The sequence below is a fragment of the Pseudonocardia hierapolitana genome (genome assembly GCF_007994075.1).
Lineage (GTDB): Bacteria > Actinomycetota > Actinomycetes > Mycobacteriales > Pseudonocardiaceae > Pseudonocardia > Pseudonocardia hierapolitana.
In genome coordinates this window covers 7388609-7618770 of the sequence record NZ_VIWU01000001.1, presented here as the reverse complement: position 1 = coordinate 7618770, position 230162 = coordinate 7388609, and the positions used below count along the sequence as shown (strand labels likewise).

The window sequence follows — 230162 nt, the reverse complement described above, 5'->3', positions numbered from 1 at the left end:
CACGTGCTCGTGGAACAGCCTCCCGTAGCCCGTGGCCGGACCGGGGGCGGGCGGTGGGAGCGCCTCGCGGCGCCGCGCCAGCTCCGCCTCGTCGACGAGGAGGTCGAGGCGACCCTCGCGCACGGAGAGCCGGACCCGGTCGCCGTTGCGCACCAGCGCGAGCGGGCCGCCCACCGCTGCTTCGGGCGTGACGTGCAGGACGATCGTGCCGTAGGCGGTGCCGCTCATCCGGGCGTCGGAGATGCGCACCATGTCCTTCACCCCGGCGCGGGCGAGCTTGCCCGGGATCGGCAAGTAGCCCGCCTCGGGCATGCCTGCGCCGCGGGGGCCGGCGTTCTGCAGCACGAGCACGTCGTCGGGGGCGACGTCGAGGTCGGGGTCGTCGATCCGGGCGGCGAGGTCCTCGAGCGAGGTGAACACGACCGCGCGGCCGGTGGTCTCGAAGAGGGCCGGGTCGGCCGCCGAGCGCTTGATCAGCGCACCCTGCGGCGCGAGGGACCCGGTCAGCCAGACGAGCCCACCGACGGGCCGCGCCGGGTCGGCGAGCGGGCGGACGACCGCGCGGTCCACCCAGCGGGGGCCGTCCCCGAGCACGTCGCCGAGCGTCTTCCCGGTGACGGTCGGCGCGGACAGGTCGAGCAGGTCCCGCAGCTCGTGCAGCACGGCGGCGAGGCCGCCGCTCGCGTGGAGGTCCTCCACGTAGTGGTCACCGGTGGGCTTGAGCTCGACGAGGACCGGCGTGGTGTCGCTCAGTGCGTTCAGCTCGTCCGGGTCGATCCGCAGGCCGAGGCGCCCGGCCGCCGCGGTCAGGTGGATCAGGGCGTTCGTCGAGCCGCCGATCGCGAGCAGCACGCGCAGCGCGTTGCGCACCGAAGCCGGCGTGACCACCTGGTCAGGGGTGCGCCCGGCGCGGGCGATCTCGACGGCGGCGGCGCCCGTGGCCTCGCCGACGCGCAGCCGGTCGGCGTGCACCGCCGGGGCGGTGGCGCTGCCGGGCAGGGCCATCCCCAACGCCTCGACGACGCAGGCCATCGTGCTCGCGGTGCCCATCACCGCGCAGGTGCCTGCGGTGGTGGCGAGGTTGCGCTCCACCTCGGCGATCTCGACGTCGTCGACCTCGCCCGCGCGGTAGCGGGCCCAGAACCGGCGGCAGTCGGTGCAGGCGCCCAGCCGCTCGCCGTGGTAGCGGCCGGTCGACATCGGGCCCGTGACCAGCTGGATCGCCGGGCGGCCTGCCGAGAACGCGCCCATGAGCTGTGCGGGCACGGTCTTGTCGCAGCCGCCGACCAGCACGACGGCGTCCATCGGCTGCGCCCGCACCATCTCCTCGACGTCCATCGCCATGAGGTTGCGGAACACCATCGAGGTGGGGGTCAGGAAGCTCTCGCCCAGCGACACGGTCGGGAACTGCATCGGCAGCCCGCCCCCCGCGAGCACCCCGCGCTCGACGGAGGCCACCAGCTCCGGCATCGCCCGGTGGCAGGGGTTGAAGTCGCTCGGCGACGTCGCGATCCCGATCACGGGACGTTCGAGCGACTCCGGGGAGCGCCCGCTCGCGTGCAGGAAGCTGCGGCGCAGGAACCGCGAGAACGCGACGTCGCCGTAGTTGGCGAAGCCCCGGTCGAGGCCGTTCACGAACCGACCCGGTCGGGCAGCGCGTACGGCGTGTGCCGCAGGTGCTCGCGCAGCACGCCGAGCAGGGCCTCCGGGGCGATGGCGGCCGGCGGGCGGACCGCGGGCGTGGCGATCAGCCCGCGGTGCACGAAGCTGTGCTTGCGCAGGGAGAGCGCGATGCCCGCCTGGAACTCGAAGTTGACGAGCGGCAGGTAGTCGCGCCACACCTCGCGCGCGGCGGTGAACCCGCCGTCGCGGAACGCGTTCACGCACGCGATCAGGCCCTCGGGCACCGAGAACCCGGTCATGGCCCCTGCGGAGCCGACGGCGAGCTCGTCGAGCAGCCCGGTGCCGCCCAGCCCGCCGAAGACCGGCACGTCCAACCCGGCCACCAGCGTGGCGACGGCAGGCGGGCTCGGTGACGACTCCGACTTCACGGCCACCGCGGCCGGGATCCGCCGGACGGCCGCGACCAGGTCGTCGGTGGCGATCGACACCCCGCTCACCACGGGGTAGTCCTGCACGACGATCCCCTGCCCGGTGCGCTCGGCGACCGCGTTGAGCTGGGCGACCACGGCGTCCGGGTCGGGTGAGCCGACCTGCACCATCAGCCCGGCAGGCGGCCGGTCCAGCACGTCGAGCACGTTCGCGGCCTCGGCGCAGGCCGCCTCGGCGTCGAGCGCGGACAGCCCGATCACCATCGGGAGGTCCGCGGCCGCCGCCGCGACCGTGCCGACGACGGCGCGCCGCTCCTCCGGCGTGAGCCGCATCGCCTCGCCGAACACGCCGAGGGCCGTGAGCCCGGTGGCCCCGATGCGGACGTAGTGCTCGACCTGCCGCGTCAGGGACTCGGTGTCCACGCTCTCGCCATCCGCCGTCAGCGGCGTCGCGAGGACCCCCCACACCCCGGGTGCGAGCTTCTCGATCGTCACGGTTTCCCCCTCGTCGTCACGGCCGTGGCCACGGTGTAGGCGTCCAGGCTCTCTGTACCCCCCTCGCGGCCGTAACCGGACAGGTGCACCCCGCCGAACGGGGATGCCGCGGCCGCGAGGGCGGTCTCGTTCACCCCGATCATGCCGACGTCGAGCCCGGCGATCACGGTGTCGGCCCGGGCGAGGTCGGAGGTGAACACGTAGGCGGCGAGCCCGTAGGGCACGTCGCCGGCGCGGGCGAGGCCCTCGTCGAGGTCGGTGAACCGCAGCACCGGCAGGATCGGGCCGAACGGCTCCTCCGAGAGCAGCGCGGCGCCGGGCGGGACGTCGGTGAGAACGGTCGGAGGGTAGAACCAGCCGGGTCCGTCGGGGGTCCGCCCGCCGCACCGCACGGTGGCGCCGTCGGCCGCCGCCTTGTCGACGAGCTCGGCCACCGCGGCCCGCCTGCGCGCGTTGGCGAGGGGCCCGACGTCGGTGTCCGGCTCCGTCCCCGGGCCGACCTTCAGCCCGGCCACCCGGTCCAGGACGGCCGCGACGAACCGGTCGTGCACGCCGTCCTGCACGAAGATCCGGCTCGGCGAGACGCAGACCTGCCCGGCGTTGCGGAACTTCGCCCGCACCACCGTGGCCGCGGCCCGTTCCACGGCGGCGTCGTCGAGGTCGTCGAGCACCAGTACGGGTGCGTGGCCGCCGAGCTCGAGGGTGAGCGGCTGCAGGTGCGTGGCCGACAGTCGCACCAGCTCCTGCCCCACCGGCACCGACCCCGTCAGCGTGATCTTCGCGATGGTGGGGGACGCGATGAGGTGGGTGCTCACCCGCGGCGGGTCACCGGTGACCAGGTTGACCACGCCGTCCGGCACGCCCGCGTCCTGCAGCGCCGCGACGAGCGCCATGGCGGTGCGAGGCGCCTCCACGGCCGGGCACAGCACGATGCTGCACCCGTACGCGACGGCGGGCGCGAGCTTGCGGGCCGGCAGCGAGGCCGGGAAGTTCCAGGCCGTGAACGCCGCGACGGGCCCGACCGGGCGGCGCTCCACCCAGGACCGCCGTCCGGGCTCGGTGGCGAGCACCCGCCCGTAGGAGCGCACGGCCTCGCCTGCGAACCAGTCGAAGTACTCGCCCGCCTGCCGCACCTCCGCCCGCGCCTCCGCGAGCGGCTTGCCCTGCTCCTGGGTCATGACGGCCGCGACGTCCTCCGCCCGCTCGGCCAGCAGGGCCGCCGCCCGCCGCAGGACGGCGGCGCGCTCGGCGGGGGCGGACCGCCGCCAGGTCGCGAACCCGGCGGCCGCGGCGGCGAGCACGTCGTCGAGGTCCTGGTCGGACGCGTTCGGCACCCGGGCGACCACCTCCCCCGTTGCGGGGTCGTGGACCTCGATCGTGCGGCCATCGGAGGCGTCGCGCCACGCGCCACCGATGAACAGCTGCTCCCGCACTCCGGTCACGCCTGCGTCCCGGGCACGAGCACGAGCAGGCTCACCGCCGGCAGCGGCAGCTCGACCGTCAGGGACAGGCCCTGTCCGTCCTCGGCGGTGACGGTCGTGTCGTCGGCGTAGCGCTCCAGGCCCTGCCGGTCGGCGATCGTGGCCAGCTGCTCCGGCGTCGGTTCCTGCGGGGCGCCGAGGTCCTGCCACACGGTGTGGCTGTTGCTGTGGCCCGCGTCGATCCGCCAGTGCCGAAGCGTCCACTCGCCCGCGGCGAGGCCGTCGACCCGGAGGTCGACCACCGTCGGCTCGTCGTCCGCCGCGTACTGGTCGTCGGCGTGCCGCCAGACGAGCACGGCCACGCTCCCGTCGGCGGAGCCGGCCGAGGCCAGCACGTCCACCTCCTCGGCCAGCCCCGCGCCCAGGGCGGAGAGGTCGTCGACCGCGACGGCGGCGTCGGAGCTCGCCGCGATCCTGCGGTCGCCCAGGTGCGCGAGGGCGCGGTAGGCGTTCATCAGCGGCTTCTCGATGCCCGACGCCGTGACGAAGCTCCGGGTGCCCTCGAAGTAGCGCTCCCCCTCCATGGAGAAGCTCCACGTCGTCGCCTCGGCCACCTGCGCGGTGCGCCGCTCGTTCAGATCCAGGACCTTCTTCATGAGCTTGACCTGGAACACCGGGTAGTACTCGGTGTTGCGGTAGGCGAAGTTCGGGTTGTCGTACACGCCCCAGTGCGCGGGCACCGACGCGTCGCACTCGTCGACGATCGCAGGCAGGCCGGTGTACTGCGGGAACTCCTCGATCACGGCGAGCGCCCTGTCGATCTCCCGCAGCATCTTCGTCGTCGACGGCGACTGCTGCTCCCGTGCCGGGGCGCCGATCGGGCCGTAGGTGCGCCACGGGGTGAAGTGCGCCCCCTTGGTGTGGAACGAGACGAAGTCCAGGGGCAGGTCCCGGTCCGCGCACGCGGCGAGGAAGCCGCGCAGGAACGCGGCGCCCTGATCGCCGCCGGTCACGGCCGGCCCGCCCACCCGCGCCTGCGGCAGGACGCTGCGCACCGCGGCCGCGGTCACCGCGTACAGCTCGTGGAACTCCTCCGGAGTGCCGCGCCAGTAGGAGATGTCCGGCTCGTTCCACAGCTCCCACAGCCAGTGCGACACCTCGTCGGCGCCGTAGCGGTCGCGGCAGTGCTCCGCGAGCGCGGCGACGAGGCCGCCCCACTTCGCGTAGTCCTTCGGCGGGTAGGACCACCAACCCGCCTCGTACTCGCTGTACAGGGTGGGGCTGGGGGTGAACGCGAAGTCCGCCTTCGCCCGGTCCTCCGGCACCAGCGCCCGCGGGGTGAAGGCCAGCTCGACGAGCGGGTGGTGCCCGGCGCCGACGATCGTGTCGTAGGTCTGGTCGGCGATCGTGAAGTCGTAGAACGGGTTGCCGTCGGCGTCTTCGTGGTAGACGTTGCCCGCGCCCCAGTGCGGCAGCCCGAGCCCGGTGCCGCTGTTGAAGATGTAGTGCGGGCGTACGTGGTAGGCGGTCTCGGCGAACGCGCCGATCGTGTTCAGCGTCTGCTTGCCCTGCCGGGTGTAGGTCCAGTTGATCTCGTCGTAGCCGAGGCTCGCCCACGGCCGCGGCAGCGCGCCCCGGTCGTCGCTCGCGTCGACCCGCACCACGGCCCGACGCACGTGCGGGGCGTCCGGGTCGGACGGGGCGTACCGCAGCGCCTGCACCGCGCTCGGGGAGCTGTTCTGGTCGGCCTGAGGAGCTGTCGTCGGTTCCGTGGTCATCTCAACCTCTCGGTACGGGTTCAGGCGTAGACGTAGTCGGTGCCGGGCTGCCAGTCCGGGAACGCCCAGTCGTCCGCGGAGACCTGGGCGCCTTCGGCCGCGGCCTTCTGCAGCGCGGTGTCCCGGTCGGCGGTGTAGGCGTCGCTGAGCTGGCGCAAGGCGGCGCGCAGGTCGGGGATGTTGCCCCCGAGGTATCCCTGCACGATGTCGCCGAGGTCGGGGCTGATGGGCGCCTGCATGGCCTGGGCGGCGGCGACCTGCGGGTTGCGCACCACGGGCTCGGGCATGCGCTTCACCTGCTCCTTGAAGAAGCCGATCACGCGCCGGTACGGCTCGGTGACGTCCGCGGTCTCGACGACGTCGATGTCCATCGGCGGCTGGTCCATGCCGGCGGCGAGGCCGGCCTGGTACTCGGGCGTGGTGAAGGAGCTGACGAGCGCCGTCGCGCGCTGGGCGTCCTTGGTGTTGCCCGCCACGAAGATCTGCGCGGCCGGGGCCCCGCGGTAGACGACGGGCTGCGCACCGGGCTCGGGGGTCAGGATCGGCCCGACCTCCATGGTGGGCACGAAGTCCGGGTTGACGGCCTTCACCCCGCCTGCGCACCACGGCCCGTCCGGGAAGAAGCCGGCCGTTCCTGCCGCCCACCGCGTGCGCGCGTTGGCAACGGTGAAGTTGATCGCGCCGGGGATGATGAGGCCGGTGTCGTTCAGCTCCTTCCAGAACTCGATGGCCGTCACGTAGGCGTCGTGGTGGAAGGCGAACTCGCCGGTGGCGAACACGAGCCCCTCGAAACCGGGGAAGCCTGCGGCGCACGCCATGTCGTTGATCTGCTCGCCCATGCGCGCCTTTCCGCCCAGCGCCAGCATCATCGGCGCCTCGCCCCGCGCGGCGATCCGGCGGCAGGCGTCGCGGTACGCGTCGTAGCTGGTGGGCGGGTTGGCCGGGTCGATCCCGGCCGCGGCGACGATGTCGCGGTTGAACCAGGTGGCGGCGGCGTACTGGCGGAAGGCGAACAGCGGCAGGCCGTACACCTTGCCGTCGATGTTCGTGATCCCCTCGGTCAGCGCGTCCTGCGGCAGGCGCGACTTCACCTCGTCGGAGAGGGCCAGCTCGTGGACCCACCCCTCCCGTACCAGGGCGGCGAGCGGGATGTTGAGGATGTTCGTGTAGACGTCCGGCAGCTGCTTGCTCTGGTTGGCCAGCTGCAGCGCCTCGATCGCACGGGTCACGTCGTTGTAGGTGTACTCGACGCCGACGCCCATGGCCTGCGACTGGCGCTCCGCCCAGTCCTTGTGGAAGTTCTGCAGCGCGCTGTAGTGGTCCCACCACCGCAGCCCGCTGCCGCCGGACGAGCCGCCCGAGCCACCCCCGCACGCGGCGAGCAGGGTCGTCACGGCAAGGGCGCCACCGGCGCCGAGGAACGATCGGCGGCTGATTCGGGACATCTCACTTCTCCTCTTCGAGACGTGAAGGCGTGGTTCAACGTGGTCAGGATTTGACGGCACCGGCGATGCCTTCGACGAAGTAGCGCTGCAGGAACAGGAAGAGCACCACGATGGGGACGATCGAGATGACACCCGCCGCGGCCATTCCCGACCAGTCGGTGGCGTTCTCCCCCACGAACGCCTGCATCCCCACGCTCAGCGTCCGTAGTTCCGGGCGGCTGAACGAGAAGACCAGGGGCAGGAAGAAGGCGTTCCAGGTGGCCAGGAACGTGAGCAGGGCGACCGTGGCCGTGACCGGCATCGACAACGGCAGCATGATGGTCCAGAACACCCTGAAGAAACCGGCGCCGTCCATGATCGCCGCTTCCTCGAGCTCCTTCGGGAGCTGCCGGAAATAGCCTGCGTAGATCAGGATGAAGGACACGTTCGCCGCGCCACCGAGAGCGAGGACCATCCCCGTGAGCGAGTTGAGGACGCCCAGCTCCATCGACAGCTTGACGATCGGGATGATCGTGTAGCCGGTCGGCACGAACAGCGTGGCGACGAGGATCCCGATGACGATCCGCGATCCGGGGAACCGGTAGCGGCCCAGCACGTACCCGCACAGCGCGCAGCGGACGACGACGATCACGACCGTCGCCAGCGTGACGATCACCGTGTTCAGCATGTACCGGCCGAAGCCTGCGTCGTCCCAGGCCCTGGCGTAGTTCTCCCAGACGAACTCCTCGGGCCACAGGCTCACGCCACCGCTGAAGATCTCGGTCGAACTCTTCAGCGAGGCCGACACCATCCACACGAAGGGGTAGATCCACAGCAGCCCGAGGAGCACCAGCAGCAGCACCGCCCCCCACCACGGGAGGCGCCGGAACGCCTCCCACGGGCTGCGGCCGCGACGGGTCACGGGGTGCGCCTTCGCGGTGGTCGTCGTGGTCGTCGTGGTCATCGTGTCGACTCCCTCAGGCGCCGCGCGGCGTAGACCGCCCACAGTTGGAAGAACCCGAACACCATCACGAAGAGGCCGAACAGCACGGCGGCCGCCGACGCGAAGCCCAGCTGGGGAATCGACGCGGCGAATGCCCACCGGTAGATGTAGATCTCGATGACCTCGGTGCCGAAGAACGGTCCACCGCCGGTCATCGACTGCATCAGGTCGAATGCGCGGAACGTGTCCTCGATCGTCAGCACGGTGATGATGAGCAGGAATGGCATCAGCAGGGGCAGCGTGATGTGCCGGAACGTCTGCACCGCCGACGCCCCGTCGATCTTCGCGGCCTCGTAGAGATCCCGAGGGATCGTCTGCAGTGCGGCGAGCCAGTAGATCATCGTGATCCCGAAGAACTTCCAGACGTAGACCGCCGAGACGGTCAGGAGGGCGAGCCCCGACTCACCGAGGAAGTTGATCCCCTTCGACTGCCCGAGCGTCTGCAGGGCGGCGTTGATGGGGCCGCTCGCGGGGTCGAAGATGAACTGCATGACGACACCGACGATCGCCGTCGTCGTCACCACCGGGAGGAAGTAGACCGTCCGGAACAGCGCGGCGAACGGCAGCTTCGGCGAGTTGAGCACGATCGCCAGCAGGAGGCTGAGGATGATCCGGGCCGGCGCCACGAGCAGCGTGAAGACCACGGTGACCCACACCGAGTTCCAGAATCCCGGGTCGGCCAGCACGGCCTCGTAGTTGCTGAAGCCCACGAAGCGCTGCTCGGACTCGAACCCGTTCCACTCCACGAGCGAGTACCAGTAGCTCGCGACGATGGGGTAGATCGTGTAGAGGCCGTACAGGACCACCGTGGGCATGAGGAACGCCCAGATCCAGACGTTCCGGCGGCGTAGATGGGCCCCTCGGACGGGGGCAGGCATCATTGGCTCCGCCGTCGACGTCGCGACGGGAGGGTCCGCCAGAGTCGGTTTCGCCATCGGTGGTCTCCAGGTTGTGAGCGCTCACAAGCTGCGCGGGCTTCCGCGTCGTGGCGTGCGGGGGAGGTCAGTCGAGCGGGACGGGGTGGTTCGTCCCGACGTCGACCGGCGGCAGGAGGGCATCGATGCGGGTGATCATCGCGGCCTCCTCGTCGAGTGACTGCCGATGCCGTAGCCTGGTCGGAGCATCGTCAAAAGTCAATTGTTAACAATCTACGGGGTTTCGATCGCAAGGGGGACACTGTGCCTGGGCCACTCGACCAGCTCACCATCGAGACCCAACCCAGCCCTCCGCTGTCGGCCACCGTGGTGCCCGCGATCCGGCAGATGATCACGACCGGCGTGCTCCCGCAGGGCGCGCACCTGCGGGAGGCCGAGCTCGCCACCGCCCTCGGCATGAGCCGCGGACCGGTGCGGGAGGCGCTGGTCGAGCTCGCGCGGGAGGGTCTCGTGGTGCTGCGCCGCCACCGCGGCGCGCAGGTCATCACGCTCACCACCGAGGACGCCGAGGAGGTCTACACGCTCCGGCGCGCGCTCGAGCGACTCGCGGTCGAACGGGCCTGCGGGCGGCTCACCGGCAACGACCTCGCCGAGCTGGACACCATCCTGGACCGGATGCAGGAGCTCGACGCCGGCTACTCCCCCGACGTCGCCGTCGAGCTCGACCTCGCGTTCCACGACGTGCTCGTGCGCGCTGCGGGCCACTCCCGGCTGGAGCGCTCGTGGCAGCAGATCCGCAGCCAGGTCGCGATGTTCCTGCACGACCGCCACCTCGCGCGGCGTGACTTCCACGAGATCGCCCACCCCGAGCACCGCGCCGTGCGCGACATCGTCGCCGCGGGCGATCCCGCCCCCGCGGTGGAAGCGATCGAGAAGCACCTGGTGGGCGCCTACGACCGCCTGGTCGCCGCGCGCAGCGAGGCCTCCTGAGCCGCGTCAGGCACGCCGGGCGGGCTGGAAGAGCTCGACGAGGTTGCCCGCGGGGTCGGCGAGCAGGACCTGGCGCCCGCCCGGCCCACTGACCAGGTCACTGCGGAAGGGCAGGCCGGCGTCGCGGAGCCGGGCGATCTCGGCGTCCAGGTCGTCGACGACGAGGTGGATCCGGTTGCGCCCCGCGGAGCGGGCGTCCTCCGGGGTGGCACGGGCGCCCGAGCTGGTGGGCCCGGACAGCAGCACCCGCAGCGGGCCGCGCACCACGTCGGCGAACGCGGGAGCGGCGCTCATGTTCACCGTGAAGCCGAGGTGGGTGGTGTAGAAGTCGACGGCGGCCTGCACGTCGTCGACGAGGTATCGGACACTGGCGTACTGGTCGGATGCGGTCACGGCCGGTTCTCCTCGCGGTTGGTGGCGGCACGGTCGGTTGCGGTGAGGACCGGCAACAGGTGCCGGACGCGCGTGTCGATCTCGGCCGCGGTGCGGCGGAACGCGGCGCGGTCGACCGGCTCGGGGATGCTCCAGTGCACCCGTCGGGTGCGGTGGCCGAAGTCGGGGCAGACCTCGCGGGCCTTGTCGCACAAGGTGATCACGCGGTCGAAGGTCGAGCCGGTCACGGCGTCCAGGTGCCGGGGACGGTGGCCGGAGACGTCGAGGCCGAACTGCTCGCGCAGCACCTCGACGGTGTGGGGGTGCAGCTCCGGCCGGGGCCGGCTCCCGGCGCTGGTGACGGTCGCGGCGCCGCCGGTGTGGCGGCGCAGTAGGGCTTCGGCGATCGGCGAGCGGGCGCTGTTGCCCGTGCACACGAACAGCACCGCCACCCGGGGAGTCGAGGCCGTGACCTCACGGCGGAACGCCGGATTCAGCGCCGGGTGCAGGGCCGTGCCGCTCTCGGCCAGCGCGCTGGCGCACCGGTCGAGATCGAGGTGGTAGTAGCTGTCGCGGCCGTCGAAGGTGCTGCGCGTGACGCGGACGAGCCCGCCGTCGCGCAGCAGCCTCAGGTGGTAGGAGACGAGGTTCTGCGGCTGGTCGACGAGCGTGACCAGCTCGCGCACCCGGTAGTCGCTCTGCGCGAGCTCGGAGAGGAGCCGCCAGCGCACCGGGTGGGCCGCCAGCCGTACGAAGGCCGGCGGGTCGGCGACGTCGCCCATGCGCCGGGACTATACATCAAATCAGCTTGATGCATCAACTCGGTTTGATGGATCGGCCCGGTCCAGGAGTGCGAGCCCGCACAGCACGGGGATGCTGGGGCCGAAGACCAGCGGGCCGACCGCGAGCGGGAGCGCGACGACCGGCGCCAGCAGCAGGGCCGCGAGGAGCACGAGGACGCGGCGCGGCGAGCCGAAGCCGAGCACGAGTGCGCGGGCCCGCCAGGTGGCGCCTGCGCCGGGGTCGTGCCCGGCGACCACGGCCAGCGCCAGGTGGTACACGGCGAACGCGGCGAGCCCGCCGGCCTGCACCGCGAGCAGGGGAACGGCGAGGGGTTCGGGCCGCCCGGCGAGGAACACGATCGCCGCGAGCATCGCCGCCGGCGCCGCGGTGGCCACGAGCGCGTGCCTCCACAGCGCCCGCCAGTACCCGGGGAATGCGGCGATGACGCCGGTGAACACGCGGGTGTCGCCGTCGCGGCGCCACCGGTCCAGCGCGGCCGCGACCGCCGCGAGCGCGGGCAACCACGTCACCACCCCGATCGCGAGCAGGCAGAACGCCCCGCCCGCGATCGCGGGATAGGCGATGAACTCGAGCCCGTGCAGCACGCCCCCGGCCCACCCCCGCGCCTCCCCGTTCCGACGAACGGCGCGTTCGTCGGATAGGTACCGACGAGCGCGCCGTTCGTCGGTACGGGCGGAGGGTTCCGCGCGGGGAGCTGGGGTCACACCCGCGTCTCCCGCGCTCCCGCCGTCAGGATCGCGCCGCCGTCGGCCGGGAAGCGGACCTGCTCGTCGCCGAAGTCGACCCCGTCGGGTACGGCCGTGGCGCGGGCCGGAGCCGGGTCCAGCGCCGCCGCCGGTTCGAGGGCCGTGAGGAACACGGCCTCGGCCCGGCGAGGCGTGGTGATCCGCAGCGTGCGCAGCGTCCTCGTGATGCGGAGGCTGGGGGTGCTGCCGGTGGGGTTGGCCTCGATCGCGGTGTCGGTCTGCTCCACGTGCACGTCGGGGGTGAGGGGCGTCAACCAGGCCATCCCCGAGCCCGAGCGGACCGCCCACCGGCCGTCGACGGGCTCCGCGGGCCAGTCGCTGTGCAGCAGGAACGTCCACTCCCGCGGCTGGTCGGCGGCGAGCCGGTCCAGCAGCACCAGCCGGCCGCGCGGGGTGACGACCAGCGTCCGATCCACCCGGCGCACGCCGAGCGCCTGGTCGAACATCGCCGCCGACTCGGCCACGGCGTGCACCCAGCCGTCGGCGAGGGCGACGTCCCGCAGCCGGGGCTGCGCCTCGAACGGCAGGTCCTTGTAGACGTGGTAGCGGCCCTCCCCCGCCCAGCCCCGCCCGTCGACGAGCACCAGGTTGTGCTCGGCCGCCCGCTTGGCATTGCTGTAGCCGCAGTCGACCGCGAGGAACGCGCCGTGGGCGGCGAGCACGAACCCGCCGGCGTCCGGGTGGTGGTGGCCTGCCGACAGCGTCTCCCATCCGCGCTCGCGGCGGAACCGCTCGGCGGTCTCCCAGGCCGTGTGCCCACCGCCCGGGGCGGCCTTGAAGCTGACGAACGCGGCGTCGTCGGCCCACGACGTGCGCGCGGTGACCTGGCCGAGGTCCGGGAAGTACGCCGCGGTCGGCTCGTCGCCCGGGTCGACCGGCGGGACGTCCGGGTCGTACCAGAGCAGCTCGTAGAACGCCTCCGGCATCACGCCCGGCTTGACCCCGGACGCGTAGGCCTCGCGCCAGAAGTGCCGCTCCGCGACCCGGTTCGCCAGCCACTGCGCCCGGCCGTCGCGGTACGCGCAGGCCAGCTTGTAGTAGAGCGCCACGCTGTGGCCGCTGCGGCGGTCGTGGCAGTCGCCGTGGTCGACGTTCTCCTCGAACCCGGGCGCGCACTGGTGCAGCCGCCACGTGAACGTGTTGGCGAGGAACGAGCCGCGCCGCCACCAGCCGACACCCTCGGTGCGCTCCAGCAGGTCGAGGTAGATCGCGAGCCACGGCACGCCGTAGCGCCAGTAGACGACGCCCTCGGAGTCGGACCCGTCGGCCGGCATGAGGTCGAGGACCTGGGCGAAGTTCTCCTTCGCGCGGGCGGTCCACTCCGGCCGGTCCAGGGCGTACCCGGCGGTGGCGAGGCCCGCATAGCAGATCCAGTTGTGGTTCTGCCAGAAGCTGGACGACCACCAGCTCCCCTCGGACGCATGCGCGAACTCGTACAGCCGCTCCCCCTGCAGCTCCAGCTTCGCGCGGAGGGCGGCGGCGCGGTCGGCCGGGAGATCGTCACGCAGCCAGGAGTAGGCGAGCGACAGCCCGTGCAGCAGCCAGCCCGCGTCGAGGTCGTGGTCGGGCATCTTGGCCTTGCCCCAGTGCGGGTAGGAGATGGCCGTGCCGATCCAGCGCCACGCCTCGTCGAGGTAGCCCCGCTGCCCGGTGAGCCGGTGGGCCAGGGCGAGGTTGGCCGCGGCGGGGCCGAAGTAGGTGATGCTCGCGGTCGGGTGCTCGGGCGGCGGAGTCTGCCCGCGGTACCAGTCGCACTGCTCGGCGAGCCGGCGCCACTGCGCGGCATGCGTGGTGGTGAGCGCCGCGCGCAGCTCGTCGACGCGGCCGGCGATCAGGAGGGGTTCCACGTTCCCACCCGGTAGGTCGATCTGAACGTGACGGCGGTGGCGTCCTCGGCCACCCAGTCGACGTTGGTGCGGGTGCGCTGGGGGTCGTCGGCCGGGCCGGGGCCGGGGCGCGCGACGAACCGCGCCGCCGCACCCGAGGCCGTGTGCGTGCCGCGCAGGCCGGGCTCCCAGCCGGTGTGGACCGTGCCGTCCGGGTCGGTGCGGACCGTGAGCGGCACGCCCGGGCGCAGGTGCGCGGCGATCCGCCGGGGCCGGTCGGCCGTGACGGTGAGCTCGTCGCGCAGCGTGCCGTCCGGCGCGAGCGCCAACCGGCGCACGGCGCTCACGCCGTCGTACGCGGTACCGCAGGCGACGGTCACCTCGTCCGACCCGACGCTCACCAGCTCCCCGGCGCACTCGGCCTGATCCAGGCCGTCGACGGAGAACGTGGGGTGCGCCGCCGTCGACGCGTAGTACAGGCGCCACTGCGCGTGCCCGTACGGGACCTGCCCGGGGTCGGGCTGCCATGGCACGCCGTCGCCGTAGAGGTAGAGCGAGAGCGTGTCGAGGTGGCCGTGCGAGCCGCCGTGCGGGCCGTAGTCGACGATCGCCTGGAGGCCGCCCCCGTGCAGGATCGCGTAGCCGGCGTCCCGGTACACCGTGACCACCCGCCGCGGCGCGGGCGTCGTGTTCAGCTCGGCGAGCTCGCGGTCCCACTCAGCGCGCCGGTACGGGCCGTCGTGCAGCGACGGCAGCAGCCCGCCCGGCGTGACCAGCACCCGCAGGACGTCGACCATCGTGTCGATCCGCCCCCGCACGGTGGCCGGCACCTTCACACCCGGCACCGCGGCGATCGCGTGCCGGTAGGCCCGCAGCACGAACGAGTGGTAGTAGGTGCTCGCCTCCCACTCCCATCCGTCGGCGTGGGTGGCGGCGAACACGTGCGCGAAGATCCCGTGCGGCCCGTCGAGCCACTCGGGTTTCCCGGTGCACGCCGCGCCCGCCGCGTCCAGCCACGCGGTGTAGTTGGAGCGGAAACGGCCCTCGGCCACCAGGGTGTCGCGGGCCACTCGGGCGGCCTCGGCCAGCCCGGCGGTGAGCTCCGGCACCGGGTCGCCGAGCAGCCGGGCGGCGCGCCCGATCGTCACGGCCCAGATCGCCTCGGTGAGCGCCTGCTGGAACAGGCGCCCGCGCAGCATCCAGCCCGCGGCGCCGTTGTGCGCCGCGGTGCCCAGCGCGGCGTAGCGGTCGGCGTACTCGCGCAGCAACGCGGTGGCGGCGGCCCGCTCGTCCGGTGATCCCCCGGCGGCCGCGAGGATCGCCCGCGCGCACGCCTGGTGGGCCAGCACGGTCCAGGCGCCGCGCACGTCGGCGGTGTCCACCCGGCAGCCGTGCGCGCACGGCGCCCCACCGGAGGGGAACTCACCGGTGAGCAGGCCGACGTGCTCCAGCTCCACCCCGTGCGCCGGGCAGACGTAGTGGTGCCACCACCCGCCCCGCTCAGCGGGGAGGACCGCCACCGGGCTCACCGGTACCCGACGCCCCCGTCGATGTCCACGGTGGTGCCGTTGATGAACGCGCCCGCGTCGGAGCAGAGCCAGACCACGGCGCCCGCGACGTCCTCGACGGTGCCTCCGCGTCCGACGCCGATGCCGCCGATCATCGCCTTCTGCGCCTCGGGCGGGGTGAAGGTGTCGTGGAAGGCGGTGCCGCCGATGAAGCCGGGGGCGAGGGCGTTGACGGTGATGCCGGCCGGGCCCAGCTCCTTGGCCAGGCCTTTCGTCAGCCCGACGACCCCCGCCTTCGACGCGGCGTAGACCGCCGCGCCGTTGCCGCCGCCGTTGTGCGCGGCGAGCGAGGCCATCGTCACGACGCGGCCCGCGGTGCCTGCCGCGCGCAGGTGCGGGATCGCCGCCCGCACGGTGCGGAACGTGGACCCGAGGTTGACCTCGACCACCTTGCTGAAGTGCTCGTCGGTCATCTCCGCCACCGGCGAGCGCCCGATCAGGTGGCCTGCGTTGGTGACGAGGATCTCCAGGCCACCGAGGAAACCCACGGCCTCGTCGACGAGGCGGTCGACCTCGGCCGTGACCGTGACGTCCGCGCCGATCGCGGTGGCCTTGCGCCCCAGCGCGCCGATCCGCTCGACGACCTCGGCCGCCTGTTCCGCCGACCGCCCGTAGTGCACGACGACGTCGGCACCCGCGGCCGCCAGCGCCTCGGCGATCCCCGCGCCGATGCCGTGGCCTGCGCCGGTGACCAGGGCGCGTCGGCCCGTCAGATCGAAGCTCACACGATCTCCTAACCTGCTTGCTACTTGATCCCTGCGGTCGCGAAGCCTTGCACGAAGTACCGCTGGGTGAACAGGAACAACACGATCATCGGGACGGTAGCGAGCACCGTGCCCGCCATCAGGTACTCCCACAGGGTCCGTTCGGTCTGTTGGAACGCAGCCAGCCCGACCTGGATCACCCGCAGCTCCTCGCTGCGGGTGACGATGAGCGGCCACACGAAGTTGTTCCAGCTGTTCTCGAACGTGATCAACGCCACCGTCGCGATCGCAGGCTTCATCAGCGGCGTCATCACGCGGGCGAAGATGCCGAACTCGCCGAGCCCGTCCAGGCGCGCCGCCTCCTCCAGCTCGCGCGGCAGCGACAGGTAGAACTGGCGGAACAGGAAGATCGCGAGCGGGGTGAGCGCGCCCGGCACGATCAGCGCCCACCAGGAGTCCAGCCAGCCGCTCCCACCGCGGCCGAGGAAGTCGTTGCCGCCGAAGAACGGCATGGTCTTCGCGAGCAGGTACTGCGGCACGATCTTGGTGAAGGTCGGGATCATCATCGCGGCCAGCACCAGCATCAGCAGCAGCGAGCGGCCCCGGAACGGCAGCCGGGCCAGGGCGTAGCCGGCCATCGCCGCGAGCACCACGTTGATCACGGTGTGGCCGACGGCGATGACGAGGCTGTTGCGGAAGTACGTGCCGAACGGCGCGAACTCCAGCGCGTCCGGGTAGTTCACCCACTGCCACACCGACGGCAGGATCGTGGGCGGGTAGGACATGACCTCCGCGTGCGACTTCAGCGAGGTCAGCACCATCCACACGAACGGCGCCACCATCAGCAGCGACAGCACGACCAGCACGGCGTGAAGGACGACCCGCCCGGGCCGGGGCGCACCCCCCACCCGCCCCGGCCCGGACGCCCCCGACGCAGGCGCGGGCTGGACCACAGCGCTCTCAAGCGACATCGTCCCTCCCGGTGAACCGCCTGCCGACGATCGTGAGCACGAGCAGGAAGGCGAAGAGCACCACGCTCTGCGCGCTCGCCGTGCTCATGTCGAAGCGCTGGAACGCCGACTTGTAGATCTCGTAGGTCATCACGGTGGTCGAGTTCGCCGGGCCACCCTCCGGGGTGAGCACGTAGAACTGCTCGAACACCTGGAACGAGTCGATCAGCGAGACCACGAGGACGAAGAAGGTGGCCGGCCCGAGCAGCGGCAGCGTGATCGCGAAGAAGCGGCGCACCGGTCCGGCGCCGTCGATCTCGGCGGCCTCGTAGAGGTCGTGCGGGATGCCCTGCAGCGCGGCGAGGTAGATGACCATCTTGAGGCCGATGCCCTTCCAGATGCTCATCAGGATCACCGAGCTCATCGCCCACGCCGGGTCGGAGGTCCACGCCGGGCCGCGCACGCCGAACCACGACAGCACCCAGTTGAACAGGCCGATGTTCGGCTCGAACATCCACATCCACACCAGCGCGATCGCGACGGTGGCGGTGATGTGCGGCATGAAGACCGCGGTGCGGTACCACGCCCGCGCCCGCAGCTTCGTGTTGAGCAGCACGGCGATGACCACGGCGATCGCCATCGCGACGGGCACCGTGAAGAACGTGTAGACGACCGTGTTGCCGATCGCCTTCCACCAGACCGGGTCGCGGAAGATCGCGACGAAGTTGTCGAGGCCGGCCCAGGCCATCGTGCCTGCGAGGATGTCGTAGCGGGTGAAGGCGAGCACGAACGTCGCCACCGTGGGGATGCCGATCCACCACGCGAGGTGCACCACGGCCGGGGCGAGCATGAGGTACGCCGCCCGGCGACGCTCGTGCCCGAGCGGCCGCTGCCGCCGCTGAGCCCCGGCCGCCGCGCGGGCGGCCGGGGGTGCCGTGGTCGGAACCGCCATGCTCAGCGACCCGCCAGCGCAGCCGTGGCCTCGGCCGCCAGGTCGTCGAGCGCCTGCTGCGGGCTCTTCTGGCCGAGCATGGCGCTCTCGATCGCCGGCTTGAACTTGTCGCGGATGTCGAGCCACTGCGGCACACCGCCCTCGGAGTGGGCCGCGTCGAAGTTCTGCATGGCGAACTGGATGGCCTTGTTCTGCTGCACGAACTCCGAGGACTCGAGCGACTTCAGGGCGGGGATGTTGCCGCGCTGCTGGTTCGCGGCGAGTGCGGGTCCGTCCGACGCCAGGAACCCGGCGAGCGCCTTCGCCGCCGCGGGGTGCTTGCTCTGCGCAGCAACGGTGGCGAGGGTGCCGCCCTGGAACATGGCGGGGCGCTCGTCCTGGATCACGAAGAACCCGAGCTTGTCCTGCGCGATCATGTCGGGCGCCTCCTCCTGGATCTGGGTCCAGAAGTGGTGGTGCCCGACCATCATCGCCGTCCGTCCCTGGGCCATCACGTTGCCGGTCGGCGAGTTGGGCACCGTCCAGCCGACGTCCTCACTGCGGTCCACCTGGATGACGTCGGTCATCGTCTGCAGCGCGTTGACCCCCGCCGGGGAGTTGAACGCCGGCGAACCATCCGGGGCGAAGAGCTCGCCGCCTGCAGCCCAGAGCATGGTGAGGAACGCCTGCCGCGGGTCGATGCCGAGCACGTCCAGCCCGGCGACCTGGAGCGTCCCGTCCGGGGCCCGCTGGGTGAGCCGCTTGCCGTACTCGCGCATCTCCGCGAAGTTCTTCGGCGGCTCGGTGATCCCGGCCTGCGCGAAGAGGTCCTTGCGGTAGATGCCGATCCGGGTGTCCATCATGATCGGCAGGGCGTAGACCTTGCCCTCGTGGACGCCCGCGTCGACCGCGCGTTCGAAGAACCGCGACCCGAGCGACGCCGGGTCCTGTCCGAGGTCGGCCAGTACGCCCTTCGACGCGAACGGCGGGATCCACCCGGCGCCCATCAGCATCACGTCGTAGGGCTGGCCGCTCGCGATCGACGTGGTGAGCTTCTCGTTGAGCTTGCCGTAGGAGGTGTAGTCCGGCTTCACCGTGACGTCGGGGTACTGCTGCTTGAACGCGGCGAGCTGCTCCTCCAGCACCGCGGCACCGTCGGCCCCTTCGAAGATCGGCGTCAGCAGGCTGATCTCGCCGCTCACGGCGCCGTCTCCCCCGCGGTCCGGCGCCGGCCCGCCGCACGCGGCGAGGGCCACGAGACCGGCCGCCACGGCCGCAACGGTCCGCAGGACGGACCGGTGTCGGATGGTCATCGATGAACTCCCCTCCACTGCAGTGTGGATCGGCCGCACGGGTGGCCTTTGCCACTGCAACGTTGCACCATTGCAACGATGCACCAAGCTAGGGGCGCCCTCATGCCCTGTCAACGATCGACATCGGCCAAGCTGTGAACGCCCGAGGAGGCGCGGTGAGTGTGACGATCCACCAGGTCGCCGCCGAGGCGGGGGTCTCGCCGAGCACGGTGTCGAACGTGCTCAACGGCCGCTCGGACCGGATGCTGCCGCAGACCCGCGAGCGCGTCGAGGAGGCTATCGCGCGGCTCGGTTACCGCCCCAACGGCCCGGCCCGGCAGCTGCGCACCGGCCGATCCCACGTGCTCGGGCTGGTGGTGCCGTCGGTGGCGAACCCGTTCTGGGGCACGTTCGCGCGCCACATCGAGGCCGCCGCGCTGCAGGCCGGCTACCGGGTGCTGCTGTGCAACAGCGAGCGCGACCAGGCCCGGGAGCGCGACTACCTCGAGGAGCTGTGGGCCGACGGCATCCGCGGCGTGGTGCTCTGCTCGTCGCTGCCGTCGCTGGAACACGTGCTTCCCCTCGTGGAACGCGGGCTCACGCTGGTCGCCTTCGACCGCACGGCCCAGGCGGGCGATCCCCCGTCGCTGGTGAACATCTCCGTGGACAACGCCGTCGGCGCCGAGCTCGCCACCCGGCACCTGCTGGAACTCGGCCACCGAAGGCTCGCCTTCGTCTCCGGCTCGCTGCGCAGCGTCAACCGGCGAGCCCGGTTCCGCGGGTTCGAGACGGCCCTCGAGGAGTTCGGCCTCGGCGCAGACGACGCGCTCGTCTGGTCCGGCGGCACCCAGGACCACTACGGGGACCACTTCGGCGACCTCGACTTCCCCGACCTCGGCCGCAGCGCCGCACGCGAGCTGCTCACCAGCGGCCGCCCGCCCACCGCGATCGTCGCGATCAACGACATGTGCGCGCTCGGCATCACCGCAGGTGCCCGCGACGCCGGTCTGCAGGTGGGCACGGACCTGTCCGTGGTCGGCTTCGACGACATCGTGCTCGCCGACCTCGCCACCCCACCGCTCACCACGATCCGCCAGCCGCTGCCCGCGATGGCCGACGCCGCATTCACCCACCTGCGCGCCGGCGTCGAAGGGGGCGGCGGCAGACCCAACGGCGGCTCCCTGCTCCTACGCCCGGAACTGGTCGTGCGCAGCTCCACCGGCCCGGTGCCGGGCTACACATAGCTGGTACTTCCAGCTGATCGTTGTGTCCGTGCATGAAGGGCTTCCCGCGTCCTCGCAGTTGCCACCTCATGATCGGCAAATCGGTGCGAGAACGGCGGGATCTCGCCGCGTTCGCACCGAACCGCTGATCACGGGCGTTCCGCGGAACGCGCCCACGGCACCAATCAGGTCTCGGGCAGTAGCCGTCCCCTAACCTTCCCCGGTGCAGGTCTCCCACGCCGCCGGGCGCACCGGGTTCCTCGACGGGCTGAAGGCGTTGCGTGCCACGGCCGACGGGCTCGACGACGACCAGCTGCTCGCCACCAGCCGCTGCCGGGGCTGGACGGTGGGCGACGTGCTCGTCCACGTCCACCTCGGCCTGCAGGAGATGCTGCTCGGCGTCGTCAGTCCCACCGACCGCGCCCCCGACACCGACGCCACGAGCTACTGGAGCAGCCCCACCGGGCCCCAGTCCGCGGCCAGCCCCGTCGGGCACGTGCGGTTCGTCCGGGCGATGGGCGCGGCCTACCGGTCACCCACCGGGATCGTGGCGCACCTGCGGCCCACCGCCGACGCGCTCGCCGCCGCGGTGGGCGCGCTGCCCGACGGCGTCGTCGCGATCCAGGGCCACACCATGCGCACCGGCGACTTCCTCGCGACATGGGCCCTCGAACTCGCCGTCCATCACCTGGACCTCGGGGCCGAGCTCACCCTCCCACCGCCCGCGCCCACGGCGCTCGGCCTGGCTCGCGCCACCGTCGAGGAGCTGGCGGGCGGACCGCTCCCCTGGGACGACGAGGCGACAGTGCTGATCGCCACCGGCCGCCTCGTGCCCGACGAGGAGCAGGCGGCGCAGGCCGGCCCGCTCGCGGCCCGGCTCCCCTTGCTGGGCTGATCTCCTCGCGCTCGTCGAAAGGTTCCGAACTGCAACATTTCTGACTGCGACATGACGCGCGCACAACTACCGTCAGACGATGTGCGGGGGCGTCTGATCCTTCGGTGCGTCGGGCTGTTGCTCGGCCTCTGCATGCTCGCCGGTGTGCTCGTCGCGGGCGTGTCCTACCCACTCGCCGCGGGCGCCGGGCTCGCCGCCAACCAGGCGAGCGACAGCCTCAGCGGGGTGTCCGCCGAGCTGATCGCCGGCTCGCTGCCGCAGACCACCACGATCACCGACAGCCGCGGCACCCCGATCGCCCACGTCTTCGCCCAGGACCGCGAGCTCGTCACCGTCGACGAGGTGGCGCCCGCGATGGTCGCCGCACTGATCGCGGTGGAGGACCGCCGGTTCTTCGAGCACGACGGCGTCGACTGGGCAGGCACCATGCGCGCCGTCCTCGCCAACACCGCATCGGGTGACATCGAGCAGGGCGCGTCCACCCTCACCCAGCAGTACGTCAAGAACTACACGCTCTACGTGCTCGCCAACAGCCCGACAGAACAGCTCAGGGCGGTGGAGCAGACGCCGGCGCGCAAGCTGCGCGAGGTGCAGATCGCGCTGCAGCTCGAGCAGCAGCTCACCAAGAACGAGATCCTCACCCGCTACCTGAACACCGTGTTCTGGGGCAACGGCGCATACGGCATCGCCGCCGCGGCGCGCACCTACTTCGGGGTCACCCCCGACCTGCTCACGATCCCACAGGCCGCTCTGCTCGCCGGGATGGTGCGCAGCACCAGCGGGTTCGACCCGGTGCGCCGCCCCGAGGCCGCGCGTGAGCGCCGCGACCTCGTCATCAAGCTCATGCTGGAGCAGGGCATGATCGACGACGAGCAGGCGCAGGCGGCGCTCGCGAGCCCGCTCGGGGTGTCGTCGCCGCTGCGTGCCCGGCCGAACGGCTGCATCGGCGCAGGCGACAACGGCTTCTTCTGCAGCTACGTCCTGCACTACCTGGCCGGCGCCGGCATCTCGCAGAACCAGCTCGCGCGCGGCGGCTACACGGTGCGCACCACCCTCGACCCGGACGCGATGGCCGCGATGACCGCCTCGCTGAAGACCCAGGTGCCGCCGGACTCGCCGGATGCTGCCAACGTCATGTCGATCGTGGAGCCCGGCACCGACAGGCACCGGGTGCAGGCGATGGGTTCCAGCCGGGTCTTCGGTCTCGACGCCGCCGCCCGCCAGACCAGCTACGGCCTGCCCTACGAGCCGGTGAACCTCGGTGCGGGCTCGGTCTACAAGATCTTCACCGCGGCCACCGCCCTGGAGAAGGGCCTGGGCATCAACACCCAGATCGAGGTGCCGCCCGGCGGGTACGCCTCGCCGATCTACCGCGACGGCGGCGGCCGCCCGATCCCCGTGCAGAACGCCGGCAGCTACCCGGGACGGCTCCCGCTCACCGACGCGCTGGCCCAGTCCCCCAACACCGCGTTCATCAGGTTGATGGAGTTCACCGGCGTCCCGCCCGTCGTCGACATGGCGGTGCGGCTGGGCATGCGCTCGCTCGCCACCACCCCGTTCGTCAACCCGGCCACCGGGCGCCCGACCGACCGCTCCATCGCCGAGGTCACCAAGGCGCAGCGCCAGGCATCGTTCACCCTCGGGGTCACCCCCACGAGCGTGCTGGAGCTGGCGAACGTCGGCGCGACGCTCGCGAGCGGCGGCACGTGGTGCCCGCCCACCCCGATCGAGTCGATCACCGACGCGGCCGGCAACCCGGTGCCCGTGCCGGAGGCACCGTGCGAGCAGGTCGTCGAACCGGGCCTCGCCAACACCCTGCTCACGGGGCTCTCCAAGGACGACAAGCCCGGTGGCACGGCGGCGGGCGCCGCGGGCCAGGTCGGCTGGAACCGGCCGTTGGCGGGCAAGACCGGCACCACCCAGGTGCACCAGTCCGCCGCGTTCCTCGGCGTGGTGCCCCAGATGTCCGGCGCCGTGATCACGTTCGACAACTCCGCCAACCCCAGGCCGCTGTGCGACGGCCCCGGCGCGCCGTTCGCCTGCCGCGTCGGCAACATCTTCGGCGGAAAGACACCGGCCCAGACCTGGTTCGGCACCATGACCCCCCTGCTCGCCGGGCGACCGGTCGAACCGCTGCCCCCCGCCGACCCGCGCTACGTCGAGGGCGGTGCGGCCACGCGCGTCCCCGATGTCATCGGCCGTCCCGAGACCGATGCCCGCGCCATGCTCGAGCGAGCGGGATTCCCGGTCACCACCGGCACCGTCGACAGCGCGGCACCGGCCGGCACCGTCATCGGGCAGTCCCCGCGCGGCACGGCGCTCCCCGAGGAGACGATCACGCTGCAGATCAGCACCGGCTGGGTCCCACCGCCACCCCCGCCGCCGGGTGCAGGCTGATCCGCCGCGCCGATCTCTTGCGGCCGAGCTCTTGCGGCCGATCTCCTACGACCGGGGGCGTAGGCGAGATGCCTCCGCGGAGCCGACGCCGCGGGCGCGCTCCCGGGCCAGCATCGAATGCATGACGACACCTTCCGAGCCCACCACCGGTATCCGCGCCTCCGACGCCGAGCGCGAGGCCGTCGCCACCCGCCTGCGCGAGGCCGCGAGCGCCGGGTTCCTCACCCTCTCCGAGGCCGACGAGCGCCAGGCCGCCGCCTACGCCGCCGTCACCCGCGACGAGCTCGACCCGCTCACCCTCGACCTGCCGACCGTGCAGGAGCCCGCCCCTGCGCCCGAGCCGCGCCGTGGCCCGCTCGCCGCCGGGGCCCGCAGGCGGCTCGCGGTGCACGCCGCGATCGTCGGCTTCCTCGCGGTGTTCCTCGTGACGCGGTGGGCGATGGACCCCGCACCGTGGTTCTGGCCGGTGTGGCCGATCTTCTGGCTCGGCCTCAGCCTGCTGGTGCACCGCCGCTTCGCCGTGCGCGCCGCGCCCCCGGCCGTCGCGGCCTGATGCGGTGCCGGCTGCCGGCGCCCGACCCCCGTGCTCCTACCCTGTGCGGAGATCGTCGGGGGGACCACGGACGTGCCATCGAACGTGCCATCGAGCAGCCAGGACCACACGCTCGCCGCGAGGGTGGCAGCCAGGGTGATCACGCGGAGCGGCGACGTGGCCGGCGCGGGTTTCCTCGTCGGGCCGGACCTGGTCGCCACCTGCGCCCACGTGGTCGCGAGCGTGGCGGGCGCCGACCCGTACGCCGCCGAGCCGCCGCCGGACCCCGTCCGGGTCGACTTCCCGATGTTGGGCGTCGCAGCCCGGGCGGTGGTGCACCGCTGGCTGCCGATCGCGGAGGACGGCACCGGCGACGTCGCCGTGCTGAAGCTGATCGACCCGTTGCCGCGCGGCGCGCGGATGCCGCCGCTGCGGCGCGTCGACCAGCTGTGGGACCAGCACTTCCGCGTGCTCGGGTTCCCCGAGGGCATGGCGGACGGGGTCTGGACGACCGGGCGGATTCGCGGCGCGCAGGGCACCCGCTGGTTCCAGCTGCAGACCACCGTCGGCGACCAGCCGATCGTCGAAGGGTTCAGCGGCGCGCCGGTGTGGCACGAGGAGACCGGCGCGGTCGTCGGGATGACGGTCGCGGCCGACCGCAGTGGCCGGACGACGACGGCCTACCTCATCCCCGTCGAGCAGGTGCTCGGCGCCGACCCGGAGCTGTTGCCCTGCCCCTATCGCGGTCTGGAGCCGTTCGGTGAGGAACACGCCGAGTTCTTCTTCGGCCGCGACGCGGACGTCACCGTGCTCGCCGACGCCCTCGCCGCGCACCCGCTGGTCGCGGTGGTCGGGCCGTCGGGGGTCGGGAAGTCCTCGCTGGTCGGGGCGGGCCTGGTCCCGCGGCTGCGGGCCGAGGGCGCGCGGATCGCGCAGCTGACCCCGATCCCGGGGCAGCCGGTGGAGCCTGCGCTGACCGCCGCGCTCACGCAGGTGCCCCCCGGTGAGAGCGGCGGCACGCCCGTCCTCGTCGTCGATCAGTTCGAGGAGCTCGCCGCCGCCCAGCCGGACGCGGCACGCGAGCTCCTCGAACGGGTCGGCGATCTCGTGACCGGGACCGAACCGATCAGAGCCGTGCTCACCCTGCGGTCGGCGACCCTCGACGAGGTGCTCGTGCCCGAGCTCGCGGGCATGCTCGGCGCCGGCACCGTGCTCGTTCCGCCGTTGCAGCGCACCCAGCTGCGCGAGGCCATCGTCGCCCCCGCCGAGCGCGCGCCCGGCCTGTCGTTCGAGGCCGGACTCGTGGACCGGATCCTCGACGACGCCGCCACCGAACCCGGCCACCTCCCGCTGGTGGAGTCGCTGCTCACCGAGCTGTGGTCCCGCCGCGACGGCGGCTACCTCACGCTCCGCGCGTACGAGGAGGCCGGAGGCGTCGCGGGTGTGATTGCCACCCACGCGGAAGCCGTGCTGGCCGGCTTCACCGACCCCGATGACGCCACCCGGCTGCGCCGCCTGCTCACCTCGCTCGCCAGTCCCGACCGCGACGGCCGGTTCACCCGTGCCTCGCTGCCGTGGGCCGACGTCGCCCCCGACCTGCGACCGCTCGTGCACCGGCTCGCCGCCGGGCGCCTCGTGGTGGTCGCCCGCTCGTCCACCGGCACCGAGCACGTCCAGCTCGCCCACCAGGCGCTCATCGCACACTGGCCGCGGCTGCGCGACTGGCTCACCGAGGACCGCGACTTCCTCGCGTGGCGCGCGCAGCTCGACCAGCAGCGGGAACGCTGGGAGGACACCTCCCGGGACGACGGGGCGCTGCTGCGCGGCACCGCGCTCTCGACGGCCCTCGACTGGTTGCCCGCGCGGTCCGACGACGTCCCGGAGGCCGGTCGCGAGTACGTCCGGCGCAGCCAGGCCCGGCAGCGGCGCGAGGTACGCCGTTGGCGGATCGTCACCGCGGTGCTCACCGTGCTCGTGCTGGCCGCGGGGACGCTCTCCGTCGTCGCCGTCACGCGCGGCAACCGGATCAACGACCAGCTCCGCCTCGCCAACGCGGAGCTGGTCGCCCAGACGGCGCTCAGGCAGGCCGGCGTCGACCCCGTCGCCGCCACCCGGCTCGCCCTGACCGCCTGGCACCTGGATCCGGCCAATGGCGCGGCCCGCACCGCGCTGGTCAACCAGTACCTCGCCATGAGATCGGTGGAGGCCATCTTCCCCGACGTGAGCGGCGACGGTCTGGACAGGATCGTCCTGCCCCCTGCCGGCGCCGACCGGGTGCTGGTGCGGGACGGCGAAGGTGTCGTGTTGATCGACGGCCTGGCCACCGGCCGGCCCGAGCGCTGGGACGTACCGATCCCCACCGGGTTCCGCGCCGCGGGCCTCATCGAGGAAGGCAGAACGCTCGTCGCGCTCGCCTCGAACGGCGACGTGCTGCGGTGGGACGTCGCGACGCGCAATGGGCCGGACCGGACACCCACCGGGATCACGCCACCCGGGCTCCGCGGCGTCGAGATGGATCCCGCCGCGACGAAGGTGGCGTGGACGCAGCAGGTGAGCCCGGGAGTGCATGCGCTGGAGCTGCGCGATGCCCGGACCGGCGCGGTCGTCCCGCACCGGATCGACCCGATCGCGGACCCCGGGGGCACCGGTGTCGAGCTCCCGGCCGATCCGAACCTGGTGGTCCTCCAGCTCGGCTTCGACTCGGCCGCGTTGGGCCCGTTGGTCGTCCGGGCGCTGGCCGACGGCGCCGAGCGGGCTTCCTTCCCGCCGGGCAGCGTGACCACCTCGTGGGCCGACCGGAACGTGGTGAGCTGCGAGCAGGACGGAACGCAGTCGGTCGCGGTGCTGCGTGCGCTGGCCGACGGCGCGGAGATCCGCCGGTTCGCCCTGCTGAGCACGTGCTCGGCCGAGTGGCCCTTGATGCTCACGTCCGACGGGAAACACCTGGTCGAGGTCACCGCGTCCACCGGTGAGGCCGGCAGCAGGACAGCGCGCCTCACCCGGCTCAGCGATGGGCAGACGTTCGGGCTCGCCCTCCCGCCGGACACCCGCAACACGCTCAACCCGCGCTTCGGCATCCCGATGGTCGTCGTCGGGAGCGACGCCTCGCCCGCTGTCCTGCTAGCGCACGGGGGGTCCGTCCTGCGACTGCGTGCCCAGCCCGTCCCCACCGACCCGAGCCTGACCCTGTGGCCCGTCGACGACGAGCGCTACCTGCTCGCGGTCGGAGGAGACCGGACGGTCCTGTTCGACCGGGACCTGCGCCGGCTCGCGGAGGTGAGCCACGAGCAGGCCGACCTCGCCGGCGAGACGTTCACCTCCGTCACCAGCGGCCTCGTCGTGCTGGCGTCGCAACAGCAGGGCTGGACGGTGACCGACTTCGGCCTGCCCTCCCTCGATCGGCGCTCGGTCCTCCCGCTCGAGGCGCAGACCTCCGGCCGCACACCCCAGGTCGTGGTGACGAAGGACCGGATCGTCGCGATGTCCCGGTACGTCGTGACCACGTGGGACCGTGCCACGGGAACCCAGCCGTACGAACCGACCCGGCTGCCCGAGGCGGGCTATCGCGAGTCCACCCAGTTCGCGGTCCGGCCGGGCCGTCCCGACGAGATCGTCCTGGCCAAGGGGCTGGGCGCCGAGATCTGGGATCTCCGGCAACGGCGGCGGGTCGCCGACATCCCGGTCACCGGCACGCTGCAGCCGATCGTTCCGGCGTTCTTCCCTTCCGGAGACCGGATGGCGGCCCTCACGCTCGGCTCGTACCTGGAGATCAGGGACCTCGCCGGTCTGCAGCCGGTCCGGCCCGCCTTCCCCGCACCCGGCACGTCATCGCTCGTCGGCGTCACCCAGGACGACTACGTCATGACGATGCGCGACGAAGGCGACTACCGGCTCGTCTTCTGGGACCCCGAGCGGGGCAGCGAGAGCGGCACCTTCGCCCTGGCCAAGCTGTACCGTCCGAACGACCTGACCGAAGACGGCCGCCAGCTACGGGTCTCCGCGTTCAACGGCGGAGTTCCGTTCACGATGCCGATCACCGCACAGCAGTGGGCCGAGCGGCTGTGCACGATCGCCGACCAACCGTTCACCGAGAAGGACCGCACGCTCCTACCGGCAGGGGTCGTGGTCGACCACCCCTGCGCGACGGACTGAGCCGAGCATCGATCAACCCCGCTCGCGCTCGTCGCCGGGCGGAGCGCTCGCGACCATCAGGCGCGCGCCCTCCGCGCCCCCGAGCAGGGCGAGGTGCGTTGCGTCGGCAGGCTCTGACCATGCCGTCCGGCGGGCGCGAACGGGCTCGCCCGCCACCACGGCGTCCCCCTCGATCACGAGGGCGAGCGCCCGGTGGGCCGCCGGAACGGGCAGGTCGAGCGCCGCGCCCGGAGCGAGCGTGACGAGCACGACCTGCGCCGGTGCGGCGGGCCGGGCGGGGCCTTCGACCCCGTCCACCGTGCCGGCGAGCACGTCGATCTCCGCCCCCGGCCGGGCGAGGCGCGGGCGGTCGGCGGCACGCAGCTGCTGGTGCCCCGGCAACGCCGACCGCGCCTCCGCGGGGAGGTCCAGCCACAGCTGCAGGATGTGGGCGGGCGTGCCGCGGGCGGCGACCTCCCGGTGCACGATGCCGCGGCCCGCTGTCATCCACTGGGCGTCACCCGCCTCCAGCACGCCCGCGCCACCCGCGTCGTCCTCGTGCTCGAGCACCCCGCCCAGCACCACCGTGACCGTCTCGATGCCGCGGTGCGGGTGCCACTCGAAGCCCGGCGCCGAGATCCGGTCCTCGGACAGCACGAGGAACGGCGACGTCCGGGCCACGTCGCCGGGCCGCACGTGCAGCCACCTGTCGTCGACCTCGGCATCCGGGCCGGCGTGCAGGGCCTCCGCGACCCGGACGACGGTGCGCACCTCAGCCGCCGAACAGCCGCCCGGCCTGCTGGCCGATCGTCAGCACGGCCAGGACGCCGAACAACAGCACCGACCACACCAGCGCCCCGACCCGGAACCCGCGGATGCGGATCGCCTCCGGAAGCAGCTTCTTGTTGATCACGATCAGCAGGCCGGAGTAGATGAACATCATCGTCCCGCCCACGCAGGCCGCGATCACCGCCAGGACGATGGGCTGGGAGAACCCGGCCGAGATCACGATGATCCCGAGCACCGCGAGCCCCCACACGAGCCCGGCGTAGAGCTTGCTCTCGTTGATGTCGGGGAAGTACATGGTCTTGAGCACGTCGGCGGCCAGCCGGCTGGTGTAGTCGACGATGCCCAGCGCCGCGGCGAACAGCGACACCGCGCCGACCACCCAGAAGAAGTAGCCGAACCACGTGCCGACCCGCTCCATGAGGACGTTGCCCTCGATCTTCAGGAACGAGATGTCGTTCTTCACGTCCGGGTGCCCGAACACGGTCGCGTAGGCCAGCAGCGACATGAACACGATCGAGACGAACGAGATCAGCACGAACGTCCACAGCTGCTCGCGGTTGGCGAACCGCCACCAGCCGCGCCAGTGGCTCAGGTTCTCGTCGGTGGGCGAGAACACGTACCCGACCCGGCCGCGGGCCTCCGGCTCCCCGGTCAGCGGCGACACGATTTTCGGCACGTAGTGCCCCATGCCGAAGCCCTTGTCCCGGATCCAGTTGCTCTGCACCAGGTTCTGGCCGCCCCCCGCGCCCGCGAACGCCAGCGCGCCCATCAGCGTGGCGAACCCGAGCTCGGCGGCCGGGAACTGCGCCTCGGTGATGATCTTCGGCACGTCCGCCCACGCCCCACCGATCGCGAACAGGGCCCCGATGACCACCAGCAGCACGACCGCGGCCACCTTGAGCATCTGGGCGCGTTCCAACGCGTTGTAGACGATCGGGGCCAGCGTGAGGATCGCACCGACCAGCACCAGCAGCACGATCGCGATGATCGACGGGTTGCCGCCGAAGATGTAGCTGAACAGCGTGCCCGAGCTGGTGACCCACGCCGGCCACAGGTTCGCGAGGTAGGCGAGGATCGCGAACACCAGGCCCCAGTGCCGCCACATCCTGCTGAACCCGGTGAGCGCGGTCTCGCCCGTGGCGAGGGTGTAGCGCTCGATCTCCATGTTCAGGAAGTACTGGGTGATCAGCCCGACCAGCGCGGCCCAGACGAAACCGAGCCCGATCTGGGACGTGATGTAGGGGAACAGGATGAACTCGCCGCTCGCCAGCCCGACGCCGGCGGCGATGATGCCGGGGCCGACGTAGCGCCACTGGTTCACCGGCGGAGCGGGCAGGTCGCGCACCTGCGGTGGAGGCAGGTACTTCGTGGGGAAGAGCTTCGACGGGTCTGCGGACACCGCGCCGTCGCGATCGCTGGACATCGGTACGTGCCTCTCCTATCAGGGGTCTTGCCGGTGCGTCGGGGGCGTCAGCGCTGCACGTCGTCCTCCGCACCGAGCAGGGTCAGTTCGTGCGGCCGGGGGGATGCCTCCCAGTCGCCGGGGACCGTCACGGCGAGCGCCCCGGTGACGGCCGCGGTGCGCAGGCCCTCGTCCGGGTCGCGGCCGGCGAGCCGGCACGCGAGGTAGCCGGCGACGAAGGCGTCGCCCGCACCCACGCTGTCGACGGCCTGCACCGGCACGGCGGGCACGTCGATCAGCTCGCCGTCGATCAGCGCGGTGGCCCCGTGTCTGCCGCGCTTGATCACCACCTCGCGCGGGCCCAGCTCGGCCAGTGCCGCGGCCAGCTTCTCGGGGCCGGTCCGGTCGTCGAGCTCGAGCGCGATGCGCGCCTCGTCGTCGCCCGCGAAGAGCATCTCCGCGCCGGCGGCGAGCTCGCGGAACACAGGCGCCGCGGTGGCGGCCGCCCAGAGCCTGGACCGGTAGTTGAGGTCGACCGACACCGGCACGCCCGCGGCACGCGCCCGGCGCAGCGCCTCCCGGACGGCCGCGGCGGGGCCCTCCCCCAGTGCCGGGGTGATCCCGGTCAGGTGCAACACTCCCGCGTCCTCGACGATCCCGGCCGGCACGTCCGCGGGCTGCAGGTGCGAGCCCGCGCTGCCGTGCCGGTAGTACGTCACGTTCTGCACCGAGCCGGTGCGCCGCTCCCGCAGCATCATGGCGGTCGGCGCGTCGTCACGGCGCACGACGGCACGCACCCGCTCGGCGAGCAGGTTCCGCTCGATCAGGTCGCCGATCGGATCGCGGCCCAGCCGGCCGATCCAGGTCGCCGCGACCCCGAGCCGGGACACGCCGATGGCGACGTTCGACTCCGCGCCGCCCATGGACAGCCGCATCCCCCTGGCCAGCGAGAGCGGGCCGACGTCGTCGGCGACGAGCAGGCCGAGCGTCTCGCCGAGGGTGACCAGGCCGGGGCCGCTCACGAGCGGGCCGGTCACGAGCGGGCCGCCTCGAGCGCGGCGATCGCCCGCTGCGCGAGGGCGGTCAGGTTACCGTCCGGCGCGAGCGCATCACCGATCAGCGGCCCGCCCATCCCGACGGCCACCGCCCCCGCGGACAGCCACCCGCCGATCGAGGCGATGTCGACGCCGCCGGTGGGCACCACCGGGATGTCCGGCAGCGGCGCCCGCACGTCCTTGAGGTAGCCGGGGCCGAGCTGCCCGGCGGGGAACAGCTTGACCGCGCTCGCACCGGCCTTCCAGGCGGCGTTGATCTCGGTGGGCGTGAACGCGCCGGGGTAGCTCGCGATGCCGTGGCGCAGCGCGGCGGTGATCACTTCGGGCTCCACCGACGGGGAGACGACGAAACGCGCGCCCGCGTCCACCGAGCGGTCGACGTCCGCGGCCGTCAGCACGGTGCCGACCCCGACCTCCACCTCGGCCGGGACGCGGGACGCGAGCCGCTCGACGACGTCGAGGGCACCCTTGGTCGTCAACGTCAGCTCGAGGCTCCGCACGCCGGCCTCGACGAGGACGTCGACCACGGCCTCGGCGCGGTCGGCGTTCTCGGCCCGCAGGATCGCGACGACGCGGGTGGTGGCGAGACCGGCACCCACCGGAACGCGGTTCAGATCGGGTGCGCTGGATTCGGTCACAGGCGGTGGTCCCCCTTCCTCGGGCGCCGGAAACGGGGATCCCGCGACGGCACCAGCGGCGTTTCGCGTAGTGGAATGAAGTTTCACTACGGCTCGCTGCATGATGGACGTCCGGCGGCGCGACGACAAGCTTCCCGGACGCGGCCGCGCGTGATCTCCGACTCGCCGCGAGCGCGCAGCGGCTGTCCGGACCGGTCGCCGGAAGCGTCCAGCCCCGTTCGCCCCGGCGTCATCCGGCCGTGCCGGCCCCGGCACCCGCGCGGCCCACCCTCGCTGCCGACCGTCACCCCCGGCGCGCCCCACCTTCCTCCACGACGAGCTGCCCGATGATCCCCACCCTCCGCCGCGCCGCCGTCGCCTGCGCGGCAGCGCTCGCACTCACCGCGTGCGGCGAGAGCGCCGTCGGCTCCCCCGCCTCGTCCGCGGGAGGGGACACGCTGGTGTTCGCCTCCATCCCGTCGGAGGAGTCGACGTCGCTGCAACAGAGCTATGCGCCCGTCCTCGCGATGCTCGAGCGCGAGACCGGCACGACGATCGAGTTCCAGAACGCCACCGACTACGCCGCGGTCATCGAGGGCATGCGGGCCGGGCAGATCGACATCGCCCTGCTCGGCCCGTTCCCCTACGTCCTCGCCAAGGGGCAGGACCCCGGCATCACGCCGGTCGCGGCGGTGGTGGACGCTCCCGGCGACCAGCCCGGCTACCAGTTGTACGGGATCGCAGGAGCGGACTCGGGGATCACCGACCTCGCCGGCTTCGCGGGCCGCTCCGTCTGCTTCGTGGACCCGAACTCCACCTCCGGCTAGCTGTGGGACGTCGACTGCGGCGTGCTCTCCGGCGGCGAGCGACAGCGCGTCAACCTCGCCGCCGCCACCGTGCGCCCGCCGCGGTTGCTGCTGCTCGACGAGCCCGTCTCCGCGCTCGACCCGGCCAACCGCGAGCGCGCACTGGAGCTGATCGCGTCGCTGTCCGGAGCGGGCGTGGCCGTGCTCGCCGTGTTCCACGACGCCGACGCGATGCACACCCTCGCCACGCGCGTCGTGGAGCTGCGCGACGGGCTGATCACCGCGGAGGGCACGCCCGCCCAGGTACTGGGAGCGGCGGCGTGAGCGCCCCGGCGCGCGAGCGCTGGTCGCTGACCCGGCCACCGGCCGACTACGTGCTCGGCCACGTGCGGGCCGTCCTCCCCGGACGGGTGCTCGACGACGCGCGGGTCGCCGTCCGCGACGGCCGCATCGCCGAGGTCGCCCCGCATCCTCGCGGAGCGGCGGCCGACGTGGACGGTGGCGGCGCGCTCTGCCTCCCCGGCCTCGTGGACGTCCACTCCGACGGGCTCGAACGCGAACGGTTGCCGCGACCGGGCGCCGAGGTGCCGTGGCGGTTCGCCCTGCTGTCGTTCGAGGGCAAGCTGCGCGCCGCCGGCATCACCACCGTGTTCCACGGGGCGGCCTTCGAGCAGGGCGAGGGCTCGCTCAAGGTGCGCTCGGTGGACGCCGCGCTGGAGATGTGCCGCCAGGTCGCGGAGCGGGGCGAAGGCCTCGTCGAGCACCGCATCCTGCACCGGCTCGACGTGCGGTCGGCAGGCGGCCTCGCCGCACTGCGCACCAGGCCGGCCGCACTCGGCGCGACCGCGGTCGTGTCCCACGAGGACCACACCCCTGGCCAGGGCCAGTACGCCGATCGCACCTACTACGAGCGCTACGTCCTGGGCACCCGGGACCTCACCGCCGAGCAGGCCCGCGCCCACGTCGACGTGTTCGTCGCCTCCCGCGAGGCGAACCGCGGTATCCGGGACGAGGCCCTGTCGTTCCTGGCCGGCCTGGCCGGTGCCGGGCGGGTCCGGCTGTTCGGGCACGGCCCGGCATCGGCCGCGGAGATCGCGGCCTTCGCCGACCGCGGCGAGGCCGTGGCCGAGTTCCCCACCACCGTCGAGGCAGCGGCCGCCGCCCGCGATCGGGGCATGCCGGTGGTCATGGGCGCCCCCAACGCGCTGCGCGGCGGCTCGCACTCCGGCAACGCCTCCGCCCGTGAGCTCGTCGCCCGTGGCCTCGTCACCGCGCTCGCGTCGGACTACCTGCCGTCCGGGCTGCTCGCCGCCCCGTTCCTCCTCGCGGCCGACGGCGTCACGACGCTGCCCGCAGCCGTCGGGTTGGTGACGGCGGGGCCCGCCGAGGCCGTCGGCCTCCCCGACCGCGGCTCCCTCGCGCCGGGCACCCGCGCCGACCTCGTGCTCGCCGAGGCGGGGCGGCCCTGGCCGGTGGTGCGGGCGGTGCTCCGGGCGGGAGCACCCTGAGGTCAGCTGCCGCGCTCCCACGAGCCCAGCACCATGAGCGTGCGGGTGCCCGTCACCGTGCCGGAGCGGCGCAGCGTGTCGATCACCAGCTGCAGGTGGGCGAGGTCGTGCACCCGCACCTGGACGAGCGCGTCCGGGTCGCCCGCGAGCGTGAAGACCGCCTGCACCTCCGGGATGGTCCCCACCGACCGCACGATCTCGCTCACCCTCGTGTTCCCGAGGAACCGCAGCTCGATGAACGCCTCCACGCCCGCGCCGAGCTTCGCGTGGTCGACCTGCACGGTGAACCCGGTGATGACGCCGATCTCGCGCAGCCGGTCGACCCGCCGCTTCACCGCCGCGACCGAGAGCCCCACCTGCACGGCCATCTCGGAGTAGGTGCGGCGGGCGTCGACGCGCAGCAGGTCGATCAGGAGCCGGTCGGTGTCGTCGACCGCGCTGTTGTCGGCCACCGGCCCCCTCCACGCAAAGAACTCGAGCTCGAGGCCGATCCAAGCACAACCTCTTTGCGTGTTCATGGGACGCGGCGGCGAAGGGCTTGCCCGGAGGAGTGTGAACCGGGTCTCCTCCTCGTACCCGCCCTGACGGAGGTCCGCCAATGTCGGCTGTCCCGATGCCGCCCACCACGGTCACGCTGGACGACAAGTACACCGCCCGCCACGGCCGGGTCCTGATCTCGGGGATCCAGGCGATCGTGCGGATGATCCTCGAGCAGCGCACCCTCGACGCCGCCCGCGGCCTGGACACCCGCGCGTTCGTCAGCGGGTACCAGGGCTCGCCGCTCGCCGGGCTCGACCAGGAGATGGTGCGGGCCCGGCCGTTCCTCGACGACGCGGGCGTGGTGTTCCGGCCCGGCCTCAACGAGGAGCTCGCCGCCACCGCCGTCGCAGGCACCCAGCTGCTGCGCCAGGCCCCCGGCCGGCGCCACGACGGGATCACCGGCTTCTGGTACGGCAAGAACCCCGGCCTCGACCGGGCCGCGGACGCCATCAGGCACGGCACGCTCGCCGGCACCTCCGCGCTCGGCGGCGCGGTCGCCCTCATCGGCGACGACCCCTCGTGCAAGTCCTCCACCGTGCCGAGCTCGTGCGAGCCGATGGCGCAGAGCCTGCTGCTGCCGCTGCTCGCACCCGGTTCGGTGGCGGAGATCGTCGAGCTCGGCCTGCACGCCGTCGCCATGTCCCGCGCGTCCGGGCTCTGGACCGGGCTGAAGATCGTGGCCGACGTCGCCGACGCCGCCGCCACCCTGGACGTCGGTGCGCTCGACCTCGGCGTGCCGGTGCCCGGCCGGGCCGAGGAGGCGCCCCGCGTCCTCGTCGGCGCCACCGCCCTCGACGCCGAGCACGACGCGCTCACCCGCCGCCTCGGCCTCGCCCGCTCCTACGCGCGGGCAGCCGGGCTCAACCGGGTCGCCTTCACCTCGCGCACCGCGCGGCTCGGGGTGCTCGCGTCCGGGACGTCGGCCGCGACCGTGCAGCGGGCCCTCGACGACCTCGGCCTCGACGAGGCCGCCATGGAGGCGCTCGGCCTGCGGATCATCACCCTCGCCATGCCGTTCCCCGTGGACGCCGAGGTCCTGGCCGAGCTCACCGACGGCCTCGACGAGGTGCTCGTCGTCGAGGACAAGGTCCCGTTCCTGGAGAACCACCTCAAGGCAGCGCTCCACGACAACGCAGCGCTCCACGACAACGCAGCGCTCCACGACGACGCAGCGCTCCACGGCCGCCCCCGCGTGCCGCGCGTCGTCGGCCGCCACGACCCCGAGGGGCGCCCGCTGCTGCCCGCCCGGTCCGCGCTCGGCGCCGAGGAGGTGGCCGCCGCGCTGGCCGCCCGCATCGGGCCCGACCGGCTCCCGCACACCGCCGCCGTCCACCTGCAGGCGACCACGCCGAAGCCACGGTCCCGGATCGCGCTCCCGCTGGCCGCCCGCACCCCGTTCTTCTGCTCGGGGTGCCCGCACAACACCTCCACCCGCACCAGCGACGACACGCTGGTCGGTGTCGGCATCGGCTGCCACGCGATGATCGCGCTCGACGGCGCGGGCCGCGGCCACCAGCTGGGCCTCACGCAGATGGGCGGTGAGGGCGCGCAGTGGCTCGGCCTCGCCCCGTTCACCGACGACCGGCACTTCGTGCAGAACCTCGGCGACGGCACGTTCCACCACTCCGGGTCGCTCGCCGTCCGCGCCGCTGTCGCGGCCGGCGTCACCATGACCTACAAGCTGCTCTACAACGACGCCGTCGCGATGACGGGCGGCCAGCGGGCCGAGGGCAGGCTCGACGTCCCGGCGCTCACCCGCTGGCTCGCCGTCGAGGGTGTCCGCCGCGTGGTCGTCACCACGGCCGACCCCGGCAGCTACCGCGGGGTGGCGCTCGACCCGATCGCCACCGTCGCGCACCGCGACGACTTCGCCGCCGCCGAGAAGGAGCTGTCCGGCATCGACGGCGTCACCGTCCTGATCCACGACGACCGCTGCGCCGCAGAGGAACGCCGCCTGCGCAAGCGCGGGAAGCTCCCCTCACCCACCGCCAAGGTCGTGATCAACGAGCGCGTGTGCGAGGGCTGCGGCGACTGCGGCCAGGTCTCCACCTGCCTGTCCGTGCAGCCGGTCGAGACCGAGTTCGGCCGCAAGACCCGCATCCACCAGGGCTCCTGCAACACCGACCTGTCCTGCCTCAAGGGCGACTGCCCGTCGTTCCTGTTGGTGGAGCCGCGGAGCACGGGCCCGCGGCCGATCCCGGAGCCGCCCGCCGGGCTGCCCGAGCCGGAGAGCAGGCTCACCGGGGACACCGCGCTGCTGCGCATGCCCGGGATCGGCGGGACCGGTGTCGTCACGGTGTCGCAGATCCTGCAGATGGCCGCGCACCTCGACGGGCGCTACGCCGCAGGCCTGGAACAGATCGGGCTCGCGCAGAAGGGCGGCCCGGTGGTGAGCGACGTCCGCATCGGCAAGCAGCCGGCGCGCGGGGCGCTGCGGGCCTCCCGCGGCACCGCGGACGTCCTCATCGGCTTCGACCTGCTCGGCGCCGCCTCCGAGGCGAACCTCGCCGTCGCGCGCCCGGGCCGCACGATCGCCGTGGTGAGCTCCGCCGTGGTGCCGACCGCGGCCATGGTCACCGGGCGCGCCGCCGTGCCCGGCTCCCCCGCCGACACCCTCGATCGCATCGCCGCGGCCACCCGCCCGGACGCCGCGCTGCACGTCGATGCCCAAGGCCTGTCGGAGGCGCTCTTCGGCGACCACATGCCGGCGAACATGCTGCTGATCGGCGCCGCGTTCCAGCACGGCTGCATCCCGATCTCCGCCGAGGCGATCGAGCAGGCGATCCGGCTCAACGGGGCAGGCGTCGAGAAGACCCTCGCCGCCTTCCGCTGGGGCCGCGCGGCCGTCGCCGACCCCGCGGCGGTCGCCGCCGCGACCGGCGCGCCGGTGTCGCCCGCCCGGGCCGAGGGCTTCGCCGACGTCCTCGCCACCCGCGTCGCCGACCTCACCGGCTACCAGGACGAGGCCTACGCCGACCGCTACGCCGAGGAGGTCCAGCGCGTCGCGGCGATCGCCACCGAGCGCGCCGGGGCGGACGCGGGCGAGCGGGTGGCCGTCGCCTACGCCCGCGGCCTGCACAAGCTCATGGCCTACAAGGACGAGTACGAGGTGGCGCGCCTGCACCTGGACCCGGCCGAGCAGGCCCACCGCGACGCCGAGTTCGGTCCGGACGCCGCCGTCTCCGTGCTGCTGCACCCGCCCGTCCTGCGCGCCATGGGCATGACCCGCAAGATCAGGCTGCGCCGCACCGCGGGGCCCGTGTTCCGCGCGCTGCGCGCCGCCCGCCGCCTGCGCGGCACCCCGCTCGACCCGTTCGGCCACGCCGAGGTCCGCCGCGTCGAGCGCGCGCTCGTGCCGGAGTACCAGGCGCTGGTCCGCGAGGCCCTCGAGCACCTGCGGCCGGACACCGCCGACGCCGTCGCGGACCTCGCCGCCCTGCCGGACGTGATCCGCGGCTACGAGGAGATCAAGCTCCGCAACGTGTCCGCGTTCCGCGAAAAGGCCGCCGCCGCGCTCGCCGATCTGGCAACCTGACCTGGCGTCGCCAGCAGTCGGCGAGTCGAGGGGGGCCGGTGATCGACGTGCCGGCCCGCCCTGGTCCCGGGCGCGTGCTCTGGTGGCTGGTCGCGCGCCAGCGCGGGCGCGTGGCCGCAGGCTCCGTGTTCGCCTCGCTCGGGATGCCCAGCATGGCGCTGGCGCCGTACCTGCTCGGCCGCGCCGTCGACGACGGCCTCGCGACCGGCCGGTGGCCCGCGCTCGCCGCCTGGACGGGCGCGCTGCTCGCCGCCGGCGGTGCGACCGCCACGCTGTCCATCCTGCGCCACCGGACGATGTCGCGGGTCCGGATGGACGCGACCTTCCGCATCTCCCGCGCGGTGCTGGTGCACGCCACCCGCCTCGGCGCCACGCTGGAGAGGCGCACGACGAAGGGCGAGGTCGTCAGCATCGGCCTGGGTGACGTGATCACCGTCAGCACCGCGTTGACGGTCGCAGGCCCCAGCGTCGGGGCCGTGGTCACCTACATCGTGGTAGCCGTGCTGATGCTCGCGATCTCACCGCTGCTGGCCGTGGTGGTGTTGCTCGGGGTTCCGCTGCTGGCGATCTTCGTCGGCCCGTTGCTCGGCCGGCTGCGTGCGCTCGAGGGGACGTACCGGATCCGGCAGAGCGGCCTCAACGCCCGGCTGCTCGACATCGTCGGCGGGCTGCGCGTGCTCGCAGGCCTCGGCGGCGAGGACCTCGTGGCGCGGCGCTACCGGCACGGCTCGGCGGCCCTGCGTGCCGAGGGATACCGGGTCGGCGCGATCAGCAGCTGGATCGACGCGGTCGGCACCGGGCTGCCGGTGCTGTTCGTCGGCGGTGTGACCTGGATTGCCGCCCGCACGGCCGCGGCGGGCGGCATGACGATCGGCGACCTGCTCGCCGTCTACGGGTACGCCGCGCTCCTCGCGGTGCCGGTCGGCGCCCTCATCGAGGGAGCGCACCAGCTCACCCGCGGCTGGGTGGCCGCCGACCGGGTCGCCCGGTTCCTCGCCCTCGAGCCCCGCCCGCTCGCAGGCGGTCCCGGTCCCGCCGGTCCGGCCGCGCTGCGCGATCCGGAGTCGGGACTGCAGGTGTCCCCGGGCACGTTCACCGCGCTGGTGAGCGACCGGCCCGCCGATGCGGAAGCGGTGATCGACCGGCTCGGCGCGTTCGCCGGGTCGTCGGTGACCTGGGGCGAGCACCGCCTCGGCGCGGTCGCGCCCGCCGAGGTCCGCGAACGCGTGCTGGTGGCCGACCCGGACGCGGCGCTGTTCGCCGGCCCGCTGCGCGAGGTCATCGCCGGCCGCGCCGATCCCGACGACGACGCGATCGCACGAGCGGTCGAGGCGGCGGCCGCCGAGGACGTCGTGCGCGGCCTGCCCGCCGGGCTCGACGGTCACGTCGACGGCGACGGGCAGAACCTGTCGGGGGGCCAGCGCCAGCGCGTGCGCCTGGCCAGGGCGCTCGTCGCCGAACCCGAGGTACTGCTCGCCGTCGAACCCACCTCCGCCCTCGACGCGCACACCGAAGCGGTGGTGGCCGCCGGGCTGCGCGCCGCCCGGCTCGGGCGCACGACGCTCGTCACCACCACCTCGCCGCTGCTCCTCGCCCACGCCGACACCGTGTGCCTGCTGGTGGGCGGGCGGGTGGTCGTGACCGGGACCCACGACGAGCTGCTCGCCACCGAACCGCGCTACCGGGCGGTGGTGGCCCGGTGACACCTCCCCGGGCGGCGCTGGCCGTGGCCACGCCGGGCGCCGCGCGCCGCGCCGCGCTTCGGCTGGTGCGGGCCGACGCCCGGACGGCCACCGCGATGGTGCTGCTCAGCGCCCTCGCGGCGGCCGCAGGCCTCGCCGGCCCGTGGCTCGTGGGCCGGGCCGTCGACGCCGTTCAATCCGGTGAGGTGTGGGCGGGGAACGGGCCGGAGACCGTGGACCGTCTCGCGCTGGGCATCGTCGCGTGCGCGCTGGTCCAGCTCGTCCTGGCCCGCCAGGCCCGCTGGGCCGCACACCGGTTCGGCGAGCGGACCCTGTCCCGGGTCCGCGAACGGTACGTCGAGCGGGTGCTCGCCCTCCCCACCGGTGTGGTGGAACGCGCTGGTGTCGGCGCCCGCGGCACCGGGGACGTCGCCGTCGTGGCCGCCACCCTCCGCGACGCGGGCCCGGACCTGTTCGTCGCGGCCGTCCAGGCGCTCTTCCTGCTGGCGGCCGTCGTGGTCGTGGCTCCCCCGCTCGGCGCGTGCGGCCTGGTCGGCCTCGTCGGGACGTGGTTCGCGGTCCGCTGGTACCTGCGCCGGGCGCACGCCGCCTACCTCGCGGAGGGCGCCGCCGCGTCCGCGCTCGCCGAGGTGCTCACCGCCACCGCGGCCGGCGCGCGGACGGTCGAGGCGTTGCGGCTGCAGGAACGCCGGATCGACGCGTGCGACGCGGCGATCGGGACCGGCCGCCGCGCCCGCGAACGGACGCTCGCGCTGCGCAGCGTGCTGTTCCCGGCCGTGGACATCTGCCACGTCCTGCCGGTGGCCGCGGTGCTGCTGGTCGGCGGCGTGCTGGTCGCGCACGGCGCGACGACCCTCGGTGCCGTGGCCGCCGCGGCGCTCTACCTGCAGCAGCTGGCCAACCCGCTGAACACGATCCTGTGGCGCGTCGAGCAGCTGCAGAGCAGCACCGCCGCGTTCGCCCGCGTCGAGGGACTCGCCGGCGCACCCCCGCCACCTGCGCCACGGCTGGCAGCGCGGCCGGGAGCTCGGCCGGTCGGCGAGCGGGTGGCCGTGCGGGGCGTGCACTTCGGCTACCCGGGACACGACCGCGACGCCCTGCGCGGCGTGGACCTCGAGCTGCGCCCCGGCGAGCGGATCGCCCTCGTCGGGCCGTCCGGTGCGGGCAAGTCCACCCTCGGGCGTCTGCTGGCCGGGCTGGACGCACCGCGCACCGGCACCGTCACCGTGGGCGGTGTGCCCGTCGCGGGTCTCGACCGCGCGGAGCGGCGCCGCCACATCGTGCTCGTCACCCAGGAGCACCACGTGTTCCTCGGCACGGTGCGGGACAACCTCCTGCTGGCCGCCCCCGCCGCGGACGACGACGCGCTGCGGGCCGCGCTCGACTGCGTCGGCTGCCGGGTCGACGAGCTCCCCGACGGCCTCGACACGCGGCTCGGACCGGACGGGCACCGACCCGGCGGCGCACTGGCCCAGCGGCTCGCGCTCGCCCGCGTCGTGCTCGCCGACCCGCACACGGTGGTGCTGGACGAGGCGACGGCCCTGCTCGACCCGGCCACCGCCCGCAGCACCGAACGGGCGCTCGCCGCCGCGCTCGCCGGCCGTACCGTCGTCGCCATCGCCCACCGGCTCCACACCGCCCACGACGCGGACCGGGTGGCGGTGCTCCAGGACGGGCGCGTCACCGAGCTCGGCGCCCACGACGAGCTCATCGCGGCCGGCGGCGCGTACGCCGCGCTCTGGTACTCCTGGCAGGGGCACTCCTGGCAGGGGAGCCCCGGGACCGCCGCCCGTCGAGCTCCCGGGTGACATCCGCGCGCCCGCGACCCCGATATGCACGCCACACACCCGTGCGTGCAGGATGATCTCGACGATGCTGACCGGTCGGGGCCGCGGTCGCAAACGCCGTGGCGTTCGGCGTTCGGGCGCATTCTCCTCCGGGCATGATCGTTTCAGGACCCGAGGAGCACATACATGGCCGCCGGCTCAGTCGCCGCCCCACGCACCCGCGCTGACCGAGCGCACGACATCCCCACCCCGGCCCGGCTGGCGGTCACCCTGGTGATCGCGAGCGGTCTCACCCTCACCGGCGCCTGCGCGAACCCGGCCGCCTCCCCGACCACCCTTCCGCCCGCGGCCACTCCTCTCACCTCCGCCCCTCCCACCTCCGCTGCTCCGACGACGGCACCGTCGGCCTCCACCCCGCCCACCTCGTCCACCCCGCCCGCCCCGGACGCCGCCGACGCGGTGCTGCGCCTGGAGGCGTCCGGCCCCGCCGTGGAGGAGCTCCAGCAGCGCCTGTCCACCCTCGGCTACTGGCTCGGCGAGATCGACGGCCACTACGGCCAGCTCACCCGCCAGGCCGTGATGGCGTTCCAGAAGGCCGAGGGCCTCGACCGCGACGGCGTGGCCGGACCCGACACCCGCGGGAAGCTCCCGACGGCGTCCCGACCGACCCCACGCACCACGGAGGGCGACCACATCGAGGTCGACCTGGAGCGGCAGCTGCTGCTCGTGGTGCGCGGCGGCGAGGTGCAGTGGGCGTTCAACACCTCCACGGGCAACGGGGAGGCCTACGACCGCCCCTCCGGCGGCACCGGCGTGGCCCGCACACCGCGCGGAGACTTCGAGATCGAGCGCCAGATCAACGGCGTGCGTGAGGCCGAGCTGGGCGTGCTCTACCGGCCGAAGTACTTCCACGGCGGCGTCGCGGTGCACGGCTCGGGCAGCATCCCCGCCCACCCCGCGTCGCACGGCTGCGTGCGCGTGACCAACGCGGCCATGGATCTGCTGTGGGCCAGCGACGTGGCCCCGGTGGGCACCGAGGTCCACGTCTACTGACGCCCTGCCGAGGACCCCGCACCGCTCGGTCGAGCACCGCTCAGTCGAGCACCGCGACCGCTTCGACCTCCACCAGCAGGTCGGGCTCGCCGAGCGCCGTGACGCCGAGCAGCGTGATCGGGCGGACCGGATCGAACCCGAGCCGCTCGGCGGCGCGCATCGCCCCCGCGACCAGCTCGGGCATGCGATCGGCCGACCAGTCGACGACGTAGACCGTGAGCTTGGCGACGTCGGCGAACGTGGCGCCCGCGGCGGCGAGTGCGGTGGCGAGGTTGAGGTAGGCCTGCTCGGTCTGGGCCGCCAGGTCGCCCGCCCCGACCCGGCCGCCGTCGGCGGTGCGTGCAACCTGCCCGGACACGTACACCAGGCGGCTGCCGGATGCGACCCCCACCTGCGCATACCCCTGCGGTTGCGGCAAACCCTCCGGGTTGATCAGCTCGACCGGCACCGGACCACCTTTCGCTCGTCGGAGACGACTCGGAGAAGACTCGGAGAAGAAATTCCGAGAAGACGAGGTCATCCGAGCAGACGACACCGACAAATCCGGCCGGTGCCGGCCGGCGTCGTGGACGCCGTGATCGTCGTTCCGCGCGCCGGCCGCACACCGCTCCATCCGGCGCACCCGCCGATGCCCGCCCGCCGATCGTCGCCGGATTCGCCGCGTTCCACGGGGTCAGGAGCGGACAGAACCGGCACTCGGGCAGGATGTCCCGCGGACAGCCACCGTTCGAGTGGTGTCCATGCGGTGTTCACGATGGTGTTGTAGGCCGGATTTCTTGGGGGGCGCGCAGGTGGTCGTCGCGGTCGCGCGGGTGAAGAGCCTGTTGAACGGGTGGCGATCGCCGCAGCACCGCGACGGGCTCGCCCTCGTGGTGAGCTCCGGGATGTCGTCCGCGGTCGGGCTGCTGTACTGGGTGCTCGCGGCGCAGATGTTCCCGGCCGACGTCGTCGGCGTGAACGCGGTCGCGGTGTCGTCGCTCATGCTGGTCGGCGGCATCGCACACCTGAACATGTCGCACGCGCTGCTGCGCTTCGTCCCCGTGGCGGGCACGGCGGCCCGCCGGCTCGTGGTGCTCGGCTACCTGGTGGCGATCACCCTGTCCGGCCTCGCCGGCGCCGGTTTCGCGGTGGGAGCGATGTGGTGGGCACCCGAGCTGGTCGACATCGCCGGTTACGGCGCGTTGATCGCGTTCTTCGCCGTGAGCTGCCCGGTCTGGACGCTGTTCAGCCTCCAGGACTACGTCCTCACCGCCGTCGGCAGGGCCACCGCCGTGCCGATCGAGAACCTCGTCTTCTCGGTGCTCAAGATCGGCCTGCTCGTCGCGGTCACGCTCGCGGCCGTGCCCGGCGGCATCGCGCTGTCCTGGGTGATCGCCACGGCCCTGATCGTGCTGCCGATCAACCTGTGGCTGCTCATCCGGCTGCTGCCCGCGCACGGCCGGAGGACCGCCGAACGGGCGGTGCCGATCACCGCCGGCGCCATCGGCCGCTTCATCGGCGCCGACTACGTGGGCGCCCTGTTCTGGCAGGCCGCCATGATGGGGCTGCCGGTGCTGGTGCTGGGCCGCCTCGGCGCCGAGGCGGCGGCCGCCTACAACATGGTCTGGCAGTTCGGGCTCGCGCTGTACATGGTGCCGTCCGGCATGGGCCAGTCGATGATCGCCCACAACGCGGCCGACCCGGCGCAGGTCCACAAGGCGCGCCGGGAGACCGTGCGCCGCGGGCTGATGCTCGTGGTCCCGGTCGCGCTCGTCCTGGCGCTCGCCGCGCCCCTCGTGCTCGCACTCTTCGGCCCGCACTACGCCGCCACCGGCGCCGGAGCGCTCGCCCTCATCGCGTTGTCCGCCATCCCCAACGTGGTCACCGCGGCGGCCACCAGCACGGCACGGGTCCGCCAGCGGCGAGGCGTCCAGTTCGGCGTGCCGACCTCCATCTCGGTGCTCACGATCGGGCTGGCGTGGGTGCTCATGCCTCACCTGGGCGTGCTGGCCGTCGGCCTGGCCTGGTTCGCCGCGCAGTGCTGCGTCGCGACCGTCGTTCTGATCATGAACGCCCCGTGGGTACCCGGCCCGCCGGGCGCGTGGATCGACGGCATCCGCAGCTCCGCCCTGCTGCGCCGGGTCGGCGAGGACGGCCTGCGCCGGGTCGGCGCCCCGGCCGATTGGGCGATCGGCTCGGCCATGGGCGGCGGCTCCGAGACGGTGGTGGTCGCGATCGGGCCGGTCGGCGAGCGCCGGGCCATGCTCAAGGCCGCCGACACCGCGAACGGGCAGCAGGAACTCCGCCAGCAGACCTCGGCGCTGGCGGCACTGCACGCCGACCCGCGCCTCCAGCACTGGACGCCGCTCATCCCCCGCGTGCTCGGCACCGCCGAGGTCGGCGACACCTACTGCCTCACCGAGACGCTGCTGCCCGGTGGGTCCGGCCCCGATGCCCTGGCCGACCCGGCGCGCCGCGGCCCGTTCCTGTCCAGCGCGGTCGCCGCGATCAGCGAGCTGCACCGCCAGACGGCCACGTTGCGCCGGATCGGGGATGCAGAGCTCGACTGCTGGGTGCACCAGCCGTTCACCGCCCTCTCCCGCACGCTGCCCGCGGGGCTCAAGGCCGAGGCGGGCCGGGTGGCCGCGCTGCTGGACACGCGGCTGCGGGGCCAGATCGTGGGCGTCGGCTGGACGCACGGCGACTACCTGCCGGTCAACCTGCTGGCCGCGCCGAACGGGCGGGTGAGCGCGATCATCGACTGGTGCACGGCACGGCCGGACGGCCTGTCCGTGCTCGACGTCGCGACGTTCATCCCGATGGCGGAGGCCATGGCGAGCGGCGAGGAGTACGGCCCGGTGGTGCTGCGGTGGCTCGGCGGCGTGCCGCGGGCCGAGGCCGACGTGCTCGTCGGGTGCCAGTCCGCGCTCGGCGGGAGCGTCCTCGCCCCCGAGGTGCTGGTCCTGCTCGGCTGGCTGGAGCACGTCCACTCGTGCGTGTCGCGGTCGGACCGGATGGCCGCCAACCCGGTGTGGAACCGGCGCAACGTGCGGGTGGTGCTGCAGGGCGCCGCCGACCTGCTCGACCGCGGGCCGACAGCCCAGGCCCAGCCGGAGTGGGCTACGCGCGCAGCCCGTTGAGCATCCGGCGGATCGTCACGGCACAACCGTCGCGCACCGCCCTGCGCTCGGCCTCCGGGGCCTCGGCGATCGTGCGTCCCGCCCCACCGAGCAGGTGGAACACCAACTGGCTGCTCGTCGTCGCCGGCACCGGCCCGAGCAACCCCTCCTCGCGAGCGGCCTGCAGGAACCCGTCGATCATCGCGTAGGCGTACTTCTTCTCGTAGTCCATCCAGCGGGCCCAGCCCAGCGCGAGCGGCCCCTCCAGCCAGCACAGCCGGCCGTACCGGTCCTCGCAGCACAGGTCGAGGAACGCGTCGAGCGCGGCCATCCCCGCCTGCCACGCGTCCGGCTGCCCGGCGGCGGCCGCCGTGACCCGCGCCGACATGTCCTGCTCGAGCGCGTCGAAGACCGCCTCGAACACCGCCTGCTTGCTCTCGAAGTGGTGGTACACCGCGCCGCGGGTGACCTGGGTGGCGACCGCGATGTCGTCCAGGGAGGTCCGCGCGAAGCCACGGTCGGCGAACATCGCCGTGGCCGTCTCCAGCAACGCCGCGCGGGTGGCCTCCGAGTAGAGCTCGCGCCGACTCTTCGGCCTTGACATGCCGGGAGTCTACGACATACTCAGAGTACGTACACAGAGTATGTAACCGTCGCAGCGCTGGAGACCGACGCCATGTCCTCGAAGTTCCTGCTGATCCGCGAGGTGCTGACCGAGGCCGCCCGCACGGGCCGTCCGGAGATCACCCGGCGTGGCGACGTCGAGGCCACGTTCGGCAGCATCGAGTCGTTCCTGCTCGCCCTCCACCACCGCTGGCGCACCGCGCTCTTCGCCCGGGTCGACAACCTGCTCGAGGACGCTCCCGCCGACTTCGACGCCGCCGTCGTGGCGGCGTGGACCGACCCGACGACGGGCGGTCGAGGCCTCCGGGCGCTCCTGGACGCCCATGCCGACTCCCCCGCGCTCTCCGCCGCACAGGAGCGGGAGCGGCGGCTCGTCCGGCAGACCCTCGGCGTCGAGGTCCCCTCGCCGGCCCCGCGTCCCCGCGCGGTCGCCCACCCCGCGGCCAGGCGGTGGTGGCGCGGCGCCGCCTGATCCACCGTCGTCACCGCGCGGGGCGCAGCACCCTTCCGACGAGCGGCGCACTGGTCGGAAAGGTTCCGACGAACGCGCCGTTCGTCGGAATGGGCGCCGCGCTAGCCCATCCTCGCCGCGAGCACCGCGCGCTGGGTGGGCTTCGCCTCGTGGTAGCGCCGCCTGCCGGCCTCCGTGAGCGCGATGAAGATCGCGCGGCGGTCATCGGGGCAGCCGGTGCGCTCGACGAGACCGTCGCGCTCCATGCGCGCGACCAGCCGGGACGCCGCACTCTGGCTCAGGTGCACGGCCTCGGTGAGCTCCACGCCGCGGCACTTGCCCTGCGGGCCCGTGGCGAGGCGCTCGAGCGCCTCGAACTCGCTCACGCCGATGCCGTGCCGCCGGCGCAGCTCTGCCTCGAGCGCACCGCAGACAGCGGCGTGGCGGGCGAGCAGGGCGTGCCACTCGTCCAGCAGCTGCTCCTCGGCCCCGCTGTCGATACCGGCGCTCACGGGCCGCACATTAGCATGCACGCGACTGTGATGCACCCGCATTGAATGCACTTGCATCTGATGCGTGTGCATGTACTCTCGTCGCTCGTGACCGCTTCCCTCACGACCACCTCCACACGGTGGACGCCCCGGCTCTGGGGCGTGCTGCTCACCGTGTCCCTCGTCGTCGGCCTCGACGCGCTCGACGTGTCGATGGTCGGCGTCGCGCTTCCCGTCATCCAGGCCGAGCTCGGCCTCTCCACCAGCACCCTGCAGTGGGTCGTCAGCGGATACGTCCTGTCCTACGGCGGCCTGCTGCTGCTCGGCGGCCGCACCGCCGACCTGCTCGGCAGGCGACGGGTGTTCCTCGTCGCCGTCGCCGTGTTCACGTTCGCGTCGCTGATCGGCGGCCTCGTCGACGACGGCGCACTGCTGATCGCCACCCGCCTCGTGAAGGGCGCTTCCGCGGCCTTCACGGCACCCGCGGCCCTGTCGATCATCACCACCACGTTCGCAGAAGGCCCGGCCCGGAACCGGGCGCTGGGCGTCTTCGCGGTGTTCGGGGCGAGCGGGTACTCGGCGGGCCTCGTGCTCTCCGGGCTGCTCACCGAGGTCGGCTGGCGGTGGACGTTCTTCCTGCCCGTGCCGGTCGCGATCGTCGCGTTCGTCGCGGCCTACCGGATGCTGCCCGACGACCGGCCCGCGCAGCGCACCGGCGGCTACGACCTGCCCGGCGCGATCACCGGCGTGGCCGCCATGCTGCTGCTCGTCTACACCGTGGTCGAGGCACCCGAGGTCGGCTGGGCCACGCCGCGCACGCTGCTCCAGTTCGCCCTCACCGCGGTGCTGATCGCCGCGTTCCTGGTCGTCGAGCGGCGCAGCGCCCACCCGCTCGTGCGGCTGGGCATCCTGCGGTCCGGCCGGCTGGCCAGGGCGAACCTCGGCGTCATGGTGTTCTTCGGCGGCTACCTCGGCTTCCAGTTCGTGGTGATGCTGTACCTGCAGTCCGTGCTGGGCTGGTCCGCCCTGCAGACCGCGCTCGGCTTCCTGCCTGCCGCGCTGATCGTCGCGTTCGGCTCGCCACGGATGGATCCCCTGATCGAGCGCGTCGGCACCGCACGCACGATCACGGCGGGCGTGGTGGCCCACGTCGCCGCGTACGTGCTGTTCCTCGTGGTCGACCGGGACGCGCCGTACGTGGTCGGCGTGCTTCCCAGCATGATCCTGCTCGGGCTCGGCTTCATGCTGGCCTTCGCCTCGTTCAACATCCAGGCCACCGCCGGGATCCCGGACGACGAGCAGGGTCTCGCCGGCGGGCTGCTGAACACCTCGGTGCAGGTCGGCGGTGCGCTCGGCCTGGCGATCGTCACGGCGGTGCTGGTGGCGGGCGGCGAGGGGCGTACCGGCCCGGACGCCCTGCTGGCCGGGTTCACGCCCGCACTCGGTGTCGTCACCGGGTTCGCCGTCGCGGGCTTGCTCATCGCGCTGACCGGGCTGGCCGGACGGCGCGAGCGGGTGCCGGCGGAGCTCGCGCTCGCCGACTGAGGGGAATCCGGATGCAGGACACCGCAGCAGGCCGCGATGATCACCACGTGACTCGCGACCTGCTGCGGTGGCAGTTCGACCTGACCTGGTCCCTGGCCGAGCTCCACCTCGACCGGCTGGCCACCGCCGACTTCCTCTGGGAGCCTGCGCCGCTCTGCTGGACCCTGCGGCAGGGCGCCGACGGGAGCTGGACCCCGGACTGGGCCGACACCGAGCCCGATCCGATCCCGGTGCCGACCATCGGCTGGGTGACCTGGCACCTCGGCTGGTGGTGGAGCGTGGCGGCCGATCACGCCCATGGGCGCGAGCCGCGCGACCGCGCGGCGGTCGCGTGGCCGGGACCCGACGCGACCGTCGGCTGGCTGCGCGGGCTGCACGACGAGTGGCTCGCGGTGCTGGACCGGCTCACCGAAGCCGATCTCGCAGGCCCCGCCCCGTTCCCGTGGCCGGCCGGCTCCGGGATGACGGTGGCTCAGATGCTGGCCTGGGCCAACGCCGAGCTCATGAAGAACACCGCGGAGCTGGGTCAGCTGCGGCTGCTCCGCGCAGCCGGACGATGAACCCGGATCACGGCGCGGCCGACATCCGCTTGACCGCGACCGTGGCTATCGCGATGCCCCGCGGGCACGGGTCCGCGACCGGGGGCGCGCCGGGGGCCGGGGCCGCCAGGTCGACCTTCACGATCAGCAGCTCGGCCGCCGGGTATCCGCGCTTGTCGGTGTAGGGGCGGTGCATGACCGTGACGTCGCACCCGGCGCCGTCCTCGTCCCTCCGAGCGGCGGCGTCGCGGCCTTCGATCTTCATCCGGTTACCCGCGTTCCTGCTGATGCCGCCGCGGTTGCGGTCGTAGCTGACCTCGATCGACGCACCGGTGGTCACGTTCTCCCAGTCGCAGTCCCACCCCGCGACGCCGGGGTCGGCCTCGGCGGTCTCCAGACCCGGCACGGTCGCGACCGTCGCGGTGTCGAGCAGGCCGCACGCGTCGACCATCGCCAGCGACGCGGGGTCGAACGGTGCCGAGCGGCGGGGCACCGGGCCGGCGGCGATCACCGCGAGCGCGGTGTCGGTGGCGACGTCGGCCACGGCGCACGGGTCCGGGAGCGCGCCGCGCACGGGCCGGGCGAGGACGCGGACGTCGTGCCCGTCGGACAGCCGCAACGTGCGGACGCACTCCCCGTTGACGGGTGCACCCCGCACGATCACGACACCGTCGCGTTCCTCGGGCACGCCCTCGGGCAGGGCCGGGCCGGACTGGATGAGCTGCACCTGCACCGTGAAGCGGTCCTGCGCGGAGTCGATGGTCACGTCACAGCGGTCGAAGTTGCCGGCGTCGGCCTCCAGGAGGGTCTGGCCGAAACGGTCGAGCGGCTCGGGGCGCAGCAGCGAGCACGGGTCGGCCGTGGCGGGGTCGCCGAGCGCAGGGCCTGCAGCCGCGGCGTCGACCCCGGCCGGCACCGGGCGCAGCCAGACGACCGACCCGAGCGCCACCACCACCGCGGCGGCTGCGGCGGCCGCGATCCAGGGCCACCGTCGCCGACCGGTGCGCTCGCCGCGCCCATCGGTGGGCTCAGTCCGTGCCACCTCCCCGAGCATCCGGGCGGCCTCCGCCGCTCCGGGCCGCTCGCGGGGCCTGCTCTCCAGCATGCGCATCAGCACGGGACCGAGCGCCCCGGCCCGGCGCGGCGGGTCGACGACCCCCTTCATCGCTGCCGTGCGGACCTGCCCGGGATCCCCTTCGCCCCACGGGGAACGCCCTTCCACCACCGCGTACAGCGCGGCCCCGAGCGAGAAGACGTCGGCCTGCGGCCCGGGCTCGAGCCCGTTCGCCACCTCGGGGGCCACGTACGCCGCCGCCGGCCCGGACGGACCATGGTCCTGCGCGACGGAGATCCCGAAGCCGGTGAGCGTGACGCGGTCACCCCTGCCGACGAGGACGCTCAGCGGTGTCACGGCCCCGTGCACGACGCGGAGCGCCGGCGAGTGCGCGTAGGCCAGCGCGGCGGCCACCTGCGCGCCGATCTCGGCGGCCCGGCCCGGGGCCAACGGCCCGGCCGCCGTGAGCTCGGTCAGGTTCGGCGCCGACACGTACGTCGTGACCAGCCAAGGCTCACCGTCGTGCTCCACCAGCCCGCGCACCGAGGCGATGTTCGGGTGGTCCAGCAGCGAGGCCATCGCAGCGTCCGCGCGCAACCGCTCACGCGCGCGTTCGCGGTCGCCGGTCGCCAGGTGGGACAGGCGCACGCGACTCAACGCGACGGCCGCCTTCGACCCCTCCTCGGTCGCGCGCCACACCTCGCCCGTTCCGCCGGAGCCGATTTCGGCGTCGAGGCGGTACTGCCCGGCGATCAGGTCACCACGCTCCACGGTTCCCCCCACACCCAATCCGACCGGCGAACGGTAGCGGATGCGGAATCTCGGCCTGCGCCGGGCGTCGCCCGGCGTCGAGCCGTCAGGACGGCCGGACGGGCTCGCGCACCTGGTGCTGCTGGATCTGCTGGCGTTGCATCGGGCCGGGCTCCTCCGGACGGGCCTCGCGCACCGGACCGGTGAACCACTTGCGGGCCGACAGGAAGTACCAGCCTCCGAAGAGCACGACGGCGCCGCCCACCGTCAGCGGGGCGTAGTTCACCGACTCCCAGGTGAAGTCCTCGGCGCCCGGGATGCCCTTGGGCGAGATCGGCAGGAGGAACAGCACGCACATCACCGCGATCCAGACGACCGCCACCCACGAGACCCACTTGTAGTGCTTGCCCAGGCTCCAAGCGCCCGGCTCGAACTTCTCGCCCGCCCTGATCCGCAGGATGATCGGCAGCGCGAACGCGATGTTGAGGCCGATCACGGCGATGGAGGTGCCGACGGCGTAGCCGACCACGCCGTTGGCCAGCGTCGGGATCATGAGCGCCCACGCGGTGATCGCGATCGCGATCACCGAGTTCACCGGCACCCGGTTGGCACCGACGCGGCGCCACAGGCGGGAGAAGGGCACCGCACGGTCTCGGGAGAACGCGAACATCATCCGCGACGCGGACGTCACCGACGCGGTGCCGCAGAACAGCTGCGCGATCACGACGATGATGAGCATGAACTCGGCCCACGTGTCGTTGGTGGCCTCGGACCAGATGTAGACCACGGCCATCCCGGCGGCGTCGAGGGTGCCCTGCACGTCGGGCACCGCGAACGTGACCGCGACCAGCAGGATGAAGCCGAACACGACCGACGCGACGACGGCCCAGATCATGCCGAGCGCCGTGGCGCGCGACGCCCCGCGGGTCTCCTCGCTCATGTGCGCCGAGGCGTCGTAGCCGGTGATCGTGTACTGCGCCATCAACAACCCGAGGCCGAACACGAACCAGATGCCGGTGTCGGAGAACCCGGAGTTGTTGATCACCTCGCCGAACACGAACGCGGGCGACTGGTGCTCGGTGGGAACGATCAGCAGGATCACGACGATCAGCGCGACCCCGGCCATGTGCCACCAGGCGGAGAGGGTGTTGAGCCGCGACAGCAGGTTGACGTTGAGCAGGTTGAGGCCCAGCTGACCGGCGGCGATCACCGTGAAGACGATGAAGATCGTGGTCGTGTCCGTGCCCACCATGCTCGGGAACCACAGGTTCAGCAGCGCCGTCGCGAACGTGGCCGAGCCGTACTGGATGGACGCGGTGACCGCGATCTGGCCGAGGAGGTTGAACCAGCCGGTGAACCAGCCCCACGCGGGCCCGCCGAGCTTGGACGCCCAGAAGTACAGGGCGCCTGCCGTGGGCATCGAGGAGGCGATCTCGCCCATCGCCATGGCCACGATCACGCAGAAGCCGCCGACGAGCAGCCAGCCCCACGTGATCGCGACCGGGCCGCCGTTGTTGAACGCGAGGTAGTACGAGGTGAGGCAGCCCGCGAGGACCGAGATGATCGTGAACGAGATGGCGAAGTTGGAGAACCCGCCCATCTCGCGGTACAGGACCTGCGAGTAGCCCAGGCGCAGCAGCAGCGCCTCGTCACTGCGCGCGGTCTCGCGCTCTCGGTTCAGGTAGCCGGCTGGGGTCGACATGGTGGGGCCTCGGTTCATCGGATCTGGGGAGCTCGGGGGAGTCTGGGGCGTCGGCGCTACCCCTCGCGGCGGGTCATGCCGATGGCTTCGGCGCACTCCACGAGGGCGCTGAGGTGCGGGTGGCGCGGCGGGAGCGCCTGCTCGGCGTCCTGCACGGCCGCGCTCAGCAGGGCGGTGGCCGCCTCGAGGTCGCCTGCCGCGGCCTGGGCGCGTGCCAGTCCCATCCGCGAGGTGAGCGTGTCGGGGTGGGTCGGGCCGAGTACGCGCCTGCGCTGCGCGGTGACCTGGCCGGACAGCTCGACGGCGTCGTCCACGTCGCCTGCGAGCCGGTACGCCACGGCGAGCGCGTCGCGGGCGGTGAGGGTGCGCGGGTCCTCGTCGCCGAGCACTCGCGAGCGGTCGGCGACGTTCTCGGCGATGAGGTGGATGCCATCGCGCCGTTTGCCCGCCGACATCCGCGCGACGCCGAGGTTGCCCGCCACCGTCAGCGTGGCGTGGTGATCGCGCCCGAGCAGCGCGCGGCACCCGCGCAGCGTGTCCTCGAACAGGTCGATGGCTTCCTTCGCGTTGCCGGCCGAGAACAGGGCGGCCGCGCGCGCGTTCCGCACGGCGAGCTCGTGGAGGCTTCCCCTGTCAGGCGCGCCGCTCCGGTCGGGTACGCCGGCCCGGACCGGCTGTCGCGATCCATCCATGGCGGAGGACTCACCCTCCCCCTCCCTGGACCACCAGGGCATTCAGACCCCCAACGAGGATCAGGTCAACACGATGAGTGACGACCGCTCGGCCGAACGTGGAGAGTCAACCTGATCGACCGACGACGACGCAAGCCACCCCCCTCACGTGTGACCACGTCCGCGTAACCCGACCCGGTGACGCTCACCCGAACGAGCGATGCAGAATACGCGCGATGAACGAGCCCGATCACGAGCGGCTGCGACGCGAGCTCGAGTCCGCCGCCACGGAGGCGCGCGCGGACCCGGGCGGGCGGCGCCCGGTCACCGGCAAGCAGGCGATGATCGGGTTGCTCGCCGCCGTTCCGATCGCCGCCGCGGTGATCGCGGCGATCACCGCGTCCCAGTCGGGACCGGAGCCGGCCACCCCCGCCACACCGGTCGGGGAACCCCCGAGCGAGCCGGCCGCGCCGCCGCCACCGTCACCCCGCCCGACGACGCCGCGCGCGCCCGCCACCTCGACCGGACCAGACGTCCTCCCGCGGCCCGAGCCGCCCCGCACCCCGCCACCGCGCACCCAGCCACCGCAGCCCGGGCCGCCGCCGGACGCCAACCGGCCGACCACCCACACCGTGCAGCCCGGGGAGACCCTCGCCCGGATCGCACTGCGCTACCAGGTGCCGATCGAGCAGATCGCCGAGCAGAACGCCATCGCCGACCCCGACCTGATCCGGGCGGGCGACAACCTCGAGATCCGCCCCGCACCGCCGAACGAGGTCGTGATCCCCGCAGGCGCCACGCTCACCGGCCTGGCCTCCCGGCACGGCGTCACGGTCTCCCACCTGCTCCGGCTCAACCCGCACATCATCGACGCGGACCGGATCGTCGCGGGCGGGCGGCTGCGCATCTCGTAGTACGACCGCCCACGATCGATCCGAGGCGCGGACCCCGTAAATCGGGAGCGCTCCACCCATGCCGGCGACTAGCGTTCGACCACCGGCGCGGGGCCGGCGGGGGTACGGGCCGGGGGGCATGGACGAGAGCGGGCTGCGCGCGCAGCGGTACCCGGCACAGCGGTACCCCGCACAGCCTCTCACCTGGCGCCGCCTCGCCGGTGGCACGACGGCCACGGTCGGCGTGCTCGTCGTCATCGCCGCGGTGGCCGAGACCATCGGCGCGGTGGTGGCCGGCCAGGTGGCCGAGCACCCGACCATCGAGCTCGTCGGCCTGCTCGGTGCCCTGCTGGTCGGCGCCACCGTCCTCGACACCGCAGGCCGCACCGCGTTCTCCGGGGTCGTCGGACGCGCCGAGGGGAGGCTGCGGGCCGACCTGCTGCACGCCTCGCTCCACCAGCCGCTGCCGGTGCTGGAGGAGCAGGCCGTCGGCGAGGTGCTCGACCGCGTCGACGACGACGCCCGCCAGCTCGGCGCCCTGATGCGGCGCACGGGCTGGCAGCTGAGCCACGCCGTGCTGCGATCCGCGCTGGCCTGGGTGGTGGCCGGGCTCACGTGGTGGCCTGCCTGGTTCGCCTTCCCGGTCGTGGCGCTGCTGGCGGCCGCGCTGGTGCGCCCGCTCACCGCGGTGATCGCCGAGCGCAAGCTCGCGGAGGAGGCCGCGTGGTCGGACCACTCGGCCCAGCTGGAGGAGGCCGTCGCGGGGCGCGACGACGTGCGTTCCTCGCTCGGCCAGCCGCACGTCGTGCGCCAGTACGCGCTGCGGGCGCGGGAGGTGCTGCGCCGCGTCGCGGCCACGTGCGCCGCCTCCACGCGCGTGGGGCTGCGCACCGGTCTGGTCCTGCACGGGATGCTCGCCGCGCTCGCGGTGGCCGGCGCGGCGCTCGTCAGCGGGGGCGGGCTCGGGGTGGCCGAGCTCGTCACCCTGTGGCTGCTGTTCACCACGTTCGCAGGTCAGCTGAACAACATCAGCATGCAGATGCCGGAGGTGCAGGCCGGCCTGGGTGCGCTCCAGCGCATCCGCGGCCTGCTGGCCGCGCCGCAGGAACCGGTCGGCGGACGCCCGGTAGCGCCCGGCCCTGCGGCCGTGGAGGTCCGCGGCCTCACGTTCGGCTACCCCGGCGGGTTCGCGCTGCGCTCGGTCGACCTCACCGTGCCCGCCGGCACGACGTGCGCGCTCGTCGGGCGCACCGGCGCCGGCAAGTCCACGCTCGCGAAGCTGCTGTCCCGCGCGGTGGAGCCGCCACCGGGCACGGTGTTCGTCGCCGGGCAGGACGTCACGGCCACCGACCTGCAGGACCTGCGGCGCGCCGTCGGCGTGGTCACCCAGCGCACCGAGATCCTCGCGGCCACCCTCGAAGAGAACATCACGCTGTTCGGCGACGTCCCGCCGGGCGCGGTGGAGGCCGCCGTCGACGCGCTCGGCCTGGGCGAGTGGGTGGCCGCGCTCCCCGACGGACTGCAGACCCGGCTCGGCTCCGGCGGCACCACCCTGTCCGCGGGCGAGGAGCAGCTGGTGGCGTTCGCGCGGCTGCTCGTGCGGGACGTCGCGGTCGTCGTGCTCGACGAGGCGACCGCGCGCATGGATCCGCAGACCGAGCGCCGCGTCACGCGGGCCACCGACCGGCTCCTCTCGGGGCGCACGGGCATCGTCATCGCGCACCGGCTCTCCACCACCCGCCGCTGTCACGCCGTGGCGGTGCTCGACAGGGGGCGCGTGGTCCAGCACGGCGAGCGCGCCCGGCTCGCGGCCGAGCCGGGACCGTTCCGGGATCTCCTCGCCGCGGCGGGCGACGGCGAGCCCGCCGTCGAGCACGCCGCCCGGTTCACCCGCGCGGTCCGCCGCCCGCCGAAGCCCGCTCCCCCGCCCGTGCGCGCGCGGCTGGCCCGCACGGTGGTGCGCACGATGTTCGCCCACCCGCGTTGGGGCGTGCTCGGTGGTATCGCATTCCTCGTCGCGTCGCTGGTGGGGGCGTACGGCGTCGTCACGGGTTGGCTGTGGGGGCGGCTCGTGGGCGCGCTCGAACAGGGCGCGTCACCGTGGGCCGACACCGCCGCGCTGGCCATCACGCTGTTGCTGGCGCCGCTGGCTCTGGCGTGCGCGTTCCGCACCTACCCGCAGTGGTGGTCGGCGGTCACGCTGAGAACGCGCCTCGCCGTGCTGCGCGGGCAGACCATGCAGCGGCGGCTGGCCCGCACCCCCGCGGGCGAGGTGGTGGCGCGGGCGCTGGACTCCGACCGTCTCGTGCTCTACGTCGACCGCTGGGTCGACGTCACCAACGGCACCATCATCGTGCTGGTCACGGCCGTCGCCGCGCAGAGCGTGCTCGCCGGCGCGGTGCTCGCCACGGTGCTGGTCGTGTCCGCGGCGGTGTCGGCCCTCGGCGCCCCGGTGGCAGGCTCGTCGGCCCGCGTGGCCGGCGACGCCCGGGCCCGGTTCGGCGCCTCGCTGGTGTCGGTGCTCGACGCCGCACGCACCGTCAAGCTCGCGGCGGCCACGGACGCCGTCCAGGCGCACCTGCGCCGCGTCGACGAACGCCGCGTCGCGGCCGCCGTGCGGGAGCAGCGGGTGCGCATGCTGCTCGAAGGCACACCGGCACTGCTCACGCAGCTCGGGGTGGTCACGGCATGGGCGGTGCACCTCGCAGGCGGCTGGGACCTCGCCACGGCCCTGCTGGTGAGCACTTCCGTGGCCGGTTCCGGCTGGTTCGGGATGGTCTTCGGCGCCGCCGTCACCGAGGCCCCGGTGGCCCGGCGCTGGGTGCAGGCGATGTCCGACCTCTCCGGCGGCACGGACATCATGCGTCAGCCGCCGGGCGTCGACCTGCCGGCAGGCACCGCCCCCGCGCCCAGGCCCGCCGGCCGGGTACCGCTCAAACGGCTCAGCCTCGAGGGCGTCACCGCCGTGCACGACGACGGCACCGTCGGCGTGCAGGAGGTCGACCTCACGATCGACGCGGGCTCGCTCGTCCTGCTCACCGGGCGCGTCGGGTCGGGCAAGTCCAGCCTGCTCGCCGGCCTCGCAGGCCTGGTCGACCACGAGGGCAGCATCCGCTGGAACGACATGGAGGTCGACGACCCGGAGCTCTTCCTGCGGCCCGGCCAGGTGGCCTACGTCGGCCAGGTGCCGCGCGTGCTGTCCGGCTCGTTCTCCGACAACATCGCGCTCGACCACGACCGCAGGCTCCAGGACGCGCTCGACGACGCCCGCCTGGAGGCCGACGTCCGGGACGCGGGAGGGCACGGCGCACTGATCGGCCACCGGGGCGTGCGGCTGTCCGGCGGGCAGATGCAGCGCCTCGCGCTCGCCAGGGCACTCGCCACCGAGGCCGAGCTGCTGGTCGCCGACGACGTCTCCTCCGCGCTCGACGCCCGCACGGAGGTGGAGCTGTGGGAGGCGCTGCGCCGCCGCGGCGTCACGGTGGTGGGCTGCAGCTCCAAGCACTCCGCGCTCGCTCGCGCCGACTGCGTCGTCGTGCTGGAGGACGGCCGGGTCGCCGCCACCGGCCCCTGGTCGGCGCTCGCCGAGCGTTGGGGCCACCTGGCGGGGTAGCGCGGCATCGCCGTCGCCCGGTGTGACAGCCGGAGCCCGCGCACCCGTGATCAGCGGATCGGCGCCACCCGCACCTTGCCCTCAGTCACCGGTCAACCTGCGGTAACCCGGGCCGAGGTGGTTGTCCCGGATACACGGTGATCCCGACCGAGGAGAACCCCCGACCGTCGAAGATCATGTTCGACGTCGTCACGTCGATCCTCGACGTCGCGTTCCCCGTCATGCACACCACGTTGCCCGCCGAGCAGTTCACCGGCACGGCAGCCGCCGAAAGGCCGACCCGGCCCTCGCCGGGCCGCAGTTCCGCGACCGTCCGGTCGCCGACCGCGATCGGCGGCAGCACCAACGCCATGGCGGCCAGCGCTGCCGACGTCCACCACGGCACCCGCCGACACCTCGACGTCACTGCGAGTGACCTCCTACCAGCCCAGGCCCTCCTCGATCCGGCTCGCCAGCAAGTCCGACATCGAGGTGCTGTAAGTCGCTGTGAGGTGGTTGTCGTCCATGTACACGAGCACGTTGCCGATCACCGGCGGGCAGCGCTCCGCGTCGCACACGGCGTCGGCGATGTCGACGAACGTGACGTTCGCCGGCACGTCGGGCAGGTCGGTCCAGGGCGGTGTGGGCGCGTAGATCTCCGCGCGGTCCACCCCGCACCCGTCGACGTCGTCCGGGTGGGTCTGCACGCAGTCCGGCACGGAGTGGTCGAACCGCGGGTTGTCGCGCAGCGCGAGCACCGGGATGCCCTCCGCGTCGAGCCTCCGCCACTGCTCGACGAACCCGGCCGGGGTCTGCTCGGTCTGCCCGACGCGCGCGTCGCGCGTGGCGAGCGTGACGACGGCGTCCGGCCGCATCGCGATGATCTCGTCGGCGGCGGCCGCGTTCCAGGCCAGGCAGTCGGGCTCGTCCGGCACCACCTCGGACGCCGTGGAGAACGGGCAGGCGCCGCGCACGATCGTGATGATCTGCCAGTTGTGCTGCTGCGCGATGGGCAGCAGCGCCCCGGTGAGCTGCTGCGCGTGCGAGTCGCCCACCACGACGATCCGGCGGTCGGGCTGCACCGGCTCCTGCGTGTCCTCGGCGACGGGCAACGGGTGCGCGCACACGTCCATGGGGAAGCCGGCCATCGGCGTGCAGTTCCACTGCTCGATGCGCACCCAGTCCTCGGTGACCGCCAGCGCCGACGGCAGGAGCGGCGCGGGTGGGACCTCCTCGTCGGAGAGCAGCGCACGGGCACCGGGGTGGGAGTCGTCACCCACCACGGCCTCCGGGTCGACGCGCGATGCGGCCGCGACCTGCCAGCCGAACGCGACGGCGAGCACGACGGCGGTGCAGGCCACCGTGATCCGGGCCTGGCGGCGCGGGCCGCCGCGCCGGCGGGCGAGTGGCTTCTCGACGCACTCGTAGGTGATCGCGGCGAGCACCGTGGCCCCGCCGATGATCAGCACGCCCGCACCGAACCCGACCGACTCCGCCCCTGCGGCCTGCTGGTACAGCACGAGGAGCGGCCAGTGCCACAGGTACAGGGCGTAGCTGATGTCCCCCAGGTAGCGCGCGGGCGCCGCGGTGAGGACGCGGTCGGCGCCGAGCGCGGCACCGGTGCGGCCGGCCAGCAGCACGAGCGCCGCGCAGCCGGTGGGCCACAGCGCCGCGATGCCGGGGAAGGCGTGCGCGACCGGGATCACCGCGCCACACGCCACCAGGCCTGCGACGCCCGTCCAGCCCGCGGCCACGCGGGCCCGGCGCGTGAGGACGATCCGGTCCGCGTGCAGCGCGAGCAGCCCGCCCAGCGCGAACTCCCACAGCCGGGTCAGCGTGTGGAAGTAGGCGAGGGGCTGGTTCGCGATCGTCAGCTCCACCGAATGGACCAACGATGCCGCGAACACCCCCAGCAGCGCCATCGTGGCGGTGCGGTGCAGCTTGCCGGGCGCGTTCCGGCAGGCGAGCGCGACCACGGCGAACAGCAGCGGCCAGAGCAGGAACACCTGGACCTGCACCGACAGCGACCAGAAGTGCTGGGCGACGCTCGCCACGTTGTTGCGGGCCGCGTAGTCGACCGAGTCGGCCGCGAGCTGCCAGTTCTCCAGGAACAGGGCCGCGGCCACGATCTCGCGCACGGTCTGGCTCCAGCGGCCCTCCGGCAGGACCATCGCGGCGGCCACCGCGGTGACGACGAGCACCACCGCCGCGGCCGGCACGAGGCGCGCGAGGCTGCGCAACCACCGGCGCCGGACGCCGAACTCGCCGCGCTCGGCGGCACGCACCAGCTGCCCGGTGAGCAGGAACCCGGACACGACGAAGAACACGTCGACGCCGCCGGAGACCCGGCCCACCCACACGTGGTAGACGGCGACGAGGACGACCGCGAGCGCGCGCAGGCCCTGCAGCTCCGGGCGGAAGCCCGTCGCCACCCCGAGCCCCGCCACCGGGCGCCCGCCCGGCTGCTCACGCGCCGTCATGCAGCCCTCCCCCTCCGCGATCGATCGCCAATCCTAGGAAGCGGCCGCGCACGTCGATCAAACGCCCGCGATCGAACGCCTGCGATCCTGATCGGATCTTGACCTCGCAGGGTCACGATTGGTCCTAGGCTGGGCGCGCCAGGGCGTGAGCGTTGGGGGGACGAGTGAGCCTGGACCTCGAGAGGGCCACCCACCTACCGGCGAGCGGCACCACCGGCAGCGGCGTGCGGCAGCGGTTGCGCGTGCTCGCCGCCGGGCCCAGCACTCCCGACCGGCTGCGCCGCCTCGGCGCCGTGCTCGTGCTGGGGTGCCTGCTGGCCGGCGTGTTCAGCCTGGTCGACGGCACCGCACGCACGGAAGCGGTCCACGAGGGCGGCAGCCGCATCGCCGCCGTGCACGCCGACGCCGCCGAGCTGTACCGGTCGCTCGCCGACGCCGACGCGATGGCGACGAGCGGTTTCGTCTCCGGAGGGCAGGAGCCGGCGCAGATCCGCGCCCGCTACGACCGCGACATCGCCGACACGACGGCCCGGCTGGTGCACGCGGCCGGGCTGCTGCCCGCCGACGACCCGGCGGCCCCGGCGCTGGCCACGATCGCGGCACAGCTGCCGGTCTACAGCGGACTCGTGGAGTCCGCGCGCACGTACAACCGGCTCGGCTACCCGCTCGGGCAGTCCTACCTCGACAGCGCGTCCCGGCTGATGGCCACCGAGATCCTGCCGGCCGCCGACGAGCTGCGCAGGCTCCAGGCCGAGGCGCTCGCGGACGCGTACGGCCGCGCGGGGAGCGCGCCGATCGCCGTGCTGCTCATGGGTCTCGCGGCCCTCGCCGCCGTGGTCGACGCCGCGGTGCGGGAACGCAGGCGCACCCAGCGCGTCCTGTCGGTGGGGCTCACGGTCGCGGGAGGGGCCATCGTGGTCGCGCTGCTGTGGTGGGTGGTCGCGATGTCGGTGGCGAGCGGACGGCTCACCGAGGCAGAGCGGCACAGCGGCATCGCCGACACCCTCGACGAGGCACGAGCCGCCGTCCTGCAGGCACGCAGCAACGAGAGCCTGGTGCTGGTCGCCCGCGGAGGCGGCGCCGCCGACAGCGGCTTCACCGCCGCGATCGAGCGTGTGCTCGGCACGATCTCGACGAGCGGGCTCCTCGACGCGGCCAGGGATGCCGCCGAGCCCGACACCGACGACCGGATCGCCGCCGTCCGCACCGCCACCGAGGAGTGGATGACCGCACACCGCAGGTTGCGCGAGCTCGACGACGGCGGCCTCTACCGCGACGCCGTCGCCTCGGCCACCGGAGCGGCTCCGGACGGCTCCGGCGCCGCGTTCGACCGGCTCGGCACCGTGCTCGGCGAGACGATCGACGCCGAGCGGGCCGCGTTCCGGGCGGAGGCCGACACCGCCGCGGCCGCCCTCACCGGCCTCGCGGCGGGCCCTGCCGTGCTGGCGCTGGTGGCCGCCGCGGCGGCCGCCGCCGGGATCGGGCGCCGGGTGGAGGAGTACCGATGACGAGCGCGGCGGCGAAGAACGTCGATGCCCGGAAGCCCGCGATCTACCTCGTGGTGGGGGCGGTGCTCGCGCTCGGCAGCATGCTGCTGGGTGGGCTCGCCTCGGGCGAGCCCACCGGGCCTGCGCAGGCGCCGCAGGCAGGCGGGGCACCCACGGCACCCGCTCCGGCGTGCACCGAGGCGGTGCGCGAGAGCCTGCGCCCGCAGGGGCCGCTGCCCGCGCCCGGCGCCATGCCTGCCGGCTCCACGATGGCCGTCATCGCCGACCGGGGCCGGTTGATCGCCGGGGTGGACCAGGGCAAGTTCCTCGCCGGGTACCGGGACCCCCTCACCGGCAACCTCTCCGGCTCCGACATCGACATCGTCCGGCGGATCGCGGCCGCGATCTTCGGCGATCCGGAGCGGGTGCAGTACGTCGTGCTGAACATCGCCGACCGGGCCGCCGCGCTGGAACGCGACCAGGTGGACGTGGTCGTCAACAGCTTCACCGTCACCTGCGCCCGCCAGCGGGTGGTCGAGTTCTCCGCCCCCTACATGCCGGCCTCCCAGCGACTGCTGGTGCCCGTCGACAGCGGGATACGCGAGGTCGAGGACCTCGCGGGCCGCACCGTCTGCACCTCCCGCGGCTCCACCACGGAGATCGTGCTGCGCAACCTCGGCCTGCAGGTCGAGTCGCTCACCGGCATCCCGGACTGCGTCCTGGAGCTGCAGCGCGGCCGCGTCGCCGCGGTGTCGAGCGACGACGTCATCCTCGCCGGCCTCGCCGCGCAGGACCCCAACACCCGGGTGGTGGGCCGGGCACTGGACACCTCCCGCTACGCGGTGGGGATGCGCCCGGACGAGCCGGACCTCGTCCGCTTCGTCAACGGCGTGCTCGAAGCGGCCCGCGCGGACGGCAGCCTCGCGGCGAGCAACCGGCACTGGTACACCGGCCGCCTCGACCCCGTGCCCCCGCCTCCGCCGCCCGTGTACCGGGACTGACGCGGGGCTGGTGGTCCACTAGTCCCAAGGCCGTGTAGTTAAGGGGTGTGTGGGGTTGTCAACCCCTGGAAACAAGCAACGGAGTTCCTGCTAGAACGGTGTCGACCAAGATCACCAGAAGCAAGAACTCCGTTGGACACCAAGTCTGTCATCACTCGCACCACGACCGTGGCCGGGGGCCGGTTCGCTCCCGGCCATCTCGGCGAGCTCACCCAGCAGGTTCCGTTCGAGATGGTCGATGAGGCCCTGAGCGCCACCCGTACCACCCAGTCGCGGCTGCGGGACCTGCCATCCCGGGTCGTGGTCTATCTACTACTGGCCGCCTGCCTGTTCCCCGAGGTCGGGTATCTGGGCGTGTGGCGCAAGCTGGTCGCCGGGCTGGAGGGCATCACCACCGCCACGCCGAGCGGCGCCGGGTTGGCCCAGGCCCGCCGCCGCATCGGCGCGGCACCGCTGCGGTGGCTGTTCGACCTGCTGCGCGGCCCCGCAGCCAGCACCCCGACGGCCAGCTCCCGCCAGCCCGGAACGTGGTGGCGCGGCCTGCTGGTCTGCGCGATCGACGGCACCACCCTGACCGTGCCCGACAGCCCCGCGATGTTGACCCGCTTCACCAAGCAGCGCGGCAACCACGGAGGCGGCGGCTATCCACAGATCCGCCTGGTCGCACTGGTGGCCTGCGGCACCCGCACCCTCATCGACGCCGTGTTCGGCCCCACCACCGCGGGGGAGACCACCTACACGCCCCGCCTGCTGGCCAGCCTGCGCGCCGGGATGATCCTTCTGGCCGACCGCAACTTCGCCGCGGCCGGGCTACTGGCCCAGATCGCAGCGACCGGAGCCCAGGTGCTGGTGCGGCTGAAGAACAGCCGCACCATGCCGGTCCTGGCCCGCTACCCCGACGGCTCCTACCTGTCCACCCTCGCTGCCCTACCCGTGCGCGTGATCGAGGCCGAGATCACCATCACCACCACAGCGGGCCGGCACACCGGTGTCTACCGGCTCGCCACCACCCTGCTCGATCACCGCCGCTACCCCGCCAGCGAACTGATCACCCTGTATCACCAGCGGTGGGAGATCGAAACCGCCTACCTGGAACTCAAATCCAGCATCCTCGGCGGACGCGTGCTGCGCGCCCGCACCCCGACCGGCGTCGAGCAAGAGGTCTACGCCCTGCTGGTGGTCTACCAACTACTGCGCACCGCCATCGCCGACGCCACCAGCACCCGACCCGACACCGACCCCGACCGCGCCAGCTTCACCATCGCCTGGCACACCGCCCGCGACCAACTCATCCAGGCCGCCGATGTCATCGCCGGCACAGTCATCGACCTGATCGGCACAATCGGCCGCCACGTCCTGGCCAACCTCATGCCCACCCGCCGACTACGGGTGTGTCCCCGCATCGTCAAACGGGCCATCTCCAAATACCAAGCCCGAGGCCCAGCGATCGACCGGACCAGCTACAAAGCCACCACGGCCATCAACATCCTGGCAGCGACAGACCCTTGACGATCACAACAACCGACTAACTACACGGCCTTGCCACTAGTCCGGGGCCACGAGCGTGATCGTGGTCCAGGCGCCCACCTTCACCACGTCACCGTCGGCGAGCCGGACGGGCGTGTTCGGGGGGATCGGGTCGGACCGCTCCCCCACGATCGTGCCGTTCGTCGAGTCCAGGTCCACCACTTCCCAGCCCCCGTCGTCCCGGTGGACGAGCAGCGCGTGCAGCGCGGACACCCCGGGATCCACCGGCGGGGCGGACAGGTCGATCTCCGGCTCGATCCCCCGCGAGCGGCTGCGACGCCCGATCGCCAGCTGCGGACCGTCGAGCACGAACCGCCGCTCGGTGCTGAACGCGGGGAACTGCAGCGTGCCCGCGTCGGGCCCGTTGCGCCGCAGGACCTCCTCGAACCAGGCGCGGTCGGCGCGGACGACCGCGGTCCACGCCCCGCCCCGCGGCCGTGGCGCCGGGGTCTCCGGGACGTCGGCCGCGGGGACATCCGCCGCTGGGACCTCGGAAGCGGGCTCGGGCGGCGGGCCGAGCGCGCTGTCGTACCCGCAGACCTCGCAGAACCGGCCCTCGCGACCCGCACCGCAGTTCGGGCAGCGTTCTGCGGGTGCGGGCGGGGACGACGCCGGCTGCGGTTGCGCGCCGCGCAACCGCAGGCCGCAGACGTCGCAGTACTCCCCCGTGGCTGCCGCGTGGTCCTCCGTGCAGGGGGTCATCCGTCGCCCCGCACGCGCACGGTGCGGGTGGAGCGGGTGTCGAGCGTCATCTCGTCGACGTCCGCGACCACCCTGCGCAGCCGGACCGTGCCCGACGGCGCGTCGACCACCTCCACCACCCGCCCGAGCAGCCGCGCGGTGCCCTCGTTGCCCGACGCCGCGGCGAGCGCGACCGCCCGCCCGAGCCTCGCCGTGGCCGTGACCTCGTCGCCCGCCTTCCGCGCGGCGAGGCCCTCCTGGATGGCCTCGGCGAGCTCGGCCTGGCCGGTGTAGTGGGCGACGCCGCGGCTGATGCGCGTCGAAAGCGCGGTGTCCTCGGTCCAGATCGCCTTGACGAGGCCCTGCCCGAGCACCTGCTCGGGGGTGTCACCGGAGCCCGGCCGCACGATGCTGACCCGCCCGGCGAGCATCTCGTCGCCGACCGCCCCCTGCGGGACCTCGATCGCGAGGTGGTAGTCGCGGGACTCGGCGCCCCACGACCCGAGCGGGTAGTCGCCGCTCTGCCGCGCGGCTTCGGTGCGCCGGTCCGTGAGGTCCTCGACGGCCGGTGCCACCTGCTTGACGAACCGGACGCTCGCGCCCCTCGGCGTCCACAGGCGCAGGGCGAGGTCGGCGACGCTCTTGCCCATCGCCTCCCCCATGATCGACCGGAAGTCGGCCGCGAGGTCAGCCGGGTCGGCCACGATGTCCACGGTGCCGAGCATCGCGGTGGCGATCGTGCGCAGCTCGTCGACCCGCCAGTCGGTGCCCACGCCGCGGCAGTCGCAGGTGAAGGCGCCGAGCGCGCCGTTCAGCGCGTTCGAGAAGTACTCCGGCGACTCGCCGTTCTGGCCGTCGGTGAGCAGGATGGCGTGCTTGATCGAGCCCGGGTGCTCCCGCGCGAGCCCGCCCACGTGCGTGAGCCAGTTCCCGATCCCGGTACCCCCCTCGGCCTGCAGCCGCTCCACCAGCCGGGTGGCCGCCGCGCGCGAGCCCGCGTCCGCCACGGCCGTGCCGTGCGTGGGGAAGACCTGCCGGGTGACGTGGTTGCCGGCGACCACCGCGAACGACACCCCGTCGCGCAGCTCGGCGATCGCCGCCACCGTGGCCTGCCGGGCCGCCCGGATCTTGCTCCCCGTCATCGACGTCGAGCAGTCGACCACGATCACCTCGAGCACCTCGGACGCGGGGGCCGGCCCGGCCGCACCGTCGGCCGCGGTGACCGTGACGATCGCGTCCACCCGGGTCGCGTCCACCGGCAGGTAGCTGTTCTGGTCGACATCGACCGTGAACGCTCCGGCACCGCTCGCAGCCCCGTCCGCCATCTAGTACCTCCTCTCGTCCGAGGGCCCGACGGGCACGGCGACCACCGTGACGTTGTCGCGCCCGCCCGCGTCCAGGGCGATGGTCGTGAGAGCGCGGGCGACGGCCGCCGGCCCGCCCCGCTCGAGCCTGGGCAGCGCCGCCTCGGCCAGGTCCGCGGCACCCGGGAGGTAGTTCCACAATCCGTCCGAGCAGAGCAGCAGCAGCCCGGGACCCGCGGGCCGGAACGTCACGACGTCCGGCTCCGGCTCGCCGCCCGCCCCGAGCCACCGCGTGATCGCATGTGCCCGCCGGTCGGCCATCGCCGTCTCGACGTCGAGCGCCCCCGCCGCGATCATCTCCACCGCCCACGAGTGGTCCACGGTCAGCAGGCGTGCGGGCTCGGCCGCGTCCGGCGCCGCCAGCCAGTACACCCGGCTGTCGCCGACCCACCCGACCGTGATGGTGGGATCGCCGCCCGTACCCGGGTCCACCACCGCCGCCACGAGGGTGCACGACGGCGGGTTCCGGTAGCCCGCGTCGGCCAGCGCGGCCACGGCGGTCGCCGCCTCACCGACGGCTTCCTTCATGTTGGGGCCGCCCGGGTGCAGCAGCCGCACCAGCGCGGCGTCCGCGCCGGCGCGCGAGGCCAGCTCCGGGGAGTCCACGCTGGACACCCCGTCGCACACGACGGCGGCCACGAGAGTCGGCCCATCGGGTGGGTCGAGCACCCCGACGGCCATCGCATCCTCGTTGCGGACGTGGACCAACCCGCGGTCGCTGACGCCTGCGACCCGCCCGAGGTCGGCCTCGACGTGCTCGGTGCCGTCGGAGCGGCGCAGCCCGCAGGTGCCGCAGTAGTCCTCCCCCGCCTCGTCGACACCGAACCCGTTCGCGCCGACGACCCCGTTCGAGCCCGTCGTGCCGCACGCCGGGCACGGCCCCGACGGCGCCCGGGCGGCCCCGCCCCGGCGCATCCACAGGTCATGGCCGCAGTTCTCGCAGAAGCGGTGGTCGTCCACCGGTTCCCGGCACCGGGGGCACGCGGCGGCTCGGGCGGAAGGCTGATCCGGCATCGGCTACACCCACGTCCGCGGGCGCACGGCGTTGGCCCGATCCACCAGAACCACCCGCTGTCCCGGGTCGGACGCGAGCCGCGCCGACGCCCGAAGGCTCGCCTCGAGGGCCAGCCGCAGCGACCGTTCGTTCCACGGGCACCGCAGCAGCGGTGTGCCGCCGGCACCGTTCGGAGCGAGCTCCACCGCCTCCTCGAACAGCCGGGTGCGCACCCGCTGCGCGGTGGCCGCGTCGAGGCGCAACCCCTCCACCCGCGCCGCTGCCGCCCGCAGTTCGTCCTCACCCTGGTCGGTGCCGAACCGGCCGGAGAGCACCACCTCGATCGCGGCGAGCTGGGCGGCGACGTACTCGCTCGACGTGTCCGGCACGGCGTCGAGCGCCGCGAGCGCCCCCGCGCGGTCGCCGGCCCGCACCCGCACCCTGGCCAGCCCGAACGCGGCGTCGGCCACCCCCGGGTCGGGCCGGGCCACGAGCGCGTAGTAGCGGCCTGCCGGCTCGTCACGCCCCGCGCACTCCGCCGCCGCGGCGAGCGCCAGCTTGGGCGCCGCCTCCCCTGGAAGCGTGGAGTACACGGTGTCGAACGCCGCGCACGCCGCATCGACGCGGCCCTCGACGAGGGCGGCGACACCCCGGAACCAGTCCAACCTCCAGTCGTCGGCGTCCTCGGCGGCGAGCTCGTCGAGGACCCCGGCGGCCGCGGCCGGATCGGACACCTCGAGGTGGGCCCGCACGAGGGCCAGCTGCAGCGCCCGGCTCAACTTCGGCGCGGCGGCGACCACCCGCGCCACGTCGGCGGGGGTGCTGGGCGCCGCCGCGGCGAGCAGCGCGGCGGCCGGGTCGTCGCGGTCGACCAGCGGCACCGGCAGCAGCGCGGCAACCCGCGCCGGATCCGGCCGGCCGGGCGCGTCGGTGTCGGTGCCGGCGGCGGTGGCGCCACCGGTGTCGTTCGCGAGGCCGGGTCCCGCGAGCAGCCCGGGTGCGAACGTTCCGCGCGGCGGCCCGAACACGGTGGACACCGCGGGAGGTACCGGGCCCGACCGGTGGTCCCCGGATTCGTCGTCGACGCCCTCGGCGCGGTCGGTGGCGAGCACCTCCCGCAGCACGCCGCCGAGTTGCTCCGCCATCTCGTCGGCCGACTCGAATCTCCGCAGCGGGTCGGGATCGGTGGACCGCAGGAGCAGGCGGTGGAACGACTCGTGTCGCGCGAGCACCAGGTGCTCCGCAGGGTCGGGGATCGGGGTCGGCACGCCGCGGCGCGCAGGCGGGATCCCGAGAGCGAGCACCGCGAGCGTGCGACCGACGGTGTGCAGGTCCGAGCTCACCGACGGGCCGTTCTCGGGAACCGTCTCGTCGCCGATCTCGGGCGCCTGGTAGCCGATCGTGCCGTAGACGGCGCTGGTCAGGTCGTCGAACCGGATCACGGCCCCCAGGTCGATGAGCTTGAGCTGCCGGTCGTACTGGATCACGTTCTCCGGCTTGAAGTCGCAGTACGCCAGGCCGTTGGCATGCAGGTACCCGAGCGCGGGCAGCATCTCGAGCACGTACGCGATCGCGCGCGGCACCGGCATCGGGTCGAGCGTGCGGTCGTCACGGCGGCGCGCCTCCATCAGCTGCTTCAGCGACGAGCCGCCCACGTACTCCATCACGATGTAGCCGACGGGGGTGCCGTCCTCGTCGGGGTGCTGCACGAAGTTGTGGATCGTGACGATGTTCGGGTGGCTCACCTGCGCGAGGAACCGCCGCTCCGCGACGGCCGCGGCCATGGCGTGCGCGTCGCCGGAGTCGAGGAGGCCCTTGAGCACCACCCAGCGGTTGTCGACGTTGAGGTCGGTGGCGAGGTAGATCCACCCGAGGCCGCCGTGCGCGAGGCAGCCCTGCACCTCGTACTGGCCGGCGACGACCGTGCCGGGCCGGAGCTTCGGCGTGAACGAGAACCGCGTGCCGTCGTGCGGGCAGAAGCCCTCGGTGCGGCCGGGGCGTCCGTCCTTGGACCGGCCGACGGGCTTGTGGCAGGTGCTGCAGAACCGCTTGTTCTCCGGCACCTCGGGGTTGGTGAGCAGGGCGCTCGCCGGGTCGACCCGGGGCACCGCGGGCACCTCGACGAGCCCGGCGCCGAGCCGGCTGCGCGCGGTGCCGGTGGTGGTGCGGCCCGACCTGCGCCGTGACGGGCGGCTGCCCCCCGTGCTGGTGGACCAGCTGCTCCTCCGCGTGGAAGACCCGGTGGACCACGCGGTGGACGGGCCCGTCGTGTCGCCCGCGGGGGCGAGCCCGCAGGTGTCGCACCAGCCGCCGTCGATCGTGCCGTCGCAGCCGGGGCGGCCGCAGGGTTGCGAGCCCCCGGCGCCGGGTGGGGCGGGTGCGGGTGGCGCCGACCGAGTCGGGGCGGGGACGGGGGCCAGCCCGCAGGTGTCGCACCACCCGCCGTCGATCGTGCCGTCGCAGCCGGGGCGGCCGCAGGCCTGGGACGACGTCATGCCGGCCTCCCTGCGATGTCGCCGGTGTCGCCGGCCACCAGGAGTTGCCGGTAGGAGACGAGGGCACGGGTGGCGGCCGCCAGGTCGGCGGGGCGGGTCCACAGCAGGCGGCGGACGTCGGTGTCGAGGGCGAGCAGGTCGGGGCGTTCGGAGAGGCCGAGGCGGCCCGCCTTCGCCCGGTAGGCCTCGAAGCGGCCGCGCAGCTCGGAACGTCGTTCGAGCAGGCCGTCGGCGAGCTCGTGGGCGGTGCGCACCTCGGTGGCCGCCGCGTCGACCTCGGCCTCCAGGTCGGCGAGTGCACGGGCGCGCGCGGGCCAGCCGCGGCGGCTGGGCAGGCGCCCGTCGATCAGCGCGGCGAGCACGCCCCGCAGCGCCGCGGTGCGGTCGGGTGGCGGGTCGAGCGGTGCGGTGACCACGAGCTCCTGGGCCCGCAGCCGCACCTGCTCGGCCGCGGCGCGGGCCACCTGCAGCTCCGCGATCGCGTCGCCCACCCGGGCGAGGTGGTCGTTCCACGCGTCGCGGGCGGCGGCGGTGCGGGCGAGGTCGGCGGTGAGGGCGTCGACGCGCGCCCCGAGCTCGGCGAGCGTGGCATCCGGTGGCGCGTCGGCGAGGGAGAGCGGATCGGTGGTGCCCCGTGCGGTGAGCTCCTCGACGCGCGCGGTCAGCTCGGCCACGCGGGTGTCCTCGAGCTCGGCGGCCAGCCTGCGGGCCGCCCGCAGGCGCTCGGCGAGCGGCCCGATCGCGGCGAGGAACGCCTCGTGCAGATCGTCGGCGGTGACGAACAGGGCGTGGACGCGGTCGTACGCCGCATCCATCCGGCCGGCCAGGTCGGCGAGGGTGATCGCGTCGACGCGCTCGACGGTGCCGGTCAGCCTCCGCTCGACGACGGAGCGCCCGACCTCGATCGACGGTTCGCGCAGCAACCGGTGCAGCTCGGGATCGTCCGCCCCGCGGGCGAGGGCGGCGCGGGCGTCGGCGAGCACCCGCCGGTAGGTGTCGAAGTCCTGCCAGAGGCCGGCGAGCTCTGCGCTCGCCTGCGTCCACTCCCGCGCCGTGCGGCCGGTGAGGCGGCCCTTGCTCAGCAGCGCGTGGCCGGGATGCCGCTCCAGCTCGACCAGCGACGTCGCGATCCGCCCCTCGGCGTCGCCGCGCTGCGCCAGCTCCCCCTCCAGCCCTCCGATGCGCGCGGCGCCGCCCCCTCCCGTCATACCGCTGTCACGCCCCCAGCCCCGCAGCACCCCATCGAGTCGGGAGGGTAGCGCGATCAGGCGCGCGGAGGGATGGCTCTGAGCGACGGTTTCGCAACGGGCAGACTGATCTACGGCTCGTCGCCACAAGATTGTCGGCACGCAGAAGGGCGTCCATGTTCTCGATCGGGTTCGTCGGGGCCGGCCAGTTCGCCGGCCAGTTCACCGAGTTGTTCCACAAGCACCCCTCGGTCAGCGCCGTGCACGTCACGGACCTGATCCCCGAGCGGGCCACCGAGCTCGTGCAGATGCAGGACCTTGCAGGCACGTTCGGGAGCTTCGAGGAGATGCTCGCCTCCGACGTCGACGCGGTCGCGATCTTCACACAGCGCTGGACGCACGGCCCGCTGGTTCTGCAGGCCCTCGAGGCGGGCAAGCACGTCTACTCCGCGGTGCCGATGGCGATCACCGCCGACGAGATCGGCGCGATCATCGAGGCGGTCCGCCGCACCGGGCTGACCTACATGATGGGCGAGACGAGCTACTACCACCCGGCCACCGTGTTCGCCCGCAACAAGATCGCCGACGGCGCCCTCGGCCGCGTCTTCTACGCCGAGGGCGACTACGTCCGCGACATGGATCTCGGCTTCTACGCCGCCTACCGGTACAGCGGCGGGGAGAACTGGAAGGCCACTGCGAGCTACCCGCCGATGCTCTACCCCACCCACGCGATCGGCGGTGTGCTCGGCGCGTGGGCGACCCACGCGGTGAGCGTCAGCTGCATCGGGGTGCGTGACGACCGCGGCGACGGCGTGTTCGACCGGGAGATCAGCCGGTTCGGCAACGACTTCTCCAACGCCACGGCCCTGTTCGAGCTGGCGGACGGCGGCGTGATGCGCACCAACGAGATGCGGCGGGTGGGTTATCCGTCGCACATCCGGGAGTCCCGGTTCCGGTTCTTCGGCACGGACGCCAGCTTCGAGCAGCTCGCGACCGTGAGCGTCTGGCAGGACAAGGAGAAGGTCGTCGACGTCACCGACGAGCTGGAGGCGAGCTCGGGGTTGTCCGTGGACGACCCGTCGCTCGCGCACGTGGCCCCGGAGCTGCGACCGGCCTTCGTCTCGGGCCACGCGCCGGTGCACGACGTCGCCCGCCTGCCTGCGAGCTACCACGGCGCCCACAACGGACACGAGGGCAGTCACCAGTTCCTCGCCGACGACTTCGTCCAGGCCGTGGAGACCGGCGCGCTGCCCAGCGTGAACGCCTGGGTGGCGGCGCGGTTCACCCTGCCCGGCATCGTCGCGCACGAGTCGGCGCTGCGGGGCGGCGAGCGGCTGCCGATCCCCGACTTCGGCGACGCGCCCGCCTGATGCCGGCCGTGAGCGGATACGAGTGCGCGAACACTCGTACCCGCTCACAACCCCACTGGCGGGATCCAGTGGCTAGACCTCGTCGAAGATGCGGCCCATGTCGGCCCACACGTCCCGCCGGTACCGCCGGGTCCAGGCGGCGAGCGCCAGGCCTGCGGCGGCGATCGCGAGGCAGACCCAGGGCACCATCGCGATCTGCAGCGGGATCGGGGCGTCGGGCGCGGCGGGCACGAACGAGTAGTACAGCCCGCCCACGACCGCGAGGGCCCCGACCAGCGCGGCGAGCACGCCCGTCACGGTGAACCAGGGCCGTCCGGTGCGCCTGCCCTGTGCCGCACCCGCGACGCCGAGCAGCAGGTACACCCCCATGACCAGGGGTGTACCGATGCCGGCGAGGAAGGTGAACAGGAAGATGCCGCCGGTCTGCCCGCTGTCGACCCCACCGGAGAGTGCGATCTGCCCCTCCCTGCTCGTCAACAGGATGGAGACGGCGGCGAGCAGCGCCCAGACCGCGAGGTCGAGCCCGATCGCGCGCCACGGCGTGCCCCACCGCGGGTGCAGCACGCCCAGCCACGCGGGCAGCACCCGCTCACGGCCCATCGCGAAGAGCACCCGCGAGACCGCGATGTGCACCCCGAGCGCGCAGAACAGGCTCGCCAGCGCGGCGCAGGCCAGCACGACCGCGCCGACCGCCTCGTTGGGCGCCACGGCGGCCAGCCCCGCGACGGACGTCGGCCAGTCGGTGGCCGCCTGCTGCACGCCGAACCCGATCGCCGTCGCGTAGGTGATCACCAGGTAGAACAGGCCGGCCACCACGATCGAGCCGATGATCGCGCGCGGGATCGCCCGCCGCGGGTCTCGCGTCTCCTCCGACAGCACCGCGCTGGCCTCGGCCCCGGTGAACGACAGCATCGCGAACGACAGGCCGAAGAGAACACCCGTCCACGAGACGCCCGCCGCGGACGGCCAGAACGCGGCCAGGTCGACGCTGCGGCCCGGGTCGGCCACCGGCGTCGTGCCGTCGATGACGCTGACGGCGGGCGACCCGATCGCGATGACGACCACGGCCACGGCGAGCAGCGCGACCATCGTGACGAGCAGGATCGCCAGCTGCGTCCGGGTGGAGGCCCGGATGTCGTACAGGCTCATCAGCGCGATGACCACGAGCCCGGCGATGGAGAACCAGTACCAGGCCGGGTCGGCACCGGTGAGCAGCGCGACGAGGCTCGCGGTGAAGAACCCGAAGCCCCACAGCACCGCACCGCCGAGCACGAGGAACGCCGCGGCGTAGCACCACCCGCCGAGGAAGCCGAGCACCTTGCCGCCGCCGTGCGTGATGTAGGTGTACATCGACCCGGCCGAGGACAGCGACCGCGCGAACATCGCGACCGTGCCGCCGACGGCGAGCATGGCGAGGGTCCCGAGCAGGTACGCCAGCGGCGTCGCGCCACCCGCCTTCGTCGAGGCCAGGTAGGTGAGGAACGCCCCGGACATCGCGGGCGCGATCACCGACAGGCTCTGCGCGATGACGTCGCGCAGGCCGAGCGTGCGGTGGAAGCCGCCGGTCGCCGCGGGGGCGGCGGTCGCGTCAGTCGACATCGCCGGCACGCTCCTTCGCGGGGCCGTGCACGTCCGCCGCGCCCCCGTGGCAGTGCGCCGCCCGGGTCGCCGGGACGTCGAGGGCCGGGTTGCGGTCGAAGAACCCGACGGGCTTGAGCGTGAACCCCGTGTGGTCGACGGGCATGACCGGCCAGTCCTCCGGCCGCGGGAAGTGGGTGGTGCCGAACGTGTGCCAGACGACGATGTCCTCGCCGTCGATGTCGCGGTCGGCCTGCACCCATGCGGGCAGGCCCGCGCCGCCCGGGTTCTGGTTGACGAAGTCGCCCGCCGGGTAGCGCTGCGCCGGGTCGTACCGGGTGACCCACAGGTGGTTGGTCGCGAACGTTGCCCGCGCGTGGATCGAGGAGGCCTCGTCGGCGAGCAGCGTGGCCCGGCCCTCGGGCAGCAGCGCGTAGCCGACGCTCTGGCCGAGCGCCCCCCGCTTCTCCGGGTTGACGACGTGCCAGGTGCGCACCACCGACCCGTCGGCGCGCCGCTGCGCCTGCGACTCGCGCGACAGGCGCGTGCGCCGCTGCCGGAACGCGTTGCCGTACGGGTTGCCCTCCCCCATCGGCACCCGCTCGGCGTCGACCTCCTCGACGGCGTTGCGCACGCCGTCCACGGTCATGTCCAGCCGCGCCGAGAACAGGTGCTGGTGGTAGGGCGCGCCGAGGCCGGGCGCCACCTCGGTGGCGTAGTCGTTGCCGCCCTCCGGGTAGGCGGCGGTGAACACGATCCCGGTGGCCTTGACCTCGAGCTGGATCGTGCCGTCGAGGTAGAGGTACCAGTAGAAGCCGTAGTCGTAGTTGCCGATCGGCGTGAAGAACGAGATGACCAGGCGCCGCTGGCGGCGCACCTCGCGCGACTGCGTGAACAGGTCCGAGTGCTTCCAGAGCACACCGGTGTCCTCCTCGTGCATGCAGATCGCGTTGGTGATCGTCTTCGGCATGCCGAGGTCGTCGGCGATCACGGCGTCGACGTAGTGGATGTCGCCGAGGCAGTCGCAGCCGAGCTGGAGCGAGTCGGCGTAGCGGGCGAACATGTACTCGCCGCAGTCGAAGTAGTTCTGCCAGAACCGCGTCGGTGCCGGGTCGGCGTAGGGCACCACCATCTCCGCGATCGAGGCGCGGTAGCAGACCGGACGGCCGTCGAACGCGATCTGGTGCAGGGTCAGGCCCTCGCGCTCGTTGAACCCGATGCGCAGGTCCCAGTTGCCCCAGCGCACCCGACCGTCCTCCACGGTGAAGCTGCGGCCATCGGGCTGGGTGATCTCGATCGGCTTCAGGGAGTCGAGCGGCGGGCCCTGCACCGCGGGGTCGTCGAAGTTGCCGGAGGTGGCCGGGACGGGCGGGGTGGCGACGTCGACGATCCGGGTGACGCGCCGGTCGGTGAGGTCGACGTAGGCGACGAGCCCGTCGATCGGGTGCGCCCACGGGTGGTCCTTCTCGTGGTCCTGTCGGAACCCGAACGAGCGCACGATGCGCCTGCCGACCTCCTCCGGGTGGTCGTAGACACCGGCCGAGAGCGGCACGGCGCGCACCGAGGCCGGCTCGATGCCCCGCTTGCGCAGCGCCTCGACCCAGCCCTCGTCGGCGTTGAGGATGTCCTCGATCAGCTCGAACTCGGCGTCGATGATCGGCGGCTGGCCCTCGCGCGGCGGGTCGATCTCCCGCGACGACACCACTTCCCCGCTGGTCGCCGACACGACGGTGTCCCACGACCGCCCGGTCGCGAGGTCGAGCAGCACGGCCCGGAACCGGCGGTCGACGCGAGCACCGTCGGCGTGGGCGAGGACCTCGGCCTTCGGCGGCTCCTCCGGTGCGAAGAACGCGAACCGGACGGTCTCGGTGAGCAGGCCGGCGGCGGCGAGGGTCTCGCGGACCCGGTCGACCTCGGCACCGCGCGTCATGGCGAGCGGATGGGTGGGGGTGGTTGCTGCGCGCCGGTCCTCGACGGTGGTCATCCGGTTCCTCCCTGCGTCGTTGGCGAGAGCGTGGTGAGGCACCGTCACCGCTGGATGCCGACGCGGTCAAAGGTGGGTCTCCGCAGCCGCGAAAGGCTGATGTGACGGCTCTCACCCGGTGAGAATCCGGCTCGTCCGATTCTCATTCGACGCGTTTCCGCCTGTCGCGGCGGCTGCGGCCGGGTTAGCGTCCGTCCGATCGTCGGAGGTGCGTGATGCGGAACGGGGCACTGGCGGGGCTGCGGCGCCGCTCGCCCGTGCACGGCCTCGACCGGCGCAACCTCCGCCCGGTCGAGGTGCTCGCGCAGTCGGTGTCCACCGCGGCACCCGCCGCGGGGATGGCCACCGTGCCAGCCATCGTGGCCACGACCGCCGGCACGGCGACGGTCTGGTCGTTCGTCCTGGCGACGGCGGTGGCGCTCGCCGTCGGCGCCTGCATCGCGACGTTCACCCGCCGGATGGCGGCCGCAGGCTCGCTCTACAGCCTCACCGCGAAGGGCCTCGGGCCGGGAGCGGCGTTCGCGTGCGGAGCGGCGCTGCTGGCCGGGTACGCCGTGCTCCTCATGGCGGCGCTCGCCGGCGCGGCGCTCTACACCGACGCGTTCCTCACCCGGCTCGGCCTGGCCGCACCACCTGCCGTCGGAGCCGCGACCGTGGTGGTCCTCGCCGCGCTCGCGGGCGGCCTCGTGCTGCGCGGGGTGCGGGTCTCGGCGCGGATCGTGCTCGCCGTCGAGGCCGTCTCGATCACGGTGATGCTCGTGATCTTCGGGGTGCTCCTCGCCGGGCCGCCTGCGCCGCCGGCACCCGCAGCGGCCACGCCGGGCTGGAGCCTCGTCGGGGTCGCGGCCGGGGTGCTCCCCGCGCTGGGCGCGTTCATCGGCTTCGAGGCGGCCACCGCCCTCGGGGTCGAGGCGCGGAAGCCGTTCGTCTCCGTGCCGCGGGCGGTGCTCGGCACGGCGGGCCTGGTCGGGCTGCTGTCGCTGCTCGCCGCCCACACGCAGGTGGTCGGGTTCGCGGGGGCGCTGGGCGGGCAGCCCGAGCCCGTCGTGACGCTCGCCGCGGCGCACGGCACACCGTGGCTCGCCGTCCTGCTCGACCTCGGCATCGCCACCTCGTTCGTCGCATGCACGCTCGCCACGACGAACGCGCTGGTCCGCGTGCTGTTCTCCATGGCGCGCGACCGGATCGTGCCCCGGCCCATGGGGGCGACCCACGGCCGCTACCGCACGCCGCACGTCGCGATCGCCGTCGCGGTGCCCGTCGGTGCCGCCGTTCCCGCCGCGCTGTTCCTGGCCGGGGTGCCGGGCCTGACCGTCCTGCGTGGGCTGCTCAGCGTCGCGACGGCCGGGTACCTCGTGGCCTACCTGCTCGTGGCGCTCGCCGCGCCGCTCTTCCTGCACCGCATCGGCGAGCTCACGCCCGCGCCGGTCGTGGTCACCGCGCTCGCCGTACCGGTGCTCGCGGGGGTCTGCGGCGTGTTCGTGGTCTCCGCGCTCGGCGGCGCGGTCCCGATCGTGCTCGGTGCCCTGGTGCTGGCCGCGCTCGCCTGGTACGCGGTGCTGCGGGTGCGGCGGCCGCGGGAGCTCGCCGCGATCGGCGTGTACGACGAGCCGTCCGCCGCGGACGTGCACACGGCGAGCGGGCCGGCCGGGCGGGCCCGGTGACCGGGCTCGACCCCCTCCCGCTCTCCGGGCGCCAGCCCCGTGCGGTCCGCAGCGCGCTGGCCGTCCTGGAGGAGGTGGTCGCGGCAGGTCCGGGCGTCACCGCGAAGGAGATCTCGGCCGCGCTCAAGCTGCCCCAGGCCACGACGTACCGCCTGCTCAACCTGCTCGTCGGCGAGGAGTACCTCGTGCGGCTGCCCGACCTGCGCGGGTTCGCCCTCGGCCGGCGGGCGGCCCGCCTCGCGCTCCCCGTCGTCACCACCCCGCCCACGGCGGCCCGCGCGGTGGTGGAGCACCTGCGCGGCCTCGTCCGCTGGGGTGTGCACCTCGCGTCGTTCACCACCGGTCAGGTCGCGCTCGTCGACCCCGATCCCGACCACCCGCCGGCCGAGCCGACCCTCATCGCCCGCTACCCGCACGCTTCGGCGCTGGGCAAGCTGCTGCTCGCCGACCAGCCCGACTGGCGGGCGGTGTCCCGCGACCTGCGCCGGTTCACCGAGCACACCGTCGTCGACGCCGTCGCCCTCGACCGGCAGCTCACCGCCGTGGCCGCCACCGGGCTCGCCCGGCAGTGCGGCGAGCTGCGCCCGGACCGGGGCTGCCTCGCCGTGCCCGTCCGCGGGCCGGGCACCGGTGCGCTCGTGGCCGGGCTCGCGCTGGCCGGGCCGCCGGACCGCGTGGCCGAGCCGAACGAGGAGCTCGTCGCCCTCCTGCGCGAGCACGCCGAGCGGCTCTCCCCGCTCCTCGCCTAGACGATCCCGGCACAGGCGTTGCGTGGGCGCGCCGTTCCCGACTCGGACCGGACGTAATCGGCCCGGCAAATTCGTACGCGGCGTGCGTGGCCGGTTTGGGATCATTACCGAATAGCGTGGTTGCTCGGGTAGCCGTCCCCGCGGGGACGGCCGCCCACACAGCCACGCTATTCGGTAGTGATCCCAACCCAGCCACCCTCCCCCCGCACGAGGCACGCCGGGAATCGGAAGACAGCGCCCGAAACACCGCCGAGGTCGATCACACCTGCCGCTCGAGGCGACCAGGCTTGCCCATGAGAGAAGCGGAACGCCGTCCAGCCCTCGGTTGGGGGAGCCACTACGTGTAGGCCGTGTGGAACCGGTCCCGGTACTCCGACGGGGCGATGCCGACGAGGCGGTGGAACGCGCGGCGGAGCGTCTCGGCGGAACCGAAACCGCAGCGGCGCGCGATGCTCTCGACCGGGTCGTCGCGTTCGGCGAGTGCGCGTTGAGCCGCTTCGATCCGGGCTCGTTCCACATAGGCCGCAGGGGGCACGCCGATCTCCTTGGTGAACCTGCGTTGCAGGTGGCGCGGGGAGAGACCGGCGAGGGAGGCCAGGTCGGCGATGGTGTTGCGGCCGCCGGGGTTCGTGTGGATCGCGTCGACGACCTTGCGGAGCACGTCGCTCGCCGGTTGCGCCGACCAGAGGGGAACGCTGAACTGCGACTGGTTCCCCGGTCGACGCAGGTACATGACGAGATCCCGGGCCACGCGGAGCGCGGCGTCCCGACCGATGTCCGCCTCGACGAGCGCCAGCGCGAGATCCATCCCCGCGGTCACGCCCGCCGAGGTCCAGAGGCGCCCCTCCCGGATGAAGATCGGCTTGCAGTCGACCTCGACCGAGGGGAACTCGTGAGCCAGCCGGTCGGCCTCGTTCCAGTGCGTCGTCACCCGCCGCCCGTCGAGCAGCCCGGCTTCGGCGAGCAGGAACGATCCACTGCAGACCGAGGCGACGCGCTGGGCGCAGCCGGCCGCCGCGCGGATCCACTCCACCAGCTCCCGCTGGGAACGGGCCGCGTGGACCCCGCTGCCGCCCACCACGATCATGGTGTCGGCGGTGGTCGGGTCGGTCTCCGCGATGCCGGTGGCGAGCACCGGCATCCCCATGTTCGAGCGGACCGGGCCCGCTCGTAGAGCCACGATCGAGCAGGCGTAGCCGGCCTCCGCGAACACGTCGTACGGCCCGGCCAGATCGAGGGCCTGGTAGCCGTCGAAGATCACCAAGGTGACCGATCCGGGGTCCACGGCTCCAGGGTGCCTCGGCACGGTCGCGTCGTCCACGACGCTCACCCCTCGGTTCGCGCCATCGGGCCGGCGCTACGCGGCGGCGTCGCGGGCGCGCAGGTCCGTGCTCTGCTCTGGCGAGGGGGACTCGCGGCCGCCTTCGAGCCGGATGACCTGATCCGCGCGGCTGATCGTCGCCGGGCGGTTCGAGACGACGATCAGCGTGCGGTCCCGCCGTGCGAGCAACCTGTCCCACAACTGCCGTTCGGTGTGCACGTCCAGTGCGCTGGAGACGTCGTCGAGGACCAGCAGGTCCGGTCGGCGAACGAGCGCCCTCGCCAGGGCTGCCCGCTGGATCTGCCCTCCCGACAGCCGCACACCGCGGGTGCCGACCGCGGTCGCCAACCCCTCCGGCATGGCGGCGACGTCGGCGTCGAACACCGCGGTGCGCAGCGCCGCCGTCACGCCGGCGGTGTCGTCCGAGCCGAGCAGCAGGTTGTCCTGCAGCGATTCGCTGAACAGCCGCGGTACCTGCGGCACGTAGGCGCACCGCGGCGGCACGAAGAACCCTGATCGGTCCTCGACCGGCTCGCCGTTCCAGAGCACCTCTCCGCCCTGGATGGGCATGAGTCCGAGCAGGGCGCGCAGCAACGTCGTCTTGCCCGCACCCGCCGGGCCGGTGATGACCACGAAGGACCCGCGGACCGAGGTCAGTTCGACGTGCCGAACGCCGTGCCCGGAACCCGGGTGGACCGCCGTCAGGTCACGAACGTCCAGCCGCCGCAGCACGCCGGCCGCCCGGGCGGGCGTTCCGTGCGGGAGATCCTCGTCGAACAGCGGCCGGTGGGTGACCAGTCGCTCCGGTGAGGCGCCGGGGAGGAGCGCCGCCATCCGCTCGACCGCGACACCGGCCTGCCGGTGGCCGGCGAGCAGGCGACCGGCGTAGCGCGGCATCGCCACCAGCGTCCCGACGTAGCTCGCGAACAGGGCGAGGTCGCCCACGGTGAAGTCGCCCGACCCCGATGCGGGTATCGCCAGCAGCAGGACCAGCCCGGTGCTCAGGCTGACCGTGACGCGGCTGAAGGTGTCGATCATCTGGGTGCCGAGCTGATCGCGCAGACCGGCGCGACGACGGCGTTCGTCGTACTCGGCGAGTCGGTCCACGATCCCACCGCCTGCGTGCGCCGTCTTGACCGTGAGCACCGCGCCGAACATCGCACCCAACAGCCCCGTCGCCTCCGCCGTCGCGCGGCGGTATGCGGCACGGCGCTTCCGGATCTTCCTGCTCGCCATCCGGGTGGAGATCACGACGGTGGCCAACGGGAGCACCACCGACACGGTCATCAGTGGATCGATCGTCAGCATCACCGTGATCGCGCCGGCGGCGAACACCAGCTCGCCGGCGACGAAGAGAGCGATGTCGAGGAACCCGAGGAAGTCGTCGACGTCGTCCCGGAAACGGCTGACGGCCTCGCCGGAAGAGGCGGGCAAGGAGCATGCCTCCGCGCCGCCACTGGCCATCTGGGCGCGCAGCATGTTGAGCCGGAGCAGTCCGCGCAGCTGCTCCAGGTAGAAGATCCGCACCACACCGCCCCAGTGAGCGGCGATCCGGACCAGCTCGACGGCGGCCAGCACCGCGATGACCCCGTGGACGCCGATCCCGGCCGGCCTGTCACCGCTCATCGCGTCGAAGATCTGCTGCAGGAGCCATCCGACCAGCAACATCGACGAGCTCGCCGCCACGAAGAATGCGAGCGAGAGCAGGAACGTGCCCGGGCGGTACGCGGCCAGGCGGCGCGCCACCCGCCAGGTCGAGAGCTGTTCGCCCGTCATCGCGGCGTGCTCCCCGATGCCATCGCGAGCAGCCCTGCGAAGCGGGATCCGGGGTCGTCGGCCAGCGCTCGTCTCGAGCCCTGCTCGACGATCCGGCCGCGCTCCAGCAGCAGGATCCGGTCGGCCCGGTCGAGGGTGCCGAGGCGGTGTGCGATCACGATCGCCGTCCGTCCGGCGAACAGCCTGTCGACGGCCCGCTCGATGCGGGCCTCACTCGCCGGATCCAGCCGCGAGGTGGCTTCGTCGAGCACCACCAGCCCCGGGTTCCGCAGGAACACCCGCGCGAAGGCGATGAGCTGGGCCTCCCCGGCCGAGACCCCGGCTCCGCCAGGGCCGAGGAAGGTGTCGAGACCGGAGGGCAGGGCCTGGAACCACGGGCCGAGCCCCAGGGAGTCGAGGAGATCGATCATCTCCTCGTCAGCGGTCCGGTGAGCGCCGAACAACGTGAGGTTGTCCCGCACGGACGCGTCGAAGAGCTGGACGTCCTGCGTCACCAGCGCGACGCGTTTGCGCAGCTCCTCGATGCGCACGTCGCGCACGTCGGTACCGGCGACGCGGATCGTCCCCTCCACCGGGTCGAGCAGTCGCAGCAGAAGCCTCGCCAACGTCGTCTTGCCGCTACCCGTCCGACCGACGACTCCGAGCACCGTGCCCGCCTCGATCCTCAGCGAGAGCCCGTCGAGAACGGGGGCCGCCTTCCGGTAGGCGAACCCGACGTCGTCCAGCTCGACCGACAGCGGGCCGGGCGGAAGCGCTGCCCGGCCGTCGTCGGGCACCGCCGACCGTTGCGCGAGCAACTCCCCGACGCGGGCGAACCCGGCCATCGCCTCCTGGACCTTCGGGAGCTGCTCGAAGATCCGCTCCAGCGGCTCGCGCACCATGTCGGTGTACCTGAACAGGAGGTACACGGTGCCCAACGTGATCGCCCCGGTGTGGAACAGCGCGGTTCCGGCCGACAGGCTCAGCACGCCGCCCGCGGCGAAGACCGCGAGCGTGAGGACCCAGTTGGTCCTCGAGGCGAGCGACGCCCGCCGGGAGACCCCGACGAGGTGCGCCGTCGTGCGCCGGAACCGCCGGACCGCGAACGCGCCACCCCCGTTCGCCCGCAGATCCTCCGCCCCACCCAGACGCTCCTCGATCTCACCGAGGAGTGCCGCCACCGCGATCCGGCGTTCGGTCGCCGCCGGCACGGTGGATCGCCGCAGCCGTCCGATCACCGCCCCGGCGACGACCGCGAAGACGGTGAGCCCCAGCCCCACCCGCCAGTCCTCGACGAAGACGGCGACCAGGACACCGAGCAGTGTCAGGGCGCTGCCGACGGCGTGGACGACGAACGACGACAGGAACGACGACAGCGCCGTGACGTCGCCGTCCGTCCGCTCGATCAGCTCGCCGGGGGAATGCCGCTCGTGGAACGACAGGTCGAGCCCGAGGGCGTGCCGTGCCACGCGGTGCCGCAGGTCGTTGCCGGCCACCCACGCCAGGTGCGCGCTCGCCTGCCCCACCGCGACGCCGATGGCCTGTTGGACGAAGGAGACCACGACGTAGCCCCCGGCGATCAGCGCCAGCAGCGACAGCGGGCGGCCTGCGGCCGCCTCGTCGATGAAGCAACGCAGGAGCTGCGGACCGGCCAACGGGGCCGCTGAGCTCGCCACCAGGAGAACCCCCAGACCGGCGAGCTGGGCGAACCGCCCGCGGGCGAGGATCGTGAGGAGTCCGGCAGCCACGTCTCCAGGGTCGTTGCGAGCACGTGCGGCGGCCACGACGTGCACCCCACGGATCGCGCCCACCGGGCGCCCCTCTCGTGCCGCTCCGTGCACGCCACGTGCTGTCTGTCCCCTCACCTCCGCGTGACTCGGCAGGTCTCGGGCAGGAGCATGGAGTCACGTGACCACCGCGCGCCCCCGCTCACCGTCCGCGACCGGCTCCCCCGCGGTTCCGGCGGCTCTGCTGGTCACCGCGATCCTGCTGCTGGCGGTGAACCTGCGCGGACCGCTCGTGGCCGTGTCGGCGGTGGTCGACCCGATCCGCTCCGACCTGGGCATCGACGCCGCGACCGCTGGGCTCCTCACGAGCCTCCCGGTGCTGTGCTTCGGGCTGGCCACTCCCCTGGCCTCGGCGTTCCTGGCGCGGGCGGGACTCGCGCGGGGCGTGCTCGTCGCGCTCGTCGTCCTGCTCGCCGGGGTCCTCGTGCGCTCGCTCGACGGCCTGCCCGCGGCGATCGCGGGCACGCTGCTGCTCGGTCTCGCGATCACCGCGGGCAACGTGGCCGTCCCCGTGGTGATCGGGCGCGACCTCACCCGGCACGCCGGTGCGGTCCTCGGCGCCTACACCGCCGCGCTGAACGTCGGGTCGATGCTCACCCTGTCGCTGACCGTGCCGATCGCGGGCGTCACCGGCTGGCGCACCGCGCTCGCGAGCTGGGGCGCGCTGGTCGTGGTGGCCGCCGTGGTCTGGTGGTGGGCGACCCGCGGCCGGGACCCGGAACCTGCACCCGCCCAGGACACGTCCGCCACCGCGCCCACGGCGTGGTGGCGCCGACCGGTGGCCTGGGTCCTCACCGTCGCGTTCGCCGGGCAGGCGTTCGCCTACTACGGCGTGACGGCGTGGCTCCCGCAGCTCCTGCGCGACGAGCTCGCGATGCCCCCCGTCACGGCGGGCGCGGCCGCCTCGGTCTTCCAGATCGCCGCGCTCGGCGGCGCGTTCGGCGTGCCGGTGCTGCTGCGCTACGCCGGCCCGCGCGCCACCGTGCTCGTCGTGTGCGCCGCGTGGACGACGATCCCGCTCGGCATGCTCCTCGCGCCCCAACTCTGGACGGCATGGTGCATTGTCGGCGGGTTCGCCCAGGGCGGGGGCCTGGTGGTGATCTTCTCGCTGGTCGTGCAGGCGGCAAGGGACGCCGCGGAGAGCCGGAGGTTCTCCGCGCTCGTGCAGGGGGGCGGGTACACGGTCGCCGCCGCTGCGCCGCCGGTGATCGGCGCCGTCCACGCCGCCACGGGCGACTGGACGGCGCCGCTGCTCGTCGTGCTGGTCGCGATCGCCGTGCTCGCCGTGGCGGGCGCGATCGCGGGCGGCCTGCGGGCTACCCGGCCCGTCCCCGGCTGACCGTCTCGAGCGCGGTGCGGACGTCCTCGCGGATCTCAGCAGGCATGCGTCCCAGGGCGTGCCCCAGCGACATGTGCGGCAACCAGCGCGTCTGGTCGAGGAGCTCCTGCACCTTCGCCTCGTCCCGCGCGCGGACCGCGCCGAGGAGCACGTCGAACGCCTCCTGGTCGTCGATCACCTCGGCGAGCGACGTGTCGAGGGTGACCGGTCCGCGGCCGTTGCTCGCCGCGGGCGCCGGGACCTCCCACCGGTGGGTGCCCGAGCCGACCGTGATCGGCTCGGCGCCGCCGGGCAGCCGCACCGTCGCCGTGGTGTTGGCCGGCACCACCGCGTCCACGACGATCGTGTCCCCGCGCCGCTCCCAGCCCGCCTCCGCGCGCCCGTACGGCGTCTCGTGCGCCGTGCGCGCCCGGTCCAGGCCGGGCAGCGGGTGCGGGGCGATGTCGAGCTCCCGGTAGCCCGGGGCGCCCGGGGCGAGACCCGCGACGACCCGGTGCAACCAGTCGGCGATCGCGCCGAACGCGTAGTGGTTGAACGAGGTCATCTGGCCCGGGTTGACCGTGCCGTCCGGGAGCATGCTGTCCCAGCGCTCCCAGATCGTGGTGGCGCCCATCGTCACCGGGTAGAGCCAGGACGGGCACTGCGTCTGCAGCAGCATCCGGGCGGCCGCGTCCAGGTGGCCGGCGTCGGTGAGCGCGTCCTGCACGATCGGCGTGCCGACGAACCCGGTGGCCACCCGGTAGCCGGTGATCCGCACGAGCTCGGCGAGGCGCTCGCCCATCACGCGGCGCTCCCCGGGGTCGGTGACGATGCCGTACACCAGCGCCATCGCGTAGGCGGTCTGGGTGTCGGACATCATCCGGCCGGCCGGCGTGACGTACTCGCGGACGAACGCGGTGCGCACGTCCTCGGCCAGCTTCCGGTAGTGCGCGGCGTCGTCGTCGCGGCCGAGCAGTGCGGCGGCGCGGGCGAGCAGGTCGGTGGAGCGGAACAGGTGCGCGCTCGCCACGAGGTCCCGGTCGGTGGTGGCGTCGCCGGGGCGTTCCGGCGGTGCCGCGGGGTCGAGCCAGTCGCCGAACTGGAACCGGCCCTCCCACAGCAGCCTCGGCCCGGCCAGCCCGAGCAGCACCTCCACCCAGTCGCGCATGCTGTCGTACTGGGCCGCCAGCACGCTGCGGTCGCCGAACCGCTCGTACAGCACGTGCGGGATCACGGTGGCGGCATCGCCCCACGCCGCGGCGGGCGTGGCGGCGCGGTCGAGGACGTTCGGGATGATGAACGGCACGACGCCGTCCTGCACCCGCTGCTCCAGCGCGAGGTCGGTGAGCCACGAGGCGAGGAAGCCGTCGCTGTCGAACAGGTAGGTGGCGGTGGGCGAGAAGACCTGGATGTCGCCGGTCCAGCCGAGCCGCTCGTCGCGCTGCGGGCAGTCGGTGGGCACGTGCAGGAAGTTGCCCCGCATCCCCCACACCACGTTCTCGTGCAGCCGGTCGACCAGCTCGGACGAGCTCTCGAACCACCCCGTCCGGCGCATGTCGGTGTGCACCACCACAGCGACGAGGTCCGCCGGGTCCAGCTCGCCGGGCCAGCCCTCGACCTGCACGTAGCGGAACCCGTGGAACGTCGAGCGCGGCTCCCAGATCTCCTGGCCGCCACCGGCGAGCGTGATGCGGTCGGTGGCCTCGGCCCTGCGCAGCGGCCGGGTGCACAGCTCCCCGTGCTCGAGCACCTCGGCGTGGCGCAGCACGATCTCATGGCCGGCTTCGCCGCTCACCGTGATCCGCAGCCAGCCGACGAGGTTCTGCCCGAAGTCGAGGATGGTGGCCCCGCTCGGGGAGGTCAGCACCTCTCGGACCGGCAGCTCCTCGGTGCGCCGGGCGCCGGGGGCGCTGCGGGCCTCGGGCACCACGGTCGTCTCGTCCACCCGCACCGGCGCCCACCCGGAGTCGTCGAAGCCGGGAGCGGACCAGCCGGGCAGCGCGCGCCGGGCGTCGTACGACTCCCCGGCGTAGATGCCGCCCGCGGTGATCGGCCCCTCCGCGGTCGCCCGCCATTCCGGCCCGCTCGCGACGGTGGCGGTGCGCCCGTCGGCGTACTCGATCACCAGCTGGACGGCGACCGCGGGCTGCGGCCCGTAGTGCAGCTCCGCCTCCCGGAAGCCGAACCGCTCGCAGTACCAGCCACCCGAGAGCGACACGCCCACCGCGTTCTCGCCGACGGCGAGCAGCGCCGTGACGTCCGTGGTCTCGTGCAGCAACCGCTGCTCGTAGGGCGTCCAGCCGGGCTTGAGGACCTCGTCGTCGACCTCGTGTCCGTTGACCTCCACCTGGTAGACGCCGTGGGCCGTGGCGTAGAGGGTGGCGCGACGCACGGGGCCGTCGACGGTGAACCCGGCCCGCACGAGGGCGGGCTGCCCTTCCACCGCCGGGTCGGCGAGGCCCACCAGCTGCGCGGTCCAGCCGCCCTCCGGCACGAACCCGGCCACGATCTCGTGCGGCTCGCTCCACTCCGACGCCACGCCGTCCTCGCCCGTGACGCGGACCCGGACGGTGTGCACACCGCCGGGCTCGAGGGGGTCGAAGGGCCAGTCGACCAGCACGGAGTCACGCCCGTCCAGCCGGACGGTGTGGGCGCCGTCGAGCTCCACCTCGGCGCCCGCCTGGAGCCATCCGGCGGTGTCGGACTCGGTTACCCAGGACAGGCGGGGGCGCGGGGTGGCGACGGTGGTCCGATCGGTGGCGTACTCGGCGGTGATCCGGACGACGGACGGCACAGATTTTCCCTTCGACTAACCCTTGATGGCGCCGGCGGTCATTCCGGCGACGATCTGGCGGTTGAAGAACAGGTACATCACGAGCGGTGGAATGGTGATGAGCAGGATGTTCGTGAACAGCAGGTTGTACTGCGTCTCGTACTGGCTCTGGAAGTTGTAGAGCGTGAGCTGCACGGTGGCGTTCTGCTCACCGGGCAGGAAGTACAGCGGGTGGGTGAAGTCGTTGAAGACCACCACCGACTGCACGACGATCACGGTGACCGCCACCGGCCGCAGCAGCGGGAAGATCACGCGGAAGAACAGCCGCAGCGGCCCGGCGCCGTCGATGATCGCGGCCTCGTCCAGCTCCCGGGGCACGGTCGCGATGAACGCCCGGAACAGCAGGATCGAGAACGACAGCCCGTACGCGACCTCGACCAGGATCAGCCCGGTCATGGTGCGGAAGAGCCCCATCCCCTGCAGCACCCAGATCGTGGGCACGACCGCGGGCGGGATGATCAGCCCGGCCAGCACGAGGAAGTTGACGTACCCGCTCCAACGGCTCGGGCGCCGTTGCAGCACGAACCCGACCATCGCCGCGATGATCACCATGATCGCCACGCTGGAGACCGTGAGGATCGTGCTGTTGACGAACGCGATGATGAGGATGTAGTCGCGCGCCTCCAGGGCTTCGCGCAGATTGTCCAGCAGCGCGATCTCGGAGGGCCACGTGAATTCCAGCAGGCCCGCCTCCTGCTGGTTCTTCATCGCGGTGACGAGGATGAACACGAACGGCACGATGAACACCACGGCGAACACGAGGATGGCCGCCGTGCCGAGCCAGTAGCGCGTCGCGGTCCTCACAGTTCGACCTCCTTGCGGTTGAGGAACCGCGAGAGCGGCAGGACGATCGCGGTGACCAGGACGAACAGCAGGACGTTCCCGGCGGTGGAGAGGCCGTAGAAGCCGGCCTGGTACTGCTTGTAGATCACCGAGGCGATCACGTCGGAGGTGAAACCGGGCCCGCCGCGGGTCATCGCCCAGATCAGGTCGAACGACCGCAGGCCCCCGATCAGCGACAGGATGATCACGGTGACGGTCGCCGGGCGGGCCAGCGGCAGCAGCACGTGCCGGAACTGGTGCAGCGGGCCGGCGCCGTCCACCCGCGCCGCCTCGAAGTACTCCTGCGGGATCGAGACGATGCCTGCGATGTAGATGACGGTGGCGAGCCCGACGCCCTTCCACACGTCGACCAGCGCCACCGACAGCAGCGCGAGGGACGGGTCGGTGAGCCAGCCCGGCCCCGTGATCCCGATGGCGGCGAGCGCCTCGTTGATCGGGCCGCCGAAGGGGTCCATCAGCACCTGGAAGGTGATCCCGACGCCGATGGTGCTGACCAGCACCGGGAAGAACACCACGGAGCGCAGGAAGCCGCGCGCGATGATCTGCGAGGTCAGCAGCACGCCGAGCAGCAGGCCGAGCACGACCTTGAGAGCCGACGTGACGACCCCGTAGATGATCGTGTTGATCATGCCGGTGACGAGCGCCGGTTCCCGGAAGAACTGGACGAAGTTCTCCAGCCCGATGAACTCGAACTCGAACAGGCTCCAGCGGGTGAGGCTGAAGTAGAACGAGGCGAACGTCGGGACCAGGAAGAAGATCGTGTAGATGATCGCGGCCGGCAGGTAGAACCAGGTCGGGTAGGCGCTACGCGGTCGCCGCCCGGCCGGCGGAGCACTCGCCGCCCCGCGGGGGGCGGCGGTGCTCGTCGTCGTCATGGCCATCTGGTCGCCCTCCGGGCGTGTCGCTAGCGGACCACTCAGTCCCACCCGGGCAACCCCAGCTGGAGGGCCTGCTTGCGGACGTCCTGGTCGTACAGGGCGGCCCCGTCGGCGGCCGGGCGGATGCCGGACCCGACCTCGACGGTGATCTGCTCCAGGGCCGGACCCTTGATCGGCGACAGGAACTCCAGCGCGGGGCTGTAGGTCCCGGCGTCGATGTAGCCCTGGAAGTCCATGGTGGCCGGCACGACGTCGGCGGGGAGCTCGCACCCGTCCACCGCGTACGGGCCGGTGGGCGTGGAGCCCGCGGACTGCGCGTCGCATCCGGCAGGGCTGGCGATGAACGCCTGCAGCTTCTTGGCCGCCTCCAGCTCCGCCCCCTCGGTCGTCTTGGGGATGTAGATGCCCGACGGGGACCAGACGGTCAGCCCGTTCTTCGCGGGGTCGGCGCCGGGTATCGGGAAGATGCCGATGTCCCGGGCGCCCTCGGGCGAGGTGACGGCGAGCGTGGCGATGGCGTTGCTGAGCATCGGGTAGTGCGCGCCCTCGCCCGCCCCGAGCTTGCGCAGCCCGTCCTCCAGCTTGGCGGTGGGGAAGTCCTCGTTGTAGTAGCCGAGGTCGTGCAGCTCCTGCAGGTGCTGCCAGCCCTTCAGCGCGGCCGGGGAGGTGGCGTACTTCGCCTGGCCTGCGGTGTAGCGCTCGGGGAAGTCCGGCTCGGCCGCGGCGACGTTGTGGAAGTCGCCGAGGACGAACAGCTGGGAGGTGTAGGTGTCACCGTAGGTCTGGATGACCGGCACGAGGCCGGCGGCCTTCACGGCGGCGTTGTTCGCCATGAACTCGTCCCACGTGCGCGGGACCTGCAGGCCGAGTTCGGCGTAGACCTTCTTGTTGTAGAGGACGGCGCCGGTCATCTGGGGGCCGAACGGCGAGCCGTACACCTGGTTGTCGGCCGTCACGACCCGCTTGAAGTTGTCCTCGAGCTGCGCGACCCAGGGCTGGTCGGTGACCGGCACCAGGTTCTGCACCGGCCCGATGGCCTGGAACAGCGACCCGGAGTTGTAGAGGAACAGGTCGGTCATGTCGCCGGTCGCGAGGCGGGTCTTGATGATGTTGTCGCCCTCGGACCCGCCGGGCCGGGTCTCGACGTCGACGGTCACGCCCGGGTTCTGTGCCGTGAAGGCCTCGGCCACGCTCTTCGCGGCGCGAACCGTGTTCTCGTTGCTGGTGACGAGGAAGGTCAGCGAGACCCCGTCCCCGCCTCCGCTCGAACCGAGGCTGCCGGCGCTGCAGCCGGCGAGGGCCAGCGCGACGCCGGCCGCGAGCGCGATCATCCGCAGACGACCGCGCGGAGATGTCTGCTTCCTCATCTGGACCTCTTTGTCAGGACGGGAATTTAAACGTTTCAGATGCTGCGGCGACCCTAAGGGCGCATGTGATGCACGTCAAGTCACAGCTTGGACCACGGCACTGAAGAGGATCAGCAGTGAAAGGTTTCACCGCTGGTCGGAGAGGTGGCTGACCAGCCGGCCCAGCGCGTCGGCGTGACCACGAGGACCCGACCCGACGGCGGCGCCACCGCGTACGGCGGGTACTTCGCCACCAGCGCGTCCAGCGCCCGCTCGCGCAGCCGGCCGCCCCCGTGCACCGCGGCCGTGCCGTCCACCCGGACCCACCACAGCGCCGACCAGTCGTCGGCGTAGTGGTCGACGACGATCCCCACCCGCGGGTCGCGCTCGACGTCGGCGAGGCGAGCGAGCCGGGTGGTCGTCTTCGGCTTGACCTCGTCCACCGCGGAGCAGATCAGGCCGTCCACGAGCACGAACGTGATCGGAACCAGCCGCGGGGTGCCGTCGGGGCGCAGGGTCGCCAGCCGGGCCACCGGGGCGGCGGCGGCGAGGGAGCGCATCGCGGCGGGGTCGAGGGCGGGCACCTCGCGGAGTGTGGCCGGAGGATCCGCTCGGCGCGACCGGGAGAGAACCGGGGCCCGCTCCTGGGGTCCCTGCCAGTCCGTCCCGGCTACGCTGCGGCCGCATGGCTCCTCCCCCCGCCGTGGCGGTCGCACCGGGTGTGTTCCGCATCCCCACCGTCGGGTCGTGGGCGGTCAACTCGTTCGCCCTCGTCGACGGCGACGGGTCGGTCACCCTCGTGGACACGGGTGTCGAACGGGCGCCCGCGCGGATCGTCGCCGGGCTGGCCGCGCTCGGGAAACACCCCGCCGACGTGCAGCGGATCGTGCTCACCCACGCCCACCCGGACCACGCGGGCGGCGCGAAGGAGATGGCGGACCGCACGGGCGCGCCGCTGGCGGTGCACGCCGACGACGCCGGGTTCGTCGAGTCGGGCGAGTCCCCGCCCAACGACAAGTCGTACTCGGTGGGCCGGGTCTTCGCGCGGCTGCAGGACGGGCGGTTCCCGGCCGTGGGTGTCGGCGAGAAGCTCACCGACGGGCAGGTGCTCGACGTCGCGGGCGGGCTGCGCGTGGTGGCGACGCCCGGTCACTCCCCCGGGCACATCTCGCTCCTGCACCAGCCGACGCGCACGCTGATCACCGGTGACGCGATCTTCAACGTGCTCGGCATGCGTTACCCGCCCCGGTTCTTCTGCACCGACTTCCGGATGACCAAGCGCACCGCACACGTACTGGGCGAGCTGGAGTACGACCGTGTGGCCTTCACCCACGGCCCGGAGATCGTCGGCGGTGCCCGCGACGCGGTTCGACGCTTCCTCGCGAAGTCGCTCACCGCCTGACCGTCGGCAGCTGCACCGGGTGCCTACCCGCGTGCGGTGGTTCCCTCGATGAGGCCGCGGATGTAGCCGACGGCGTACAGCCTGCCGAGCACGCCGTATCCGGCCTGGGCACCCACCTCACCGTGCAGCGTCGGCACGTGGTCCGACCGCATCAGGCCGTCGAACCCGATGCCGTGGTAGGCCTCGACGCAGGCCCGCATGTCGGTGGGGCCTGCGTCGTGCCAGGTCTCGACGAAGTGGTCGACCGTGCCCTCGACGTCCCGGAAGTGGACGAAGAAGATCTTGCCGCCGTCCCCGAGGCCGCGGATGGTGCCCGGCAGGTCGTCGGTCATGAGGCGGAAGTTGCCCTGGCAGAACGTGATGCCGTTCATGGGGCTGTCGGAGATCTCCAGCAGCCGCCGGAACCCGTCGACGCTCGACATGATCCGCCCGATGCCGCCGAGCGGCGAGATCGGCGGGTCGTCCGGGTGCATCGCGAGGCGCACGCCCGCCTCCTCCGCGACGGGCAGCACCCGAGCGAGGAAGTACTCCAGGTTCTCCCAGAGTTGCTCCTCGGAGATCGTGCCGAGCGGGGGCGGCGGTCCGGCCTCGAAGACGGCCCGGTCGAACCCGGTGACGGTCGACCCGCCGCGCGACGGGACGGCCGTGCTCGTGCGCACCCAGTTGCGATCGGTCATCCACTCGTAGCACCACACCGGGATCCCGAGCCTGCCCATGTTGCGCAGCAACGTGCAGACGTTCTCGATCTCCTCGTCGCGGCCGGGCAGCCCACGCTTGGCGAGGTTGAACGGCGGGCGCCACTCGATCACGCCCAGGTCGAATCCGTTGCGCTCGTAGAGGTCCTTCGCGCGGACCATGGGGAGGTAGTCCCACGGCGCCTCGTGTCCCGGGCGGGGCCGGGGGTCGCCGGGGAGCGTGCCGACCGCGTCGGTCACGCCGGCCTGCCGCATCAGCGGCCAGAGGCTGCCGCCCGCCTGGTCCGCCGGCAGCATCTCCGCGATCCTCACCGATCACCCTCCTCTGTTCCGCTACGCAGAACGCGATCCCGCCCAACTGAACCCGTGGGCGACCGTACCGCCCAGCACCGGCGCGGCTCCACACCCCGCACCACCGGAGCACCCCGCGCGCGCCCGCCACCACCGGTTGTCGGGGCACCTCCGTAGCCTGATCCCGTGCTCGCCGTCCACGCCCTCTGGTCCCCGGGCCGCGGGGTGCTGCTCTGGGCCGAGGACGGCGATCGGCCCGCCGGCTCGTCGAGCCGGTCGATGCGCCCCGCGCGGCCGCACCCGTTCGCGGCGCCGGTGTCCGCGCTCGCGGCGCTGCACCCGGGCAAGCCGGCCACAGCCACGCTCCTGCTGCCCTCGCGCCCGGGCGGGCCGCTCGCCTCGCCCGAGCTGGTGCGCGGTGCCGGACGGAACGGGGCGCCCCGCGGCGGTCCCGTGCTGCGCGCCTGGACGGTGCCCGCGCTCGCCGTCGACGCCGCCGAGCTGGAGGACCCGGCCGACGAGGCGCGCTACGGCGCCTCCGTGGCGCACCTGCGCGCCGTGGCCGCGCTCGCGGCCGACCTCGCCGCCCGCGGCCGGGTGCTGCCCACCCTGCGCCGCCACGGCGGCCACGCCTTCGCCCGGTGGCGGCCGGTCGTGCAGGGGCTCGACGCCGTCGCGTTCGACGCGCTCATCGCGGCGCTGCCGCCGGTCGGGCGGGCGGAAGCGCTCGCCCCCGGCGCGGGGCCCGACCCGCACGAGCTGATGGCCGGCGCGCTCGAGGCGCTCACCGACGCCGCCGTGCGCGACCGCCTGGCCCGCGCCCCGCAGCCGGTCACCCTCCTCCCGCCGCGGCGCGGCCGCGCATCAGGCGCGCCGCCCGTCACCGAGGCGTGGCTCGCCGCCCTGCTCACCGCCGACGGCCGCCTCGACGCCGCCGTCCCCGCCACGGAGCTGTCCGCGCTCGAGGAGGCCGTGGCCGACTGGGACGCCTTCGGCGCCGACACCACCGGCGAGGGCCGGGCCTGCTTCCGGCTCTCGGAGATCAGCACGTTGCACGACCCGTCCGATCCCGAGCCGGACACGCTCGACCAGACCGGGGAGGGCACCCGCTGGGTGCTGGAGTTCCTGCTCCAGTCCACGGCCGACCCGAGCCTGCTCGTTCCCGCCGAGCACGTGTGGGCCGGCGCTGCGGAGCGCCTGCTCGCCGAGCCGCAGGAGCTGCTGCTGGCCGAGCTGGGCCGGGCGGCACTGGTGTACCCGGCGCTCGCCAGGGCGTTGCGTCAGGCCCGGCCCGGCCACCTCGACCTCACCGTCGACGACGCCCACGAGTTCCTCACCACCCGCGCCGCGCTGCTCGTCGAGGCGGGGTTCGGGGTGCAGCTTCCGCGCGGCTGGGACGGCGCGCGCCGGGTGGGGCTCACCCTCTCCGCCCGCAGCACACCCGCCGACCGCGTGCTCACCCGCAGCGGCCTCGGCCGCGAGCAGCTCGCGGAGTTCCGCTGGTCGATCGCGGTGGGCGACGAGGAGCTGTCCGAGGAGGAGATCAGCGAGCTCGTCGCCACCAAGGCGCCGCTCGTGCGGCTGCGCGGCCGCTGGGTGAGCGTCGACGTCGAGCGGCTGCGCAAGGGCCTGGAGTTCCTGCGCCGGGCCCGCACCCGCCGCGACGCGGACGCGGGTGTGGCGGGAGGGGGCACCGCCGCCGAGATCCTCGCGCTGGCCCAGCGCCACCCCGACGACTGGGACGACGGGGAGGTGCCGCTCCCGGTCACCGACATCCGGGCCGACGGTTGGATCGGCGAGCTGCTCGCCGGCACCGCGGAGCAGACGATCAGCCCGATCGAGCCGCCGCCGAGCTTCCAGGCCCAGCTGCGCCCCTACCAGCAGCGCGGCGTGTCGTGGCTGGCGTTCCTGTCCGCCCTCGGGCTCGGTGCCTGCCTCGCCGACGACATGGGGCTGGGCAAGACCGTCCAGCTGCTCGCGCTCGAGGCCTGCGAACGAGCGCAGGAGCGGCGCGCGCCCACGCTGCTGGTCTGCCCGATGTCGCTGGTCGGCACCTGGCAGCGGGAGGCCGCGCGGTTCGCGCCCGACCTGCGCGTGCTCGCCCACCACGGTGCAGGCCGCGCCCACGGCGAGGCACTCCTGACGGCCGTCGCGGATGCCGACCTCGTCGTCACCACCTACGCCACCGCCGCTCGCGACGGTGACGATCTCGCGCAGGTGGCGTGGCGGCGGCTCGTGCTCGACGAGGCGCAGGCCGTGAAGAACAGCCGGGCCACCCACGCCCGCGCCGTGCGCCGGTTCACCGCGGAGCACCGCGTGGCCCTCACCGGCACCCCGGTGGAGAACCGGCTCTCCGAGCTCTGGTCGATCATGGACGTGCTCAACCCCGGCCTGCTCGGCTCCGCCGACAGCTTCCGCATCCGCTACGCGATCCCGGTGGAGCGCCACGGCAACAAGGACACGGCCGCGCTGCTGCGCCGCGTCACCCGTCCCTACCTGCTGCGCCGGGTCAAGACCGACCCCACGATCATCGACGACCTGCCCGACAAGATCGAGGTCACCCAGCACTACCGGCTCACCCGCGAACAGGCGTCGCTCTACCGCACCGTCGTCGACGACATGCTGGAGAAGATCGAGGACACCGAGGGCATCGAGCGGCGCGGCAACGTCCTCGCCGCGATGGCCAAGCTCAAGCAGGTCTGCAACCACCCCGCGCAGCTGCTGCACGACGGCTCCCCGGTGGGCCGCCGCTCCGGCAAGATCATCAGGCTGGAGGAGATCCTCGCCGAGATCCTCGACGAAGGCGACCGCGTGCTGTGCTTCACGCAGTTCACCGAGTTCGGCCACATGCTCGTCCCGCACCTGTCGGCCCGCTTCGACACCGACGTCGCGTTCCTGCACGGCGGCACCCCGAAGAAGCGGCGCGACGAGATGGTCACGCGTTTCCAGGCCGGGGACGGCCCACCGATCATGCTGCTCTCGCTCAAGGCGGGCGGCACCGGCCTCACGCTCACCGCCGCCAACCACGTGATCCACCTCGACCGCTGGTGGAACCCGGCCGTCGAGAACCAGGCCACCGACCGCGCCTTCCGCATCGGCCAGCGGCGCAACGTGCAGGTGCGCAAGTTCGTGTGCCCGGGCACGGTCGAGGAGCGCATCGACGAGCTGATCACGAAGAAGAAGGCCCTGTCCTCCATGGTCGTGGGCGACGGCGAGGGCTGGCTCACGGAGCTGTCCACCGAGTCGCTGCGGGAGCTGTTCACGCTCGGCGGCGAGGCCCTCCAGGAGGAGGAGGCCGAGGATGCCTGACCCGGATCCCTTCTGGTGGCGCGACGCCGAGCCCTCCCGCCCGCGCCGGGTCGAGGGCGGCATCCAGATCAACAGCACCCGCGGCCCGGTGGCGCGCACCTGGTGGTCGCAGCGCTTCCTGTCCGTGCTGGAGTCGCTCGGGGTGGGCGGGCGGCTGTCCCGGGGCCGCAGCTACGCCCGCGCCGGGCAGATCGTCTCCCTCGACATCGACGTGGGCGGCGCCGTCGCGCAGGTCCAGGGCTCGCGGCCGCAGCCCTACCAGGTGCGGATCGGGGTGCCCGCGTTCGGCAAGGCGGAGTGGGCGGCGGTGGCGCAGGCCCTCACCGACGACGCCTCGTACGCGGCGGCCCTCCTCAACGGGGAGATGCCGCGCGACATCGAGCGCGTCTTCGAGGCGGTGGGGCTCTCGCTCTTCCCGGCGAACGAGCGCGATCTCGCGATGGACTGCAGCTGCCCCGACTACGCGGTGCCGTGCAAGCACCTCGCGGCGGTCTGCTACGTACTCGCCGAGCGGTTCGACGCCGACCCGTTCCAGATCCTCGCGCTGCGCGGACGTCACCGCGACGCGCTGCTGGAGGAGCTGCGCGCCCGGCGCTCGGCGGCCCCCGCACCCGCGTACGGGGAGGACCTCGCCCAGGTCATGGACCGGTTCTGGGCGTCGGGCGAGCTGCCAGAGCAGCTCGCCGGTCCGCGCACCCCGCCGGACGCCCTGCTCGACCAGGTGCCTCCGTTCCCGATCGAGATCCGCGGCGAGCAGGCCGCCGAGCTGCTGCGCCCGGCCTACCGGGCGCTCGGCGCGGAGATCTAGACGAGTCATCCCGCTGGGAGCCATCAAGGGCACCTGGGTGGTGCGCCGGGTCGTGGCGGCCGAAGGCAATGTCGGCCCCGGCCGGGCCAGGCCTTCACCCCCGGGAGTCACTAGAAAGGAGGCGTGTCCACCTCACCGCGCCCCGACCTCCGCCGCCTCGCCACGCTCGCCATCCACGCCGGCAACGCCGTCGACGCCGGGAGCGGGGCGATCCGCCGCCCGCTGGTGATGGCCAACTCCTACGCCCTGCCCGACGACCCGTCGGAGATCTCCTGGTCGGGCACCGGCACGCCGCTCTACACCCGCAACGGCGGAGCCAACCAGAAGTGGCTCGAGGAGAAGCTCGCGGCGCTCGAGGGCGGGGCCGCCGCGGTGGCGCTCGCCAGCGGCATGGCGGCGATCCACGCCGTGCTCTTCGCCGCGCTGCGTTCCGGCGACCACGTCGTCTGCTCCGACAACACCTACGTCGGCACGTACCGGCTGCTCACGGAGCTGCTCCCGGCCAAGTACGGGATCACGGCCACGCTCGTCGACTCCTCCGACCCGGCCGCCGTGGCCGCCGCCGTCCGGCCGGAGACCCGGCTCGTGCACGTCGAGACCCCGGCCAACCCGACCACCCGCATCACCGACGTGGCCGCCGTGGCCGAGCTCGCGCACGCCGCAGGCGCCCTGCTCTCGGTGGACGCCACGTTCGCCACGCCCGTCCTGCAGCGCCCGCTCGCCCTCGGCGCGGACGTCGTCGTGCACTCGCTCACGAAGTACATCAACGGCCACGGCGACGCGATGGGCGGCGCCGTCATCGGGTCAGGCGACGCAGGGACGGCGCTCGTCGAGGCGGTGCGCACGGAGGCGATGGTGAACGTCGGCGGGGCGATCAGCCCGTTCAACGCCTGGCTGATCATGCGCGGCTCGGTGACGCTGCCGATGCGGATGCGGACCCACTGCGCGAACGCGCAGGCGGTGGCCGAGTTCCTCGACCAGGACCCGCGGGTGGCCTACGTCGCCTACCCCGGCCTCGCGTCGCACCCTCAGCACACGCTCGCCGCCCGCACCCTCGACGGCGGGTTCGGCGGCATGGTCGCGTTCGCCGTGGCAGGCGACTCCGACACGCAGAACCGGTTCGTCGCGGCGCTGCGGGTGATCACGTCGGCGGTGTCGCTCGGACACGACGAGTCGCTGATCGTGCACGTGTCCGGCGACGACGAGCGCGCCCGGTTCTACCCGGAGGAGTTCCGGCGGTACGGCCACCTGCGGTTCTCGGTGGGTCTGGAGGACCCTCGGGACCTGGTGGCCGACCTGGACCAGGCGCTGACCGTGGCCGTCGGGCCGGCCTGACGGCTACGCGGGCACGAGGCCGAGCCCGCGCAGCAGCCCGAGCTCGTCGAGCCGGCCCCAGCGCTCGACGATCCTGCCGTCCTCGATCCGGAAGACGTTGATGCCGTCGAGCACGATGGCGCGGCCGGTCGGTGGCACGCCCATCAGCGGGGCACCGGTGTGCGTACCGCTGGCGCGGAACCGCTCGACCACCGTGTCGCCCTCGGCGACGAGCTGGAGGACGTCGCTGTGCCAGTCCGGCAGCGCCTGCCGGAACACGACGGCCGCTCGGCGCAGGCCTTCCGCCCCGGAGGGCGCGTCGGGCACCGGCGGGTCGTGGTCGATGCAGTCGGGGTGCACGTAACGGTCGACGGCCTCGAGGTCGCCCTTCGTGAAGAGCTCCTGGATGAACGCGTCGACGAGCTGCTTGTTGCGGGATTCCTGGCTGGTGCTCATGGCGGAAGGGTGGAGCGCCGCGGCAGCGGGGGCCATCCCAACAACATGGGGTTCCGCCGCCGTTCGCGTGGGCGGACACTTCGTCCGTGAGCCCGGCATCCGGTGCAGGGCGGGCGGAGCAGGAACTCGTCCGGCTGTGCCACAGCGGCCTGGACCTCCCCGCGCTGCGGACGGGGGTCCTGCGGTCCCTGCGGCGGATCATGCCGGTGGACGCGGCCTTCTTCGCCACGGCCGACCCGGAGACGCTGCTCTTCACCAGCGGGTACTCCGAAGAACCCCTCGCCGCGGCCACGGCGCTGTTCCTCGACAACGAGTTCCGCGACGCGGACGTCAACAAGTTCACGACGCTCGCCACGGCCTCCACGCACGTGTCGTCGCTCGACGCGGCGACCCGCGGGGACCGCTGGTCGAGCGGGCGCTACCGCGACATCATGCGCCCGGCCGGGCTGGGCGACGAGCTGCGGGTCGCCCTGACGACCGGCGGGGACTGCTGGGGCTTCCTGTGCCTGCACCGCACCGACCACCCGCTGGGCTTCAGCCCCGTGGAGGCCGCGCTCGTGGCCCGCGTCGGGCCGCACATCGCGCACGCGCTGCGCCAGACGGTGCTGCTGCACGGTCCCGCACCGGCCGCCGACGACCTGCGTCCCGGCGTGCTGGTCCTCGCGGAGGACCTGACCGTCGTCGCGGCCACCCCGGAGGCCGACGCCCTGCTGGCGCAGCTGGAACCGGCCCGCCACCTCCCGCTGCCCACGGCCGTGTACGCGGTCGCGGCCGCGCTGAGCCGGGACAGCGCCGCCCCCACCACGCGCGTCCACGCCGCTTCAGGCCGGTGGCTCGCCCTGCACGCCTCCCGCCTCGACGGAGCGGGCGCCGGCCGGGTCGCCGTCGTCGTGGAGCCGTGCGCGCCGCGCGCGACCGTCGCGATCCGGCTGGCCGCCTACGGGCTCTCCCGGCGTGAGGCGGAGGTCGCGCGACTCGTGCTGCGCGGGTCCTCGACCCGGGCGATCTGCGCCGCGCTGCACATCTCGCCGCACACGGTGCAGGACCACCTCAAGAACGTGTTCGACAAGCTCGGCGTGCGGAGCAGGCGGGATCTGGTCGGCCTGATGCTCGGCGGCTGAGTCCCGCTTTCCTCCCCGGGCCCGGAGGGGCCGTCGGCCCCGGCGGCCGGCCCCGGCCGGGCCCCGAGGGGGGCGGCCGGCCGCGGGTGGGGATGGCCCGCCCTCGTGGCGCAGGCACGGGGCCGTGTCTAGGAGGGTCCTGAACAACTCCGGCCGTGGCGAGCGGCGTCCAGGTGGTGCCATCGCAAGGCGGACGATCGGGCCGATACCGCTGTTGTATCGGTGCGATCGTCCAACGCGGCGAGGGCGCCGCCTGGGCGCCGCGCAGTAGGTCGGAGTTGTTCAGGGTGCTCCTAGGCAACGGCCACCGGCTCGGCGAGCATGCCCTGGCGGTGGGCACGCCGCTCGAACCACAGGGTGGCGAGCGGCGGGATGCTCGCGACCAGCGCGATCAGGGTGACCGGCAACCGCCAGCGGAACGTGCGGGCGACGACGAGCGTGACGACCACGTAGGCCACGAAAAGCGCACCGTGGACGGGCCCGAACACCTTCACGCCGATGTCGTCGAACACCACGACGTACTTGAAGAACATCCCGATCAGCAGGCCGGCCCACGAGCACGCCTCGGCGATCGCGACGACGCGGAACGCCAGTGCGCCGGTGGACGGGGAGACGACAGCCACCCCTTCACTCTGCCGGACGCAGGCGGCTACCCATTTGCCGGGTGTCGAAGTACACAGCGTATTCGTCGCTTGGCACCTACGTAGGCACTGAGCTACACTTCCTCCGTGCAAGCCGTTCTCGAAGCCCTCGTCGAACCGCGCAGGCGCGAGATCCTCCGCCTGGTGCGCGACGGGGAGCTCACGGCGGGTGCCATCGCCGGCCGGTTCCCCGACGTCGCGCGGCCCACGGTCTCTCAGCACCTGCGCGTGCTGCGGGGCGCAGGGCTGGTCGTCGAGCGCCGCGAGGGCACCCGGCGCTTCTACCGGGCCCGCCCCGAGGCACTCGCGGAGTTGCACGCGTTCGTCGCCGACTTCTGGGACACGCGGCTCGCCGCCCTGAAGCAGGCTCTCGACGAGGAGGAAACATGACGTCCGCACCGTGGTGGACCGAGCTCAAGAGCATCACCCTGCACGTCGAGGGCGAGTCGCCGCGGCTGTGGCCGGAATCGGCGTCCGAGGAGTACTGCCGGGCGCGGATGGATCTGGTGGCGGCCGAGGCGGAGCTGCGCGACCGGATCGAGGCGGTGGCCGCGCAGCGGCGGGCGCTCCCGCCCGGCGGCGAGCTGCCCGACCACACGTTCGTCGAGGGCCCCGACGACCTGTCGGCCGACGGCCCGGAGCGCGCCGTGCGGCTGTCGGAGCTCTTCGCCGGGCACGACGAGCTCGTGCTCTACCACCTCATGCTGCATCCCGAGGACACGAAGGCCTGCGCGGCGTGCTCGATGTTCGTCGACGGCCTGGACGGGGTGGAGCGGCATCTCACGCAGCGCGTCGGCTTCGCCGTCATGGCGCCCGCGCCGCTGCCCGTGCTGCGCGCGTGGGCCCGCAGCCGGGGTTGGCGGCGGGCGCGGCTGGTCTCCTGTGCCGGCACGACGTTCCTCGACGAGCTCGGCGTCTCCGGATCCCGCGGCGCGCTGTTCCCGGCGTTCAGCGTGCACACCCAGGACACCGGGGGTCGCATCCGGCACGTCACCACGCAGCCCGCCGACTTCCCGGACGGGTCGATGCGCGGGATGGACCTGATGAGCCCGGTCTGGAACCTGTTCGACCTGCTGCCGTCCGGCCGCGGCGACCAGGATCCGGACAACACCTACCCGCTGGTGCCCTCGAGGCGCTGACGCAGCACGTACTTCTGGATCTTGCCCGTCGAGGTCTTCGGCAGCGGGCCGAACACGACCTGCTTGGGTGCCTTGAACCGCGCCAACCGCCCACGGACGTGCTCCTGCAGCTCCTCCGCGGTGGCGCTCGCGCCCTCGTGCAGGGTCACGTACGCGACCGGCACCTCGCCCCACCGCTCGTCGGGGGCGGCCACCACGGCCGCCTCCAGCACGGCGGGGTGGTCGGCGAGCACCTGCTCGACCTCGACGCTCGCGATGTTCTCACCACCGGAGATGATCACGTCCTTGCTGCGGTCGCGCAGCTCCACGTAGCCGTCGGGGTGCAGGACACCGAGGTCGCCGGTGCGGAACCAGCCGTCGGGGGCCGCGGCGGCCGTCGCGTCCGGGTCGTGCAGGTAGCCCAGCATCACGTTGTTGCCGCGCAGCGCGATCTCACCGATCGTCGCGCCGTCGGCCGGGACGTCCGCACCGTCCGGCCCGACGACGCGGGCCCGGCAGGAGATCATGTTCCCGACGCCCTGGCGGGCCTTGAGCCGCGCCTGCTCGTCGGCGTCGAGGCCGTTCCACTCCGGCCGCCAGTCGCAGATCATCACCGGGCCGAACGTCTCGGTGAGCCCGTAGAGGTGCGTGACGTCGAACCCCAGCTCGCCCATCCGGCGCAGGATCGCGGGCGTCGGCGGCGCCCCGCCGGTGGCCACGCGGACCGTGCGCTCCAGCGTCGCGGCCGCCGCGGCGTAGGCGATCATCGACAGCACGGTCGGTGCGCCCTCCAGGTGGGTGACGCCCTCCTCGCGGAGGAGCCGCCAGACCTCCTCCGGCTCCACCTTCGGCAGGCACACGTGGGTCCCGGCCGCCGCGGTGACGGCCCACGGGAAGCACCAGCCGTTGCAGTGGAACATCGGCAACGTCCACAGGTGCACCGCCGACGGCGACAGGCCCGTGTGCGCGGCCATGGCCAGTGCCTGCAGGTAGGCGCCGCGGTGGTGGTACATCACGCCCTTGGGCCGCCCCGTCGTCCCGGACGTGTAGTTGACCGAGAGCAGCCCGCGCTCGTCGGCCGGTGCGACCGCCTGCGGCGTCGAAGCGGCGAGCAGCTCCTCGTACCGCTCCCCCACCCGCACGAGCACCGGCGGCTCGGCCAGCCCCGACACGGCATCCGCCACCAGCGCGTCGAACCCCGGATCGTGCACCAGCACAGCGGCCTGCGAGTGCTCCAGGATGTAGGCCACCTCCGCCGCCGCCAGCCGGGTGTTGATCGCGACCAGTGGCACACCGGCCCACGGCACGCCGAAGTGCGCCTCGAGGAGCACGTGGGTGTTCGGCGCCAGCACCGCCACCGGACGACCCCCGGCGAGCGGGGCCAGCGCCCCCGCGAGGCGCCGGCACCGATCGTGCAGCTGCGCGTAGCTGTAGCGACGGTCCCCGTCGACGACGGCGATCCGGTCGCCGTGGGCGGCAGCGGCCCGATCGAGGAACGACACCGGCGTCAGCGGCTCGAACGACAGGTCCACCCGATCACTATCTCCCGCCGGGCGCGACGGTGCCTCCCGCGCGCGTATCAGGCACCGGTCGCCGCGGCTCCTCCCGAGCCGTAACGCCCGTCCCGCCCCGGCCGAGCACGGGGGCAGGTGCGGCAGGCCTCCCGCCGTCGAGAAGGACCGACCATGAGCATCGACTTCCCCGCCGAGCCCTGGCACCGGCACGACCGCCGCTGCTACTGGGACCACACGAGCTGCGGCTGGGTCTGCCCGCCCGCGCAGGTCAGCGCGGCGGAGGCGCCTCCTCCAGAGCGGCGACCCGCTCGTGCAGCCGCGCCCGGATCTCCTCCGGCGTGTACGCCCGCCGCTGCCGCTGGTTCCGCGCGATGACGACACCGGTGGCCGCGACCCCGGCCAGCCCGGCGAGCCCGAGCAGCTTCCACAAGCGCATCTGACCAGTGTCCCGCGCCGGGAGTCCGGTGCGTAGATCGGCGGATCCAGTTCCGATGGGTGTGCCGGCGGACCGGCCTCGTACCGGGCGTACTCGGCCGGTGCGCCGGTGCGCCGGTGCGCCCAGCGGGAAGCTGGGCCGTCGAGGTACGTGGTGGGCTCCCGGCGCGGGACACTAACCTACGGCCGTGGCGGTCGCCCCGATCGGCCTGGACCAGGCGTGCGAGCTGGTGCGCACCGGCGACATCTGGCTCTTCCGCGGTTCGTCCGGCGCCGACCGCGCCATCCGCGGCCTCACCAACGCCCCCGTGAACCACGTCGGGATGGCCCTCGTCCTGGACGATCTCCCGCCGCTGATGTGGCACGCCGAGCTCGGCCGCGCGCTCCCCGACCTCTGGACGGGCACCCGCCACCGCGGCGTGCAGCTGCACGATCTGCGCGACGCGGTACTGCAGTGGGGCCACCGCTACGGGCAGCGGGCCTGGCTACGCCAGCTGGAGGGGCCCGTCGGGCGCGCGCACGAGGACGGCGCGCTGCGGGCGGTCGCCCGGCTGGACGGCACCCCGTTCCCCTCCACGGCCCGCCTGGCGGGCCGATGGCTGCGCGGCCGGCTGCCGACCGCATTGCGCAGGCGCAGATCCCCGGCCGAAGCCGGTTCGGAGAGCGCCTACTGCGCGGAGGTCGTCGCCCTCACCTACCAGCAGATGGGGCTATTGGCGTCGGACCGCAGCCCGGACTGGTATGACCCGGGACGGTTCTGGAGCGGCGACGATCTCGACCTCGCACCCGGGTTCCGCCTCGGCGGTGAGATCGCCGTGAAGCTGCCTCCGCCTCCGGCCGCGTCCTGACGGACCCCCCTTTCCGGCCGAGCGCGATCCATTCCGGTGGTGTCCACGCCCATGGTTCGGACCCGGATCGACAATGCGCACCTGACTCCTTTATCATCCATCCGAAATCAGTTCCCACCGTTCTCCAGCGCCGGATGCCCGCCCTGCGGGTTGTCCGGCGTACCCGGAGCAGTTCTGAAAGGCAGCACAGTGGCCAAGCAGACGACCGTCACCCTGGTCGACGACCTGGACGGCAGCGTCGCCGACGAGCAGGTCGAGTTCGCGTTCGAGGGCAAGTCCTACGAGATCGACCTCTCCTCGGCCAATAGCGCCAGATTGCGCGACGCCCTCGCGCCCTTCATTTCCGCAGCTCGTCGCACGAGTGGACGCCGCCGTTCGGGTGGCGCCGTCGCCACGTCGCGGCCCAGCACCGACCGCGAGCAGAACCAGGCCATTCGGGATTGGGCCCAGCAGCAGGGCCTGAAGATCTCGGAGCGGGGCCGCATCCCGTCCAACGTGCTCGAGGCCTACCACAAGGCACACTGAGTTTCCGCGCGGCCCGTTCAGCGCGGCGCCATCCGGATTGCGCCGTCGAGCCGGATGACCTCCCCGTTGAGCATCGGATTGGCAACGATGTGCGCCACGAGCGCCGCGTACTCCGCGGGATCCCCCAGTCGGGCGGGGTGCGGAACCTGCGCGCCGAGCGAGGCACGCACCTCGTCCGACGCCCCCGCGAGCAACGGCGTGTCGAACAACCCCGGGGCGATCGTCATCACGCGGATCCGGGCACTCGCGAGATCACGCGCGATCGGAAGGGTCATCCCGACCACGCCGCCCTTCGACGCGGAATAGGCCGCCTGGCCGATCTGGCCGTCGAACGCCGCCACCGACGCGGTGTTGACGATCACGCCCCGCTCCTCGCCGTTCGAGCCGTTCGTGCCGTTCGTGCTGCCGATCGGGTCGAGGCGCATCATCCGCTCGGCGGCCATCCGGATCACGTTGAACGTGCCGATCAGGTTGATCTCGATCACGCGCGTGAAGTCGGCGAGCGGGAACGCGCCCGCGCGGCCGACCGTCCGATGGGCGGTGCCGATGCCTGCGCAGTTCACCGCCACCCGCAGCGGCCCGAGCTCCTCGGCGACGTCCAGGGCAGCGGCCACGTCGGCCTCGCTGCGGACGTCTCCCGGGGCGAAGCGCGCCCCGTCGCCCAGCTCGGTGGCGCGCTCGGCGCCTGCCGAGGTCGGCAGGTCCAGGATCACCACCCGCGCGCCCGCCGCACGCAACGCCTTCACCGTGGCGAGACCGAGACCGGAGGCCCCACCGGTCACCAGCGCAACCCCGTTCGTGATGTCCACAGCTCCCGCCTCTCGTGTCGTTCGTGATCGACAGGCCCTGTCATACCATCGTCGGTCGCCGTACCACCGTCAGTCGGCGGCGGGGGCCGGACCGACCGTCCCCCGGTCGCCGTAACGGCGGCGGGCGAGCACGGCGGCGATCGCCAGCGGCACGGAGACGGTCAACGCGACCCGGAACACCGTGTCGAACGCGGCCGCATCGGCGAGCGGGGCCAACAGCGCCGTGCCCACCGAGCCGCCCAGGAACAGCAGGGCCGCGAAGAGCGCGATCATCGTCGCCCGCTCCCCCGGCACGACCTCGGTGGCCCAGCTCTGCAGGGTCGTGTGCAGGAACGCCCACGACCCGCCCACCAGTGCCCCGGCGACGGCGACCGTGGGGAGCGAGACGCTCAGCGCGGGCACTGCCCAGCCTCCGACGAGCATGACCGCGCCGACCGCGGCGAGCCCGGGCGCCGACAGGCGCCCGACGAGGAGCCGCACCACGCGCGACAGGACGACGGCGCCGGCCCCGAACGACGCCGCGACCAGGCCGGCGACGGCTGCCGACGCACCCAGCGCCTGCACCGCGGGCGCCAGGTAGGTCACCACGCCCAGCACGACGGCGCCTTCGACGAGCACGAGCAGGAGCACGGCCTGCGCCCAGCGGTGACGCACGACGGCGGCGAGGGAACGCATCGGGTTTCCGGTCGCCGGCTCGTGCTCCGGCTCGGGCAGCCGGCGCAAGGCCACCCACAGCACGGCTGCGGCCACACCGGTGGCGGCCGGCACGGCCCGCCAGCCGACCAGCTCAGCGGCCAGTCCCGCCCCCGCCGTGGCGAGCGCCGTGCCGAGCGACGACGCCGTGAGGACCTCCGCGAGGGGGCGCTGCCGCACCTGCGAGGGCCACATGTCGCCGACGTACACCAGCGTGGCCGGGATCAGCGCAGCCACGAAGCCCGCCGCAACGGTGCGGGAGATGCCCAGGACCAGCAGGTTCGGGGCGACGGCCGACACGACGCCCGCCAGGGCGGCTCCCAGCAGCGCGATCCGCATGACGCGCACGCGCCCGATGCGGTCGCTCACCAGCCCCCACACGGGCTGCATCAGGCCGTAGGCGAGGTAGTACGCGCTCGCCACGGCGATCACGGCCACGAGCGGCGCCCGCATGTCGATGGCGATGACCACGATCAGCGGCGCGAGGGAGAAGCGGTCACAGCTGCTGGTCAACCCGGTCAGCTGCAGCAGGCGCAGCCGGGTCCGCTCGCCGCTTCGGCCCGTCGTCGCGCCGGTCTCGCCAGTCACCGTCCGACCATGCGCCGCGAGCGCCCGATCCGCTGCCGGTGCTGCACGTGAGTCTTGCCACTCATTAGCGTGGCTGTATGACCGTCGATCTCGACCCGGAGGAGTTCCGCCGGCTCGGCCACGCCGTCGTCGACTGGATCGCCGACCATCGCGCCGGGCTCGACGCGCTGCCCGTGCAACCGGGGGTCGACCCGGGCTGGGTGCGCGCCCGGCTGCCGGCAGAGCTGCCCGAGGACCCCGCCCCGCTCGACGCGCTGCTCGACACCGTCGACCGGGTCGTGGTGCCGGCGAGCACGCTCTGGCAGCACCCGCGGTTCTTCGGCTACTTCCCCGCGAACGCGTCCCTGCACTCCCTGCTCGGCGACATGCTGTCGGGCGCGCTGGGGGCGCAGGGGATGCTGTGGTCCACCTCGCCCGCCGCCACCGAGGTGGAGCAGGTCCTGCTGGACGCGTTCGCCGCCGCGCTGGGCCTGGACCCGGCGTTCACGTTCGCAGGCCGCGGGGGTGGCTGCATCCAGGACTCGGCCTCGTCCGGGGCGCTGGTCGCGCTGCTCGCGGCGCTGCACCGGGCCGAGCCCCGGTGGCGGGAGACCGGGGTGGGCGGCGACGAGCGCGTCTACGTCACGGCCGAGACCCATTCCTCGCTGGCCAAGGCGGTGCGCGTCGCAGGTCTCGGCGCCCGGTCTCTGCGCGTCGTCGACGCCGCGCCGGGATCGCTCGGTATGGACCCGGACGCGCTCGCAGCGGCCCTCGCGGCCGACGCCGCGGCCGGGCTGCGGCCGGTGCTCGTCTGCCCGACCGTCGGCACCACCGGCACCGGCGCGATCGACCCCGTGCGCCAGGTCGCCGAGGTCGCGCGCGAGCACGGGGTGTGGGTGCACGTCGACGCGGCGTGGGCCGGGGTGGCCGCGCTGTGCCCCGAGTTCCGGCACCTCCTCGACGGCGTCGAGCTGGCCGACTCGCTCTCCACGAACCCGCACAAGTGGCTGCTCACCGCTTTCGACGCCTCGCTGCTGTGGGTGCGCGACGGTGCCGCGCTCCCGGCAGCGCTGTCGATCACGCCGGAGTACCTGCGCAACACCGCCTCCGAGTCGGGGACCGTGGTCGATTACCGGGACTGGCAGGTGCCATTGGGGCGCCGGTTCCGGGCGCTCAAGCTGTGGGCGGTGGTGCACGGCACGGGTCTGTCCGGGCTGCGGTCCCACATCCGCGAGCACGTCGCGCTCGCCGCGAAGCTCGCTGACCGGGTGCGTGCCGACCCGGCGTTCGAGCTGGCCGCCGAGCCGTCGCTCGCACTGGTCTGCCTGCGCGTGGTCACCGGCGCCGGGCCGGACGCCGACGACGCGGCGTCCCGTGAGGTGCTCACCCGGGTCAACGCCTCTGGCACGGCGTTCCTCACCCACACCGTGGCAGGCGGGCGCTACGTGATCCGGGTGGCGATCGGTGCGGTCACCACCGGTCCCGAGCACGTCGACCAACTGTGGGACCGGCTGCGCGCCGAGGCGGCCGCGATGCTGCACCAGCGCCAGGGGAACTCTCAGCCGGGCTCGCCGCGCCACTTGCGGTAGAGCACCCACGCGAGATCGACGAGGGCGATCAGCGCTATCACCACCATCGCCCACCCGAGCAGCGGGAACGCGTTCGCGAACCCGATCCACGCCGCGCCGACCGCGAACACGAGCCCGAACGCCGCGAGCACGGCCCGCAGCGTCAGCGCGCTGTAGGTCGGGGCGGCCCCGCCGAATCCGGCGGTGGGGTCGTGGTAGTCGGGCAGGCCACGTTCGTAGTCGGCCCGCGTGCGGTGCGGCTTGTCTCCTCGTTGCCGCTTGACCATGTCCCCGGGGTACCCGCCAGGGGGCCTCAGGCCTCCTCGCGCTCCCGCTCCCCGTTCGGGTCGGGAATCCGGTGCCGCAGGAGCACGCGACTGCCCCGGTCGTCGAAGTGGATGAGCACCGACTCCGACATGTGGTGCATGAGGGGGATTCCGCGCCCGCCCTCCGCGGGGCGGTCGGCAGGTGGACGCCAGCTGCCGTGGTCGACGACCTCGATGCAGAGCGTCGCAGGCTCCGTCGTCCCTGATTCCGTCGTCCCTGATTCCGTCGTCGCGGACTCCGTCCACAGCGTGAGCTCGACGACCCCGGCCTCGTCGGGGCCGTAGGCGTGGCGCACGGCATTGGCGGCGGCCTCGTCGACCGCGAGCACGACGTCGGCGACCTCCATCTCGGTCAGTTCCAGCGGGGCGAGCCAGCCGGAGAGCTCCCGCCGGATCGCCGCGAGCTGCTCCGGGTCCGCCGGCCAGCTGCGGTGGACGAACTCGATACGGCCGGGGGCGGGCCGGCGGGAAACCTCCATGTCCGACAGGTTCCACCGCTTCCGGGAGAAGCAAACGTCGCCGGACGCTTCGATACGGCCGGTGGCCCGCTCGTCGCGCACGGCCGACCGGCGGGCGCAGCGTTCACCTGCAGTTCGCCGGCTGACGGTGACGCAGCCGCCAGTAGCGCTGTTCACTCCCCCGCATGTCCCGGCTCGACCGGGGGCACCACCTCGACGTGTCGAAGCTGCGGAACTCGCTGTGGAACTCGATGCGGAACCCGCTGCGGAACTCGATGCGGGAGCGGCTGCGCGTGCTGCGCAGGCCGGGCCGCGAGCGCGAGGTCGTGGTGCAGTCGGCCAAGGCCGCGCTGGCCGCCGTCGGGGCGCTGCTGGTGACGGGCCCGTGGGCCGGCACCCACGCCTTCCTCGCCCCGTACGCCGCGGTGCTCACCGTGACGAGCACGGTGCGCGGCTCCTGGACGGGCGCGGCCCGGCAGGCGGGCACGGTGGCGGCCGGGGTCGTGCTCGCGCACCTCGTGGGCCGGCTCGTGCCGGCCGTCACCGTCGCCGTGCCACTCGTCGTCCTGCTCGGGCTGCTGGTGGGCCGGTGGCGCCAGTTCGGCCCCGACGGGTGGTGGGTCTCCATCACCGCGCTGATCGTGGTGGTCAACGGCACCGCGGCGAACGCCCTCGACCTGGCCAGCTGGCTGGCGCTCAGCCTCTGCGGGTCGCTCGTCGGCGCCCTCGTGAACACCCTCCTGCTTCCCCCTGTGCACCTGCGCGACGCGCGGCACGCGGTCACCACGCTGATCGCCGAGGTCGCCGCGCAGCTGCGCGACATGGCCGCGACCGTGCACGACGGCTGGTCGGAGGCCGACGCGCGCCGGTGGGCCCACAGCGCCCGCGGCCTGCGCCGCGCCGTGCGACGGGCCGATGACGCGGTCTGGTACGGCCGCGAGAGCGTCCGCTGGAACCCGCGGCGGCGCCACATCCGACGGGCGGACTCCCCGCTCGCCGGGCGCGACGTCGTCGACCGGCTCAGTCGCGTCAGCGAACGGGTGCTGCAGGTGAGCGTGCTGCTCGGCAACCTCGCCGAGCGTGCCGACCACGCAGGCGACCCGGAGCTCGCGGTCCTGCTCGAGCGGCTGGCCGACGCGGTCGACGTCCTCGCCGAGCGACCGGACGAGCTCGCCGCCGCACTCGACGCCCCCGCCGCCGAGGCACGGCGGTTGCGCAACGGATCGGGCGAGCAGGCGGCCCGCGGTGCGAGCGTGATCGCGGTGTCGGATGCCGTGGCCGAGCTGGAGGCGGCGGTCACGGGTTAGTGGAGCCGGGCGGCGGGGTAGGCCTGCGGCATGACCTCGCACACGACGGGCGTGCCGTCCCAGCGGACGGCGTCCCCTCCTGCTGCACCCCTCCCCGGTACGCCGGACCCCGCAGCGGCCGGCCCTGCTGCGACCGGTGCCGACCTGGGCGACGTCCCGACCGGTGAGCTCGTCCGCCGGCTCTCCGCACAGCTCTCCGAGCTGGTCCGCCGCGAGCTGGAGCTGGCACGCACCGAGCTCACCGCGAAGGGCAAGCGCGCCGGTGCCGGAGCCGGGCTCGCCGGCGCCGGCGGCGTGGTGGCCCTCTTCGGCGTCGGCGCGCTGGTCGCCTCCGCCGTCGCCGGGCTCGCCACGGTCGTCCCGGTGTGGTTGTCGGCCCTGATCGTCGGGGTCGTGCTGCTGCTCGTGGCCGGTGTGCTCGCCCTCGTCGGGCGTTCGCGGCTGCAGAAGGCCACACCCCCGGTGCCCGAGCAGGCGGTGCGGGGCGTCCAGGAGGACGTCTCCGCCGTGCGGAACGCGGTGCACCGATGACCGCGTCGACGAGCGGGGGGTCGACGAGCGGGGGGTCGACGAGCGGGGGGTCGACCAGCGGAGGGTCGACCAGCGGAGGGCCGACCAGCGGAGGGCCGACCAGCGGAGGGCCGACCAGCGGGGGGCCGACGAGCGGGGGCGCGACAGGCGGCGGCACCCCGCGCGAGGGTGAGGTCGTCGAGCGGGACGTCGAGCAGCTGCGGGCTGAGCTCGGCGACACGGTCGAGGAGCTGGTCCACCGCGTCGACGTGCCCCAGCGGCTGCGCGAGAAGCGCGCCGAGGCCACCGAGCGGGTGCAGGCCCAGGTGACCCACGCCCGCGAGGTGGTGGCGGAGAAGGCGCCCGCCATCGAGGACGCCGTGCGCCAGCGGCCGCTCGTCGTCGGCGGGGTGATCGCCGCCCTGCTGCTCCTGTGGCTGCGCAGCCTGCGTCGCCGGCGCGCGCACCGGAAGGAGGCAACCGATGGAACGCGGTAGTGCGAAGCACAGCCCTCGGGAGGACGAGGCGCTCGCCGACCAGGTCTCCGGCGAGCTCGGCCCGGGCGGCTCGAACCGCGAGGAGTGGGCGTCCGCCGAACCACCCGCCGACGACGACCCACCCGAGCGCACGGACGGGAACCCGCAGCGCTGAGCCGTCGGTCCTGAGCCGTCGGTCCTGAGCCGTCGGTCCTGAGTTCTCAGGGCCGGGTCATCAGGTTGCGCTGTCAGAGCTGCGGGACCGGACGCCGGCCGCGCCACCCGAAGCCGACGGCGAACGCCGCCGCGAGCCCCGCGCCGATCGCGGTGATGCCGAAGCCCAGCTCGTACCCCGCGGCCGACGGCAGCGCGGCACCCGGGGCCACGTGCGCGGCGAGCACGGCCGCCGCCACCGCCCCGGAGACGCTCGCGCCGAGCATCCGGACCAGGCTGTTCACCCCACTCGCGACCCCGGTCCTGGCGGGCTCGACGTGCTCGATCGCCATCGTCGCGAGCGCGGAGTACGCGAGCCCGATGCCGACCCCGAGCAGCGTCATCGAGATCAGCACGTCGGTGACGTGGGCGTGGGACAGCACGAGCCACAGTTCGGACGCACCGGTCAGCACCGCCCCGATCGCGACCACGTAGGGCGCCGACAACCGCCGGATCAGCCCACCGGACGCCGGTGACACGATCATCATCAGCAGGGACGCCGGCAGCAGGTAGAGGCCGGCCTCCAGCACGGACGCGCCGAACCCGTACCCCGCGGTCGCGGGCGCCTGCACGAACTGCGGGGCCAGCGAGAACCCACCGAACATCGCGAACCCGAGCAGCATCGATGCCACGCTCGCCCCGATCGTGCCGCGGTGGGTCAACAGGTCGATGTCGACGAGCGGCTCCGCCGTCCGCCGCTCCACCGCCACCCAGATCGCGAAGAGCACGACCGAGGCGGCGAACAGCCCGACGATCCCCGCGGACGTCCAGCCCCAGCTCCGGCCTTCCGTGATGCCGAGCAGCAGCGTGACCAGGCCGCCCGCCAGGAGGATCGCGCCCGGGATGTCGGGACGCCCGCCCTGCGGTGGGGTCGGGTCGCGCAGGACGATCGCGCCGATGACCAGCGCGGCGGCGGCGAGCACGGCCATCACCCAGAACACGGCCCGGAAGCCGGTCGTGTACTGGGCGATCACGCCGCTCAGCACCAGGCCGATCCCGCTGCCGATGCCGATCGTCGCGCTGATCGTGCCGATGCCGGTGGCCATCCTCTCCGGCGGCAGCGCCCCGCGGACGACGCCGATCGACAGCGGGATCACCGCGACGGAGAAGCCCTGCACCACCCTTCCGAGCAGCAATGTCGGCAGCGAGGTCGCGAGTCCCGCGAGCACCGACCCGGCCAGCAGCAGCACGAACGACACCAGCAGCATCCGGCGCCGCCCGTACATGTCGCCGAACCGGCTGAACAGCGGGGTGGCCACCGCCCCGACGAGCATGCTGATCGTGAAGGTCCAGCTCACGGCCGTGACGTCGGCGCCCAGCTCGGTCTGCAGGCGCGGGAGCAGCGGAAGCACCGCACTCTGCTGCATGACGGTGACCGACGCCCCGAAGGCGGCCGCGGCGACCACCGACCAACCCCCTGGCGACCTCGGAACGATGTCGGTGTCGACGGCCGGAACAGCCTGTGTCATGTCAACCCTTCGAACGACTACCTTTGGTAGGTAACCAACGCGCAGGAGACTACCTACCTAAGTTAGGTAACAGTCAAGGGGGATTGTGGTGGAGGACTACGGCGACGAGCTGCTGGATGCCACGACGTCGATCAGCCGTCTGACCCGGATGCTCCGGCGTACCAAGCTGTCCGAACGAGCCTGCGCCGAGGCCGGCATCACGCTCGACCGGATCGGCCTGCAGATCCTGGGGCACGTCCGCAAGGCCGAGCAGCCGCCGAGCGTCAAGGAGCTCGCCGAGTCGATGCAGGTGGAGGGACCGCACGCCACCCGGCAGGTCCACCGCCTGGTCACCCGCGGACTGATCGAGAAGACGGTCGACCCCGACGACCGGCGGGTGGCCCGGCTCACACTGACCGCCGAGGGCATCGAGCTGATCGACCGCTACCACGCGGTGATCAAGGGCTGGATGCGCGACGCGGTCGCCGACTGGCCTGCGGAGGACAAGCGGCAGGTCTGCACGCTCGTCAAGCGCTGGGTCGACGACATCGAGACCTACTTCGACGAGCTCGACAGCAGGCCGTTCCCCCGACCCGCTCAGCGGCCCGCGGGCTGAGGCCGGTGTTCCGCCGGGCGCGGCGTCGACCGACCCAGCGCCTGGCCCACCACGAGCGCGGCCAGCGCGATGCCCAGCCCGGCGACCTGGGCCGGAGCCAGGGTCTGGCCGAGCACGACCAGCCCGGCGAGCGTGGCGGTCAGCGGGTTGGACAGGGTCAGCAGCGAGACGGTCGCGGGACCCAACCGCTCGATTCCGCGGAACCACAGCACGTAGGCGAGCGCGCCCCCGATCGTCGCGAGGTAGGTGTAGCCGGCCGCGTTGGCGACGGTCAGCGCTGCGGGAAGCCCCTCGACGGCCAACGTGAGGGGCGCGAGCAGCAGGCCGCCGAGCGTCATCTGCCACGCGGTGGACACGAGCGGGTGCTCCGGGCTCCCCCAGCGCTTCGCCAGGACGATCCCGAGAGCCATCAGACCGACGCCGGTGACCATCGCCAGCACGGCGAGCGGGTCCAGCCGTGCCTGCGCGGTGAGGGTCATGAGCGCGACGCCCGCGACGCCCGCGAGCGCGGCCACGAGCTGCCGCGCAGGCGTGCGGGTGCGCAGCACCAGCCAGGCGAGCCCGGCGACCATGAGCGGCTGCACGGCGCCGAGCGTCGCGGCGACACCCCCCGGCAGCCGGTAGGCCGCGAAGAAGAGCAGCGGGAAGAACGCGGCGAAGTTCACGATCCCGAGGACGAGGAACCGCCACCACCAGATCGGCGCAGGCGGTAACCGCCGCACCACCAGCAGCACCAGCAATCCGGCAGGCAGGGCGCGCAGGAGCGCGGCGAGCAGCGGGCGGTCGGGCGGCAGCAGAGCCGCCGTGACGACGTAGGTGGTGCCCCAGCTGACGGGGGCGAGCATGGTCAGCAGGCGGTCCCGCACCGAACTCTCCATCCTGATAATCTCGATATCGAGATACATGGGAGCACGCCGGTGGCTCGACGTCAAGTTTCTCGACGTGAAGAGAGTTGGTGGTCATGGAGGACGCGGTCGACCGGATCCTCGGCCAGTGGCGCCGGGAGCGCCCCGACGACGTGGACGACCTGTGGCCCATGGGGCTCGTCGGGCGCATCCAGCGGCTCGACCGCATCCTGGACCGCGAGCTCAAGGCCTTCTACGCCACGCGCGACCTCGAGCTGTGGGAGGCCGACGTGCTGCTCACGCTCCGCCGCTCCGGCGCGCCGTACGCCCTCACGCCGGGCGCGCTGCTCAAGGCCGCCATGATCACCTCGGGGGCGATGACCAACCGCATCGACCGGCTCGAGGCGAAGGGGCTCGTCCAGCGCAGCCCCGGCCCGGACGACCGCCGCTCGGTGCGCGTCCAGCTCACGCCCCGCGCCCTGGAGCTGATCGACGAGTTCTTCGCCGAGCACATGGCCAACGAGGCGCGCCTGTTCGCGGCCCTCACCGCCGGCGAGCGCGAGCAGCTCGCAGCGCTGCTCCGCACCGCACTGCACGCGCTGGGCGACACGGACATCACCTGACACCCGGTCGGGGACCCAGCAGACTCTCGATCGCGCGAACCGACAAGAGGTTCTTGGGGATGAACCCGATCGCAGGGCTGGCCGCGATCAGATCCGCGAGGTCCTCCTCGTCGCGGGTCGAGATGAGCACCACGGAGCTCCCGAGCCCGGGAACGTCCGCGACGAGGCGGCGAGCGACCTCGAACCCGCTCTCACCGCCCAGGCCGATGTCGACCAGAACGACATCCGGGTGCAGCGCATCGGCCTGCCGCAAAGCCTCTGCCTGGTTCATCGCGGTGCCGACGATCTGCAACCCGCCACGCGAGAGATGATCCCGGGCGACCGCGAGGAACTGCTCGTTGTCGTCGACGATCACACCCCGCCGCACCCTCGTGCCGCCCCCGGCTCGATCCTGGGCACCCCGGCTCTCGACGTTCCCGGCCACCCGGCCGGGCCGGACCTCGGCGGCCCGGAACGGCTGCGCGCGGGGCCCGGTCCGCCCGCGACCGTGCTCGGACCAGATGCTTCGCAGCACCGACATCACAAGACCTCCGGAGGGCATCGCGAGGCGTCGTCGCCAGGGTCCGAGGCAAGTGGGGGTTAACCACCTTCGGGTGTGCGAAACGGGATGGACGGAGATCTTCTCGAGTCGGCCGGGGTCAGGCCGGCTTCGTCCAGAGCAGGGAGTAGCGCCACATCATGTGGCGGCGCACCCGCACGCCGGGCAGCAGCCGCCGTGCGGTGTCCCGGACCTGGGCGAGCGTGTCCGGCGGCGGCCACACCGTCGGCGCGGTGACGTCCCGGTACCCACCGTTGCGCCACCGGTTCCAGCGCAGGGCGACGGTGCCCGCGACGTCGTAGGGCAGGTCGCGCGGCCGCTGGGGGCGCGGCAGCCCGATCACCGCGAGCACGCCGCCGGGGCGCAGCAGGTCGCGCATCCGTTCGAGGCCGGCAGCGGTGTCCATGTGGTGCAGCACGGCGACCGAGGCGACCACGTCGAAGGAGGCGGGTTCGAACGGGTGGGTCAGGACGTTCGCCTGCACGTACTCGATTCCCGGGCCGCCGTTCTCGGCGCGGGCACGCTCGAGGGTCGGCCCGTCGCGGTCGATGCCCACCACGGACGGCACGACCGACCGGAGCCGCATGGCGAGCTGGCCTTCGCCGCAGCCGACGTCGAGCGCCGTGCGGCTGCCCGGAGGCACCGCGGCGAGCACGATCGGGTGGTAGTGGATGTTGTGGTTCCACCGGGGGTCGGGATCGGCCACGAGGGCACCCTCCCACGGGCCGCGATCGGCTCACCGTCCGGTCGCGGTGATCACCGCGTCCGCCGGATCCTTGTCGCTGCGCAGCCCCCGCCACGCCGCGTGGCGCAGCCGGCCCTCTTTCGTCAGCACCCGGTAGACGACCTCGCCCACCAGCTCGGGGCGCACCCAGCGGGCCTTGCGGGCCTCGTCGCGGGGCACCTCCTCGTCGAACGGGCTCTCCGCCTGCTCCCGGGTCCGCAGCTCGACCAGCAGCGAGCGCAGCGCGGCCTCCGTGAACCCGGTGCCGACGTGCCCGAGGTAGCGCAGCGCCCCGCTGCCGTCGTAGGCGCCCAGGAGCAGCGCGCCGACGTTCTGCGCGCGCCGCCCCTCCCCCGCCGTCCAGCCGCCGATCACCACCTCCTGGGTGTGCAGCAGAGCCGTTTTGATCCACGCCGGGGAGCGGCGGCCGGGCTCGTAGCGGGAGGCGCGTCGCTTCCCGACCACACCTTCCAGGCCGTGGGCCCTGGCGACCTCGAGCAGCTGCGCGCCGCTCACCCCGACGGCCGCCGGGGGTACCTGCACCCGCGGCCCGCCGATGCCCAGCTCCTCGAGCAGCGCGCGCCGCCGGTCGTAGGGCTCGCCGAGCAGCGAGACGCCATCCAGGTACAGCAGGTCGAACACGATGTAGGACACGGGGATGCGCTCGACGAGCTGCGGGTCGGGCGAGCGCACGTGCATCCGGTGCTGCAGCGTCCCGAAGTCCGGCCTGCCGTTCTCGTCGAGGGCGACGACCTCCCCGTCCAGCAGCACCGGCCGGCCGTCCAGCAGCCCGCCGAGATCGGCGAGCTCCGGGTACGCCGCGGTGACCTCGTTGCCCCGGCGGCTCTGGGCCCGGACGCGTTCGCCCGCCACCGCGGTGACCGCGCGCACGCCGTCCCACTTGAACTCGAACGACCATCCTGCGCCCGCGGGCGGCTCCCCGGCTGTGGCCAGCATCGGCGACACGGGTGGCGGGAACGGATCGGTCGGAGCCATCCCCGGCAGCCTGCCCGGATCTTCGCACGTGCGCACGCCCGGCACCGCACGATCGAGTGGGCCGGCGGCCGCCTCCCGAGGGGTGGGGAGGCGGCCGCCGGGGAGCACGGGGGCGGCCGGGGGTTCCGCCGAGCCGTGCTACCCCACGGTAACTGTTGCACGCGCAATCGGGCGGATCTTCGGGCCCGAAAATCACACTAGGCTCGCTGTGTGCCGGACCACTCCGAACCCGACACCGCGTTGGACGCCGCGGCGGACGAGCTGTACTCCGTGCCGCCGGACGAGTTCATCGGTGCCCGCGACGCCGCCGTCGCGGCCGCCCGCGAGCGGGGCGACCGCGAGCTCGCGAAGGCCATCGGCAGGCTGCGCAGGCCCACCAAGGCCGCGTGGCTCGCCAATCTCCTCGCCCGGCACCGGGCCGCGCAGCTCGACGGGCTGCTCTCGCTCGCGGCCGGGCTCGCCGACGCCCAGCGCACCCTCGACGGCACGGCGCTGCGCCAGCTGTCCAGCAAGCGCCACCAGCTGGTGGCGGCCATGGCGCGCGAGGCCGGCCGCCTGGCGCAGGAGGCGGGCGACCCGGCGGCCGAGGGCGTGCTCCGCGAGCTGCAGGGGATCCTGGACGCCGCCCTGGCTCGCCCGGAGATCGCCGAGCAGGTCCGGTCCGGCCGGCTCACCCGCACGCTCAGCTACACCGGCTTCGGACCCGAGGCCGACCCGGACGCCGTGCCGGCGCCTGCGCCCCGCCCGGCTCCCCCCGAACCGGAGCGCGAGACCGAACGGGACGCCGCGCCCGCGGACGACGGCGCGGCGGATCGGGCCCGGCGCGCGCGGTTGCAGGCCGAACGCGACCGGCGCGCGGAGGCGCTGACCGCCGCGGAGGACGAGGAGGCGGCGGCGCGGGCCAAGCAGGACACCGACGAGGCCGCACGCGAGGAGGCCGTCACGGCCCGCGAGGACGCCCGCAGGCGGGTGGCCGAACTCACCGCCGAGCTCGAGGCCGCCCGTGAGCAGGAGCGCACGGCGGCCACGGCCGCCCGCGACGCGGAGACGGCGGCGAAGGCCTCCGCCCGCGCGGTGGGCGTGGCGGCGTCCCGCACGGCGCGGGCCCAGGCCCGTCTGGAGGAGCTCGACGCCCAGTTGAGCGCAGCGTCACCCGCCGAGTAGGTCCCCCGACCGGCCGTGCCGCGATTCACTCTCGTGGTCGCGCGTGCCGATCCCGGGCCCGGGGCACCCGAGCGGCATGGCGAACCCCACCTCCGCCCTCCCGACAGCCCCCGAGACCGCCGCGACCGACACGGTCGTCGGCCAGCTGAGGACGCTCGAGCAGCTCACCCGGACCGAGGCGCAGATCGCGCGCATCCGCCTCGGCCAGGCCAGCACCGACGCCGTACGCCGCGAGCTGGAGCAGAACGGCACCAACGCAGATCGCCGCGCGCAACGCATCGAGCGGGCGCTGCGCAACCTGGACGCCGTGCCCGACGTGGTGACGCCCGCGATCGGACGAGTCCTCGCGCTGGTCAAGACCACCCTCGAGCAGATGCAGGCGATCGACGAGGCGCTCATCGGCGACCTCGCCCTCGAGCACCAGCTCCTCGACCGTGCCCGCTACCTGCGTGTTCTCGCCCAGCGGGCGGGGCTGGACTCGGTCGTCCGCCTCGCCGACGACCTGGTCGACGCCCACACCGCCACCGTCGAATGGCTCACGACCGTCCTCGCCGAAGAGGCCCTCGGCGGCCCCACCGCCCTCACCCCGACGCCGCTGCAGCGGTTGGCCGGCGGCGTGGCGCACGCGGTCGCGCTGCCCACGCGGTTCGCCGTGGAGCAGGTCAACCGGGCCGTCCACACCGTCTACCGCACCGGTGAGGAGGCGAAGGAGACCGTCGAGGAGGTCGCGGGCGCGGCCGCCCGGCTCGGCAGCGACACCCGGGAGGTCGCCGCGGCCGGCCGGGACGCGACCCTGCAGCAGGCCGAGCGGGTGGCGCGGCGCGAAGGAGCGGACACCGTGGCGGGCGCGGTGCACGAGACCCGCGCGGAGCTGGGCGGCCTCGCCGCCTCCGAGCTGCCGATCAAGCACTTCGAGGAGATGACGGCGCCCAACGCGATCGCTGCCGTCCGCGAGCTGGCCGACCCCGACGACCTGCGGGCGATGATCGCGTTCGAGCGGTCCCACAAGAACCGCTCCGGCGTCGTCGAGGCGGCACAGGCGCGGTACGCGGCCGTCGCGGGAGAACGGACCGAGCGCTGATCCAAGTTTGACGCCCTCCGCCCGGGGCACCATCCGCTCGTGCTGCTGTTGTGCCCGCCCGGGGTGTACCGGGCAGAGAGCGATACCGAGTTGCTGATCGACGTGACCCGTGGCGGCGGGTTCGCCCGCGGCAGGAACGTGCTCGACGTCGGAACGGGCTGCGGAGCGCTCGCGCTCGCGGCGGCCCGTTCCGGCGCGGCCACGGTCACCGCGGTGGACCTGTCGCTGCGTTCCGTGGTCACCACCTGGCTCAACAGCCGGGTGCACGGGGCGCGGGTGGCGGTGCACCGCGGCGACCTCTTCGACCCCGTCGCGGGCCGCCGCTTCGGGCTCGTCATGGCGAACCCGCCGTACGTGCCGGCGGCCTCGTCCCGGTTGCCGCGCCACGCCATGGGGCGGTGCTGGGACGCGGGCCCCGACGGGCGCGCGCTGATCGACCGGATCTGCGCGGGCGTGCAGCACGTCCTCGCCCCCGACGGGGACGTGCTGCTCGTGCACTCCGCGGTGTGCGACGTCGACCTGACGCTCGCCGCCCTCGACCGCGCCGGACTCGTCGCGCGCGTCGCCGCGACGGCGACCGTGCCGTTCGGGCCGGTGATGCGGGCGCGCGCCGCGATGCTGGAGTCCCGGGGCCTCATCCGTCCCGGGCAGCGCGAGGAGGAACTCGTGGTCGTGCGGGCCCGCCATGCCTGACCGGGTTCAGCAGGTCCTGCTCACCGACGAGGGGCCGATGCTCGTGGCGGGCCCGGTGGACGTCGTGCTCCCGGACGGACGTCGCGTGCGGTCGGACCGGCCGGTCACGGCGCTGTGCACGTGCCGGCGCAGCCGTCGTCAGCCCTTCTGCGACACCAGCCACCGGCGCAAGGTCCGCACCGGCGGGGAGGAGGGCGAACGTGTTCGGCAGTAGCGCCATCCGCCCGGTCGAGGCGCCGCCGCTGCCGCAGCCGCGCGGCCCGCTCTCGGCCGCCGTGGTCAGCGCGCTGCGGCGGGGCCCGGAGATCCTCCCGCCGGTGGACGGCGCGGACCCGTACGGCGCCGACCTGCAGCTCGCCCTGTACTGCCTCTACGAGATGCACTACCGCGGGTTCGCCGGGGTGCCCGACGAGCGAGAGTGGGACCCCGCGCTGGTCACGATGCGCGTCGCGGCGGAGCGGCTGTTCCTCGACGCCCTGCGTGCCGACGTCGAGCCGTCCGACGACGTGGACGCCGAACTCGGCGCCCTGCTCGTCGAGCCGGTCGAGGGCACGGGCCCGTCCTGGCACCTGGCGAGGGAGGGCGAGCGCTGGCAGGTGCGCGAGTACGTGGCGCACCGCTCGCTCTACCACCTCAAGGAGGCCGACCCCCAGGCCTGGGTGATCGCCCGCCTCGACGGGCCGGCGAAGGCCGCCCTCGTCACCGTCGAGCACGACGAGTACGGGGCGGGCGACCCCGACCGGATGCACGCACGGCTCTTCGCCGACATGATGCAGGCGCTCGACCTGGACGACGCCTACGGCACCTACCTGGACGCCGCCCCCGCCGAGACGCTCGCCGAGGTCAACTTCATGTCCCTGTGCGGGCTGCGCCGGGCCCTGCGAGGGGCGCTGGTCGGGCAGTTCGCCACGGTCGAGCTCACCTCGTCCCCCGGATCGGACCGCCTGGTCAGGGCGATGCGGCGGCTCGAGCTGCCGGCTGCGGCGGTCGCGTTCTACGCCGAGCACGTCGAGGCGGACGCGGTGCACGAGCAGCTGATCCGCCGCGGCGTCATCGCGCCGCTGCTCGCGGGCGAGCCCGCGCTCGCCGCGGACGTCGTGTTCGGGATCAGGGCGAGCGGACTGCTCGCCGACCGGTTCGGCGAGCACCTCCTGGACTGCTGGGCCCACGACCGGCCGTCGCTGCTGCAGCCGCTGCCCGACGCCCCGCGGCGGGTGCCCGCCTGACGGGCAGACTGGGGGGTGATGCTTCCCGCGCTCCCCGACCTCCCGGTCCGCGCCGCGCTCCCCGAGATCACCGCCACGCTCGCCGGGGCCGGCTCGGCGGTGCTGGTCGCGCCACCCGGTACCGGCAAGACCACGCTCGTGCCGCTGGCGCTCGCGCCCGAGCTGCCGGGGAAGGTGATCGTCGCCGAACCGCGCAGGCTGGCCGCGCGCGCCGCGGCCGCGCGGATGGCCGCCCTGCTCGGCGAGGACCTCGGGCGCACGGTCGGCTACGCCGTGCGCGGCGACGCCCGCACGTCCGCGGCGACCCGCATCGAGGTCGTGACGTCGGGCCTGCTGCTGCGCAGGTTCGTCGCCGACCCGGAGCTCCCCGGCACCGCAGCGGTGGTGCTCGACGAGTGCCACGAGCGGCACCTCGACGCCGACCTGCTGCTCGCGCTGCTGCTGGACGCCCGCGACGGGCTGCGCCCGGACCTGCGGCTACTGGCGACGTCGGCGACGGTCCGGACCCGCAGGCTCGCCGAGCTGCTCGGCGGCCAGGATCCGGCGCCGGTGCTGGACGTTCCGGCACGCACGTTCCCGGTGACCGTGCGGCACCTCCCGCCGCTCCGTGGCGAGCGGATCGAGGTGTGCGTGGCGCGCGCCGTACGGACGGCGCTCGACGAGGGTGACGGCGACGTGCTCACGTTCCTCCCCGGCGTCGCGGAGATCCGGCGCACCACGATCGCGCTGTCCGGGCTGGACGCGGACGTCGTCCCGCTGCACGGGCGCCTGCCGGCGGCGGAGCAGGACCGGGCGCTGCGGCCGGGCCCCCGCCGCCGGGTGGTGCTCGCCACGGCGGTCGCGGAGTCGAGCCTCACGGTGCCGGGTGTGCGCGCCGTCGTCGACGCGGGGCTCGCGCGGGTGCCGCGGACCGACCACCGCCGCGGGCTCGCCGGGCTGGTCACCGTCCGGGTGTCGGCCGCGGTGGCCGAGCAACGGGCCGGGCGGGCCGGCCGGGAGGCCCCGGGGCGGGTGCTGCGCTGCTGGCCGAAAGGCGAGCTGCTGGCGCCGGAGCCCGATCCCGAGATCCGCACCGCCGACCTCACCCGGCTCGCGCTCGACCTCGCCTGCTGGGGCACCCCCGACGGCGCGGGCCTGCGCTGGTGGGACGCCCCACCGGAGGCCCCGCTCCAGGCCGGGCGCGCGGTGCTGCACGCGCTCGGGGCGCTCTCCGGCGACGGCGCCGCTGCCGGTGTCACCGACCGGGGACGCCGCATGGCCGAGCTCGGTCTGCACCCGCGGCTGGCCCGGGCGCTGCTCGACGGGGCGGCCGAGGTCGGGGGGCGGGCGGCCGCGGAGGTGGTGGCCCTGCTCGACGACGACACCCTCGCCGCAGGCGTCGAGGTGGAGTCCGAGCTGCGCAGGCTGCGTTCCGGGTCGGCTCCCGGCGCGGGCCGGTGGCGGGCCGAGGCGCGCCGGCTGCAGCGGCTCGTCGACGTTCGCGGCGACGGTGACGACCCCGCGTTCGTCACCGCGCTCGCCCACCCCGAACGCCTGGCCCGCCGCCGCTCCGCCGGCTCCCGGCGCTACCTCATGGCCGGCGGCACCGCCGTGGAGCTGCCGCCCGGCACGGCGCTGGACGGCCAGGAATGGCTCGCCGTGGCGGTGGCCGACCGGACGCCCGGCGCCGACCACGGCCGGGTGCGCCTCGCCGCCGCGGCCGACCGGGAGCTGGCGGTGCGCGCCGCGCCCGCGCTCGTCACGGAGGCCGACGAGGTGGCGTGGGTGCGCGGCGACCAGGCAGGCGTGGTGGCCCGGCACGTCCGGCGCCTCGGCGCGATCGTCCTCGACGAGCACCGCATCGCCGATCCGCCACCCGACGCCCTGCGCGCCGCCCTGCTCGACGGCCTGCGGACCGAGGGCCTCGGCCTGCTGCGCTGGTCGGACGGTGCCGGCCGGCTGCGGGACCGGCTCGCCACGCTGCACCGCGTCCTCGGTCCGCCGTGGCCGGACGTCTCGGACGAGGCGCTGCTGGCCGATCCCGACCGGTGGTTCGGCGCGATCACGTCGGCCCGCGGCCGCGCCGATCTGTCCCGGGTCGACGCGGGAGCGATCCTGCGCGGCCTCCTCGGGTGGCGTGAGGCCGCCGCCCTCGACGAGCTGGCGCCCGAGCGGCTCACGGTGCCGTCCGGCTCGCGGGTCGCCCTCGACTACTCGGGAGAGCGGCCCGTCCTGGCGGTGAAGGTCCAGGAGGTGTTCGGCTGGGCCGGCGCGCCTGCCGTGGCGGGCGGGAGGCTCCCGGTGCTGCTGCACCTGCTCTCACCGGCAGGCCGACCGGCCGCGGTCACCGCCGACCTGGCGAGCTTCTGGACGACGGGCTATCCCCAGGTCCGGGCGGAGCTGCGGGGCCGCTACCCCAAGCACGCATGGCCTGAGGACCCGCGCACCGCGCCGCCCACGGTCAGCGCTCGCGGGCGAGGGCGTCCCGGGCGATGACCGCCTCCTCCGCCAGCGCCGGAACCTCCCCGGCCGCCTCCCGTGCCTCGTCGGCGGTCTCGCCGGCACCGTCGAGGTCGCCCCGGACCGTCTGGAGCAGCACGGCGCCCGCGAGCACGACCACCGCGCCCAGCAGGAACGGCACGTGCACGCTCAGGTGCTCGGCGAGCAGGCCCGCCGCGAACGGGGCGAGCCCGCCGCCGATGAACCGCACGAACCCGTACGTCGCCGACGCCACCGGCCGCGGCACCGGCGAGATGCTCATGACCGCCGTGGTGACGAGGGTGTTGTTGAGCCCGACGAACGCCCCGGAGGCGATCACCGCCCCGATCACGACCCACCGCACGCCGGGGAACGCGCCGATCAGGGCGAGGACCACGGCCACGAGGACGAGGCACGCGGTGAGGGTGCGCGCGGTGCCGAAGTGCCGCTCCAGCCAGGGCGCGCCGAACACCGCGAAGATCGCCACGAGCACGCCCCACGCGAAGAAGACCCCGCCGAGCTGCAGGGCCGAGAGGCCCATCAGGAACGGCGCGTAGCCCAGCAGCGTGAAGAAGCCCCAGTTGTAGAGCAGCCCGACGACGCTGGTGGTGCGCAGGCTGCGGTGCTTCAGTGCGGCGAGGGGCTCGCGCAGCGACGAGCGCCGCTCCGGGGCGGGCGTCGGCGGCAGGAACGCCACGGTCGCCACGAGCGCGATCAGCATGAGGACGGAGACGCCGAGGAACGGCCCGCGCCAGCTGATGTCGCCGAGCAGCCCACCGAGCAGGGGGCCGGTGGCGATGCCGACGCCGAGCGCGGTCTCGTAGAGCACGATCGCGCCGGCGAAGCCACCGCTCGCGGATCCGACGATCACGGCGAGCGAGGTCGCGATGAACAGGGCGTTGCCCAGTCCCCACCCGGCGCGGAAGCCGACGATCCCGGCGATGCTGTCCGCGGCACCGGCGGCCGCCGCGAACACCACGATGAGCGCGAGGCCCGCGATCAGCGTGCGCTTCGCGCCGATCCGGCTGGACACCGCGCCCGTCACGAGCATCGCGACGGCCGTGACGACGAGGTAGCTCGTGAACAGCAGCTCCACCTGCGTGTGACTCGCGTCCAGCTGCGTGGCGAGCGCCGGCAGGATCGGGTCGACGAGGCCGATCCCCATGAACGAGATGACGCACGCGAAGGCGACGGCCCAGACGGCCTTCGGCTGGCGGAACGGGCTGATCTCAGCGGTCACGGTCACGGCACCCGATTATAGATAGCGTTGCTAAGTATCTGCTGCGGCAGGATGGCCGGTGTGACGCACCCCTCCCCTACCTGCACGCTCGTCCAGCTCACCGACCTGCACATCGTCGAGGACGGCGAGGAGCTCCCCGGCGGCGTCGACACCGCCGCCGTGCTCGCGGAGGCGCTCGACGCCGTCGAGGCCTCCGCGCTCCGGCCCGCCGCGCTCGTCCTCACCGGAGACCTCGCCGAGCACGGGCGGCCCGCGCAGTACCGCCGACTGCGCGCGATCGTCGAACCCGTCGCGGCCCGCACCGGCGCCCAGCTCGTCTACGTAGCGGGCAACCACGACGACCGCGCCGCCCTGCGCGAGCACCTGATGGACGAGCCGCCGTCGGCGGACCCGCTCGACCACACCGTCCGGGTGGGCGACCTGCGGATCATCGCGCTGGACAGCACCGTCCCCGGCCAGGGACACGGAGAGCTGACGCCCCAGCAACTGGAGCGCCTGCGCGGCGAGCTCGCCGAGCCCGCGCCGTCCGGCACGGTACTGGCCGTGCACCACCCGCCGCTGCCGAGCGCCGCACCGCTCGCCGCCTCCATCCCCCTGCTCCGCCGCGGCGACCTCGCGGCCGCCGTCGCGGGCACGGACGTGCGGCTGGTGCTGGCGGGGCACACCCACGTCGTCAGCTCCGGCACGCTCGCCGGGGTGCCGGTCTGGACCGGCGGCCCGCTCGCCACCACCCTCGACCCGTTCGCCCCCGGCGCCGCACTGCGCGGGCTGGCCACTCCGTCGGTGAGCCGGATCGACCTGTTCCCGGACGCACTGATCACCACGAGCGTGCCGATCGGCGCGCGGCGCATGTCGGACGTCCCGGCCGCGACGATGGAGCCGGCCATCACGGCCTTCCGCGCGGTCTGGAGCAACTGACCCGTTCGGGTAGCGTGGCGGTCACCCAGCGGAGCGAGGCGACAACGGGGAGAGCAGTGTGAGGATCGCGCACCTCGTCCCGACCCTGAACCCGAACGGCCCGGAAATCGGCCTGGTCGACCTGGCGAGCGCGGCGGGCGACGCCGGCATCGAGCTCGTGGTGATCGCCCTCGCCACCACATCGGACACCACGCTCGTCAGCCCGCTGCGCCGGCTCGGCGTGCCGGTCGTCGAGCTGGGCCTGGCCCGCTGGGACCCGCGCTCCGTGGCGCGCACGGCCGCGCAGCTGCGCGCACACGGGGTGCAGCTCGTGCACACCCACCTGCCCTCCGCGGACGTGGTCGGGGTCGCGGCGGCGGTCCGCAACCGGATCCCCGCGGTGTCCACGCTCCACCGGATCGAGAACATGCCGGCCGACCGGGCCGACCGGCTGAAGCGGACCACCCGCATCCTCGCCCGGCGGCAGTTCATGGCCCGCACGATCGCGATCTCGCAGGTCCAGCTCGAGTGGTACCGGGGGCTCGCCGGGTCGGGTCGCAACCTCGTGCTCGTGCCCAACGGCGTGGCCGACCCGGGAGTACCCGACCGCGCCGCCCGACGGGCCCGCCGGGCCGCCCTCGACGTCGCCGACCACGATGTGCTGCTGGTCAGCAGCGCGCCGATGCGCCGCGGCGAGGGCCACGAGCTCCTCCTCGACGCCGTCGAGGCGCTGCCCGACAAGCTGCCGCTCGCGGTCGCGCTGGCCGGCGACGGCCCGCTGCGGCCGTGGCTGGAGTCGCGCGTCGACCGCAACGACGACCTGTCCGGCCGGGTCCGCTTCGTCCACCGCCACCAGGACCCCGCGGGGCTGCTCGCCGCCGCCGACCTCGTCGTGCACACCCCGCGCACCGGTGCCGCGCCCACCACGCTGCTGCGGGCGATGGCCGCGGGCGTACCGGTGATCGCCACGCGCGTCGGCGGCATCCCCGAGATCGTGACGCCCGCGGCAGGCGTCCTCGTCCCGATGAGCGCGCCCGCGCTCGTGGACGCGCTCGTCGGCCTCACCGAGGACGACGAGCGGCGCGCGCGGATGGCCGCGGCGGCGCGGGCGCGATTCCTCGCCCAGTACGACGCGGCCGGCTGGGCGCGGCGCCTGCGCGGCGTCTACGACGACGTGCTGGCGCGGACGGCCGTTCACCCCTGAATCCGCCGACCAATCCGGTCGACTCCGGCAGCGGACCGCAGCAGACTGCGGTCTCGTGCCGAACCACGACGCGCCGTCCCCCATCCCCCCGTCGGTCGCCCTGCGGCGGGCCACCGCCGCCGACCTCCCGGCCATCGCCGTTGTCGACGGGCGGTCGTTCGGCGAGCACTACAGCGATGGTCAGCTGGAGGACATCGGGGTGCTGTTCGACCCGGACCGCTTCCTCGTCGCCGAGGACCGGGGCGAGATCGTCGGGGTCACCGGGTCGTACCCGTTCGACGTGACGCTGCCCGGGGGCGCATCGCTCCCCGCCGAAGGCGTGACGTGGGTGTCGGTGGCGGTCACCCACCGCCGGCGCGGCATCCTCCGGGCGCTCCTGGCCGAGCAGCACCGCGGGTTCGCCGCGGACGGCATCGCCGTCTCCCTCCTCACCGCCAGCGAGGGCTCCATCTACGGCCGCTTCGGCTACGGGATCGCCACCGAGCACCGCGAGGTCGAGATCACGCGCAGGCGCGCCGCGTTCCGGTCCGACGTGCCCGACCCGCGAGGCGTGCGCCAGGTCGATACGGCCGAGCTGCGCAGGCTCGCCCCGGAGATCCACGCGAGGTGGGCGGCACAGACCCCGGGCGCCCTCTCGCGTGCCGATCGGTGGTGGGACGTCCACCTGGCCGACCGTGAGTGGAACCGGGGCGGCGCCACGGCGCTGTTCCACCTGGTCCACCCCGACGGCTACCTCTCCTACCGCATCGACCGCGCGACGCGGACCTGCCGCATCTGGGAGATGGCCACGGCCACCGACGATGCCTACATCGCGCTGTGGCGCACCGTGCTCGCCCTCGACCTCGTCGAGACCGTCTCCGCGAAGTCGCTCGCCGCCGCGGAGCCGCTGCAGTTCCTGCTCGCCGATCCCCGACAGCTGCGCACCGTCGGCCAGTGGGACGGCGTGTGGGCCCGGGTGCTCGACGTACCGGCCGCGCTGTCGGCCCGCCGCTACGCCACCGAGGTCGACGTCGTCCTCGACGTACGCGATCCGTTCCTCGACCGGGGCGGGCGCTTCCGGCTGCGGGGCGGGCCGGAGGGGGCCGAGTGCGCCCCGGCCGAGGCGGGCGCGCCGGTCGTCGGGATCGAGATGGTCGCGCTGGGGTCGCTGCTGTTCGGCGGCGCACACGCCGGTTCCCTCGCCAGGGCCGGGCTGCTCCGGGTCGACGACCCGGCCGTGCTGCGCCGCCTCACCGCCGCGTTCCGGGGTGAGCGCACGCCTGAGCACGGCACCGAGTTCTGAGCCGAATAGGGACGGCCGGGCCGGGTAGACCCGGGCCATGGCGTTCCAGGTGACCGAAGTGCAGCGCGTCCTCAAGGGCGCCGACTACCCGATGGACGGCAAGCAGCTCGCCGCACTCGCGAAGAAGAACGGGGCGGGCGACGACCTCGTCGGCGCCCTGGAGGGCGTGGGCAAGGCCAACGGGCCCAACGAGGTGATGAAGCAGCTCAAGGGCGACCTGGGCGGGTCCACGCCGGGCGGGAACAAGTCCGAGCAGCGGGAGTACAAGGACACCGAAGAGCCCGCCTTCCAGGTCAACGAGGTGCAGAAGTACCTCAAGGGCGCCGACTACCCGATGGACGGCACGGAGCTCGCCGCGCTCGCCGAGAAGAACGGGGCGGGCGACGACCTCGTCGGCGTCCTGAAGGGCGTGGGCAGGGCCAACGGGCCCAACGAGGTGATGAAGCAGCTCAAGGAGCACCTCGGCGGACGGCCCGGTGGCTGACGGGGCCGCCGAGCCTCAGAGCAGCAGGAACAGCACGATGAGGCACGCCGTCAGCAGCAGCGACAGCGCCAGCGAGCCGAGGCATCCGAGCCTGCGGCTGTAGAACGCGATCACGAGCCATGTGTACCCGCCCGCGGCCGCCGCCCACCGCGGGGCTCCGGCCTCCGGGCGGGACAGGGGTTTCCATGGCGCTCTTCGGCTTCCACGCCTCCCACGAGCAGGTCCATCCCGGTGCGCTGCTGGCCGCGGTCCGCCGCGCCGAGGATGCCGGGTTCGACGCCGCGATGTCGTCGGACCACCTCTCCCCGTGGAGCGCCCGCCAGGGCCAGTCGGCGTTCGCGTGGTCGTGGCTCGGCGCGGCGATGCAGGCGACGTCGCTCCCGTTCGGGGTGGTGACGGCTCCGGGCCAGCGCTACCACCCGGCGATCATCGCGCAGGCCATCGGCACCCTCGCGGCGATGTACCCGGGCCGGTTCTGGGCGGCGCTGGGCACCGGCGAGGCGAGCAACGAGCACGTCACCGGCGACCCGTGGCCGCGCAAGGAGATCCGCAACGCGCGGCTGCGCGAGTGCGTGGACGTGATCCGCGCGCTCCTGCGGGGCGAGGAGGTCAGCCACGACGGCCTCGTCCGCGTGGACCGGGCGCGGGTGTGGACGCTGCCCCCGCAACCACCACCGCTGGTCGGCGCGGCCGTGAGCGCCGCGACCGCGCGCTGGTGCGCCGAGTGGGCCGACGGCCTCATCACGATCAACCAGCCCGTGCAGACGCTGCGCGAGATCGTGTCCGCCTACCGCGACGCCGGCGGGCGCGGCCGGCTGCACCTGCAGGTGCACCTGTGCTGGGACCCCGACCCGGACCGCGCCGAGGCGATCGCCCACGACCAGTGGCGCAGCAACGTCTTCCCGCCCCCGGCCTGCTGGGACATCGACTCGGCCGCGGTCTTCGACGCCGTCTCCGAGCACGTCCCGCGCAGCGCGCTGCACGGACCCGTCGTGATCTCCCACGACCTGGGCCGGCACACCGCCCAGCTCGCCGAGTACGCGGAGCTCGGGTTCGACGAGATCACGCTGCACCACGTCGCGAAGGAGCTCGCCGACCAGGAGGCGTTCGTCGACGCGTTCGGCGCCAAGGTCCTCCCCCAGCTGCGGGAGGAGACGGCGTGAGGCTCACGCGGACCTCGGACCTCTGGTGGAAGAACGCGGTGATCTACTGCCTCGACATCGAGACGTTCGCCGACTCCGACGGCGACGGCCGCGGTGACGTCCAGGGCCTGATCCAGCGCATCGACCACCTCGACCGGCTCGGCGTCACCTGCCTGTGGTTGATGCCGTTCTTCCCCACCCCGGACCGCGACGACGGCTACGACATCGTCGACTTCTACGGCGTCGACCCGCGGCTCGGCTCGCTCGGCGACATGGTCGAGCTGATCCGCACCGCGCGGGACCGCGGCATGCGGGTGATCGCCGACCTCGTCGTGAACCACACCTCCGCCCAGCACCCGTGGTTCCAGGACGCGCGCCGCAGCCGGCACTCGCGCTTCCGGGACTGGTACGTCTGGCAGGACGAGCCGCCCGCGGACGGCCCGCAGGGCGTGGTGTTCCCCGACCAGGAGACCGGCGTCTGGGAGTACGACGAGGAGGCAGGCCAGTACTACCTGCACCGGTTCTACAAGCACCAGCCCGACCTCAACGTCGCCAACCCGGCCGTTCGCGACGAGATCGCCAGGATCATGGGTTTCTGGATGGAGCTGGGCCTGTCCGGCTTCCGGGTGGACGCGGTGCCGTTCCTCATCGAGACGGCCGGGCAGGACGACGCGTTGGAGCTCCCCGACCCGCACGACTACCTCGCCGACCTCAGCGCGTTCCTGCGCAGGCGCAACGGGGAGGCCGTGCTGCTCGGTGAGGTCAACCTGCCCTACCCGGACACGATGCCGTTCTTCGGCGCTGCCGACGGCGGCGGCTCCACCGACGAGCTGACGATGTGCTTCGACTTCATCGGCATGCAGCACATGTACCTCGCCCTCGCCCGCGGCGACGCCGAGCCGCTGGCCGAGAAGCTGCGGGGGCGCCCCGAGCCGCCCGAGGACGGCCACTGGGCGACGTTCGTGCGCAACCACGACGAGCTGACGCTCGACAAGCTCAGCGACTCCCAGCGCCAGGAGGTGTTCGCCGCCTTCGGCCCTGACGAGGACATGCAGCTCTACGGCCGCGGCCTGCGCCGCAGGCTCCCGCCGATGCTCGGCGGCGACCAGCGCCGCATCCGCATGGTCTACAGCCTGCTGTTCAGCCTCCCCGGCACGCCGGTGCTGTTCTACGGCGAGGAGGTCGGGATGGCGGAGGACCTCAGCCTGCCCGGCCGGTTCGCGGTGCGCTCGGACATGGACTGGGACGCGGCGAGCGACCAGCAGGCCGACCCGGACTCGCTGCTGAACTGGATGCGCCTGCTCGTCGACAGCTACCGCGCCTGTCCCGAACTGCCGTGGGGGCGCTACACCTGCCTCGACCCGGGCCCCGACGCCCGCCCGGTGCTGGCCCACCGCTGCGACGCCGACGGCGCGTCGGTGGTGGCGCTGCACAACTTCGCGGACGCCGACGTCGAGGCCGCACCCGTGCTCGCCGACCTCGCCGGCGCGCAGCTCACCGACGTGCTCGACCCGCGCGCGAAACCGGTCCCCGTGGCCGACGACGGGCGGTTGGCGGTCACGCTGCCGCCGTACGGCTGCCGCTGGCTCCGCTCGGCCGACGGGGCGACCGCGCGCGGCTGAGGCGCCGATCCCCATAGGGTGGCCGGTTGTGCCCGACGCTCCCGACACCGCCACCCCGGCCCCCCTCCCACCCGTCCCCCGGCTCGACGCCCCGGACCTCCTCGAGCAGCTGCGCGCGGCCACGGGCACCGAGCTCGAGCTGCTCTCGCCGCTGCCCGGCGGCCAGGTCGGAGCGGCGCTGGTGCGCTGGCCGGACGGCCACGAAGGCGTGCTCACGCACTGGGGCGACGCCACCGACGCGGCGTGGGCCCGCATCGAGCGGACCGGCGAGCTGCTCGACATCGCCCGAGACGCCGGGATCCCCGCACCCCGCTACGAGCTCGTCACGCGGCTGCCCGACCGGATCGCCGTGGTGCAGGAGCGGCTCCCCGGCGAGCCGCCCTCCCGCGTCGACCTCGCGCTGATCGAGCACCTGGTCGCCATCGCCCGGCGGGGTGCGGGCCTCCTGCGCGGGCGCATCGACGTCCCGGCCGCCGAGCTGCACCTGCTGCGCAGCGGGCCGGGCTTCTGCCTGCACGAGACGCTCGCGCAGTACGACGACCGCACCCGGCGGTTGCTCGACCTCGTGCGCCGCATCGGTGCCGCGTCACCCCACCGCATGGCGGGCGACGACCTCGTGCACATGGACCTCCACCCCGGCAACGTGCTGGTCGACCGCACCGGCGCCGTCACCGGCGTCGTCGACTGGGACGGCGTGGCCCGCGGCGACCTCCGCTTCGCGCTGGTCACCCTGCGGTTCGACCTCGCCGTGCCCGGCGTCGACGGCCAGGACCGGTCCGCCCGCTCGGCCGCGGCCCGCTGGCTCGACAACCGCATCGACGACCTGATCGACCCCGCCACCCTGCGCGCCTACTGGGCGCACATGGGCCTGCGGCAGGTCGACTGGGCGATCCGCCACCACGGCCCGGACGACGTGGACCGCTGGCTCACGGTCGCAGCGTCGCGGCTCGCCCAGGAGGGTCCTGAACGACACCGGCGGTGGTGAGCGACCTGACCTTCCGAAGCCAGTGGCTGACCCGGCTGGGCGCATAGGCGCTGAGCTGACCGCCCGAACGCTCAGGCCGATCTCGCGGTGGCGCGCCAGCGGCCCGGGGCCACCCCGTGGTGGCGCTTGAAAGCGGCCGCGAACGAGAACTCCGACGCGTAGCCGAGCGAGCGGGCGATGGCGGCCAGGCTCGCCTCGCCTGCGCGCAGCTGCTCGCGCGCCAGCGCCATCCGCCAGTCCGTGACGTACCCCAGCGGGCCGAGCCCGAGCAGCCTGGTGAAGCGGCGCGCGAAGGTCGCCCGGGACAGCGACGCCTCGGCCGCCAGGCCGGCGACCGTCCACTCCCGCTGCGGGTCGGCGTGGATGGCGCGCAGCGCCGCTCCGACCCCCGGGTCGGCCATGGCGCGGAACCAGGCGGGGGCGGCGTCCAGGTCGGCCGCGAGCTGCTCCCGCAACGCCTGGACGAGGATCACGTCCAGGAGGCTGTCCAGCAGCGCCTGCTGGCCGGGCCCCTCCTGGAGGACCTCGCCCGCGAACACGTCGAGCGTGGCGCGCAGGCCGGAGCCGGCGCGCGGGCGCACGACGGTGAGTCCCGGCAGCCCGGCGAGCAGGCCGGCGCAGAGGTCGCCCTCGAAGCGGTAGGCGCCGCAGAAGAACGTGGTCGGGTCGCCCGCCCCCGAGCCGAACTCCATCCGGAGCGCACCCCCGGACGGTGGCGCGGACGCCGGGTGCCCCTCGAACGGGACGAGGTCGGCCACCGGCACGTGGCCCATGTGGTGCTGCGACGGGCCCCGGATCAGGACGACGTCGCCGGGAAGGACGCGGCGGGCTCCGTGCGGCGCGTCGGTCCACGCGAACGCCTCGCCGCCGAGGATCCCGTGGATGGCGAGCTGGGTGGCCGGCGGGAACCGCACACCCCACGCACCCCGCGCCGTCGAGTGCGAGAACGCGGCCCCGCGCGCACGGGAGCGCCGCAGCATGTCCGTGAGCACGTCCACGAGATGAGACGGTCGCATATCTTTTCGCGCCGATCCAGCATGGATAGCCGCACCGGCCGCGGGTTGCATGGGTGATGTCAACATCACGAACAGGAGCGGTGACATGGCACTGGCAGTGCAGTTCGACGAGTACGGCGACATCGACGTGCTCGAGGTCCGGGACGTACCGGCCCCGCGGCCGGGTAGGGGCGAGGTGCTGGTCCGCGTCGAGGCGGCCGGGATCAACCCCGGCGAGAACGCGATCCGCCTCGGGGCGTTGCACGAGCTCTTCCCCGCGAGTTTCCCCTCCGGCCAGGGCAGCGATCTCGCCGGGCGGATCGAGGAGGTCGGGCCGGAGGTGCCCACCTGGTCGGTGGGTGACGAGGTGATCGGCTGGGTCGACACCCGCGCCAGCCACGCCGAGCTGGTCGTGGTGCCCGCCGAGCACCTGGTCCGCCGGGACCCCGTCGTGCCGTGGGAGGTGGGCGGGGCGCTGTTCGTCGCCGGAACCACCGCGCACGCCGCGGTCGAGGCGGTCGGCGCCGGCCCGGGCGACACGGTCGTCGTCGCCGGCGCGGCCGGCGGGGTCGGATCGCTGGCCGTGCAGCTCGCGCGCCGGGCCGGGGCCACGGTGATCGGGCTGGCCAGCGAGTCCAACCACGACTGGCTGGCCGACCACGGCGTCATCGGCGTCGCGTACGGCGACGGCGTCGCCGAGCGCATCCGGGCGGCAGCGCCCGGTGGGGTCGACGCGTTCATCGACACCTTCGGCGACGGCTACGTCGACCTCGCGCTGGGGCTCGGGGTCGCGACCGACCGGGTCGACACCGTCATCGACTTCGCGGCAGCGGCGCGCACCGGGGTCAGGACGGCCGGCAACGCCGAGTCGGCGCGCGCCGAGGTCCTGGACGATCTCGCCAAGCTCGTCGCGGCGGGCGAGCTCGACGTCCCGGTCGCGGCGACGTTCCCGCTGACCGAGGTCCGTGCCGCGTACCGGCAGCTCATGCTGCGGCGGACCCGCGGCAAGATCGTCCTGCTGCCCTGACCCGGGAGGAGCAGGCTCCTCGGCGCGGCCGGGGGCGGGGTGGCAGGGTGTCGCCGTGACCACCGCACACGACACCGTCGCCGTCGTCACCGGCGCCGCCCGCGGCTTCGGCCGCGAGATCGCCCGCCGCCTCGTCGCCCGGGGTCACCGGGTGCTGATCACCGACCTGGACGCCGCCGCGGTCACCGCCACCGCGGGCGAGCTCGGCGTCACCGCCGTGCCTGCGGACGCGCGGCGCCCTGCCGACCACGCCCAGGTCGCGGCGGCCGCCGCCGAGCTCGGGCCGGTCGGGGTCTGGGTCAACAACGCCGGTGTGCTCCGGGCGGGGCGGGTGTGGGAGCAGCCGGAGCAGGACGTCACGCTGCAGGTCGAGGTCAACCTGCTCGGTGTCGTGCACGGCTCGCGCGCGGCCGTCGACGCGATGCGGGAACGCGGCGGCCACCTGCTCAACATCGCGTCGATGTCCTCGCACGGGCCGGTGCCCGGGCTCGCGGTGTACGCGGCCACGAAGGCGGCCGTGCTCAGCTTCACCACCAGCCTGCAGGGCGAGCTGGACCTGGCGCGGGTGCCGGTCCGCGCGCACGCGCTCTGCCCGGACGCCGCCGACACCGCGCTCGTCCGCGACAAGCAGGCGAACCCCGACACCGCGATGCTGTTCTCCCAGAAGAACCTCCTCTCCCCCACCGCGGTCGCGGACGCGGCCGTCGCGCTGCTCGACGGGCGCCGCATCGTGCGCTCGATCCCGAACTACCGCGCAGGCGCGATGCGGATCGCGGGCGCGGCGCCCCGGCTGGGCCTGCCGGTGCTCGCCCGGCTGCGCGCCCAGGGCGACCGCCGACGGATCGAGGGCTCGTGAGTCCCCGCCCGTCCCGCCGCCACGACCACGACGCGGGCGGCGACCCGGAGCTGCTCCGGGCCAAGGCGGCGCTGCGCGACGAGGTGTGGACGGCGCTGTCCGAGGCGCGGGTGGCGCGGTTCCCCGGCGCCCGCAACCGCATCTCCAACTTCACCGGGGCCGAGGCCGCGGCCCGGCGCCTGGCGGAGACCGAGCACTGGCGGGCGGCCACCACCGTCAAGGCCAACCCGGACTCCGCGCAGTTGCCCGTGCGCCAGCGGGCCCTCGAGGACGGCAAGACCGTCTACATGGCGGTGCCGCGCCTCGCCGAGCCCGAGCCGTTCTTCCTGCTGGACCCCGACCACCTGGCCGACCCGCCTCGGCGCGCGGCGTCCATCGCCGGGGCGACGCGCTCGGCGCGGCGGGTGGCCGTGGCCGACCTGTCGCCGGTCGACCTCGTGGTGAGCGGCTGTGTCGCCGTGGGCGAGGACGGCGCGCGGCTGGGCAAGGGCGGCGGGTTCGCCGACCTGGAGTTCGCGCTCGCCACGGCCGCGGGCCTGGTCGGCGCGGGGACGCTCGTGGTCACCACCGTGCACGAGCTGCAGGTCCGCCCCGCCGGGGCCATCCCGACCGCGCCGCACGACGCCCCGGTCGACCTCGTCGTCACGCCCGAGCGCGTGATCGACTGCCGGGAACGGCGCGGTCGGCGGCCGGCTGACGGCATCCGCTGGTCCGAGCTCACACAGGAGAAGATCGAGGCGATCCCGCTGCTGCGGGCGCTCGCGAAGGAGGCGGTCCGATGACGGGAACGACACGGGTGCGGCTCGCCTACGGCGACGCCGGCCTGTCGGTCGACCTTCCCGCCGAGCGCACCACGGTGGTCGAGCCGGTCTACGTACCGGGCGCACCCGACCAGCGGGACGTGCTGCGCACGGCCCTGCGGCAGCCCGTCGCCGGTCCCCCGCTGCGCGAGCTCGCGCGGCCGGGCCAGAAGGTCGCGATCTCGATGTGCGACGGCACCCGCGCCCAGCCCAGACACCTCATGATCCCCGCGGTCCTCGAGGAGCTCGACGGCGTCGTCGACCTCGACGACGTGGTGATCCTCGTGGCGACCGGCACCCACCGCGGCAACACCGAGGCCGAGATCCGGGCGATGGTCGGCGATGCCGTCGTCGACGCCGTGCACGTGCTCAACCACGACGCCCGGGAGCCCTCGTCCCTGGTGCACCTCGGCACGCACGGCAACGGCGTCCCCGTATGGCTCAACCGCCACTGGGTCGAGGCGGACCTGCGGATCACCACCGGGTTCGTCGAACCGCACTTCTTCGCAGGCTTCAGCGGCGGGCCGAAGCTGGTCGCGCCGGGCCTCGCCGGGCTGGACACCGTGCTCACCCTGCACGACGCCCGGCGCATCGGGCACCCGCAGGCCACCTGGGCAGTCTGCGAGGGCAACCCGGTGCACGACGACATCCGGGCCGTCGTCGGCGCCGTGGGAGGGGTCGACTTCGCGCTGGACGTCGTGCTCAACCGCGAACAGCAGATCGTCGAGGCGTTCGGCGGAGAGCTCTTCGCGATGCACGCCGCCGCTCGGGAGGCGGCGAAGCGGCTCGCGATGCGCCCGGTGCCGGACCTGTTCGACGTGGTCCTGACGACGAACGCGGGCTTCCCGCTGGACCAGAACCTCTACCAGTCGGTGAAGGGCATGTCGGCGGGCGCCACCGTCGTCCGGGACGGCGGGACGATCGTGTGTGCGGCCGAGTGCCGCGACGGGTTCCCCAACCACGGCTCGTACCGGGATGTCCTGGAGTCGGCACCGTCGCCGCGCGCCCTTCTCGACGCGATCGAGGCCCGGCCCCAGACGCTGCCCGACCAGTGGCAGGTGCAGGTGCAGGCCAAGGTGCAGAGCCGGGCGCGGGTGGTGATGCACACGTCGTACCTGTCCGACCACGCACTGGCCGCCGCCCACCTCGAACAGACCACCGACATCGCCGCCACCGTCGCGGAGGCACTGGGCGCCGTCGGGCCGGACGCCCGGGTCTGCGTGCTGCCGGAAGGACCCCAGACGATCCCCTACCTGGCCTGACCCCCGCCTGGGATCCTCGGTGCATGGGTTACCAGCTGCTGGCCGAGCTGGTGATGCTGCTGCACTTCGGGTTCCTCACCTACGTCGCGCTCGGCGGGTTCCTCGCCTGGCGGAGGCCGTGGGCGATCGTCCCGCACGCCGCGGCGGTGGGGTGGGGTGCGCTCAACGCAACCGTCGGGATCCCGTGCCCGCTCACGGCGTGGGAGGACGCCGCCCGCCGCCGGGCGGGCGAGCTGGGACTGCCCCGCGGGTTCATCGACACCTACCTCACCGGCGTCGTCTACCCGGAGGAGCACCTGCTCACGGCGCAGCTGCTCGTGGCCGCGCTCGTCCTGGTGTCGTGGACCGGGTTCGTGCTGAGGATGCGCCGGGGTGCGCCTGTCTAGTCGGGTGCGCTAGTGCTTCCCGCCGGAGGTTCGTCGGGGGTGTCGGTGGATCCAGCTTCTCGCTGGGCGTGGCGGCGGGCAGCCCTCGTACCGGGCGTACTCGGGCTGTTCGCCGCTACGTCCAGCGGGGAGCTGGGCCGCCGAGACCCTTGGCGAACTTCCGGCGGGGAGCACTAGCGATCGGGATCGCGGTCCGAGCCCTTCTCCGCCCACTCCCGGTCGGCCTGGTCGGCCGCCTCGGTGCGCTCACGGGCGATCTCCAGCGCCCGCGCCGCGGTCTCCTGGTCCGGGTAGGGCCCGAGCCGGTCGGCCGCGCGGCAGCCGTCCCACGGCTCCACCCTGTTGTGTTTGAGGCAGTAGAACCATTGCTCGTCAGCCATACCGCGAAGAGTGTCACCTCGAGCCGGCTCCTGCACGAGCCCCACATGCGAGCATGTGCGCCATGGTGGAACCACTTGCTCCTGCTCCCGTGATGACCGACGTCGCGCGGTTGGCGGGCGTGTCCCACCAGACCGTCTCCCGGGTCGTCAACGGTTCGCCGCACGTCAGCGAGCAGACCCGGGCCCGCGTGCTGGCCGCGATGGAGGAGCTCGGCTACCGGCGCAACGCCGTGGCACGGGCACTGGCCACCCGCCGCTCCGGTGCACTCGGGGTGATCACCTTCGACACGGTGCTGTACGGGCCGGTGAGCACGCTGTACAGCATCGAGCAGGCGGCCAGCACGGTCGGCATGGGCGTGAGCATCGCGGTGGTCGAGCGGATCAGCTCCGAGGCCGTGGAGCGGGCGCTCGTCCGGCTGCAGGACCAGTCCGTCGAGGGGGTCGTGGCGCTCGCCGCCCAGCTCGACGCGGTGGACGTCCTCACCGCGAAGCTGCGGCCGGTCCCCACCGTCTTCGTCGGTGGCCTGCTCGGGGGCGGGACCGGCGGCGAGACCTCACCGGTGCCCGCGATCGGCATCGACCAGCGCGGTGGCGCGGCACGGGCCACCCGGCACCTCCTCGAGCTCGGCCACCACACCGTCCACCACGTGGCCGGCCCCGCCGACTGGCTCGACGCGCGCTGGCGCGTCGAGGGCTGGCACTCGGCGCTCACCGCCGCAGGCGCACCCGTCACCACGCCCGAGGCAGGCGACTGGAGCGCCCGCTCCGGCTTCGCGGCGATGCAGCGCCTGCTCGCCGGCGACCCCGGGCTCACGGCCGTCTTCGCGGCCAACGACCACATGGCGCTCGGCGTCCTGCGCGCCCTCGACGAGGCCGGTCGCCGGGTGCCGGAGGACGTCAGCGTCGTCGGCTTCGACGACGTCCCGGAGGCGGAGTTCTTCCGCCCTCCGCTCACCACCGTGCGCCAGCACTTCCCCGAGGCGGGCCGGCGCGCGGTGCGCCTGCTGCTCGACATCATCCGGCCGGACGAGGCCCCGAGCTTCGGCCGTGAAGCCGGAACCGACCTGGTGCCCACCGACCTGGTGCTCCGCCGCAGCACGGGCCCCGCCTGACGCCCTGCCACGCGCCTGGTCCCCGACGCGCCCCGTCGACGGGTAGCGCCGGCCGAAGCAGGGTGTGCCAGAGGGTCACGTCCGGCCCGGCCCTGCGGGTGCGCACGAACCCTGGTCGGCTGACGCACCCCTACTCAGCGCACGCGACCCGTCGACGCGGGGCCCGAGTCGACACGGAACGCGTCAGCCGACCGGGGGTGCGTGAGGCCCGCCGGAGATCATCGGCGGGGCCTCACGCACATGTTGATACCGCTCACGCTCCCGGTTCCCGCCGAGGTGCCCCTTCTCCGCCGAGGCGCCCCGTCGACAGGTCGCGCAAGCCGAAACGGGGAGCGTCGACGCGGAAGGGGCGCGGCGGCCGAGGCAGTTGTCCACAGGCCAGCTGCTCGGTCTACCGCCGTGGTGCTGCTGCCCACACGCTGGAACCATGGCGACCCCGACACAGCGTCCTCTCCACCTCCGGCCGCACCTGCTCGCGCGCGGCTACTCCAGCGACGAAGTGCAACGGGCTCGAAGAACGGGCGACCTCGTCACCGTTCGCCGCGGTGCCTACCTCGGCCGCGGCGACGAGCGGCTCCACATCCCCATCGCCCGTCACGCGGTGCTCGTGCATGCAACCCTGCCGACGCTCGCCCCGGGCGCCGTGATCAGCCACGTGTCCGCCGCGGTACTGCATGGCCTGGACGTCTGGGCGATCCCGCTCGACCACGTACACGTCACCCGGCCCGATGCCTCCGGCGGACGCGTCGGGTCGACGGTGCACCGGCACGTCGCGCCGCTCGACGCCACCGAGATCATCACCTCGCCCGACGGCATCCTCGTGACCAGCCTCCTCCGCACGGTCGTCGACATCGCCCGCACCGTCCCGTTCGAGCAGGCAGTGGTCGTCGCCGACTCCGCCCTGGAAACGGACCCGACCCTCACGCCAGCCGCACTCGCCGCAGCTCTGCGCAGGGCTACGGGCTGGCCCGGTGTCCCTGCGGCGCGGCGGGCGATCGCCTTCGCCCGGCACGGGGCGAAGTCGCCCGGTGAGTCCCGCAGCCGGATCGCCATCGCCCGTGCCGGCCTGCCGGTCCCGCAACTGCAGTTCCCCGTGCAGCTCGCGGGCGGTGTCGCCGTCACCGACTTCGGTTGGGCCGACCACCGTGCCGTCGGGGAGTTCGACGGCGTGGTGAAGTACGGCCGGCTCGTCCCGCCCGGGCAGACGCCAGGCGATGTCGTCTTCGCAGAGAAGATCCGGGAGGACGCGGTGCGCGCCCAGGACTACGGCTTCGCCCGCTGGATCTGGGACGAGCTGGACGATTTCGCCCCGGTCGCCGAGCGCATCGCGAAGGCGTTCCGCTCACCGTCACACATCCCGCCTCCGCGCGCGCACCCCATCGACAGGTAGCGCCGGCCGCTCGTCCGGCGCGCGACTGGACGCCCACGCACCCCTTCTGCGCTCACGCACCGCGTCTCCGCCGACGCACTCGCTCGACGCGTAGCGCGTACCGGGACGGGTGGCGCGGACCGACACGGGGCGCGCCAGCCCTCCATCCGGCGCGTCGCCAGGTCGCCCACGCACCACTTCTGCGCTCACGCACCCCGCCCCCGCTGACGCACTCGCTCGACGGGTAGCGCGCAGCGAGATCGGGCGCGCCGGCGGACACGGCGCGCGTGAGGAGCGCCGGCCACGCACCCCGCTTCCGCCCAGGCACCCACTCCCCGCCCGCGCCCCGTCGACCGGTCGCGCCGGCGGACGAAGCGGTGCATCCGGCCGCCGCGCCCGAGCCCGCGACCTGGGATGTCAGAGGAGTTCGCGTGGCGTCTTGACAAGCCCCCCACCCGCCCCCGATTGTGAGCGCTAACAACGCCGTTCGACGGGAGTGAACACCGTGCCGAGTCCGCACAGCCCCCAGGGCGCCGTCACCGTCGGCATCGACTTCGGCACGCTGTCCGGGCGCGCCGTCGTCGTGCGTGTGTCCGACGGCGCCGAACTGGCGAGTGCCGTGCACCCCTACCCCCACGGGGTCGTCGACCACACGCTGCCGGCCACCGGTGCCCAGCTCCCCCCGGACTGGGCGCTGCAGATGCCGGGCGACTGGATCGAGGTGCTGAAGGTCGCCGTGCCGAAGGCCGTCGCCGCCGCGGGCGTCGACCCGCGCGACGTGATCGGCATCGCCACCGACTTCACCGCGTCGACGGTGTTGCCGACGCTCACCGACGGCACCCCGCTGTGCGAGCTGCCCGAGTTCGCCGAACGCCCGCACGCCTACCCGAAGCTCTGGAAGCACCACGCCGCGCAGGGCCAGGCCGACCGGATCAACGAGGTCGCCGAGGAGCGGGGCGAGGCGTGGCTGGCCCGCTACGGCGGCCGCATCTCCAGCGAGTGGGAGTTCGCCAAGGCGCTGCAGCTCCTCGAGGAGGACCCGGAGATCTACGCGCGCACCGAGCGCTGGGTCGAGGCGGCCGACTGGATCATCTGGAAGCTGTCCGGCACCTACGTCCGCAACGCCTGCGTCGTCGGCTACAAGGGCATCTACCAGGACGGGCACCACCCCGACCGCGAGTACCTCGCCGCGCTGAACCCGGACTTCGCCGACTTCGTCACCGACAAGCTCGAACACCCCATCGCCCAGCTCGGCGACCGCGCAGGCGTACTCACGGCCGAGGCCGCCGCCTGGACCGGTCTGCCGGAGGGCATCGCGGTCGCGGTCGGCAACCTCGACGCCCACGCCACGGTGCCGGCCGCGCAGGCCCTCGACCCCGGCCAGATGGTCGCGATCATGGGCACGTCCACCTGCCACGTGATGGTCTCCGACCGCCTCGGCGAGGTGCCGGGCATGTGCGGGGTGGTCGACGGCGGCGTGATCACGGGCATGTGGGGCTACGAGGCAGGCCAGAGCGGCGTCGGCGACATCTTCGGCTGGTTCGTCGAGACGTCGGTGCCGCCGGAGTACCACCAGCGCGCGGCGGAGCGCGGGATCGACATCCACACGCTGCTCACCGAGCTGGCGGCCGAGCAGGAGGTCGGCGAGCACGGGCTCGTCGCGCTCGACTGGCACTCGGGCAACCGCTCGGTGCTCGTCGACCACGAGCTCTCCGGCGTGATCGTCGGACAGACGCTCGCCACGCGGCCCGAGCACACCTACCGGGCCCTCCTGGAAGCCACTGCGTTCGGCACCCGCACGATCATCGAGTCCTTCGAGGCTGCGGGCGTGCCGGTGCGGGAGCTGGTGGTGGCAGGCGGTCTGCTGAAGAACAAGTTCCTCATGCAGCTCTACGCCGACGTCTGCAACATGCCGCTGTCGACGATCGTCTCCGAGCAGGGCCCCGCCCTCGGCGCCGCCATCCACGCCGCGGTCGCCGCAGGCGCCTACCCCGACGTGCGTTCCGCCGCTGCCGCGATGGGCGGAGTCAACCGGGGCGCCTACACCCCCGACCCGGAGCGCGCCGGCGCCTACGACGCGCTCTACGCCGAGTACCAGCGCCTGCACGACTACTTCGGACGAGGAGAGAACGATGTACTGCACCGGTTGCGCGCGATCCGCCGGGCGGCGGTGAACGGCAAGTGACCGCGATTCCCGAGTCCGCCAAGGCAGCGGTCGACGACCTGCGCGAGCGCGTCGCCGCCCTGCACGCCGAGCTGGTGCGCTACGGCCTCGTCGTCTGGACGGCCGGCAACGTCTCGGGCCGGGTGCCCGGGCACGACCTGATGGTGATCAAGCCCAGCGGGGTGTCCTACGACGACCTGTCCGCCGACCGGATGGTGGTCTGCGACCTGGACGGCAAGCTCGTCGAGGGCGACTACTCCCCCTCCAGCGACACCGAGGCGCACGCGCACGTCTACCGCCACATGCCCGAGGTGGGCGGCGTCGTGCACACCCACTCCGGCTACGCGAGCGCGTGGGCCGCGCTGGGCGAGCCGATCCCGTGCGTCCTGACGGCGATGGCCGACGAGTTCGGCGGCCCGATCCCGCTCGGCCCGTTCGCCCGCATCGGCGACGACGCCATCGGCCGCGGCATCGTGGACACCCTCACCGGCCACCGCTCTCGCGCGGTGATCATGAAGAACCACGGCGTGTTCTCGATCGGCCCGGACCCGAAGGCCGCGGTCAAGGCGGCCGTGATGTGCGAGGACGTCGCCCGCTCGACGTTCATCGCCCGCCAGATGGGGCCGCTCGTCCCGATCCCGCAGGACGACGTCGACGCGCTCTACGACCGCTACCAGAACGTCTACGGCCAGCAGGGGGACTCCAAGTGACCGGATCGGTGTGGTTCCTCACCGGCAGCCAGGGGCTCTACGGCGAGGAGACGCTGCAGCAGGTCGCGCAGCAGTCCCAGGAGATCGCGAAGGAGCTCGGCGAGGCGCTGCCCGTCGACCTCGCCTGGAAGCCGGTGCTCACCGACTCGGAGGGCATCCACCGCACGATGCTGGCGGCGAACGCCGACCCGTCCTGCATCGGCGTGATCGCGTGGATGCACACGTTCTCGCCCGCCCGGATGTGGATCCACGGCCTCGACGCGCTGCAGAAGCCGCTGCTGCACCTGCACACGCAGGCCAACCAGGCGCTGCCGTGGTCGACGATCGACATGGACTTCATGAACCTGAACCAGGCCGCCCACGGCGACCGGGAGTTCGGGTACATCCAGGCGCGGCTCGGGGTGATCCGCAAGATCGTCGCCGGGCACGTCTCGGACCCGGGCGTGCAGGGCAAGATCGCGGCCTGGACGCGTGCGGCGCGGGGATGGGCCGAGGTCCGCACGCTGAAGCTCGCCCGCTTCGGCGACACCATGCGCGACGTCGCCGTCACCGAAGGCGACCGCACCGAGGCGCAGTGGCGCTGGGGCGTCACCGTCAACGGCTACGCGGTCACCGACCTCGCCGACGCCGTGCACGCGAGCCTCGACGCCGAGGTCGACCGCCTCGTCGGGGAGTACGAAGAGCGCTACGACGTGGTGCCGGAGCTGCGCCGGGGCGGCGAGCGGCACGAGTCCCTGCGCTACGGCGCCCGGATCGAGCTGGGCCTGCGCGCCCTGCTGGACAAGGCCGGCGCGAGAGCCTTCACCACCAACTTCGAGGACCTCGGCGCCCTGCGCCAGCTGCCAGGGCTCGCCGTGCAGCGCCTGATGGCCGAGGGCTACGGCTTCGCGGGCGAGGGCGACTGGAAGACCGCCACGCTGCTGCGCACGCTGAAGGTCGCCGCCGAGGGACTGCCCGGCGGCACCTCGTTCATGGAGGACTACACCTACCACCTGGGCCCGGGCACGCCGAAGGTGCTCGGCGCGCACATGCTCGAGGTGTGCCCGACGATCGCGGCCGCCACCCCGCGGGTGGAGATCCACCCGCTCGGCATCGGAAACCGCGAGGACCCGGTCCGCATGGTGTTCGACGCCGCGCCCGGCGAGGCGATCGTCGTCGGCATGTCCGACATGGGCGACCGGTTCCGGCTCGTGCTCAACGAGATCGACGTCGTCGAGGCCGACGAGCCGCTGCCGAAGCTGCCCGTCGCCCGCGCGGTCTGGGAGCCCCGACCCGACCTCGCCACCTCCGCGGAGACGTGGATCATGGCGGGCGGCCCGCACCACACGGTGCTGTCCACGGCCCTGTCCACCGAGGAGGTTGCCGACCTCGCCGAGTTCGCCCGCACCGAGCTCGTCGTGATCGACGCCGACACGCAGGTGCGCCGGTTCCAGCAGGAGCTGCGGTGGAACCAGGCGTACTACCGGCTCGCCGGCGCCCTGTAGACAAGGCACCCATGGACGTCATCTGGCTGCGGAGCAGCGCGCTCGAGGTCGGCGTGATCACGTACGGGGCGCGGATCGTGTCGGTCCGCACCCCCGACCGCGACGGGACGTGGGCCGACATCACCCTCGGCCTCGCCGACCTCGACGCGTACCGGCGCGACCCCGGCTACCTCGGCGCCTGCGTGGGCCGCTACGCCAACCGGATCGCAGGCGCCCGGTTCACGCTCGACGGGGCCGAGTACCGGATCCCGCCGAACGAGGGGGAGAACGCCCTGCACGGCGGGCCGGGCGGCTTCGAGTCGAAGGAGTGGTCGACCGACGGGCCGGACGGCTCGTCGGTGACCCTGCGGCACACCAGCCCGGACGGCGACAACGGCTTCCCCGGCACGCTCGCCGCCACCGTCACCTACACCGTGGACGGCCCGGAGCTCTCCATCGAACACACGGCTACCACGGACAAGCCGACCGTGGTGAACCTGACCAACCACGCCTACTGGAACCTGGCGGGCGGCGGCAGCGCCGAGGACCACGAGGTGCAGCTGCACGCAGGCCACGTCCTGCCCGTCGACGGCGACTCGCTGCCGACGGGCCCGCCGATCCCGGTGGACGGCACACCCCTGGACTTCCGCTCCCCAGCGCGTCTCGGTGCCCGGATCCGGGACGGCCACCCGCAGCTCGCCGCCGTGCACGGGCACGATCACGCCTACGTGATCGACGACAGCCCGGGCGAGCTGCGCGCCGCCGCCCGCGTGGTGGAGCCGCGCACGGGCCGGACCCTGCAGCTGCGCACCGACCAGCCGAGCGTGCAGTTCTACACGGGCAACATGCTGAACGGGTCGCTCGTGCTGCGCGACGGCAGCACGGCCCGGCAGACCGACGCCTTCTGCCTGGAGGCCCAGGGCTTCCCGGACGCGCCGAACCACCCGGACTACCCGTCCACCGTCCTGCGGCCGGGCGAGGAGTACCGGTCCCGGATGGTCTTCACGTTCGGGACCGCGTAGCCGGGCGTACTGGCCAGCGCCGGTGGTCGAACGGCGCAACGGACGCCGCCGGATGCAGCCGTTTGGCGATGTTCCCGACGGGGCATGCGCGGTGGTTCCGTTCGTGCGAGTCGAGGAGCTGGCGATGGGGCTGGTCGGGAGCCTGACGGGTCTCGTGTCGGGTGTTCTGGGGGCGGTTGTCGGCGTCGTTTCCGGCATCCTGCGAGGGGTGCTGGCGCTGGTCCTGTCCGTGGTGGCGACGGTCTTGTTGATCGTGGCGGCGTTGCTGTGCGTCACCGTCCTGCTGCTGCCACTGGGGATTCCGCTCGGGGCGATCGCCCTGGGCCTCTACGGCCAGGCGGCGAAGCTCATCGCCGGCAACACCGGGCTGGAGAGGGCCGTGCGCAGGGGCCAGGACGCCCTGAGCGTGCGGAGCAGCCGGCTGCGCAAGCGGCTTCCGCTCTGACCTCCCCGCGCCTCCGGCGGCGCAGTGATAGCCGCATTGGTACCGCTGAGCACGTCCGGAATGGACCTCACAGCAGGACCATTGGGGGTCAGGCTGTGGGGCATGACGATCCGAACCGAGACCCGCACCGGCGCACTCGCCATGGGCGCCGTGGCGATGGCGAGCGTCGGCGGCAGCGTCGCCGTGTCCGGCGTGCTCGCCGACGCCCCGCTGTTCACCGTCCAGGCGATCCGCTACGCCGCGGCCTCGCTCCTGCTCCTCGCGCTGGCCCGGGCCGCCCGCGTGCCGATCCGTCTGCCGCGCGGGGCGGAGTGGATGTGGCTCTCCGGGGTCGCCGCCCTCGGACTCGTGCTGTTCAACGTCGCGCTGGTCCGCGGCTCGGAGCACGCGGAGCCCGCGGCGCTGGGGGTCGCCGTGGCGTGCGTGCCGGTGGTGCTCGCGCTCGTCGGCCCGCTCCTGGAGGGCGGCCGACCCGCGCCGGGCGCGGTGATCGCCGCGGTGGTCGTGACGGCGGGCGCGGCGCTCGTGCAGAGCGGCGGCCGCACCGACCTCGCCGGGCTCGGCTGGGCGGCCACGGTGCTGGCGTGCGAGGTCGGGTTCACCCTCCTCGCCGTGCCGGTGCTGCGCCGGCACGGACCCTGGGGTGTGTCGGTGCACACATGCTGGATCGCCACGGCCCAGCTGACCGTGCTCGCGGCCCTCACCGAGGGCCCCGGCGCGGCGACGACCCTGCGCGGCCCCCACATCGCCGCGATCGCGTACCTGGCGGTCGTCCTCACCGCGGTCGCGTTCGTCCTCTGGTACTCGGCGGTCGGACGGCTGGGAACCGCACTGGCGGGCCTGTTGACCGGCGTCGCACCCGTCGCCGCGGCCGCGGTCGGCGTGCTGCTCGGTGGCCCCGTGCCCGGTCCCACGGTGTGCGCCGGGACGGCACTGGTCGTCGGCGGGCTACTGCTCGGGGTGCGGACACGACCGGACGGGAAGCAGCAAGCCGAGCCGAAGATCCCGTCTGCGGGCACTATGGGGTGATCGAGGGGGCCTCAGGGGAAGGCCCCATCACGACGACGACGGGTGTTGTGGGGTTCAACGGATGAAGGTCGTGCTGTTCTGCGGTGGGTTCGGGATGCGGATGCGGGACGGGGTGTCCGATCTGCCCAAGCCGATGCACCCGGTGGGACCACGGCCGCTGATCTGGCACGTGATGCGCTACTACGCGCATTTCGGGCACACCGACTTCGTGCTGTGCCTCGGGTACGGGGCGCACCACATCAAGGATTTCTTCCTGACCTACTCCGAGACGGCGTCCAACGACTTCGTGCTGCGCGACGGGGACGTGCACCTGCTGGGCAGCGACATCTCGGACTGGACGATCACCTTCGTCCACACCGGGCTGGACTCGCCGATCGGGGAGCGGCTGCGCCGGGTGCGTCGCCACGTCCAGGACGAGGAGATGTTCCTGGCCAACTACGCCGACGTGCTCACCGATCTGCCGTTGAACGCGATGGTGGACAGGTTCCGGCGCTCGGACGCGGTGGGTGCGCTGCTGGCGGTGCCGCCGCAGTCGGCGTTCCACTGCGTGGACATCGGTGAGGACGACCGGGTGGCCGGCATCACCACGTTGCAGGAGATGCCGCTGTGGGAGAACGGCGGCTACTTCGTGCTGCGGCCGGAGGTCTTCGACTACCTGCCCCCGAACGGGGACCTGATCATGGATGCGTGCCGTCCGCTGGCGAAGGAGGGCCGGCTGATGGCCTACCGGCACCGGGGGTTCTGGCAGCCCGCCGACACGGTGAAGGAACGGCACGCCCTCGAGGCGGCCTACACGGCGGGGGACCGGCCCTGGATGCTCTGGGAGCAGAACGCCGACAACGGGGTCGCGCCGGCCGGACTGCTGCCGCATCGGATCCGGGGCGAGGTCGCCGGGCTCACCACCGCGGCCGGCTGATCACCTCTCACTCCGCCAGCCAGGCCGCCGTGTCCGCGGGGAGCAGCCCGTCGCCGTCGAGCGGGACGCTCGCGAGCAGCACACCGGCGTTGTCGGGCAGTGGCACTGCCGCGTGCGAGAAGTTCACGACGCAGGTGAGGCCGCCCCGGGAGAACGCCAGCACGCCCGGCTCGGCGGGGAGCCAGGTGAGCTCGCCGTCGCCGAGGGCGGGGTGCTCGCGGCGCAGCCGCAGCGCGTCCCGGTAGAGCGTGAGCACCGAGGCCGGGTCGCCGTCCTGTGCCTCTGCTGTGACAGTGGCGAAGTCGGCGGGCTGTGGCAGCCACGGCGCGGCGCTCGCGCCGTCCGGGCTGAAGCCGAACGGCGCCTTCGTGCCGGACCACGGCAGCGGCACGCGGCACCCGTCCCGGCCCACCTCCGTGCGGCCCGACCGCTCCCAGGTGGGGTCCTGGCGCGCCTCGTCGGGCAGATCCTCGACCTCCCACAGGCCGAGCTCGTCGCCCTGGTAGACGTACGCGCTCCCGGGCAGGGCGAGCATCAGCAGTGCGGCCGCGCGGGCCCGCCGCGTGCCCAGCTCCCGGTCGAGCGTGTCCACTGGCGGCAGGTGGGCGAGCGAGTAGGCGCCCGGGGTGAGCGGGCGACCGAGCCGGGACACGTGCCGCACCACGTCGTGGTTGGACAGCACCCAGGTGGCCGGCGCGCCCACCGTGGCCACGGTGGCGAGCGACTCGTCGATGACCTTCCGCAGCGCGTCGGCGTCCCACGGCGCCCGCAGGTAGTCGAAGTTGAACGCCGTGTGCAGCTCGTCGGGACGCAGGTAGCGGGCGAGCCGCTCGGGCGAGCGCACCCACGCCTCCGCGACGAACACCGGCGGCTCGGGGTAGGACTCGGCGACGCGCCGCCACGCCCGGTAGATCTCGTGCACGCCGTCGCGGTCCCAGTGCGGGTGGTCCGGGCGATCGGCGGGCAGCAGCACCGCCTCCTCGTCGTGCGGACCGAGGTCGGGCAGGTCGGGCCGTTTGACCAGGCCGTTCGCCACGTCGATGCGGAAGCCGTCCACCCCGCGGTCGAACCAGAACCGCAGAACCTGCTCGAACTCCGCCCGCACCTCCTCGTGGTCCCAGTTCAGGTCCGGCTGCGAGGAGTCGAACAGGTGCAGGTACCACTCGCCGTCCGGCACGCGGGTCCACGCGGGGCCGCCGAAGACGCTGCGCCAGTCGTTCGGCGGCTCGGATCCGTCGACCCCGCGCCCGGGACGGAACCAGTACCGCGCCCGCTCCGGTGAGCCCGGCGCGGCGGCGAGGGCGGCCCGGAACCAGGCGTGCCGATCGGAGGTGTGGTTGGGGACGATGTCGAGGATCACCCGCAGCCCGTGGGCGTGTGCCTCCTCGATCATGGCCGAGGCCTCTTCGGCGGTGCCGAACACCGGCTCGACGGCGCGGTAGTCGGCCACGTCGTACCCGCCGTCGGCCATGGGCGACGGGTACCACGGGTTGATCCACAGCGCGTCGATCCCGAGATCGCGCAGGTGGTCGAGGCGGGAACGGATGCCGGCGATGTCGCCCACGCCGTCGCCGTTCCCGTCGGCGAAGCTGCGGATGTAGACCTGGTAGACCACCGCGTCACGCCACCAGCCGGCCATGTAGCTCCCCTCGGATCGCCCGGTGCCGAGCCTATCCGCCGGACCCGGGCCGTCCGTGCCGCGGGTAGATAATTTAATGAGTGCCCGCTAAATTCCAGGCGTGCCCGAAGCAACGAGGCGTCGCGGGCGGCCGCCCGGTCGCGACGGAGGCGAGACGCGTAAACGGCTGCTGGACGCCGCGCTGCAGCTCTTCGCCGCGCAGGGGTTCGACGCCACCACGGTGCGGCAGATCGCCGCCGCCGTCGGCGTGCGCGATCCCGCCATCTATGCCCACTTCTCCGGCAAGCAGGCGCTCTACGACGCCCTGCTCGCCGAGATGGGTCCGGTCTCCCTGCAGGTCCACGACATCGATGCCGACGAGATCACGGCGGGTACGCCCCACGAGGCCGTGCCCCGGATCGTGGACCGCCTGCTCGACGCGTGGACGCAGCCGCGCGCACAGCTCTTCGCCAGCGTCCTGCTCCGCGAGGGCGCGGGCGAGCGGGGCCTGCGCGGGCTGGCGGAGCTGATCGACCTCGCCCGGACCCGGCTCGCCGTGCCGTTCGTCCGGTGGCAGGACGCCGGGCTGGTACGCGGCGACCTCTCGGTCGACCAGATGACGTGGGAGCTGTTCTCCCCGCTGCACATCGCCCGGTTCCTGTACCTGCGTTCCCACGACACCGACGAGGCCGCGGCGCGCCGCGTCGCTGCCGAGCACGTCGCCTTCTTCCTGACCTGCGTGACCACATCGGAACGGAGCCCGTCATGATCCTGCCGGCCTGTCTGCCCCGTGAGCTGGAGGAGCGGCTGGTCGGCATTGAGGGCCCGTGCGCGCCGCCCTCGACGTCGCCACCCTCGTGCCGGGCCACGGCTTCCTCGGCCCCGCCGAACCGCGCACCAGCGGGTTCGCCGCCTACCTCGAGCACCTCGCGGAGTCCGTCACCTCGGCCCTGTGCGCGGGGACCCCGGTCGACGAGCTCTGCGCGACGATCCCCGCGCGCGGGATCGAGCCGCCGCCCGGCGCCCCCGCGCAGTTCCTCGACCTCGTGCAGTCCCTGCACCACCTCAACGTGCTGCTCACCTACCGATGGGTGCAGGCGACCTCCGGATAGACGCCGAGCTCCCGCGGGCCGACGATGGAGGCCGGCATCCGCACGTCCGACGGGGGGCATCCAGTGGGTCGCGACGTCGAGCACATGGTGTTCAGCCGGGAGGACCGGCACAGGTTCCGGGACAAGACGCGCCGGTGCCTCGACGCGTTGGCCCAGATGCTTCGGGAGTCGCAGTTCGACTTCGACCGGCCGCTCACCGGGATGGAGATCGAGCTCAACCTGGTCGACGGGCGCGGCGAGCCGGCGAACGTCAACGAGCAGGTGCTCGATCTGGTGGCCGATCGGGCCTTCCAGACCGAGATGGGCCAGTTCAACATCGAGATCAACGTCCCACCGCGCGAGATCGGCGGCACCGGCCTCGTCTCGTTCGAGGAGACCGTGCGGGCCAGCCTGAACGCCGCCGACGAGCGCGCCCGCTCCGGCGACGCGCAGCTGGTGATGATCGGGATCCTCCCGACGCTCATGCCGCGCCACGTCAGCATCGAGTCGATGAGCCGCAACCCGCGCTACGCCTTGCTCAACGATCAGATCTTCGCCGCGCGGGGCGAGGACATGGCCCTGTCGATCCAGGGCGTGGAACGCTTGAGCACCTACACCGACTCGATCACCCCGGAGGCCGCCTGCACGAGCTTCCAGCTGCACCTGCAGGTCAGCCCCGCGGAGTTCGCGCAGTACTGGAACGCCGCGCAGGCGATCGCGGGTGTGCAGCTCGCGCTCGCCGCGAACTCGCCATACCTGTTCGGCACCGAGCTGTGGCGCGAGACCCGCATCCCGCTGTTCGAGCAGGCCACCGACACCCGGCCCGAGGAGCTGAAGGAGCAGGGGGTCCGCCCCCGGGTGTGGTTCGGCGAGCGCTGGATCACGTCGGTGTTCGACCTGTTCGAGGAGAACACGCGGTACTTCCCCGCGCTGCTGCCGATCTGCGAGGACGCCGACCCGATCGAGCAGCTCGGGCGCGGCGAGGTGCCGAAGCTCGACGAGCTCTCCCTGCACAACGGCACGATCTACCGCTGGAACCGGCCGATCTACGCCGTCGTCGAGGGGAGGCCGCACCTGCGCGTGGAGAACCGGGTGCTGCCGGCCGGGCCGACCGTCGTGGACGCCATGGCCAACGCGGCGTTCTACTACGGCGTCGTGCGCACCCTCGCCGAGCACGAACGGCCGGTGTGGTCGCAGATGTCGTTCTCCGCCGCCGAGGAGAACTTCCACAGCGGCGCCCGCGACGGCCTCGACGCCTCGATCTACTGGCCCGGCCTCGGACCGGTGCCCGCCGCCGAGCTCGTGCTGCGCAGGCTGCTGCCGCTGGCCCACGAGGGCCTGAACACGTGGGGCGTCGACCCGGACCTGCGCGACCGGCTCCTCGGGATCATCGAGGCCCGCTGCGTCACCGGCACGACCGGCGCCTCGTGGCAGGTCGACACCGTCCGCTCACTGGGCGGGGACCGGATCGGAGCGCTGCACGAGATGCTGCGCCGCTACGTCGAGAACATGCACGCGAACGAGCCGGTGCACACGTGGGAGCGTCACTCGTAGACGAGCTTCTGCGGGCCCGGGTAGACCCAGGACAGCGCGTCGCGGAGGGTGTCGCGCCAGTTCTCCCAGTTGTGGCCGTCGCGCGTCTCCACGAAGCGCACGGTCATGCCCGTCGACTCGAAGGTGTGCACGACGCTGCGGTTGTAGGTGATCAGCGGCTCGTAGACCCCGCAGCTGACGAACAGCCGGTCGGCCACCCGGCGCGGGCGTTGCCGGTAGCGGTTCACGAACCGCACCACCGGGTCGAAGACGGGGCCGCCGCCGTGGTCGGCGCCGCCGATGTCGGTGAAGACGAACGAGCCGGACATCAGCGCGAGCGATCCGTAGACGTCCGGCGCCCGGTACGCCGTCGCCAGCGAGGCCACCGCGCCGAAGCTGGACCCGAGCAGGCACCGGCCGGAGCGCTGCCCCACGAGCGGCAGCTCCGCCTCCAGCCGCGGCACCAGCTCGCGGGTGAGGAACCGCGCGTGCGCCGCCGAGTTCGCGTACTCGCTCAACCGGTCCTGCGGGTGGACGAACGCAACGACGGTCTCGGCGACGTCGAGGCGGTGGATCAGGTTGTCCAGCACGGTCTTCGCCGCGGCGTACTGCAGGAAGTCGTCGCCGTCGTGCACCACCAGCAGCGGGTACGCCGCCGTGGGCCGGAACCGCGCAGGCAGGTACAGCGTGACCCGGCAGTCGCGGCGCAGCGCGCGGCTCTGGACCACCAGCTCGGTCAGCTCGCCGGGCCGGGCGTCGGGGTCGGGCTCGGTCCAGTCGGGCGTGACGTAACCGTGCGCGAAGCACACCGAGGACGTGCCGACCGGGCTGTAGGACAGCTTCGGGTTGAGCGGGTCGTTGCCGCGCTCGAGGTGCTCACCGCGGCGGACCTCGATCTGGTAGTTGATCCGCGACCCCGTCGGCAGCTCGAGCACCAGGTACCACAGGTCGGTGCCCCACAGCCTGCGCAGCGGCAGCCGTTCGGGCAGTCCCACGATCCGCTGCACGACGAACACCTCGTCGGCCTCGCCGCGCCAGAGGAAGGTGCACCGGTCCCCCTCGACGATCGGCACCTCGTGCCGGGTGAGGAACCGGTCGACGGCGGCGGCGTCGGGCTTGCGCTCCTTGAGCCGGTTGACGGCGAGGCGGGTCACGCGACATCGCCGATCCGGCCGTCCGGACCGATCGTCCGCGCGCCCGGCGGGAGCGCGCCGTGCTCACCGAGGTCGAGCCGCACGCCGTCGTCGAGCACGACGCAGCGGGCCGGGGCCGCCCGGCCCGCCAGCTCGGCCATCCGCGCGGCGTCGTCGGTGCGCAGCCGCCTGCGCGCGTGCGGGAGCAGCACGCACCCGGGAATCCAGCCGAGGCCTGCGTCGAGGAACTCGGCGTGCGCCGGCCCGTGCGGGGCGCGGTCGTGGAAGAGCAGCACCCGCTCGGTCAGCGCCATCGCCCCCGCCGACCAGGCGATCACGACGGGCGCGGCGCCCACCGCGAACAGCCGCAGCACGTGCAGCAGCACGCCCACGTGCCCGCCGGCGACCACGAGCGCGGCCGCCGCGTCCATGATCTGCCGTATCTCGGCGCGGTGCTCCGCGGCCGCGAGCCGCTCGCCCGGCCGCCACCGGGCCTCGAACGCGTCCCGCGCCTCGCGCACGCGGACCAGGTGCCGCTCGTCGACGAGCCGGACGGCGGCCTCCGTGTCGGCCCGCGCCGCCTCCCGGACCTCGGCCCGGCTGCCGCCGTAGCGCCCCACCTCGCGCAGTGCCCGCAGCGTGCCGTCGATCTGCACGAGGTACAGCTCCTGCAGCTCGCGCAGCGCCGCCCGGTGCTCCAGCTCGGCGGCCGCGTACTCCGGGTCCTTCACCAGCACGTCCTGCCAGCGCCCGTGCAGGCGGAGGTTCGCGCTCCGGCCGCCCAGCAGCGCGTCCAGCTCCGCATCGTCGGGCTCGCGCTCCTGCCAGCCCGCCGTCACGGTGGCGACCGGCCCGGGCAGGTCCATGCCGCGGGCCACCGAGTCCAGCGTGGGCCGCCGCTGCGGCCCGAGGACGACGACCCTCACCGCACCGATGACGACCTCGCAGGCTCGCTCATTGCGCGTGCACGTGGACGGTGCGGCCCACGTCGTCGAGCATCTCGCGCAGGACGTCGTAGTCGGGGTGGCGCATCCGCACGTAGGCGTTGGCCCAGTACCCCGCCTCGACCGGCTGCGTCGGCGTACCGGGGGGCGGCAGGTGCGCGTCGATCACCCACTCCCCCACGCGCGCCTGCGCCTCGTCGACGCCCGAGTAGCCGCTGATGCGCCCGTCGCGGTCGGGGCGCAGTGCGACGATGCCGGTGGCGAACCTCCGGGACGGCCGGGTGGCGACGTGCCCGTGGACCACCGCGTTCGCCCACTCCCGGTAGATGTCGATGTCGTTCCCGGCGGAGTAGAGGTCCCACGCGCCCACGCCGGGCGGCCGGCACCCGATCTCGGAGAACCGCAGGCCCTTGGGCCCGAAGAACCACTCCATGTGCGTGGGGCTCGTGCCGATCCCGAGTGCGGTGTTCACGCGGGCGCCCAGTTCGCGCAGCTCCTCGTAGTCCGGCACGGTGTCGACCCGGTTGGTCGAGACGAACTGCGGGGAGATCCACCGCGTGCGCATCGCCTCGAGGACGTTCGGGTAGTAGTGCGAGACGAAGTCCAGCGAGGCCTGTCCGTCGATCGACAACGTGTCGTAGAAGCCCTCGTGGCCCTCCACGAACTCCTCGACCGCGATCGACTCGACGCCCTGGCCGCCGAACCGGCCGAGTGCGGCGTCCAGTCCCGCGCGGTCGTCGACCCGGGTGGTGTCGAGCGCACCCGCCCCCGTGCGCGGCTTGAGGATGATCGGATAGCCGACGGCGTCGACGAATGCGTGCACCTCGTCGGCGCTGGTGACGGCGGCCGAGGCGGCCGTGGGGACACCGGCGGCGCGCAACGCCTCCTTCATCGACGGCTTGTCCCGGCACAGCCACGCCGTGCGCACCGAGGTGCCGGGGATCGTGCAGTTCTCCCTGGCCTGCGCGGCGGCGAGCGTGTGCGCCTCGATCGTCGCCTCGAGCCGGTCGACCCACACCTTGTCCTGGATCCAGCGGACGGCGTCGGTCAGGACGCCTGCGTCCACCACGGTCGGCACCTGGTGGTAGTGGGCCATCCAGCCCTTGAGCTCGTCGTCCAGCTCGTCGACGTGGCGCTCCCCCACGCCGATCACCGTGGCTCCGACGACGGCCAACGCGCGCACGAAGTGCCGCTGGGTGGGCGGGAACGCCGGCTCGACGTAGACCACGTTCACCCCGATGAGGGTAACTTCCCAGGATGGCCGTCGCTGCTTTCGTCGCGCCGTACCTGATGCCGGCCACCGTGCGGTTCGTCGCCGCCGCGGCGCAGATCCCCGACGTCCGGCTCGGGGTGATCACCACCGTGCCGGCCGAGCACGTACCGCCGGAGCTCGCCCGCCACCTGGCGGCGCACTGGCGCGTGGACGACCCGCTCGACCCGCGCCAGATCGTCGAAGCCACCCAGGGGCTGTCCGGCCAGATCGGGCGGGTGGAGCGGCTGGTCGGGGCCCTCGAACAGCTGCAGGTTCCGCTCGCGTACGCCCGCGAGGCCCTCGGCATCCCCGGGATGGACGTCGAGACCGCGTTCAACGTGCGCGACAAGTCCCGGATGAAGCAGGTGCTGCGCGCCGCCGGCGTCCCCTGCGCCCGCCACCAGCTCGTCACCGACCCCGCCGATGCGCTCGCGTTCGCCGACGCCGTGGGCTTCCCGCTGGTCGCCAAGCCGCCTGCCGGTGCGGGCGCGCAGGCCACCTACCGGCTCGACGACGCCGCGGCGCTGCGCAGCTGGCTCGCGACAGCCCCGCCGCGCGCGGACGCACCGGGCCTGCTCGAGGAGTTCCTGGTCGGCGACGAGCACACGTTCGACAGCGTCACGATCGGCGGCCGCACCGTGTGGGCGTCGATCTCGGACTACGTGCCACCCCCGCTGGACGTGCTGCGCAACCCCTGGATCCAGTGGACGGTGCTGCTGCCCCGCGAGCTGGACGACCCGCGCTACGACGGGATCGCCGGCATCGGGCCCGCCGCGCTGCGCGCGCTCGGCGTGCGCGACGGCCTGACCCACATGGAGTGGTTCCGCCGCCCCGACGGTTCGGTCGCGGTGTCCGAGGTGGGTGCCCGGCCGCCGGGGGCGCAGATCTCATCGATGCTCGGGTACGTCCACGACGTGGACTTCTACCGCCTCTGGACCGAGCTCGTGATCCTCGACCGCTTCGACCCGCCCGAGCGCAGGTACGCCGCGGGCACCGCCTACCTGAGAGGCCAGGGACGCGGGCGCGTGCGCGCGGTGCACGGGGTCGACGAGCTGCAGCGCCGCATCGGGCACCTCGTCGTGGAGGCGCGGCTGCCCGAACCGGGCCAGCCTGCGGCGTCGGGCTACGAGGGCGAGGGGTACGTGACCGTCCGGCATCCCGAGACGGACGTGGTGCGCGACGCCCTGCGGCAGATCGTCGAGGGCATCCGGATCGAGATGGTGGAGGTGCAATGACCACCGTCGTGATGCTCTCGCCGGGCTTCCCCGCGGAGATGGCCTACTTCACCCGGGCGCTGGCGTCGTCGGGGGCACGGGTGATCGGGGTCGGCGACCAGCCACCGTCCGCGCTGCCCGCGGCGGCCCGCGACGCGTTGGCGCACTACGAGCACGTCTCGCTCGCCGACGAGGGCGCCGTGTTCGCCGCCCTCCACGGCCTCGCCCGGCATGCGCGGTTCGACCAGGTCGAGTGCCTGTGGGAGCCGTACATGATCCTGGCCGCGCGGATCCGGGAGACGTTCGGGCTGCCCGGCATGAGCGTCCTGGAGACGGTCCCGTTCCGCGACAAGGAGCGGATGAAGCAGGTGCTCGACGCCGCCGGGGTCCGCACGCCGCGGCACGTCAGCACGCGGACGGTCAAGGGGGTGTGGGACGCGGCGGAGCGGATCGGCTACCCGATCATCGTCAAGCCGATCGCGGGCGCCGGTTCTGCCGACACCTACCGCGTCGACTCCTCGGCAGAGCTGTCCGAGACGCTGCCGCTGCTGCGGCACGTGCCGGAGGTGAGCGTCGAGGAGTTCGTCGACGGCGAGGAGTTCACCTTCGACACCGTCTGCGCCGACGGGAAGATCCTCTTCGAGAACGTCATGTGGTACCGCCCGCGGCCACTGCAGATGAAGATGCACGAGTGGATCAGCCCGGTCTCGATCGCGCTGCGCGACCTCTCGGTGCCCGATCTGCAGCCCGGGCGCGAGATGGGGGCGCAGGTGCTCGCCGCCCTCGGCTTCCGGACGGGGTTCACGCACATGGAGTGGTACCGCACGGCGTCCGGCGAGGCGGTGTTCGGTGAGATCGCCGCGCGGCCGCCCGGCGCCCGGGTCGTCGACCTGATGAACTACTCCACCGACGGCGACCTCTACGTCGCCTGGGCGGAGGCCGTGCTCCACGGACAACTGCGCACCCCACTGCGCCAGCACTACAACGCGGGCACCATCTTCAAGCGGGCGCAGGGCGCGGGCCGGATCACCCGCATCGAGGGGCTCGACGCGCTGCGCGCCGCCTACGGCGACGACATCGTCCTCGTCGACCTGCTCCCGATCGGCGCCCCGCGCCGCGACTGGCGCGCCCTGCTGATCAGCGACGGCTGGGTCGTCGTCCGGCACCACGAGCTGCAACGGGTGATCGAGATGACCGAACGCTTCGCCTCGGACCTGCGCCTGTACGCCGCGTGAGACCGTCCGCGCAGCCTCGATCGGTCATCGGCGCGAAACCTGCCGGACCGAGTCAATCGCCGAATGCGTCGCAGGCACCGCCCGGCCGTCGCCGACCAAGGGCGAACGGTCGTCGGTCGATCTCCGAATGCGCCCATCCGCCCTTGATCGTGACCGGAGCGCGTCGACCTACTCGGGCGAGATGTTCTGGTTGAGCCGGAAGAGGTTGTGCGGGTCGTACCTGCGTTTGAGCGCCTTGAGCCGGTCGTACTTCGCCGCGCCGTACGCCTGTCGAACGCGCTCCTCGCCCTCGTCCATCAGGAAGTTCACGTAGACACCCGAGTGGTGCGGCGCGAGCGCCGACCAGTACGCGCGCGCCCATTCCCGTTCCGCGTCGAAGCCGTCGGACGTCGTGCTGTTGCCGTTGATGTTGAACGTGAAGCCGGCGGTGCGTCCGTTGAAGGCGGTCCGGTTCTCGTCCGCGCGGGCGACGGCCCCACCCATCTGCCACAGCGCGACGGAGGTGATCGGCGAGACGATCCGGCTGCCGTACTCGGCCATGGTGTCGATCAGGTCGTCGCCGAGCTCTGCGACGTCACATGCCCGGAAGTAGTACCACCAGCCGTGGCGGAAGCTCGGATCGAACATCGACTGGTGCACCAGGTACGGCTTGGGCGCACACAGGTCCAGCACCGGGCGCCCGAACTCCTTCAACGGGCGCAGCACGCGTTCCGCCTCGTCGAGGGGGCCGGTGCAGCAGGCGACGACGGCGATGACGTGCCGGCCGACGACCTCGGCGGGGACGACCGGCAGCGCGGGCGCCCTCCGCTGCACCACGATCGTCATCAGCTCGTCGGGGCAGCCGGCGACCCAGTCGCGGTAGAAGCGCAGGACCTCGGGAGCGTGCTCCATCGCCCAGAAGACCGGGCCTGCGTAGACCTGCGGCCCCACCGGGTGCAGGCGGAACTCGAACTCGGTGACGATCCCGAAGTTCCCGCCACCACCCCGCACCCCCCAGAACAGGTCGGCGTTGCGGGTCTCGCTCGCCGTCACGGACTCGCCGTCGGCGGTGACCATCTCCACCGAGAGCAGGTTGTCGATCGTCAGGCCGTACTTGCGCATGATCCAGCCGATCCCACCGCCCAGGGTGAGCCCGGCGATCCCGGTGTGCGTGACGATCCCGGCCGGTACCGCGAGCCCGTGCGCCTGCGTCTCCCGGTCCAGCTCGCCGAGAAGGACGCCGGCACCGACGCGGGCGGTCCGGGTCGCGGGGTCGACCCGGATCCGCTTCATCGGCGACAGGTCGATGACCATGCCTGCATCGCAGGCGGAGTAGCCCGGGAAGCTGTGCCCGCCGCCCCGGACCGCGACGAGCAGGCCGTGGGTCCTGGCGAAGCCGACCGCCGCCACGACGTCCTCCACGCCGGTGCACCGGGCGATGAGCGCCGGATGCCGGTCGATCGACCCGTTCCAGACCCGTCGGTGCTCGTCGTACGCGGGGTCGTCGGGACCGATCAGCTCGCCGCGGAGGCCGGTTGCGAGCTCCTCGACAGCAGGCCGGTCGAGCCGGACCGACTCGTGGGCCGTTCTCGCCGGGGTCGCCATCCCGGAAGTGTCGACGTCGGCGCCCGCCCTGTCAGGAACATCGGTTCCACCCCAGCTCCTGGGTCAGGTGCTCCGGGTCGACGAGGACGATCCGATCCCGCTCGGTCCGCACCAGTCCGTCGCCGCGCAGCTCCCGCAGCACCCGCACGACGACCTCCCGCACCGTGCCGACCGCGTCCGCCAGCTCCCGCTGGGTGACCGGCGCAGCGAGCTCATGACCCCCCGCGCACTCGCTCGCCCGCTCCGAGGCGAGGTCGAGCAGGTGCCGTGCCACCCGCTGCCGCATCGTCGCGAACGCGCCGCCCGCGATCTCGTGGACGAAGTTCAGGGCTCGTTCACTCTGCTCGGCGAGCAGCGCCCTGGCCACCCGCACGTCTCGTTCGACGGCGGTGCGCGCCACCCTCGGAGAGAGCCGCAGCACATCCGCGTCGACGAGCGCCTGGATCGTCGCGGGCAGCGTGAACCCCGCCGAGAACAGCGACATCACGCCGATCAACGCGCCGGACCGGCAGTACCGGATGGTCATCGTCCGGCCGTCGGGCGCGGTCACGAACACCCGCACGACGCCGGACACGACCAGCTCGATGTGCGGGGCGCCCTCGCCCTCCCGGTGCGTGACCGCTCCTGCCGGGACCTTCGACCTGACCGCTCCCGCCACCAGGTCGGCGAGGACCGGCGGCGGCAGCCCACGCAAGTGGGACATCGCGATGGCGCGGCGTACGTCAGCGTCCACGACTCCACCCGACGATCGGCCCGGGAGCCCGGTCAGTGTGCGTAGCTCGGCGAGACGAGCTACGAGGGTAGCGCCGACGAGGCCCCCTTCTCGTCCCGCACCCACAGCCCGACGAGGCCGCGGAAGTGCGCGATGAACCGGTCGTGCTCCTCCGGCGGGTAGGTGCTCCGGACGGTCTCGACGAGCAGGTCGTCGAAGTCCTGGCTGTCGACCCACGCCAGCACGACCTCGCCGACGTGGGCCATCCGGCTCTCGCAGAAGTCGAGGTAGCGGTCGGTCTCGAAGTACTCGTCCGCAAGCTTGCGGTACCCCGCGAGCTTCTCCTGGTACGACAGGTCCTGCCGGTCCGCGATCGCGAAGTAGTTCGCCATGCTCAGGTCGAGGCGCGGCTTGCGCCCCGTGACGAGCGAGAACACCGACCAGCGCACCAGCGCCGTCATGGCCCAGGGGAAGTAGTAGTGCAGTGACGTCAGCGCCACGTCCGGGCAGGCGTTGGCGTAGTCGATCGGGTACACCTCGGTCCCGGAGATCAGGTTCTCGCAGGAGTTGAACTCCCACCGGAAGAACGCGTTGATCAGCCGCGAGATCGTCACGACCTCGTCACCGACCTCGGGGTCGAGGAACTCGTAGGTCACCTCGTAGCGGTCGTGCATCGGCAGCTCGGGCCGGAACTTCATCACCATCGTCTCCGCGCCGATGGTGAGGGACCGGGCGAACACGTCGTAGCCCTCCACCGCCTTCTGCAGGTGCATGAGCCGCTGGCCGGACGAGTCGTAGGCGGCGCGCAGGTCGGCCGGGTCGGTGATGCGGGTGACGCCGACCCAGGCCCCGCCGTCGTAGGGCTTCATGAACAGCGGATAGCCCATGCGCTCGGCGATGGCCTCGAGGTCGAACGGCTTGTTGTAGCGGTTCGCGGTGTAGGCGAACTTGGCGTGGTCGGGCGGGTCCTTGAACGGCACGAGGACGGTGTCGGGCACCTTGAGCCCGAGCCGCATCATCGCGCAGTACGCGGCGTGCTTCTCCATGGACTGGAACGTGAACGGGCTGTTGAGCAGGTACACGTCGTCCATGAGCGCGATCTTCTTCAGCCACTCGCGCGGGACGTAGTACCAGTAGGCCAGCCGGTCGATCACCAGGTCGTAGCGGGGCTTGGCGCGCAGGTCGAACGGCTCGATGGTGATCCGCTCGACGTCGAAGCCGTGCTCCTCGCCCGCCCCCGCGCGCACCGGGCCCATCCGGCGCACGATCGTCTCGAAGGCGGTGGGCCAGTCCTCCTCGGTTCCGAGCAGCAGCCCGATCAGGTGTCGGTTCAACGGCCCCTCCTCCTCGCTAGCCACTAGGTCGAGCGGTGCAGGTGGTGCGCGAGCTGGCGGCGCCACCACGGCCAGTCGTGCGACACGTCGTGTCCCCACACGTCCAGCTCGTGCGGGATGCCCTTCTCCGCGAGCAGGCCGGCGAGCCGCCGCGTGCTCGCCTCGGCGCCGGTGGTGTCCTCCCACATGCCCTGCCCGACGACGAGCACGAGGTGCACCTGCCCGCGCAGCCACTGCAGGGGGTCGCCGTGCAGGTTGGCGACGTACGCGATCGGGTTCTGGAAGTAGAACGCGTCGCCCTGCTCGCCCCACCCGTACAGGGCGCTCATGTCGTAGTTGCCCGAGAGGCACAGTGCCCGGGGGAACAGGTCGCCGCGGCGGAGCGTGAAGTTCGCGGCGTGGTAGGCACCCATGCTCGGGCCGGTCGTGAGGATCGGGAGCGGCCCGCCGCAGTCCTCGTGGATCCACGGCACGACCTGGTTGACGATCCAGGACTCGTACGCGCCGTGGCGCCGCGCGCGCTCCTCGAGGGGGATCGCCCGGTTCGACCACGACTGCGAGTCGTAGCTGTCGACGCAGTAGAGCTTGATCCGGCCGGCGTCGAGCAGGTCGGCGACGGCATCGACCATGCCGTGCGACTCGAAGTCGCCCGCGCGGCCGGCCTCGGCGGGGAACACGATGACCGGACGCCCCCAGTGGCCGTAGGCCACGACGGAGCCGGAGGAGCCGATCGCAGGCGACCACAGGTCGATGCTGCGCCGCCTCATCCTTCGGGATGGTAGCCGGAGCCCATCTCCGCTGCCCGGTCGACGAGCAGCGGCCCGTGGCTGACCGGGCGCCCGTTGGACGACGCCGGGTCGGCGAGGTGGGCCGGTGGGATGTTCAACAGCTCCACCGCACGCCTGCCTGCGGCGTGCCCCAGGCTCCGGTAGGCCTCGAACTGCTCGTCGGTGAAGATCTGCTGGCTCGTCGAGTGGTTCGGGAACCGGCCGTCGCGCGCCTTGAACGCATGCAGGTCCCAGCTCGCACCGGCCGCGAGCGTCGCCTTGGCGTAGACGAGCCTGCCCTCGCGCCGGTCCGGGTAGTGGATCGTGCCGCGCACGGCCACGTCCGCGCTGCAACCGTCGGCGCCGGGCAGCACGCGGCGGGGGTCCAGGTCGACGTCGGCCGCGAGGTCGCTGCGGGCCAGCGCGATCGCGCGCCCGAGGTCCTGCCCGGCGCCGGTCTGGTCGGCGCTGGCGTCGAAGCACAGCACGTCCGTGCAGCGCCTGCGCAGCAGCTCGACGAGACCGAGGTTCTCCCAGTGGCCGCCGTCGGTCAGGTAGATGAAGCGGCGCTTCAGCGTGAGGGTGCCGAGCGCCTCCCGCAGGACGTACAGCGCGCCGGGCTCCCGCCAGCCGTCGACGATCGACCTGCGGATCCGCTCGAGTCTGCCGCGCGCCGGCGCCCGATCGACGTTCCAGCACGGGTGCGTCGGGTTCGGGATCCACACCCCGAGCCGGATGTTCGTGAGCGCCATCAGGAAGCGCAGCGGCGGGTAGGTGAACCGCCCCATCAGCGGGGACAGTGCCGCCCCGGACACCGCCATGATCGACGGGAGGGTCAGTTCGGTCCCGAGGGGGCCGTTGCCCTTCTCGAACCGGGAGGTCTCCGGGTAGCCGAACCGCGGCCCGCCGCAGGTGTCGTGCTCGAACGTGAACGACTCCGCGAACCGCCCCACCGGCACCTCGTCGCTCGTCGCGTTGACCGCGCAGCACACGACGAGCCGGGGCAGCCGTTCGCCGCGGTCCGCCAGCTTCTCGCCGATCTTGGAGAAGTCGAGGCGCTCCTGGTAGGGCAGCGGGTCGGCGATCACCTCACCGAACTCGTCGCGGCTGCGTCGCAGGGCGAACGCGTTGTTGAGCCGCTCGCGGTAGAACAGGTGCAGCGAGTAGCGCCGGTTGTGGACGGTGATCCCCATGACGACCACCACGGCCAGCGCCACGCCGACCGCGACGCCGTCGGACGCCGACTGGACGCCCCGTCGCGCGGTGTACTCGAGCGCCGAGAGCAGGGGCACCAGCAGCAGGCCTGCGCCACCGAGCGCCGACAGGACCAGCATCAGCCTCCGGGCCCGGAGCCTGCGGCTGAGCACGAGCGCCGCGACGGCCACCGCGAGCGTCAGCAACAGCCATCCCACCGCGATGACGATCCTCCCGCGCGTCGTGTCGAAAGCCGTGGGCGCTTCACCGAGGCCCCGTTCGAGCACGAACCGGGACACCGTCCCGTACGCCTGCGCCATGGCGGGCAGCACCAGGAGGACGGCGGCGAGACCGGCGACGGCGAGCGCGCGGGCCGCGATCGGCTCGGTCTTGGACTTGCCGTAGCCGCTGACGCCGTACCGCCCGTCGCGCAGCCTGCGCACGACCACCAGCACCACCGCCGTCGCGACGCACCCGGCGATCACCAGGAGCAGGCCGCGCAGCAGTCCGGACGGCGGTAGCGCGAGCCCGTCGAGTCGCAGGTCGGCGAGCTCGATGCCCTGCACGTTCACCAGCCAGCCCACGCACCGGCCGATGATGAACGCGCTGAGCAGGAACGGGAGGTAGTTCAGCACGAACCCGCTGAGCACGCTCGCCCCGAGCCAGACCCGCCCGACGTAGCCGGGGGCGAGGTAGTTGGTGGATCTGCGCAGGTAGCTCTCCTCCGGCGAGCCGTGCGCCCACATCGGCTTCCGTTCTCGCAGCCGGGATCGGCGTACGCGTGCGAGATGGTGAGGGCGCTCGCGATGTAGTTGCCGCCGGAGACCGCGGCCAGGTACTCCGCGTTGGCGAGCACCCGCTGCTCCCGGAGCGCCTGCAGAGCGCCGAGGTTGAAGGCGGCGGACCGGATCCCGCCACCGGAGAGCGCGATACCGATGCGCCGGCCGACCGGTGCCGGTGCGCGGTACTCGTCCTCGGTGCTGCGCGCCGGTGTGCTGGAACGGGGTGCGAGTGCCATGTCAGCTCCGTCCCGACGCGGCCGCGTAGCCGAGCCGGGCCCGGTAGTCCCCGTCGCGGGGGTCGGATCCGTACGGATAGGTCGGCTTCACGACGGTGGACCGGTTCCGGAGTGCCGAGCGCTCGAACAGGTACCGCGTGAACAGCGGGTGGAAGCACAGCTCGTCGGCGTCTTCCTGGGCGTTCAGCGGCGCGTCGAACGTGTACTGGAAGTGCGCCTTGTGGTAGCGCGTCGTCTCGTCGACCTTGACGCCGATGACGCCGAGGGTGAAGAGCATCTCGACGAAGTCGTCGAAGTCGCTCCCGGTGACCGCCCTGATGCCTTCCTGGTTGAACACCCGGCGCAGGTTCCTCGCCGCGAAGCAGACGTCGAGGCGGTGGGCGAGGCGCTTGATCGCCTCCGGGGCGGACGGGTGGGTCGCCCGGTGCGCGGCGAAGATCCCTTTGAGGACGATGCCCTCGGCGGCGCGGGTCCCCACCCGCACCGCCTCCTGCGTCACCGCCCACGGGGCAGAGTCCGGTACCGGCGCGGTGAACACGCTGTTCAGGACCTCGATCAGGTGCCGGGGCAGGAGCTGGGTGTGGCGGAGGAGGTAGGCGAGCGGATCCTCCTCGGCTCCGCCGTCACCAACGAGATCGGGTAGCGCGGCGCGCAGGAGCCCCACATCGGGCTCGTCGGCGCCCGACGCGCACGCGGCGAGCGTCTCGAACTCACGCGGGTGGTGGGTCTGCAGGAACAGCCGGTAGCGGGTGCCGGCGAGGTGCAGCAGCTCCGGGCGGTCCAGTAGATGGTCAGGTAGTTGCCCGCGAAGTCCTTCTCGGGGTTGGCCGAGACCCGGTGGATCTGGTCCCACAGCTCCGACGGGAGGCAGAGCTGCAGGCCGAACGGCCGGCCGCTGCCGTGGTGGGTGACGGCCAGCCCGACCGCGTGGAACAGACCGGCGAGCACCTCCTCGAGCTCGAAGATCCGCGCGTGCAGGTCCTCGAGGTTGTCCATCACGATCGTCAGCCGCTCGGGCCTGCGGGCCATGAGCGCGCGCAGCGCCGGACGGACGCGGCCGAAGGCGATCCCGCCGCGTTCCATCCCGTCGACGAGCTCACGCACCCCCCGCACCGACGGGTCCTCGATCCGGCGTTGGAGCTCGGCGAGGAACCGCTCGACCACCGACGTGGCATCCGAACGGCAGTACGGCGGGGCCGCGAGGTAGTCCCACATCACCTGCAGCTCGTCCGGCGGATCGTCCGACACCGCGGTGTCGCACGCGTGGAACAGCGCGACGTGGTCGAAGAGCGCCAACCAGATCTCGGCCGCCTGCGGGACGAACAGCGGGCTGCGGCGCACCTGGCGGTAGTGGTTCAGTACCGCCACCATCTCGGCGTAGACCGTGGCGGTGCGCAGCATCACCTGCTTATGACCACGGTCACTGGCAGCGCCCCGCAGGAACGTCGTCTTCCCGGCGCCCTTGCGCCCGATGATGTACGTCGGGCGAGACCCCGCGGACACCTGCGCGTAGATGAGGTTGCTGCGGTCGAACAGCTTGGCGAGCGCCGCCTCTCCCGAGTCGACCGCTTCCGGGTCGAGAGCTCCCCCGTCGACGACGGTCTCCGTGGCGCGCGGTCCGAACGGCTCGCGCGGGGTCAGGATGTGGCCGAGCAGCCGGTTGGTCTGGTCCTCGTCTACCCGCCGCGCCATGGCGCCTCCTCGACGACCCACCCGGACCACGCCGTCCGGCCCCACATCGGAGAGGGCGGCGCCCGAGCCGCAGATACGCGCATCCGGGCGGAGGCGGGCACGGGCGCGCGACCGGCACGGCGGCCGCTCCCGTGCTCGCGGTCACCGGCGTGCGGTGGCGGGGCCCCCGGGCTCAGGCGGCCCAATAGTCGGGACGCCAGCGCTGCCACAGCCGCTCGACCAGAGGTGCCAGGAACAACAGCAGCAGCGCCAGGTACCGGACACCGGGGACGAACGCGGCCACCAGGAGCGCCAGCGCGAGCAGGGCGGTCATGCTCCCCGCACCGCCGACGAGCCGGCCGCGGATCGCAACGCTGAGCGCCGTGAGGCAGGCGCTGCTGGCCAGGATCGAGCCGATGTAGAGCACGGCCGTGAACCAGTCCTCGCCGTAGCCACCGATCATCTCCGTGGGGAACGGCAGCACGACGATCGTCAGCAGCCACAGCATGTTCAGCCCGACGACGCGGCGGGACGCGGTGGTCACCCCGTCGAAGAGCCGGTGGTGCGCCGACCACAGCCGGGCGATCACCGCGAAGCTGAGCAGGAAGCTGAAGAACTGGCCGAGGTTGCCCGTGATCACCTCGGTGGCGCTCCGCCCGGCGTCCACCGCCTCGCCGACCGCGTCCACCAGCGGCAGCACCAGCAGCGTGATCGCGATCGCGACCACGGCGTCGGTGAAGAACACGAGCCGCTCGGCCCCACCGGGCTCGGTCACGGGACCAACGTAGCCGCATCGCGGGTGGCAGGCGCCTGGTTCACGTGCTCGAATGGGTCGATCGACCGCCCGAGGCACGGCAGGTGGGCCATGACCGCATCGGCAACCCAGGACGACCGCACGTTCGTCATCGTCGGCGCGAGCCTGGCCGGCGCGAAGGCGGCGGAGACGCTGCGGGAGGAGGGCTTCGCGGGGCGGGTGGTGCTCGTCGGCGAGGAGCCCGAGCCCCCGTACGAGCGGCCCCCGCTGTCGAAGGGCTACCTGCTGGGCAGCGACGAGCGGTCCACGGCGTTCGTGCACGACCGCCCCTGGTACGACAAGCAGGGCATCGAGCTGCGCACCGGGGTGCGGGCCGAGTCGCTCGATCCCGGGGCCCACTCCGTCACGCTCGACACCGGGGAGCGGCTGGCCTACGACAAGCTGCTGCTCACCACGGGATCGGTGATACGCAGGCTGCAGGTGCCAGGGGCCGACCTGGAGGGCGTCCACTACCTGCGCCGCATCGAGCACTCCGACGCGCTGCGCGGCGTGCTCGTCGAGGGCGCGCGGGTGGTCGTCGTCGGCGCCGGCTGGATCGGCCTGGAGGTCGCGGCCGCGGCCCGGACGCACGGCGCCGCGGTCACCCTCGTCGAGATCGACGCGCTGCCGTTGCGACGGGTGCTCGGCGACGAGGTCGCCCAGGTGTTCGCCGACCTGCACACCGAGCGCGGGGTGGACCTGCGGCTCGGCACCGGCGTGCGCGAGATCGTCGGTGAGGGTGGTCGCGTCGCGTCGGTGACGCTCGACGACGGCTCGTCCGTGCCCGCCGACGCGGTGGTCGTCGGCGTCGGCATCACCCCGGCGGTCGAGCTGGCGCAGGCCGCCGGACTCGCGGTCGACGACGGCGTGCTCGTCGACGCGGCGCTCCGGACGTCGGACCCGGACGTCTACGCCGCAGGCGACGTGGCCAACGCCGACAACCCGCTGCTCCACCGCCGCGTCCGGGTCGAGCACTGGTCCAACGCGCTCAACGGCGGTCCTGCGGCGGCGCGCTCGATGCTCGGCCAGGATGTCGGGTACGACCGCGTGCCGTACTTCTTCACCGACCAGTACGACCTCGGCATGGAGTACACGGGCCACGCCGAGCCGGGCGGCTACGACCAGGTGGTGTTCCGCGGCGACGTCCCGGGCCGGGAGTTCATCGCCTTCTGGCTCGCCGACGGGCGCGTGCTGGCCGGGATGAACGTCAACATCTGGGACGTCGCCGAGGACATCGAGCGGATCGTCCGCTCCGGCGCTCGGATCGACCCCGCCCGGCTGGCCGACCCGGCCGTCCCCCTCAGCGACCTGTAGTTCACCGGGTGCTCCTGCGCACCGTCGCGGCCCATTCGGCCGGGCCGCCCGGTGCCCGCTCGCCGAGTGCGATCAGGGCACAGCTGCGGCCCTGGTCGAAGAGCGACTGGGCGATCGTGGTGAGGCCCTCGCGCTCGGCGTCCGGGTCGTCGTCCCATCCGGCGACCGCGACGTCGTCGGGCACGTGGAGCCCCCGGCGGCGGGCGGCGTCGAGGACGGCGAAGGCGAGCTGGTCACCCATCGCCACCACCGCGTCGGGGTCGCAGGAGTCGAACAGCTCGTCGGCCATGGCCGCGGCCTCGCTGCGGTCGTTGCGGGCGACGATGGCGACGGGGAGGAGCTCCGGGTCGAGGCCCGCGTCCCGGCAGTGGTCGTAGACGCCGACGAGGCGGTCGCGGGTGACCGGGAAGTCGACGCGTTGCGGGTCCGGTCCGATCTCCAGCCGCGGCCTGCGGTCGCGGCCGAAGGGCTGGCTGAACACGGCCGGACGGCGGGCCCCGGCGAACGTGCGCGCGGCCAGCTCACGGGCGGAGGCGCGGTTGTCGATGCTGACGACCCGGGCGCCGGGAACGGCGGGCCCGCCGTGGACGGCGACGGGCTTGCCGAGCCCGGTGACGACGGCGAGGACGGGGTCGGAGTCCACCGTGGTCCAGACGATGTAGCCGTCGACGGAAGCCGCCCGCACGCGATCGACGTCGTCGTCGGCACCGGTGGTGGGTATGAGGTTCAGCCCGATCCCGCGCTCCCGGCAGACCTCGGCGACCCCGGCCAGGAAGCGGCGCGCCCCCGGGTCCTCGAAGGCGTACGTGAGGTGCTCACCGAGCACGACACCGATCGCACCGCTGCGGCGGCGGCGCAGCGACCGGGCGGTCGGGTCGGGGCCCTGGTACCCCAGCTCGGCGGCGACCTCCCGGACCCGGCGCAGGGTGGCCGGGGCGACGCGATCCGGCTGGTTGTAGCAGTACGAGACCGTCATCGGCGAGACGCCGGCGTGGCGCGCCACCTCGGCCATGGTCACCCGCGTCGGGTCGGGTATGGACATGGGTGGAGCGTATCTGTGTATCGTTACACAGTGCGTGTTTCCACACCGTCCCGGAGGGGCGTGGCGCTGGGGGCGCTCAGCGCCGCCTGCTTCGTCTCTGTGACCTCGGAGAACCTGCCCGTCGCGCTGCTGCCGGACCTGGCGTCCGGATTCGACGTGTCCGAGCCCGCCGTCGGCCTGCTGGTCACCGGGTACGCGTTCGTCGTCGCGGTCTCGGTGGTGCCGCTGGTCGCCGTGACGGCCCACTGGGACCGGCGGACGGCCGCGGTGGCCACGGTCGCGACGATCACCGCGTCCAACCTGCTGCTCGCCGTCGCGCCGACCTACGGCGTCGCCGTCGCCGCCCGGGTGGTCTCCGCCGTCGGCCACGGGGTGTTCTGGTCGGTCGTCGCACCGATGGCCGCCCGGCTGCTCGGGCCGCAGCAGGCCGGCCGAGCCACCGCCGTGGTCTTCGCGGGGAACTCGCTCGCCTTCCTCTTCGGCCTCCCCCTGACCTCCTGGCTCGGCGCGACGATCGGCTGGCGGCCGGCCGTCCTCACCGTGGCGGGCGCCGCGGCGCTGTCGGCACTGCTGATCCGCGCCACGATCGACCCGCAGCCCGCGGAGGGCTCGACGCCGCAGCGGGGACCAGCGGCCGTGCGGCGCGTCGTGACCGACGGGACCCTCGCCCCCGTCAACGTCGCCACGCTGATCACGGTCTTGGGCCACTGCACGGCGTTCACCTACATCACCGTGATCATCGCCGAGTACGTCCACCTCACCGGCCCCGCCACGTCGGGCCTCCTGCTCGCGCACGGGACGGCAGGCCTGGTCGGCCTCGTCCTGATCGGCCGGCAGGTCGACCGCCGCCCGCAGGCCACCGCGCTGGTCGTCACCGTCGGCCTGACCGCCTGCATGCTCGTGCTTCTCGTCGCCGGGCCGAGCTCCGCAGCCGTCGCGGGGGTCGCCGTCGTGCTGTGGGCCGTGCCGGCAGGCGGACTGTCGGTCGTACTGCAGGCCGCGGTGCTACGCGTCGCCCCGGACCGACCGGATCTCGCGTCCGCCGTCTACATCGTCGCCTACCAGGTCGGCATCGGACTCGGCGCGCTGATCGGCGGCCTCTTCATCGGCCACGGCGCCCTACCCGTCGCGGTGGCCGCGGCGGCGGCGTGCGGACTCGCCGCCACCGCCGTCGTCCGCCGGTCCGCCGCGTTCGGTCCGGTCCGGGCGTCGGGGTGCGGTGGCGCGCGGTGAGCCGGCCGTGGTGGCAGGACGCCGTCGTCTACCAGGTCTATCCGCGTAGCTTCGCCGACACCGATGGCGACGGGATCGGCGACCTGCCCGGCATCGTCCAGCGCCTCCCCCACCTGCGCGCGCTCGGCGTCGACGCGCTGTGGGTCTCGCCGTTCTTCCGTTCGCCGATGGTCGACTTCGGCTACGACATCAGCGATCACACGGCCGTCGACCCGATCTTCGGCACGGACGGCGACGCCGACGCCCTCATCGCCGCGGCCCATGCGCACGGCCTGCGGATCCTGGTGGACATCGTGCTCCCGCACACGAGTGACCAGCACCCGTGGTTCCGGGACGCGGCGTCCTCCCGCACCGCCCCGATGCGCGACTTCTACGTCTGGCGCGACGGGCCGACCCCCGGCCGCCCGCACGGCGGCCCACCGAACAACTGGGCCGCCGGTTTCCCCGCCGGCACCTCCGCCTGGACCTGGCATCCGGGTACGGCGCAGTGGTACCTGCACTCCCACCTGCCCCAGGAACCCGACCTCGACTGGTCCAACCCCGCGGTCCGGGCCGCGCAGCTCGACGTCCTGCACTTCTGGCTGGACCGTGGAGTGGACGGTGTGCGGCTCGACTCGATCAACCGGCTCGGCAAGGACCCCGCCTGCCGGGACAACGTCGACGGCGAACGGCTGCGTCAGCAGGACTGGCCGACGCTGCACGAGTACCTGCGCGAGGTGCGCACCCTCGTCGACTCCTACCCCGGTGTCGCCGCGGTCGGGGAGGTCTGGGAGTTCGACCAGCGCCGGATCCTGCCCTACCTCGCCCCCGACGAGCTGCATCTGGCCCACAACTTCGTGTTCGCCCGGTCGCGGTTCGAGGCCGCGGGGATCAGGCGAACGGTTGAGGAGTTCGCCGACCTCGCCGGCCCGGACACCTGGCCCGCATGGTTCTTCAACAACCACGACGAGCCGCGGGTCGTGAGCCGGTGGTCGACGCCCGGCGACGACGAGGAGACGTGTGCGGCCAGGGCGCGCCTGGCCGCCGTGCTGCTGCTCTCCCTGCGCGGCACGCCCTTCCTCTACCAGGGCGAGGAGCTCGGCCTGCCCGACACCGAACTCCCGCCCGGCATCGGCGGGGACGGCAACGGCCGCGACCCGCAGCGCACGCCGATGCCCTGGGCGCCACCGTCCACGGCCGGTCCGGGCGCCGGATTCACCACCGGGGAACCGTGGCTGCCCGTCGGTGCCGCCGCCGAACGGCTCAACGTCGCATCGGAACTCCGGGACCCGAACTCGATGCTCGCCCTCTACCGCACGCTGCTCACCCTGCGCCGGGAGCGGCCGTCCCTGCACGCCGGGAGCCAGGCGTTCCTCGACGCCCCGCAGGACGTGCTCGCGTACCTCCGCGCGGAAGGCCGGGAACGCTCGCTCGTGATCCTCAACTTCGCCGCGACGACCCGCCGTCTCGACGTCGCACCGCTGCTCGGAGACGGCTCGTCGGCCACTCCCCTGTTGCTGGCCTCGACCAGCGACGCCGCCGGACGTGGACGGCCGTGTCCCACCATCGCACTGGGCGCCTTCAGCGGCGTCGTCCTCGATCCCGGACCGGCTCCGCCCATAGCGAAGTCTTGACTCTCGTCAGCAAAGCGCGATACTTCGTCGCGGGAGGTTCGCCATGGCCAGCGCCCACACGGACCCGTTCTGCCGCGATCATCTGCCGCCCCGCGACCAGTGGCCCGAGCTCACGTTCGAGCTGCCGGAGCTGCGCTACCCGGATCAGCTCAACGCCGCCCGCGAGCTGCTCGCCGGCCCGCCCGGCGAGCGCCCGTGCGTGCGGGGGTCCGGCATCTCGTGGACCTACGCCGAGCTGCGCCACCACGCCGCCCAGGTGGCCGCCGTGCTCACCGAGGACCTCGGCCTCGTGCCGGGCAACCGGGTGCTCCTGCGCGGGCCGAACGAGCCGTGGCAGGTGGCCTGCTGGCTCGGGGTGCTGCTCGCGGGCGGAGTGGCCGTGGCCACCATGCCGATGCTGCGCCGCACCGAGCTGGACACGATCTCCGAGCTCGCCCGGCCGTCGCTCGCCCTCGTCCACCACGACTTCCTCCACGACGTGCCGCCGGACCTGCGCACCGTCGCCTACGGGGGCGACAGCGAGCTCACCGGCATGATTGCCACCCACGACGGCGGCTTCGCGCCGGTGGACACCGCCGCCGACGACGTGGCGCTCCTGGCGTTCACCTCGGGCACCACCGGCCGCCCGAAGGCCACGATGCACTTCCACCGCGACGTCCTCGCGATCGCGGACACGTTCTCCCGGCACGTGGTGCAGATCCGGCCCGCCGACGTGGTGACCGGCACACCGCCGATCGCGTTCACGTTCGGGCTCGGCGGGCTGGTGGTCTTCCCGCTCCGCGCCGGGGCGAGCACGGTGCTGCTGGACCGCGTGACGCCGCCGCAGCTCGCCGACACCGTGGCCGAGGAGGGCGTCACCGTGCTCTTCACGGCGCCCACGGCGTACCGGGCGATCCTCGCGGCCGACAAGGCCGACCGGCTGGCCGGCGTGCGCCGGCTGGTCTCGGCGGGCGAGACGCTGCCCGCGAGCGTGTGGCACGCGATGCACGACGCCACCGGCCTGCGGATCATCGACGGCATCGGGTCCACCGAGATGCTGCACGTGTTCATCTCCGCGGCCGACGACGACATCCGCCCCGGCACCACCGGCCGGGCCGTACCCGGCTACCAGGCCGCCGTGCTCGACGACGACGGCAGGCCGGTGCCCGACGGCACGCCGGGCAACCTCGCCGTGAAGGGCCCCACCGGATGCCGCTACCTGGACGGCGACCGGCAGACCACGTACGTGCGGCACGGCTGGAACTTCACGGGCGACACGTACGTGCGCGACGCCGACGGCTACTTCACCTACCTCGCCCGCAGCGACGACATGATCGTCTCGTCGGGCTACAACATCTCCGGTCCCGAGGTGGAGCAGGCGCTGATCGGGCATCCGGACGTCGTGGACTGCGCGGTGGTGGCCACGCCCGACGAGGAGCGGGGCGCACTCGTCACCGCGTTCGTCGTGCTGCGGGAGGGCGCCGCACCCGACGCGGCGGCACTGCAGGACCACGTGAAGCAGACGATCGCGCCCTACAAGTACCCGCGGCTGGTCGAGTTCGTCACCGAGCTCCCCCGCACGAGCACGGGGAAGCTGCAGCGTTTCGTGCTGCGGGAGAAGGCCGCCGAGCGCACATGACCCGCGGGAACCGGGGGCCCGCCCCCGGCTGGGGGTCTGAGGGCTTGCCCCCGGAAGCACCCGACACCCCGCGAGCACACCTTCCCGGATGGGGTTGGTCGGCGACCGCGGACCGGCTGCACTGACGATCCGCGGCCGCAGGCTCTGGGGCAGGTCGCCCGCCCGGAGGCGCCCGGCACCCGGCACTCGTGGTGGCCGCCGGGGCGGGGTCCGGGCGCGGGCGGGCACAGCTGCGCCTGCGCGGCCCCTACGAGGCCGCGCGACCGCGCTGGGCGTCGTGGGTGCGGCGGGCCATGTCGGCGATCCCGTGGATCACGCACGGCCAGGGGGTGGTGGGCAGGCCCGTGCCGCCCTTCGTGCATGTCCGGCAGCGGCCGGCGCGGTCGGGCACGTGCTGTGCGAGCAGCCGCTGCCACACCTCCACCATCGGCGCCAGCTCGTCGGCGACCCGCTGCTGCTCGGGCATCCCGTCGTCGACGTCGGCGGGGCGCGCGCCCTGGAGCGGCGCCGCGACCTCGACCGTCCGGGACGGCACGCCTGCGCCCTGGACGGCGGCCCGCGCCCGATCGAATGCGACTCCGCCCACGCGCCCCGAACCGTGGCTCGCCCCCCAGGAGTAACTCATGCCGCTCCCCCGTTCGCTGCCGGCGCGCACCCGGGTGGGTGGCGCTTGTCGCACCTGATCGTGGCCTGCCTAACTTGCATCCGCAAGTGCCAGTGCATGAGCATCTGCACGTGCAACTCGCTTTCACAGAGAACTACGAGACCGTGCAGTGGCGCAAGAGCACGGCGAGCAACCCCAGCGGAAACTGCGTCGAACTGGCAGAACTCGCCGGTGGGGACGTCGCGCTCCGCAACTCACGCTTCCCGGCTGGCCCGGTGCTCGTCGGCTCCCGGGCCGCCGTAGCCGCCTTCGTCCGCGCCGCGAGGAGCGGGGAACTCGACGACCTGGCCTGCTGAACGAGCATTTTGCGCACGCTTGCCGTACGTGCCGATGCACGGCAGAGTGAGTGTGCTCACTACAGTGCGCATGCACGTGAACGCGACCAAGACACACTCCCGGGGGAACCTGATGATCGTCGTGCCCGACGACGCGGAGGCCGGGTCGTTCGACCAGTCCGCTCTCGACCGTGCCGGCGGTCGCGCTCCGAAGGGAGCGCCGACAGGCCCCACCGTGCTGCGCATCGGGCTCGGTGGGGCGCTGCGACGCAAGCGTGAGGCCGCGGGGGTCACCCGCGACCGCGCGGGCGAGGCGATCCGAGCCTCGCCCGCGAAGATCAGCCGACTCGAGCTGGGACGCGTCGGGTTCAAGGAACGCGACGTCGCGGACCTGCTCACCTGCTACGGCGTGCGTGACCCCGCCGAGCGGCAGCAGTTCCTCGACCTCGCCCGGCAGGCCAACACGCCGGGCTGGTGGCATCGCTACTCCGACCTGCTGCCGAGCTGGTTCGAGACCTACCTCGGGCTCGAGCAGGCCGCGTCGGTCATCCGCAACTACGAGCTCCAGTTCGTCCCCGGGCTGCTGCAGACGCGCGACTACGCGCGTGCCGTCACGATGCTCGGCCACACCGACCCGGTGGAGGTCGAGCGCCGCGTCGAGCTGAGGATGCAGCGTCAGGCGCTGCTCACGGGCCCCAACGCGCCCACGCTGTGGGCGGTGGTCGACGAGGCCGCCCTGCGGCGCTCCCTGATGGGCCCCCAGCAGAGCCGGGACCAGCTCACGCACCTGATCGAGATGAACGAGCTGCCCAACATCTCGCTGCAGGTGGCGCCGTTCTCCTACGGCGGCCACGCCGCGGCGGGCGGGCCGTTCGCGATCCTGCGCTTCGCCGAGCCGGACCTGCCCGACATCGTCTACCTGGAGCAGCTCACGAGCGCCCTCTACCTGGACAAGCGCTCCGACGTGGAGCACTACGCCGCGGTGATGGACCGGCTGTGCGCACAGGTGGAGCAGCCGGAGCGCACCGAGGAGATCCTCACCCGGATCCGTGCGGAAATTTGACACCGCGATCTGAGCGGAGCTCTCGCTGAGGCGCAAGTTGAAGTCGCCGCTTCCGCAGCGGCACGGGCTCGACCCGGTGCGGCTGCGGACGCCGGCGGAAACGTCATGGGCCACGATGCGCGACCACCTGGTCGAGCGGCTACCGCGCGTCGACCCGGCGCGGATCGACGCCATGCTCCGGGAGCAGCGCATCGTCGACCGGAGCGGGCCGATCGCGCCGGACGCGCCGTTCGTGCCGGAGGAGTTCCTGTGGTTCCACCGGGACCTCCCCGACGAGGCGTCCGTGCCGTTCGAGATCGGCATCGTGCACCGCGACGACGACCTGCTCGTCGTCGACAAGCCGCACTTCCTCGCCACGATCCCGCGCGGACGCCACATCCTCGAGACCGCGCTCGTGCGGCTGCGCCGGGACCTGGACCTGCCGACGCTCTCGCCCGCCCACCGGCTGGACCGGCCCACCGCCGGCCTGCTCATGTTCGTCGTCCGCCGGGAACGGCGCGGTGCCTACCAGACGCTGTTCCGCGACCGGCGGGTCCGCAAGACCTACGAGGCCGTCGCGCCCCACGACCCGGCCCTCACCCTGCCCCGCACGGTGGAGAGCCGGATCGTCAAGGAACGCGGGGTGATCCGCGCGTACGAGGAGCCCGGCCCGGTCAACGCGGTCACGCACGTCGAGCTGCTGGCCCACCGCAACGGCCTCGCCCGTTACCGGCTCGTGCCCGAGACGGGGCGCACCCACCAGCTGCGGGTGCACATGAACGGACTCGGCGTCCCGATCCTCGGCGACGACTTCTACCCCGAGCTCACCGAGAAGCCGCTCAACGATTTCCGCCGCCCCCTGCAGCTGCTCGCGGCCGCACTGGAGTTCCGCGACCCCTTCACCGGGGCGACGCGCCGGTTCACCACCCGGCTCGACCTGCAAGCATGGACCTCCTTCGACAAGTGGGCATCACCGACGAGGGAAGGACGGCCGTGACCGCCACCCAACCCAGCACCGCGACCGGCGCGATCCGGTTCCCCCAGGGTTTCCTGTGGGGTTCCGCCACCGCCGCCTACCAGATCGAGGGGGCCGTCGCGGAGGGTGGGCGCACGCCGTCGATCTGGGACACCTTCTCCCACACGCCGGGCCGCGTCGCACGCGGTGACACCGGGGACGTCGCCGTCGACCACTACCACCGGTTCCGCGACGACGTCGCGCTGATGGCACGGCTGGGGCTCACCTCGTACCGGTTCTCCGTCTCGTGGCCCCGGATCAGCCCCCAGGTCACGCCCGACGAGCTCGGCCCCGTCAACGCCGAGGGCATCGCCTTCTACTCCGACCTGGTCGACGAGCTGCTCGCGCACGGGATCAGCCCGTCGATCACGCTGTACCACTGGGACCTCCCGCAGTCGCTCGAGGACGCAGGCGGCTGGACGGCGCGGCGCACCGCGGAGCGGTTCGCCGAGTACGCGGAGGTGGTGGCCGCGGCGCTGGGAGACCGGGTGCCGCTCTTCATCACGCTGAACGAGCCGTGGTGCAGCGCCTACCTCGGCTACGCGAGCGGCGTGCACGCCCCGGGCCGCACCGACGACGCGGCCGCGCTCTCGGCCGTCCACCACCTCAACCTGGCACACGGCCTCGCGACGGCCGCCATCCGCCGGGCCGCACCGACGAGCCGGGTGGCGATCACGCTGAACCTCGCGTGGGTCCGTCCGGAGAACCCGGCATCGGACCTCGACGCCGACGCGGCACGCAGGGTCGACGGGCTGCAGAACCGGGTGTTCCTCGACCCGGTGCTCCACGGGCGTTACCCCGCGGACGTGCAGGCCGACACGGCGGGCGTGACCGACTGGTCGTTCGTGCGGGACGGCGACCTCGACGTCATCTCGGCCCGGATCGACGCGCTGGGCATCAACTACTACTCCCCCACCATCGCGCGGCACTGGACGCGGGAGCACCCCAAGGAGAACGCCGACGGTCACGGCGACGGCGCCGCCAGCCCGTGGATCGCCTGCGACGACGTCGAGTTCCCGATCCAACACGGGCCGAAGACCGACATGGGGTGGAGCATCGACCCGCGCGGGCTCACCGAGCTGCTGCTGCGGGTGGCGCGGGAGGCCCCGGGCCTGGAGCTCCTGGTCACCGAGAACGGCGCCGCATACCCGGACGTCGTCGGCCCCGACGGACGGATCGCCGACACAGACCGCGTCGAGTACCTGCGCGGACACCTCACGGCCCTGCACGCGGCGATCGAGGCCGGTGCGCCCGTCACCGGGTACTACGTGTGGTCCCTCCTGGACAACTTCGAGTGGGCGTGGGGTTACGCCAAGCGATTCGGGATCGTCCACGTCGACTACGCCACTCAGGTCCGCACCCCGAAGGACAGCGCCCACTTCTTCGCCGAGGTGATCCGCCGCAACGCCCTGCCCGAGTGACGCCTGCGGGCCCGAAAGTGGGTCGAAACATCGCGGACGCGAAACATCGGGCGGCTCGAGAGCGACTACTCACGAGACACACCCCGGGACGCTACTGCGACCGGGGTAGTCTTGTCGCCGGTTGCCCGGCCGGCACCACCTACGAGAAACGGAGGTCGGGGTGCGGCTCGGAGACGAGAACGATCTCCCCGACGGGGGTGGTCCTGCGAACCGCGGGTCTCAGCCTCAGGACACCGAGCATCCCCTCGACGTCGCGGCCCTGCGCGCGGACGACGAGTTCGTCGAGCGGATCGCCGCGGGACTCGTCGCCCCGCGCGACGTGCCCGCGTCGGCCCGCGGCACCGAGGACGAGCTCATCGCGATGCTCGCGGCCTGGGTGGCCGAGGTCCGTCCCGAGGCCATCGAGTCCGGTTCCGCGTCCACTACAGGCGTTATCGCCGACACCACGACCAGCGTTTCGGCTCCCGGGGATTCCGACGAGCCGACCGGTGCACCCGCCACCGTCACCCCGCTGCGCTCCGGTCGCCACCGGGCCCTCACTCCGTACGCCCGGCGGCTAGGGGTCGCGGCCGCCCTCATCGCCCTCGCGACCTCGGGGGTCGCGGTCGGCGCTTCCGACGCCGAACCGGGCAGCGTCCTGTGGCCCGTCTCGGAGGTGTTCTACGCCGAGCGGGCGCGATCGGTCGAGGCCGCGATCGTGGTGAACGACCACCTCGAGCAGGCGCGTGCGGCGCTGCGCGCGGGCCGGCCCGACGAGGCCGCCCGCCAGATCGACGCCGCCGCCGCGAGCCTGCCCGCCGTCCGGCCCGACGAGGGCCTGGAGGACCTCGCCCGCGTGCAGTCGCAGCTCTCCGATGAAATCGGCACGGGGGCGATCGACACGGGCCGTCCCACCGACGCGGACGAGCCCGACACATCGGGCGGACGCACGGAGGGCCCGGCTGAGGAGAGCATTCTCGCTTCGCCGCCGTTCCCCGGGCTGAACGAGGGCAACGCGCCCGAGGCCCCGGGCGGTCAGGGACCGTCGGCCGCGACCGAGCCCGGTGTGGACGCCGGTGCCCCGTCCGGCCCGGGTACGACACCGCAGACCGCTGAGCCCCAGACCGGCGGGCCCCAGACCGGCGAGCCCCAGACCGGCGAGCCCCAGCCTGGCCAGCCCCAGACCGGCGGACCGCAGACCGGCGAGCCGCAGAATCCGCCAGGGAGCGGCCAGAACCCGGCCCCGACCACCGGCAATGGGTCGGGCAGCGAACCCGGCGGTCAGTCCCAGCCCTCCACCGACCCGGGCCCGGGCTCGCAGAACCCCGAACCGCAGGCACCGGCCGAACCCCCTGCGGACTCCGATGACGACGGGGATCCCGATGCGGGATCCGGCTCCGAGGGGCAGCCGAGCACCCAGTCCGACGACGAGTCCGGCACCGGCTCGGACGAGCCCGACAGCGCTTCCGAACCCGACAGCGCTTCCGAACCCGACGACGCTTCCGAACCCGACAGCGCTGCCGAGTCCGACACCGACGAGGAACCCGGCTCCGCCGGCGAGCCCGACACCGCGGAGGAGCCCGACACCGCGGAGGAGCCCGACCCGGCCGAGGAGCCCGACACCGCCGGCGAGGCCGACACCGCACCGGCAGGCGAGGACGCAGCCGAGGACGAGGCGGCGTCACCTGCCGAAGGCGACGATGCCCCCTCCGACGGAGCCCCGGCCGACGCAGCCCCGGCCGACGACGCCGCCCTCGCCCCCGCTCCCGCTCCCGCTCCCGCAGGAGGAGAAGCAGCGGACGACGCCGCCCCCGCCGAGCCCGGCCCGGCCGACGATGGTGGCGGGCCCGCCGCCGAAGGACCGGCCCCCGAAGAGCCCGCCACGGACGACTCCGCGGAGGAAGCAGCCGAGGACACCGCAGCCGATTCGGCCGAGGACGCCGAGGACGCCGGTGACAGCACCGACACCGATGAGGGCTCGAGCGGCAGCAGCTCGTCGGACGCCGACAACTCCGACAGCAACGGCGACGACTCGAGCAGCGACGACTCGAGCAGCGACGAGGCCAGAAGCGACGAGGCCAGAAACGACGAGGCCGACGAATCAGGCGACTCGTCCGACAGCGACTCATCCGACAGCGGATCGGACCGCGACTCCAGCGACCGCGACTCCAACGACCGCGACTCCAACGACCGCGACTCCAACGACCGCGACTCCAACGACTCGAGCGACAGCGACTCCAGCGACAGCGACTCCAGCGACAGCGACTCCAGCGACAGCGACTCCAGCGACAGCGACTCCAGCGACAGCGACTCCAGCGACAGCGACTCCAGCGACAGCGACTCCAGCGACAGCGACTCCAGCGACAGCGACTCCAGCGACAGCGACTCCAGCGAGGGCGACGAGGACTCCGGCGACGACTCCGCGCTGTCCGGCGTCACCGACGCCGTGGAGTCCGTGGCCGGGGCGCTCACCGGCGACTGAACGGCCGCACTCGCGCCCCGGCCGTTCGTCACGGGCCGCCCGACCCGCGGCGCGAGACCGCGACGAGCACCGCGCTCTCCTGCCCCTCGTTGTGCAGGGCCCGCACCCCCATCCCGGTGAGCCAGAGGACGTCCCCCGTCCCGAAGCTCCTGCGTCCGCCCGCGTGGCCCTCCACCACCACCGCTCCGCACTCGACGACGACCAGGGCACCCTGCCACTCCCGCGCGTCGTAGGGCCGGGTGTCACCGGGACGGATGGTCACCGTGTGGGTCCGGAACGACGGGCCGAGCGGCCGGCCGAGGAACGTGATCGGCTCGGCGTCCACGTCCCGCTCCCTACCGGGTCGCCGGGAGGCCGAGCAGGTCGAAGACGGGGAAGGTCTCCGTGTGCTCGAACGACAGGACGTCGCTGATCGACCCGCCCTCGACCCGCAGCACGTCCACGGCCAGGGCGCGGAACTCCGCGTCGCCTGGCCGGCGCGCGTAGTTCGCGGCGGCGGGTTGGCGGTTCAGCCACACCGGCACCAGGAGGAGCTCGCCGAGCCCTGTCGGGCCGGTCAGCGCGGGGGCCCACAGCTCGATGATCGCGTCCCGGCCACGCGTGACTTCGGGCTGAGGCGGCATCGAGAAGACCGCGTCCTCGCGCAGCAGCGACGCGAGCGCGCTCGTGTCGGCGCGCTCGCAGGCGTCCATGAAGCGCTGCAGGACGGAGCGCTCCTCGTCGGTGGGCCCGGCGACCGACCACTCCGAGCGCTGCCTCGGCAGGTGCTGGCGCATCGTGGCCCTCGCTCGTTGCAGCGCGCTGTTCACCGAGGCGACGCTCGTCTCGAGCACCGCGGCGCTCTCCGCGGCCGACCAGCCGAGCACGTCGCGCAGCATCAGTACCGCGCGCTGGCGCGGCGGCAGGTGCTGCACGGCGACGAGGAACGCCAGCTCGATCGTCTCCCGCGCCACGACGGTCGCGTCCGGTTCGGCGTCCGGCGGCGCGGCCTGCTCGAGCATCCGGTCCGGGAACGGCTGCAGCCAGGTGACCTCGCCGTTCTCTCCGGGGCGGCGGCGGTGGCGCTCCATGTGGTCGAGGCAGGCGTTGGTGGCGATGCGGTAGAGCCACGCGCGGAACGTCGACCGGCCCGCGAAGGTCTCGCGGCGGCGCCACGCCCGCAACAGGGTCTCCTGCACCAGGTCCTCGGCGTCGGTGAACGAGCCCAGCATCCGGTAGCAGTGCACCTGCAGCTCCCGGCGGTGCGGCTCGACGAGCGTCGAGAATGCCGTCTGGTCGCCCGCCAGGGCCGCAGCCAGCGCGTCGGAGGTTCTGGGATCAGTCACCGCGGTCATGACGATGAGACCGGCGCGGGCGCCGAAACTCATCGGCGGCCGGTCTCCGTCTCGTCCAGGTGCAGCCGCAGCATCGCCGCCGACGCCCACGCCGGTGGGCGGCCCCGCAGCGAGACCAGCACCATCGTCGCGAACGCGAGCGGTACGGACCACAGCGCGGGCTGGCCGAGGAGGATCCCGGCGAGCCCCGGCGGCACACCGAGGAACAGGTCGATCCCGATCACACCCGCCGACGCGAGAAGCCCGGTCGACATCCCGACGATCGCGCCGCGGGCCGTGAGCCGCGGCCACCAGATGCCGAGCACGAGCAGCGGGCAGAACGTGGACGCGGCCACAGCGAACGCCGAGGTCACGAGCACCCCGACGTCGAGCCGGGCCGCGGGGAGGGCGAGCAGGACGACGGCGAGCGCCGCCACGATCGGGGTGAACCGCAGCCGGCGCAGCGTGCTCGGCACCAGGTCGTGGGACAGGGCGCCGGACACCGCGAGCAGCAGGCCGAGCGACGTCGCCAGGAAGGCCGCGAACGCGCCGGCGGTCAGCAGCGCGGTGAACAGCGTGCCCGCGAAGCCGCCGTCCACCCGGGCCGGGAGCGCGACGACCACCGTGTCCGTGCCCCCGGAGAGGTACAGCTCCGGCAGCAGCACCGCGCCGAGCAGCCCGTAGACCGCCGGGAACAGGTAGAACACACCCAGCAGGGCCACGGTGATCGCGGCCGTGCGGCGGGCGCCGCGACCGTCCGGGCTGGTGTGGAACCGGATGAGGATGTGCGGCAGTCCCATCGTGCCGAGCACCGTGGCCACCAGCACCGACCAGGTGGCGAGCAGCGGGTGGCCGCCCGGGTCGAGCAGCGGGCGGGCCCAGTCCGGGCCGCCCGGCGGCCCGGCGCCGACGTGCGGCACCGCGGCGCCTGCGGCGAACTCCCACGTCTGCCCCGCCTCCGCGTGGTACTCGCCCGGCGCCAGCTCCTCGGGCGCGCCCCCGGCCACCCGCACCGGTGTCGGCTCGGTGATCGTGAGGGTGGTGTCGAGCCGGAACTGCACCGGCGTGGCCGACTCGAACCGGCTGAACTCCACCGGGGTCAGCGCGTCGCGGCGGGTGTCCGGGGAGACCTGCAGCACCAGCCAGATCGCCGGCACGATGAACAGGACGAGCTTCAGCACGAACTGGAACGCCTGCACGTACGTGGCCGCCCGCATGCCGCCGAGCGCGAGCGTCACGCTCACGGCGGCACCGGCGATCACCACGCCCACCCAGTACGGGCTGCCGCTCACCACGCCCAGCACCTGCCCGGCCGCGGTGAACTGCGGCACCAGGTAGAGGCAGCCGATCACCAGCACGACCACCGCCGACAGCTTGCGCAGGGCGGGCGACCCGAGCCGGGCCTCGGCGAAGTCGGGCACGGTGAGCGCGCCGGTGCGGCGCATCGGAGCGGCGACGAGCGCGAGCATCGCGACGTAGCCCGCCGCGAAGCCGACGGCGTACCAGAGCGAGCCGACGCCGTCCTTGACGACGAGTCCGGCGATCCCGAGGAACGACGCGGCCGACAGGTACTCGCCGGACACGGCGGCCGCGTTGACCGTCGGGGAGATCCGGCGCGACGCCACCAGGAAGTCCGACGTGGTGCGCATGGCCGCGACCCCGCGGGCGCCGATCAGCAACGTGACCAGCAGCACCGGGACGATCGCGAGGATCACCGGACCACCCGCCGCCGGACCGGCCAGGAGCGCTCCACCCGCTCGGCCTTCCGCAGCTGCCACCCCGCGAGCAACGCCATCAGCGGGAACGGCAGCACCGCGACCGCCAGCCAGGACACCGGGATCCCGGCCAGCCGCACCGTGTCGAGGGCGGGGATGCTCGCGAGCACCAGCGGCAGCCCCAGCAGGAGCGCCCCGAGCAGCCCGAGCACCGCGAGGGCGTAGCGCAGCTGCCGGTCGTGGATGCGGCGGGCGCGCTCGGCGTCGGCCGGGGCGAGGTGCGGCGGCGAAGCGGGCGCGCCGCTGCGCCGCCCGGCCAGCGCCACCCGGGTCTGCGGGCTCGTCACCGCGACGCGGCGCTGCTGTTTCATCGGCGCTGCTGTTTCATCGGCGCTGCTGCTTCATCGGGTCCGCTGGTCGGGCGGTTCGAACGCGCCCCTCGTGGCGGCTTCGAGGAGCTGCTCGCGCAGCTCGCGGGCGTGCCTGCGGCTCACGGGTACGTCGCCGACGTCGGTGTGGGCCAGCAGCCCGCCGGACAGGTCGCTGCGCAGCTCCCGGACGGCCGGTACGGCGAGCAGGTAGCTGCGGTGCACCCGGCTGAAGCCCGCGTGCTGCCAGTGCTCCTCGAGCCGGGAGATGGGGATGCGCACGAGGTGTGCGCCGGAAGGGGTGTGCAGCCGCACGTAGTCGCCGTGCGCCTCGACGAAGCGGACGTCGTCGCGGCGCACGAAGCGGGTGCGCCCGGCGAGCTCGACCGGCACGGCGGGGAGCGCGTCGACGGGGGTGGGCGCAGGCGCGGTCTCCGCGGCGCCGAACCGCCGCACCCGTGCGAGCGCGGCGGCGAGCCGTTCCGCGCTCACCGGCTTGAGCAGGTAGTCCACCGCGCCGATCCCGTACGCCGAGGCCGCGTGCTCCTCGTACGCGGTGACGAACACGACCACAGGTGGGTCCGTCATCCGGGCGAGCAGCGATGCGAGCTCGAGGCCGTTCATCCCGGGCATCGAGATGTCCAGGAACACGGCGTCGAGCGGGCCGGCCTGGATCAGCCGGAGCGCCGTGATCGGGTCGCCCGCCTCCGCCACCTCCCCGACGTCGGGCGACTCGCGCAGCAGCCGGCTGAGCTCGGCGAGCGCCGGCGCGACGTCGTCGACCGCGAGCACCCGCATGCGGCGGGTCATGAAGCCACCACCCCTGGTTGGAACCGCGGCAGCCGGAGCAGCACCCGGGTGCCAGCACCCTTCTCCGTCTCGATCACGAGACCGTAGCCGGGTCCGAACACGGTGCGCAGCCGCCGATCGACGTTCACCAGGCCCATGCTGCCCGGGGAGCCCTGACCGGCGAGCACCGCGGCCGCGTACTCCGGTTCCATGCCCGGACCGTCATCCTCCACGGCGATCACGCACTCGGTGCCGTCGGCCTCGCCGCTGACCTGCACGAGGCCGCTGCCACCCGGCAGCTCGACGCCGTGGCGGACGGCGTTCTCCACCAGCGGCTGGAGCGCGAGGTAGGGCAGCGCGACGGGCAGGATCTCCGGGGCGATGCGCACCTGCACCTTCAGCCGCTCCCCCAGCACCGCCCTGGCCAGGGCCAGGTAGGCCTCGATCGCCTGGAACTCGCCCGACACGGTGGTGTAGTCGCCGTGCCGGGCCAGGCTGTGGCGGGTGTACTCGGCGAAGTCGAGCATGAGGTCGCGGGCCCGCTCCGGGTCGGACTTCACGAACGAGGCGATCGCGGTGAGGCTGTTGTAGACGAAGTGCGGTGAGATCTCCGCACGCAACGCTCGCAGCTCGGCCTGCTCGGCCACGACCGCGGTCTCCTCCAGCCGGGCCCGTTCGAGGGCCTCGCCGAGCCAGAGCGCCGCCTCGCGTGCGGCGGCGAGCGCCACCTGCCCCGCCACGACCAGCACGCCGGCCAGCTCGTCGCGGGCGTGCACGGGCAGCGCGACGATCCCGCGGGCGCCCGTGCGGGAGTCGCTGCTCAACACGGCATCGGCGAGGGCGTCGGCGTCGTCCGGCGCTCGTCCGGACCACACCAGCGCCCCGTGCAGGCCGCCGATCCCCACGGCGTCGGCGTCGAGGAGCCTGCGCAGTGCGCGCGCCGCCCCGAACGCGTCGGGTCCACCGAGCCCGCCACGCACCGCAGCCGCGACCCGCCTGGCCTCCGCCAGGGTGGCCATCGTCTCCGTCCCGCCCCGTCCCCGGCGCCACCGGCGGCGGGAATTCTCTGGCGCGGCACCCTCGTCCACTGCAACCATCGCCGCCTTCGTCGCCGAACAGGATGACGTTAGGTCAACGCGGCGCCGGAGCCAAGAACATCCACATCGGACATCGGGAGGTCCGCTGCAACGGCTCACCGATCGGCTCCGGCTCACGCCCATCGGGCCCGCCCATGCCGAGGAGCTCTACCAGCTCTACCAGGACCCGGGAATCGCGGAGTGGTCCGGCCCCGCCCTCTCGCGGGACGCGGCGCGGGAGCTCGCCGCCCACGTGGGAGAGCGGTGGCGGATCGACGGCGTGCACAAGTGGATCGCCCACGACCGCGTCACCGGCGAGCTGGTCGGCCGGGGCGGGATGTCCCGAACCGAGCTCGACGGCGAGCCCCGCCTCGAAGTGGGCTGGGCCGTGCGCACGCCGCTCTGGGGGCGCGGCTACGCCACGGAGATCGGGGCCGAGGCCCTGCGCTTCGCCGCGGACGTGCTGGGGGCCACCGAGGTCGTGGCGTTCACCGAGGTGCACAACCGCCGCTCCCGGGCGGTGATGGAACGCCTCGGCATGCGCTACGACCGCGAGATCCGCCTGCCGGGACTGGTCGCCGGGTGGCCGGGCGTGCACCCGGACGCCCCGTTCGCGCTCTACGTGGCCGACCTCTCGCGCGACAGCGTGTGAGCGACCCGGGCCGTGCACATCGTGGGGGGTCCGTGCACACGGCCGGACCTGTGCAGGATCTGGGCCGACATCGACCACGTCGACCCGGTGGCCGAACGCCTGCGCCGGGCGATCGCCGCCTCCGTGGCCGGCGCCCACTGGCGCCGCTGAACACCCCACACACCGATTTCGGGTGGACGCCCGGAGACCCCGGCGTTGCGGCAAAGCCACCCTCACGCCACGTGATGGCATGAAAGTGGCCCTGCCGCAATCGGGAGAGCGGTTACGAGCCGCTGCTGAACGCCGAGTCGAACGCCGCCGAGGGCGGGTCGAACGCCGTGCGCTTCACGAAGGCCAGCGCGTCCGGGGCGCCGACGAGGCGGTCCATGCCGGCGTCCTCCCACTCGACCGAGATGGGGCCGTCGTAGCCGATCGTGTTGAGCATCCGGAAGCACGCCTCCCACGGCACGTCGCCGTGGCCGGTGGAGACGAAGTCCCAGCCGCGCCGCGGGTCGGCCCACGGGAGGTGGCTGCCCATCCGGCCGTTGCGGCCGTTGCCGACCTGGCGCTTCGCGTCCTTGCAGTCGACGTGGTAGATCCGGTCCTTGAAGTCCCAGAGGAACCCGACCGGGTCGAGGTCCTGCCAGACGAAGTGGCTCGGGTCCCAGTTCAGCCCGAACGCCTCCCGGTGCCCGACCGCCTCCAGTGCGCGCACCGTCGTCCAGTAGTCGTAGGCGATCTCCGAGGGGTGGACCTCGTGCGCGAACCGGACGCCCACCTCGTCGAACACGTCGAGGATCGGGTTCCAGCGCTCGGCGAAGTCGCGGTAGCCGTCCTCGATCATCGACTCGGGCACCGGCGGGAACATCGCCACGGTCTTCCAGATCTTCGACCCGGTGAACCCGATGACCGTGTTCACGCCGAGCTTCGCGGCGGCGCGGGCGGTGTACTTCATCTCCTCCGCTGCCCGCTGGCGCACGCCCTCGGGGTCGCCGTCGCCCCAGACGCGCGGGTGCACGATGGCGCGGTGCCGCTCGTCGATCGGGTCGTCGCAGACGGCCTGGCCGTTCAGGTGGTTGGAGATCGCGAAGACCTGCAGGCCGTGCTTCTCGAGGATCTCCCGGCGGCCCGCGATGTAGGAGTCGTCCTCGACCGCGGCCCGGACGTCGAAGTGGTCGCCCCAGCAGGCGATCTCCAGCCCGTCGTAGCCCCACTCCCCCGCGAGCCGGGCGACCTCCTCGAACGGCAGGTCGGCCCACTGGCCGGTGAACAGCGTGATCGGTCGCGTCATCAGTCCTCTCCTGCGATCTGTTCCCAGCGGCTGCCGGACTCGGCCGAGCGGGCCACTGCGTCCAGCACCTGCTGGACCTGCAGCCCGTCGGCGAACGACGGGGTCGGGTCGGTGCCCGCGGCGAGGTCGCGGACCAGGTCCACGATCTCGTGGGTGAACGAGTGCTCGTAGCCGAGCCCGTGGCCCGGCGGCCACCACGCGCCCGCGTACGGGTGGGTCGGCTCGGTCACGTAGATCCGGCGGAAGCCCGCGGTGTCGGCGTCCTCTCCTGCGTCGTAGAACGACAGCTCGTTCATCGACTCGAAGTCGAACGCGAGCGAACCGGCGCTCCCGTTGATCTCCAGCCGCAGCGCGTTCTTGCGGCCCGTGGCGAACCGCGTGGCCTCGAAGGACGCCACGGCCCCTCCGCCGAAGCGGCCGATGAACAACGCCGTGTCGTCGACGGTGACCTCGCCCCGCTCACTGGACCCGGACGCCGACAGCCCGCTGGACGCCTCCGGCAGCGGCCGCTCCTTGATGAAGGTCTCGGTGAGCGCGGAGACCCCGGTGAGGCGGTCGCCGGTGACGAACTGCGCCATGTCGACGATGTGCGCCCCGATGTCGCCCAGTGCGCCCGAGCCGGCCTTGTCCTTCTGCAGCCGCCAGACCAGGGGGAACTCCGGGTCGACGATCCAGTCCTGCAGGTACACCGCGCGGACGTGGCGGATCTCGCCGATCCGGCCCTGCTCCACCAACCGCCGCGCGAGCGCCACCGCGGGCACCCGACGGTAGTTGAAAGCCACCATGCTGCGCACGCCCTTGGCCTTGGCCGCCTCGGCGGCCGCGACCATGGCCTTGGCCTCGTCGACGGTGTTGGCGAGCGGCTTCTCGCACAGCACGTGCTTGCCGGCCTCCAGCGCGGCGATCGCGATCTCGGCGTGCGTGTCGCCCGGCGTGCAGACGTCGATCAGCTGCACGTCGTCGCGGCCGAGCAGCGCCTTCCAGTCGGTCTCCGTGTGCCGCCAGCCCATGCGCTGGGCCGCCGCGGCGGTGGCGTCGGCGGTGCGGCCGCAGAGCACCGCCATGTCGGGCTGCAGCGGGAGATCGAAGAACCGCCCCGCCGTGCGCCAGGCCTGCGAGTGGGCCGCGCCCATGAAGGCGTAGCCGATCATCCCGACGCCGAGCATCGCCTTGCCATCGCTCATGACTCGAACCCGAGGGGCAGGTAGTTCGCCACGTTCTCCTTCGTGATGGTCGCCGACGCCAGCGTGATCGACGCCGGCACCTCCTGTTCGGCCAGATCGCTCATGCCCCGACCCTGCGCCACGAGCCTGGCGAGCGCAACGGCCGACGACGCCATCGACGGGCTGTAGGTCACCGTGGCCTTGAGCACGCCGGTGTCGGCCTGGATCTCGCGCATCGCGTTGGCCGATCCGGCGCCGCCGACCATGAAGAACTCGTTGCGGCCCGCCTGGTTGATCGCGGCGAGCACGCCGATGCCCTGGTCGTCGTCGTGGTTCCACACGGCGTCCAGCCGGGGGGATGCCTGCAGCAGGTTCGCGGTGACCTCCTGGCCGCCCTGGGCGGTGAAGTCGGCGGCCTGGCGCGGGCCCACGGCGAAGCCGTAGGTGGCCAGCGCTTCGGCGAACCCGCGGCTGCGCTCCTGGGTGAGCGGCAGGCTGTCGATGCCTGCGATCTCGGCGATGATCGGGTTGGCCACACCGGCCTCGCGCAGCCGGGTGCCGATGTAGTGGCCCGCGCTCACGCCCATGCCGTAGTTGTCGCCGCCGATCCAGGTGCGGTACGCGAGCGGCGAGTCGAAGATCCGGTCCAGGTTGATCACGGCGACGCCGGCGTCCATCGCCTGCCGCCCCACGCGGGTGAGCTGGCTGCCGTCGTTGGGCAGGATCACGAGCGCGTCCACACCGCGGTTGATCAGCGTCTCGACGGCCGCGATCTGCTGGGCGATGTCGTTGGTCGGGTTGACCGCCTCGAACGTGACGTCCGGGAACTGCTCCGCCTGTGCCTGCGCGTTCTGCGCGATCGCCGCGATCCAGCCGTGGTCGGCCGCCGGAGCGGAGAACCCGATGGTGACCGGCGTGCCGGGCTCGGAGCCCCCCGCGGCGGGTGCGGGTGCGACCGCGGGGCCGCCACCCCCGCCGGCGGGCTCGTTGCTCGTGCACGCGGTGAGCGCCGCGCCGGCGCCGACGCCGAGCGCGCCGGTGAGGAACCTGCGACGGTGCAGGCCCCGGGTGGGGTCGGACATGTTCATCCCTCCAGTGGAAACAACCAGCCGGAACTCAGCCAGCCGAAGTCAGGCGGTGGACGACGAGCGCTGCGCGCGGGCCTGGATCAGCACGGCGACGACGATGATCGCGCCCTTCGCGATGTTCTGGACCTCGGTGGCGAGGTTGTTGAGCACGAACAGGTTCGTGATCGTCGTGAACACGAGCACGCCGAGGATCGAGCCGATCAGCGTGCCGCGGCCGCCGGAGAGCAGCGTGCCGCCGATGATCACCGCGGCGATCGCGTCCAGCTCGTAGAGCGTGCCGTGGGTGCTCGACCCGGTCGTGGTGAGCGATGCGATCATGATCGCGGCGATCCCGCAGCACAGGCCGGACACCATGTAGAGGCCGATCGTGTGCCGCTTCACGTCGAGGCCGGCCAGGCGCGCCGCCTCGGGGTTGCCGCCGATGGCGAAGGTGCGGCGGCCGAACGTGGTGCGGTTGAGCACCACCCACCCGACGCCCACCACCGCGGCGAAGATGTAGACCAGCAGCGGGATGCCGAGCAGCCGGGTGTTGGCGATGCCGGCGATCACCGGATCGGTGACGATCTGGCTGCGCCGCCCCGAGATCCGCTCGGCCAGGCCCTGCGCGGAGATCAGCATGGCCAGGGTGACGATGAACGGCACGATCCGGCCGTACGCGATGAGCAGGCCGTTGACCAGCCCGGCGCCCAGGCCGACCGCGAGGGCGCAGAGCACCATCACCACGGGCCCGTAGGACTGGGTCGCGACGGTGGTGGCCCACACCGAGGCCAGCGCCATCACCTTGCCGACCGACAGGTCGATGCCACCACCGATGATCACGAACGTCACGCCGACGGTGAGCACGCCGATGATCGACGCCTGGGTCAGGACGGTCAGCAGGTTCGCCGTGGTCAGGAACGTGTCGGTGGTGACGACACCGACGATGGCCAGCAGCACAAGCACGGCGACGAGGCCGAGGTTGCGCCCCGCCCCGCTGTCGAGCACCCGGCTCCACGACGACGCGGCAGGCTCCGCCTCGCGGGCGGCCTTCTCGACGCGCGCGTGCTCGTCGGCGGCCGGCACGGCGGTCTGTCCCGTGGTCCGCTCGCTCACGGCGCCTCCTCGCTGACCCTCGTCGGCGCCGTGCGCGCCGCTGCTGTGCCGATCGGTGACCTCGCAAGCTCGGTCACGGAGCCTCCTCGCTGACGCTCGTCGGCACCGTGCCCGGCGGTGCTGTGTCTGATGGTGACCTCGCAAGCTCGGTCACGTCCTGCTCCCTTCCATCACGAGGTCGAGCACCCTCGCCTCGTCGAGCTCGTCGCCCGGCGCCTCGTGGACCACCCTGCCCTCCCGGACGACGAGCACGCGGTGTGCGAGCCCGAGCACCTCCGGCACCTCGCTGGACACCAGCACGATCGCCGCCCCCTCCGCGGCGAGCCGGTGGACCAGCGCGTAGATCTCGCTGCGGGCCCCGACGTCCACGCCGCGCGTGGGCTCGTCCAGCAGCAGCACCGTGCAGCCCTGCAGCAGCCAGCGCGCGAGCACGACCTTCTGCTGGTTGCCGCCCGACAGCGTGCGGACCGGCCGGGTGGCGTCCGCCGGCCGCACGTCGAGCTGACCGGTGACGTCCGCCGCCGCGTCCAGGTCGGCCTGAGGGCCGAGGAACCCGCCGCGGGCGTAGCGGGCCATCCCGGGCAGCGAGACGTTGCGGAACACCGGCTCGGCGAGCAGCAGACCCTGGCTCTTGCGCTCCTCCGGAGCGAGGCCCATCCCGGCGCGGACCGCACCCGGCACCGACCCGGGCCGGAGGACGCGCCCACGCACGCGCACGGTGCCGGCGGTGGCCTTGCGCGCCCCGTAGACGGTCTCCAGGATCTCCGAGCGCCCCGATCCGACGAGCCCGGCGAGCCCCACGACCTCGCCGGCCCGCACCGTGAACGAGACGTCCGCGAACTCACCGGTGCGCGAGAGCCCCTCGACCTCCAGCACGACCTCGTCGGAGGGCAGGTTGCGCTCCGGGAAGACGTACTCGATGGTGCGGCCGGTCATCAGCCGGATGACGTCGGCGGTCGGGGTGTCGCGCGCCGGCAGGTTGCGGGCGACGGTGCGGCCGTCCTTGAGCACGGTGACCCGGTCGCCGATCTCGCGGATCTCCTCGAGCCGGTGGGAGATGTAGACGACCGCGACGCCGTCGGCGGTGAGCTCGCGGATCACCCGGAACAGGTTCTGGACCTCCTCGGGGTCCAGAACCGCCGACGGCTCGTCCATCACGATCAGCCGGGCGTCGCGGGCAAGGGCCCTCGCCATGCTCACCACCTGCTGGCCCGCCGCCGAGAGCCGGCCCAGCTCGCGCCGCGGCGGGATCTCGGGGTGCCCCAGCCGGGAGAGGAGCTTCCGGGCGATGTCCTCGGCGGCGCGCAGCCGGCTGAACCCCATCCGCGACGGCTCGTGCCCGAGGACGATGTTCTCCGCGACCGACAGGCCCGGCACCAGGTCCAACTCCTGGTAGATGGTTGCGATACCGGCGGCGTCGGCGGCCTGCGGCGCCGCGAACGCCACCTGCCGGCCTTCCCAGACGATCTCGCCCGCGTCCGGCGTGTGCGCCCCGGCCAGCACCTTGATCAGCGTGGACTTGCCCGCGCCGTTCTGGCCCAGCAGGCAGTGCACCTCGCCCGCGGCGACGTCCAGGTCGACGCCGTCGAGCGCGCGCACCCCCGGGAACTGCTTCACGATGCCGCGCATCGCGAGCAGCGGCTCTCCAGTCATCTCGACACCACTGTCGTCCTCACTGCTTCGGGTGAGCTCCCCCCGCCCGAGGAACCTAGGAGCATTGACCAGTGCCGTACAACGACGGAATAATGTGACTTTCCGTCAGATTTCCGTCGATATCGGACCGTGATGCTGCATAGATCCCCACCGGCACCGTCTCCCCAGGCGCCGCTTCCGCCGCTGCGGCTCGCCACGCCGCCGCTCTCCGGCCGGACCGACACCGCCCTCACGCTGAGCACGGTGGCCCGGCTGGTCGCCTCCGGCGCCGCGCTGAGCAAGGCCGACCTCGTGCCGGCGGCCCGGTTGGCGCGCACCACCGTCAGCACGGCCGTCGACGAGCTGCTCGCCCGTGGGCTGTTGCAGATCGACGGGACCCGTCCGACCGTCGGCCGCGGACGGCCGGCCGACCGGCTCGCGCTCTCCCCGCGCGGCGGCCACGTGCTGCTCGCCGACGTCGGCGCGAGCAGCGCGCACCTCGCGGTCGTCGACCTGAGCCAGCGGATGCTCGCGCGCACCGAGGTGGACGTCCACATGGACGACGGCCCCGACGTGGTACTCCGAACGGTGGAGACGCAGCTCACCCACCTGCGGGAGACCGTGCCGGCGGGAGTCCCGGTACGCGCGGTCGTGATCGGCCTGCCCGGTCCGGTGGACGGCACCCGGGGCGTCCCCGTCCGCCCGCCGATCATGCCCGGATGGCACGCCTACCCCGTGGCCGCGCGGCTCTCGCAGACCTTCGGCTGCCCCGCCGTGCTGGAGAACGACGTCAACCTCCGCGCGCTCGGCGAGGCACGGGCCCTGCCCGCCGACCAGGTCCCGCTCCTCTTCGTCAAGGTCGGCACCGGCATCGGCGGAGGCCTGGTGAGCCGGGAAGGGACGCTTCACCACGGCGCCGACGGCGCGGCGGGCGACATCGGGCACGTCCGCGTGCGCGGCGCCCCGGACGAACCGTGCGTCTGCGGGAACGTGGGCTGCATCGAGGCGGTGGCGTCGGCAGGCGCCATCGCGCGCCGGCTCGGCACGCAGGGCCGGCCGATCCCCACCGCGGAGGTGCGCGCCCTGCTCGCTCACGGCGACGCAGGCGCGGTGGCGGCCGTGCGCGAGGCCGCCGCGCTGATCGGCGAGCTCGTCGCCACGCTGGTGCACTTCTACAACCCGGCGCGCGTGACGATCGGTGGCGGCCTGTCGGCCGCGAGCGACGAGCTGCTCGCCGGCGTGCGCAGCGTCGCCTACCAGCGGGCCCTGCCGCTCGCCACCCGCAACCTGGTGCTCACCAACAGCGTCCTCGGCGAGTACGCCGGGCTCGCGGGCGCCGCCGTGCTGGGCATCGAACGCGCACTGTCGACGGAGTCCATCGGCCTGCTCCTCGCCCAGCGCGCGTGACCCCCGCCACCCGTCGGACATCACGGGATCGGGTGAATAAGGGGACCCCGGTGACGCGCGTCGCAGCGGGCCGGATTCACTGGGCATCTTCACTGGTCAGGAGATCCGGACGGAACGGACGTCGATGAGCCTCACGACGAGCCTGCTGCGCGCTGCGGACCGCCCTCGCGGCACGGCCGCCGCCGCGGCCGCCGCGGTGGCGCTGCTGGCGCTCGGTGGGCTCGGCGCCGTGCTCGACGGGACCGCGCGGCAGACGGTGGCCAACCTCGGCGTGCTCCTCCTCGCCATCGGGGGTGGGTTGGGCTGCATGGGCGCGGCCCGCCGGACCGGAGGGCGGATCAGCCGCGGGTGGGCAGCGCTCGCCGTCGCGTGCTGGTTCTGGGCGGCGGGCCAGGCGGCGTGGACCCTGTACGAGAACGTGCTGGACATCGCCGCGCCCTACCCGTCCCTCGCCGACATCGGCTACCTGGGCTTTCCCGCGGCGGCGCTGGTGGGGCTGGCCTTCCTCGCCCCGCCCGGCTCCGGCCTCGCCACGCCGCGCCGCGTCCTCGACGCGCTCCTCGTCGGCTGTGCCGTGGGACTGGTCGCGTGGGTGACGGTGCTGGACCGCGTGATCGGCAGCTCCGGCGACTCGCTGCTGCACGCCGCCGTGGCGGTCGCCTACCCCGTGGCGGACGCCGTGCTGCTGACCGTCACCGTCCTGACCCTCGCCCAGACCCGGGACGCGCCCCTGCGCTGGGGGCTGCTCGGCGCAGGCGTACTCGCGATGGCCGCGTCCGACGCGACGTTCGCCTACCAGATCACGGTGGGCAGCTACGTCACCGGCTCGGCCGTCGAGTGGGGATGGCGGATCGCGTTCTGCCTGCTCGGCATCGCCGGCACGCTCGTGCGCGGCGGACCCCACGCGGAGCTGCACACCGCCCCGGCGCCGCGTGAGTCGGTCCGCGCCGGGCTCCTCCCCTACCTCCCGCTCGCGGCCGCCGCCGTGCTCGTCGCCCTGGAAGCCACGGGCGGTGCGGGCCTCGACGGCGTGGAGGTCATCTGCATCGCGGCGCTGGTGCTGCTCGTGCTCGCGCGCCAGTACGTCACCATGCGGGAGAACCAGGAGCTCACCCGCGCCATCCAGCAACGCGAGGTGCAGCTGCACCACCTCGCGTTCCACGACCCGCTCACCGGCCTCGCCAACCGGGCGCTGTTCCTCGACCGGCTCGAACACGCCCTCGACCGGGCCGAGCGCACCCGCCAGCCGGTCTCCGTGGCCTTCGTCGACCTGGACGGCTTCAAGGCCGTCAACGACACCCTCGGGCACGCGGCGGGCGATGCCCTCCTCGTCGGCGTGGCCGGCCGCCTGCGCGGAGCGCTGCGCAGCGCCGACACCCTCGCCCGCCTCGGCGGCGACGAGTTCGCGGTGCTCGTCGAGCAGGGCGACGACGCGACGACCGCCGCCCGGCGCCTGCTCGGCACCCTGCGCGACCCGTTCCACGTGCACGGCCGCTCGGTGGCGGTGTCGGCGAGCATCGGCGTGGCCACCGTCGAGGCCGGGCAGGACACCGGCACCGACGCCGCCACCCGCGCAGCCACCCTGCTGCACCGCGCCGACGTCGCGATGTACGCGGTGAAGGCGTCCGGCAAGGGGGACGTGGCCGCCCACACCGCCGCGCTCGACGGGGAGCCGACCGACCGGAACGGACGGCACGCCGTGCGCCGGGTGCGCCCGCCGCTGCCCGAGGCGTTCGCCGACGCCCTGCACCGCGGAGACGTGCAGGCGATCTACCAGCCGGTCGTGGACCCGGTGTCCGGGCGGATCGCCGCCATGGAGGTGCTCGCCCGCTGGACGCACGAGGGCGAGCCGATCCCGCCGGCCACGTTCATCCCGGCGTGCACCGCCGCGGGCCTGTCCGGCCAGCTGACCGCGCTCATGCTGGAGCAGGGCTGCGCCCAGCTCGGCCTGTGGAACGCCGGGCTCGCACACCGGCGCCTGCGGATCGCGGTGAACGTCGACCCCACCGAGTTCGGCGACAGCGGGCTGCCGGACCGCGTGGCGGGGGTCCTGCGGCGCTACGGCATCTCCCCCGGCCAGCTCGCGCTGGAGATGACCGAGACGGCCGTGAACAACCGGCCGGCCAACGCCGTCGACGTGATGCACCGGCTGCGCGGGCTCGGCGTCCGGATCGCGCTCGACGACTTCGGCACCGGCTACTCCACGCTGTCCCGGCTCGCCCGCACGCCCGTGGACACCGTGAAGATCGACCAGTCCTTCGTGGCGCACATCGACCACGACGAGCAGCAGCGGTGGTTCCTGCGCGGTCTGCTCGACCTCGCCCGCCACCTGGGCCTGCGGACGGTCGCGGAGGGCGTCGAGCGGGCGGGGCAGCTGCACGAGCTGCGCCGCCAGGGCTGCGACCTGGTGCAGGGCCACTTCGTCGCCCGCCCCGCCACGGGCGCGCAACTCACCCCCGCCGTGCTCGCCGACCTCCCGATCCTCGCTCCCCACCTGCGCGGCATGCGCACGAGCGACACCCGGCTGGCCGCCGGCCGCTGGTTCCGCCCCGCCTCCGAACCAGGCTGATCACGAACGCATGACTCACCGCGTCCGAACGCAAGACTCACCGCGCCCGAACGCAAGACTCACCGCGCCCGAACGCAAGACTCGCGCGAGTCCGACGTCCTGACACGGCGAGTCCGACGTTCCAGCACGGCGAGTCCGACGTTCCAGCACGGCGAGTCCGACGCCCGCGCGCGGCGAGTCGGTCGCTCAGGCCGGCAGCGGGATGGTTGCCGTCGGGGCGTGGGCGCGGGTGGTCGCCAGCTCCTCGAACTCCTGCACCGCGTCGATCTCGGTGCCCATGGCGATGTTCGTGACCCGTTCGCAGATCACCTCGACCACCACCGGCACCCGGTGCACCGCCATCAGCTGCCGGGCCGTGGCGAAGGCGCCTGCGAGCTCGCGGGGATCGGTCACGCGCAGGGCCTTGCAGCCCAGGCCCTCGGCCACCGCGACGTGGTCGACGCCGTACTTGCCCAGCCCGGGCGCGTTGACGTTGTCGAAGCCCAGCTGCACGCAGTAGTCCATGTCGAATGCGCGCTGGGACTGGCGGATCAGCCCGAGGTAGGAGTTGTTCAGCACGAGGTGCAGGTAGGGCAGGTTGAACTGCGCCCCGACCGCGAGCTCCTCGATCATGAACTGGAAGTCGTAGTCGCCGGAGACGGCCACGACGAACGCGTCCGGGTCGGCGGCGCGGACGCCGAGCGCGGCAGGGGCGGTCCAGCCCAGCGGGCCGGCCTGCCCGGCGTTGATCCAGTGCCGGGGTCGCTGGACGTGCAGGAACTGCGCGGCCGCGATCTGGGAGAGCCCGATGGTGGTGACGTAGCGGGTGTCGGGCCCGAACGCCCGGTTGCACTCCTCGTACACGCGCTGCGGCTTGATCGGCATGTCGTCGAAGTGGGTGCGGCGCTGCATCGTGCCCTTGCGGCGGGCGCACTCGCGCACCCACGCGGTGCGGTCCGGCTGCGTCCGCCCGCGGGCGGCGGCGAGCATCTCCCGCAGGAAGGCGCCCGCGTCGGACACCACGCCGTAGTCGGGCGCGAACACCCGCCCGACCTGCGTCGGCTCGATGTCGACGTGCACGAACGTGCGGCCTGCGCGGTAGACGTCGAGGCCGCCGGTGTGCCGGTTGGCCCACCGGTTGCCGATGCCGAGCACGACGTCGGACGCGAGCAGGGTGGCGTTGCCGTACCGGTGGGACGTCTGCAGCCCGGCCATGCCGGCCATCAGCGGATGGTCGTCCGGGATGGCGCCCCAGCACATGAGCGTGGGCACGACCGGCACGTCGAGCAGCTCGGCCAGCTCGACGAGCTCCGCGCAGGCATCCGCGCCGACGATCCCGCCGCCCGCGACGATGATCGGCCGCTCCGCGCCCGCCAGCAGTTCCAGGACCTTCTCGGCCTGCGCCCTGGTGGCGGCGGGCCGGTGCACCGGCAGCGGGGCGTAGGTGTCGATGTCGAAGGCGATCTCGGCCTGCTGGACGTCGAGCGGCAGGTCGATCAGCACCGGGCCGGGACGGCCGGAGCGCATCAGGTGGAAGGCCTGGGAGAACGCGCCCGGCACCTGACCGGGCTCGCGCACCGTCACCGCCCACCTGGTGACGGGCGCGGCGATGGCGGCGATGTCGACGGCCTGGAAGTCCTCCTTGTGCAACCGCGCCACCGGCGCCTGGCCGGTGATCGCGAGCAGGGGCACCGAGTCGGCCGCCGCGGCGTAGAGCCCGGTGACCATGTCGGTGCCGGCCGGGCCGGACGTGCCGACGCAGACGCCGATGTTCCCGGCCGCCGTGCGGCTGTAGCCGTCGGCCATGTGCGCGGCGCCCTCGACGTGACGGGCGAGCACGTGCTGGAGGGAGCCGTCACGGCGGACGGCGTCGTAGAACGGGTTGATCGCCGCACCCGGCACTCCGAACAGGTGCGACACGCCCTCACGGCGCAGGATCGCGACGGCGGCGTCGACGGCGCGCATCCGTTCCATCAGGTGCCACCCCTCCCGGACAGCCTCTCGACGAGCAGGAGCAGCGCGCTGTGGTCGAGGTCGCCGTGCCCCATGGCCCGCAGCGCCCCCACGAGCTGGGCGACGTGCGCCCCGAGCGGGATCGTCACGCCGGCCTCGCGGGCGGCGGCGGTGACGATGCCCAGGTCCTTGTGGTGCAGGTCGATCCGGAAGCCGGGCGCGAACTCGCGCGCGCGCATGCCGGCGGCCTTGCGCTGCAGCACCGTGCTGCCGGCCAGGCCGCCGCCGAGCACCGTGGTGGCGGCCTCGGTGTCGACGCCGTGCGCCTCGAGGAACACGAGCGCCTCGGCGAGCAGCTGGATGTTGCCGGCGACGATCAGCTGGTTGGCCGCCTTCACCGTCTGGCCCGCGCCTGCGGGGCCGACGTGCACGACGGTGCCGCCCACCACGTCGAGGTACGGCCGCGCCGCCTCCACGTCCTCGGCCGCGCCGCCGACCATGATCGACAGCGAGCCTTCCTTCGCGCCCGCCTCCCCGCCGCTCACGGGCGCGTCGACGACGCGGATGCCGCGCTCGTTCCCCGCCGATGCGATCGCGCGGGCGACGTCGGGGCGGATCGTGGAACAGTCGATGTGCAGGGTGCCGGGCTTCGCGGTGGCGTAGATCCCGTCGGCGCCGAGCGACACGTCCTCGACGTCCGGGCTGTCCGGCACCATCGTGATCACGACCTCGGCGTCGCGCACCGCGTCGGCCACACTGCTCGCGGCCCGGCCGCCGCGCTCGACGAGGCGGTCCACGGCGGGGCGGGATCGGTTGTAGCCCACCACGTCGTGGCCGGCGTCGATCAGGTGGCCGGCCATGGGGGCGCCCATGATGCCGAGCCCGATGAACGCGATGGTCGTCGCGTCGTTGGTGGTCACTGCTGTTCCTCCTGGAGCCAGTCGAAGGCGTGGTCGCTGCCGCTGGACGGTACGTACTCCAGCCCGATCCAGCCGGTGTAGCCGGCCGCGGTGAGGGCGGAGAGGTGCGCGTCGAAGGGGATCTCGCCGGTGCCGGGCTCGTGGCGGCCGGGCGCGTCGGCGATCTGGACGTGCCCGATCCGGGCGGCGTGGTCGCGGATCACCGCGGCGACGTCGTCGCCGTTGACGGTGAGGTGGTACAGATCGGCCAGCAGCGCGACGTTCGGGACGTTGAGGCGGTCGGCCACGGCCAGTGCGTCCGCCGCGGTGCGCAGCGGGTAGCGGTCGGCGCCGGAGAGCGGCTCGAGCACCACGGTCCCGTCGAGCAGGGCGGCGGCGCGGGCGAGGTTCTGCACGGCGAGGTCGTCCTGGTCGCGCGGGTCGGCGCCCTCGACGCGGTTGCCGTAGAGCGCGTTGAACACCCGCGTACCGAGCCGCTTCCCGATCGCGGCGGCGATGTCGATGCTGTCGCGGAACTCGCTCTCCCGCCCCGGCCACGACGCCAGCCCGCGGTCCCCGTTCGGCATGTCACCAGCGGCGAGGTTGAGCCCGGTGAGCTGCACGCCGGCGTCCTCGATCGCGCCCACGAAGCGCTCGACCTCGGCATCGGGCGGCGCAGCGATGGGGAACGGCCACCAGAACTCGACGGCGTCGAACCCCGCGGCCTTCGCCGCGGCCGGCCGGTCGAGCAGGGGCAGCTCGGTGAAGAGGATCGAGCAGTTGACGGTGTAGCGCACCAGTGCGTACCTCCGGGTGGGTTGCAGCATGGCCACCTTCATGCCATCTCGTTGCATGAAGGTGGCCATGCTGCAATCAGGGCTGGGACCAGCGGGCAGCCAGCTCCGCGCGGCCGGCCTCGGTGAGGCGGCCGTGCAGACGCAGGCGGGCCATGCCGCCGTCGGGGAACACGTCCATGCGGACGTGCGTGACCGGGGCGGCAGGGACTCTGAAGCGGTGGCGGGTGTCGGGCTGCAGCGGGGTGCGGGGCAGCAGCTCGACGGTGTCGCCGTCGGCGGTGCGACCGGTGAGCGCGGCCCAACCGGGCGCGTTGTGCAGGAACCAGCTCGTGTCGAGCTCGGCCAGCACCAGCTCCGCCTCGGCGACGAGCGCCACCTCGACCCAGTCGTTGCCGTCGTCGCGGCGGCGGGCGTTCTCCCAGCCCTCGCCCATCGTGCGGGCGGGGCCGGGCAGCAGCAGGTTGTTGGGCGATCCGTAGAACGCATTCGAGCAGGCCACCACGCGGCCGCCGTTCTCGAGGGCGGCGAGGTCGGCTGTGCCGAGCGCGTCCAGCTGGTCGGGGTCGGGAAGCGCCTCGCCGTGCACCCGCAGCCGGGCGACGCCGCCGTCGGGGAAGATCCGCAGCCGGACGTGGGTGACCCGGCGCGGGTTCTCCACCGCGAAGGCGTTCTCGGAGTCGCCCGACACCGGCGAGCGGGGCACGAGCGGCTCCCACTCCAGCGCGGCCATGTCGACGAGACCGTCGGCGCGAGCGCCGTCCACCGCGATCTCGGGCGGGTAGTTGCCCGTGAACCAGGCCGTGTCGACCACGACCCCGTGCACCACCCCGGACGCCCCGAGCCGCACGACCGCCTCGTCGTGCCCCGGGGAGCGTCGCCTGCGCGTCTCCCAGCCGTCGTAGACCTTGCCCTGGGAGCCGAACGTGGTGGGGTCGAACGCCGGCCGGCCCGGCGTGATCAGGTTCTCCTTCGCGGCGAACGCGTCGTCGTTGGCGTACACGACCGCGCCGCCGAGTGAACGCAGCGCGAGATCGGGCAGCTCCCGGAAATCGCTCAACGCACGGCCTCGCTGACGCTCGGCCGACGCTTCGCGTCGGCGCTGTGACATCGGCTCGCTCGCAAGCTCGCTCACCAGCTCTCTCCTCGTCGCAGCAGCCGCCCGCGCGGCGTCCCGTCGGCCGGGGCGCCGCGCAGCCACGTCTGGCGCACCACGCCCGTGAGCTCCCGCCCCGCGTACGGGGTGACCGCGTGCCGGTGGTGCAGCTCCCCCACCGTGTACGGCTCGTCCGGCGCGAAGACGACGAGGTCGGCGTCGGCGCCCGCGGTGATGCGGCCCTTGCGTCCGAGCCCGACGCGCGCGGCGGGCGCGTGGGCCATCCACTCGACGACCCGCGCGAGCCCGTGGCCGCGCCGGCGCGCCTCGGTCCACACGACCGGCAGCCCGACCTGCAGCGACGCGATGCCGCCCCACGCGGTGCCGAAGTCGCCGGTGTCGAGGTGCTTGAGGTCGGGTGGGGACGGCGAGTGGTCGGAGACGATCATGTCGATCACGCCGTCGGCGAGGCCCTGCCACAGCGCGTCCCGGTTGGCCGCCTCCCGCACCGGCGGGCAGCACTTGAACCGGGTGTCGCCGTCGGGCACCTCCTCGGCGGTGAGCGCGAGGTAGTGCGGGCAGGTCTCGACGCTCACCGGCAGCCCCTCGGCCCGGGCGGCGGCGAGCTGCGGCAGCGCGGACGCCGCCGACAGGTGCACCACGTGCACCCGCGCGCCGGTCTCGCGGGCCAGCCGCAGGAGGGTCGCGATCGCCCCGTCCTCCGCCTCGGGTGGCCGGGACGCGACGAAGTCGGCGTAACGGCGCCCGGATGCGGGGCGGACCGCGTCGCCGTCCTCGGCGTGGGCGATGAGCAGCCCGTCGTACTCGGCGACGGCCGCGAGCGCGGCTCGCAGGCCGTCGGCGTCGAGCGGCGGGAACTCCGGCACCCCGCTGTCGAGGAGGAAGCACTTCACGCCGAAGACGCCCTCGGCGTGCAGCTTCGCCAGCTCGCCCGCGTTGCCGGGGATCGCCCCGCCCCAGAAACCGACGTCCACGGCGCACTGCCCGTCGGCCGCCTCCCGCTTGGTCTGCAGCGCGGCCACGTCGACGGTGGGCGGCAGCGAGTTGAGCGGCATGTCCACGATCGTCGTGACGCCGCCCGCCGCCGCGGCCCGGGTGGCGGTGGCGAAGCCCTCCCACTCGGTGCGGCCCGGCTCGTTGACGTGCACGTGGGTGTCGACCAGGCCCGGCAGCAACACCTCGTCGTCCGCGAGGACGACCTCCTGAGCATCCACCGGGAGGTCGTACGGCAGCACGGCCTCGATCCGGTCGCCCGAGACCAGCACGGCGGACGGCCGCTCGGCACCGTCGACGACGGCCCGCCGCGCCCGGAAGACGATCACTGCTTCTCCTGGAACGCCCGCCAGCTGGCGAGCTCGGAGATGTCCTCCAGCGGTGGGAGCTGCGGGTACTCGCGGCGCAGGATCATCGCGAGCGACCCGCTGCCGTCGGCCAGCTCGACGACCCCGAGCTCCAGCCCGTCGGGCTCGCCGGGGAGCAGCACCTCGCGCAGCTGCTCGTAGGACAGCTCGTAGACCTCGCCCTCGACGGCCGCGCCGCCCTCCCCGACGTCCTCGAGGGCCGGGTACTTCCCCCCGACGGCGTGGAACCGGTAGCGCGGCGCCGTGGTGGTGCGGGCCACCAGCGGGGCGTCACCCACGAGGTGGTGATCGGCTCCGCCGGACATGGCGGTGCCGTTCAGGAACATCCGTGGCACTGTTCAGACCCCCGCTGCGGATTCGACGATGTGTTCCGGCCGGATCGGGACGCGGCGCAGCGCGCGCCCCGTCGCCTCCCGGATCGCGGCCGCGACGGCGGGGCCGCTGGAGATCGTCGGCGGTTCGCCGACCCCACGCACACCGTAAGGGGCGTGCGGGTCGGCGTACTCGAGAACCTCGATCTTCATCGGCGGCATGTCGAGGATCGTCGGGATCAGGTAGTCGGTGAACGAGGGGTTCTTGACGATCCCGTCCGCGACCACGACCTCCTCCATCAGCGCGAGGCCCATGCCCTGTGCGCTTCCGCCCTGGATCTGCCCGATCACGGCGTCCGGGTTGATCGCCTTGCCGACGTCCTGCGCGGTGTCCAGCGCGACGACCTTGACCAGGCCGAGCTCCACGTCGACGTCCACGACCGCCCGGTGTGCGGAGAACGCGTACTGGACGTGCGCGGTGCCCTGCCCGGTCTCCGGGTCGATCGCCTCCGTGGGCCGGTGGCGCCACTCGACGGTCTCCTCCACGGCGTCGTCACCGAGGACCGCTGCGAGGTCGGTGAGCACCTCACCCTCCTCCGACACGATCTTGTCCCCGTCGAGCCGGAGCCGGGACCGGCCGAAGCTGGGCCGGTCGAGCTGCTCGCCCGCCCGTTCCAGCACGGAGGCCCGCACCTTCTCGCAGGCGGCCTTGACCGCACCGCCGGTGACGTAGGTCTGGCGGGACGCCGAGGTGGAGCCGCCGGATCCGACGGTGGTGTCCTTGGGCGCCACGACGACCCGGTCAATGCCCAGCTCGGTGCGCACGATCTGCTGCTCGACGGTGATCAGCCCCTGGCCGACCTCGGCCGCCGCCGTCTGCACGGTGGCCACCGGCTCGCCGCCGATCATCTGCAGCCGCACCCTGGCCGTCGAGTAGTCGTCGAAGCCTTCGGAGAACCCGACGTTCTTGTAGGTCACGGCGTAGCCGACACCCCGCACGACGCCCTCGCCGTGCGTCGTGTTGGAGACCCCGCCCGGCAGGTCCCGCAGGTCGCGCTCGGATCCCGGTTCGGGCGGCAGGGGCAGGTCGCGGACCTTGCGGATCAGCTCGGCCACGGGCGCGGCGGAGTCGATGAGCTGGCCGGTGATGTTGACATCGCCCTCGCACATGCCGTTGCGGGCGCGGATCTCCACCCGGTCGACGCCGACGGTGTCGGCGAGCTCGTCCATCAGCGCCTCGTGCGCGAACGCGGCCTGCACGCAGCCGAAGCCCCGCATCGCGCCGCACGGCGGGTTGTTGGTGTAGACGCCGCGGGCGTCGACGCGCACGTTCGGGATCCGGTACGGGCCCAGCCCGAGCGTGCCGCCGTTGCCCACGACCGCGGGCGTCGACGAGGCGTACGCGCCACCGTCGAAGAGCAGATCGGCCTTCGCGTAGACGAGCGTGCCGTCGCGCTCGGCACCGAACTCGTAGTGCAGCCACGCGGGGTGGCGGTGCACGTGCCCGAAGAACGACTCCTCACGGGAGTAGCTCATCTTCACCGGCTTGCCGGTGTGCAGGGCGAGCAGGCAGGCGTGGACGTGCATCGACAAGTCCTCGCGCCCGCCGAACGCCCCGCCCACCCCGGCGAGGTGCAGGCGCACCTTCTCGGGCCCCATCCCGAGCGCGCGGCAGACCTGGCGCTGGTCGACGTGCAGCCACTGGGTGGCGACGTAGAGGTCGAGGCCGCCGTCCTCGGCCGGCACGGCGAGCCCGGACTCGGGCCCGAGGAAGGCCTGGTCCTGCATGCCGACCTCGAAGTCGAGCGCGACGACGACCGGCGCGCTCGGGTTCTCCTCCCCGCGCCGGAGCTTGAGGTGCCGCACCAGGTTCCCGCCGGGCTGCACCTGCGGAGCGTCCGGGTCGAGGGCCTTGCGCGGGTCGGTGACGGCGGGCAGCTCCTCGTACGTCACCACGATCTTCTTCGCCGCCCGCCGGGCGGTCTCGGGGTGGTCGGCGGCGACGAGCGCCACCGGCTCGCCCTGGTAGCGGACCACGTCCCCGGCGAGCACCGGCGTGTCCTGGTGCTCCAATCCCACGGAGTTCTCGCCGGGCACGTCGCCCGCCGTGAGCACGGCCGACACGCCGGGCACGGCCAGTGCCTCGCCGATGTCGATCGACACGATCCGGGCGTGCGGGTGCGGGCTGCGCAGGGTGACGCCCCAGACCATGTCGTCGTGCCACAGGTCGCTGGCGTACGCGAACTCGCCGGTGACCTTCAGCGTGCCGTCCGGGCGCAGCGGGCTGTCCCCGATGCGGCCCGACGTGCGGATTCCCGTGGCCGATGTCCCCGGAGCAGATGTCTCGGTACTGGTCATGCCTTCTCCAGCAGTTCGCGGTGGACGGCCTCGGCCTCGCGGGCGAGCGCGTCGGCGTCGACGGTGAGTACCCGGTCGCGCTCGACGACCGGGCGCCCGTCCACGAGCAGCAGTTCCAGGGGTGGCGGGGCGCCCAGCACGAGCGCGGCAACCGGGTCGGCGACGTCGGCGTGCGCGGGCCCGTCGATCCGCCAGAGCGCGAGGTCGGCGAGCTTGCCCACCTCGATGGAGCCCAGCTCGTCGGTGCGCCCGAGCACCGCGGCGCCGCCGAGCGTGGCCAGTTCGAGGCCGTCCCGCACGGACAGCGCGGTGGGGCCGCCGACGGCACGGGCGAAGAGCACGGCGTGCCGGACCTCCTCCAGGAGGCTCCCGGCCTCGTTGCTCGCCGCCCCGTCCACGCCGAGGCCGATGCGGGCGCCTGCGTCGCGCAGGTCCCTGGTGCGGGCGATGCCTGCGCCGAGCCGGGCGTTGGAGGACGGGCAGTGCGCGACGCCGGTGCCGGTGTCGCCGATCTTCTTGACGGCCGCGTCGTCCAGGTGGATCGCGTGGGCGAACCAGACGTCCTCGCCGGTCCAGCCCAGGCTCTCCACGTACTCGAGCGGGGTGCAGCCGAACCGCTCGCGGCAGAACTCCTCCTCGTCGAGGGTCTCGGCGAGGTGGGTGTGCAGCCGCACACCACGGCGCCGGGCGAGCTCTGCGGCCTCGCGCATGAGCTCGCCGGTCACGGAGAACGGCGAGCAGGGCGCGAGGCCGATCCGCAGCATCGAGCCGGGCGACGGGTCGTGCCAGCGGTCGATCGCCGCCTCGGAGGCGGCGAGGATCGCATCGCGGTCCTCGACGACGTGGTCGGGCGGGAGTCCGCCGTCGCGCTGCCCGAGGTCCATCGAGCCGCGGGTCGGGTGGAAGCGCAGGCCCACCTCCCTGGCCGCGGTGATCTCGGCGCCGAGCAGGTCGCCGCCCTCGCGCGGGAAGACGTAATGGTGGTCGGTGCTGGTCGTGCAGCCGGTGCGCGCGAGCTGGGCGAGCGCCCCGCTCGCTCCGACGTGCACCGCGCGCTCGTCGATGCCGGCCCACACCGGGTAGAGCGTGGTGAGCCACTCGAAGAGCGTGGCGTCGACGGCGAGGCCGCGCGTCACCCACTGGTAGAGGTGGTTGTGGGTGTTCACGAACCCCGGCGTGAGCAGGCAACCGCGACCGTCGACGACCCGGCCCGAGCGCTCCGGCGCCGGTCCCGCGCCCACCGCGGTGATCCGGTTGTCCTCGACGACCACGTACCCGTCCGGGAACTCCTCACCGGAGACGGTGACGACGTGCGCCCCTTCGATGATCACTGCGCCGCCTCCGCCGCGGTCCGGACGGCATCCATGATCTTCTCGTAGCCCGTGCACCGACACAGGTTCCCGGCCAGGGCCTCCCGGATCTCCGGGTCGGACGGGCGCGGGTTGCGCTGCAGCAGGTCGTGCGTGGAGACGATCAGGCCCGGGGTGCAGAAGCCGCACTGCACGGCCCCGCGCTCCAGGAACGCCTGCTGCACCGGATGCAGGTCCTCACCGGACCCGAGCCCTTCGACGGTGGTGACCTCACGACCGTTGGCCTGCCCCGCCGCCACGAGGCACGAGCAGACCGGCGTGCCGTCGAGGTAGACCGTGCAGGAGCCGCACTCGCCCTGCTCGCACGCGTTCTTCGAGCCGGGCAGGCCGAGCCGCTCGCGCAGTGCGTAGAGCAGGCTCTCGCCCTCCCACACGTCGTCGGCCTCGCGCCGCTCACCGTTGATCGTCAGTTCGATCTTCATGTCAGGCGGCCCTCCGGTAGTCGTCCCATGCCCAGGTGGCGGCGCGGCGCGCCATGACCGACAAGGAATGGAGCCGGTACGCGGCGGTGCCGCGCACGTCGTCGATGGGGGCGGCGGCGTCGCGGACCTTCCGCCCGAACTCCACGGCGAGTCCCTCGGGCAGCGCGCCGCGGGACTCCCACAGGCCGGCGGCGGCCAGCTCGCCGGCCAGGAAATCCTCCGCGGCGAGGGCCCGGCGTGGAGTGGGTGCCGCCGACCCGATGCCCGTGCCGACGGCCTGCCGCTGCGGGTGCAGGGCCAGCCCGAACGCCGACACCGCGATCACCATCGCGTTCCGGGTGCCGATCTTGCAGAACTGCTGCGGTCCGGCGGCCGGCGGGATGAGCACGGCGGCGATCAGCTCGTCCGGGGCGAGGGCGTTGCGCTTGACGCCCGTGTAGAACTCCGCGGCCGGTATGCGCCGGACTCCGCGCACGGACGCGACCTCGATCTCGGCGTCGGCCGCGAGCAGCGGCGGGTGGCTGTCCCCGGCCGGGGAGGCCGCACCCAGGTTGCCGCCCACCGTGCCGCGGTTGCGGATCTGCGGCGAACCGACGGTCCGCGCGGCGATCGCGAGCCCGGGCAGCCGGTCGCCCAGCTCGTCGATGACGCGGGTGTAGGTGACGCCGGAGCCCAGGCGCACCCGCCCGTCCTCCTCGACGCCCCATTCCTGCAGCTCGGGCACGCGGGTCAGGTCGAGCAGGGCAGGCGGGCGGCGGTGGTCGAAGTTGATCTCGACCATCACGTCGGTGCCGCCGGCCACCGGCACGGCGTCCGGCTGCTCGGCCTTCGCCGCGAGGGCGTCGGCCCACGTCGTCGGCGCGAGGAAGTCCATGCCGTGAAGTACAGCGCTCCGCTGCGACGCGCAGAAGTCGCCGCGGTGACGAATCGCCCGAGCCGGGACCCCGAACGGGTTGTAGGTTCCTCCAATGCAGCTGCGCGACCTGCTGGCCCACCCCGCACTGGGGTTGCGGCTGCTGCACGCCGGCAGCGCCCCGGACGCCCTCGACCGGCCGGTCCGGTGGGTCTACACCACCGACCTGATCAACCCGGCCCGCTACCTGTCCGGCGGCGAGCTGGTGATCAGCGGGCTGGTGTGGCGGGGTGGACCCGCCGACAGCGAGCGGTTCGTCGCCGCCGTCGCCGGCGCCGGAGCGGTGGCGCTCGCCGCGGGCGAGGCGGTGTTCCACGGCATCCCCGACGACCTGGTCGAGGCCTGCCGCCGCCACGGCCTCCCGCTGATCGCCGTGCCGGAGGAGGTGTCGTTCGCGGCGGTCACCGAGCTGGTGGTCGGCGCGCTGACGGCCGCGCGCGGCGACCGGCTCGCGCTCACCCTCGGCCGCCAGCGCCGACTGCTCTCCGCGGTCGCGGGCGGGCTCGGGCTCGACGAGCTGGCCGCCGAGGTCTCGGCGTCCACCGGGGTGGCGATCCGGGTGCTGTCCGCCACGGGTCGCGCCGTCGTGGCGGGTCCGGCGCCGCTCACCGGCGACGACCTGGACGCCGCCGTCACGGCGTTCCTCACCGCGGACCGGCTCCCGGCGGTCGTCCCCGGCACCGTGCCGGGCCCCGGGCGATCGGTGTTCCCGGTGGGGCCCGCGTCGGAGGAGCGGATCACGTCGTGGTTCGTGGCCGCCGACGGCGACTGCACCGGCTGGGAGGCGGAGGTCGGCGACATCGTCGGCGAGCTGGTGGCGATCACCGCGCTCGACCGGGCCCGTCGCGGCGAGGGCCTGCGGCTCGCCCGCGAGATCGCCGAGGACGCGATCGGGCTCATCGCGGCCGGTTCGGCCCACCGGCCGGAGGCGGCCGTGCGGCTGCGGCAGGCGGGCCTCGACCCGGACGCGCCACTGGTCGTCGCGGTGGCCGGCTTCGGGACACCCGACCGCGTGCAGACCGCCCGTTCGGTGCTCGTCGACGCCGCCACGCACGTCGGAGCCCCTGCGGTCGGCGTGCACGACGAGATGGCGGTGGCGCTGTTGCCCGCTGGCCCGCCCGACGCACCCACCGACGCCGTGCTCGGCACCGCCCTGCGCCGGCTCGCGCCCGGGCTCGGCTCCGACCGGCTCACGGTGGGCGTGAGCCGTCCCGCGCCGATCGAGGCCCTCTCCGGCGCGCTGCAGGAGGCCCGGCACGCCCGCGAGCTCGCCGCTCGTCGCCCCGGCCCGGTGCACGTCGTGACCGGCTCCGAGGTCACCTCGCACGTGGCGTTGCTCGCCGCCGTGCCCGACGAGCTGCGCCGCGCGTTCGCGGTCCGCGTGCTGGAGCCCGTGCTGGACTACGACGCGCGCAACGGCGCGGGCCTGCGCGAGACCCTCGAGGCGTTCCTCGAGTGCTCCGGTTCGTGGAGCCGGGCCGCCCAGCGCCTGCACCTGCACGTCAACACCGTCCGCTACCGCATCGGCCGAGTGGAGGAGCTCACGGGCCGCAACCTCGCGGAGCTCCCCGACCGGGTGGACGTGTACCTCGCGCTCCGTTCGCTCTGATCTCCCGCCGGGCGCGCAGGAACGTCCCTTGGACGGCGCGCTCCCCCGCTCCGTGAACGCATGAAAGCTCCCTTCCGTACCCACCGGAGAGATCCGCTCCCCGACACTTGGAGATCTCCATGTACACATGGTGGAAAACCGCCCTGATCGCCGGCGCGGCCCTTGTCGCGACCGCCTCGTGTGCCGGCAACACCCCGACCACGCCCGCCGCGGCCGCCGCGCCCGTCGGCGACCCATCCAGACCCGCCGCCGGCGCCGCCGCCGCCGTGGACGTCGTCGGCCTGGTCGACGGGAAATCGTTGGTGCGCTTCACCACCGCCGACCCCACGGCCACCGGAGAACCGGCCACGGTCTCCGGCCTGGACGGGGACACCCGGCTGATCGGTATCGACCACCGCGTCCAGGACGGCAAGCTCTACGGCGTCGGGGACGAGGGCGGGCTGTACTCGCTCACCGAGACCGGCACCGCCACCAGAGTCGGCGAGCTGTCGGTGCCGCTGGACGGCGAGGTGTTCGGCGTCGACTTCAACCCCGCCGCGAACGCGCTGCGGATCATCAGCGACACCGGGCAGAACCTGCGCCAGCCGTTCGCGACGACGCCGCTGCCCGATACGGTCGCGGACACCGAACTCACCAACCCGGCCCAGGCACCCGCCACCGGCACCGTGCCGGCCACCGGAGTGGTGTCCGCTGCCTACACCAACAACGACACCGAGGACACGACCGCGACGTCGCTGTTCGTGCTCGACGCCAAGGTCGGCCGGATCTCGCTGCAGTCCCCGGCCAACGGCGGCACGCTCGCCCCGACCGGCAGCCTCGGCGTCGATCCCGACGCCGGGTGGGGCTTCGACATCCACACCGACCCGGACGGCGTCAACACCGGCTACGCCACGCTGAAGGTCGGCAGCGGGTACGAGCTGCACTCGGTCGACCTGCTCACCGGCGCGGCCACCCGGATCGGCACCCTCGACGGCACCGTCACCGACATCGCGGTGGCACTGCGGTAGCACGGACCACCGGGTCGGCGAGGCTCAGCTGAGCCTCGCCGACCCCTGGACCAGAACGAACGATCGTGCTAGAACTGCGTGCATGAGCAAGGGCGAGGCGACCCGCTGGGTCATCCTCGACGAGGCGAGCCGGCTGGCGCGCCGCGTCGGCCTGACCGGGCTCACGATCGGCTCGCTCGCCACCCAGACCGGCATGAGCAAGAGCGGCCTCTTCGCCCACTTCGGCTCCAAGGAGTCGCTGCAGCTGCAGGTCCTCGAGCACAGCAGGGACCGGTTCGTCGACGACGTCATCCGGCCCGCGCTCAAGGCGCCGCGGGGCGAGCCCCGGGTGCGGGACCTGTTCGAACGCTGGCTCGAATGGGACTCCGTCGAGGGCGGCTGCCCGCTGGTCGCCGCCTCGTTCGAGCTCGACGACCAGCCCGGACCGGTGCGCGAGAGCCTCGTGCGCGTGCAGCGGGACTGGTCCGACACCCTCGCCACGGTCTTCACCAGCGGCATCGGTGAGGGCCACTTCCGCCCGGACGCCGACCCGCGCCAGTTCGCCCAGGACGTGATGGGCGTGATGCTCTCCTTCCACATGGCGAGCCGCCTGCTCGGCGACTCGAACGCCGCCGACCGCGCCAAGCGCGCGCTCGACCTCCTCCTCGCCACCGCCGCCGCCTGACCACCACCGATCCGGAGGGACCATCCCCGTGTCGCCAAAAAATAGCACGATCGTTCGTCTTTTTTCGTGGGGTGAGCGATGGGCCCCGGCCGTCGCGGCGAGGTTCGCGGCCCGGACCTGGTTCACGATCCCGCCGCCGATTCCGCGGGACCGGTTGCCCGCACTCCCGCCGGGCACGGCCGCCGGGGTGCAGCTGCAGGGACGCGCCCTGCACGCCGTCACCTGGGGCGCGGGCGAGCCCGTCTACCTCGTGCACGGCTGGGGTGGGCGGTCCGAGCAGCTGGGTGCGTTCGTCGGGCCGCTCGTCGCCGCCGGGCACCGGGTGATCGCCTTCGACGGCCCCGGCCACGGCGCCTCGCCCGCAGGCGCCCACGGTCCGCGCTCGACCACGATCCCGGAACTCGCCGACGCCCTGCGCGCCGTGGTCGCCGAGCACGGCAGGCCACATGCGGTGATCGCCCACTCGATGGGCGGCGCCGTCGCGGCCCACGCCATCCGCACGGGGCTGCGGCCGGGTGCACTCGTGCTGCTCGCGCCGACGGCCGACCCGCGCCGGGTGCTCGACCGGTTCGTGCAGCAGATCGGCGCCGGCCCGCGGGTACGGGCCGGACTGGAGCGGGCCGTCGTGCGGCGCGTCGGACTGCCGTGGCAGACCTTCCACGTCCCCTCGCTGCACCGCTCGACGCCCGTGCCGCCCACGCTCGTGGTGCACGACGCGCAGGACCGGGAGGTCGGGCCCGAGCACGGCCGCGCGATCGCCGAGGCCTGGCCCGGCGCCCGGCTGATGCTCACCGAGGGCCTCGGTCACCGCAGGCTGCTCCGCGACGCGGGCGTGATCGACGACGCCGTCCGGTTCGTGACCGACGCGCGCACCGCCCGGCGGCCGGCATGACCCCGTCTCCCCACCCCGCAGGCGTTCCGTCCCCCGAACCGCTCGTCCACCCGCTGGACCGCGCATGCGCAGAGGCCGCGGTCGAGGCGGTCTTCGCGGGCCTGTCCCCGCGCAGCCGCTACCTGCGCTTCCACTCCCCCGTGCCGCGCCTGCCGGACTCCGTGCGCGCCCGGCTGGTGGACATCGACGGCGCCCGCCACGCGGCCGTCGTCGCCGAGGTGCGCGACCTCGGGCCGATCGGGCTCGCCCAGGTCTTCGGGCCGGGGCACGGCACGGCCGACGTCGCCGTCGCCGTGGTGGACGCCTGGCAGCGGCGCGGGATCGGCAAGCGCCTGCTCACCGCATTGGCAGCGGTGGCAGAGGAGATCGGCTACACGGAGCTGCGCGGCTCGATCCTGCCGGAGAACGTGGCGATGCAACGACTCGCCCGCAGCGTCCTGCCCTGGGCACGGCCGTGGTTCGACGGGGAGACCGTGCAGTTCGTGGCCCCGATCGGCCCGGCGGCCTGGACCGTGACGCACGAGGACCTCCTCGCCGACCTGGTGCGCTAGCGGCCCCCAGCGCTCCCCCGGAGCACTGACGTGCGGCTGACGACCCGAATCCGCGGATCCAGCAGGCGACGGACCCTGGGGACCGCGGCAAGGCGCACGCCACCGCTGCCCCAACGGCGCTGCTGTGCTGCTGACGGCGATCACCGACTGCGAGCAGTGCGTCAGCGTTGTCCTCCGAGCGCTGACGTGTGGCTCGCGACGATCAACGGGCGGAGAACTCGCCCGCCCGGACGGCGGCCAGGAACTCCACCCACGACGTGGCCGGGTAGCGGTGCGGAAGAAGCGCGCGGTCCTTCGTGTCGCGCACCGCCACCGCTCCGGGCAGGAACGCCACCTCGACGCACCCTTCACCGTTGCCGCCGCTGAAGCTGCTCGTGAACCAGCGGAGCTCGTCGTCACGCACGGCCTTCTCCTTCGGACGGGCTCACCTCCCGGCCAGCCGACGGATCAGCACGAGCGACTCGGCCGGGTCGAGCGCGTCGGACGACAAGCGCTCGAACGTCAGCCTAGCCCGCGCGACGTCTCCGGCCTTGTCGAGACTCAAGGCCCCGAGGGAGTGCTCGACGTAAGCCATGTCCGGCTCGCCCAGGTCCCCGAAGTGGAGAATCGTGAACCCCGACGCGAGCCCGGCGTGTGCGCCCGCGGACGCCGGCAGCACGTGAAGCGTCACCGTGTCGAGCCCGGCGAGCGTGATGAGGTGATCGAGCTGCGCTTGCCGGACCTCAGCGCCGCCCACAGTTCTGTGGAGCGCAGACTCGTCGATCACCGTGACTAGCTGCAGCGGGTTGTCCGCCGAGGTCAATCGCTGCTGGCGGTAGACCCGCGCGGCGACCTCGTTGTCGAGCTGCTCCTGGGTGCGCCGCACCGGGACCGCGACCATCAGTGCCCGGGCGTAGTCGGCGGTCTGGAGCAGTCCCGTGACGTAACCGAGGCTGAAGATGTGGACACGCCTGGCCTCCGTCTCGAAGGCGATGTAGCTGTTGTTGCCCAGCCCGTAGGCCTTCCACCACCCCGGCTGGTTGGCCTCCCGAGCCAGCTCCACCAGCTCGGTCCACCGATCCCCACCCACGTCGTACAGGTCGAGCATGCCCCGCACCCAGTGGACGTCGATGAGGATCTGGGCGTTCTCGATCCGGGACAGCTTGCTCACCGAGAAGTCCAGCTTGGGCGCCGCCTCCTCCAGGGTGAAGCCGGCCTCCTCGCGCAGCAGCCGCAGCTGCCGGGCCAGCACCCGCCGCCGGACCATCGACCCCTCGTGCCGCGTCACGTGACCCCCCGCTCCGACTCGATCACGGATCGTGGCACGCGAGAACCCGGGAGCGGGAATCCCGCCGCGGCGATTCCCGCGGCGGACTCCGGCCACGGCGCGATCGAGGGCAGGCCGGGGGCCCACGTCGCCCGCGGGACGGCCTGACGGGACCCGTCCACCGCGCTACCGTCGCATACGGTCATGAGACCGAGATCACACTGGTGTGGCCCGCGGCGGGACCGGGAGGTCGTGATGGGACGACGTGACATCGAGTTCGACGCCGAGGGCGTCATCCTGCGCGGGTGGTTCTACCGCGCCGACGGGGTGTCGGGTCGCGCCCCGACCGTCGTGCTCGCGCACGGGTTCTCCGCGGTGAAGGAGATGTACCTCGACTCCTTCGCCGAGGTCTTCGCCGCCGCCGGGCTGAACGCGCTCGTGTTCGACAACCGGAACTTCGGGGACAGCGACGGTGAGCCGCGCCAGGAGATCGACCCGTGGCAACAGGTGCGGGACTACCGCCACGCCATCACCTACGCGGGCACGCTCGACGAGGTCGACCCGGAGCGAATCGGGGTGTGGGGATCGAGCTACTCCGGCGGGCACGCGCTCGTCCTCGGCGCGATCGACCGGCGGGTCAAGGCCGTGGTCACCCAGGTCCCGCTGGTCAGCGGGTCGGCCAATATCGGCGAGCTGGTGCGCGCCGACTTCCGCGCCGGGTTCCGCGCCCAGTTCGACGCCGACCGGGCGGCGCGGTTCGCCGGGGACCCACCGGCCATGGTGCCGGTGGTGGCGGAGAACCCCCTGGCGCCGTCGGCACTGCCCACGGCGGACTCCTGGACGTGGTTCACCGAGACCGGCAAGACCCGCGCCCCGGCCTGGCGCAACGAAGTCACCCTCCGCACCGTGGAGATGCTCGGCGAATACGAGCCCGAGAGCTACATCGGCCGGATCAGCCCGACCCCGCTGCTCATGCTCGTCGCCCGCGATGACCACCTCACGCCGGCGCGCCTGGCCATCGACGCCTACGAGCGCGCCCGCGAGCCGAAGAAGTTGGTGATCCTGCCCGGCGGGCACTTCGACGCGTACGTCGCCGGGTTCGACCGGGCCAGCGGTCCGGCCCGCGACTGGTTCGTCGAGCACCTCGGAGCGGGTGCCTGAGAATCGGCCGTCACCCTCGCGTGACCGTCGCCTCGATCAGCCCGTACGGGCGGTCGGCCGCGTAGAACACCTCGTTGGGGTTCTCCAGGCCGAACGGCGACAGGTCCACGGTGAAGTGGTGCTTGTTGGGCGCCTGCAGGGTGATCTCGGCGATCTCCGGGTGCGCCTCGAGCACTCCGCGGCCCATCTCCCACAGCGTCTGCTGCAGCGCGAGCGAGTGCACGGTGGCGAACTTCTCCAGGAGGATCCGCCTGGCGTCGGCCCACGTCTTGTCCCAGTCCACCTCAACGCCCGAGTAGCGCCACTGCGCGACGAGTGCCGTCGCCATGATCCGGTCGTCGGTCTCGGGCAGCGTCGTGTACCGGTCCTTCAGGAAGCCGTGGAACTCCGAGCCGGTCGACTTGAGCAGCACCAGGTCGCGCAGGCCCGAGACGACCTCGGTGCCCCCGTCCGAGACGTCGACGACGGTGCTGCGCACCTCGGGGCCGCGGCGCACCCACGTGTGGTCGTGGCCCTCGCCGCCGACGGGCACGCGCTCCCACGCGAACTCGTCGACCGCGATCCGGGCGCCGCGCACCGGCTCGACGTCGTCGACGAAGTGCCGGGCCAGGGTGAGCGCGAACTCCTCGATGGCGCGCAGCCCGTGCTCCTTCGCGAACGCGTAGGCGGTGTTCTTCTGCGTGTCGGTGGGCAGCACCTTGGACTGGTCGCCGTGCAGGTGCGCGTCGGCGAAGTCGCCGCGCAGCGCGGTGGACACGGTGACGTCGCGGATCTCGTGCCGCGCGTTCTCCCGGTAGATCCGGACGAGGCGGTTCTCCGCCTTCCCGTACTGGTTGGCGCCCAGGACGATTGCCCTGTTGTTCGACATTGCAGTCAGCTCCCGCGATAGGTCGAGTAGGCGTAGGGGGACAGCAGCAGCGGCACGTGGTGGTGCTGCCCCGCATCGGTGACGGTGAAGGTGACGACCACCTCGGGGTAGAACCCCTTCTGTCCGTTCGCCGCGAAGTACTCCCCGGTGGCGAACGTGAGGCGGTAGTCGCCCGCCGGGAGCTCGGCGGCGAGCTCCCGGACGCGCCCGTCGGCGTCGGTGACGGCGGAGGCGAGCTCGTGGCCGTCCGTCGTCGCGAGCCGGACGGTGACGCCGGTGGCCGGTGTTCCGCGGGACGCGTCGAGGACGTGCGTGGACAGACTCACCGGGCGCCCTCGCTGACGCTCAGGCGACGCTTCGCGTGGACGCTGTGCTGATGATTCGCTCGCTGACGCTCACTCATGCAGGCTCCTCCCCGACCAGCCGCGCGATGCGCAGCCGGTTGATCGCCGCCAGCTCGGCGAGCGCGACGGCGCGCTCGGTGGCGGGGTCGTTGCCGAGCCGGGCGCGCAGGACGTCGAGCAGCTCCTGCGCGCTGCGGCCGGTGGCGCAGACCAGGTAGACGTGTCCGAAGCGCTCCTCGTAGGCCCGGTTGCCTTCGGCGAGCGCGGCCAGCACCTCGGGGTCCGCGCCCGCGACGCCGCTCTGCTCGCGCCGGGACGCGCCGTCTGCCGTCCGGTCGCCGATCCGGGGGTGGCCGGCCATCGCCTCGTCCAGGTCGGCGTCGCTCAGCGCGACCTCGGCGGTGGCCTGCAGCGATGCCAGGTCCGGGTGCGGCCTGCTCGCCACCACCTGCCGTGCCCAGCGGGGCGCCGCGCACACCCGGCGCAGCTCGCGCTCGGCGGCGGCCGCGTCGAGGGCGTTCCACTCGTCGAGTGTCATCGGCCGAACACCTTCGCGCGGGTGCCGACGCCGGGAGCGCCCGCGACGAGGTCGGCGAAGCGGTGGCCCGCCACCTTCGCGATCTCGATCAGCGCGGCGGCGTGTTCCTGGGCGGGCGAGTTCGCCAGCCGCTGCCGGCCCTCGGCGAGCACCCGCTCGCGGGACCCGGAGTCACGCACGCAGACGATCAGCGGGAACCCGAACCGCTCCCGGTAGGCCGCGGCCAGCGCGGCGAACTCCTCCCGGTCCTCGTCGGCGAGCCGGGTGAGGCCGGCGCTGCCCTGGTCGCGGGCGGACTCCTCGCCCTCCTCGCCGTCGGCCACGCGGTCGGCGCCGAGGTCGGGGTAGGTGGCCATGAGCGCGCGCTGCTCCGCGTGCGGCGCCGAGAAGAGGGCCTCCTGGAACGCCGAGCGCAGGTTGGTGGGGTCGGCGAACGGTCGCCGGTCGTACGCGCGACCCACCAGCTCCGGGCTGCCCTGGAACAGCCGCCCGAACGTGGCCACGAACTCCTCCCGGCTCATCCGGTTGACCTCCTCCAGCCGCACGGTTCCCGCCGCCTCGGGCTCGCGGCGCCGGGTGTGGTGGAAGGCCAGGTTGAGCCCGATCGCGGTGAGGCTGCCGAGCGTGATGCCGGAGCCGAACACGATCTGCGCCCACGCCGGCACCGCGCCCGCCACATCCGGCTGCGCGGTGACGAGCATCGCGAGGCCGACGCTGGAGCCGACGATCACGACGTTGCGGTGGTCGTGGAAGTCGACGCGGGAGAGCGTCTGGATGCCCACCACCGCCACGGTCGCGAACATCGCCAGCGCCGCGCCGCCCAGCACCGGGTGCGGGACGGCGGCGACGACGGCACCGGCCTTCGGCAGCAACCCGAGCACGATCATGAACGCGCCGGCGGCGACCACCACCCAGCGGCTCTTGACCTGGGTGAGCCGCACGAGGCCGACGTTCTCGGCGAAGCAGGTGTAGGGGAAGGAGTTGAGGACGCCGCCGATCGTCGTGGCGAGGCCGTCGGCGCGCAGCGCGCGGGTGACGTCCTCCCGCCCGACCCGCTTGTCGACGATCTCGCCGGTGGCGAAGACGTCCCCGGTGGTCTCCACCGCGGTGATGAGCATGACCACGATCATGGACACGATCGCCGCGAAGCTGAACTGCGGCCACCCGAAATGGAACGGGGTGGTAACACCGACCCAGGCCGACTCGCCCACGGCGTCGAAGCGCGCATCACCCAGGAGCCAGGCCACGAACGTGCCGAGCACGAGCCCGATCAGCACGGCGACCGTGGCCATGAACCCGCGGAAGAGCCGTTGGATCGCCACGATCACGGCGAGCGTGCCGAGCGCGTAGGCGAGGTGGCGGGGATTGCCGGGCTGCGGGTCGGAGCCGCCGCCGACGGCGTCCAGCGCGGCCACCGGCAGCAGCGCGAGCCCGATGATCAGGATGACCGACCCGGTGACGACCGGCGGGAAGAACCGGATCATCCGGCCGAAGAACGGCGCGATCAGGAACGTGGCGAGCCCGGCGACGATCACCGAGCCGTAGATCACGAGCAGCCCGTCGGTTCCGCCGCCTGCCGCGAGCCCGATCGCGATCATGGGCGACACGGCGGTGAACGTGACGCCCTGCAGCAGCGGCAGCCGCACACCGATCTTCCAGAACCCGGCGGCCTGGATGATCGAGGCGATCCCGCACGTGAACAGGTCGGCGTTGATCAGGTGGATGAGGTCGCGGTCGGACAGGCCGATCGCGCCGGCGAGCAGGATCGGCACGATCACCGCGCCCGCGTAGAACGCGAGCACGTGCTGGAACCCGTACACGGCGAGCTTGCCGGCGGGCAGCACCTCGTCGACGGGATGGGGACGGCGTGGCAGGCGTCGCGGCATGGTGCACCTCGCTGTGCGCGGCGGCGGAGGGACGCCGAAACCATGACCGCCGCAGGGTGCCCGGTGACACCCGCTGAAGCCACGAAGCCCGGGCCGGGGAGCCTGCCGCCGTTGGAGGATCCGCCAAGCCGCACGCGTCCCGGCTGTGGACGCGCTCGCGGCGTCAGCCGACCAGGTGCCCCTCCCGGTGCCGGACGGTGCAGCCCGGGACCCCGCAGTCGACGCCGTCACCGGAGGGCTCCAGGGCGAACTGCGTGCGGTGCAGCCGGGCGTAGCGCCCGTCGAGTGCCAGCAGCTCGTCGTGGGTGCCGCGCTCGACGATCCGGCCCTGCTCCAGCACGGCGATCTGGTCGGCGGCGCGGACGGTGGACAGCCGGTGCGCGATGACGATCGCGGTGCGCCCGTCGAGGGCCTCGGCCAGTGCCTCCTGGACCGCCGCCTCGGACTCGGAGTCGAGGTGGGCGGTGGCCTCGTCGAGGATCACCACGCGGGGCCGGGCGAGCAGCAGGCGGGCGATGGTCAGGCGCTGGCGCTCGCCGCCGGAGAGCCGGTAGCCGCGCTCCCCCACCACAGTGTCGAGCCCGTCGGGCAGCGAGTCGAGGAGGTCACCGAGCCGGGCGCGGCGCAGCGCGTCGACGATCTCGGCGTCGGTCGCGCCGGGCGCGGCGTAGCTCAGGTTGGCGCGGATCGTGTCGTGGAACAGGTGCCCGTCCTGCGTGACGACGCCGACCGCGCCGCGCAGCGACGCGAACGTCAGGTCCCGCACGTCGATGCCGGAGAGCTGCACGGAGCCCGCATCCACGTCGTAGAGCCGCGGGACGAGCGACGCGAGCGTCGACTTCCCGGCGCCCGACGAGCCGACGAGCGCCACCAGCTGCCCTGCGCCCACCTCGAGGTCGACGTCGTGCAGCACCTCCTCGCCGCCGCGGGTGTCGAGCACGGCGACCTCCTCCAGGGAAGCGAGCGAGACCTGGTCGGCGCTGGGGTAGGCGAAGCGCACCCCGGACAGCCGCACGTCGACGGGGCCGTCCGGCAGCGCGACCGCGCCCGGCCGCTCGCTGATCATGGGCTTCAGGTCGAGGACCTCGAAGACGCGCTCGAACGACACCAGCGCGGTCATCACGTCCACGCGGGCGTTCGCGAGCGCGGTCATCGGCGTGTAGAGGCGGGTGAGCAGCAGCGCGAGCGTGACGACGGTGCCCGGTTCGAGCCGGCCGGTGACGGCGAGCCAGCCGCCGAGCCCGTAGACCAGCGCCTGCGCCAGCGCGGACACCAGCGACAGCGCCGTGACGAAGACGCGCGAGACCATCGCGGTGCGCACGCCGATGTCGCGGACGCGCTCGGCGCGCTCGCCGAACTCGGTTTCCTCCTCCTCGGGCCGCCCGAACAGCTTCACCAGCGTGGCGCCGGGCGCGGAGAACCGCTCGGTCATCTGGTTGCCCATGCCGGCGTTGAGGTCGGCCGCCTCGCGGCGCAGGTCGGCGAGGCGGCGCCCGAAGCGGCGTGCGGGGATCACGAAGATCGGCAGCAGCACCAGCGCGAGCAGCGTGACCTGCCACGCGAGCGAGATCATCACGCCGAGCGCGAGCGCGAGCTGGACGCTGTTGCTCAGCACGGTCGCGAGCGTCGAGGTGACCGCGGACTGGGCGCCGACCACGTCGTTGTTGAGCCTGCTGACGAGCGCCCCGGTGCGGGTGCGGGTGAAGAACGCCACCGGCATCCGCTGCACGTGCGCGAAGACCGCCCGCCGCAGCTCCACGATCAGACCCTCACCGATGCGGGAGGAGAACCAGCGTGAGACCAGCCCGACGACGGCCTCGACGATCGCGAGCGTCGCGATGCCCGCCGCGAGCCCGACGACGGTGGCGGCGGCCGCCGACGCCTCACCGCCGGCGACGATCGCGTTGACCACCCGGCCCGCGAGAACGGGCGTGAGCACGCCCACCGTCGCCGAGACGACCGTGAGCACCAGGTACGCGAGCAGCCAGCGGCGGTAGGGCCGCGCGAACGCCCAGATCCGCGGGATCGTGCCCTTCTTGATCGATTTCGGCGCGTCCGCGCCGCGTACGACCCCGCGCAGCATCCCCATCGGCCGATCCATCCACGGCCCCCTTCACTTACACCGTTGCATCCGGAGGTTCCAACACGCTGATGCCCCGCTCTACTCCCGGGCACGTACTACGGTCGGTTCACCCGCTCAGCAGGAGGTCGCCATGCCCCTCGACCCGCCCGACCGCGCCGCCCTCGACGCCGCCGCCCAGCGCCGCGGCCTTGGCCTCTCCGAGTCCGACATCGAATCGTTCGGCCCGTTCGTCCACGGGCTGCTCTCCTCCTGGAACGTCGTGGAGGAGCTCTACGGCGAAACCGCCCCCTCGGCCCCCGAGCGCGCGTGGCAGCGGCCGCAGGACGCGGACAACCCGTACGGCGCCTGGTACGTCACCACCGACATCACCGAGGGCGGGCAGGGCCCGCTCGCCGGGCGCACCGTCGCCGTCAAGGACAACACCGCCGTCGCCGGCGTGCCGATGATGAACGGCTCGCCCTACCTGGAGGGCTACGTCCCGCTGCGCGACGCCGCCGTCGTCAGCCGCCTGCTCGCCGCGGGCGCGACGATCGCCGGCAAGGCCGTCTGCGAGGACCTCTGCTTCTCCGGCGGCTCGCACACCTCCCGCCCGGCGCCCGTGCGCAACCCGTGGGACGAGCGCCGCTCCGCGGGCGGGTCGTCCTCCGGGAGCGCCGCGCTGGTCGCAGGGGGCGTCGTGGACCTCGCCACGGGCGGCGACCAGGGCGGCTCGGTACGCATCCCGGCGGCGTACAGCGGCATCGTCGGCCACAAGCCCACCTACGGCCTCGTCCCCTACACCGGGGCGTTCCCGATCGAGCAGACCATCGACCACGTCGGCCCCATGACCCGCACGGTGGCCGATGCAGCGCTCATGCTGTCGGTCATGGCCGGCCCGGACGGGCTCGACCCGCGCCAGCCGCGCGACCTCGTGCCCGACGACTACGTCGGTGCGCTCGACCGGGGCGCGGAGGGCATGCGGATCGGCGTGGTCACCGAGGGCTTCGGCCACCCCAACTCCGAACCGGAGGTGGACGACGCGGTGCGTGCGGGCGTCGACGTCCTGCGCGGCGCCGGCCTCACCGCGGAGGAGGTCTCGATCCCCTGGCACGCCCACGGGGCGCGCATCTGGGACGTCATCGCCACCGAGGGCGCGATGAACCAGATGGTCGACGGCAACGGCTACGGCATGAACCGGGACGGCCTCTACGACCCGGAGGTGATCGAGCACTACGGCCGCGGCTGGCGGGCCGACGGCAGCCGGTTCTCCGAGACCGTCAAGCTCGTGCTGCTGGCAGGCGGGTACACCGTCGACCGCCACCACGGCCGGTACTACGCCATGGCCCGCAACCTCGTGCCGCGGCTGCGCGCCGCCTACGACGCGGCCCTCGCCCGCTACGACGTGCTCGTCATGCCGACGCTTCCGCTGCGCGCCACCGCACTGCCCGCGCCCGACGCCCCGCGCGAGGAGGTCATCCCGCGGGCCCTCGAAATGATCGCCAACACCTGCGTCACCGACGTGACGGGCCACCCGGCGTGCTCCGTGCCCGCCGGTCTCGCAGGCGGCCTCCCGGCCGGGATGATGATCATCGGAAGGCACTTCGCGGACGCCGATGTACTCCGCGTGGCACAGGCGTTCGAGCAGGCGGTCGGCGGCTTCCCGGCGCCGCACGCCGCAACGGCCCGCACCTGATCCGACGAGCGCTCAGCCCTCGCCCGCCGCCAGCGAGCGGAGTCGCCGCAGCTGGGCCGCGCGCTCGGCGGCGAGGGCCTGCGCCGGGTCGGCGCCCTCGGCGACGCCTGCGAGCAGGCCGAGGGTCTCGGCAGCGGCCTTCGGCGGTGCGGCGAGCAGGGCCGCGACGTCCGCGTCGACGGCGGCGTCGAGCTCCGCCACGGGCACGGCGCGCAGCGCGAGGCCGATGGCGACCGCCTCGTCGGCGCCGACCCGCCGTCCGGAGAGGCAGATCTCGACGGCGCGGGAGTAGCCCACGGCGTGGACGAGCGGGTAGGTGCCGCCGAGGTCGGGGACGATGCCCCGGCTGGTCTCGGCCATGCAGAACTGCACGTCGTCGGCGACGACACGCAGGTCACAGGCGAGCGCGAGCTGGAAACCCGCTCCGATGGCGTGGCCCTGCACAGCGGCAATGGTGAGGCGCGTGGGGTCGCGCAGCCACGAGAAGCCGGCCTGGGCGGCGGCGATCGTGGTGTCGGCCTCCTCGTCGGGCAACGCGGCGATGCCGGTGAGGCCCGGGGCGCCGTCCACCTCGTCGGCGGCGAAGTACCGCTTGTCGAGACCGGCGGAGAACGCGCGGCCGGTGCCGCGCACCACCACGACGCGGACCTCGGCGGGCACCGACTCCCCGATCGCCCGGAGCGCCTCCCACGTGTGCGGGGTCTGCGCGTTGAGCACCTCCGGACGCGCGAGCGTGATCGTCGCCCGCGGACCGTCGACGTCGAACGTCAGCCCACCGCGTCGAAGAAGCTCCGGGTCGATCGCCGCCGTTGTCATGGCGGCAGGTTACCCCGGGGTAGGAAGCGGTCCGGCAACCGCTTCCGACTGCTTCTCGACCTACTTCTTCTTGGTACGAGTGGCCCCGCCGCGGCCGCGCAGCGTGACGCCGGTCTCGGACAGGACGCGGTGCACGAATCCGTACGACCGACCGGTCTGCTCGGCGAGCGCGCGGATGCTGGCGCCCTTCTCGTACTTCTTCTTCAGGTCGGTGGCGAGCTTGTCGCGCTGGGTGCCGGTGATACGAGCACCCTTCTTCAGGTCGGCCATGACACCTGATCTCCTTCGCCCACCTGCGCGGACCGCAGGCAGATCGTTTCCGGCTCCCCCCGGTGCGGCAATGATCGTCCACGGAACTACCCGGTGCCAGGAGATCCACTCGGTGATCGGCGAACGGTTCGCCCGAATGGATCACGCGTATGGGTGATCATTGCCGCAACCTGCACACCCGGATGTCACCCCGTCGCCACCCGCAAGTCACCCCGGCAGGGGAGCGCGGACCCGCCGGATGCCGCCACGGCCGTCGACGGCGGCGGCCACGAACCTGCCTGCACCCCGATCGGGTGGCCGGGCAGGCATGGGACATGCCGGCGGAAATCGCCCGATCAGGCCAACTGCACGAGCTCGAGATAGTCGGCGGACCAGTGGTCCTCGGTGCCGTCGGGCAGCACGATCACCTTGTCCGGATCCAGCGCCTCGACCGCGCCCGGGTCGTGCGTGACGAGCACGACGGCCCCGGCGAAGTGGCGCAGCGCGTCGAGCACCTGCTCGCGGCTGGCCGGATCGAGGTTGTTGGTGGGCTCGTCGAGCAGCAGGACGTTGGCCGCGCTGGAGACCAGGCCGGCGAGTGCGAGCCGGGTGCGCTCGCCGCCCGACAGCGTGCCGGCGGGCTGGTCGAGCTGCTCGCCCGAGAACATGAACGCCCCGAGCAGCGTGCGCAGCTGCTGCTCCGGGGTGTCCGGCGAGGCGTGCCGGATGTTCTCCCAGACCGTGGCCTGCATGTCGAGCGTGTCGTGCTCCTGGGCGAAGTAGCCGGTGCGCAGCCCGTGCCCGGGCACGACGCGGCCCGAGTCCGGGTTCTCGGTGCCGGCGAGCAGCCGCAGCAGCGTGGTCTTGCCCGCGCCGTTGAGCCCGAGCACCACGACCTTGGTGCCGCGGTCGACGGCGAGGTCGACACCGGTGAACACCTCGAGCGAGCCGAACGACTTCGACAGCCCCTCCGCGGTGAGCGGGGTGCGCCCGCAGGGCGCCGGGTCCGGGAAACGGATCCGCGCGACCCGGTCGGCCTGCCGCTCCGGCTCCAGCGACGCGAGCATCTGGTCGGCGCGGCGGGCCATGTTCTTGGCCGCCACCGCCTTCGTGGCCTTGGCGCCCATCTTCGCGGCCTGGGCGTGCAGCGCGGCGGCCTTCTTCTCGGCGTTGGCGCGCTCGCGGCGGCGGCGCTTCTCGTCGGTGGCCCGCGCCTCCTGGTAGCGGCGCCAGTCCATGTTGTAGATGTCGACCTCGCCGCGGGTGGCGTCGAGGAACCACACCTTGTTGACGACCGCGGCGAGCAGATCGGTGTCGTGGCTGATCACGACGAGCCCGCCCTCGTGGTTGGACAGGAACCCGCGCAGCCAGGTGATCGAGTCGGCGTCGAGGTGGTTGGTGGGCTCGTCGAGCAGCAACGTCGTGGCGCTCTGGCTGCCGCCGTCGGAGGCGGCGAAGAGGATGCGGGCGAGCTCGACGCGGCGGCGCTGGCCACCGGACAGCGTGGCCATCGGCTGCCCGAGGACGCGCTCGGGCAGCCCGAGGTGGGTGCAGATCCGGGCGGCGTCGCTCTCGGCCGCGTAGCCGCCGAGCGCGGAGAACCGCTCCTCGAGCCGGCCGTACTCGCGCACCGCCTTGGCGTTCTCGGCGCCGTCGACCAGCTCGGCCATCGCCGTCTGCGCCTTCTCCATCTTGCGCAGCAGCGTGTCCAGCCCGCGCGCCGACAGCACGCGGTCGCGCGCAGGCACCGACAGGTCGCCCTCGCGGGGGTCCTGCGGGAGGTAGCCGACCGGGCCGGTGGCGCGGACCGCACCGCCGTAGGGCTCGCCCTCACCGGCGAGCACCCGCATCGAGGTGGTCTTGCCGGCACCGTTGCGGCCGACGAGGCCGATGCGGTCGCCGGGCTGCACGCGCAGGGCGGCGCCGGACAGGAGGATCCGGGACCCGGCACGCAGTTCCAGGTCGGAGGCGGTGATCACGAGAAGGACTCCAGAACGAGTGGAAGGGACGGCACGCGAGAGATGACGCGCGCCGCCGCTACTCGATCCGGACCATGATCACGCAGTCCAGAGTACCGGCCGGGTCGAGCGGTTTCGGGAAGTAGGGTCGCGGACATGACCGACGTCACCGCCGACATCTCCGCAGGCGTCCCCCAGGATCTTGCTGGTCGCGCAGCCCTCGTCACCGGCGCGAGCCGCGGAATCGGCTTCGCCATCGCCCGCGAGCTGCTCGGCAGGGGCGCGTCGGTCACGATCACCGCACGCAAGCCGGACGAGCTGGCCGCGGCGGCCGAGCAGCTGGCGGCGGGCACCGACCCCGGGCGGGTGCTCGCCCTCCCGGGCAACGCCGGATCCGACGAGGCCCGCGAGGAGGCCGTCGCCCGCACCGTGGAGCGGTTCGGCAACCTCGCGATCCTGGTCAACAACACGGGGATCAACCCGACCTACGGCTCCCTCATGGACGCCGACCTCGACGCCGTCCGCAAGACCTTCGACACCAATGTCGTCGCCGCGCTCGGGTTCGTGCAGCTCGCCTACAAGGCGTGGATGGGCGAGCACGGCGGCGCGATCGTCAACCTCGCCTCGGTGGCCGGCATCCGCTCCTCGGGCGTGATCGCGGCGTACGGGGCGTCGAAGGCCGCGCTCATCCGGCTCACCGAGGAGCTCGCCTGGCAGCTCGGCCCGTCGATCCGGGTCAACGCCGTGGCGCCTGCCGTGGTGAAGACGAAGTTCGCCACCGCCCTCTACGCCCACGACGAGGACAAAGTGGCAGCCGCCTACCCGATGAAGCGCCTCGGCACGCCCGAGGACGTCGCCCGGCTGGTCGGGTTCCTCGTCTCCGACGCGGCCTCCTGGATCACCGGCGAGACGGTCCGCGTCGACGGCGGCATCCTCTCGACGGGCTCCCTCGGCTCCGCCTAGCCGCGCCGCCCGGCCGTGCACCGTGTCGCCGCGGTGTGCACGACGTGCTGGTCAGAGGGCCACCGCGTCCGCCCACAGCCGCGCGGAGCGGCCCGTCAGGACGTCGAGCAGCGCGCCGGCCTGGCCGTCGGTCAGTGAGGCGACGTAGTCGACCACCGCGCGGCCGCGGGCCAGCGCGTCGACGTCCGGTTCGGGGCCGAGCCGTCCCTCGGCGGAGAGCCCGCGGTACTCGTCGTGGGCGAGCGCCACCAGGTCGTGCAGGCGGGGCGGGATGCGGACCTCGTCGTCACCGGTGAGCCAGTCGGCGAGCGCACCGACCAGCCCGGTCAGCACCGTCGCCTGGCCGCGCTGGTGGGAGGCGAGGTCGGCGCGCTGCAGGACGAACCGGTGGTGCACGAACTTCAGCACCGCCACCTCGTGCCACTGCGCCGTGGCGAGGGTGACCGGCGCGGCCCGCACCGGCGGGTCGGGCTGCACCCGGACGCCCGCGACGAGGCGGGCCGTCCACCGCGCCGAGAACTCGGCGACCGCCCGCTCGGCGGCCATCGACCCGTCGAACGGGACGGCCAGCAGCCCGTCCACCAGCTCCTCGCGCACCAGGGCGACGGCGGAGGCGAACGCCTCGTCGTCGAACGCCCAGCCGTCCTTGGTGTGCAGCCGCCTGCGCAGCCGCTCGAGGTCGGCGCCCGGGCGCAGCGACCCGAGCGCGGACGGGTCGGCCGCGGCGAGCCCACCCCGGTCGCGCAGCCAGCCGCCCAGCTCGGTCGCGACACCCGGCTGGGCGAGCACGCCGACCCGGTGGAAGTCCTCCAGGTCGTGGATGGCGTACGCGACGTCGTCGGCGGTGTCCATCACCGCGGCCTCCACCGTCTGCTGCCACGGCCCCACCGCCACGGCGGCCCGGCTGTCGACCAGGTCGTCGAGCTCGGTGAGGTAGCAGGAGAACTTGGCCGACCCCGCGTCCGGGGCGCCCGGCAGCGGGCCCGCGCCGCGCGGCGGAACGGGCGCCGTGCTCGGGTGCGGGTCGGGATGGCCGCGGCGGGCCCACGGGTACTTGAGCACGGCCGCGCGGACGGCCGCGGTCAGGTCGAGCCCGGCGCCGCCCGGCCCGTGCAGGTCGATCGTCGTGATCACGCGGAAGCTCTGCGCGTTGCCCTCGAACCCGTCCGGCAGGCCCAGCCGCTCGCGGCCGAGCCGGTCCAGGACCTGCTCGCCGAGGTGCCCGAACGGCGGGTGGCCCAGATCGTGGGCGATCGCGGCGGCCTCGACGACATCGGGGTCGCAGCCGCCGAGCCGGTCCAGGACCGCGCCCGTCACGGCGTCGGCCGTCAGCCGCTCGGCGATGGCCCTCGCCACCTGAGCCACCTGCAGGCTGTGCGTCAGTCGGTTGT

202 protein-coding genes (2 of these 202 running past the window's edge) are annotated in these 230162 nt (G+C 73.4%); 95 read left to right on the top strand and 107 right to left on the bottom strand.

Annotated elements, in window-relative coordinates; genetic code table 11:
* The 7 genes in view from FHX44_RS35890 to FHX44_RS35860 are tightly spaced (at most 43 nt apart) and all read right to left on the bottom strand, a layout consistent with a single transcriptional unit that may run on beyond the window.
* A protein-coding gene (locus tag FHX44_RS35890) for a dihydroxy-acid dehydratase (protein WP_147259830.1) crosses the window boundary here: on the bottom strand, positions 1-1635 show its 5' portion. 72 nt of this gene lie to the left of the window's left edge; the window shows 1635 of its 1707 coding nt (coding positions 1-1635); its start codon is at positions 1633-1635; the stop codon falls past the left edge of the window.
* Complete coding sequence (locus tag FHX44_RS35885) at positions 1632-2546, bottom strand: dihydrodipicolinate synthase family protein (protein WP_170309177.1); 915 nt, start codon at positions 2544-2546, stop codon at positions 1632-1634. Before FHX44_RS35885 ends, FHX44_RS35890 begins: the two co-directional genes overlap by 4 nt.
* Entirely contained in the window at positions 2543-3988 is a 1446-nt protein-coding gene (locus tag FHX44_RS35880; RefSeq protein ID WP_147259829.1) for an NAD-dependent succinate-semialdehyde dehydrogenase, read from the bottom strand. The genes FHX44_RS35885 and FHX44_RS35880 overlap by 4 nt, the downstream gene beginning before the upstream one ends.
* Entirely contained in the window at positions 3985-5745 is a 1761-nt protein-coding gene (locus FHX44_RS35875; RefSeq protein WP_147259828.1) for a GH39 family glycosyl hydrolase, read from the bottom strand. Before FHX44_RS35875 ends, FHX44_RS35880 begins: the two co-directional genes overlap by 4 nt.
* Positions 5746-5765: 20 nt before the next feature.
* A complete protein-coding gene (locus FHX44_RS35870; protein WP_147259827.1) occupies positions 5766-7190 on the bottom strand; it encodes an ABC transporter substrate-binding protein in 1425 nt (474 codons plus the stop codon).
* A gap of 43 nt (positions 7191-7233) precedes the next feature.
* Positions 7234-8133 (bottom strand): carbohydrate ABC transporter permease, encoded by a 900-nt coding sequence (locus FHX44_RS35865; protein ID WP_147259826.1) that lies wholly within the window; start codon positions 8131-8133, stop codon positions 7234-7236.
* Positions 8130-9050 (bottom strand): carbohydrate ABC transporter permease, encoded by a 921-nt coding sequence (locus tag FHX44_RS35860; RefSeq protein ID WP_147259825.1) that lies wholly within the window; start codon positions 9048-9050, stop codon positions 8130-8132. The genes FHX44_RS35865 and FHX44_RS35860 overlap by 4 nt, the downstream gene beginning before the upstream one ends.
* A 300-nt stretch (positions 9051-9350) precedes the next feature.
* On the opposite strand from FHX44_RS35860, the gene FHX44_RS35855 reads away from it, so the two are divergent.
* A complete protein-coding gene (locus FHX44_RS35855) occupies positions 9351-10037 on the top strand; it encodes a GntR family transcriptional regulator (protein ID WP_212612801.1) in 687 nt (228 codons plus the stop codon).
* Between the two features lie 6 nt (positions 10038-10043).
* Here the strand turns inward: FHX44_RS35855 and FHX44_RS35850 are convergent, their stop codons facing one another.
* The 9 genes from FHX44_RS35850 to FHX44_RS35810 form a co-directional block, all read right to left on the bottom strand.
* Positions 10044-10430, bottom strand: coding sequence for a VOC family protein (locus tag FHX44_RS35850; RefSeq protein ID WP_147259824.1), 387 nt, complete (start codon positions 10428-10430; stop codon positions 10044-10046).
* On the bottom strand, positions 10427-11191 hold the full coding sequence (locus tag FHX44_RS35845) for an arsenate reductase/protein-tyrosine-phosphatase family protein (RefSeq protein ID WP_147259823.1): 765 nt from the start codon (positions 11189-11191) through the stop codon (positions 10427-10429). Before FHX44_RS35845 ends, FHX44_RS35850 begins: the two co-directional genes overlap by 4 nt.
* Before the next feature lie 21 nt (positions 11192-11212).
* Positions 11213-11797: a hypothetical protein gene (locus FHX44_RS35840; protein WP_147259822.1), complete on the bottom strand. Its 585-nt coding sequence runs from the start codon at positions 11795-11797 to the stop codon at positions 11213-11215.
* A 116-nt stretch (positions 11798-11913) separates the two neighbouring features.
* Positions 11914-13806 carry a heparinase II/III domain-containing protein gene (locus tag FHX44_RS35835; RefSeq protein WP_147259821.1) on the bottom strand — a complete coding sequence of 631 codons (1893 nt, stop codon included), beginning with the start codon at positions 13804-13806 and terminating at the stop codon, positions 11914-11916.
* Positions 13791-15305, bottom strand: a complete 1515-nt coding sequence (locus FHX44_RS35830; RefSeq protein ID WP_147259820.1) for a heparinase II/III domain-containing protein — start codon at positions 15303-15305, stop codon at positions 13791-13793. Before FHX44_RS35830 ends, FHX44_RS35835 begins: the two co-directional genes overlap by 16 nt.
* 5 nt (positions 15306-15310) lie before the next feature.
* On the bottom strand, positions 15311-16078 hold the full coding sequence (locus FHX44_RS35825; protein ID WP_147259819.1) for an SDR family NAD(P)-dependent oxidoreductase: 768 nt from the start codon (positions 16076-16078) through the stop codon (positions 15311-15313).
* 20 nt (positions 16079-16098) lie between these two features.
* The gene (locus FHX44_RS35820) at positions 16099-17028 is read right to left on the bottom strand and encodes a carbohydrate ABC transporter permease (RefSeq protein ID WP_147259818.1); all 930 of its coding nucleotides are present in this window, start codon (positions 17026-17028) and stop codon (positions 16099-16101) included.
* On the bottom strand, positions 17018-17959 hold the full coding sequence (locus tag FHX44_RS35815; RefSeq protein WP_147259817.1) for a carbohydrate ABC transporter permease: 942 nt from the start codon (positions 17957-17959) through the stop codon (positions 17018-17020). The genes FHX44_RS35820 and FHX44_RS35815 overlap by 11 nt, the downstream gene beginning before the upstream one ends.
* Positions 17960-17961: 2 nt before the next feature.
* Positions 17962-19251, bottom strand: coding sequence for an ABC transporter substrate-binding protein (locus FHX44_RS35810; RefSeq protein WP_147259816.1), 1290 nt, complete (start codon positions 19249-19251; stop codon positions 17962-17964).
* Positions 19252-19406: 155 nt separating this feature from the next.
* On the opposite strand from FHX44_RS35810, the gene FHX44_RS35805 reads away from it, so the two are divergent.
* From FHX44_RS35805 to FHX44_RS35785, 5 genes are all read left to right on the top strand, one after another.
* Positions 19407-20474: a LacI family DNA-binding transcriptional regulator gene (locus tag FHX44_RS35805; RefSeq protein ID WP_246170774.1), complete on the top strand. Its 1068-nt coding sequence runs from the start codon at positions 19407-19409 to the stop codon at positions 20472-20474.
* 202 nt (positions 20475-20676) lie between these two features.
* Positions 20677-21348 carry a maleylpyruvate isomerase N-terminal domain-containing protein gene (locus FHX44_RS35800; RefSeq protein WP_147259815.1) on the top strand — a complete coding sequence of 224 codons (672 nt, stop codon included), beginning with the start codon at positions 20677-20679 and terminating at the stop codon, positions 21346-21348.
* Positions 21349-21429: 81 nt separating this feature from the next.
* Positions 21430-23745 carry a transglycosylase domain-containing protein gene (locus tag FHX44_RS35795; RefSeq protein WP_246170773.1) on the top strand — a complete coding sequence of 772 codons (2316 nt, stop codon included), beginning with the start codon at positions 21430-21432 and terminating at the stop codon, positions 23743-23745.
* Positions 23746-23866: 121 nt separating this feature from the next.
* Positions 23867-24298, top strand: a complete 432-nt coding sequence (locus FHX44_RS35790) for a DUF1707 SHOCT-like domain-containing protein (protein WP_147259814.1) — start codon at positions 23867-23869, stop codon at positions 24296-24298.
* Positions 24299-24433: 135 nt separating this feature from the next.
* A complete protein-coding gene (locus FHX44_RS35785) occupies positions 24434-28429 on the top strand; it encodes a serine protease (protein ID WP_170309174.1) in 3996 nt (1331 codons plus the stop codon).
* A 12-nt stretch (positions 28430-28441) separates the two neighbouring features.
* Here FHX44_RS35785 and FHX44_RS35780 read toward each other — a convergent pair whose 3' ends face one another.
* From FHX44_RS35780 to FHX44_RS35765, 4 genes are read right to left on the bottom strand one after another with little or no spacing between them, the layout of a single operon-like run.
* Entirely contained in the window at positions 28442-29179 is a 738-nt protein-coding gene (locus tag FHX44_RS35780) for a pirin family protein (RefSeq protein ID WP_147259812.1), read from the bottom strand.
* 1 nt (position 29180) lies between these two features.
* Entirely contained in the window at positions 29181-30620 is a 1440-nt protein-coding gene (locus FHX44_RS35775) for an Nramp family divalent metal transporter (RefSeq protein ID WP_147259811.1), read from the bottom strand.
* A 47-nt stretch (positions 30621-30667) separates the two neighbouring features.
* On the bottom strand, positions 30668-31636 hold the full coding sequence (locus FHX44_RS35770; protein ID WP_246170772.1) for a sugar kinase: 969 nt from the start codon (positions 31634-31636) through the stop codon (positions 30668-30670).
* Positions 31633-32292 carry a bifunctional 4-hydroxy-2-oxoglutarate aldolase/2-dehydro-3-deoxy-phosphogluconate aldolase gene (locus FHX44_RS35765; protein ID WP_246170771.1) on the bottom strand — a complete coding sequence of 220 codons (660 nt, stop codon included), beginning with the start codon at positions 32290-32292 and terminating at the stop codon, positions 31633-31635. The genes FHX44_RS35770 and FHX44_RS35765 overlap by 4 nt, the downstream gene beginning before the upstream one ends.
* 326 nt (positions 32293-32618) lie before the next feature.
* Between FHX44_RS35765 and phnD the strand changes: the two genes are divergently transcribed.
* The 3 genes from phnD to FHX44_RS35750 are packed head-to-tail and all read left to right on the top strand — an operon-like array spanning position 32619 to position 34585.
* On the top strand, positions 32619-33098 hold the full coding sequence (gene phnD, locus FHX44_RS35760) for a phosphate/phosphite/phosphonate ABC transporter substrate-binding protein (protein ID WP_147259809.1): 480 nt from the start codon (positions 32619-32621) through the stop codon (positions 33096-33098).
* 21 nt (positions 33099-33119) lie between these two features.
* Positions 33120-33401 carry an ATP-binding cassette domain-containing protein gene (locus FHX44_RS35755; RefSeq protein ID WP_212612800.1) on the top strand — a complete coding sequence of 94 codons (282 nt, stop codon included), beginning with the start codon at positions 33120-33122 and terminating at the stop codon, positions 33399-33401.
* Positions 33398-34585 carry an alpha-D-ribose 1-methylphosphonate 5-triphosphate diphosphatase gene (locus tag FHX44_RS35750; protein WP_147259808.1) on the top strand — a complete coding sequence of 396 codons (1188 nt, stop codon included), beginning with the start codon at positions 33398-33400 and terminating at the stop codon, positions 34583-34585. Before FHX44_RS35755 ends, FHX44_RS35750 begins: the two co-directional genes overlap by 4 nt.
* A 2-nt stretch (positions 34586-34587) precedes the next feature.
* On the opposite strand, the gene FHX44_RS35745 is transcribed toward FHX44_RS35750, so the two are convergent.
* Positions 34588-35037 (bottom strand): Lrp/AsnC family transcriptional regulator, encoded by a 450-nt coding sequence (locus tag FHX44_RS35745; RefSeq protein ID WP_246170770.1) that lies wholly within the window; start codon positions 35035-35037, stop codon positions 34588-34590.
* A 146-nt stretch (positions 35038-35183) separates the two neighbouring features.
* Here FHX44_RS35745 and FHX44_RS35740 point away from each other — a divergent pair, with 146 nt between their 5' ends.
* The 4 genes from FHX44_RS35740 (at position 35184) to FHX44_RS35720 (ending at position 43203) form a co-directional block, all read left to right on the top strand.
* Positions 35184-38660 (top strand): indolepyruvate ferredoxin oxidoreductase family protein, encoded by a 3477-nt coding sequence (locus tag FHX44_RS35740; RefSeq protein ID WP_212612799.1) that lies wholly within the window; start codon positions 35184-35186, stop codon positions 38658-38660.
* Positions 38661-38698: 38 nt separating this feature from the next.
* On the top strand, positions 38699-40363 hold the full coding sequence (locus FHX44_RS35735; RefSeq protein ID WP_246170769.1) for an ABC transporter transmembrane domain-containing protein: 1665 nt from the start codon (positions 38699-38701) through the stop codon (positions 40361-40363).
* Positions 40360-42171: an ABC transporter ATP-binding protein gene (locus tag FHX44_RS35730; RefSeq protein WP_246170768.1), complete on the top strand. Its 1812-nt coding sequence runs from the start codon at positions 40360-40362 to the stop codon at positions 42169-42171. Before FHX44_RS35735 ends, FHX44_RS35730 begins: the two co-directional genes overlap by 4 nt.
* Positions 42172-42336: 165 nt before the next feature.
* On the top strand, positions 42337-43203 hold the full coding sequence (locus tag FHX44_RS35720; RefSeq protein WP_170309173.1) for a L,D-transpeptidase family protein: 867 nt from the start codon (positions 42337-42339) through the stop codon (positions 43201-43203).
* A 40-nt stretch (positions 43204-43243) separates the two neighbouring features.
* Here the strand turns inward: FHX44_RS35720 and FHX44_RS35715 are convergent, their stop codons facing one another.
* Entirely contained in the window at positions 43244-43651 is a 408-nt protein-coding gene (locus tag FHX44_RS35715) for a RidA family protein (RefSeq protein ID WP_147259804.1), read from the bottom strand.
* Between the two features lie 328 nt (positions 43652-43979).
* Between FHX44_RS35715 and FHX44_RS35710 the strand changes: the two genes are divergently transcribed.
* Positions 43980-46322 (top strand): phosphotransferase, encoded by a 2343-nt coding sequence (locus tag FHX44_RS35710; RefSeq protein ID WP_147259803.1) that lies wholly within the window; start codon positions 43980-43982, stop codon positions 46320-46322.
* On the opposite strand, the gene FHX44_RS35705 is transcribed toward FHX44_RS35710, so the two are convergent.
* Positions 46303-46905 (bottom strand): TetR/AcrR family transcriptional regulator, encoded by a 603-nt coding sequence (locus FHX44_RS35705; protein WP_147259802.1) that lies wholly within the window; start codon positions 46903-46905, stop codon positions 46303-46305. The genes FHX44_RS35710 and FHX44_RS35705 overlap by 20 nt on opposite strands.
* A 72-nt stretch (positions 46906-46977) precedes the next feature.
* Here FHX44_RS35705 and FHX44_RS35700 point away from each other — a divergent pair, with 72 nt between their 5' ends.
* Positions 46978-47397, top strand: a complete 420-nt coding sequence (locus FHX44_RS35700) for a hypothetical protein (RefSeq protein ID WP_147259801.1) — start codon at positions 46978-46980, stop codon at positions 47395-47397.
* A 101-nt stretch (positions 47398-47498) separates the two neighbouring features.
* Here FHX44_RS35700 and FHX44_RS35695 read toward each other — a convergent pair whose 3' ends face one another.
* Entirely contained in the window at positions 47499-47888 is a 390-nt protein-coding gene (locus FHX44_RS35695; RefSeq protein ID WP_425469166.1) for a MarR family winged helix-turn-helix transcriptional regulator, read from the bottom strand.
* 60 nt (positions 47889-47948) lie between these two features.
* Here FHX44_RS35695 and FHX44_RS35690 point away from each other — a divergent pair, with 60 nt between their 5' ends.
* A complete protein-coding gene (locus FHX44_RS35690) occupies positions 47949-49412 on the top strand; it encodes an MFS transporter (protein ID WP_147259800.1) in 1464 nt (487 codons plus the stop codon).
* 11 nt (positions 49413-49423) lie between these two features.
* Positions 49424-49972 (top strand): DinB family protein, encoded by a 549-nt coding sequence (locus FHX44_RS35685; protein WP_147259799.1) that lies wholly within the window; start codon positions 49424-49426, stop codon positions 49970-49972.
* Positions 49973-49979: 7 nt separating this feature from the next.
* Here FHX44_RS35685 and FHX44_RS35680 read toward each other — a convergent pair whose 3' ends face one another.
* The 3 genes from FHX44_RS35680 to FHX44_RS35670 form a co-directional block, all read right to left on the bottom strand.
* Positions 49980-51788, bottom strand: coding sequence for a serine/threonine-protein kinase (locus tag FHX44_RS35680; protein WP_147259798.1), 1809 nt, complete (start codon positions 51786-51788; stop codon positions 49980-49982).
* Between the two features lie 73 nt (positions 51789-51861).
* Positions 51862-53457 carry an amino acid permease gene (locus FHX44_RS35675; RefSeq protein ID WP_147259797.1) on the bottom strand — a complete coding sequence of 532 codons (1596 nt, stop codon included), beginning with the start codon at positions 53455-53457 and terminating at the stop codon, positions 51862-51864.
* 56 nt (positions 53458-53513) lie between these two features.
* Positions 53514-54065 carry a tetratricopeptide repeat protein gene (locus FHX44_RS35670; protein WP_170309172.1) on the bottom strand — a complete coding sequence of 184 codons (552 nt, stop codon included), beginning with the start codon at positions 54063-54065 and terminating at the stop codon, positions 53514-53516.
* A 299-nt stretch (positions 54066-54364) separates the two neighbouring features.
* On the opposite strand from FHX44_RS35670, the gene FHX44_RS35665 reads away from it, so the two are divergent.
* Both FHX44_RS35665 and FHX44_RS35660 read left to right on the top strand, forming a co-directional pair.
* Positions 54365-55042 carry a LysM peptidoglycan-binding domain-containing protein gene (locus FHX44_RS35665; protein WP_147259795.1) on the top strand — a complete coding sequence of 226 codons (678 nt, stop codon included), beginning with the start codon at positions 54365-54367 and terminating at the stop codon, positions 55040-55042.
* Positions 55043-55160: 118 nt separating this feature from the next.
* Complete coding sequence (locus tag FHX44_RS35660; protein WP_147259794.1) at positions 55161-58634, top strand: ATP-binding cassette domain-containing protein; 3474 nt, start codon at positions 55161-55163, stop codon at positions 58632-58634.
* Positions 58635-58719: 85 nt separating this feature from the next.
* Here FHX44_RS35660 and FHX44_RS35655 read toward each other — a convergent pair whose 3' ends face one another.
* Together FHX44_RS35655 and FHX44_RS35650 are read right to left on the bottom strand one after the other, a co-directional pair.
* Complete coding sequence (locus FHX44_RS35655) at positions 58720-59019, bottom strand: hypothetical protein (protein ID WP_147259793.1); 300 nt, start codon at positions 59017-59019, stop codon at positions 58720-58722.
* A 34-nt stretch (positions 59020-59053) separates the two neighbouring features.
* Entirely contained in the window at positions 59054-61093 is a 2040-nt protein-coding gene (locus FHX44_RS35650; protein ID WP_147259792.1) for an acyltransferase family protein, read from the bottom strand.
* A 164-nt stretch (positions 61094-61257) separates the two neighbouring features.
* Between FHX44_RS35650 and FHX44_RS35645 the strand changes: the two genes are divergently transcribed.
* The 3 genes from FHX44_RS35645 to FHX44_RS35635 all read left to right on the top strand — a co-directional run bounded on the left by FHX44_RS35645 (position 61258) and on the right by FHX44_RS35635 (position 65090).
* Positions 61258-62601, top strand: a complete 1344-nt coding sequence (locus FHX44_RS35645) for a hypothetical protein (RefSeq protein WP_147259791.1) — start codon at positions 61258-61260, stop codon at positions 62599-62601.
* Positions 62598-63581 carry a glutamate ABC transporter substrate-binding protein gene (locus tag FHX44_RS35640; RefSeq protein WP_147261727.1) on the top strand — a complete coding sequence of 328 codons (984 nt, stop codon included), beginning with the start codon at positions 62598-62600 and terminating at the stop codon, positions 63579-63581. Before FHX44_RS35645 ends, FHX44_RS35640 begins: the two co-directional genes overlap by 4 nt.
* 132 nt (positions 63582-63713) lie before the next feature.
* Positions 63714-65090, top strand: a complete 1377-nt coding sequence (locus FHX44_RS35635) for an IS4 family transposase (protein WP_170309171.1) — start codon at positions 63714-63716, stop codon at positions 65088-65090.
* Positions 65091-65126: 36 nt separating this feature from the next.
* Here the strand turns inward: FHX44_RS35635 and FHX44_RS35630 are convergent, their stop codons facing one another.
* Genes FHX44_RS35630 through FHX44_RS35610 form a run of 5 tightly spaced genes read right to left on the bottom strand, consistent with a single transcriptional unit; the run spans position 65127 to position 71850 of the window.
* The gene (locus FHX44_RS35630; protein WP_147259790.1) at positions 65127-65810 is read right to left on the bottom strand and encodes an FHA domain-containing protein; all 684 of its coding nucleotides are present in this window, start codon (positions 65808-65810) and stop codon (positions 65127-65129) included.
* Positions 65807-67114, bottom strand: a complete 1308-nt coding sequence (locus FHX44_RS35625) for a vWA domain-containing protein (RefSeq protein ID WP_147259789.1) — start codon at positions 67112-67114, stop codon at positions 65807-65809. Before FHX44_RS35625 ends, FHX44_RS35630 begins: the two co-directional genes overlap by 4 nt.
* On the bottom strand, positions 67115-68113 hold the full coding sequence (locus FHX44_RS35620; RefSeq protein WP_246170766.1) for a protein phosphatase 2C domain-containing protein: 999 nt from the start codon (positions 68111-68113) through the stop codon (positions 67115-67117).
* Between the two features lie 57 nt (positions 68114-68170).
* Positions 68171-70642: a serine/threonine-protein kinase gene (locus FHX44_RS35615; RefSeq protein ID WP_147259788.1), complete on the bottom strand. Its 2472-nt coding sequence runs from the start codon at positions 70640-70642 to the stop codon at positions 68171-68173.
* Positions 70639-71850: a hypothetical protein gene (locus FHX44_RS35610; protein WP_147259787.1), complete on the bottom strand. Its 1212-nt coding sequence runs from the start codon at positions 71848-71850 to the stop codon at positions 70639-70641. The genes FHX44_RS35615 and FHX44_RS35610 overlap by 4 nt, the downstream gene beginning before the upstream one ends.
* A gap of 155 nt (positions 71851-72005) precedes the next feature.
* Here FHX44_RS35610 and FHX44_RS35605 point away from each other — a divergent pair, with 155 nt between their 5' ends.
* The gene (locus tag FHX44_RS35605; protein WP_147259786.1) at positions 72006-73199 is read left to right on the top strand and encodes a Gfo/Idh/MocA family protein; all 1194 of its coding nucleotides are present in this window, start codon (positions 72006-72008) and stop codon (positions 73197-73199) included.
* 72 nt (positions 73200-73271) lie between these two features.
* Here the strand turns inward: FHX44_RS35605 and FHX44_RS35600 are convergent, their stop codons facing one another.
* Both FHX44_RS35600 and FHX44_RS35595 read right to left on the bottom strand, forming a co-directional pair.
* Positions 73272-74798 (bottom strand): APC family permease, encoded by a 1527-nt coding sequence (locus FHX44_RS35600; protein WP_147259785.1) that lies wholly within the window; start codon positions 74796-74798, stop codon positions 73272-73274.
* Entirely contained in the window at positions 74788-76761 is a 1974-nt protein-coding gene (locus FHX44_RS35595) for a primary-amine oxidase (protein WP_147259784.1), read from the bottom strand. Before FHX44_RS35595 ends, FHX44_RS35600 begins: the two co-directional genes overlap by 11 nt.
* A 215-nt stretch (positions 76762-76976) precedes the next feature.
* On the opposite strand from FHX44_RS35595, the gene FHX44_RS35590 reads away from it, so the two are divergent.
* Positions 76977-78425, top strand: a complete 1449-nt coding sequence (locus FHX44_RS35590) for an APC family permease (protein WP_147259783.1) — start codon at positions 76977-76979, stop codon at positions 78423-78425.
* On the top strand, positions 78422-79174 hold the full coding sequence (locus FHX44_RS35585; RefSeq protein ID WP_147259782.1) for an IclR family transcriptional regulator: 753 nt from the start codon (positions 78422-78424) through the stop codon (positions 79172-79174). Before FHX44_RS35590 ends, FHX44_RS35585 begins: the two co-directional genes overlap by 4 nt.
* 337 nt (positions 79175-79511) lie before the next feature.
* Here the strand turns inward: FHX44_RS35585 and FHX44_RS35580 are convergent, their stop codons facing one another.
* From FHX44_RS35580 to FHX44_RS35570, 3 genes are all read right to left on the bottom strand, one after another.
* Entirely contained in the window at positions 79512-80459 is a 948-nt protein-coding gene (locus FHX44_RS35580; RefSeq protein ID WP_147259781.1) for a GlxA family transcriptional regulator, read from the bottom strand.
* Positions 80460-80531: 72 nt separating this feature from the next.
* The gene (locus FHX44_RS35575; RefSeq protein ID WP_147259780.1) at positions 80532-82271 is read right to left on the bottom strand and encodes an ATP-binding cassette domain-containing protein; all 1740 of its coding nucleotides are present in this window, start codon (positions 82269-82271) and stop codon (positions 80532-80534) included.
* Positions 82268-83998: an ABC transporter ATP-binding protein gene (locus FHX44_RS35570; protein ID WP_147259779.1), complete on the bottom strand. Its 1731-nt coding sequence runs from the start codon at positions 83996-83998 to the stop codon at positions 82268-82270. Before FHX44_RS35570 ends, FHX44_RS35575 begins: the two co-directional genes overlap by 4 nt.
* A gap of 160 nt (positions 83999-84158) precedes the next feature.
* Between FHX44_RS35570 and FHX44_RS35565 the strand changes: the two genes are divergently transcribed.
* Positions 84159-85376 (top strand): MFS transporter, encoded by a 1218-nt coding sequence (locus FHX44_RS35565; protein WP_170309169.1) that lies wholly within the window; start codon positions 84159-84161, stop codon positions 85374-85376.
* Here the strand turns inward: FHX44_RS35565 and FHX44_RS35560 are convergent.
* The 5 genes from FHX44_RS35560 to FHX44_RS35540 all read right to left on the bottom strand — a co-directional run bounded on the left by FHX44_RS35560 (position 85354) and on the right by FHX44_RS35540 (position 91839).
* Positions 85354-88149 carry a glycoside hydrolase family 78 protein gene (locus tag FHX44_RS35560; protein ID WP_147259778.1) on the bottom strand — a complete coding sequence of 932 codons (2796 nt, stop codon included), beginning with the start codon at positions 88147-88149 and terminating at the stop codon, positions 85354-85356. The two genes, FHX44_RS35565 and FHX44_RS35560, sit on opposite strands and share 23 nt — an antisense overlap.
* A gap of 15 nt (positions 88150-88164) precedes the next feature.
* Positions 88165-88992, bottom strand: coding sequence for a carbohydrate ABC transporter permease (locus FHX44_RS35555; protein WP_212612798.1), 828 nt, complete (start codon positions 88990-88992; stop codon positions 88165-88167).
* Complete coding sequence (locus FHX44_RS35550) at positions 88989-89906, bottom strand: carbohydrate ABC transporter permease (RefSeq protein ID WP_147259777.1); 918 nt, start codon at positions 89904-89906, stop codon at positions 88989-88991. The genes FHX44_RS35555 and FHX44_RS35550 overlap by 4 nt, the downstream gene beginning before the upstream one ends.
* A 41-nt stretch (positions 89907-89947) precedes the next feature.
* Positions 89948-91276, bottom strand: coding sequence for an ABC transporter substrate-binding protein (locus FHX44_RS35545; RefSeq protein WP_147259776.1), 1329 nt, complete (start codon positions 91274-91276; stop codon positions 89948-89950).
* A gap of 110 nt (positions 91277-91386) precedes the next feature.
* Positions 91387-91839, bottom strand: a complete 453-nt coding sequence (locus FHX44_RS35540) for a TIGR03668 family PPOX class F420-dependent oxidoreductase (RefSeq protein ID WP_246170765.1) — start codon at positions 91837-91839, stop codon at positions 91387-91389.
* A 101-nt stretch (positions 91840-91940) separates the two neighbouring features.
* Between FHX44_RS35540 and FHX44_RS35535 the strand changes: the two genes are divergently transcribed.
* Complete coding sequence (locus FHX44_RS35535; RefSeq protein WP_147259775.1) at positions 91941-92657, top strand: MBL fold metallo-hydrolase; 717 nt, start codon at positions 91941-91943, stop codon at positions 92655-92657.
* Positions 92658-92680: 23 nt separating this feature from the next.
* Here FHX44_RS35535 and FHX44_RS35530 read toward each other — a convergent pair whose 3' ends face one another.
* Positions 92681-93664 (bottom strand): mannonate dehydratase, encoded by a 984-nt coding sequence (locus FHX44_RS35530; protein ID WP_212612797.1) that lies wholly within the window; start codon positions 93662-93664, stop codon positions 92681-92683.
* 165 nt (positions 93665-93829) lie between these two features.
* On the opposite strand from FHX44_RS35530, the gene FHX44_RS35525 reads away from it, so the two are divergent.
* The 3 genes from FHX44_RS35525 to FHX44_RS35515 all read left to right on the top strand — a co-directional run bounded on the left by FHX44_RS35525 (position 93830) and on the right by FHX44_RS35515 (position 99095).
* Positions 93830-96952 carry a DEAD/DEAH box helicase gene (locus FHX44_RS35525; protein WP_147259774.1) on the top strand — a complete coding sequence of 1041 codons (3123 nt, stop codon included), beginning with the start codon at positions 93830-93832 and terminating at the stop codon, positions 96950-96952.
* Positions 96945-97760 carry an SWIM zinc finger family protein gene (locus FHX44_RS35520; RefSeq protein ID WP_147259773.1) on the top strand — a complete coding sequence of 272 codons (816 nt, stop codon included), beginning with the start codon at positions 96945-96947 and terminating at the stop codon, positions 97758-97760. The genes FHX44_RS35525 and FHX44_RS35520 overlap by 8 nt, the downstream gene beginning before the upstream one ends.
* Before the next feature lie 123 nt (positions 97761-97883).
* A complete protein-coding gene (locus FHX44_RS35515; protein ID WP_147259772.1) occupies positions 97884-99095 on the top strand; it encodes a trans-sulfuration enzyme family protein in 1212 nt (403 codons plus the stop codon).
* A gap of 3 nt (positions 99096-99098) precedes the next feature.
* On the opposite strand, the gene FHX44_RS35510 is transcribed toward FHX44_RS35515, so the two are convergent.
* The gene (locus tag FHX44_RS35510) at positions 99099-99530 is read right to left on the bottom strand and encodes an ester cyclase (RefSeq protein WP_147259771.1); all 432 of its coding nucleotides are present in this window, start codon (positions 99528-99530) and stop codon (positions 99099-99101) included.
* A gap of 86 nt (positions 99531-99616) precedes the next feature.
* Between FHX44_RS35510 and FHX44_RS35505 the strand changes: the two genes are divergently transcribed.
* Positions 99617-100651: a helix-turn-helix transcriptional regulator gene (locus FHX44_RS35505; RefSeq protein WP_246170764.1), complete on the top strand. Its 1035-nt coding sequence runs from the start codon at positions 99617-99619 to the stop codon at positions 100649-100651.
* A gap of 293 nt (positions 100652-100944) precedes the next feature.
* On the opposite strand, the gene FHX44_RS35500 is transcribed toward FHX44_RS35505, so the two are convergent.
* Positions 100945-101274, bottom strand: coding sequence for a DUF3817 domain-containing protein (locus FHX44_RS35500; RefSeq protein WP_147259770.1), 330 nt, complete (start codon positions 101272-101274; stop codon positions 100945-100947).
* A 105-nt stretch (positions 101275-101379) separates the two neighbouring features.
* On the opposite strand from FHX44_RS35500, the gene FHX44_RS35495 reads away from it, so the two are divergent.
* Both FHX44_RS35495 and FHX44_RS35490 read left to right on the top strand, forming a co-directional pair.
* Positions 101380-101682 (top strand): ArsR/SmtB family transcription factor, encoded by a 303-nt coding sequence (locus tag FHX44_RS35495; RefSeq protein WP_147259769.1) that lies wholly within the window; start codon positions 101380-101382, stop codon positions 101680-101682.
* Positions 101679-102431: a DUF899 family protein gene (locus tag FHX44_RS35490; RefSeq protein WP_147259768.1), complete on the top strand. Its 753-nt coding sequence runs from the start codon at positions 101679-101681 to the stop codon at positions 102429-102431. The genes FHX44_RS35495 and FHX44_RS35490 overlap by 4 nt, the downstream gene beginning before the upstream one ends.
* Here FHX44_RS35490 and FHX44_RS35485 read toward each other — a convergent pair.
* Together FHX44_RS35485 and FHX44_RS42455 are read right to left on the bottom strand one after the other, a co-directional pair.
* Positions 102404-103942 (bottom strand): AMP-binding protein, encoded by a 1539-nt coding sequence (locus tag FHX44_RS35485; RefSeq protein WP_147259767.1) that lies wholly within the window; start codon positions 103940-103942, stop codon positions 102404-102406. The two genes, FHX44_RS35490 and FHX44_RS35485, sit on opposite strands and share 28 nt — an antisense overlap.
* A 250-nt stretch (positions 103943-104192) precedes the next feature.
* Positions 104193-104360, bottom strand: a complete 168-nt coding sequence (locus FHX44_RS42455) for a hypothetical protein (RefSeq protein ID WP_170309168.1) — start codon at positions 104358-104360, stop codon at positions 104193-104195.
* Positions 104361-104547: 187 nt separating this feature from the next.
* Here FHX44_RS42455 and FHX44_RS35480 point away from each other — a divergent pair, with 187 nt between their 5' ends.
* Together FHX44_RS35480 and FHX44_RS35475 are read left to right on the top strand one after the other, a co-directional pair.
* On the top strand, positions 104548-105207 hold the full coding sequence (locus FHX44_RS35480) for a hypothetical protein (protein WP_147259766.1): 660 nt from the start codon (positions 104548-104550) through the stop codon (positions 105205-105207).
* A gap of 189 nt (positions 105208-105396) precedes the next feature.
* Positions 105397-105732: a histone-like nucleoid-structuring protein Lsr2 gene (locus tag FHX44_RS35475; RefSeq protein WP_147259765.1), complete on the top strand. Its 336-nt coding sequence runs from the start codon at positions 105397-105399 to the stop codon at positions 105730-105732.
* Positions 105733-105749: 17 nt separating this feature from the next.
* Here the strand turns inward: FHX44_RS35475 and FHX44_RS35470 are convergent, their stop codons facing one another.
* Positions 105750-106541, bottom strand: a complete 792-nt coding sequence (locus FHX44_RS35470) for an SDR family NAD(P)-dependent oxidoreductase (RefSeq protein WP_147259764.1) — start codon at positions 106539-106541, stop codon at positions 105750-105752.
* A gap of 69 nt (positions 106542-106610) precedes the next feature.
* The gene (locus tag FHX44_RS35465; RefSeq protein WP_147259763.1) at positions 106611-107822 is read right to left on the bottom strand and encodes an MFS transporter; all 1212 of its coding nucleotides are present in this window, start codon (positions 107820-107822) and stop codon (positions 106611-106613) included.
* Between the two features lie 77 nt (positions 107823-107899).
* Between FHX44_RS35465 and FHX44_RS35460 the strand changes: the two genes are divergently transcribed.
* Positions 107900-109390 carry an aminotransferase class V-fold PLP-dependent enzyme gene (locus FHX44_RS35460; RefSeq protein WP_147259762.1) on the top strand — a complete coding sequence of 497 codons (1491 nt, stop codon included), beginning with the start codon at positions 107900-107902 and terminating at the stop codon, positions 109388-109390.
* Here FHX44_RS35460 and FHX44_RS35455 read toward each other — a convergent pair.
* On the bottom strand, positions 109360-109656 hold the full coding sequence (locus FHX44_RS35455; RefSeq protein ID WP_147259761.1) for a hypothetical protein: 297 nt from the start codon (positions 109654-109656) through the stop codon (positions 109360-109362). The two genes, FHX44_RS35460 and FHX44_RS35455, sit on opposite strands and share 31 nt — an antisense overlap.
* A 26-nt stretch (positions 109657-109682) precedes the next feature.
* Entirely contained in the window at positions 109683-110174 is a 492-nt protein-coding gene (locus FHX44_RS35450) for an ATP-binding protein (protein WP_147259760.1), read from the bottom strand.
* A 164-nt stretch (positions 110175-110338) separates the two neighbouring features.
* Here FHX44_RS35450 and FHX44_RS35445 point away from each other — a divergent pair, with 164 nt between their 5' ends.
* From FHX44_RS35445 to FHX44_RS42450, 4 genes are read left to right on the top strand one after another with little or no spacing between them, the layout of a single operon-like run.
* Positions 110339-111460: an aromatic acid exporter family protein gene (locus FHX44_RS35445; protein WP_147259759.1), complete on the top strand. Its 1122-nt coding sequence runs from the start codon at positions 110339-110341 to the stop codon at positions 111458-111460.
* 30 nt (positions 111461-111490) lie between these two features.
* The gene (locus FHX44_RS35440; protein ID WP_147259758.1) at positions 111491-111991 is read left to right on the top strand and encodes a phage holin family protein; all 501 of its coding nucleotides are present in this window, start codon (positions 111491-111493) and stop codon (positions 111989-111991) included.
* Positions 111988-112467, top strand: coding sequence for a DUF3618 domain-containing protein (locus FHX44_RS35435; RefSeq protein WP_147259757.1), 480 nt, complete (start codon positions 111988-111990; stop codon positions 112465-112467). The genes FHX44_RS35440 and FHX44_RS35435 overlap by 4 nt, the downstream gene beginning before the upstream one ends.
* A complete protein-coding gene (locus FHX44_RS42450) occupies positions 112454-112621 on the top strand; it encodes a hypothetical protein (RefSeq protein WP_170309167.1) in 168 nt (55 codons plus the stop codon). Before FHX44_RS35435 ends, FHX44_RS42450 begins: the two co-directional genes overlap by 14 nt.
* 73 nt (positions 112622-112694) lie before the next feature.
* Here FHX44_RS42450 and FHX44_RS35430 read toward each other — a convergent pair whose 3' ends face one another.
* A complete protein-coding gene (locus FHX44_RS35430; protein ID WP_147259756.1) occupies positions 112695-114128 on the bottom strand; it encodes an MFS transporter in 1434 nt (477 codons plus the stop codon).
* A gap of 88 nt (positions 114129-114216) precedes the next feature.
* Between FHX44_RS35430 and FHX44_RS35425 the strand changes: the two genes are divergently transcribed.
* Positions 114217-114723: a MarR family winged helix-turn-helix transcriptional regulator gene (locus tag FHX44_RS35425; RefSeq protein ID WP_147259755.1), complete on the top strand. Its 507-nt coding sequence runs from the start codon at positions 114217-114219 to the stop codon at positions 114721-114723.
* Here FHX44_RS35425 and FHX44_RS35420 read toward each other — a convergent pair.
* Positions 114705-115601, bottom strand: a complete 897-nt coding sequence (locus FHX44_RS35420; protein ID WP_246170763.1) for an EamA family transporter — start codon at positions 115599-115601, stop codon at positions 114705-114707. The genes FHX44_RS35425 and FHX44_RS35420 overlap by 19 nt on opposite strands.
* 83 nt (positions 115602-115684) lie before the next feature.
* Here FHX44_RS35420 and FHX44_RS35415 point away from each other — a divergent pair, with 83 nt between their 5' ends.
* On the top strand, positions 115685-116191 hold the full coding sequence (locus FHX44_RS35415) for a MarR family winged helix-turn-helix transcriptional regulator (RefSeq protein ID WP_147259753.1): 507 nt from the start codon (positions 115685-115687) through the stop codon (positions 116189-116191).
* Here FHX44_RS35415 and FHX44_RS35410 read toward each other — a convergent pair.
* The 3 genes from FHX44_RS35410 to ligD form a co-directional block, all read right to left on the bottom strand.
* Positions 116184-116711 carry a response regulator gene (locus FHX44_RS35410; protein ID WP_147259752.1) on the bottom strand — a complete coding sequence of 176 codons (528 nt, stop codon included), beginning with the start codon at positions 116709-116711 and terminating at the stop codon, positions 116184-116186. The two genes, FHX44_RS35415 and FHX44_RS35410, sit on opposite strands and share 8 nt — an antisense overlap.
* Positions 116712-116829: 118 nt before the next feature.
* On the bottom strand, positions 116830-117435 hold the full coding sequence (locus FHX44_RS35405) for a class I SAM-dependent methyltransferase (protein ID WP_147259751.1): 606 nt from the start codon (positions 117433-117435) through the stop codon (positions 116830-116832).
* Positions 117436-117465: 30 nt separating this feature from the next.
* Positions 117466-118449 carry a non-homologous end-joining DNA ligase gene (gene ligD, locus FHX44_RS35400; RefSeq protein ID WP_246170762.1) on the bottom strand — a complete coding sequence of 328 codons (984 nt, stop codon included), beginning with the start codon at positions 118447-118449 and terminating at the stop codon, positions 117466-117468.
* Positions 118450-118659: 210 nt separating this feature from the next.
* Here ligD and FHX44_RS35395 point away from each other — a divergent pair, with 210 nt between their 5' ends.
* The 6 genes from FHX44_RS35395 to hrpB all read left to right on the top strand — a co-directional run bounded on the left by FHX44_RS35395 (position 118660) and on the right by hrpB (position 125088).
* A complete protein-coding gene (locus tag FHX44_RS35395; RefSeq protein ID WP_147259750.1) occupies positions 118660-119613 on the top strand; it encodes a hypothetical protein in 954 nt (317 codons plus the stop codon).
* A 76-nt stretch (positions 119614-119689) separates the two neighbouring features.
* A complete protein-coding gene (locus tag FHX44_RS35390; RefSeq protein WP_147259749.1) occupies positions 119690-120694 on the top strand; it encodes a DUF892 family protein in 1005 nt (334 codons plus the stop codon).
* 39 nt (positions 120695-120733) lie between these two features.
* Complete coding sequence (locus FHX44_RS35385; RefSeq protein ID WP_212612796.1) at positions 120734-121387, top strand: HemK2/MTQ2 family protein methyltransferase; 654 nt, start codon at positions 120734-120736, stop codon at positions 121385-121387.
* Positions 121380-121601: a CDGSH iron-sulfur domain-containing protein gene (locus FHX44_RS35380; RefSeq protein WP_147259748.1), complete on the top strand. Its 222-nt coding sequence runs from the start codon at positions 121380-121382 to the stop codon at positions 121599-121601. Before FHX44_RS35385 ends, FHX44_RS35380 begins: the two co-directional genes overlap by 8 nt.
* On the top strand, positions 121588-122613 hold the full coding sequence (locus FHX44_RS35375) for an iron-containing redox enzyme family protein (RefSeq protein ID WP_212612795.1): 1026 nt from the start codon (positions 121588-121590) through the stop codon (positions 122611-122613). Before FHX44_RS35380 ends, FHX44_RS35375 begins: the two co-directional genes overlap by 14 nt.
* Positions 122614-122631: 18 nt before the next feature.
* Positions 122632-125088 carry an ATP-dependent helicase HrpB gene (gene hrpB, locus FHX44_RS35370; protein ID WP_147259747.1) on the top strand — a complete coding sequence of 819 codons (2457 nt, stop codon included), beginning with the start codon at positions 122632-122634 and terminating at the stop codon, positions 125086-125088.
* Here the strand turns inward: hrpB and FHX44_RS35365 are convergent.
* Complete coding sequence (locus tag FHX44_RS35365) at positions 125054-126316, bottom strand: MFS transporter (protein WP_147259746.1); 1263 nt, start codon at positions 126314-126316, stop codon at positions 125054-125056. The two genes, hrpB and FHX44_RS35365, sit on opposite strands and share 35 nt — an antisense overlap.
* A gap of 54 nt (positions 126317-126370) precedes the next feature.
* Here FHX44_RS35365 and FHX44_RS35360 point away from each other — a divergent pair, with 54 nt between their 5' ends.
* The 7 genes from FHX44_RS35360 (at position 126371) to FHX44_RS35330 (ending at position 133926) form a co-directional block, all read left to right on the top strand.
* A complete protein-coding gene (locus FHX44_RS35360) occupies positions 126371-127228 on the top strand; it encodes a metallophosphoesterase (RefSeq protein ID WP_170309166.1) in 858 nt (285 codons plus the stop codon).
* 58 nt (positions 127229-127286) lie between these two features.
* Positions 127287-128411, top strand: coding sequence for a glycosyltransferase (locus tag FHX44_RS35355; RefSeq protein WP_147259744.1), 1125 nt, complete (start codon positions 127287-127289; stop codon positions 128409-128411).
* 55 nt (positions 128412-128466) lie between these two features.
* Positions 128467-129693, top strand: a complete 1227-nt coding sequence (locus FHX44_RS35350; RefSeq protein WP_147259743.1) for a GNAT family N-acetyltransferase — start codon at positions 128467-128469, stop codon at positions 129691-129693.
* 37 nt (positions 129694-129730) lie between these two features.
* Positions 129731-130177 carry a DUF2795 domain-containing protein gene (locus FHX44_RS42950; RefSeq protein WP_212612794.1) on the top strand — a complete coding sequence of 149 codons (447 nt, stop codon included), beginning with the start codon at positions 129731-129733 and terminating at the stop codon, positions 130175-130177.
* 185 nt (positions 130178-130362) lie between these two features.
* Positions 130363-131340, top strand: a complete 978-nt coding sequence (locus FHX44_RS35340; RefSeq protein ID WP_147259742.1) for a TIGR03885 family FMN-dependent LLM class oxidoreductase — start codon at positions 130363-130365, stop codon at positions 131338-131340.
* The gene (locus FHX44_RS35335; protein WP_147259741.1) at positions 131337-132941 is read left to right on the top strand and encodes an alpha-amylase family protein; all 1605 of its coding nucleotides are present in this window, start codon (positions 131337-131339) and stop codon (positions 132939-132941) included. The genes FHX44_RS35340 and FHX44_RS35335 overlap by 4 nt, the downstream gene beginning before the upstream one ends.
* A gap of 28 nt (positions 132942-132969) precedes the next feature.
* Positions 132970-133926 carry a phosphotransferase family protein gene (locus FHX44_RS35330; protein WP_170309165.1) on the top strand — a complete coding sequence of 319 codons (957 nt, stop codon included), beginning with the start codon at positions 132970-132972 and terminating at the stop codon, positions 133924-133926.
* A gap of 71 nt (positions 133927-133997) precedes the next feature.
* On the opposite strand, the gene FHX44_RS35325 is transcribed toward FHX44_RS35330, so the two are convergent.
* Entirely contained in the window at positions 133998-134924 is a 927-nt protein-coding gene (locus FHX44_RS35325; RefSeq protein ID WP_170309164.1) for an AraC family transcriptional regulator, read from the bottom strand.
* A 103-nt stretch (positions 134925-135027) separates the two neighbouring features.
* On the opposite strand from FHX44_RS35325, the gene FHX44_RS35320 reads away from it, so the two are divergent.
* Genes FHX44_RS35320 through FHX44_RS35300 form a run of 5 tightly spaced genes read left to right on the top strand, consistent with a single transcriptional unit; the run spans position 135028 to position 139252 of the window.
* Complete coding sequence (locus FHX44_RS35320; protein WP_147259738.1) at positions 135028-135948, top strand: NADP-dependent oxidoreductase; 921 nt, start codon at positions 135028-135030, stop codon at positions 135946-135948.
* Between the two features lie 55 nt (positions 135949-136003).
* On the top strand, positions 136004-136804 hold the full coding sequence (locus FHX44_RS35315; protein ID WP_147259737.1) for an SDR family oxidoreductase: 801 nt from the start codon (positions 136004-136006) through the stop codon (positions 136802-136804).
* Complete coding sequence (locus FHX44_RS35310; RefSeq protein ID WP_147259736.1) at positions 136801-137586, top strand: 5-formyltetrahydrofolate cyclo-ligase; 786 nt, start codon at positions 136801-136803, stop codon at positions 137584-137586. The genes FHX44_RS35315 and FHX44_RS35310 overlap by 4 nt, the downstream gene beginning before the upstream one ends.
* On the top strand, positions 137583-138866 hold the full coding sequence (larA, locus tag FHX44_RS35305; protein ID WP_147259735.1) for a nickel-dependent lactate racemase: 1284 nt from the start codon (positions 137583-137585) through the stop codon (positions 138864-138866). Before FHX44_RS35310 ends, larA begins: the two co-directional genes overlap by 4 nt.
* A 23-nt stretch (positions 138867-138889) precedes the next feature.
* Complete coding sequence (locus tag FHX44_RS35300) at positions 138890-139252, top strand: DUF2784 domain-containing protein (protein WP_147259734.1); 363 nt, start codon at positions 138890-138892, stop codon at positions 139250-139252.
* Between the two features lie 173 nt (positions 139253-139425).
* Here FHX44_RS35300 and FHX44_RS35295 read toward each other — a convergent pair whose 3' ends face one another.
* Positions 139426-139632, bottom strand: coding sequence for a hypothetical protein (locus tag FHX44_RS35295; RefSeq protein ID WP_147259733.1), 207 nt, complete (start codon positions 139630-139632; stop codon positions 139426-139428).
* 62 nt (positions 139633-139694) lie between these two features.
* Between FHX44_RS35295 and FHX44_RS35290 the strand changes: the two genes are divergently transcribed.
* The 9 genes from FHX44_RS35290 (at position 139695) to FHX44_RS35250 (ending at position 149862) form a co-directional block, all read left to right on the top strand.
* Positions 139695-140744, top strand: coding sequence for a LacI family DNA-binding transcriptional regulator (locus FHX44_RS35290; protein WP_147259732.1), 1050 nt, complete (start codon positions 139695-139697; stop codon positions 140742-140744).
* A 427-nt stretch (positions 140745-141171) separates the two neighbouring features.
* Positions 141172-142134: a hypothetical protein gene (locus FHX44_RS35285; RefSeq protein WP_147259731.1), complete on the top strand. Its 963-nt coding sequence runs from the start codon at positions 141172-141174 to the stop codon at positions 142132-142134.
* Positions 142135-142618: 484 nt separating this feature from the next.
* Positions 142619-144298 (top strand): ribulokinase, encoded by a 1680-nt coding sequence (araB, locus tag FHX44_RS35280; protein ID WP_147259730.1) that lies wholly within the window; start codon positions 142619-142621, stop codon positions 144296-144298.
* A 5-nt stretch (positions 144299-144303) separates the two neighbouring features.
* Positions 144304-144987: an L-ribulose-5-phosphate 4-epimerase gene (locus FHX44_RS35275; protein WP_212613100.1), complete on the top strand. Its 684-nt coding sequence runs from the start codon at positions 144304-144306 to the stop codon at positions 144985-144987.
* Complete coding sequence (gene araA, locus FHX44_RS35270) at positions 144984-146471, top strand: L-arabinose isomerase (protein ID WP_147259728.1); 1488 nt, start codon at positions 144984-144986, stop codon at positions 146469-146471. The genes FHX44_RS35275 and araA overlap by 4 nt, the downstream gene beginning before the upstream one ends.
* 11 nt (positions 146472-146482) lie before the next feature.
* A complete protein-coding gene (locus tag FHX44_RS35265; RefSeq protein ID WP_147259727.1) occupies positions 146483-147472 on the top strand; it encodes an aldose epimerase family protein in 990 nt (329 codons plus the stop codon).
* Between the two features lie 103 nt (positions 147473-147575).
* Positions 147576-147917: a hypothetical protein gene (locus FHX44_RS42945; protein WP_212612793.1), complete on the top strand. Its 342-nt coding sequence runs from the start codon at positions 147576-147578 to the stop codon at positions 147915-147917.
* Positions 147918-148019: 102 nt separating this feature from the next.
* Complete coding sequence (locus tag FHX44_RS35255; RefSeq protein WP_147259726.1) at positions 148020-148946, top strand: DMT family transporter; 927 nt, start codon at positions 148020-148022, stop codon at positions 148944-148946.
* Between the two features lie 61 nt (positions 148947-149007).
* A complete protein-coding gene (locus FHX44_RS35250; protein WP_246170761.1) occupies positions 149008-149862 on the top strand; it encodes a sugar phosphate nucleotidyltransferase in 855 nt (284 codons plus the stop codon).
* A 7-nt stretch (positions 149863-149869) separates the two neighbouring features.
* On the opposite strand, the gene FHX44_RS35245 is transcribed toward FHX44_RS35250, so the two are convergent.
* On the bottom strand, positions 149870-151501 hold the full coding sequence (locus tag FHX44_RS35245; protein WP_147259725.1) for a glycoside hydrolase family 13 protein: 1632 nt from the start codon (positions 151499-151501) through the stop codon (positions 149870-149872).
* A gap of 100 nt (positions 151502-151601) precedes the next feature.
* On the opposite strand from FHX44_RS35245, the gene FHX44_RS35240 reads away from it, so the two are divergent.
* From FHX44_RS35240 to FHX44_RS35230, 3 genes are all read left to right on the top strand, one after another.
* Positions 151602-152249 carry a TetR/AcrR family transcriptional regulator gene (locus FHX44_RS35240; RefSeq protein WP_170309163.1) on the top strand — a complete coding sequence of 216 codons (648 nt, stop codon included), beginning with the start codon at positions 151602-151604 and terminating at the stop codon, positions 152247-152249.
* A gap of 58 nt (positions 152250-152307) precedes the next feature.
* On the top strand, positions 152308-152592 hold the full coding sequence (locus FHX44_RS35235) for a hypothetical protein (RefSeq protein ID WP_147259723.1): 285 nt from the start codon (positions 152308-152310) through the stop codon (positions 152590-152592).
* 63 nt (positions 152593-152655) lie between these two features.
* A complete protein-coding gene (locus FHX44_RS35230; protein ID WP_246170760.1) occupies positions 152656-154125 on the top strand; it encodes a glutamate-cysteine ligase family protein in 1470 nt (489 codons plus the stop codon).
* On the opposite strand, the gene FHX44_RS35225 is transcribed toward FHX44_RS35230, so the two are convergent.
* From FHX44_RS35225 to FHX44_RS35215, 3 genes are read right to left on the bottom strand one after another with little or no spacing between them, the layout of a single operon-like run.
* Positions 154116-155258, bottom strand: coding sequence for an alpha/beta hydrolase-fold protein (locus tag FHX44_RS35225; protein WP_147259721.1), 1143 nt, complete (start codon positions 155256-155258; stop codon positions 154116-154118). The genes FHX44_RS35230 and FHX44_RS35225 overlap by 10 nt on opposite strands.
* The gene (locus FHX44_RS35220; RefSeq protein WP_147259720.1) at positions 155255-156163 is read right to left on the bottom strand and encodes a hypothetical protein; all 909 of its coding nucleotides are present in this window, start codon (positions 156161-156163) and stop codon (positions 155255-155257) included. Before FHX44_RS35220 ends, FHX44_RS35225 begins: the two co-directional genes overlap by 4 nt.
* 28 nt (positions 156164-156191) lie before the next feature.
* Positions 156192-157415 (bottom strand): ATP-binding protein, encoded by a 1224-nt coding sequence (locus FHX44_RS35215; RefSeq protein ID WP_147259719.1) that lies wholly within the window; start codon positions 157413-157415, stop codon positions 156192-156194.
* A gap of 23 nt (positions 157416-157438) precedes the next feature.
* Here FHX44_RS35215 and FHX44_RS35210 point away from each other — a divergent pair, with 23 nt between their 5' ends.
* Positions 157439-158668, top strand: coding sequence for a hypothetical protein (locus tag FHX44_RS35210; protein ID WP_147259718.1), 1230 nt, complete (start codon positions 157439-157441; stop codon positions 158666-158668).
* A complete protein-coding gene (locus FHX44_RS35205) occupies positions 158665-159882 on the top strand; it encodes an ATP-grasp domain-containing protein (protein ID WP_147259717.1) in 1218 nt (405 codons plus the stop codon). Before FHX44_RS35210 ends, FHX44_RS35205 begins: the two co-directional genes overlap by 4 nt.
* A 168-nt stretch (positions 159883-160050) precedes the next feature.
* Here FHX44_RS35205 and FHX44_RS35200 read toward each other — a convergent pair whose 3' ends face one another.
* From FHX44_RS35200 to FHX44_RS35160, 8 genes are all read right to left on the bottom strand, one after another.
* Complete coding sequence (locus FHX44_RS35200) at positions 160051-161466, bottom strand: FAD-binding oxidoreductase (protein ID WP_147259716.1); 1416 nt, start codon at positions 161464-161466, stop codon at positions 160051-160053.
* A 31-nt stretch (positions 161467-161497) separates the two neighbouring features.
* A complete protein-coding gene (locus FHX44_RS35195) occupies positions 161498-162199 on the bottom strand; it encodes a Crp/Fnr family transcriptional regulator (protein ID WP_147259715.1) in 702 nt (233 codons plus the stop codon).
* Between the two features lie 59 nt (positions 162200-162258).
* Positions 162259-163512, bottom strand: coding sequence for an ATP-grasp domain-containing protein (locus tag FHX44_RS35190; protein ID WP_147259714.1), 1254 nt, complete (start codon positions 163510-163512; stop codon positions 162259-162261).
* Positions 163513-163535: 23 nt separating this feature from the next.
* Complete coding sequence (locus tag FHX44_RS35185) at positions 163536-164279, bottom strand: esterase family protein (RefSeq protein ID WP_147259713.1); 744 nt, start codon at positions 164277-164279, stop codon at positions 163536-163538.
* Positions 164276-166219 (bottom strand): hypothetical protein, encoded by a 1944-nt coding sequence (locus FHX44_RS35180; protein ID WP_147259712.1) that lies wholly within the window; start codon positions 166217-166219, stop codon positions 164276-164278. Before FHX44_RS35180 ends, FHX44_RS35185 begins: the two co-directional genes overlap by 4 nt.
* Positions 166220-166492: 273 nt before the next feature.
* On the bottom strand, positions 166493-166969 hold the full coding sequence (locus FHX44_RS35170) for a hypothetical protein (protein ID WP_147259710.1): 477 nt from the start codon (positions 166967-166969) through the stop codon (positions 166493-166495).
* 77 nt (positions 166970-167046) lie between these two features.
* On the bottom strand, positions 167047-168183 hold the full coding sequence (locus FHX44_RS35165) for a hypothetical protein (protein WP_147259709.1): 1137 nt from the start codon (positions 168181-168183) through the stop codon (positions 167047-167049).
* Positions 168184-168355: 172 nt separating this feature from the next.
* Entirely contained in the window at positions 168356-168937 is a 582-nt protein-coding gene (locus tag FHX44_RS35160) for a TMEM175 family protein (RefSeq protein WP_212612792.1), read from the bottom strand.
* Between the two features lie 90 nt (positions 168938-169027).
* Between FHX44_RS35160 and FHX44_RS35155 the strand changes: the two genes are divergently transcribed.
* Entirely contained in the window at positions 169028-170269 is a 1242-nt protein-coding gene (locus FHX44_RS35155; RefSeq protein WP_147259708.1) for an NAD(P)/FAD-dependent oxidoreductase, read from the top strand.
* A gap of 1 nt (position 170270) precedes the next feature.
* Here FHX44_RS35155 and FHX44_RS35150 read toward each other — a convergent pair whose 3' ends face one another.
* Positions 170271-171311, bottom strand: a complete 1041-nt coding sequence (locus FHX44_RS35150; protein WP_246170759.1) for a LacI family DNA-binding transcriptional regulator — start codon at positions 171309-171311, stop codon at positions 170271-170273.
* A 30-nt stretch (positions 171312-171341) separates the two neighbouring features.
* On the opposite strand from FHX44_RS35150, the gene FHX44_RS35145 reads away from it, so the two are divergent.
* From FHX44_RS35145 to FHX44_RS35135, 3 genes are read left to right on the top strand one after another with little or no spacing between them, the layout of a single operon-like run.
* The gene (locus tag FHX44_RS35145; protein WP_246170758.1) at positions 171342-172544 is read left to right on the top strand and encodes an MFS transporter; all 1203 of its coding nucleotides are present in this window, start codon (positions 171342-171344) and stop codon (positions 172542-172544) included.
* A complete protein-coding gene (locus tag FHX44_RS35140) occupies positions 172541-174157 on the top strand; it encodes an alpha-amylase family glycosyl hydrolase (protein WP_170309162.1) in 1617 nt (538 codons plus the stop codon). The genes FHX44_RS35145 and FHX44_RS35140 overlap by 4 nt, the downstream gene beginning before the upstream one ends.
* A 43-nt stretch (positions 174158-174200) precedes the next feature.
* Positions 174201-175775, top strand: coding sequence for an AMP-binding protein (locus tag FHX44_RS35135; protein ID WP_147259706.1), 1575 nt, complete (start codon positions 174201-174203; stop codon positions 175773-175775).
* A 247-nt stretch (positions 175776-176022) separates the two neighbouring features.
* Here the strand turns inward: FHX44_RS35135 and FHX44_RS35130 are convergent, their stop codons facing one another.
* Positions 176023-176400, bottom strand: a complete 378-nt coding sequence (locus FHX44_RS35130; protein WP_170308688.1) for a hypothetical protein — start codon at positions 176398-176400, stop codon at positions 176023-176025.
* Positions 176401-176510: 110 nt separating this feature from the next.
* Here FHX44_RS35130 and FHX44_RS43570 point away from each other — a divergent pair, with 110 nt between their 5' ends.
* The 5 genes from FHX44_RS43570 (at position 176511) to FHX44_RS42940 (ending at position 182653) form a co-directional block, all read left to right on the top strand.
* Positions 176511-176735 carry a DUF397 domain-containing protein gene (locus FHX44_RS43570; protein WP_342793316.1) on the top strand — a complete coding sequence of 75 codons (225 nt, stop codon included), beginning with the start codon at positions 176511-176513 and terminating at the stop codon, positions 176733-176735.
* 76 nt (positions 176736-176811) lie between these two features.
* On the top strand, positions 176812-177777 hold the full coding sequence (locus FHX44_RS35120; RefSeq protein ID WP_246170757.1) for a helix-turn-helix domain-containing protein: 966 nt from the start codon (positions 176812-176814) through the stop codon (positions 177775-177777).
* 25 nt (positions 177778-177802) lie between these two features.
* Positions 177803-178753, top strand: coding sequence for a pseudouridine synthase (locus FHX44_RS35115; protein WP_147259703.1), 951 nt, complete (start codon positions 177803-177805; stop codon positions 178751-178753).
* On the top strand, positions 178750-180192 hold the full coding sequence (locus FHX44_RS35110) for a GH1 family beta-glucosidase (protein ID WP_246170756.1): 1443 nt from the start codon (positions 178750-178752) through the stop codon (positions 180190-180192). The genes FHX44_RS35115 and FHX44_RS35110 overlap by 4 nt, the downstream gene beginning before the upstream one ends.
* A 160-nt stretch (positions 180193-180352) precedes the next feature.
* Positions 180353-182653 carry a hypothetical protein gene (locus FHX44_RS42940; RefSeq protein WP_212612791.1) on the top strand — a complete coding sequence of 767 codons (2301 nt, stop codon included), beginning with the start codon at positions 180353-180355 and terminating at the stop codon, positions 182651-182653.
* A gap of 28 nt (positions 182654-182681) precedes the next feature.
* Here FHX44_RS42940 and FHX44_RS35100 read toward each other — a convergent pair whose 3' ends face one another.
* The 6 genes from FHX44_RS35100 to FHX44_RS35075 are packed head-to-tail and all read right to left on the bottom strand — an operon-like array spanning position 182682 to position 187857.
* Positions 182682-182978, bottom strand: a complete 297-nt coding sequence (locus FHX44_RS35100) for a hypothetical protein (RefSeq protein ID WP_147259701.1) — start codon at positions 182976-182978, stop codon at positions 182682-182684.
* 10 nt (positions 182979-182988) lie between these two features.
* Positions 182989-183987, bottom strand: a complete 999-nt coding sequence (locus FHX44_RS35095; RefSeq protein ID WP_147261711.1) for an RNA polymerase subunit sigma-70 — start codon at positions 183985-183987, stop codon at positions 182989-182991.
* Positions 183988-184016: 29 nt separating this feature from the next.
* Positions 184017-185681 (bottom strand): sodium/solute symporter, encoded by a 1665-nt coding sequence (locus tag FHX44_RS35090; protein ID WP_246170755.1) that lies wholly within the window; start codon positions 185679-185681, stop codon positions 184017-184019.
* Positions 185678-186052, bottom strand: coding sequence for a hypothetical protein (locus FHX44_RS35085; protein ID WP_147259700.1), 375 nt, complete (start codon positions 186050-186052; stop codon positions 185678-185680). Before FHX44_RS35085 ends, FHX44_RS35090 begins: the two co-directional genes overlap by 4 nt.
* 30 nt (positions 186053-186082) lie before the next feature.
* Entirely contained in the window at positions 186083-186859 is a 777-nt protein-coding gene (locus tag FHX44_RS35080; RefSeq protein WP_147259699.1) for a LytR/AlgR family response regulator transcription factor, read from the bottom strand.
* Positions 186856-187857, bottom strand: a complete 1002-nt coding sequence (locus tag FHX44_RS35075) for a sensor histidine kinase (protein ID WP_212612790.1) — start codon at positions 187855-187857, stop codon at positions 186856-186858. Before FHX44_RS35075 ends, FHX44_RS35080 begins: the two co-directional genes overlap by 4 nt.
* Here FHX44_RS35075 and FHX44_RS35070 point away from each other — a divergent pair.
* Positions 187850-188566, top strand: coding sequence for a GNAT family N-acetyltransferase (locus FHX44_RS35070; RefSeq protein WP_212612789.1), 717 nt, complete (start codon positions 187850-187852; stop codon positions 188564-188566). The genes FHX44_RS35075 and FHX44_RS35070 overlap by 8 nt on opposite strands.
* A gap of 12 nt (positions 188567-188578) precedes the next feature.
* Positions 188579-188716, top strand: a complete 138-nt coding sequence (locus tag FHX44_RS42935; protein ID WP_212612788.1) for a hypothetical protein — start codon at positions 188579-188581, stop codon at positions 188714-188716.
* Between the two features lie 112 nt (positions 188717-188828).
* On the opposite strand, the gene FHX44_RS35065 is transcribed toward FHX44_RS42935, so the two are convergent.
* The 5 genes from FHX44_RS35065 to FHX44_RS35045 form a co-directional block, all read right to left on the bottom strand.
* Positions 188829-189836 carry a sugar phosphate isomerase/epimerase family protein gene (locus tag FHX44_RS35065; RefSeq protein ID WP_147259697.1) on the bottom strand — a complete coding sequence of 336 codons (1008 nt, stop codon included), beginning with the start codon at positions 189834-189836 and terminating at the stop codon, positions 188829-188831.
* The gene (locus tag FHX44_RS35060) at positions 189836-191020 is read right to left on the bottom strand and encodes a Gfo/Idh/MocA family protein (protein WP_147259696.1); all 1185 of its coding nucleotides are present in this window, start codon (positions 191018-191020) and stop codon (positions 189836-189838) included. The genes FHX44_RS35065 and FHX44_RS35060 overlap by 1 nt, the downstream gene beginning before the upstream one ends.
* The gene (locus tag FHX44_RS35055; protein ID WP_147259695.1) at positions 191017-192081 is read right to left on the bottom strand and encodes a substrate-binding domain-containing protein; all 1065 of its coding nucleotides are present in this window, start codon (positions 192079-192081) and stop codon (positions 191017-191019) included. Before FHX44_RS35055 ends, FHX44_RS35060 begins: the two co-directional genes overlap by 4 nt.
* A gap of 48 nt (positions 192082-192129) precedes the next feature.
* Positions 192130-193179 (bottom strand): ABC transporter permease, encoded by a 1050-nt coding sequence (locus FHX44_RS35050; protein WP_425469165.1) that lies wholly within the window; start codon positions 193177-193179, stop codon positions 192130-192132.
* Positions 193180-193329: 150 nt separating this feature from the next.
* Positions 193330-194832: a sugar ABC transporter ATP-binding protein gene (locus FHX44_RS35045; protein WP_170309161.1), complete on the bottom strand. Its 1503-nt coding sequence runs from the start codon at positions 194830-194832 to the stop codon at positions 193330-193332.
* Positions 194833-194964: 132 nt separating this feature from the next.
* Here FHX44_RS35045 and FHX44_RS35040 point away from each other — a divergent pair, with 132 nt between their 5' ends.
* A complete protein-coding gene (locus FHX44_RS35040) occupies positions 194965-196218 on the top strand; it encodes an ROK family protein (protein ID WP_147259694.1) in 1254 nt (417 codons plus the stop codon).
* Positions 196219-196342: 124 nt separating this feature from the next.
* Positions 196343-198787 (top strand): putative bifunctional diguanylate cyclase/phosphodiesterase, encoded by a 2445-nt coding sequence (locus FHX44_RS35035; protein ID WP_147259693.1) that lies wholly within the window; start codon positions 196343-196345, stop codon positions 198785-198787.
* A gap of 186 nt (positions 198788-198973) precedes the next feature.
* On the opposite strand, the gene gcl is transcribed toward FHX44_RS35035, so the two are convergent.
* The 10 genes from gcl to FHX44_RS34985 all read right to left on the bottom strand — a co-directional run bounded on the left by gcl (position 198974) and on the right by FHX44_RS34985 (position 210225).
* On the bottom strand, positions 198974-200740 hold the full coding sequence (gcl, locus tag FHX44_RS35030) for a glyoxylate carboligase (protein WP_147259692.1): 1767 nt from the start codon (positions 200738-200740) through the stop codon (positions 198974-198976).
* The gene (locus tag FHX44_RS35025; protein ID WP_281287934.1) at positions 200740-201639 is read right to left on the bottom strand and encodes a 2-hydroxy-3-oxopropionate reductase; all 900 of its coding nucleotides are present in this window, start codon (positions 201637-201639) and stop codon (positions 200740-200742) included. The genes gcl and FHX44_RS35025 overlap by 1 nt, the downstream gene beginning before the upstream one ends.
* Positions 201636-202457, bottom strand: coding sequence for a hydroxypyruvate isomerase family protein (locus FHX44_RS35020; RefSeq protein ID WP_246170754.1), 822 nt, complete (start codon positions 202455-202457; stop codon positions 201636-201638). Before FHX44_RS35020 ends, FHX44_RS35025 begins: the two co-directional genes overlap by 4 nt.
* A 34-nt stretch (positions 202458-202491) precedes the next feature.
* Positions 202492-203472: an allantoicase gene (gene alc, locus FHX44_RS35015; protein WP_246170753.1), complete on the bottom strand. Its 981-nt coding sequence runs from the start codon at positions 203470-203472 to the stop codon at positions 202492-202494.
* A 71-nt stretch (positions 203473-203543) separates the two neighbouring features.
* Positions 203544-204851, bottom strand: coding sequence for an allantoinase AllB (gene allB / locus FHX44_RS35010; RefSeq protein WP_147259691.1), 1308 nt, complete (start codon positions 204849-204851; stop codon positions 203544-203546).
* Positions 204848-205216, bottom strand: coding sequence for an allophanate hydrolase-related protein (locus FHX44_RS35005; RefSeq protein WP_342793313.1), 369 nt, complete (start codon positions 205214-205216; stop codon positions 204848-204850). Before FHX44_RS35005 ends, allB begins: the two co-directional genes overlap by 4 nt.
* A 12-nt stretch (positions 205217-205228) precedes the next feature.
* Positions 205229-207559, bottom strand: coding sequence for a xanthine dehydrogenase subunit D (gene pucD / locus FHX44_RS35000; protein ID WP_147259689.1), 2331 nt, complete (start codon positions 207557-207559; stop codon positions 205229-205231).
* The gene (locus FHX44_RS34995) at positions 207556-208890 is read right to left on the bottom strand and encodes an 8-oxoguanine deaminase (RefSeq protein WP_147259688.1); all 1335 of its coding nucleotides are present in this window, start codon (positions 208888-208890) and stop codon (positions 207556-207558) included. Before FHX44_RS34995 ends, pucD begins: the two co-directional genes overlap by 4 nt.
* On the bottom strand, positions 208887-209351 hold the full coding sequence (locus FHX44_RS34990; protein WP_147259687.1) for a (2Fe-2S)-binding protein: 465 nt from the start codon (positions 209349-209351) through the stop codon (positions 208887-208889). Before FHX44_RS34990 ends, FHX44_RS34995 begins: the two co-directional genes overlap by 4 nt.
* Before the next feature lies 1 nt (position 209352).
* A complete protein-coding gene (locus FHX44_RS34985) occupies positions 209353-210225 on the bottom strand; it encodes an FAD binding domain-containing protein (RefSeq protein ID WP_147259686.1) in 873 nt (290 codons plus the stop codon).
* Between the two features lie 94 nt (positions 210226-210319).
* Here FHX44_RS34985 and FHX44_RS34980 point away from each other — a divergent pair, with 94 nt between their 5' ends.
* The 5 genes from FHX44_RS34980 (at position 210320) to FHX44_RS34960 (ending at position 214987) form a co-directional block, all read left to right on the top strand.
* Complete coding sequence (locus FHX44_RS34980; protein WP_147259685.1) at positions 210320-211873, top strand: PucR family transcriptional regulator; 1554 nt, start codon at positions 210320-210322, stop codon at positions 211871-211873.
* Between the two features lie 119 nt (positions 211874-211992).
* On the top strand, positions 211993-212880 hold the full coding sequence (locus FHX44_RS34975) for a DUF4394 domain-containing protein (RefSeq protein WP_170309160.1): 888 nt from the start codon (positions 211993-211995) through the stop codon (positions 212878-212880).
* 82 nt (positions 212881-212962) lie between these two features.
* The gene (locus tag FHX44_RS34970; protein WP_147259684.1) at positions 212963-213544 is read left to right on the top strand and encodes a TetR/AcrR family transcriptional regulator; all 582 of its coding nucleotides are present in this window, start codon (positions 212963-212965) and stop codon (positions 213542-213544) included.
* Positions 213545-213698: 154 nt separating this feature from the next.
* A complete protein-coding gene (locus tag FHX44_RS34965) occupies positions 213699-214436 on the top strand; it encodes an alpha/beta fold hydrolase (protein WP_170309159.1) in 738 nt (245 codons plus the stop codon).
* Positions 214433-214987 carry a GNAT family N-acetyltransferase gene (locus FHX44_RS34960; RefSeq protein WP_147259682.1) on the top strand — a complete coding sequence of 185 codons (555 nt, stop codon included), beginning with the start codon at positions 214433-214435 and terminating at the stop codon, positions 214985-214987. Before FHX44_RS34965 ends, FHX44_RS34960 begins: the two co-directional genes overlap by 4 nt.
* Positions 214988-215189: 202 nt before the next feature.
* On the opposite strand, the gene FHX44_RS34955 is transcribed toward FHX44_RS34960, so the two are convergent.
* Positions 215190-215390, bottom strand: coding sequence for a DUF397 domain-containing protein (locus tag FHX44_RS34955; protein ID WP_147259681.1), 201 nt, complete (start codon positions 215388-215390; stop codon positions 215190-215192).
* 21 nt (positions 215391-215411) lie between these two features.
* Complete coding sequence (locus FHX44_RS34950) at positions 215412-216254, bottom strand: helix-turn-helix domain-containing protein (protein ID WP_212612787.1); 843 nt, start codon at positions 216252-216254, stop codon at positions 215412-215414.
* A 234-nt stretch (positions 216255-216488) separates the two neighbouring features.
* Between FHX44_RS34950 and FHX44_RS34945 the strand changes: the two genes are divergently transcribed.
* A complete protein-coding gene (locus FHX44_RS34945; RefSeq protein ID WP_147259680.1) occupies positions 216489-217394 on the top strand; it encodes an alpha/beta hydrolase in 906 nt (301 codons plus the stop codon).
* Between the two features lie 10 nt (positions 217395-217404).
* Here the strand turns inward: FHX44_RS34945 and pucL are convergent, their stop codons facing one another.
* The 5 genes from pucL to FHX44_RS34920 all read right to left on the bottom strand — a co-directional run bounded on the left by pucL (position 217405) and on the right by FHX44_RS34920 (position 223131).
* Positions 217405-218262 carry a factor-independent urate hydroxylase gene (gene pucL / locus FHX44_RS34940; protein WP_147259679.1) on the bottom strand — a complete coding sequence of 286 codons (858 nt, stop codon included), beginning with the start codon at positions 218260-218262 and terminating at the stop codon, positions 217405-217407.
* Between the two features lie 5 nt (positions 218263-218267).
* Entirely contained in the window at positions 218268-218582 is a 315-nt protein-coding gene (gene uraH, locus FHX44_RS34935) for a hydroxyisourate hydrolase (RefSeq protein ID WP_425469211.1), read from the bottom strand.
* Positions 218583-218661: 79 nt separating this feature from the next.
* Positions 218662-219144, bottom strand: coding sequence for a 2-oxo-4-hydroxy-4-carboxy-5-ureidoimidazoline decarboxylase (gene uraD, locus FHX44_RS34930; RefSeq protein ID WP_147259677.1), 483 nt, complete (start codon positions 219142-219144; stop codon positions 218662-218664).
* Positions 219141-221030: a 2-oxo-4-hydroxy-4-carboxy-5-ureidoimidazoline decarboxylase gene (gene uraD, locus FHX44_RS34925; protein ID WP_147259676.1), complete on the bottom strand. Its 1890-nt coding sequence runs from the start codon at positions 221028-221030 to the stop codon at positions 219141-219143. The genes uraD (FHX44_RS34930) and uraD (FHX44_RS34925) overlap by 4 nt, the downstream gene beginning before the upstream one ends.
* A 163-nt stretch (positions 221031-221193) precedes the next feature.
* A complete protein-coding gene (locus tag FHX44_RS34920; protein WP_147259675.1) occupies positions 221194-223131 on the bottom strand; it encodes an ABC transporter ATP-binding protein in 1938 nt (645 codons plus the stop codon).
* Positions 223132-223243: 112 nt separating this feature from the next.
* Here FHX44_RS34920 and FHX44_RS34915 point away from each other — a divergent pair, with 112 nt between their 5' ends.
* Positions 223244-224785, top strand: a complete 1542-nt coding sequence (locus FHX44_RS34915) for an amidase (RefSeq protein ID WP_147259674.1) — start codon at positions 223244-223246, stop codon at positions 224783-224785.
* A 12-nt stretch (positions 224786-224797) separates the two neighbouring features.
* Here FHX44_RS34915 and FHX44_RS34910 read toward each other — a convergent pair whose 3' ends face one another.
* From FHX44_RS34910 to FHX44_RS34900, 3 genes are all read right to left on the bottom strand, one after another.
* A complete protein-coding gene (locus FHX44_RS34910; protein ID WP_147259673.1) occupies positions 224798-225601 on the bottom strand; it encodes an enoyl-CoA hydratase/isomerase family protein in 804 nt (267 codons plus the stop codon).
* 60 nt (positions 225602-225661) lie between these two features.
* On the bottom strand, positions 225662-225871 hold the full coding sequence (locus tag FHX44_RS34905) for a helix-turn-helix domain-containing protein (RefSeq protein WP_028932228.1): 210 nt from the start codon (positions 225869-225871) through the stop codon (positions 225662-225664).
* Positions 225872-226206: 335 nt separating this feature from the next.
* Positions 226207-227829, bottom strand: coding sequence for an ABC-F family ATP-binding cassette domain-containing protein (locus tag FHX44_RS34900; protein ID WP_147259672.1), 1623 nt, complete (start codon positions 227827-227829; stop codon positions 226207-226209).
* A gap of 135 nt (positions 227830-227964) precedes the next feature.
* Here FHX44_RS34900 and FHX44_RS34895 point away from each other — a divergent pair, with 135 nt between their 5' ends.
* Positions 227965-228771 (top strand): SDR family oxidoreductase, encoded by an 807-nt coding sequence (locus FHX44_RS34895; protein WP_147259671.1) that lies wholly within the window; start codon positions 227965-227967, stop codon positions 228769-228771.
* A gap of 51 nt (positions 228772-228822) precedes the next feature.
* Here FHX44_RS34895 and FHX44_RS34890 read toward each other — a convergent pair whose 3' ends face one another.
* Positions 228823-230162: the 3' portion of a deoxyguanosinetriphosphate triphosphohydrolase family protein gene (locus tag FHX44_RS34890; protein ID WP_425469164.1), read on the bottom strand. Its footprint extends 202 nt past the window's final position; 1340 of the gene's 1542 nt are visible here — the last part of the coding sequence; the start codon falls outside the window, past its right edge; its stop codon occupies positions 228823-228825.

What these genes read in the sequence shown, in the direction of transcription:
- FHX44_RS35690 (WP_147259800.1), top strand. Translation starts at nt 47,949, where the DNA reads ATGCGTGTGCATGTACTCTCGTCGCTCGTGACCGCTTCCCTCACGACC.
- FHX44_RS35700 (WP_147259801.1), top strand. Translation starts at nt 46,978, where the DNA reads ATGTCCTCGAAGTTCCTGCTGATCCGCGAGGTGCTGACCGAGGCCGCC.
- FHX44_RS35775 (WP_147259811.1), bottom strand. Translation starts at nt 30,620, where the DNA reads ATGTCCAGCGATCGCGACGGCGCGGTGTCCGCAGACCCGTCGAAGCTC.
- FHX44_RS35255 (WP_147259726.1), top strand. Translation starts at nt 148,020, where the DNA reads ATGACGATCCGAACCGAGACCCGCACCGGCGCACTCGCCATGGGCGCC.
- FHX44_RS35705 (WP_147259802.1), bottom strand. Translation starts at nt 46,905, where the DNA reads ATGTCAAGGCCGAAGAGTCGGCGCGAGCTCTACTCGGAGGCCACCCGC.
- FHX44_RS35035 (WP_147259693.1), top strand. Translation starts at nt 196,343, where the DNA reads ATGAGCCTCACGACGAGCCTGCTGCGCGCTGCGGACCGCCCTCGCGGC.
- FHX44_RS35450 (WP_147259760.1), bottom strand. Translation starts at nt 110,174, where the DNA reads ATGGAGGTTTCCCGCCGGCCCGCCCCCGGCCGTATCGAGTTCGTCCAC.
- FHX44_RS34990 (WP_147259687.1), bottom strand. Translation starts at nt 209,351, where the DNA reads ATGAAGATCGAACTGACGATCAACGGTGAGCGGCGCGAGGCCGACGAC.
- FHX44_RS34985 (WP_147259686.1), bottom strand. Translation starts at nt 210,225, where the DNA reads ATGGACTTCCTCGCGCCGACGACGTGGGCCGACGCCCTCGCGGCGAAG.
- FHX44_RS35610 (WP_147259787.1), bottom strand. Translation starts at nt 71,850, where the DNA reads ATGACGGGAGGGGGCGGCGCCGCGCGCATCGGAGGGCTGGAGGGGGAG.
- hrpB (WP_147259747.1), top strand. Translation starts at nt 122,632, where the DNA reads ATGCTTCCCGCGCTCCCCGACCTCCCGGTCCGCGCCGCGCTCCCCGAG.
- FHX44_RS35095 (WP_147261711.1), bottom strand. Translation starts at nt 183,987, where the DNA reads ATGACCGCGGTGACTGATCCCAGAACCTCCGACGCGCTGGCTGCGGCC.
- FHX44_RS34915 (WP_147259674.1), top strand. Translation starts at nt 223,244, where the DNA reads ATGCCCCTCGACCCGCCCGACCGCGCCGCCCTCGACGCCGCCGCCCAG.
- FHX44_RS35210 (WP_147259718.1), top strand. Translation starts at nt 157,439, where the DNA reads ATGGCCGTCGCTGCTTTCGTCGCGCCGTACCTGATGCCGGCCACCGTG.
- FHX44_RS35300 (WP_147259734.1), top strand. Translation starts at nt 138,890, where the DNA reads ATGGGTTACCAGCTGCTGGCCGAGCTGGTGATGCTGCTGCACTTCGGG.
- FHX44_RS35075 (WP_212612790.1), bottom strand. Translation starts at nt 187,857, where the DNA reads ATGGCCACCCTGGCGGAGGCCAGGCGGGTCGCGGCTGCGGTGCGTGGC.
- FHX44_RS35535 (WP_147259775.1), top strand. Translation starts at nt 91,941, where the DNA reads ATGGCTCCTCCCCCCGCCGTGGCGGTCGCACCGGGTGTGTTCCGCATC.
- FHX44_RS35380 (WP_147259748.1), top strand. Translation starts at nt 121,380, where the DNA reads ATGCCTGACCGGGTTCAGCAGGTCCTGCTCACCGACGAGGGGCCGATG.
- FHX44_RS35320 (WP_147259738.1), top strand. Translation starts at nt 135,028, where the DNA reads ATGGCACTGGCAGTGCAGTTCGACGAGTACGGCGACATCGACGTGCTC.
- FHX44_RS42950 (WP_212612794.1), top strand. Translation starts at nt 129,731, where the DNA reads ATGGCGTTCCAGGTGACCGAAGTGCAGCGCGTCCTCAAGGGCGCCGAC.
- gcl (WP_147259692.1), bottom strand. Translation starts at nt 200,740, where the DNA reads ATGGAACGGATGCGCGCCGTCGACGCCGCCGTCGCGATCCTGCGCCGT.
- FHX44_RS34980 (WP_147259685.1), top strand. Translation starts at nt 210,320, where the DNA reads ATGCAGCTGCGCGACCTGCTGGCCCACCCCGCACTGGGGTTGCGGCTG.
- FHX44_RS35810 (WP_147259816.1), bottom strand. Translation starts at nt 19,251, where the DNA reads ATGACCATCCGACACCGGTCCGTCCTGCGGACCGTTGCGGCCGTGGCG.
- FHX44_RS35055 (WP_147259695.1), bottom strand. Translation starts at nt 192,081, where the DNA reads ATGTCCGACCCCACCCGGGGCCTGCACCGTCGCAGGTTCCTCACCGGC.
- FHX44_RS35455 (WP_147259761.1), bottom strand. Translation starts at nt 109,656, where the DNA reads ATGGTCAAGCGGCAACGAGGAGACAAGCCGCACCGCACGCGGGCCGAC.
- FHX44_RS34960 (WP_147259682.1), top strand. Translation starts at nt 214,433, where the DNA reads ATGACCCCGTCTCCCCACCCCGCAGGCGTTCCGTCCCCCGAACCGCTC.
- FHX44_RS35790 (WP_147259814.1), top strand. Translation starts at nt 23,867, where the DNA reads ATGACGACACCTTCCGAGCCCACCACCGGTATCCGCGCCTCCGACGCC.
- FHX44_RS35650 (WP_147259792.1), bottom strand. Translation starts at nt 61,093, where the DNA reads ATGACGGCGCGTGAGCAGCCGGGCGGGCGCCCGGTGGCGGGGCTCGGG.
- FHX44_RS35685 (WP_147259799.1), top strand. Translation starts at nt 49,424, where the DNA reads ATGCAGGACACCGCAGCAGGCCGCGATGATCACCACGTGACTCGCGAC.
- FHX44_RS35865 (WP_147259826.1), bottom strand. Translation starts at nt 8,133, where the DNA reads ATGACCACGACGACCACGACGACCACCGCGAAGGCGCACCCCGTGACC.
- FHX44_RS35605 (WP_147259786.1), top strand. Translation starts at nt 72,006, where the DNA reads ATGTTCTCGATCGGGTTCGTCGGGGCCGGCCAGTTCGCCGGCCAGTTC.
- FHX44_RS34895 (WP_147259671.1), top strand. Translation starts at nt 227,965, where the DNA reads ATGACCGACGTCACCGCCGACATCTCCGCAGGCGTCCCCCAGGATCTT.
- FHX44_RS34905 (WP_028932228.1), bottom strand. Translation starts at nt 225,871, where the DNA reads ATGGCCGACCTGAAGAAGGGTGCTCGTATCACCGGCACCCAGCGCGAC.
- ligD (WP_246170762.1), bottom strand. Translation starts at nt 118,449, where the DNA reads ATGGCTCCGACCGATCCGTTCCCGCCACCCGTGTCGCCGATGCTGGCC.
- FHX44_RS35415 (WP_147259753.1), top strand. Translation starts at nt 115,685, where the DNA reads ATGGAGGACGCGGTCGACCGGATCCTCGGCCAGTGGCGCCGGGAGCGC.
- FHX44_RS35245 (WP_147259725.1), bottom strand. Translation starts at nt 151,501, where the DNA reads ATGGCCGGCTGGTGGCGTGACGCGGTGGTCTACCAGGTCTACATCCGC.
- FHX44_RS35440 (WP_147259758.1), top strand. Translation starts at nt 111,491, where the DNA reads ATGACCTCGCACACGACGGGCGTGCCGTCCCAGCGGACGGCGTCCCCT.
- pucL (WP_147259679.1), bottom strand. Translation starts at nt 218,262, where the DNA reads ATGTCGAACAACAGGGCAATCGTCCTGGGCGCCAACCAGTACGGGAAG.
- FHX44_RS35600 (WP_147259785.1), bottom strand. Translation starts at nt 74,798, where the DNA reads ATGTCGACTGACGCGACCGCCGCCCCCGCGGCGACCGGCGGCTTCCAC.
- FHX44_RS35290 (WP_147259732.1), top strand. Translation starts at nt 139,695, where the DNA reads ATGGTGGAACCACTTGCTCCTGCTCCCGTGATGACCGACGTCGCGCGG.
- FHX44_RS35660 (WP_147259794.1), top strand. Translation starts at nt 55,161, where the DNA reads ATGGACGAGAGCGGGCTGCGCGCGCAGCGGTACCCGGCACAGCGGTAC.
- FHX44_RS35445 (WP_147259759.1), top strand. Translation starts at nt 110,339, where the DNA reads ATGTCCCGGCTCGACCGGGGGCACCACCTCGACGTGTCGAAGCTGCGG.
- FHX44_RS35720 (WP_170309173.1), top strand. Translation starts at nt 42,337, where the DNA reads ATGGCCGCCGGCTCAGTCGCCGCCCCACGCACCCGCGCTGACCGAGCG.
- FHX44_RS35165 (WP_147259709.1), bottom strand. Translation starts at nt 168,183, where the DNA reads ATGGCGCGGCGGGTAGACGAGGACCAGACCAACCGGCTGCTCGGCCAC.
- FHX44_RS35860 (WP_147259825.1), bottom strand. Translation starts at nt 9,050, where the DNA reads ATGCCTGCCCCCGTCCGAGGGGCCCATCTACGCCGCCGGAACGTCTGG.
- FHX44_RS35815 (WP_147259817.1), bottom strand. Translation starts at nt 17,959, where the DNA reads ATGGCGGTTCCGACCACGGCACCCCCGGCCGCCCGCGCGGCGGCCGGG.
- FHX44_RS35490 (WP_147259768.1), top strand. Translation starts at nt 101,679, where the DNA reads ATGACGTCCGCACCGTGGTGGACCGAGCTCAAGAGCATCACCCTGCAC.
- FHX44_RS35420 (WP_246170763.1), bottom strand. Translation starts at nt 115,601, where the DNA reads ATGGAGAGTTCGGTGCGGGACCGCCTGCTGACCATGCTCGCCCCCGTC.
- FHX44_RS35340 (WP_147259742.1), top strand. Translation starts at nt 130,363, where the DNA reads ATGGCGCTCTTCGGCTTCCACGCCTCCCACGAGCAGGTCCATCCCGGT.
- FHX44_RS35080 (WP_147259699.1), bottom strand. Translation starts at nt 186,859, where the DNA reads ATGACCCGCCGCATGCGGGTGCTCGCGGTCGACGACGTCGCGCCGGCG.
- FHX44_RS35390 (WP_147259749.1), top strand. Translation starts at nt 119,690, where the DNA reads ATGGCGAACCCCACCTCCGCCCTCCCGACAGCCCCCGAGACCGCCGCG.
- FHX44_RS35200 (WP_147259716.1), bottom strand. Translation starts at nt 161,466, where the DNA reads ATGGCGACCCCGGCGAGAACGGCCCACGAGTCGGTCCGGCTCGACCGG.
- FHX44_RS35065 (WP_147259697.1), bottom strand. Translation starts at nt 189,836, where the DNA reads ATGACGCGACCGATCACGCTGTTCACCGGCCAGTGGGCCGACCTGCCG.
- FHX44_RS35005 (WP_342793313.1), bottom strand. Translation starts at nt 205,216, where the DNA reads ATGTTCCTGAACGGCACCGCCATGTCCGGCGGAGCCGATCACCACCTC.
- FHX44_RS35435 (WP_147259757.1), top strand. Translation starts at nt 111,988, where the DNA reads ATGACCGCGTCGACGAGCGGGGGGTCGACGAGCGGGGGGTCGACGAGC.
- FHX44_RS35615 (WP_147259788.1), bottom strand. Translation starts at nt 70,642, where the DNA reads ATGACGTCGTCCCAGGCCTGCGGCCGCCCCGGCTGCGACGGCACGATC.
- FHX44_RS35150 (WP_246170759.1), bottom strand. Translation starts at nt 171,311, where the DNA reads ATGTCCATACCCGACCCGACGCGGGTGACCATGGCCGAGGTGGCGCGC.
- FHX44_RS35205 (WP_147259717.1), top strand. Translation starts at nt 158,665, where the DNA reads ATGACCACCGTCGTGATGCTCTCGCCGGGCTTCCCCGCGGAGATGGCC.
- uraD (WP_147259676.1), bottom strand. Translation starts at nt 221,030, where the DNA reads ATGCCGCGACGCCTGCCACGCCGTCCCCATCCCGTCGACGAGGTGCTG.
- FHX44_RS42455 (WP_170309168.1), bottom strand. Translation starts at nt 104,360, where the DNA reads ATGCGCTTGTGGAAGCTGCTCGGGCTCGCCGGGCTGGCCGGGGTCGCG.
- FHX44_RS35640 (WP_147261727.1), top strand. Translation starts at nt 62,598, where the DNA reads ATGACGAGCGCGGCGGCGAAGAACGTCGATGCCCGGAAGCCCGCGATC.
- FHX44_RS35295 (WP_147259733.1), bottom strand. Translation starts at nt 139,632, where the DNA reads ATGGCTGACGAGCAATGGTTCTACTGCCTCAAACACAACAGGGTGGAG.
- FHX44_RS35665 (WP_147259795.1), top strand. Translation starts at nt 54,365, where the DNA reads ATGAACGAGCCCGATCACGAGCGGCTGCGACGCGAGCTCGAGTCCGCC.
- FHX44_RS34970 (WP_147259684.1), top strand. Translation starts at nt 212,963, where the DNA reads ATGAGCAAGGGCGAGGCGACCCGCTGGGTCATCCTCGACGAGGCGAGC.
- FHX44_RS35060 (WP_147259696.1), bottom strand. Translation starts at nt 191,020, where the DNA reads ATGAGCGATGGCAAGGCGATGCTCGGCGTCGGGATGATCGGCTACGCC.
- FHX44_RS35575 (WP_147259780.1), bottom strand. Translation starts at nt 82,271, where the DNA reads ATGACGGGCGAACAGCTCTCGACCTGGCGGGTGGCGCGCCGCCTGGCC.
- larA (WP_147259735.1), top strand. Translation starts at nt 137,583, where the DNA reads ATGACGGGAACGACACGGGTGCGGCTCGCCTACGGCGACGCCGGCCTG.
- FHX44_RS35625 (WP_147259789.1), bottom strand. Translation starts at nt 67,114, where the DNA reads ATGGCGGACGGGGCTGCGAGCGGTGCCGGAGCGTTCACGGTCGATGTC.
- FHX44_RS35135 (WP_147259706.1), top strand. Translation starts at nt 174,201, where the DNA reads ATGGCCAGCGCCCACACGGACCCGTTCTGCCGCGATCATCTGCCGCCC.
- FHX44_RS35460 (WP_147259762.1), top strand. Translation starts at nt 107,900, where the DNA reads ATGACCGTCGATCTCGACCCGGAGGAGTTCCGCCGGCTCGGCCACGCC.
- FHX44_RS34920 (WP_147259675.1), bottom strand. Translation starts at nt 223,131, where the DNA reads ATGGATCGGCCGATGGGGATGCTGCGCGGGGTCGTACGCGGCGCGGAC.
- FHX44_RS35040 (WP_147259694.1), top strand. Translation starts at nt 194,965, where the DNA reads ATGCTGCATAGATCCCCACCGGCACCGTCTCCCCAGGCGCCGCTTCCG.
- pucD (WP_147259689.1), bottom strand. Translation starts at nt 207,559, where the DNA reads ATGACCAGTACCGAGACATCTGCTCCGGGGACATCGGCCACGGGAATC.
- FHX44_RS35845 (WP_147259823.1), bottom strand. Translation starts at nt 11,191, where the DNA reads ATGGGCGACGTCGCCGACCCGCCGGCCTTCGTACGGCTGGCGGCCCAC.
- FHX44_RS42450 (WP_170309167.1), top strand. Translation starts at nt 112,454, where the DNA reads ATGGAACGCGGTAGTGCGAAGCACAGCCCTCGGGAGGACGAGGCGCTC.
- FHX44_RS35545 (WP_147259776.1), bottom strand. Translation starts at nt 91,276, where the DNA reads ATGAGGAAGCAGACATCTCCGCGCGGTCGTCTGCGGATGATCGCGCTC.
- FHX44_RS35020 (WP_246170754.1), bottom strand. Translation starts at nt 202,457, where the DNA reads ATGAAGGTGGCCATGCTGCAACCCACCCGGAGGTACGCACTGGTGCGC.
- FHX44_RS35675 (WP_147259797.1), bottom strand. Translation starts at nt 53,457, where the DNA reads ATGTCGACCCCAGCCGGCTACCTGAACCGAGAGCGCGAGACCGCGCGC.
- FHX44_RS35630 (WP_147259790.1), bottom strand. Translation starts at nt 65,810, where the DNA reads ATGACCCCCTGCACGGAGGACCACGCGGCAGCCACGGGGGAGTACTGC.
- FHX44_RS35155 (WP_147259708.1), top strand. Translation starts at nt 169,028, where the DNA reads ATGACCGCATCGGCAACCCAGGACGACCGCACGTTCGTCATCGTCGGC.
- phnD (WP_147259809.1), top strand. Translation starts at nt 32,619, where the DNA reads ATGATCCCCACCCTCCGCCGCGCCGCCGTCGCCTGCGCGGCAGCGCTC.
- FHX44_RS35430 (WP_147259756.1), bottom strand. Translation starts at nt 114,128, where the DNA reads ATGACACAGGCTGTTCCGGCCGTCGACACCGACATCGTTCCGAGGTCG.
- FHX44_RS35265 (WP_147259727.1), top strand. Translation starts at nt 146,483, where the DNA reads ATGGACGTCATCTGGCTGCGGAGCAGCGCGCTCGAGGTCGGCGTGATC.
- FHX44_RS35130 (WP_170308688.1), bottom strand. Translation starts at nt 176,400, where the DNA reads ATGAGTTACTCCTGGGGGGCGAGCCACGGTTCGGGGCGCGTGGGCGGA.
- FHX44_RS34910 (WP_147259673.1), bottom strand. Translation starts at nt 225,601, where the DNA reads ATGACAACGGCGGCGATCGACCCGGAGCTTCTTCGACGCGGTGGGCTG.
- uraD (WP_147259677.1), bottom strand. Translation starts at nt 219,144, where the DNA reads ATGACACTCGACGAGTGGAACGCCCTCGACGCGGCCGCCGCCGAGCGC.
- FHX44_RS35870 (WP_147259827.1), bottom strand. Translation starts at nt 7,190, where the DNA reads ATGTCCCGAATCAGCCGCCGATCGTTCCTCGGCGCCGGTGGCGCCCTT.
- FHX44_RS35410 (WP_147259752.1), bottom strand. Translation starts at nt 116,711, where the DNA reads ATGTCGGTGCTGCGAAGCATCTGGTCCGAGCACGGTCGCGGGCGGACC.
- FHX44_RS35875 (WP_147259828.1), bottom strand. Translation starts at nt 5,745, where the DNA reads ATGACCACGGAACCGACGACAGCTCCTCAGGCCGACCAGAACAGCTCC.
- FHX44_RS35590 (WP_147259783.1), top strand. Translation starts at nt 76,977, where the DNA reads ATGCGGAACGGGGCACTGGCGGGGCTGCGGCGCCGCTCGCCCGTGCAC.
- FHX44_RS34975 (WP_170309160.1), top strand. Translation starts at nt 211,993, where the DNA reads ATGTACACATGGTGGAAAACCGCCCTGATCGCCGGCGCGGCCCTTGTC.
- FHX44_RS34945 (WP_147259680.1), top strand. Translation starts at nt 216,489, where the DNA reads ATGGGACGACGTGACATCGAGTTCGACGCCGAGGGCGTCATCCTGCGC.
- FHX44_RS35250 (WP_246170761.1), top strand. Translation starts at nt 149,008, where the DNA reads ATGAAGGTCGTGCTGTTCTGCGGTGGGTTCGGGATGCGGATGCGGGAC.
- FHX44_RS35085 (WP_147259700.1), bottom strand. Translation starts at nt 186,052, where the DNA reads ATGAAACAGCAGCGCCGCGTCGCGGTGACGAGCCCGCAGACCCGGGTG.
- FHX44_RS35520 (WP_147259773.1), top strand. Translation starts at nt 96,945, where the DNA reads ATGCCTGACCCGGATCCCTTCTGGTGGCGCGACGCCGAGCCCTCCCGC.
- FHX44_RS35045 (WP_170309161.1), bottom strand. Translation starts at nt 194,832, where the DNA reads ATGACTGGAGAGCCGCTGCTCGCGATGCGCGGCATCGTGAAGCAGTTC.
- FHX44_RS35740 (WP_212612799.1), top strand. Translation starts at nt 35,184, where the DNA reads ATGTCGGCTGTCCCGATGCCGCCCACCACGGTCACGCTGGACGACAAG.
- FHX44_RS35510 (WP_147259771.1), bottom strand. Translation starts at nt 99,530, where the DNA reads ATGAGCACCAGCCAGGAATCCCGCAACAAGCAGCTCGTCGACGCGTTC.
- FHX44_RS35285 (WP_147259731.1), top strand. Translation starts at nt 141,172, where the DNA reads ATGGCGACCCCGACACAGCGTCCTCTCCACCTCCGGCCGCACCTGCTC.
- FHX44_RS35550 (WP_147259777.1), bottom strand. Translation starts at nt 89,906, where the DNA reads ATGACGACGACGAGCACCGCCGCCCCCCGCGGGGCGGCGAGTGCTCCG.
- FHX44_RS35595 (WP_147259784.1), bottom strand. Translation starts at nt 76,761, where the DNA reads ATGACCACCGTCGAGGACCGGCGCGCAGCAACCACCCCCACCCATCCG.
- FHX44_RS35820 (WP_147259818.1), bottom strand. Translation starts at nt 17,028, where the DNA reads ATGTCGCTTGAGAGCGCTGTGGTCCAGCCCGCGCCTGCGTCGGGGGCG.
- FHX44_RS35180 (WP_147259712.1), bottom strand. Translation starts at nt 166,219, where the DNA reads ATGTGGGCGCACGGCTCGCCGGAGGAGAGCTACCTGCGCAGATCCACC.
- FHX44_RS35185 (WP_147259713.1), bottom strand. Translation starts at nt 164,279, where the DNA reads ATGAGGCGGCGCAGCATCGACCTGTGGTCGCCTGCGATCGGCTCCTCC.